This is a genomic window from Litoribaculum gwangyangense, from assembly GCF_039543505.1.
In the GTDB taxonomy this organism is placed as follows: Bacteria; Bacteroidota; Bacteroidia; order Flavobacteriales; family Flavobacteriaceae; genus Litoribaculum; species Litoribaculum gwangyangense.
Window position 1 is genome coordinate 115,343 of the sequence record NZ_BAABJW010000003.1, and the last position, 230,686, is coordinate 346,028.

A 230,686-nucleotide genomic window follows, 5' to 3' on the forward strand; every position below is an offset into this window, starting at 1 on the left:
TTTCGAAATTAGAAAACGAAGATCAATTGGCAGGTGTTTTGGGACACGAAATTGGACATGTTTTAGGCAGGCACAGCGCAGAACGTATTGCAGAAAGTGAGTATTGGCAAGGTTTAGTAACAGCAGGATCGGTTGGAGCAGATATGGGTGGTTTAATAAGTGGTATTGGCCAAAATACATTACTTACAAACGGCAGAGATGATGAACTTGAGAGCGATGAATTAGGTGTTAAATTTATGATTAAAGCTGGCTATCAACCAGAAGAAATGATTGGGGTTATGGAAATTCTTAAAACAGCCGCTGGACCAAACCGAGTTCCTGAATTTCAAAGTACACATCCAGACCCTGATAATAGGATTGAAAAAATTAGAGAAGCTATCGAGAAATACAAAAATCAATAAAATGAAAAAGCCTTGAAAAACAAGGCTTTTTTTGTGAGCGACTAACTCAAATAATTACATGTATCTTATACTTATTTTTGTTTTTTACCTTTAGACAATGCTTCTTTGATAATAGCAGCTGTATCCTGAGCCCCGTGGAGCTCGGCATAATCTAAAGCTGTTTTTTTATTGTCACTTTTTGCTTTTAAGTTAGCTCCATGAACAATAAGAAGCTCCAAAATGTCGGTCCTATTAAATTTTGCCGCATACATAGCTGGAGTCATGCCATTAGATTTTTCATTCACATCTGCACCCCTAGCGATAAGTTTTTGAACGGTTTCTAAATCGCCTTTGGCAATAGATACACAAAATGAGTTCACTTTAAAGAAATACTCATAGTTGCTAGTTTCGATGTTTGTGGAAATTGGTTCTGCGTTAACATTTGCAATTGAAAAACATAACGCAACAGCTGAAATAATGATTGTTTTTTTCATGATGAAAGATTTTAATTTGATTTAATGATTCGTTTTTTGATATACTAAATAGACGCATTAAAATTCAATCTGTTACACTTAAATGAGTAAATAACATATTTTTAACGTTTGTTTCACAATTAATTAACGGAATGTATAATTTGACAGAAAAACAAAAAAGCCTTTAAATACGATGCTTTTCAAGAGCTATTTATCTGTTTTTATATCAAACTTAATTATCTTTACAGCATATTTAAATTTTAACAGAATGAACAAAAAAGTTATCTTAATGATACTCGACGGGTGGGGTAATTCTCCAGATCCCAAAGTATCTGCCATAGACCATGCGAACACTCCTTTTATAGATTCTCTTTATAAAAAATACCCTTATGCCACCTTAAGAACAGATGGTTTACATGTTGGTTTACCAGAAGGACAAATGGGTAATAGCGAAGTGGGCCACATGAATTTGGGAGCTGGGAGAATAGTCTATCAAGATTTGGTTAAGGTAAATTTAGCTGTTAAAAATAAAACATTGAATACCGAAAAAGTGTTGGTTGATGCATTTAATTATGCTAAAAAGCAAAATAAAGATGTGCATTTTTTAGGCCTTTTGAGTGACGGTGGTGTACATTCTCATATTAATCACTTATTTGGGTTATTAGATGCCGCAAATGATTTTGGGTTGAAAAATATTTATGTCCATGCCTTTACAGACGGTCGCGATGTGGACCCCAAATCCGGATTCGGATTTCTCACAGAATTAGAATCCCACTTGGAAAAAACAAATGGTAAGTTAGCCACCGTTACTGGTAGATACTATGCTATGGATAGGGATAAACGATGGGAACGTGTTAAAATAGCTTATGATGCTATGGTAAATGGTGTTGGAGAAAAATCGACCAATGTAACAGATACCATCCAAAAAAGTTACAATAATGATATTACCGATGAATTCATTAAACCTATCATAATGGTTGATGACAACAGCGAGCCTGTTGCGAAAATTAAAGATGGAGATGTGGTTGTATTTTTCAATTTTAGAACAGATCGCGGTCGCGAACTAACCGAAGCCTTGTCTCAAACAGATTTTCATGAGCAAAACATGCATAAATTAAATTTGCACTACGTAACGCTTACTAATTATGATGACACTTATAAAAACGTAAATGTTATTTTTAACAAAGATAATTTAACCGAGACCTTAGGAGAAGTTTTAGAAAAGTATCATAAAAAACAAATAAGAATTGCTGAAACCGAAAAATATCCACATGTAACTTTCTTTTTCTCTGGTGGAAGAGAAACCCCATTTGATGGTGAGACTCGTATTTTAAGAAACTCTCCAAAAGTGGCGACCTATGATTTAAAACCAGAAATGAGTGCTTACGAATTACGTGATGCCTTGGTTCCTGAATTACAAAAAGGAGATGTAGATTTTGTTTGTTTAAATTTTGCCAATGGTGATATGGTTGGTCACACAGGAGTGATGGAAGCTGCAATAAAAGCATGCGAAGCCGTTGACGTATGTGTTAAAGATGTAGTAACAGCGGCTTTAGAAAATGGCTACACTACACTTCTAATAGCCGACCATGGAAATTGTGAAACCATGATAAACCCAGATGGTTCACCCAACACTGCTCATACTACTAACCCGGTTCCTGTTATTTTAATTGATAATGAATTAACCCATATTAATCATGGTATTTTAGGTGATATGGCACCAACTATTTTAAAACTTATGGGAATTCCACAACCAGAAGCCATGACACAACACGCTTTAGTATAATCATTAAAAATTATTGTACTTTTACCAAACTCAAGTCTTTATTTTAAATGAATTTTAGCCACAGATTAATAATTGCCGTAGATTTTGATGGTACCATAGTAGAGGATGCTTATCCAAAAATAGGTAAACCCATGATTTTTGCTTTTGAAACTCTAAAAAAGTTACAAGAAAAAGGGCATATGCTTATTTTATGGACTTACAGACATGGAGATAGGCTTGATGAGGCTGTAAAATTTTGTGAGGAAAACGGTATTATATTTTACGCTGTTAACGACAGTTACCCTGAAGAACATTTTAACAACAACAGTAGTAGAAAAATCCATGCAGATTTATTTATAGATGATAGAAATGTTGGGGGATTTCCTGGTTGGGGTGAAATTTACCAACTACTTACTAATGAAACACCTCAAATTCCCCAAAAGAAAAAAAGTTTTTTAGACTTTTTTAAATAATTACTAAATCATCAAGTCATAATAAGCTTTATCAATGGTTTCTCTATGGTCCGGGTGGGCAATATTTACTAATGCCTTCACTCTATCTTTAATGGTTTTCCCATACAAATTCGCAATTCCATACTCAGTTACCACATAATGTACATGAGATCTAGTGGTTACAACTCCAGCACCCGGTTTTAGTGATGGCACTATCCTACTCATACCCTTTTTGGTTACAGAAGGCAATGCTATAATAGCTTTTCCACCCTCACTTAAGGATGCTCCTCTAATATAATCCATTTGACCACCTACACCAGAGTACATTTTTGCACCAATAGAATCTGCGCAAACTTGACCAGTAAGGTCAACTTCTATGGCCGAATTAATAGCTACCATTTTAGGGTTTTGTTTAATTATTGAAGCATCATTTACATAGTCTGAAGCTCGCATTTCAATAAAAGGGTTATCATCAACATAATCGTATAAACGTTTTGAGCCAACTAAAAAAGTAGCTAAGGCACGCCCAGGATTAATAGCTTTAAAATCTCCGTTTATAACATCATTTAAAATTAAATCAATAACACCATCAGAAAACATTTCAGTATGCAAACCTAAATTTTTATGATTAGTTAGTCTTGATAATACAGCATTTGGAATACTACCAATACCCATTTGCAAAGTGCTCTCGTCTTCAATTAAACTGGCAACAAAATCACCTATTTTATTCTCTGTGGCCGTTGGTTCACCCAAATAATGTGTAGGAATAGGCTCATCGCATTCAACAAATAAATCTATTTCAGTATGGTGAATAATACCATCACCATGAGTCCGAGGCATTTGTTTGTTTACTTGTGCTATTACAATTTTAGCATTATCTATAGCTGCTAAAGTAGCCTCAACTGAAACACCTAAAGAACAATATCCGTGTTTATCAGGTACAGATACATGAATAAAAGCCACATCTAAAGGGAGAATATTTCGTTTAAACAATAATGGCAATTCACTTAAAAAAACAGGTGTGTACGAACCATTACCAGCTGTTAAAGTGTGACGGACATTGTTACCTATAAAAAAAGAATTAACATGAAAACTATCTTTATAATTTGGGTTTGCATAGGGTGTTTCTCCTTCAACATGCAAATGGCAAATTTCAACATTACGCAATTCTTCATGTCTTTCTACTATAGCTTTCATTAACAATTGAGGAGCCGCCGCTGCTGCTTGAATATATATCCTGTTATTTGATTTTATAACTCTTACAGCCTCCTCTGCACTTACAATTTTATACATTTTGTACAATAATTTATACAACAAAATTATCCAATAATAAGCTAAAAAAACCTGTCAAAAATCATAAATCACAAAAATCAATAAAACTTAATTTAAGTATCTTTGCTATTATTTTTAAATATGATAGAAGTAAAAACGAGAGAAGAAATTGAATTAATGCGCGAAAGTGCTTTAATAGTGTCTAAAACACTTGGCGAAATAGCCAAAGCCATTAAGCCAGGAGTAACCTCCCTTCAATTGGATAAAATTGCAGAAGAATGTATAAGGGATCAAGGAGCGATTCCAGGATTTTTAGGACTTTACGATTTTCCTAACACACTATGCATGAGTCCCAACAGTCAAGTGGTTCATGGAATCCCCAATTCGGAACCTTTAGTTGAAGGCGATATTATTTCCATTGATTGTGGCGCTTTAAAAAATGGTTTTTACGGCGATCATGCTTATACTTTTCCTGTTGGTGAAATAGCTCCTGAAACAGCAAAACTTCTTCAAGTAACAAAAGAATCACTTTATATTGGTATTAGAGAATTCAAAGCAAATAATCGTGTAGGCGATGTTGGTTTCGCCATTCAAAAATATTGTGAAGACCATGGTTACGGAGTTGTTAGGGAATTAGTTGGGCATGGTTTAGGCAAAAAAATGCATGAAGATCCAGAAATGCCAAATTATGGTAAACGTGGTCGAGGCAAAAAATTTGTCGAAGGTATGGTAGTGGCTATAGAGCCCATGATAAACATGGGAACACACCGTATAAAGCAACACAGAGATGGATGGACCATCACGACATTAGATAATAAACCCAGTGCGCATTTTGAACATGATGTAGCCCTTATTGATGGTAAACCTGAATTACTTTCTACCTTTGCATACATTTATGAAGCATTGGGCATTGAAAGCAATGAAGAGGAAGAATTTCGTAAAGAAGCAATAATTTTATAGTTATGAATTTTAACATTTTTGAAATTCCAAAAAAACAATTAACCAAAGGCATATCGGGCAGATATGTTCACTCTGAAAATATGACCATAGGCTTTGTGAGTATCGATAAAGGTTCCGTCATGCCTGCGCACTCGCATATGCATGAACAAACTACTCAAGTAACATCAGGGAAATTAGAAATGACTATTGATGGTGTTAGGCAAATCTTAGAACCTGGAAACATTACTATTATTCCTTCAAATGCCGTGCATAGCGCTATTGCTATAACCGACTGCGAGGTAATCGATACATTTTGCCCTGTGAGGGAAGATTATAAATAATCTCCATTGAAAAAACTTTTCAAGTTTATACTAAACACTATTCCCAGAACTTTGCTTATTAGGTTGAGCTATGTTGTTCGTCCTCTTTTAGTAGTTTTATTAAAAGGAAATAAATTTACAGACCCCATCGACGGTAAAAGTTTTAAAGCCTTTTTACCTTATGGTTATGGGAACCAGCGAAACAATGTACTATCGCCATCTAGCCTTTCTTTAGAAAGGCATCGTTTACTTTGGTTATATCTTAAAAATGAAACAGATTTCTTTTCAGCTCAATTAAAAGTTTTACATTTTGCACCAGAGCAAGCTTTTTACAAGCGCTTCAAAAAAATGGAAAATCTCGAATACATTACCACCGATTTAAATTCGCCATTAGCTGATGTAAAAGCTGATATATGTGATTTACCGTTTGAGGACAATGAATTTGATATTATTCTTTGCAATCATGTTTTAGAGCACATTCCAAATGATACTAAAGCGATGCAAGAACTATACAGAGTTTTAAATGTTGGTGGAATGGGAATTTTTCAAATACCTCAAGACTTAAGTAGAGAAAAAACTTTTGAAGACAATACGATAACCGATAAAAAAGAGCGGGCTAAAATTTTTGGACAATATGACCACGTTCGGGTTTACGGTCGTGATTATTTTGATAAACTACGACATATTGGTTTTAAAGTTGAAGAAGTAGATTATACTTCAAAAATTTCAAATGAGGACATCAAAAAGTATTGTTTAGCTAAAGGGGAAATAATCCCTGTTGTTTATAAAAATTAATTTTCTGGAAATCCGTTTAACGAGAGGGTATCAAATTCATTTTTATCATTTTCAAAAATTAAAAACACTTTAAGTTCGTGGTGGTTTTTTAAAAAATCCTTCACTTTTTCTATACCCATAGCTTTAAAAGCTGTTGCATATGCATCGGCAGTCATGCAATCCTCAGCAATTACAGAAATACTTAATAAGTTAGTTTTACTAGGGTAACCCGTTTTAGTATCAATTATGTGAGCATATCTATTACCGTTTTCATCAATTTTAAATTTTCTATAAGTTCCCGAAGTTGCCATGGCTTCATCTTGTAAACTTATTGCCTTTAAAATAGATTGAGTACCATCAAAATGAGGCATCTCAACCCCTACTTTCCAAGAACTTTGCTTTTCAACATTGATACCTCTAACTCTAATCTCACCTCCAATTTCTACCAAATAATTTTTCACGTTTTGAGACTCTAAAAACTCCCCTATCACATCAACCCCATAGCCTTTTGCAATAGCATTAAAATCTATGAAAGCATCTTTTGGCTTCTTGAGAGTCTTTTCATTTATAATTATTTTATTAAACCCAACCGACTGCATTAAGCTATCAATTTTCAAACTATCTAGATTAATTATACTGTTTTCTGGCCCAAAATCCCAAGCATTGACCACCGCGCCTATAGTAGGATCGAAGGCACCATCCGTCTCATAAAATATTTGTTTAGAAGCATTAAAAACATTTTCAAAATAAACATCCATATCAACTTCCTCATTTCTATTGATTCTTGAAATTAGGGAATTGGTTTGATAGGTAGATAACGATTTATTGAGATTGTAAAATAGGCTATCAAATTCTTCTTTATAATTAATTTCAGAATCATAAATAATTGAATAACCTGTGCCAAAAATCTCACCAGATAGTTTGGTGTTCTTTAATTCCTTTTTACAAGCTAAAACTGAAAGTGCAAAAAATATTAGTAATAATTGCTTCATTTAATTTAAATTAGTCTCTAAAACCTGAATACCATTGTACTCCATTAAGTATGCTTCATTCAAATAAATGGGTGCATTTTCATCATTTACATTACCAATTCCAACACCTGCATACAATACTTTGGCATCTTGTTCACGAGCGTGCTTTTTAAACGATTCCATCCAAATTACATCATAATTGTTCGGATTTTCGGGAAGAATAACCGCCCTAACAATGACAAAATAATATTGTTTATTCTTATCAATACAAACAAACTGCGGATGTTTTTTTAGTTTACTGTTAACGGCTATAAACTCAAACCCGCGTTGCTCTAGGTCTTTTCCAACGTGGTTCATGGCTAAATTATGTAGTTCTTGTTCTGTTAGCGGTTTATTCATTTTACAAAAATAATATTAATAATTTAGATAAATTTTGTATTTTAAAATCAAAAAATAAAATTGATATGCAATCTTCACCTCGTTTGGAACAAGCCATTCAAAAGCTCTACGTGGCTTTTCACAATAATGAATTAAATCCTGAATGCTGTAAGCAATGTGCTGTTGGAAATATTCTAAACAAAACTGATAGCTGGAAACACCTTTCAGATCATCATGGATCTACAGAGTTAAACTATATTGGTAAAGTACATCAAACTCTTGGTAGAAAATTTAATGGCTATACCCCTTTGGAATTGTTGAAAATTGAAGCCACTTTCCTTAAGGCTTGTGGGTATCAATTACCTCTTCACCACAAAAATAACAAACCAGAACATCCTAAGGATAAAGATATTTTATTTAATGGCTTATGTTCTGTCATTCAGCTTTTATGTGAATTTGACAATGTCACTAATATTATGGATTATACAAAACTATTTGAGTACAAAAATAATGACTCCCCTAGGTATGAATTAATTTAAAAACATTGCATAAAAAAACCAACTCCATTTGAGTTGGTTTTTTTATATTTTGATTTAAGTTTTTAACCCCCAAAATCATCGAAACGTATGTGTTCATCTGGTATACCAAAATCTTCTCCCATTTTTTGAACCGCTTTGTTCATTAATGGAGGTCCACAGAAATACAATTCTATATCTTCTGGAGATTCATGTTTACTCAAATAATTATCAATTACACAGTTGTGTATAAACCCTACAAAACCATCTCCAGGGGCATCAATATCTTCCTTAACTTTCCAATTATCCTCAGGCAATGGTTCAGATAATGCTAAGTAAAACTTAAAGTTTGGAAAATCCTTTTCTAATTGTTTAAAATGATCTAAATAGAATAATTCACGCTTAGAACGACCACCATACCAATAGGTAACTTTACGATTCGTTTTTAATGTTTTGAACAGGTGATATAAGTGCGAGCGCATGGGCGCCATACCAGCACCTCCTCCAACGTATAACATTTCGCTTTCAGATTCATTTATAAAGAATTCACCATAAGGTCCTGAGATAGTTACTTTATCTCCAGGCTTTTGAGCGAATATGTAAGATGAAGCTATACCCGGGTTTACATCCATCCAACCATTTTTGGCACGATCCCAAGGTGGTGTAGCTATACGCACATTCAACATAATTTCACGCCCTTCTGCTGGGTAAGAAGCCATGGAATATGCTCTCTCTATCGTTTCAGAATTTTTCATTACCAATGGCCAAAGACCAAACTTGTCCCATTCAGCTTGAAACTTATCAGGGGTTTCATGCTCTTCAGGATGAGCAGTAATATCGATATCTGAATATTTAATCTCACAAGGAGGGATTTCAATTTGAATGTATCCACCAGCTTTGTAACCCATATCCTCTGGAATTTCAACAACAAATTCCTTGATAAAAGAAGCTACGTTATAGTTTCTTACAACTGTTGCTTCCCATTTTTTAATACCAAAAACTTCTTCAGGTATAGTGATATCCATGTCTTGTTTTACCTTAACTTGACAAGCTAAACGCGCACCATGTTGCAATTCTTTACGAGTAAAGTGTGGTGTTTCAGTTGGTAAAGCTTCACCTCCACCAGATAGCACATGGCATTCACATTGAATACAAGTACCACCACCCCCGCAAGCCGATGGTAAGAATATTTTTTGATTTCCTAAAGTAGATAATAAACTTCCACCTGAAGCTACTTCTATTTCTTTTTCACCATTAATGGTAATTTTTACGGGTCCGGAAGGTGACAATTTTTGCTTTACTACTAAAAGTAATGCGACTAACAATAGTGTAATGACCAAAAAGGCTGTTACGGTTGCTATTACTGTTCCTAATGTGCCTGCTGCTAAAATCATACTATTCGTTTACTTTTGTTGTGTTATTAGCTATCACTTTATCTTTTTCTAAATCTTCTTGAGACTTTTCAATTTTTGCGGTTTTTTCTTCTTTTGGAGCATCATCACCGCCCGTAAGCATACCTCCAAAACTCATAAATCCAATAGCCATTAAACCTGTTATGATAAATGTAATTCCCAGACCTCTTAAGGCTGGTGGCACATTGGAATATCTTATTTTCTCACGGATAGCTGCTATGGCTAAAATAGCCAAGAACCAACCAATACCCGAACCAACGCCATAAGTTGTAGCTAGTCCTAAAGTTGGGATTTCACGAGATTGCATAAATAAAGAACCTCCTAAAATGGCACAGTTTACCGCGATTAGTGGTAAAAAAATACCCAATGAATTATATAATGAAGGTGAAAATTTTTCAACTACTATTTCAACCAACTGTACCATGGTTGCTATAGTTGCTATAAACATGATGAATGAAAGAAAACTCAAATCAAAACCTGAATAACCTTCACCGTTTGAACTACCATCTAACCATTTTAAGGCACCAGGTTGTAATAAATATTGGTCCAATAGCCAGTTTAATGGCACTGTGATAGCCAATACAAAAATTACTGCCGCGCCTAAGCCAACAGCTGTAGTTACTTTTTTTGATACTGCTAGGTAAGAACACATTCCAAGGAATGTAGCAAATACCATATTATCAATAAATATTGATTTGAAAAATAATTCTATATGTTCCATTTATTCTTGATTATGAATTCAGAATTCTGAATTATTAATGATCTTCTATTAGTGCTTTATTTCTACTGCGTTGTACCCAAATAATGATTCCAACAACTATGAGTGCCATAGGTGATAATAACATAAATCCGTTGTTTTCATAACCAATAGCATAGAGTCCTGTTTTTTCGATTGGATCTCCTAAAACTTTAAATCCTAATAATGTACCAGAACCTAATAATTCTCTGAAAAACCCAACGATGATGAGTATAAGTCCATACCCCGCCGCATTACCAATTCCATCTAAAAATGAGCGCCAAGGACCATTACCTAAAGCAAAAGCCTCAAAACGACCCATGATGATACAGTTAGTAATAATCAGCCCAACAAAAACGGAAAGTGTTTTACTCAATTCGTAAGCAAATGCTTTTAAAACTTGATCAACAATAATTACTAAAGCTGCAACTACAACCAATTGCACAATAATTCTAATTTTGGAAGGAATGATGTTTCGCATTAAAGAAATAACTACGTTTCCTATACCCAAAACAAATAATACAGAAATCGCCATTACAATAGAAGCTTTCAATTCTGCAGTAATTGCTAAAGCGGAACAAATACCAAGAACCTGAATGGTAATTGGGTTATTATCTGCCAATGGATCAGTTATTAACTTTGCGTCTTTTTTTGATAAAAGTCCCATAGATTAGTCGTTTTTTAAGTTTTCAAAATAAGGAACGTATAGCTTCAAATCACTTTTTATCATAGCGGAAACTCCGTTACCAGTAATCGTTGCACCAGCAATAGCATCAACTTCATTATCTGTTTTATCTTCGTTTTTTGGATCTGCATTACCTTTAGCCACATCGATACCTACAAATTTTCCTTGAGACTTTAAATGCTCACCAATAAAATCATCCATAAAATAACGTTGTGTAATGTTAGCTCCAAGACCAGGTGTTTCACCTTTGTGGTCAAAATAAGCACCTTGTACCACCATGTTTTCATCCAAAGCTACATAAGCCCAAATAGCATCCCAAAGTCCTTTTCCATAAATGGGAGCTATGTAATAGGTTTTACCATCTTTTTCTCCAACAAATAAAGGTAGTTTTCTAATATTTCCCGCTTTGGCACTTGCTTGTTCTTTTTTAATATCAATCAAATAAGCATTTTCATCTTCACTTACTTTATCACCTTCAATTACAATTTGTTTTTTGATGTATTTATTAAACAATTCTGGAGCATCTTCGGTAGAAACGAAATTAGCACTGCTTTCATCATTTTCATTTACACCCATGGCGTACAAAATGTTTTGTTGCTTTTCTAATCGTTTATTTTCATCAATATTGGGCTTTAAGGATGAAGACGCAAATGCTAATAAAGCACCTACTAATAAAACCATCCCTATGGCGAATATTATGGTATATGAATTTTTGTCTGTTCTAGCACTCATAATTAAGCAGTTTTAACTTTAAGACGTTTCATTCTTTTCTTCACATTTCCTTGAACCACATAATGGTCAATTGTAGGAGCAAATACATTCATTAATAAAATAGCTAAAAATACTCCTTCTGGATAGGCTGGATTAAATACGCGAATCATAATAGATATAAAACCTATTAAAAAACCATAAATCCATTTTCCTTTGTTAGTTTGAGAAGCAGTAACAGGGTCAGTAGCCATATAAACCGCACCAAATAAAATACTTCCTATAATGAGGTGTTGCCAAAAAGGAACACTCATTAACCCGTAAAATTTACTGGTCTCTGCAATCCAACCTGAATCAACAATAAAATTGAAAATTAACCCCATAGTTAACGCACCAATTAATGTTGAGAAAATAATTCTCCAACTACCTATTTTAGTGAAAATTAAAAATAAGGCACCAATGATAATCAAGAATTTAGATGTTTCCCCCACAGAACCAGGTATTAAACCCCAGAACATATCCCAATAATCATAAACTACTGAGTTCCCTTGGGCATAAGCACCTAATATGGTTTCACCAGAAATAGCATCCAAGTTTTCACCTGCAGCTATGGCTTGATCTCTAGCTACAGCGCCATGCACCCAAACTTTGTCACCAGACATCCACGTTGGATAGGCGAAGAATAAAAATGCTCTTATGGTTAATGCCGGATTTAAAATATTCATTCCTGTACCTCCAAACACTTCCTTACCAATCACAACACCAAACGCAACAGCTACAGCTAACATCCATAAAGGGATATCAACAGGAACAATTAATGGCACCAGCATACCTGTAACTAAGTAACCTTCTTCTACCTCATGTCCTTTGATGATGGCGAACAAGAATTCAATTCCTAAACCAACCCCATAAGAGACAATAACTAAAGGTAATACTTGCCAAACTCCAACCATAAGGTTGTCTAGAGTCCAAAATGAAGCCCCTAAAAAGCCCTTAGCAGATTCAATTTCACCCAAGGCAAAATAGTGTTGATAACCCGCATTGAACATACCAAATATCAAACATGGCACTAAGGCCATTATGACCGTATTCATGGTACGTTTTAAATCATCTGCAGCTTTTATATGGGTACCGCCATGAGTAGTTTCATTAGGTAAATATAAAAACGTGTGTAGAGCGGAAAAAGCAGGCAACCACTTTTTGTCTTTATTTTTTTCCTTAAAATTATGTAATTTTTCTTTTAAACCCATTATCCTATTTCTTTAAGCATTAAGTCTAAACCTTGTCTAATAATTTTTTGATGTGGTTGTTTAGACACACAAATAAATTCTGTTAATGCAAAATCTTCTGGAGCCACTTCGTACATACCCAAAGCCTCCATTTCATCTAAATCTTGGTACATACAAGCTTTTAGGATTTGCATAGGGTACATGTCCAAAGGAAATACTTCTTCGTAACTTCCTGTTACTACAAAAGCACGATGTTCTCCGTTAGTATTTGTATTTAAATCGTATTTTTTATTGGGTGTTAACCATGAGAATGTTAACGCTCTTGAAGTTGAAACTTTGTCAAAAACAGGCTTATTCCATCCAAAAAATTCATAGTCATCACCTTCAGGAATTACCGTAATCACATTACTGTAGTAATCTAAAGAACCATCTGGCTTAATTTCCTTTCCAGTTAAAACATTCCCTGAAATGATGCGCACATGGGCATCTTTTGAAATCCCTTTATCATAAACCATAGTAGCAACTTCACTACCAATTTTTGTTTTAAAATATCTGGGTTTTTCAATAGATGAACCTACTAAAGCAACTATGCGGTCAGCATTAAATTTACCTGTTAAAAGCAACTCCCCAATAATGACTAAATCTTGGGCATTCACAGTCCAAACGATTTCGCCTTTATTAATAGGATCAATTTTATTTATTAAAGTACCTACATTTCCAGATGGGTGAGGCCCAGAAACTTTATGAAGAGTTATCCCTGTTAATCCAGCCAATGGTGAGTTTCCTTTTTTGGCAACAGAAACATGGACTTTACCTTCGGTAAGTTTTCCCAAAGCGGTTACTGCTGCTTGTAATTCTGCTTCTTTTCCTTTTAATGTAAAATCTAAATCGGCAGCTAAAGGAGCACTCGCATACCCTGAAATAAAAATAGCTTTTGGCGATTTATCAGGATTTGCTATGACATCATAGGGACGTTGCTTGATGAACGGCCAACATCCTGATGCCAATAAATGTGATTTAATACTTTCGGCAGTAGCACTATCTAAATTGAATTTACCAAAATCTTCGTAATCTTGGGTTTTATCTGCTTCAATCTTGATGGCATCAATCCGCCTTTTTGGTCCACGAATTACTTCAACAACTTTTCCTGAAACTGGAGACAAAAATTTAACCGCTTCATGGGATTTATCGTAAAATAAAGCACCACCAGCTTTTACTGCTGTACCTTCTTTTGCGACAAGTTTTGGAGTAACACCGTGAAAATCCTCTGGTCTTATGGTGCAATAATTGCTTATGACTGCTTGTTCTACAGTTTTTTCAGCTTCACCCTTAAGTTTAATGTCCAGACCTTTTTTAATACGAATGTCGTTTGACATATTATGTTTATTGAAATTAGTTGTCTAAAAATCGGGGCAAAAATACGAATTAATAGCTATAATATTCATTCAAATAATTCAACTTAATTTATTTATATTCATTCTAAATAACAAATATCACTTAGGCATAGATTTTGTTTATCTTTACACTCAAAACCTCATTAAAATGTTGTTAAAACTTAAACAAATTTTATTTTTTGTTTTTATTCCAGTCCTTGTCTTTTCGCAGGTTGAAGAACAAAATCCACCAGATTATATAAAAACCATCAACTTTAAAGGCAACACCCCAGAAACTCAATTGCCTATTTTAAAATTAGGTGAGTATGTAGTTTTGGAATTTGATGCTTTAAATGGTTTAGAAGAAGATTATTACTATAAAATTGAGCATTTTAATTTTGATTGGACACCATCGGTTTTAATGAAGTCTGAATTTCTTGACGGTTTTGACAATCAGCGCATTAGAAATTACGAAAACTCATATAACACCTATCAAATTTATTCGCATTACGAACTTACCATTCCCAATGAATTTACTAAAGCACTTCGTGTTTCTGGTAATTATATCCTTTTTATTTACAACTATGATGATGAGCTCGTTTTCTCAAGAAAATTTATGATTTATGAAGATTTGGTTGATGTTGGTGTAACGCTTAAACGAGCTCGCGATATTCAATTTATTGAAGAAAAACAAAGGGTTGAATTGGTTATTTCATCAAACAAAATCCAACTCAACAACCCCATACAAACTGTAAAAGCACTTATCGTTCAAAACAACAATTTAAAAACAGCTATTTCCAATGTAGCTCCTCAATATACGATTGGCAATCAGCTGATTTATAAATATGACATTGAGACCAGTTTTTGGGGCGGAAATGAATATTTCTATTTTGAAAACAAGGATATAAGAGCCGCTAACACTGGTATTCAATACATCGATTTACAAGATTTATATCATAATTACTTATTTACCAACATTCCAAGAGCCAATAGGCCCTACACTTATAACCCTGATATTAATGGCAACTATGTGATTTTAAACATCGATGCTGAAGACGTCAGTATTGAAGCTGATTACGTTTGGGTACATTTTTCATTACAAGGAAATGAATCATTAATAGGTAAAAACATTCATGTGTATGGTAATTTTAATAACTACACCACCGATGAAAGTACGAAAATGACTTACGATGAAAAAAACCAAATATTTAGGAATACCATGTTATTGAAGCAAGGGTTTTACAATTACAAGTATGTTACAGTGAATAAGGACAATACTATAAATGAAGGTTACATTGGTGGCAACTTTTACCAAACCGAAAACAATTATAAAGTATTGGTGTATTACAGAGATTTAGGTGCTCGATACGATAGGATCATTGGCCTTGGTGAAGGCACTTCGGTTAATATCTCGAATTAAAATGACCGTTTAACTAATTTTTACATCAAACACGTTAAAATTTAACCACAACTGTTATATATTTCTTATTTTAGCAACCGTAAACATATGGTTTATTAATAGTTAAGATGGTTCAACAAGTAACAAGAGGCATAAAAATTTCGGTAGAAACAACCTATGAAGGCTCATTTTATAAAAACTATAAAATTCAATATGCCTTTGGTTATACTGTTACTATTGAAAACCAAAGTAAAGATTCAGTTCAATTGAATGCACGTCATTGGGAAATTCTTGATGCCTTAAACAACGTTGAAACGGTATCTGGCGAAGGCGTTATTGGTAAAAAACCGGTTTTAAAACCAGGCGAATCACATACTTACACTTCCGGCTGTTTATTAACCTCTCCTTTTGGGGCAATGCAAGGTCATTACAGTATGGTAAATTTTACCACAACCAAAAAGTTTAAAGTTACCATACCAACCTTTAAGCTAAGCGCCCCTTTCGCTATAAACTAAAACGTTTTTGCGATAAGCGAAGTTAATTGAAATTTTCACAAAGTCAAATTAAACATATCAACCTATTCTTTCAAACCTGTAAACCCGTTCATTCTGCTTTACATGAAAAAACTTGCAGTTGGAGTAATGAATAAATTCAAACTCCAAATCATAATCAAACGAGTCGTCATCAACCACAAACCTATCATGCACATCAATATTTCCGTGAGGCGAAATACGCTTAAAATGGTATTCTACATCATGCCCAATTTTATGCAATTCAAACCAAGCGCCCGCAGCTATACCTGGCAACCATTGGGCATTTTCATGTAAATCATCAATAGGTTTAGGTTTTAAAGTCCCAACAAAGTTTGGTTCATGATCTCTCAGCTTATCTAAAAAACAACGAATATTTTCACTTCTTTGGGAACCGTTGAATTTCGAAATTACGCCTGTTTGAGAAACTTCATAAACATGATTTTCGGTATCGGCTAAAACTACGTTTCCCACGGTACTGGGTGTGAACCATTTAGACTTTTCTAGTCTCTTTTTAATGGTGATATCAGTTACGGATGCAATTAAACTATCGGTAACAAAACGCGCACAATTGCAGGCATCTTTTATAAAAGCGGCATACCTAATAAAATGTTTATTTTGCATGTTGGTTATGTGCGCTCTGGCTTTTTGATAGTCGACTGCATTACAAACCGAGGCTATTAATTTGCCATCACCATGGGTTAATTTAGGGTGTGTTGCCAAAAATTCTAAAATGTCATTTAGATTTTTAATAGTGTCGTCTTGAATATCAGCCTTTAAAGGGAAATCCAATTCATTATCGGTATCCTTGCCTCTTACTCTTCCAGTGGGTTCGGGTGTAATGTAACGTCCAAAATCATGATATTCAAGATCTCCAGTTTCTTTATTTATAAGGACCAAAGCGGCATGACCCGCGCGTAAATAATTTTTCTTGCCAACGCCTAAATATCGCAGAAAAGGAGAATACCACTCATCAGCAACCATAACAATAGTTTCTGGGTAAGCCAATGTTAAAATAATACCCGTGTTACTCATTAATTAGTTGGGAAAGATTGAATGTTTCGTTTGAAACTAATTTATTACGAAGATTTTCGTAGCGCATTCCAACTATGTTATTGATCTTTTCAACTTGAGTAATACTGGTGGTTCTTACAAACCCTCTGTTCATAATAACACCATAATCTTCATTTCCTTTGCCAGCTGTTTTATGGAATTTTAATAGCGATTCGGGGCTTAACTCATTCTCAGATTTAAAATTCTCAAACCATTGCGAACGTTCTATTCTCATTTTTTTTGAATACAGAGTAGATGACGACCATATTCTTGATTCCAAAGGCAATTCTTTAAAATGGGTTTGAGTACCATCCCAAACCAATTCATAAAATATTAAAATAGTATTCCAATCTGCAATCACCAAAGTAAAAGGCTCAATATTATCAAAATTGTAGGTTTCTACAAAAGAAACCAAATAGTCAGCAACCATAAAATCATGTGCTACGATACCCCTGCTTTTTCTGTATGAAGCTTTACGTTCATGTATTTCAAATCCGCCATTAAGCACACAAACTAGTCTGTTGTTTGCGCTTACACCAATCCATGTACCACCAGATTGTTCGTCCTTTGGGTATAACAAATTAGTGTTTTCAATATTGTAAAAACTTGGGGGTAAAGAGATTCTGTTTGGAGCTTCATCTCTGTTAGACGTTAAAATAAAATCATTTTTCCCTTTCGGAATCAAGGTTACTGTACACATAGGATTAATGGGTCATAAAACAGATGTGCAACTTACAAAAATAAACTAAATATTAACAGTTATTTGACAGAGGCACATCCCTTATTTTGATTTAAAAATTCGTAATTTTGCATCGTATTTTATGAATTTTCAATAACAAAAAACAAAAAATCATGGGAAAAGGCTTTTTTAATGTACCAATTGCTGTAAATGAACCTGTAAAATCTTATGCTCCCGGAACGCCTGAAAGAGAAGCCGTTTCAAAAGCATATAAAAGCATGTTTAACAGTAAAATTGATGTGCCTTTATATATAAATGGTGAGGATGTAATTACTGGAAACACCCGAACCATGTCACCACCTCACGATCATCAACATGTAGTTGGAACCTATCATTTAGCTGAAAAAAAACATGTAGAACTTGCTATTTCAACTGCTTTGGAAGCCAGAAAAACATGGAGCCAAATGCCGTGGGAACATCGTGCCGGTATATTTTTAAAAGCTGCGGAATTAATTGCTGGACCATACAGGGCCAAAATTAATGCAGCTACCATGATTGCACAATCTAAAACCATACATCAAGCGGAGATTGACGCAGCTTGTGAGTTGATTGACTTCCTACGTTTTAATGTGCAATACATGACCGATATTTACATGGAACAACCCGAAAGCACCAGTGATGCTTGGAATCGGATAGAGTATCGCCCATTGGAAGGATTTACCTATGCAGTTACACCATTTAACTTTACCGCTATAGCTGGAAATTTGCCTTCCTGTATGGCTTTGATGGGTAATGTGGTGGTTTGGAAACCAAGTGACAGTCAAGTGTATTCAGCAAAAGTAATCATGGATGTATTTAAAGAAGCTGGTGTTCCTGCAGGCGTTATAAACGTAGTGTTTGGAGATCCAGTGATGATTACCGAAACCGTTTTATCGAGTCCAGATTTTTCTGGTTTACATTTTACAGGCTCAACGTTCATCTTTAAAGAACTTTGGAAGCAAATAGGCAACAATATACACAACTATAAAACCTACCCAAGAATTGTGGGTGAAACTGGGGGAAAAGATTTCATCATCGCTCACAAATCGGCCAACGCTAAACAAGTATCCACGGCTATTTCCCGCGGTGCTTTTGAACTTCAAGGTCAAAAATGTAGTGCAGCATCCAGGGCATACATCCCAAAAAGTTTGTGGGGCGATGTAAAAAAATATCTTTTAGAAGACATCAACTCCTTTAAAATGGGCTCTCCTGAAGATATGGGGAATTTCATTACTGCGGTAATTCATGAAGGGTCTTTTGATAAATTGGCTAAGTATATCGACCAAGCCAAAGCAGATAAAGATGCTGAAATTATAGCAGGTGGTGGTTATGATAAAAGCAAAGGCTACTTTATTGAACCAACCGTTATTTTAACAAGCAATCCAAAATACACCACCATGTGTACCGAGTTGTTTGGGCCTGTTATTACCATTTATGTTTATGAAGATGATGCCTATGCAGAAACCCTAAAACTAGTTGATGAAACCAGCGAATATGCCTTAACTGGAGCTATTTTAGCTACAGACAGATACGCGATTGTTCAAGCTACTGAAGCCTTACAAAATAGTGCTGGTAACTTCTACATTAATGATAAGCCTACTGGGGCTGTTGTGGGTCAACAACCTTTTGGTGGTGCTAGAGCATCTGGAACCAATGATAAAGCTGGTAGTGCTCAAAACTTATTACGTTGGGTATCGCCAAGAATGATTAAAGAAACCTTTGTAACCCCAACGGATTACCGATATCCTTTTTTGGGTAAATAAAAACCATCTTAAGATATAATATAAAACCCGTCATTGACGGGTTTTTTTTATCATATTATAATTACATTTATAAATCTTCATACCTTAGTTGCATCCTTAATAATTATTTTTCTATGAAAAAATCTCTTGTCACCAGCTTAATTATTCTTTTTAATGTTTTAACTATCTCAGCACAATGGTCAAATAGGTATCCTAAAGTGGATGGTTTCGGTCATCACGTTTATTTAGAAGGATACGAATTACCAGTATTAAACGCTGGTCCAACAGATCCCGCACCGTCTCCCAAAACTAATACTATAGCTTTTTCGGCTAAAGGATGGCTATGGCTATATAACACAGAAACAAAAGTAGCCAATAGAATAACATCATCTTCCAGCATGGATTCAAAACCAAATTGGTCCCCAGATGGTAATCAAATTGTATTTGTAAGAGATAATAGTTCAGATACAAAAATCATGCTTTTTGATGTAAACTCAAATAAAGAAACCACCCTTATTGATACTAAAGCTCTCGATTTAGACCCCATATTTTCTAGAGATGGAAATTCTATTTATTATGCTTCAGCAGAAAAAGGTTCTATCGATTTATGGGAAATAGACTTGTCGACTTTAGAAAAAAAATTGATTACAAAAAATGATGATTTAGAGCGATTACCAATAGCCATGAACTCAAAAGACTACCTTATTTATCTTAAGAAAAAAGGATTTTCATATGACTCTATTGAATTATTAAATTTGGTCGAAGGGACTTCTAATCCTTTAGCTGAGGAAAATTTTACATCTCAAGCGGCTTTTACATTATCACCAGACAACCAGACCTTAGCATATACTTGGCCCAAAGATGATTACTATGAAATACGATTACTAAATGTATTTTATCCAGAAAGCAATCTATTATTAACCAAAAGCAACAATTTACCCTTATCCCCAAAGTTTAGTGCGGATGGCCAGTGGGTTTATTTTAACGAGACTAATGACGATGAAAGATCTGAATTGAAAAGAATAAGAATAAATGGAGGGCTTACTGAAACCCTGAGTATTTATAAATGGAATTTCGGCATTCCAACAACAAAGATAAAGATTGTAAGCAAAATTGATGGAGAAATAATACCTGTAAGGATGAGTATTACCGACCTGTATGGACATCCCATTGTTCCAGAAACTGGTATTGTGCATTCTGATGGTCAAAATGGGGTAGTATTCTTCTATTCTCCAGGAGAAATTGATATAGAGACTACGCTTGGGGAGATAATTATTACAGCTGTCCACGGTTTTTCTACAGAAAAAAAGGTCCAAAAAGTAGTGGTAAATGAATCTTCTGGACTAATTGAAATAAACTTGAAAAGAATTTGGAACGCCAGAGCCCATGGATGGTATTCAGGAGATAATCATTTTCATATTAATTATGGTGGTACAAATCAATTGGAACCGAATGACATCGTTCTTGATTTGAAAGCTGAAGATTTAGATGTAGCATTCCCACTTTTAGCCAATTTGGGAAACAGATTTCTTCAGCAAGATTTATGGGATTGGAAACGGGAGGAATTACCAATTATCCAATTTGGACAAGAAATCCGCTCTCATTTCCTTGGACACCTGGGATTGATTGGCACCAAAGATCTTTTTTGGCCTTGGGTTTGGGGACCCAGGTATGACATTTATGGAAATGATGACAGACTCAATGCAGAGCCTTTAAATTTTGCAAGAAACCAAGGTGCTTTGGGTGGTTATGTGCATCCAGTTAGTGTTCGCAATCCTTTTAGTGAAAATGGCGCTAAACGCATTCCAATAGCATTAATTGCTGATAGCGTTTTAGAAGAATCTGACATCATTGAATTAGGTTGTTTATGGTCCGATGAAATTGGAACTGCAGAAGTTTGGCATAAAATTTTAAATATTGGTATTCCATTAAATATATCCGCGGGAAGCGACGTCATGAACAATTTATATAGAACTATGGCTATTGGGGCCATTAGGGTATACACGAAACCTAAAGGTGATCTAACTGTTGAGAGTTATTTAGAGGCGTTAAAAAATGGAAAGAGTTTTGTTTCTAATGGGCCACAAATAGAATTTAAGGTTAATGACAAGGAAGTCGGCGATATTATTAAGACTAAAAACAAAAAAGTTAAATGGACGCTAGATGTTCACTCACCTTTACCCTATGATAAGGTGGAGATTTTTGTGAATGGTGAAATAATTAACACCCAAAAAGGGAACACCAAATCTGGAAGCAAAACTTTTAATGGTTCTTTTGAAGTTCCTTCTGGAGGCTGGGTAACAGCCCGAGTCTCTGGTGGTAATATAGAATGGCCCTTAATGGATAGTTATCCATTTGCTGAAAGTAGCCCTATTTGGTTTAATAATTTAGGAAGTACAACTTCAGTTACAGCAAAAAATGCGGCTCAAGATTTATTAAAATTGCTTTCTGTTTCAAACGAACGCTTAATTCAAGGCTATGGAGATATACCTATCCCTATACTTACAGAGCATTTCGAAAAAGCAAGACAAAAGCTATTAAAGATTATTGAAGAATAGGCACCTATAAAAATCGAAGCATCCCTTACAATTCTATTTTTTCAAGTTATTTATTAGTTTGTTTAATTCTGGCTGGATGACTGTTAAATAAATATTTACGAAAAATTCATTCAAATTATTACTGACCAAGGCTGATTAGTTCATTATGAAGTTATCTTTAAATAAAAAAATATGTTAACTTTAATTGCAAAAAAAATACGGCATATTATTTGTTGCGTTAAAACTATGAGAAAAAACTTTATTCTTTTAATTGCCCTTTGCCCAATTATTAGTCTTGGGCAAGCAAACAAAATATTCAGACAAGCATCTCGAGAAACAGATTTATCAAAAAAAATAGAGCTATACACTCAGGTTATATCATTAGAGCCTAGTAATTTAGATGCTTACTTTTACAGGGCTATAGCTAAAAATGATTTAGGTGATTTTAGCGGAGCTATTGTTGATTATTCTAAAATTATTGTAGAGGAACCTGATGCTGACACATACTACAATAGGGGGAATTCAAGATATAGCTTAAAAGATTTTCTAGGTGCCAAGGACGATTACGCCAAAGCTTACATGCTTGATAAAAACTTTTTGGACGCCCTTTACAGCCTAGCATGCGTAAAGTTTGATTTGGGCGAATATGAAGAGGCCATTGAAGATTTAAGCAGCCTTTTAAAAATTTCGCCTGAGCTGTCACACGTATATACCTTAAGAGGTGCAGCCTACAAAGCGTTGGAGAAATATCAAAACGCTCTGAAAGATTATACTGCGGCTATATTTATAAACCCAAGTGTAGATACCTACTATAACAGGGGGGTATTTTTAATGGATGTCAAATATTACGAAGAAGCCAATAATGATTTTAAAAAGGTCTTGAGAGCAGACCGAAATAATGCCTATGGTTATTTTTATAGTGGTGCCTCAAATTTATTTTTAGGAAAATTTTTGAATGCTATTGAAGACTTCTCTAAAGCCTTGGAGTTTGATTCGGTAGATTTTGATGCTTATCTGGGCTTAGCTATGGCGTATAATAGAATTAATGATATTGAAAAGGCTAAGGCAAATTTTGATAAAGCCAATGCCATTATTTCTCCAAATGAAGCCATAAATACTATCGAAAAATATGGGAATACTTATTGGTATCAAAACCAATATTATTATTTCAATAATCAAATAAATGAGTTGGCAGGATTAAGATAATTATCCTTTGAATTTTAGCGGTAAATAAACCAATTTCTTAGTTTCGTAAAAATCTTCTTCAAAATAATCTATTAGATTATAAATGATTGTGGTTTTGTAATCTTTAAGCTCTTCTGTTAAATCACCGCCTTTTAAATATAAAATACCGTTTTTAAGTTCGTGCTTTTGTTGTTTTGCAATTTTACCTTTTACCCAATGTACAAATGTTGGCATGGCAGCTACTGCCCTACTCACAATGAAATCAAAATTACCATCAATATCTTCAACCCTGCTATGTGTTGTTTTAACATTGGTTAAACCTAAGCCTTCAACAACCTCATCAACCACTTTCAGCTTTTTTGCAATACTATCCACTAGATGAAATGAACATTCTGGAAACATGATAGCTAAAGGGATACCGGGAAATCCTCCACCTGTACCGACGTCTAGTATGTTACTACCGTTTTTAAACTGAATTATTTTTGCTATTCCCAAAGAATGTAAAACGTGTCTTAAATAAAGCTCATCAATATCTTTCCGCGATACCACATTAATCTTTAAATTCCAATCTTGATAAAGAGATTCAAGTTGTTTAAATTGGTTGATTTGAACTTCAGTTAGGTCAGGAAAATACTTTAGAATAAGGTCCATTCTTGTTAAATTTTCAACAAAAATATACTTTTTAAATACATTTTTTTACAAAAAAACGTTATAAGTATAGCTCGTTTATACCTATATTTGTTGCGTGTAGGTTATTCGAATTTCTTTGAATATCTATGTAAAAATTAATAGTATGACTAAACAGACATTATCTTTCTCCAGAACTGACTCCGCAAAATTCTTTAGAACCCTTAACAAACGTGTTAACGATTATTTTAAAGACAATAAAGTAAAACGAACTGGAAACTGGAAAATTTGGGTTAAAACTATTGTAATGTTCACATTATTTTTAACACCTTATTTTCTAATATTAACTCTTAATATTCCAGGCTGGGCGCAATTATTACTTACCATAATTATGGGAATAGGTATGGCGGGAGTCGGTATGAATGTCATGCATGATGGAAACCATGGTTCATTTTCTAACAAAGAATGGATTAATAGGTTAATGGGAAGCAGTATTTACATTCTTGCTGGAAATGCATACAATTGGAAAGTACAACACAACGTGCTTCATCACACTTACACCAATATTCATGGCCATGACGAAGATTTAGATGCTGGTCGTATTTTAAGATTTACAGAACATTCTGAATGGAAATGGCATCACAGATTTCAACACTACTATTCTGTATTATTATATGGATTGCTAACAATAAATTGGGCCATTACTACCGATTGGCAGCAAATGAGACGTTATATGAAACGTAAATTATCATATGGCAAATTTCCAAATCCTGTATGGAATTGGAGCAAACTAGTAATCTCTAAAATTATTTATGTTGGCATTTGGATTGTAATACCTATGATATTTTTAGAAATTGCTTGGTGGAAAATTTTATTAGGTTTTTTTGTAATGCATTATACAGCTGGTTTAATTTTAAGTGTGGTTTTTCAATTAGCTCATGTTATGGAAGATGCCGAAATGCCATTACCGGAACAGGATGGCACTATGAAAAATACTTGGGCTATCCATCAACTAAAAACGACTATTAATTTTAGTACAAATAACAGAATTGTTAACTGGTTTACTGGCGGATTAAATCATCAAGTAGAGCATCATATATTCCCGCATATCAGTCATGTTCACTACACTAAAATATCCAAAATAGTTAAAGAAACAGCCAAAGAATTTAACTTACCATACAACGAATATAAAACAACCCGTAAGGCCATTATTGCTCATTTTAAATACTTAAGAGAAATGGGAATGAAACCTGCTTTACAAGTCTAACAACAATTATTTATTATAATTTAATGCAATTACTATCAGACAGAATTTTAAACATGGCTACGTCTGCTACGTTGGCTATGGCTGCAAAAGCACGTGAGCTTAGAAGCGAAGGAAAAGATATTATCGGTTTAAGTTTGGGTGAACCAGATTTTAATACACCTGATTTTATTAAAGATGCTGCTATTCAAGCCATTCATGAAAACTACAATTCCTATTCACCTGTTGATGGTTATGGAGAATTGAAAGAAGCCATTATTACTAAATTCAAACGCGATAACAACTTAACTTACACACCTAATCAAATTGTTGTTTCTACAGGCGCTAAACAATCCTTGGCTAATATCGCTGCAGTATTAACTAATAAAGGCGATGAAGTTATTTTACCATGCCCATACTGGGTAAGTTATGCCGATTTAATAAAACTTAACGATGGTATTCCTGTTGAAGTTAAAACTTCTATAGATACAGATTTTAAAATGACACCTTCACAATTAGAGGCGGCTATTACACCTCATACTAAAATGCTTTGGTTCAGCTCTCCTTGTAATCCAAGTGGCTCGGTATACAGCAAAAAAGAATTAAGAGCTTTAGCCGATGTGCTAGTAAAGTATCCAAATATTTATGTGGTATCAGATGAGATTTACGAACACATAAACTATGGAGATGGTCATTCAAGTATGGCTGAATTTGAAGACATGTACGATAGGACCATCACGGTGAACGGAGTTTCTAAAGCCTTTGCAATGACGGGATGGCGTATTGGATACATTGGAGCACCTGAAAAAATAGCTCGTGCCTGTAATAAAATGCAAGGACAAATTACGAGCGGAGCAAACTGTATAGCACAACGAGCCGTTATTACGGCATTGAATGAACCAGCTTCACGAGTGCAATATATGATTGATGAATTTAAAGTGCGTCGTGATTTAATACTAGATTTACTGAGCAACATACCTGGCTTTAAAACCAATATACCAGAAGGGGCATTTTATGTGTTTCCTAATATCTCTTATTACTTTGGAAAAACATTACGCGGTAAAACCATCAAAAACGCATCTGATTTCTCCATGTATTTATTAGAAGAAGCATTAGTAGCCACAGTAGATGGAGATGCTTTTGGAAATGCAGATTGTATACGTATTTCCTACGCCGCTTCGCAAGAACAAATTGTTGAAGCTATTAGACGTATTAAAGAAGCTTTAAGTTAGAAAGTAAAAATAAATCCAATAAAAAAGCCACTTAAAGTGGCTTTTTTTATTAGGTTATTAGTATCAATAAGATTCATATACCTATTTCGCAAATCGCAAATAATAAAAATTGTTTGCTTCCTATAATTCTATTTTCCTCTGAAATAATATTCCTTATTGCAAGTAACTGCTCAAGAAGTAGCTTTTGGAAATTGTTTCAATTCAAAATTCGAATAGCTCCCTGATAATGGTTTTTTATCTTTCCTCCTAGACAGAAGGCTTCTATTGTTCTTTAGAGAATTATTGGCAGCAACCATCGAACCTTCACCTCCCATGATTTCTGTTTTTAAAAATATGCTTATCTGTATATCTTTTTTAGGAAATGTTACAGAGAATACTTTGTAATTTAAGAGATTAATTAAATATTAAAATCATTAAGGTAAGAAATACAGATAATTTTAAAGCCACGCCTACAGAACAACAATTAGTAAAATTTCTGTTTTTAATACGCTGTTTTATATTGAAAATTGAGTTTGTATTCTTTCCATTGTAATTATCTTTTACAATGCTTTTATAGCTTGAATTTAAAAAACCAGAATATGTCATTATTGGTTCTTCTACCTGTTTAGGTAATGGTTCTAAATCCTGTGTTGTTAATACTAAGTCCATGATTGATGGTTTTTAATTGGTTACATACTTAAGACGCCTGTACAATAAAATTGTTACATCAATCAATTTATAAAGCACTAAAAATCAACTAAAAACCTTTGTGGCTCTTTGATTTTATTGACCAAATCAAACTAATAAAAAATTGAAAAATTATCTGTTTCTCCAGAAAAAAGGTGTTAATAAAATAAGTACGGTAAACAATTCTAGACGACCAATAAGCATTAAAAAAGAGGCCCACCATTGTGCCAAAGGTGGTAATGCAGCATAATTGTTTACGGGACCAAAATCCCCTAATGCTGGCCCCACATTACCCAATGTGGAAGCCGCTAAACCAATAGAGGATTCAAAATCTAATTGAAACATAGAAAAACCAAGAGAGCCTATAATAAACGATAGCATGTATAGTATAAAAAAACCTAAGATATTGAAAACAATATCACCCGAAACTGCTCTTTTGTTATAACGAACGGGCAAAATCGCATTGGGGTGTAACGTACGCTTGAACTCTAAAAAGCCATTTTTGATCAACATTAAATGACGAACGACTTTTACACCACCTGAAGTACTACCAGCCGAACCTCCCAAAAACATAAGCCCGAAAAAGAAAACCGTTAAAAAAGGTGTCCATAAAGTATAATCTGCAGAAATGAAACCTGTGGTAGTAATAACAGTTAAAACTTGAAAAAGGCCATGCCTAAAAGCACTTTCTGCCTCTCCCCAAACCATGGGGTGGTCAACAGAAGATAAAGATACATCAGCTCTAAAATAAATGATTAAAGCAGCAATCAATGTAAAAATAGCTATGAATTTAAAATATAGCTTGAACTCTTCGTCATGAATAATTTTTTGAATCTTACCCTTAAAGGCGAAATAACTCAAAACAAAGTTAGTTCCAGCTAAAAACATGAATAAAATTATAATATATTGAATAATGGGCTGATTATTCCAATAAGCTACACTGGCATTTTTTGTAGAAAAACCTCCTGTTGACAATGTAGCCATAGAATGATTTATCGCATCAAAAAATGACATGCCTGCAAGCTGTAAAAAAATAGTTTCGGCGGCTGTATATCCAAAGTATATTAGCCACAAACGCTTTGCAGTATCTGTGATTCTTGGATGTAATTTATCGGCACTTGGTCCTGGAGCTTCGGCTGCAAAAAGCTGCATACCCCCTATTCCCAGTAACGGTAAAATAGCAATAGCCAATACTATAATACCCATACCACCTATCCAATGTGTTAAACTTCTCCAAAATAATACACCCTTGGGAACCACTTCAATATCATTTAAAATAGATGCGCCTGTAGTCGTATAACCAGATATGGTTTCAAAAAAGGCATTTGTAAAACTTGGTATGCTGTCTGTTAAAACATAAGGTAAAGTACCAGATAAGGACATTATTATCCACCCGAAGGCAACCACAATATAACCTTCACGTTTATTCATTTCCTTATTGTGATTTCTGGTTAAAACCATCATTAGCAAACCAATAAGAAGTGTGGTAATTCCAGCTAGAAAAATCTGAAGGGTAACCCCATCTTTGTAAACTAGGCTAATGAGCGCTGCTAGAAGCATAAACCCGCCATTGAATAATAGAAGAAGTCCTAAAAAGTGAAAAATAATTTTGTAGTTGAGTTTCATGTGATAGTTTCTATTTTCAAATCAAGGACACATGTGATTTCTATATACTATTTTTTTCAAAAACATATTATATTTTTGGATATTTCATTTATCGAAATAATTTTTCAACACCTTTTATAGATTGCAATAAGCTACAAACCACTACTCTATCGCCTTCTTGTATTTTAAAACTTCCTAAAGCTATCATACCTAAACCATTTCTTATAACACCACCAATAATAGCAGAACGAGGAAAATCGATATCTTTAATATATTTATTGCAGATAGCTGAAGTTGATTTCACTTCAAACTCCAACAATTCAGCATTCATATTGCTTAATTTGGTCATGGCTACCACTTCGCCCTTTCTTATGTATCTGAAAATATTGTTGGCTGCCAAAAGTTTTTTATTGATAAGAGTCTCTATACCAACGGAATGTGACAGTTCAAAATAATCCATATTTTCAACTAAGGCAATGGTTTTTTTTACACCTTTAGATTTAGCGACCAAACAAGACATGATGTTTGTTTCTGAGTTTCCACCAACAGCGATAAAGGCATCCATATCACTAATGTTTTCCTCGTCCAATAGGTCAACATTTCTACCATCACTGTGAATAACCAAAACATTAGGTAAATCATCAGCTATATCGAAGGCGCGTTCTTTATTTTCAACTAAAAGTTTGACATTAAATCCCTTATCACATAAATCTCTGGCTGATTTGAATCCTATTTGACTACCGCCCAAAATCATAACATCCTTTATCTCTCTGTTAGCTTTGCCAGTAAGCCTACACAATTCCTCTCCACCGCCTTCGGAGGTAATAAATACCACATTATCACCCCTTTCAAACTTAGTATCACCCCTGGGAATAATAGTATATTGAGTTCCAAAACGTTGAATAGCTATAGGAACAAAGTGTATCTCATGAAAAATTTTGGCAGCTTCTTTTACTGTTTTTCCAACAAATGATGCTGATCTGGAAAGTGTTAAACCTACCATGGTAAGTGCTCCTTCTTCAAATTCGTATGTGTCATTAAATGATGATTGTTTTAAGGATAACTCAATCTCAGACGCTGCTAAAGATTCTGGGGAAATCAATTCGTCAATACCAAATTTGGTAAATCCTACCTCATCCTTATGGGTAATAAATTCAGTATTTGTAATCCTGGCAATAGTTTTTTTAGAGCCCAATTGTTTGGCCAAAACACAAACTGTAATATTAGTCGTTTCACTAGCCGTAACGGCTATAAATAGGTCGGAACTTTCAACTTTGGCGTCTTTTAAAATACCAATAGAAGTAGCATCACCCCGAATAACTTTAATATCTAAATGCGTATCAGCGTAGGCTAAACTCTCTTTGTTGATGTCTATTAACGTAATCTCTTGAGATTCATAAGACAATAATTTTGCTAAATGAAATCCAACTTCACCAGCACCGGCAATAATAATCTTCATTATTTAATTATCATAAAAAAGTGAAACAAATATACTATAAAATAAATATTGCTATGTAAAATTGAATCATTATAATTATTTAAACACGTATTATGTAATGCTTTTCTAAAAGGTTATATTTGCAGAAAAACAAAGAATTGTCAAAAGTAAAGCCTTACAAAAACAGCGATTTAGGTAAAAAAGAACAAGTTACCCAAATGTTTGATACCATTTCCAGTGATTATGATGGTTTAAACCGTGTTATTTCCTTTGGAATAGATATTAAATGGCGAAAAAAAGTAGTTAAATTAGTAAATGAAAGTAATCCAGAAACTATACTCGATATAGCTACAGGAACTGGAGATTTAGCCATCAATTTAGCAGAAACAAATGCCAAAAAAATTATTGGGTTGGATATTAGTAGTGGTATGCTTGAAATTGGAAAAGAAAAAATAAAGAACAAAGAACTAGACTCTAAAATTGAAATGATTTTAGGTGATAGTGAAAATATGCCTTTTGAAGACAACTCTTTTGATGCCATAACGGTTGCTTTTGGTGTTCGTAATTTCGAAACGCTTGAAAACGGGTTGAAAGAAATTTACAGGGTACTAAAAACCAATGGTACTTTTGTTATTTTAGAAACTTCAGTTCCAACTAAAAGTCCTTACAAACAAGGTTATCATTTTTATACCAAATATATTTTACCCTTAATAGGCAAAGCATTTTCAAAAGACAGAAGTGCCTACAAGTATTTAAGCGAGTCCGCTTCAATTTTTCCATATGGAGAGGCTTTAAACAATATTTTACGTAAAATTGGGTTTATTAATGTTGAGGATTTTCCGCAAACTTTTGGAGTTGCGACAATTTATAAATCATCCAAGTAACCATATGAAGCATTTTTTTGCATTACTCTCATTTCTGCTAATCACACAAACCTCTAATGCGCAACTTTTTAAGAAAGAAAAAGTAACCTATGATGCCAATCAAGGAAGAGGCTCTACGGACAATAATTTATTGCGATGGGGTTATTTTTTAGGGATTAGCAATTATGATTTTAATTTTGATTACAATGAAGATTTAAGGGATATTTATGTTAAACGTAGCCCTGGGTTTAATGTTGGTTTAATAGGTAACTTAAGAATTAACAGTTTTATAGATTTACGTTTAGAACCCGGTTTACTTATCACTACTAGAGAATTATATTATAGCCAAACGTATTTCAATGGCATACCTGATGTGAAAAGTAATGATTTGATTCGGGAAGTAAAATCAACTTACATACACATTCCGTTATTGGTCAAAATTTCAACAAAACGTATTAATAATTTCAAACCTTTTATAGTTGGAGGCTTTTCAACTGCCTTAAATTTGTCGAGTAACGAAGATAACCCTGAAGACAATAGTAACGGACAATTCAGAACCACTAAAAACTCCATTTTTTATGAACTAGGTTTCGGGATTGATTTATATCTTTACAATTTTAAATTCACACCTTCCATTCGTGGGCTTTTTGGAATAAACGATGAATTGGTAAGGGATAAAGACCCAAATAGCCCCTGGACGAGCAATATTGCAGGCATGAGAACTAGAGGCGTTTTTGTGAATTTCACTTTTCAATAGGGTTAACATCTCCTAAATTCGCTCAACAAAATGGCAGTTGCGGTGGCTACATTTAAACTTTCCGTTTGTTGTAAACTTCCAAATCTGGGAATAGATACTTTTTCTTTAACGAAGGCTTCCACTTCTTTTGAAATACCATTAGCTTCATTGCCCATAATTAAAATCCCATCCTTGAGATTGGTTTTCTTGTAAATATTCTCACCTTCCATAAACGCTCCATATACAGGCATAGACGAATCTTTCAAAAATTCCACCAAATTAAGATATGAAATATTGACTCTAGTTATAGAGCCCATAGTAGCTTGTATCACCTTGGGGTTGTAACAATCTACTGTTTCATTGCTGCAAACCAAATCTTTTACACCAAACCAATCGCAAAGTCTAACAATAGTCCCCAAATTTCCTGGATCTCTAATAGCATCCAATGCAATAATTAATCCTTTATCTTCTATAGGTTTAGGAGTTGGTATTTTAAAAACTGCCAAAGCCTTATTGGGCGTCGTTAAAAAACTAATTCGTTTTAATTCGGCATCAGAAATTAAAACTTCATTTTTGGCATCAATATTGAATGTCTGTGTCGTAAATAATGTTTGAAGTTCTAAACTAGATTGCAATAATTCGGTAATGGTTTTAACACCTTCAACCACAAAAAAACCGTATTGTTGTCTAAATTTTTTGTGCTTTAAACTCGTTATTAATTTTAACTGACTCTTGGAAAGCATCTGTTCTTTATTAATTTTTTATAAAGTAAAGAAAATATTAGTAAGATTCCTTGGTCATGTATTTTTTAAGTACTTTTTTTTAGATAGAATAGTGTATTTTTGAGCTATTAAATAGCTTTTAAATTATCCATTAAAATAAAATCTATAAATCGAATAAACATCTTTTTCATTTGAACAAACAACTCTCTAAAATACTGATTTTAATATGTTTAATTGAATGTTTTACATCTTGTAATGTTGTTAAGCGAGTGGCGGATGATGAATACTTACTTACAAAAAACACCGTAATTGTTGATGGTGAAAGAGATAATACGGAAACCATAAACAATCTACTGTATCAAAAACCAAACAGTAAATTGCCAATTATAGGCAACCTAAGACTTAATATTTACAATTTAGCGCGACCAAATATTGACTCCATAATTGAAAAAAACTTAACCAAAAGACCCAATAAACGAGAAAATTATGAGCAACTTTTATCTCGAAAACAATTAAATAAATACATACAATCCCGTAAAGATTTTAATGCCTGGTTAAAAAAAACCGGTGAGGCTCCTGTAATAGTTGATATAAATAAAACCAAAAGGTCTGCGAAGCGACTTCAAGATTACTATATCAATAATGGTTGGTTTGATGTAGAAGCTTCTTATGAAATCAAAAAAAATGAAAAAAAACGGGCCGAGGTTGAGTATTATGTTAAAAAAGGTCCTTCTTTTATTATTGATTCAATTACGGCCAATATAAAGTCACCGATTATAGACACTCTTTATAAAAACATTAAAAAAGAGGCTTTAGTTAGGTCTAACGAACAATACAAAACGTCAGATTTTAACCAAGAGCGCGACAGAATAACCAATGAGTTGCGAAACTCAGGTATCTATCATTTTAAATCAGATTATATTACTTTTGAGATAGACACTATTGGTACCAACAAAAAATTAAATGTTGATATCAATATCCAAAACAGAACTATAAGAACTCCAGATTCTGTTAGATATGAACCATTCAAGGTCTACACCATTCGGGATGTAAATATTATTGCGGATTATACTTTTGAAAACCGCGGGAAACCATTTCAAGATTCCATATCCTACAACGGTTATAAAATATATAGTTACAACAAAATGCGTTACAGACCTAAAGCTATTAGTGATGCCATTTTTATAAATCCAGGGGATATTTTTAGGGATATTGATAGAACTAGAACATATAGGCATTTAAATGAATTACGAACCTTTAAATACCCTAACATTGATTATATTGAAAATCCAGATAACACGCTTTCGGATACCATAAGGTTAACCCCATTAAAAAAGTTCAGTTTGGGGTTCAGTGCAGATGTTTCACAAAGTAATATTCAAACCGTCGGATTTTCATTAAACCCCAGTTTACTTATTAGAAATATTTTTAGAGGAGCTGAAACGTTTGAAATATCAGCCATAACATCCATTGGTGCTTCAAAAGATGGAAATAGAAATAATATGGACGACCCATTTTTTGATATTAATGAATATGGAATTGATTTGAAATTGACTATTCCCAGGCTATTTTCACCTTTTTATACTGAAGGCTTTATTCCAAAATATATGTCGCCCAGTACAAGAATAAGCTTATCTACAACAAGTCAAACCAATATAGGGTTGGACAAACAAACCTTGAGTGGTATCCTTAGTTACAATTGGTACCCAAACAAAAAAGTATCCAATAGGTTAGATGTGTTTAATATTCAATATGTTAGAAATCTCAATGTCGATAATTATTTTGGAGTATACCAAAATTCGTTCAACACATTGAATGCTATATCTTCATCTTTAAATTACAACAATGGCAATGACTTATTATTTCCTATTCAAACAGATGCTTTCATAAACGATGTGTTAAACAATAACACCTCTTTAACTCCAAATGATGATGGTTACAAAACAGTAGCCAGCATCAATGAACGGAAACAACGTTTAACAGAAAACAACTTAATTATATCATCAAGCTATAATTTTACAAATGATGAACGTACCAATTTATTTGATAACGATTTTTCAATTTTTCGTGCAAAACTAGAATTAGCCGGAAACTTACTTTCAACATCTTCAAGACTCTTGGGATTAAATAAAAATACCGATGGACGATATGAATTGTTCAATGTAGCTTATTCTCAATATATAAAAACAGAGCTTGACTATATAAAGCATTGGGATTTAGGCAACAAAAATGTATTGGCAATAAGGAGTTTTTTAGGTATAGCCATACCATATGGTAACTCCAATAACATACCTTTCGCAAAAAGTTTCTTTGCAGGTGGCCCCAACGATAATCGTGCTTGGACAGCCTACAGTTTGGGTCCTGGAAGCTCAGAAACCACCAATGAATTTAATGAAGCCAATTTAAAATTTTCATTCAGTGCAGAACAGCGTTTTAATATTTTTGGAAATCTAAATGGAGCCTTATTTGTTGACGCAGGTAACATATGGAATGTATTGGACAATGTAGAAGATGAACGTGCTACTTTTAATAATTTTAGTTCTTTTGAAGACATTGCTTTAGGTTCTGGTTTTGGTTTACGCTACGATTTTAGTTTTTTTGTATTCAGGTTTGATGTAGGATTCAAAACTTATGATCCTTCTTACCAAGATCAAAATAGATGGTTTAATGATTATAACTTCTCCAATGCTGTTTATAATATTGGGATAAACTATCCATTCTAGATTACTTTTAACTACATCGTTTTAGTCTAGTTTTAAGATTTTCAATCTATAAAACATCAACTACTTATTTAAAAATTGATTACTTTTGGAACATACTAATACAAATCAAAAAATTAACAAAAATGGGACACAACATAAAACCAGGAGTTGCAACAGGAAAAGAAGTACAGGCTATTTTTAACCACGCCAAAGCTAATAACTACGCTTTACCTGCTGTAAATGTTATTGGTTCAGATACTATAAATGGGGTTTTAGAAACTGCAAGGGATTTAAATGCGCCTGTAATCATACAATTTTCAAACGGTGGTGCACAGTTTAATGCAGGAAAGGGATTAAGCAACGAAGGCCAAAAGGCGGCTATAGCTGGTGCTATTGCAGGGGCTAAACATGTGCATACTTTGGCAGAGGCTTATGGAGCAACTGTTATTTTACATACCGATCATTGTGCTAAAAAACTATTGCCTTGGATAGATGGTTTATTGGACGCCAGCGAAAAACACTTTGCTGAAACTGGAAAATCACTTTTTAGTTCACATATGATCGACCTTTCTGAAGAACCTATTGAAGAAAATATTGAAATTTGTAAGACCTATTTAAAACGTATGAGTAAAATGGGTATGACATTAGAAATTGAATTAGGTATTACAGGTGGTGAAGAAGACGGCGTTGATAATAGCGATGTAGATGATTCTAAACTATACACACAACCAGAAGAAGTGGCTTACGCTTACGAAGAATTAAGTAAAGTAAGCTCACAATTCACCATAGCAGCAGCTTTTGGGAATGTTCATGGGGTATACAAACCAGGTAACGTGAAATTAACACCAAAAATACTAAAAAATTCTCAAGAATATATTTCAAAAAAATATGGAGTTGAACATAATCACATAGATTTTGTGTTTCATGGTGGATCAGGTTCAACTGTTGAAGAAATTCGCGAAGGAATTAGCTACGGTGTTATCAAAATGAACATAGATACCGATTTGCAATATGCCTTTATGAGTGGCATCCGCGATTACATGAGTGACAAAAAAGATTATCTACAGGGACAAATTGGAAATCCGGAAGGCGAAGACTCTCCAAATAAAAAATATTACGACCCACGTGTTTGGTTGCGCGAAGGAGAAAAAACATTTGTAGCTCGTTTAAAAAAGGCGTTTGAAGATTTAAATAACGTCAATACTTTATAAATCATCCCCTTTTATAACATTAAAATAATCTCGTTTAAACTTCAGGTAAGATTAAACGAGATTATTTTTTTATATTGTAAGAAATCACTAAAGACTTTTATTAAATTTTGATTTTAAAACATAAAAAAAGTAAATTTTTATGTTTTACATTTGCAGAATAACTAACTAAACCTTCGATTTTTATACTTTGTTAAAATCGTATATCTAAAATTATAAATCATATGTCTTGGTTTAAAAGAAAAACTAAAGGAATTACTACTACCACTGAAGAGAAAAAAGATACTCCCAAAGGGCTCTGGTATAAATCTCCAACAGGTAAAATAGTAGACGCTGATGAACTTGAGAAAAACTTTTATGTAAGTCCGGAAGATGGCTACCATGTTCGTATTGGCAGTAAAGAATACTTCGAAATTCTTTTTGATGATAATAAATTTAAGGAATTAGACGCCAATTTAGATTCCAAAGACCCACTTAAGTTTGTGGATACCAAAAAATATCCAGACCGCTTAAAAGCAGCACAGGAAAAAACCAAATTAAAAGACGCGGTTCGTTGTGCTGTTGGAAAATCCAAAGGAAAAGATTTGGTAGTGGCCTGTATGGATTTTGCCTTTATTGGTGGTTCCATGGGAAGTGTTGTAGGAGAAAAAATTGCGCGCGCTGCAGATTATTCTTTAAAAAACAATATCCCATTAATGGTTATTTCAAAATCTGGTGGCGCACGTATGATGGAAGCCGCTTTATCGCTTATGCAATTGGCAAAAACGTCTGTTAAATTAGCACAATTAGCTGATGCTGGCATACCATATATTTCGTTGTGTACAGATCCCACAACTGGAGGAACCACAGCTTCTTTTGCCATGTTAGGAGACATAAACATCGCAGAACCCGGGGCTTTAATAGGCTTTGCTGGACCACGCGTTGTAAAAGACACTACTGGTAAAGATTTACCTGAAGGTTTCCAAACCTCAGAATTTTTACTGGAACATGGCTTTTTAGACTTTATTACGCTCCGAAAAGACCTAAAAAATAAGGTTAACCAATATTTAGATTTAATTCTGAATCAACCTTTGAGAGCATAAGACAGAGTTCATGTTTATAACTATGGTTTATAGTGGTATTAACCATTGTAAAATTTTTAACTTTTAAGGTTTAACTTTCAACTTAAAAGCACTATATTTGCCGCTCGAAAGAAAGTCTTTCGTGTACATAACAATTATTTACATAAATATTAGCATGTATTTAGCAAAAGAAGTAAAAGAAGAAATCTTCGCAAAACACGGTAAAAGTAAAAACGATACTGGTAGTGCAGAAGGACAAATTGCGTTATTTACGCACAGAATTAATCACTTAACTGAACACTTAAAAAATAATCGTAAAGACTATAATACAGAGCGTTCATTAGTAAAACTAGTAGGAAAGCGTCGTGCTTTACTAGATTACTTAACTAAGAAAGATATCTTAAGATATCGTGCCATAGTAAAAGAATTAGGATTAAGAAAATAAGAAGAAGAGGCTTTTACAGCCTCTTTTTTGTTTTAAACATAACTCAGCGAAGAGTATAACTTGCATTGAAGAAGCTTAACACAGTTTTTCATTGGTCACACAACAACTACACGCAACAACACAACGACCATTGTTTAACATTGTTCTGACGAATTTAAAAATGTCAGGATTAGAATTAAAAAATTTATGATTCCAAAAGTTTTTAGAGAGGTCATAGACCTTGGTGACGGTAGGGAAATTTCTATCGAAACCGGAAAATTAGCAAAGCAAGCGCATGGTAGCGTTGTAGTGCAATCTGGAAAATGTATGTTATTATGTACAGTAGTTTCCAATTATCAACAAAGTGATGTAGACTTTTTACCTTTAACAGTAGATTATCGTGAGAAATTTGCTGCTGCAGGTCGTTACCCAGGAGGTTTTTTCAAAAGAGAAGCTAGACCGAGTGATGGTGAAGTATTGACTATGCGTTTAGTAGACCGCGTATTACGTCCATTATTCCCAAAAGATTATCACGCCGAAACACAAGTCATGATCCAGTTAATGTCGCATGATGAGGATGTTATGCCAGATGCCATGGCTGGATTAGCAGCATCTGCTGCTATTCAATTAAGTGATATTCCCTTTGAAACACCAATATCTGAAGTAAGAGTAGGTCGTATCAACGGTACATTTATAATCAATCCAACTCAGGCCCAACTATTGGAGTCTGATATAGATATGGTTATTGGAGCTTCATCGGATTCTGTTATGATGGTTGAAGGTGAAATGAAAGAGATTTCAGAAGAGGAAATGGTAGAAGCCATAAAATTTGCCCATGATGCTATTAAAGTACAATGTGCGGCTCAAGTAAAACTGGCTGAAGCTTTTGGTAAAAAAGACATTCGTGAATATGAGCCAGAACGCGAAGATGATGCATTGTCTAAAAAAATTCATGATTTAGCATATAACAAAGTATATGCAGTTGCTAAATCTGCATCTGCTAAACACGAAAGAGGTGCTGCCTTTGCTGAAATAAAAGAAGAAATTAAAGCTACGTTTAGTGAAGAAGAACAAGAGGAATATGGCAGTTTAATTTCTAAATATTATAGTAAAGCTGAAAAAGCTGCTGTTCGTGATTTAACTTTGAATGAAGGTTTACGTTTAGATGGACGTAAAACAACTGATATCAGACCTATTTGGTGTGAAGTGGATTATTTACCTTCTACACATGGTTCTTCAATCTTTACCCGTGGAGAAACTCAAGCCTTGGCGACAGTAACTTTAGGAACATCCAGAGAAGCAAATCAAATAGATATGCCATCTTTTGAAGGTGAAGAGCGTTTCTATTTACATTATAACTTCCCTCCTTTCTCAACTGGTGAAGCCCGCCCATTAAGAGGCACATCACGTCGTGAAGTTGGACATGGAAATTTAGCTCAAAGAGCTTTAAAGGGTATGGTACCTGAGGACTATGCTTATACAGTAAGAGTTGTTTCTGAAGTGTTAGAAAGTAATGGATCGTCATCCATGGCAACTGTTTGCGCTGGCACGATGGCGCTTATGGATGCTGGTGTGCCAATCAAAAAACCAGTGTCTGGAATCGCTATGGGACTAATCACCGATACTGAAACTGGTAAATATGCCGTATTGTCTGATATTTTAGGAGATGAAGATCATTTAGGAGATATGGACTTTAAAGTAACCGGTACTGCCGATGGCATTACAGCTTGTCAAATGGATATTAAAGTAAAAGGCTTATCTTATGAAATTCTTGTGAATGCTTTAAAACAAGCTCAAGCTGGAAGATTACATATTTTAGGAAAATTAGTAGAAACCATCGCACAACCAAATCCTGATGTGAAGCCTCATGCTCCTAAAATGATAACCAGAATCATACCAAACGAATTTATTGGTGCCTTAATTGGTCCTGGTGGAAAAGTGATTCAGGAACTACAAAAAGCAACCAAAACTACCATTGTTATTAATGAAGATCCTGTTACTGAAGAAGGTATTGTTGAAATTTTAGGCACGAATCAAGATGGTATCGATGCGGTTTTAGCAAAAATAGACTCCTTGATGTTTAAACCAGAAGTTGGTGGTACTTACGAAGTAAAAGTTATTAAAATGCTTGATTTTGGAGCTGTTGTAGAATATACACAAGCGCCAGGTAATGAAGTGTTGTTGCACGTAAGTGAATTGGCATGGGAACGCACTGAAAATGTGAGTGACGTTGTTAATATGGGAGATGTTTTTAATGTAAAGTATTTTGGCGTAGATCCTAAAACACGTAAAGAAAAAGTATCTCGTAAAGCCTTGTTGGAAAAACCAGAAGGTTATGTTGCTAGACCACCAAGAGATAATTCTAGGGATAACAGAGGTTCTAGGGATAATAGAGGTAGAGACAATCGAGGACGCGACAACCGCAGAGACGATAGAAGACCTAGAGACGATAAGAAAGAAGATTAATTTCTTCAATTAAAAAAAACCGCTTCAAAAATTTTGAAGCGGTTTTTTTATTTTATACAGTTAGTAAATTATTATTTTATCTACAAACACATATTGTCCAACTTTTGCTACAATAATCTTTACGCCTGTTCCCAAATTATTAGCATCCATACTAATATCTTCACTAGAATAAAAATCCTTTTTAGCTAATAATGCACCCGTCATATCATAGATATAAAGTCCTGTATTTTTATATTCTATTTCTTTATTAATAATCAATCTAAGAGTTTCATTAGAAGAAATAATAGTTTTCTCCAAATGAGCTTCTACCTTATTTAAAAATGTTTCAGATTTTGTACTTAATGTCGCTTCGTTTACAGAAACCACTTCAATTTTATCGATTATACCTTGCTCAAACATTATGGTATTGTCACCATTGTTTAGCGTTTTAATAATAGGAAAACTTGTTGGAATCCCTGATTGATAACAGTAAGCATCTGAATATGGCAAAATTATAGACTCCGTTTCTCCTGCATTTACAGTTACCTTTAAACTAGATTTAAAGGGATTTGCATAAAACACATTGATTAAATATAAATCTGTACCAGATACATTAACATTATTAAAAGTTAACGTTTGTCCTGCACTTCCAACATTCACGGCTTTTCCTCCCGAGCCGTTAGTGCAATTTATTTGACTACCTCCCAAAATAATACCTGATTCCGCTTCATAAGTAACTCCAGTTGGAATACTGGGCTCGCCAGAACCATTATCTGCCCCTATATTTGTTGCTCCTGATAAATTTACAGGATTGCCATAAATATCTTTTGTAGCATTGGATGTAATTGCACTAAATATACCTAAACCAGCCAAAGGGAAACTTGGCTCTGTAAAACTCAATGCGGCACCTAAAGCGGGGCTACCAGTTACCAGTTTATATCCTGAATAATGCCTTCTTCCTGGATCCAACAACAAAGGAGATTGAATGATTTTGGTCGCATCTAAATTTTTAAAATTTACTTTAATGGTTCCTCCATACATAATATTTCTAGAAAAATTAGGCGTATTCACATCAAACAAATAAGCCTTTTCACCAAGTTTAGCAGCGGGTTCTAAATAAATGATATTATTCATAAAATTTAAGGAAGCGGCTTTTAAACTAATTTCTGAATCACCAATCACATTTTTATAGTCTTTACCTTGATAAATGGTATTGTTATAAATGAAGACATTGGTACTCTTAGTTGGAACAAATGCATAATCACTTACCCATAATAATTTGTTCTTACCTCCTCTATCTAAGGTTCCATCATTTACACTGATGTTGTATCTCCATATGATATTATCATTAGCACCTAAAGTCTCACAGAATCCACCAGCAGAATCTTCTGAATAATTGTATTGAAATAAAATATTAGTATTACCATAATCTACATGCATCCCAGAAGAATCACCATCGCCTCGAGCATGTTGAGAACTATTATATTGGGCAACCACATCATCTGAGCCAAAAACCCACATACCACTTCCTCTTCCTGTCATTCTTGGGTCAGAATTAGAACCGGTAAAACGCATAAGGTTTTTTTCATAAAGTACTCTTTTTGAAGCGGATATTATTGTTCCAGAGCCTCCAAGGTCAATAAACTTATTATTTCTTATAATAGCATCCGAAACATATTTTCTGAGCCAAATGCCACAACGCTCTATATCTGTAAAATAACAATCTTCAATAATAACATCATTTACAAACGCATCAAGAAAATAAATACCCGTTGTACGAATATTGTTAAAAGCAGTTCCATTACTATTAACCGAATAAATATTTTGAACCACTAGGTTAGAAAACCTGAAGTAATTAAATAGCACTGCATCTTCAAAGTTACCCGAACCTGGCAACGTTTTAAAGCTTTGTATATAGATCCCAAAAGATTTGTCATCATCTGTACCTGTAGTATCAAACCTTGCATTTTCAATTTTTAAGTTATGAAATTCCAAATATTGCTTACCTATTATTCTTATGGTGCTTAATGGGTCAGGGTTCCCATTAGGTCCATCACTTGCACTTAAAACTGGTAAATCTCCTGTACCATAACTATCATAAATAATTGGGGCCCCATTAGCTCCTGATTGAGACACCACTATTTGCCCTATAAATGTATCTCCTCTTTTAAACAGAATTTTATCTCCTGCAGCGAGTGACAGACTATTTAATTTTGAAATGGTCTGAAAAGGACTGCCTTCATTACCTGCATTAGAATCATTTCCCTCAGAACTACTGAAGTAATAGGTGTTTTGTGCAAAAGAATAACTAACACAAAACACTAAAAAAATTATTGTAATTTGCTTAATCATAGATACTAAATTTAATAGATACAATTTAGAACATCGGCACTAAAATTTAGGCTCTTTATAGGTCAATAAAAGGGTCAATAAAACCACATGATTCCATTACAAGTTACCCAATGTAAATAGTTTTCCAATTAATAATCTAAGAGATGACCGACACGATGATTGAAAACCTGGGGAGGATAATTAACTTCATTTTAACTCTAAATAAGTAAGAGAGGCACTGTTACTAGAACATTTTTCATAATATCAAAATTTATAGACAACAGATACTTTCATTTGATAAGCATTTGCCTCTCCAAAGTTGTTATCAAATTTTAGCATTCCAATGTTATATATGGCTTGAATTTTAATTTTTTTATTTGGTTTCCATCTTGCTTTTGTGCTGAATCCAAAATCAAAATCGTCATACCAATCTTGCCATTTTAAATTCGGAGAAACCGTATTGAACGTTTTAGCAAAAAGCCCACCTAATTGAGGTGCCATGGTTAAATCTATCCACTCAAATAACTTGAGTGCATTGTTCATGCTAAAATTGTTGGATTTGTTATCAGAAATATGCCAATCAGCAATTTGTCTTTGGTTTTGTGATTGAATGAGATGTATCATAAAAACGAATACTAAAGTTATAAAAAGTGTTCTCATCTTAATTTCTATTTTGGTTGTTTCTCTGATACAAAATTGCCACATCTCTACATAATTAGTGTCCGAAATAATATTCCATAGATGATTTAGGACATATCCGGACACTTAAAAACTCAAACAGCGTTTGCTGTAAGTCTATTTTTAATGGCGGTTGGAATTATACTATCCAAAAACATAAACACCTTATTCATAGCTCCTGGAATAATTACTTCCTTTTTATTAAAAAAGCTTTTAAGCGTTTCTTTAGCTGCAGTCTCAGGATCTAGTATAGAGGTTCTCGATAACCATCCTAACTTTCTATTTTGAATACACAGCCCCGTAGTTGTATTCATTCCTCCAGGACATACAATAGAGACCCATACACCATATTTTTTAATCTCTTTTCTTAAACTTTTCGAGAAGGAAAGCAGATATGCTTTTGTACCGCTATACACCTGTTTTTTTGGCAAATGGAAAAAACTTGCCATACTACTCACATTTAAAATTCCTGATGGCGCATTGGTTTTAAAATCCTCCAAAAACAATTTTGTGAGTATTGTTGGAGTTGCTACATTAACATTAATTTGGGTGAGAAAATAATCTTCAGATAAATCTTCAAAATAACCCCTACTTAAAACCCCTGCATTATTTAACAAGTATTTTATGGAGGCATTTTGCGCTTTAATATATTTATAAAGTAGGTTGCAATTTTCTTTTGTACTTAAATCCATTTCAAAGGCTAGAACATCTATATTAAAATTAGATTTTAGAAAATCTCCAAGTTCTATTAAACCAGAATCTGTTAATGCCACTATTATTAGATTCATTGATTGTTTAGCGCACTCTATAGCCAATGATTTGCCAAATCCCGTGCTTGCTCCTGTTATTAAAGTGTAAGTTTTCATGATGATAGTTTTAAAAATTGAATCGTTTCTTGAAGTCCTACTTCTAATGTGGTAGGTTGGTAGTTTAATTCCTTTTGCGCCTTTTTGGACGACGAAATACGGTTCACGAAAAGAGAATCTAAAATCCTCGGCGTTATGGAAGGCGCGGCATTTATAAGCGCATGAAAAAAGGACGAAATGGAGAAGATTGTTCTTATAACTTTGTAGTTTATTTTCACAATTCTGATCCTACTCTTTGTTAAATTCTTAACTAGGGTAAACAATTGCTTATAACTAACATTTTCACCTCCAATAATATATCTGTCAAATTTTACAGAACTTTGCATTGCCAAAAGATGGGCATTTATGACATCCTTTATAAATACATAATTAGATGTACTTTGTAATCTATTAGGCACTATTAAAAAATCATTCTTATCAAACATTGATATTAGCCTGTTCACACCATTTGAAAATGTTGCCAAACCAGGACCATACACCTTTGAGACATTAAGAATAATACAGGAAAGCCCCTTTTTAAAATAGCTGTAAACAATCTCTTCAGACATACTTTTGGTTAGCTCATAATCGTTTGCATATGAAGCAATTCTGGGTTGGGTTTCTATTATAGGCACCTGTTTATACGAAGGTCCATAAGTTGATAATGTGCTGGTATAAATTACTTTTTTAACTTGATGATGTAAAGCCGCTTTAAGCAAATTTTCAGTACCCACAACATTGGTGCTGTAGAAATTCTCAATGCTTCGGCATTTCAAATTGGTATAAGCAGCTGTATGGAATACATAATCGCAATTTTCAATAGCCTTCAGTATAGATAGATAATCGCAGATATCGCCTTGAAAAAGGGTAATATTATCATGCTTAGGAACTTTAAATGAGCCCAAATCTCTTACTAGTGCATGCACTTTAAACTTGTTTTCTGCCAATGTTAGAGCCAATTGATGACCTACGTATCCAGTAGCTCCAGTGAGTAAAACGTTCATAATATTATGTTTTTAAGGTTTGATGATAAAAAATTGATATTTCGTAAACTGCAGAAAGTGCTAAGTGAATTGCAAAAACATACCAAACACTTTGTGTTTGATAAGCTAGAATACATAAGACTATGCCAAATGGAATGGTGCCAAGAATCTCTTTCTTCGAATCAAATAAGTGAATGACTAAATAAGCCATAACACTGAATAGAATAGCATATGTAGGGTTATAATATTCCAAAAAACTGAAAAGAAGTACACCTCTAAAGAAAAACTCATACCAGAACAGAAATACAAATCGAATTATAAAGTATAGCCAAGCCTCTGAAAATGAATAGTGGCTAATTCCTCCTTCTGATTGAATAGTGCCCTTTACAGAAACCCACGAAATCAATGCACATACTATTGCTAATACCAAAAAAGGTATCAGAATTTGTAATCGTGGAACTTCAAGACTAGTTATTAAGTTCCTTAAATCGGGAAATAATATATAAAATAACACTCCGAAAAGCACAATTCCCAAACTGTGTTTTAAGTTTAATAATCTCAGTCCATTTCTAATTTGCAATGCTTTTTGAAGGTTAACCACCTCTATCCTTTTATATACCCAGCTTACCAAAAAATAGGTAATGAAAGCCATAGTTATTATTATCCATTTATTTTCTACTGTTATCATGATTAAGCAGGAATTAAGGTTACACTAAACAAAGAGCTATTGGCTTCAACTTTTACACACCTACCATTTTCATAATGAAAAATATTAAACTTATCTTCAGAGAATGCTACCTTGTACTTACCCTCCCCTAAAGGCTCAAGATTTACCATTCGCTTCAAATTATCACAATAAATACGGTTTAAATTTTTTGGTTCTTTGAAATAAAGCATCACCAAATTATCCTGAATATCCTCAAAACCCAATTGTTTTTCTGTATCTCCAATCTCCAAATGATAGCTGTCATTTTTATAAGTTACGCTATGATTAGCTTTAATCTTATTATTAACTTTTCGGTAAACAGAAGAATAGATTAAAATGCCATTTTTATAAATGGCTGTTTCCTTTCCACGTATACTAAATTTCAAAATATATTTTACATCTATACTACTCTCTAAAGCATAAATTGTTGAATCACTTTTAGTGTTACAACTTACCTTAATAGTGCCAATTATTTCATTGTTTCTAACAACGTTATAACTTATCTGCTCTAATGGTTTTTTGTCATTGGCATATGAAGTAGTTATCATAAATAAGACCATGAAGATTTTCAATCTTATCGCTAATTTTTTAATAAATGACCGCTTTCTGGAAAAGAAGTTTGTTCTTTTCATTTTCTTTAATAGGTAAACAATTAACATTGGTATCATGACTAAAACTTTTTATGATTATTTGTTAATCGTAAAAGTATAGGCGTCAAATAAAACCAATGTCCAGTATGGTCTAGGATGCAATAATTAGGATGTCCAACGATTATTTCGGACTAAAAGAGGTTAATATTTGTCTCTAAAAGTTGAGGGTGTTTCAGAAGTAAACTTTTTAAAAGCAGAATAAAAGGTAGATTTAGAATTAAAGCCACATTCTAAGCCTATGGCTACTATGGTGTAATCACTAAATTCATTATTAGATAAGAACTTTTTGGCTTGCTCAACTCTAAGTGAATTTATGAAATCTGAAAAATTATAATCACTATAAGAATTTATAAGCTTAGAAAAGTAGCTTTTGCTCATACCAAGGTCAGAAGCTAGAGTTTCCATACTAAGTAATGGATCTAAATACAACTTATCTTTAATTATATAATCCCTTATCCTATGAAAATCGCTTTGATGCTTCTCATTGTAAAAATCATCTTCACTATCGGATAATACTTTTTTGGCATCATTCGCTACAGAAATGAGATTACTATCCATTGAGCTCCTTAAAACAATTCTATCCCTTAAAACATTGTACTTGTAAAATCCTTGATAACCTATCCAGTATAATAATATGGATGAACTAAGTCTTAAAAACACATAGGCATCTTCATTTCCGGTAAATGATTTAATGGCAACTGCCATAACCCAAAAAATGATTACCACAGTTCCTAATCTAATAAACCATTTTATCCAGTTTAAATCATCATAAGATAAAATATAGGATATCAAATGGTGCCTCCTAAAAATAATTAGGCAAGCATTAATAAACAAAAAGATACTGTACAAAAGATTCAATATATCTTCCAGCATCGTATACCTTTCAATTAGAAAGGTATCTCTGTCTGGTACTTCATAGTACACATAAGAAATAACACAAAGACGAAGTATGATTTCAGAGACAAAAAGTATAATCGAAAATTTAAGAAAATCGTTTACTTTATCCTGAACCTTTAAAAAGTGTGTGGTAAACGCATAAAACATAGGTAGAATAAGCACATACCACGGAATAAGTAAATTTTCTACTAGAAATAAATCGGAAGTGTAATCATTATCAATTAACCATCTTTGAAGGTTATTTAAGGAAATAAATAGTACGGTTAAATTCAAGAAGACAATTACCTTGTCGCATTTTTTTTTGACAAACATGGTAACAAGGTTAAATGCAAAACCTTGTATTACACCTGCAATTAGAAAAAAGTTTATTATAGATGCCAACTTTCTTTAGTGAAATTTTACTAAATATAAGTATTTCAAGCTTTTAAATTAATTTCAGATTTGTTTTTTTTACTTACAAGTACAAAATAGATATAACTATCTACTAACTTAAAAATAGCTTTGAGCACTATACTAGATTTGTTAGAGTTTTGAGTTTTCATGTTTGGTAATTTAAATTGTTAATAGCAAAATTCTAATCGTATTACTCAAATTTACTTGCAATTTTTGAAAGCTTATTGTTGAAATTGTCCTGAATTTCCATTTATTTTTCTTATTTTTCACAAACTTACTCTCTTTGAACTTGTAATTTTTGAAAAAATGCAAGAACAATTTATTAACTACCTGAAGGAAAAAGCGCAGGACAATACTTCATTTGCTGAAGAAATAGCCAGTGTTTTAGATATTGGATATGATGCTGCCTATCGTCGAATTAATTTAAAGACCAGTATAACGCTGGAAGAAGGCGTAAAACTTGCCAAACACTATAAAATATCACTAAATAAGCTATTTGAAGTTGGAAATACAAACACAATTTTAGCCAATTTATCACCACCAATACACAATAAAGAAGGGCTTGAAGTATGGTTAAACCAATCCTACGATAGTGTTTTTCCTTTAACAAAACTTAAAAGTGCGTCAATAATTTATTCTGCCAAAGACATACCTTTGTTTCACACTTTAAAAGATTCCTATCTTTCTAGATATAAAATTTATGTTTGGTTGAAAGATGTAGACCCAGAAATGACTAGGAATAAGGTTACATTCGATGCATTTATCAAAAATATTCCTGAATCTATGCTAGAAAGCGCCTTTAGATTGGGAGAGATTTACAAGGATATTAACATTACCGAAATATGGAACAACACCACCATTAATGGGTCTTTACAGCAAGTCCTCTATTATTTTGAAGCTGGTGCGCTTTCTAAAGATTTAGCCTTGAAAATTTGTGATGATATAGAAGATGTAATTCGACATATTGAAAAGCAAGCTATCCAACAATGTTTAATTGGTTCAAAAAATAAAGCTATTTACAACTTGTATATCAATGATATACATACTATGAGTAACACTATTATGGTGAAAACACCTTTTCAAAAAGTGTTCTTTACGCCATTTACTGTTATTAGCTATTTTAAAATTGAGCACCAACCTACTTGTGAACTTATGTTTGAGTTTTTTGAAAAGCAAATGAGTATTTCAAAACTATTAGTAAATTCAGGGGAAAAAGACCGTTCTCTTTTCTTTAACAGAATGCACCAAAAGATAAATAGACTTCGTGAACGTATTATTATTGATAATGATGCCTTTGACTTTGAATAATTAGGTCATACTTAATAGTTAAATGATGTTAAAAATTTGCTTTTTATCAAATTTTCATTATATTGTTAGCTATGATTTACGAAGACAAAGAAAAATACTCAGGGATTCTAGAAGATTCCATTTCCTATTTAGAAAACCATGGTTTTGAAAATATTAAAGCCGATATCGAAGGCTACGAAACACCAAAGTCTTATTTAAAAAAAGGAAGCGATATAGCCATAACCCCTGATATTGTGGCATTTAAAGAAGGTAGAAAACATTACTTCGATATTAGTTTAAAATCTGAAAAACCAAAACTATTAAAATCTAAATGGTTGTTTTTAAATACACTAAGTAATTTAAAATCTTATAGATTTAGATTAATCACAGCACGTGGGCATTATAAGTTTACTGAAGATATGCTAGAAAGTATTAACTTACCAAACAAAAATTTCATAAAAATTTAATACTTATTGTAACATTTTTTATTATTCGAACGTATAACAACAGAATAACAATGTTCATTAATTATAGGAGAATACTAGATGAGACAACTTAAAATTACGAAGCAGGTTACCAATAGAGAAACGGCTTCGTTGGATAAATATCTTCAAGAAATTGGAAAAGTTGACCTGATTACCGCAGACGAAGAAGTTGAATTAGCACAGCGAATTAAAGCTGGCGACCAAAGAGCTTTGGAAAAATTAACTAAAGCTAACTTACGTTTTGTTGTATCGGTAGCTAAACAATACCAAAACCAGGGTTTAACTTTACCTGATTTAATCAATGAGGGCAATTTAGGATTAATTAAAGCGGCTCAACGTTTTGATGAAACTCGTGGTTTTAAATTTATATCCTATGCTGTTTGGTGGATTCGTCAATCCATTCTTCAAGCATTAGCTGAACAATCTAGAATTGTACGTCTGCCATTAAATAAAATTGGTTCCATCAATAAAATCAATAAAACATTTGCTTTTTTAGAGCAAAGTCACGAACGTCCGCCATCTGCCGAAGAAATTGCGAAAGAGTTGGATATGACTATCAATGACGTTAAAGAGTCCATGAAAAACTCTGGTCGCCACGTAAGTATGGATGCACCTTTAGTTGAAGGAGAAGATTCTAACTTATATGATGTTTTAAATAGTGGAGAGTCTCCAAACCCAGATAAAGAATTATTACACGAATCCTTGCGCACAGAAATTGAGCGTGCTCTCGAAACTTTAACACCTCGTGAAGCCGATGTTATTCGTTTATATTTTGGTTTAGGAAACCAGCACCCAATGACCTTAGAGGAAATTGGAGAAACGTTTGATTTAACTCGTGAACGTGTAAGACAAATTAAAGAAAAAGCTATTCGTAGACTTAAACATACCTCTAGAAGTAAAATATTAAAAACTTATTTAGGATAGTAATTTTTTAATAATAATTACGACTAAATTACAGTAACAAACAGTTACACATAACTGTTCGTTTTTTGATTGATGAAAGAACCCGCGGCTGATTACCGCGGGTTTATTTTTTCTATATTTGTACTTTAAAACTAAAAAATAACAATGAATTCAAAACTAATTGCACCATCCATTTTAGCCGCAGATTTTGCTAACCTCCAACGGGATATAGAAATGGTAAACCGAAGTGAAGCAGACTGGTTTCATATTGATGTTATGGATGGTCATTTTGTTCCAAATATTTCTTATGGAATGCCGGTAATACAAGCCATAAAAAAGCATGCAACCAAACCATTAGATGTGCATTTAATGATTGAAAAACCTGAACGCTACATTGAAGAATTCGCAAAAATTGGAGCAGATATTATTACGGTTCATTATGAGTCTACTATACATTTACATAGAACACTCACTCAAATTGAGGATGCAGGTTGTAAAGCCGGCGTTGTTTTAAATTTAACAACACCCGTTTCTGTTTTAGAAGATATCTTACCTAAATGTTATATGGTTTTACTGATGTCAATAAATCCTGGTTTTGGAGGGCAAAAATTTGAAGATATGACTTACAAAAGAGTTATAAAACTGCGAGAAATGATTAATCAACAAGGTTTAGATACGCGAATAGAAATCGATGGTGGTGTAACTAATAAAAATATTAAAGAATTGGTAAATGCCGGAGCAGATACCTTTGTAGCAGGAAGCTATATTTTTAAAAGTAATAACCAAATTGAAACTATCAAAGACCTTAAAGCTATAGCCAATTCCTAAAGAACTTTTAAAAAAAAGTTTAGCAAATCGGTCGTTGTAATAATACCTACCAAAACACCATTATCTTCTACAGGTAAAGCATGAAACTCATCTTTTGCTAAAATGGCAACAGCTTCTTTTATGGTTGCTTTAGGACTTATGGTTATAACCTTTTTGGTCATAACTTGCTCTATGGTAAAAGAGTTATAAACTACCGCATTTACATCATGTTCATCGTCCGTGGTTTCAGCAAAACTAATTTTTAATAAATCGGAGTAACTCAGCATCCCTATTACTACGTCAGAACTTACCACGGGTATATGCTTGATTTTATACTTTTTAAAAAGCATATCCGCTCTTTCTAAATCATCACTTCTTTTTAAGGCAATGATGTTTTTACTCATTATCTCTGAAACTAAAATACTTCCTAACATCTTTAAAGTTTTATAATTAATGATTAAAATTGTTTTAATAAATACTTAATCAAATCTGTAGTTGTTACTATACCAACTAGTTTATTGTTATCGACTACTGGGAGCGCATGAAATTCTTTTGTCGCTAATATTTCGGCAACCTCCTTTATAGAATTGGAAACTGATACACTAACAATGTTACTTTTCATAATCTGTTTAATTTTAAACATATTAAAAACAAGTGCATCTGCATTCTCTTCAATATCATCAGAAAAATCAGCAAAACTTAATCGCAATAAATCTGTTTGACTTAACATCCCAACAATTACATTATTTTCAACAACAGGTATATGTCTTATATGATGTTTCTTGAAAAGGTATTCTGCTTTTTCTAAGCTATCGTTTTTCTTTAAAGTTATAACTGGGGTAGTCATTATCATTGAAATTGGTGCTTTTTTTATCATGGCTATTCAAAATTTAGTTTAATAAAAATATCAAACTAAAACCTAAATAATTATGATAAATGTCATAACCAAACTAATTAATAACCAGCTGTATTAAAATTGAGCATTTGTTTAATTTTATTGTAAACCTCGGGAAATTGCGCCTTAAAGTCTTTCGGTGTTTCTATAAAATTTTCAATGGCTACCGCCAAAAACTCAAATTGATTGGTAAATGCATAATTTCGAAAATAATGAGAGGCTAGTAAATTATCTTTTAAATTATGATTGGTTGATAACAATAATGACAATTCCTTAAATGAATCACTAAAAATAGTTGAGCTTACATCACGTTCCTTCATGCTATTTAAATGGATAGCATGGGTAATTTCATGTATACCTAAATTCAAATTATCATTTTCTATAGCGAATCCTTGTTTGAAGTCTTCCCATGATAAAACCAAAGCTCCAAGCCTGGGATTAAATTCACCTTTATGGTAGGTATTATTGGAATTAGAAAAAAACTTTTTGGGATATATTACAATTTTTGAAATAAGGCCGATATAAAAATCCCTAAAACCAAAAGTAAGCATAACCGCGGTTGCCGATATTAGGACTATCATTTCATCTGTAACATTCAAACCCTCTCTACCAATAAAATCCTTGTCTTTTATAAATGAAGCCAGACGGTGTTCAAAAAACTTTTTCTCTTTTTCAGTTAATTTATTATAAAATGAAAATTGTTTTTTTAGAATATCTTTTTGATGGTTGTCTAACTTTTTTAAAGTGATATAAAAATGGTTGTATAGTGGTTTTTTGTATGTCATTACATAACCCATTTCAAACATTTTAAAACTATAGCGTAAAATTATAAACGCCATAATAACTAGAAAAACACCTAATATAATTTGGTTTGTTAAGTTTAAACTGGTGAAATATAGGTTGGTTGGCATAAACTACTAAACGTATATTTTGAATTTTAATTATAACAGAAAAACTCCAATATATAAATCGAAAATATAAGGAATAAAAACTAACCTTATATAAATTAAATTTTAAAAGCGTTTATTATATGCTTCATAAAAAAAATATAGGTCTTTGAATTTTATTATGAACAAAAATTCAAAAATAACGGATGAGAAATATGAAAATTAATTAAATAAAAAAAATTACCATTCCCAACCAATACCAGTCCTAAATACATAATCTGTTTGAACGGAATTAATTGCGGGCTGATTATCGTAGTTAAAAACAAAACCTGCACGAATGAATAAATCCAATGGAAGATCGTATTTCAAATCGAGATTTAAATCGGCACGATATCTTCCTTTTTCAGTTAACCCAGAATACCCCATGTAATTAAAAGATAACTCTAAACCATCAACTGCATATAAATTTAATTCAGTACTCAAAGATCCCTCCCAACTATTAAAACTTTCATCAATATTAGAAAATCTTTCTAGATTATTATTTATACCAATTTTCAAAATCAAATAGGCTTTGTTCGAACTATAAATATAATTACCAACACCTAATTGAGAATTAGCACGAATATCAATTAATTGTTCTGTATTTGAAAGAGTAGAAATCGTTAAAATTCCAAACCAATTTTTAAACAATAATCGTTTGTAATCTAACAAACCATCGGTTCGTTTAATCGATTCCGTTTCATTTTGAGAAGAACGTATTATATTATAGGTGGCATTAACAGACCACTTATCTTCATGATATCCTGCCGAGCTACGTAAAGAAAATTGTTGCATATCTCGAGCCTTAAACAAATTAAAGCCTGCCTCTAATGTGGCAGTAAATCGATTATCAAATCCATCTTTTAATTGAGCTAAGTATACGATATCGCTAAGATTACAAATCAAATATGTTTCGCTTTCATCAAATATTTTTACTTTCCCGTCGGAAATTGATTCTAATCTTCCGTAAATTACTTTACCATCAGCACTTACTAGAAATTGAGACTTCGTATATATTTCTTTGATACTTTGCCACTTTATTTTAAAATTTTCATCACCATATGGAATATCTATCTCTAGTACTCCTTTTTCCATTTTCTTGATTTCACCCACCAGTGCAGTGCCTCCATTAAAAACTAGAGAATCAGAAACGGCGAAAGAAATATTAATACAAAGTAAAAATATAAGAGTAATGGTTTGCCTAAGTTTAATAATCATAACATTTTAAATAGTTTTGAAAATCAATTCCACTTGAAAAGTACTAATAATTAAATACTATATTTACAAATCCGCCAGTCCAAATGGAAGTATCCCCTACAATATTTTCTATCCCATTCCCTGCAAATGACATACTAAATCCTGCATTGAAAAATATATTTCTATTTATTATTCTATTGTACTCAATAAAAAAATCATTTGCTAAACTGGGTTGGGACACGCCTACAACTACGGTAGGTATATTATCTGAAAACTCTACTCTAGCGGCTTGTCCGAATTGTATTGGGCTATTTAACTGTTGAGCAGCAATACTTGCATAACGAAATGTAATTATATCCTTTTGTGATGGCATCATTCTTATACTTAAGCCAAAGGATTTAACATTCGAATTAATAAAAACCATAGATGATTTTGAACCTGTAGACCATGCACTTGGTGAGCCTTCATAATATAATGGATCAAAGCGTTCTAAACCTGGTGTATCAGGATCATCACCAGAAAAAATTTGATAAGAGAACATCATTGTAGGTCTCCAAGTTATATTTGAAAAATCATATCCAATTTGGGCCCTTCCTCCCCAAGCATTCATGTCTATTCTATCATTCCATTCATATGCAAAATCAAGAGCAGTGAACAGGTTTTTTAATGAACTATTAAAAGGGTAGGTTTTACCATAAAAATTAATGGCATTCAAATCTTCTCTAGCTCCAAAAGTAATTATTGGGGCACCATTGCCATTAGGTGCCGCTTGAGGGTAAGGCGCATTAGAATTGATAACATTGACATAACTAATCCCAATATATTCATTTACGGATTCATTTAGATTAAAATCAAATCCAAAAATTTCATTTTTCGTATCATTGGAAGGTAACTCGTTAGGATTTATATAAAAAACTGTCGTACTCAATTTGTTACTAGTTAATTTTCCTATTGCAGACATTTCCCACGCTTTTCGAGGGCCAAATTTTAGAGCACCTCTTTCAAAACCACTAACACCTCCATTGGCAATTAACATACCAGTTCCTAATTTAAGCTCTTTAGATCCGACCGAAACATCTAAATTTGATTGTTCAGATAATGAAAATTGATAGCCTAAATGGGCTTCTTCTAGAGTTATTCTCCCAGTATTTTTTTCATCAAATGCATCTGTACCCAAAGTAGAAGAAGCTACTGCCGAAATTTTACCATAGAATTTAGATTTTCCTGAAGGCATTGTAAATCCCATTCCAGGTTTAACGTAGGATTCTAGCCATTGGGTATCAGAGTTGTAATCTAACTGAGGAACGTCTGCTAAGTTCCAAAACAAATTGGTTTCTGCCACTGCATTGGAACCAAACTGTAAATAGCCCTGAACTTTTAAATTTTCGGAGTCATGCAATTTCAGAAAGTTTGTTTCCTGAGCGCTGATATGATTAATAAACAAAAAGAAACCTAAATAGAATAAAAGTTTTAATTTCATGAGGTTGGTTTTTAATATTGTGTGATACTTTATTTGTTAATCTACTTTCCTATAAGCCAATATTTCTTTCCCTTCTAAGTTGTAAAAGATCAAAATATTATCTTTAAATTCATATCTATTAATGTCTTTCAATGCTTTCATATAGCGTTGAGGGTATTCCATTTCAGGACACATTTTACGTGTACTGCCTGTATTTTCTATTACAATTTTTTCATTGGACAGTTCTGAAATGGACCCGAAATATTCGTTACAGCCATCATTGCCAAATATCTTCATTTCATGGGTATTGACCTCTAATTGTGGAACTGTTACCATACGATTAATAGGAAACCCTTCTACCCTAACTGCTGCCCAAATATCATGGAGTCTATCACGGTTACTTGTTTGCTGTTGAGACATAAAACCTAAAATTACGTTGTTGTCTTTATCAAATAACTGCAGTTCTCCTTCTATAACTTTAAAGGAACTTACTTTATTAAGTAAATTAAAATATTGGTCTTCATAGTTCTTTTCGGGACAGAGCATTAAAGTACTAGCACTTTTGGACATTTGGATTTCTTGTAATCCAAGTTGAAGAATTTTACCACTGAAGGCGTTACAACCACCATTTCCTCCAAAAATCATTTCAGATAGATCAATCTGTAATACTGGTACTTGAATGCTGTCATTTAGCTTTTCACCTTCTATTGTACCCAAAATCCATCTTGTATTTAACTGTAATCTAGGATCTTGTAGACTATCCAACACTTTTAACACACGGTAACCAATTGATGGTGCATCGGCCAATTGTTCGGATTCCTCTAATTTCATTTCTTCCAATTGGACCTTTTGAAGTTGTCCAAGTTTAAAATCAAATCCTTGAATTTCTGCACCAAATAGTTCCCATTTTGCATTATCTAGAGTTTCTGTCCTTGATACGAGAAGACATGATGATTTCCCTACACCAAGATCACATGTTGTTTTAAATCCACTTATCCATATAACTGATGTTTTATTTTTCATCATAGAACAAGAAACTAATGTCAGGAGAGAAAACATTAATAAAGCTATATTTTTCATAATTAAGTTTAAGATTTACGTTTACCTATTAAGTAGCCTATATAAAATGGTAATCCTAGTACTACTATAAAGAGTAAAATAAAGTACATTATCAAGTTTCTTAAGGTTTTTCCTATGCTGGCAATAGCTTTTTCAACACCAGATTCTACCAATGTATCAGCCTTGGCCGTTAAAACCATCCGCTCTCTTTTTATAATGGAATCTATAGCAACCCGCTCCCTATGTATTATTTCGTCAACCGACTGAACATCAGAAGAAAGACTTCGCATAGCCGATTCTATTTCATAATTAAGGCTACTAAAAAGGGGGCCAATATTATTTCTGAATTCTTTAATGGCTCTTTCAATAGTTTCTGGAGACCTCTCGGCTATAACAATTAAGCGTTGAAATTGTCGGTCAATTTCTGCCAATTTTGCCTCAAAATCTAAGGAGTCAAGTCCCTTTTCTTTTAAAAATAATTCTGATTTCCAATTGAAACGTTTACCAGCAGCATCTGAATAATAACCAAATCGGTTGGTAGCATCTGAAACTACTTCTGATAAGGTTCCCACAGTTTGAACCGCTATACTATCAGGTATTTTATTGAACTCCAAATAGGATTGCCTTACGGATTTATGCTTAAATTCCTTTTGCAATAACAAAGGTGTGTTATTAGCATAATCTTCCACAAATTCTTTAATTCTTTTAAACTCATCTTTACTCAATACACTCTTAGCAATTTTTTGAATTTCTTCTATATTTTGATGAACCGCATCAAGCGCTATTGGCTTATGTGCCCCAAAAACCTGCTCTAGATAAGGGTTTTCGAGCGAATTTCTTACTTCTAAAAAATAAGCCCAAGTATCTACCAAAGCTATCCTTGGCTCAGTTTGAAAACTAATTTTTCCTAATTCTTCAGATGTTTGTATTTTCCAATGCAGTGTGTTTAGTTGAACGCTTTTCTCCTTTTTTGATAAATTATGAATACTATCCGCAGCTTGTTCTATTCTGTCCATAGCATTATTAGCGAAACCTTGTGTTAATAATCTGGTATTCAGATCGACAAGTCCCAATGGTTTCTGTTCACTTTCAATCTTAACGAGGGAACAAGAATTCAAAGACAAAAGAATTGTTAAAAGCAATAAATTAAATGGTAAATAATTTTTAACCAATAACTTATCTTTAAAAATATTCAACATAACTTTTTCCTTTTATTTCAGTTTAATAGCTTTTATTCATTTTGTTTTTTTGCCAGAAATCCTTTTAATAACAAACGGTTTGTTTATAAAATTAAGCGCTCCTAAAACCAAAACTAAAACTGATATACCTAATAACTTCATTCCATCAGTATGTTCAAAATCCATTGCAAATAGATGCCTTACTATGGCTATCATGGCAATTTCATAAATTATAATGAGATATTTAGAATGCTCTTCCGATTTAAGAAACACGAAAAACGACTGAATTAGTTCCAGTATAATAGTAAGTAAAAGAATTCCAGCAATAAACCCTTGCACATGTTGCACGAATAAATTCTTAACATCAACTGCATTTGTTGAAAAATCAAAAATGGATGTTTTATTGAGCATTGTTCTTACTACTAATAATATCAGCTCTGCAGACGAATAAACCAATATCACAAAAAGAACGACTATAATTAGCCAATAAAAAGCTTTAATACATTTTTCTATTAAATTCATATCTCATAAAGATTTAGTGTTTTTACTATCTTGATTATTACATAGGGCTCAATAAATAAGTTCAAAATTATTTATCCATAATTCGCTTCCAATAGCACCAGTAAAAAAATCTCCCAAAGCACTAGATGAAAAAACGACCGTAATATGCGTTGGTGTCGCAGATCCTAGACCCCATGATTCACCATCCTGAATATTTGCATATTCATACTCTAGGTCTGAAGGTGTTAATTCTCCATATTTTATATCTATTACTAGATTCTCCCAATTAGCAACTTCAATTCCACTTCGAAACCAACCTGTACCAATCCTTTGAATATTATTACCATCTCTTTTTTCCAACAAAACATAAATATCGCATTGATCACCTCCCAAAAGTAAATTTCCATCAGCATCCTCATATGAGGATCCAGGAATGTAAATATAATCCAACTTAAAAGCATTAGGCCGTCCGTTAAATGGCGTACCAAAATCTATATTGGATCTGGGATCTGTTGGATTTGGGAATTTATCTGTAAATTTTCCAGTAAATAAGGTCGCTGCCGCCATTCTTACCAATAGTGGCGCCGAAACACTAGTAAGTCGGGCTGCAAAATCACCATCACCGAGGTCTTCAGGATTAGTATTAGCGTCTCCGGCTATGGCTAAAGCTCTGTTTGCAGTGCCCCAAACCGTGTTTTCGGCGCTTTCTCCAGGTTGTTGATATCTTCCAACATTATACCATAAATCGAAATCGCTATTTGGTAATTGAGGGTTGGGTAATGCGGGTATTGCTGTAACTGTCCAAACAGCTGTTGAATTATCTTCCGCTGTCACCGTGTAACTCACAGGCTCTAAAAAATTCTGAGGCTCATTTTTTGAGGGAGAAATATTGGCTAAGTTAGAAATTTCTATAATTGATGGGATTAAATCAATTAGTTGAGCTTCCTCACTCATAGGAATTATTATACTTCGCAGTTCTTTATTAATCGATGTTAAACCTGCCTGACCAGGCAATTGAAATGCTTTGACTTCTTTAAAAGATGATAGACCGAATTCATCCTCGCTTATACATGATTCTACAAAGAAAAAACCTAAAAGCATCAAAATGAAAAAAACTTTGAATCTTTTAATGTCGATTGTTATTTTATTGGAATTCATAATTTTAAGCATATACTTTTATTTGATAATTTTCTAAAAATAAAACGCAACCCCGAGATTTAGCTCTAATAAATTCAATCTTAAGTCGATGTTAGTTTGTTCTATACGCGTTCTATTTGATACATCATCATTTACCACTTCTTTTTCAATGCGAGTTGATAATCCGGCTACATTTACTCTAGTCTCAAAAGCCCAATTTCGGGTAAAGAAAAGAGCCACTCCTGGACTTACACCGAGTTGAATTTCTAAAAAATCACCCTCAATTTTATCTACATTATCTAATGAGTAAATCCTTTGGAGAGATTCTCCAAAAGTAAATCCTAGTTCAGTTTGAATAAGAATTTGCAATTTCCCTTTACCAATGGGAATGTAGTTTCGCATATTTGGCACAAAGGAAATGCCTCGTTGAAGACGTTTAGAATTTATATTCTCTTCACTTTCACCTAAATAGGTAATGTCTTCACGGGATTGACCATAGCCAATTGATAAACCTAAAGTAAAGTTTTCTTTTATTGCATAACCTCCATTACCTATTATTCTATAAGTATATCTATCTTGATCTAAGACTTGCCTTAAAAGTTGGTCTTCGTTTTCAGCTTTTCTCTGATTCAAAGAAAAGGTAAGGGAACTATAAAACCTCCCTTTTTCAATTTTAAAATCCTGGTCAATTGTTGATTCTTCTTGTGAAAATCCGTTGATGGTTACCAACAATAAAAGAGTAATTGACCAATATAATATAGTTAACTTCATCATGCCTATTAGGATTTACTTATTCATCAAGTATTTTGCAACAGCATGATATGCCGGTAATGAAGTTGGATCAATCTTAGAATTCTTGGCCTCAGGATGGGAGGAAAACCTAACAATAACCATTTCTGCTTTTGGATCTATATAAATAGTTTGACCGTGAACTCCTCTTGCTGCAAATGACCCGTGTTCGTTGTGAGTTATCCACCACATATCTCGATAACTCCAATTTAATGAACCATAAGAAGATTTTTTAAATGCCTCCTTGTCACCCCCTTTCATAATGTCATCAATGAGTGCAGATGGAAGAATTTGTTGTTTATTGAAATATCCTTTTTTTCGAATCATTTCTCCAAACATAGCCATATCCCTCATATTTGCGCTAAATCCACCTCCGGCAAATGCAATCCCGGCACCATCTATCTGATAATATCCATCAAAATGAGTTCCAAGTGGTTTCCAAATCCTGTCAGAAAGCAACTCAGGAATGCTCTTTCCAGATACTTTAGAAATTATCCAGCCCATGACATCTGTATTTACTGTTTTATATCCAAAAACTTCCCCATGTTCACCTTCTTTTTGGACCGTTTTCAAATAATCATAATAATTGGTAGGTCCATTGTATGATTGTGGTTTCGGAAAAGGATTACCCGCAGCCGAAAAAGCCCAAATTTCTGCATTAGGGTTGGAGTAATCTTCGCTATATTTTAATCCAGTTGTCATGTCTAAAATTTGCCTAATCGTGGCATCTCCAAAGGCCGAGCCTTTTAACTCTGGAATATAATCTGACCCTAATTTATTTTCATCTAAAACTCCCTCTTCAATTAATAAGCCTCCAAGGGTACCAGTAAAGGTTTTACTTACTGACATTGCTGCATGGAGTCCATCAGGCTTTAATTCACCAAAATACTTTTCATAAATTATTTTCCCCTTATGAAGAATAAGCATTCCATCAGTATAATTTTTTTCTAAAGACTCTTTCCAGGTCATTAATCCATTAGCATTTGTTGGAGTAAATGTAATGGCATCAATATTATTATCAAGTCTAACTTTAAACTTAAAAGTTTTACCGGTAGTTGATTTCACAACTGTAGTTGGCATAAATTGACGCATATGGCAAACGCTATAACGTAATGCAGGAAATTTAAAGAAACTACCGTCGATGGCAGACACAATTTTGTCTTTAGGTGGCGGAAAACCTTGCATCCACCCCATTTTTACCGGGTCTGAATCATTAAAATTCAAAGGAGTTTGGGCAATCAAATCAGTACTAAAGACTGCGGAAAATAGCAAGAAAGAATATAATAATTTTCTCATATATTAAAAGTTTTTGGTGATTCCTAATTGAATTAAAAGACCTCTATTGTTAATAGTTTCTTTTTTAGTGGGAACCTCGGCAACCGAGGTAATGTTAAAACCGCCGCCCAGTGATTTACCTACTATTGGCGCAACCACAAAGTCGAAGTTGTTATTTTCAAAATCATTGATGATTCTGGGCTCGAAAACAAAGAACCAGCCAGAGGCCATAAATTTTGCCAAAAAAGTCCTAAGGGTAAAAACGCTCAATGTTGGATACTTTAAATTTTTTGATAAATGGAAAAGATATTGAGGCTGTATTGCAAAAAATAAACTAGTATTAACCGTGTAGGAATATGTTAAAGATGGGTTCATTGAAAAATATTGATTCCCAAAACCAACTGCTCCTGTTGGTAAAGTAAATTCTGCGGCCGCAGCAAGTGCATGTTTATTCTTTACATAAAAAGCATTTAGGATGGAAAATCGTAGATCGCCCATTCTGGTTTCAAAATTACTATCCAACTGGCCATTATTGGTAGTTATTATTTCTGGCTTTAATCCAAAACTCCATCGATTGACCCCGACAGTAAAATTTATCCTATTGTTTATCTGAGATCTATTATCAGATTTATCATAGTACCATATTGAATATACCAACTTTGTTATTACCCTGGTTGGATCTACTCCAGATTGCGTTCTTAATGATTCCAGTTTTGTTGTGTCTTGTGAAACTTGCGAATTTCCTAAGTAACAACCCAAAATTAAAAATATGATAAAGAGTTTTTTTAGGAACATTTAAAATTATTATCACAAGTAAATTAATTAAAAATAAAAAAAAATTTATTTTCTTCATAATTTAAATAATGAGTCTTTTGCCTGTAATATTTGGAAATTTAAATAAATTGGAGATGCATGTTTTGAAAATGAATTAAAAATTCATTGAAACCAAAAATTATTTAGAAAAGAGAAATTTTATTTAATAAAGATTGTAATAATAAAAAACTTCAACCAAATTGGTTGAAGTTTTTATTTTGTGAACCAAATAGACCTGACTTCAAACCAAATAAAAGACTTATTCAAAAACTTAAATAGTAAATTATATTAAGTGATTTATTGAGCATTTAAGGACAAACTTAACTAGTAGAGCGAACAGAAAAATGTAGGACCTTTATTATTTGAATTAAAGAGATTTTAAAAGATTAATGATATATAATTCTAAATTAATCTTTAGATGGTATTTAGCGCTTATAAGTAATTACTTTATAAACTCCAGGTGTAACGACACTTTGTTTAGTAGCTGGCGAATAGGCATCAGGTTCTCCTTCCTTTTTGGTTGTCTGTAAGATATCTTCATTTGTTACATAAGTTCTTCCAAATACCCTTAATCTTGAATTATGATAGGTTTCATCACCATTCATCATGCGGGTAGTTATCCATTTTTTATTTTCAAAGCGGCCTTCAAATACCTGACCGATATAACCAATGGTATTTTTTACCTCTGAAGAAAAATACATAGACATATTCATACCTATAACTATAAACTCATCGATACCAGATTGAATGATAATACCAAAAGAAGGTTTATTTGGTTTTTCATACATGACTTTGATCTTGTAATCACCTAAATAAATATCATTATAAGTCTCGCTGCCTTCTTGAAGTACGGCCCTCATGTTACCAGTGCCTTGGTAATCTTTTATTAAATGTTCAACTTCATTGAGAACTTCATACGATTTTGTAAACACAAAATTATCAGCAGCATCTTCTATTCCAAAAGGAGAGAAACAAATCGCATCATGTTCTCCAAAAGCATAATAGGCTCTTCCTACCTCAGCTTTAGATTCTGGTACCAATAAAGGATTATCATCTCTATGGTACATAGCTACAATTTCCTTGAAGTTTGGTAAGTAAATGTCAGGCGACTGAATATCTATGTCTGGTGCAGCAGCTTTCCAAATATCCATAACCCTTGAAACCGGGCCACCATTTGGATACACCCCGGGTAAGTCTTCAGATTTCTGAACTATCCATGCATTAACCATCATGGGTAAATTATACTGCTCACGGCCTGCTTTAGCCACAAAGTTTATATACGTTGCGTATTGCCAAGTGGTAAAAAATGCTTTTGACTCTGATGTATCACCAAAAAGTTCTTTCCAAGTCCCCTGTGTTTTAAAATTAGATTCGGACCAAGCATCTCTTACATAAGTATCTAGATTTTTTTTATTTTTCTTTAAATAATTAATTAATTCGCTTGGCACAGTTTGTTCATATAATTTCAAGGAAATGGTATTATAATCAATATCTTGAAACATCCCTACTTCATTTTGCGGTTGCATTAAGATTACTGTCTGATCTTTGTCTACTTCTTTAATATGCTGCATTAACTGAGCAAATGCTTTTGCATCCGCTTTTTTTGTTGCCTCACAGAATGGGGATAAAGTTTCAATTTCGTTGCCTTCTTTGGTTTTTACTCTAAAAAAGCGTTTAGTGTCTTTTTTTACCCACATAGGCGCATAACTTGATTCTCCATTCTTCCAACTTGCAAACCATAGTAAACAAACTTTTAGATTATTTTTACTTGCGTTATCGATAATTGCGTCAACTAATGAGTAATCAAAAACACCTTCCTCTGGCTCAAATTGTTCCCAGGCAAGTGTTACAAAAACCGAATTTAGATTCATCTTTTTCAACTTTGGAAAAAGAGGCTCCATATACTCAATTGTTGAAGCCGAGGAATTATGAACCTCTCCAGCAATCATCAGAAATGGTTCATTATTAACCATAAGTTGAGTTGCAGTTCCCTTTTTTTGTAAGTTAGGTGTATTTTGAGCTATAACTTGGCAACTTATAGTCATTATAACTAGTAGTATTCTATATAATTTCATAACTAAATTCTATGTTTAACAAAAATTTATTGAAAAATAAAACTCACCATAATTGGTGAGTTTTACCTTAACTAAACTAAAACTATTGAAAGAATATTTTCTTCACTCCACGAACATCATCTTTCTCAATTTGTAAAATGTAAATTCCTTCATTGCTAACAGCTTTGGAAGATGTTTTTCCTTGAATAGTTTCATCCAAAATCAATCTACCAAGCATATCAAAAACTTTTAATGATGTATTGATTTGATCCTTGGCAAAATTGATTTTTCCAGATTTATCAAAAAATACTACTTCTTCAAATTTTGTAAATGACTTATTACTTAATGTTGAAGACTGTCCAAAATATATATTATCCACATAAACCCCTATTGAAGTGCCCTCCGTTGGGTATAAAGTTATCTTTGTCATTGTGTTGCCTATCTCGTCATCAAGTGTTATACTATACTCTTGCCAGCCTGTGCCTGAATATGTTATATTACCACCAAAATATGCACCGTCATTAAATTGAACTTGTGCTCCTGGAGAACTATTAGGATTATAAACTGAGAAGAAAAGTTTATCACCAGCTACGGGAGTGTACGTTGGAAAATATTGAATTTCCAACCATGGAAAAGGATTAGTCGTGCCTGAAAATGCACAATTTGCACTGGAATTAACAGCATCAGATAGAGGATTTGAAACTTCTGCCCCATTTGGAGATTCGAAAAACATACCAGATGATTCTGTCTCATCATAAACTATTGGATTTTCGGCAGGAGCTAATACTGAGTTTTGCCCAAAGTAAATGTTGTCTACATAAACCCCTATTGATGTTCCCTCAGTCGGGTATAGTGTAATCTTTGTTATTGAATTACCTATCTCATCATCAAGTGCAATAACATATTCTTGCCACCCAGAGCCAGAATACGATATATTACCTCCAAAATATGCGCCATCATTAAATTGAACTTGTGCACCTGGAGATGAATTCGGGTTATAAACAGATAAGAAAAGCTTGTCACCTGAAACAGGGGTATAGTTTGGGAAATACTGAATTTCCAACCAAGGAAAAGGATTATCGGTACCAGAAAACGCACAGTTAGCACTGGAATTTACAGCATCTGAGAGTGGATTGGAAACCTCCCCACCGTTTGGAGATTCGAAGAACATCCCTGAAGAAGTTGATTCGTTATAAACGTATGTTTGGGCATCTACCATCATAGACAACATAACGGCAATTAAACAAAGTAAAAATGTAATTTTTGATTTCATAATTTTGATATTTAGATTAGACATTAATTAGTTTTTAATATTTAGTTTTTTTGATTTTTGACATAAATCTCCACCCTGAAAATCTTATGTATTTGATTTACAGTTGTTTATAATTTAATTAATAATTAATTATTGAGACTCTTTTAGCGATATCTCATCAATATATATAGTTCCCAATCCGGGTTGTATAAACTTAAACTGTGTCCATGCATTATTGGCCTTGCCCTCAGAGTAAACTTGAGTAAGGTCCCCTGTTTGAAAAGTAATTGTTTTAAAAGACCACTCACTTGTAACCTCAGGTATCGGGCTATACCATGCGAAATTTCGCCATGATTGCTTGTCGCTTTCATTGGTCACCTCAGCTGCAGTAACTCGATTGAAATCTTCACTTTTAATCCAAAAACTGAATTCATAGGTCTTATTACTTTGCAAAACTGCATTTGGAAAACCATTTTTTCCTTTAGTGAATAGTTGTGATTCTATATTTGCCTGATTGATAACAATTTTTGCAAAACCATCGGTTCCATTAGCACCTTCACCTGGCGAATTCTCAATACTAAAAACCATGGCATCAGTGCCATTTGATATCCATCCTTCCCAAGTATCAGCCGCCAACTCCAAATTTTCAAAACCAAAAACAGATCTAACGTATTGTTCGGTTCCCACCTGAATATTTATGGTTTGAGTATCTGTAATGCCATTTAAAAATGTGACTTCAAGCATACATTCAACAGGGCCCTCTTGAGAGAAAGTCACACTTACTTCGTCATCTGTTGAACTTGATGGTGAACCTCCTGGAAATGTCCATATTCTTGAAGCAACACTGTTGGAATTGTCTTTAAAAACTATTGGTTCGTTGGCACTTGTTTGAAAAGCACTGACATTAAAGTTTATAAGACCGCTTCCAACTTGAACAAAAATATCTTTAGATTCGGTAATACCATCAGAAAATGTATTCTCAATAGTACATGTAATTAATCCAACTTCCGAGAAACTCACATTCACTTCTTTATCAGTAGAAGTAGCTGGTGAACCACTTGGAAATGTCCATTTCCTAGAAACAACACCAGTAGAATAATCGGTAAAAGTAATCTCTTGCCCCAGATTAGTTTGTTCACTACTGACATCAGGATCAAAAACTATTTCATCAGGATAATTATGGGTTTCTTCGCAGCCAAATAAAAAGGCTAAGGCTAGAGTTAAGGTTAAAATTTTTGTTTTCATTTTTATAGTTTTTTTTTAAAATGATTGTATTAAGCTCTGTAAGCTGTTTGCAATAGCAGAATCATTCATATAATAATTAGAAATAATGTTTTGTTGGTATTGATCTATCGCCATGGCTATAGGACCTATGTTGATATCAAAAGGATTCCAATTTGGTACGGGAACATTAAGATTTGTTGGCAAATCATTAATTCTAACATTATCAGGTAGTCCCAGCAAAGGATGATAATACCCTAAATCGGCATACGATCTTAAAGCCTGTATGGACTTCGAAGGACTAAAAGGCAATGCCAAAGCTGCGCCATAAGGTGCAGGTGATATTTGAATGACTTCATTAGTATTGGCCCCTGACACCAAAGAGCCTTGGTTGCTGATGTATTTTTTCCAATTAATAAATCCATTATTTTCAACACTGGATAATGTTTGGCAAGCAGTTAAGCCCATTAAAGTCATATTGAATTTTGACTCAGATGTTTGTGCGTCATTATTGAATGCTGAAATACTATTACCTTTATAAGGTTCAACAGAACCTGTCCAAAGTTGCATCCAATTATAAGTAAAGCCAGCTCCAAACCAACTTACATGATAACCATTTTTATATTCTCTATAAATTCTATTTAAATCTAGATTATTTACCTTTCCAGAGGCTAAAGCTTCTAAATAGATTAATTCTGTTTCTTCTGAAAAAGCATCTGCCCAAACCTGTCCATTCTTTTGCCCGTTAACAGCATTTATTCCTTTTACAATCCTACCAAATCTATACGAGTCGTTCGCATTAGTATAGATTGATTCTTCCCACATAGGCCTATTCAACAACTCATTGCATATTGTTACGATTTCTATGTCATTTGCGAATTTTTGTTTTACGGTTCTAATACCAGCAGCACAAATTGCCCAATCAATAGTGCTGACCGCTGCAGCATCACCTTGGAAAAGGCCACTACCATCAGCATTATAATAGTGCAACGGAAAACCATAAATACCTCCAGAACCATTGAACCAATTTTGTGCTTGTTGCCATCTAAGCATCGACAAAATTCTAGTCCTTGATGTTTGCGAATCGATAATATTATCATTTTCAGCCAAAATGTAAATAGCATAGGCATAACCCATTCCTGATAAAGATACTCTCGACGCATCATCACTTGCTTCTAATACAATACCTCTACCATTGCCAACATCTCTGTAATTCCATAAAAAATAGTTTATGCTTGCCTTTTTTAGCCATTCTACAAATTGAGCATCGCTTGGTGGTGGCTGGTATGGTGAGGTAGTTCCGTTGTTCAAATAAATATCATCAATCCCCAATGCCCCTTTCTTAAAAATTGACAGGTTTTGTTTATTTCCTTCAATTTTAAATGATAAATGATGTAAGCCATGGTCGTTAAGAGTCATGGTGTATGACCTCATTTGATCTGTAGTTATATCAAATTCCTCACTTTTCAATAAGTTACCTGAAATATCAAATGCTTCAAGAGTTAACTTAATTGGTACTTCATAGCTTACCGCTCTAAAGCTAAGACCTTTTAAATTCTGTAAGAATTCCATAGGTACTGGTACTCTATTTATAAGTTTACCATGAATGGCAACAACAAATTCCATATAATCACTGCCGCTATTAAAACCTTCAAATGATATTTTATGCATCGCGTTGAAGCCATTCCTTAAAATTTCTGAAGATACCTTACTAAACTGACTGTTTCTAATGACCCACTCCGAATTAACTTCAGTGTTTCTCTCCTTACCCATATCCGCAGTATATATGGCAATACCGGGATAATGCGTTGGTTCAGTTAAATTTGGAAGAAAAAAAATATCATTCTTGGGGTAATCAGAAATATTATAATCTGGGTCATTTTCAACAATATCTTGAATTTTATCATTACTGCTACAAGCAATAGTTGATAGCAACAAAACAGCTATAACAAAAAGCATTTTCAAGGCTATGTTTTTAAATAAATCAGTATTATTTATTGTTTTCATAGTTACCTAGTAATTAATTATAGCCGGGGTTTTGCTCCAAATTACTTTTTAGAATCTCCTCAATGGGTATTGGCCATAGATAATGATACGCTGGAAAGCTTCTCTTTCCCGTACCTCCCTCGAAATAAAAATATCTATAAGACTTTGAGCCGTTAGATGGGTTTCTGACAACCTCTACCCCAACAATGTCCTTTGCAAAATCGTTTTCTGCGTCCATCCATCTTCTAGCATCGTACCATCTATTACCTTCAAAAGCCAATTCTATTTTTCTTTCATGCTTGATTTTCGCCAATAAATCCCCTGAGGCATTGATGGGTGGCATATTAACACCTGTTCTACTTCTCACGCGATTCACATACTCAACTGCAGTAGAAAAATTATTGAGATGATACTGAGCTTCAGCATAGGTAAGATAGAATTCTGCCAGCCTCATGTAAATCCAAGGTTGGTCACTTGCAACGCCGGCATTCAGCTCCCAACTTTCATCTAAGGATTTTCTAATACCATATCCCAGTACGCTTCCATTCCACCAAAAATCAACATCCGTATTTCTACTGTCTTTTCCACCATTCCAAAACTCGAGTTGTCTACCCTTAAAGACAGTGCCGTCATAAAGAACAGAATATCTTAATCGAGGATCCCTGTTTTGATAAGGATTACCTGGATTGTAGTTCGTGGCATTTGGATTGATAATTGGAGTTAAATTATTTGGATTAGTACCTGTGTAACCTAATACTGGAATGACTCCTGATGTAGTTTCGTATTGGTCTATAAACTCTTGCCTTGGATTTTCACTTATCCAACCCCCGTCACCATTTGGAAAACGCCATTCATCAATGCTATGTCCACCTCTATAGTGAAAATAGAAATCTGATAAAACATCTACTAGTTCAAATCCATACTGGTCAATAAATTGTTTAAAAAAGATAACCTCAGGGTCCATTGCATTTAAGAAAAGACCTTTGTAATCTGTTGATAAGCTATATTGACTAAGATTGAATAACTCCTCACAGGCATCGGAAACCAATTGCCATTTGGATTGGTCATTTGAAATATTAAATAACGGGCTAGCATCGAACAATAAAGCACGTATTTTCAATCCTATTGCAGCACCTTTGGTAATTCTTCCAAATTCCAATTCAACAGCTTCATTTTTATTTGGCAAATCTTGGATTGCCAAATCTAATTCCTCAACTATAAACTCCACACATTCTTCAAAAGAAGCTCTAGGAACATCAAAATTGGAATCTAAACTAAAAGTTTCTTTAATTAAGGGCACTCCGCCATATCTTGAAATAAGTTCAGTATAAAAGTATGCCCTTAAAAACCGAATCTCTGCGGTAAGTTGTTTAACTCTTTCAACCTCTTCTCCAGAGTATAAAGCAATATTCTCAAGAAAAATATTATTATTTCGAATAGCTGAATAGGCATCTAGCCAAAAACCATTGAAATAATACATGTTTAAAGAACCAGACGTTAATCCGCCTTGGGTATATTTATCTAAAAATCTGGCTTCATGCATGTGGTAACTTTCATCGGTAATTCCAGTCATCCGTAAGCCCCCTGCCCATTGTGGAAAACCATGAGGTAGTTCGTTATACCTATCGTTTACATAAAGCTCAATTAAGTTCAAATCTTGCCAAACATTGGCTTCTGATACCGCATCTTGTGGCTTTAAATCCAAGAAATCATTATTACAACCAGAAGATGACACTATGATTATTGCAGAAATTAATATTTGTTTTAATCTTTTCATTTTCTTTTTCATTAAAATGTTAAGTTGATACCTGTTGATAAAAGCCTTTGCTGGGGATAAAACCAACCTGTCGAGGAACTGCTTTCTGGATCATTAATCTTTACGTTATCGTGGATGATCAAAAGATTATGTCCTGCTACAAATAATCTTAAACTATTCAATCCCAATTGATCCAAAAGTTTTTGGTTGAATGAATAGGACAATTCAACATTCTTTAATCTCAAGAATGAATTGTTTCTTACCCAAACCGTTGATACCTCACGAAAACTACTACTAGCTGTATCAAATGCCGCAGGATAAATGGCATTAGGTGACCTCAACTCTGACCTCCATCTATCTTCATAGAAAGCAGCTTGTTGGTTGATATCGAAAGGCCTGTAAATTGTTTGAGCCTGTCCCTGTCCTTGAAGTAAGGTATTTAAAGCAAAACCTTTCCACTCCATTCCTAAAGTTATACCATATACAATCTTTGGTGTAGGTGAATTTTCCAAAATAATTTGATCCTGTTCATTTAAAACACCATCACCATTTTGGTCAACAATCCTCACATCTCCAGGCTGTGCATCAGGAAAACTAACTGAATTATCTACTTCTTCTTGATTTTGATAAATTCCATTGGCCTCATACAATAGAATAAAATCTACTGGTCTTCCTGTTCTACGTTGCCATTCTGGAACATTCGGTGGTTCATCTATGAATATAATTTCACTTTTGGCAAAAGTGAATTGACCACCAATCGAATAGTTAAAATCCTTAATTTGATTTTTGTGTGTAAATTGGGCTTCAATACCACTGTTGGATACTTTACCAATGTTTTCATCAGGCAAGGTTAAACCAGAAAAAACAGGAACAGAAGCGTTCCTTGGAGCTAATATATCTGAGCGCTTTTCATAAAAGACATCAATACTACCTTCCAGTAGTGCTTTTTTAAATCTTAAATCTACACCAAAATTAAACTTTTGAGAGGTTTCCCAGGTAATGTTGGGATTTGGAGTTGTACTAGGTGTTAATCCATTTGTTCTTAAAGGGTTTTCTCCAAAAACATAGGAATTTCCAATATTGTATATCTGAAGGTATTGAAAATTATTCACCCTATCGTTTCCTAAAAGACCCCATGATGCTCTTAATTTCAATTCGGTTATCAGCTCGCTTTTAAAGTATTTCTCCTGCGATACTCTCCAACCCAATGACATAGCAGGGAAAAACCCAAACCGTTGACCCTTGGCAAAATTTGCCGAACCATCATATCTCATGGTTATATCAACTAAATACTTATCATCAAAACCGTAATTAATTCTGCCAAAATAATTTTGTCTTGCGGCTTGATACCCTCTACCATCAATTTGTTGATTATCATCTGAACCACTGAAAAGAAAAGGAATATCTTCAGATATTAAATTTTGCCTTCTAGCAGTAAAGTACTCACCTTGTTGCTCGTATTGTTCATAAGCTGCAAAGGCATTAATCGCATGCTTACCAAACCTGTGGTCGTAACCAATTTTAAAGTGGAAAGTTTTGTTTAGTTCCTCACTATATTGCTGAAACAATGAAATATTCCCCGTTTGAAATTTTAAATTAATGTACTCTCCTGTAACTTCATCAAATTCGTATTGGTCAAAGGGTTTAGATAAGTCTTTTCTGGTGGTAGTGTAAAAATCGATTGCAGCGTAACCATTTGCATACAAACCTTTCGTTATGAAAGGCAAATCCCATCTCAAGGCAAATCTAGAATCAAATTTTTTGGTTTTTGTTTCTCTACTGCCACTATTACCATTAACCAAACTTACTGGATTACCTGTTGAGGTTTTTTTAATTAGTCCATTCTCAAAATATGGAAATTCATAGGGAGCTTGAACAAATATTTGTCTTATTAAACCATCGGTGTCTAATGTTGGACTGTTATTGTCACCAATACGCCCGGATAAATCAAATGTCAATTTTAAGTTTTCTGATAGCTGGGTGTCAATATTAGAACGAATATTATATTGCTTATAACCATAGGCATCACCTTTATAAATGGCATCTTGATTTAAAAACTGACCTGATAAATAAAATTGTGTGGTATCCCCTCCTCCGCTAACATTTAAGCCATGTTGTATCTGAGGCGTCCAAGTATCAGTAACAACATCCCACCAATCAGTATCTCCCCAAACCGACGAATCTATCGATCCATCTCTATATTCCCTTATAATATCCTCAAACTCAGTAGGTCTATTGTTACGCTCATTTACCTCATCAATCCATGTTAAATATTGCTGAGCATTCATAAGGAAAGGTCTTCTTGTGGGTTGCGCTATGGAATAACTTTGATTGTAATTGAAAGTAGTTTTACCTTTTTTACCTCGTTTGGTAGTAATCAATATTACGCCATTCGCTGCTTGCGCACCATAAATAGCCGCTGAAGCATCTTTCAATATGGATATACTTTCTATGTCATCAGGATTAAGCCTTTCAAAACTTCCCCTGTTAGGAATTCCATCAATAACATACAAAGGGTCAGTATTACCCGTGGTACCAATACCTCTTATACGAACACTAATATTATCCCTCCCAGGTTCACCACCTCTAGAATTAATAACCAAACCAGGAATTCTTCCCGTAAGATTGTTTGCTAAATTAGCTGTTTTAGATTCCTGTATTTCTTCAGTCTTTATATCAGAAACAGCACCTGTGACCGTTACCTTTTTTTGAGCACCATAACCCACTACAATAATTTCATCAAGGCTTGTAGTATCCTCAATTAAAACCACGTTAACTGTATCTTGACCATTAATTGAAATTTCTTGTGTTTGATAACCCAAATAAGAAATAACAAGCGTTGTATTTGAAGTTTTTAAAGTGATGTAATAATTTCCATCAAAGTCAGTTAGTGTGCCATTATTTGTACCCTTTTCAATGATGTTAGCGCCTGGTAGTGGTTGACCATTTACATCTGATACAATACCAGAAACAACGAAATCCTGAAAGATATCGATTTTTGTTGAAGCTTTTTGGATATTGTTTGCTTTTGGGTTTTCATTAGGCTTGATAATTATTTGTCTATCAATGATACTAAATCCAACATTAAACTCCTCAAGCAATCTATTTAATATGGATGCTATATTTTCTTTTTTAGCCTTGATGGAAACTATTCTTTGATAGTCTAATTCCTTGTCTTTATAAATAAATTTAAACTCACTTATAGACTCAATCTCATCTAAAACTTTTTCCAGAGCTACATTTTGAAGATCGATGGTTAATTTGGTTTTTTGAGCATAAGATTCGTTCGCCTGAAGTTGGAAAAGGGAAACTATCAGCAGAAGTGTGGTGAGCTTCATTTTTAAATCAAATTTTAGGGTCAAGGAATTATGTTTCTTCAACCTAAGTACTTTTTTCATACTTTTGTTATTCATTAAAGTGGTTAATTTTTTTAATCACATTTTATAATCGGGAGATGTTCGTAGCATCTTCCGGTTTTTGTTTTCTAATAATTTTGATTAGAAAATTATATGATTATTTTTATTTAGTTTACAGTTGGTTTACTGGTTTATTATCATAAAATTCTATTTTAGTTAATTATTACTGTATTAGACTCTATTTTATAATTAATTGGATGTATTTCACTAATAACTTTAAAGACTTCTTCTATAGTTTCAACATCGAAACTTGCAGTAATTAAATCTTTACTGAAACCTTTGTTATTATTAATAATTTCAACATTGTAATGTCTTTCTAATTTTTTCACAATATTTTCAAATGGTACGTGCCTAAATATAATTTTACCATCAATCCAGGCTGTTTGCATTTCTATATCGGCTACTTGAATTTTAATGCGTCCTTCTTTTTTATTCCAATCAGCTTTAAATCCTGGACTTAACAAAGTCGCTGTTTCAGGACTATATGATTTATTATTATCGTAAATACTTACAGTGCCCTCTACTAAAACAGTACTTACATCTTTATCTTCGGTATAAGATGATACACTAAACTGTGTACCTAATACTCTAACACTAATCTTATCGGTAGTAACGACAAAGGGATGGTCTTCATCTTTAGCCACATCAAAATATACTTGACCCTCTGAAAACACTTCTCGAATTTCTCCTTCAATAAACTTAACCGGATATTTTAACGAAGAACCAGCGTTTAAGTGAACATTTGTACCATCTGAAAGCTTAATCTCAAAACGCTTTCCATAAGGAACGGATAATGTATTGTAAACTAATTTTTCCTTTGATATTGAGTTATTATAGACCAATAGAGAACCATTCTGAGCACCTAAAAGGTTTCCTTGGTTATCAATAATATTTTTGGAACCATCCTCATTTAAAACTTCTATATTACCATTTTCCAATTGAAGCGTTACGCTTTCTTTTGGAATAATAATTTCAGAATCCTTAGTGAAGTAGCCCTGTTGATAAAAATACCCAATTCCTAAAAATAAAATTGCGATTGCTGCATATTTCATTAGTCTAGTATACTTTCGTATTTTAAACTGCTTTTTTTCTTTGTTGATTAACTCAAGTAATTCTTTTTTTGAGTCATCAGTATCAAACATATCCATATTCAAATCGATTAGGTAGTTAATCTTGACATATCCTTTAAATAATTTATAATTATTATCTTTTTCAAGCCAGCTTTCTAATTCATTCCGCTCCAAAAGAGTAGCCTGTCTATTAAGATATTTTATTATTAGTTTTAGTATCTTTTGAGAAATCATTTCATAGTATATATACTAACATAACACAACAATTTTGCACAACCCTAAGTTTTTGGGAACATTTTTATTATTATTGCAATAATTATTTAATTTTATTATCCTAATTATAATACTCTCAATTCTTTCTTAATGGATAATATTGTTCTAATCAGTGGTCTAAAAAAAGGTGAATCTAAAGCCTATGCCTTTTTGGTAGATAAGTATCATAATATGCTTTGTGCTTATGCCTACCAACTTACAAACAATCGCGATCATGCTAAAGATATTGTCCAAAATGTATTTGTTAACATTTGGAGAATACGGTTAAAACTTAAAGATGACTTTGCTTTAAAAAGTTATTTATATAGATCAGTTTATAATGAATTCCTTAACCAAGAAAGAAAAAGAATTCATGTCGTTCCATTAGACAAAAAAAATATTGAAGCATTAAATTCTATTTTAGAAGAAGAAGATGAAAAATCTTTAGAAAGACTGATGAATTTAGTTAAAAAGGAAATTGAAAACCTTCCACCTAAATGTAAAGAAACCTTTTTACTAAGCAAACAAGAAGGCTTATCAAATATAGAGATAGCTGAGTTTCTGAATATATCCATTAAATCTGTAGAAGCCCATATGACAAAAGCATTTAGCATACTTAGAAAGACCTTGGGGGATAAAATAAATAGTGTTTTGTTTTTATTGTTTGGAATACACAAAAATCAAACGCCGACAACTCTTTTATAAAATTACTTGTTTTTGAATAATTTGTTGTTTACATAAGTATTCTATTAATTCTTAAAATGGTCTAAAACAATAATTTCATTTTACCCCAATCAATGTCTTGTATATTGATTAAAAACATTTATTACTGGCATCACGTTTCCCTCAGAATCAAAAAATGTTCTTGATTCAAAACCTCTATTAGGTGCCGCAGGCTCCCACCAAAACAACCCTATTCCCCTTCCATTTGGCACATTAAGTATTATTTTATTTACTTCTTCTAAAAATTCTTTTTGCCCTTGTGGAGTTTCAGGAAATGGTCCTATTTTATCTTTATATTCTTGCCTCCTAAAATTGTACGCTGCCTCTACAACAATGATATCTTTGTTATACTCTTTAGATGCAAAGTGCAAACATTCTCTTAAATCCAGTAAACTCCCATGCCACCAAGGGTAATACGATTGCCCAATAACATCATATTCAATTTTGTAATTTCTAATTTTATCAAAAAAATATTTGGTAAAAGTCTTATCACCTCCTTTATCAATGTGTATCATAATTTTAGGGCAAGGGTTATTTCCACAACTGGCTTTTACTCCATTTATTCCTGCCTGTAGTAACGATGCAAAATTATCCCAGTTGTCCGGTAATTTCCCTATTGGCCAAAGCATACCATTACTTATTTCATTTCCAACTTGAACCATATCTGGAAAAACACCTTCATCTTTAAAAGCTACCATAGTTATTTTAGTGTACTCAAAAACTTCTTCTGTTAACTCTTCAAATGTTTTAGTTTCCCAGTCTTTGGGCGTGAATTGTTTTCCTGGGTCTGCCCATGTATCAGAATAATGATAATCTAATAGAAACTTAAACCCTTTGTCTTTGGCCTCTCTTGCTAAAGCAATCGTATAATCCAAATTATTTGGCAAATTATAAGCCCCTAATTTTGGGTTATGGAATAATCTTAATCTAATCCAGTTGTACCCATGGTCTTTAAATATTTCTATACATGACTTAGGTTGTCCATTTTCCTTAAAAACAAACCCTTTATCCTCTGCATCTTTAACAAAAGACAAATCGGCTCCTATCATATAATTTTGAGAGTAAGCTTTCTGTAGTATTAGTATTAAAAGTATGGTTTTTATTAAAGTTTTCATTTTCATTTTTTTATATTATGGCAACTAATCATGTAATCCTTTTTCTTTTAAATAATTGAGCATCTGTTTAGGGTAGTCTGTTTGAATGATCGCTGGTTTTAAAAGCAATAAACTATCTAAAGATTTTGTGTTTCCATTTATTAAGTCTACATCTTGTTTCCATAGACTATTAACAAATACTTTTACACCATTTTTATGAGCCCAATTCATGTTTTCTTGCGTATAGCTTTTCTCAGTAAAATGCTGAATTGGTGAATAGTAACTTTTATAATTTGATTCCATTTCATCCTTATTTTCTGATAATGGCAAAACAGCATATAAAGAATCTATTTCAATTATTTCATTCAAAGTTTTCTTGTTCCATATAAAAGAAATTACCTCATCCTCCATTTTATTTTCTTTTAAAAGATCATAATAATCAAGAGGAATTATTTCCTTTAAATCTAAATTTAAAATTATTTTACCTTTTGCCAACTTTAATATTTCTGACAACCTCGGAATTTTATGTGAGGTTATAGAATCTTTAACCTTTAAATTGAATTGTTGTAATTCTTTAAACGTATAATCTTTTATATACCCTCTGCCCGTTGTAGTTCTGTCAATTTTATCATCGTGCATTAGTACCAAAACTTCATCCTTTGTCATTCTTACATCAACTTCCGCAATATCCACGTTGGCATCAATGGCATCTTGAATTGATTTTAATGAATTTTCAGGTGCATTTTCATGAAATGCCCTGTGAGCACAAATCAAGATATTTTTGTTTGATGACTTAACTATATTATCGATTGCAAGGTTGAAGTTGGCTATTGAAGTTTTATCCCCAGAAAAAAGATATAGACCAACTAATATTAACACGGAAAAACCAACCAAAAATGCAATTACATTTTTTATGTTTTTTTTGGTCTTAATCATTTACAATAATTCTTCTATGCTAACAAATTCAAAGCCTTTAGATTTACCAAAAATCAGTATTTCCTCTAAATCTTTAAGTTTTGCATCTGGATTTCCAAAATCAAAATCATGTAAAAGAACTATAGCTCCATTATGAATATGGTTTTTAAATTTCTCAAACATTTGGCCTTCATCATTTTGTGTTTTATCCCAATCCATAGTTGTTAAAGACCACAATACGGTTTTAACTTCTTTATCGGCCAAAAAGCTAATTTGATCTTGACTGATTGCTCCATAGGGAGGTCGGAAATATTTTGGTTGATCAGCTCCTGTAAAGCTTAAGGCTTGAAAAAATTTTTTTATTTGATTCTTCCATAAACTTTCATTAGGTACGCCCAAGATATTATCATGATTCCAGCCATGAAATCCAATTAAATGACCACCATCCTTGGCTTGCTTGATAATGCCCATGTTTCCTTCAAGCTTTTCACCCATCCAAAAAAAGGTCGCTTTAGCATTATGTTTATCTAGAATTGACATAATTTTTCTTGACATATCAGTAGGTCCATCATCAAAAGTTAAAGCTATTTGCTTTTTGGTTAAATCGCCTCTTATTAAACAAGACCCTTTGTTGTTTCTTTCATGCTGTAAAAACAATTTTGGTATTAGAGGTAAGCTATCATTGACCACTCGCTCTTTTGCTAATATTCCGATTGATGAATTTAATATATCCGAAGAAGTTGCATGGAGTTCAATATCCTTAATATCGAGACTTGTTTTTATCAGAATTGAAGCAATTCCAGCCTCGCAATTAACAGGATTTTCTCCTATTAATTGCACACCTTTTCCAACACTAAAAGTAATTTCACCTGTATAATCAGGAACAACCATACCATTTTCATCCTTTACAAAAGCATTGACAAAGAATATATCATTGGTTTCTAATTTTAAATTTTCACAATCTTTATTGTCAACAACAACTTCAATTCTGTTTGGTTTCTTTGGTGTTTGCACTAAATGAGATGCCACTAAATTATTATTGATATAACCTTTTGCTTCAAGTTTTCCCTCTTCAAAAGAATTAACTTTAAAGATAAAAGGTGGATGTTTTAAGTTGTTTGAAATTCGGTTCTTGTCTGGTTTATTACGGCCAAGGCTTTTTCCATTCAAAAACAACTCTACCTCGTCACAATTACTGAATATCCTAACATCTAATGGACTATCCTTTTGCCAATGATTTGCGATAAACACCATAGGTTCGCCAAAGGGAGCATTATGATCCCGTTGGCTTTTAAAAAAATAATAGGACGGTTTTGGCAGTCTAAAAATATCCATGATTCCTGAAGCCTCTAAATCGTTTGCATAACCTCTATTATAATCAAACATAGCCCAATAGCCATCAGCAAAAGCTGGGGTATTCAAATTGTCGTTATGGGCTTCTTGTATGTTGGTAGCCTGTTGCAAAAGGCATTTTTCTCCTGCACCTCTTAATTGACGGCTCGAACGTTCTTCCTGCAACAAATTACCCCAACTGTCTTGGTCAAGTCCAGCATTCATGGCATAGTATTCCCAATCACCATATTCCGATACGTTATAGGGCTTTTTTAAGCTCTCATCATAATGCTTTAAACGATGTTGACGAGCCTGTAAAAAAATATCATAACCATAAGGCTGCCATCCTGTAGTGAAACACTGATCACCAGGATATTCTCGATGTGCTATTGCCGTTAATGAATCAATAAATGCTTCTGGCATCCATGATTCGTTTAATGATACTTCCCAGGCCATAACCGAGGCATGGTTTCTGTCTCGCCTAATTAAATCACGTGCGGTTTGAAACACATGGCTTTGAAACCTCTTATCATCACTGTAGTATTGCCAGCCAAGAATAGCATCAATGGTTACTAGACCTAGTTCATCACAAGCATCCATGAAAGCCGGTGCTTGCGGATAATGTGATAACCTAACATAATCGAAACCAGCATCCTTAATTTTATTGGCATCTCTGTAGTTTGCGTTGTCTGATAATGCATAACCGATGTAGGGGTATTCTTGATGACGATTAACACCTCTCAAGAAGGTTTTTTCTCCATTCAAATAGAAATCTTGACCTATAAACTTCATGGTTTTAATGCCAATTCTGGTTATTTCCTTATCAACAACAACCCCATCTTTAATAATTTCTGTAACAAGTTTATACAAATTAGGATAATTTGGTGACCATAATTCTGGGTTCTCAAGTTCCATTTCAGTAGTTACCTCATTATTTGCAAATGCTTCAAGCTTTTGCTTATTACTTGATTTAACCAAAGCCACCTTATCGTCTTTTAACAAGGTGTTTTTAACAACAAATGACACCGAGTTTTCGTAATCATTTTGAATATGAGATTTAACTTTTACAATAGCTTTTTCTTTTGAAACATGAGGGTATGTAACAAAAATACCCCCACTGGCAGTTTTGTTTGCCTCTATTGGATCTGTTATATGAAGTGCGTTTTTAGCAATAAGCCAAACACTTCTGTATAAACCTCCATAGGTATTAAAGTCCAGAATCTTTAAGGGTTTAGGTCCAGTTATCGGATTATCGTGATTGTTTAATTTTACCGCGACTGTATTTTTTTTATTAAAATGGGCAACCTTGGTAAAGTTTATTATAAAAGGTAAATATCCACCATGATGTTCAATTAGTTTTTCACCATTAACCCATACTTCGGCGATGTTCATGGCGCCTTCAAATTTTAAAAAGAGCTTTTTGTCTTTTAAATTTTCATCTAAATCAAAATTTTTACGGTACCAACATGTCCCTTGCCACTGATTATTTACAATTTTAGGTTCAATTTTTGGCGTATGAGGTAAATCTACTTTTTCCCAAGTAGTATCATCTAATTTACTTTTTGAATAATCATAAGCTAGTTCTAATGTGTCCAATAGCTTAAAAGACCAATCCTCATTGAAGTTCTGTTTTTGAATGTATGTAGTTTCATGATCATCGTTGCAGGTTAGAAGCAACAAACAAAAACTACATGTTATAAAACTTTTAAACATATTCATTAGATCAAATAAAAACCTACTGCTCTACAATTTCATTCATCCAGTTGACTCCATCGTGAAGATTGTAATTAAAATCCCAAAACGCCTTGTTTTCCCATGAAGAGCCCGCTCCATATTGATCAGGAAAAATTAAAGTATTGGAGCCAACCCATTCTCCGCCCCAATATATTAATCCCAAACCTCCTGCATCATATAATTCTTGTGCAAAATCTTTTAAGTACTCTTTTTGGGTATTGGTAGTTGGTGGGTTATCATAACCCGCAGGAATATTATCAATCCCTAAAATATCTACATGAGCATCATTACCCCCAGTCCTGAAAAGCTGTGCGGTTTCCATAATTAGAAAATCTTTATCATAAGTATTTTTAACCCACGAAACCACATCGGTCCAACTGGTAAAATTCCCCATAGAATGCCACGCATGATAATGGGAAATAGCCATAATATCAAAATCCAATCCATTACGAACATGTGTTTTCATCCAAGATGGCAAACTGGCCGCAGAAAATATATGACAGGCTATTTTAATGTCCAGATTATACTTTATGTTTAAATCCCTAACAGCCTTATTTCCAGCATTTAATAACTTCACTGTTCTAACAACACTGTACGGTGGCAAATTGCTTTCTTCTAAATTAGGCTCCAAAAACCTTTGATTGGTTTCATTACCAATCGAAACAATCTCGGGTATCAAGTCTGAATTTATGTAATCTTCCAGTATGGTTAATGTGTGGTTGTAGATGGCTTCAGATAGCTTATCCACATCGTTTGCTATACTTTGCCATTGCAGTGGTGCAACGTAATCATTTAGCTTTTGATTATCTTCAAGAGCCATGGACTGATAGCCAAAAGTCAATAAAGTTTTTAATCCAGCGTTCTTAGCACGTTGCATTTCTATCTTCACTTTTTCTGGAGAACCAAAGTCAACATCAGCATAACCCGCTGTGTAACTACTGCTATATGGAGGGTTATCAATTCTTAGTCTGACGATATTTGCACCATGGTCTGCTAAACTTTGAAAGGCATCTTTTGGCACGCCATTTTCCTTAAAAATTACATTGCCAAAGGTTTCTTGATGCGTTACATAAGCCATATAAGACCCTTTATAAAATGTTCCTTTGGGAGTTTGCGTTGATGTATTAGGGACTGGAATGGGATTATCTAATGTACAATTGAACTGTAAAGACAAAGCTAGAATAGCTAGATACTTTATTATTTTAAATTTTTTAATCATTATTTATTTTTTGACTTTATTAATAATATTATCAACCCATCGTATGTATCCATTTTCGTTTAAATGAACACCGTCCTCAGATAATTCCATATTCATCAAATCATCGGAAGTTGCAAAATGATTGTGTAACGGAATAATTTGATAGGGTTGATTTTTTTCTGCTTCCAAAAGCAGTGCATTTGTTTGTTGAATTTTTTCTTTTAATAATAGTGTTGAGGTAGGTAAAACAGTTTGAACAAATATGTTGGTTTCTTTAGACCCTGATTTTATCTTGTTTACTATTTTTAAAATATTATTGAAAACCTTTTCAGCAGTCATATCATCTCTAAACAAATCATTAATACCAATTAAAATAAAAACCTGTTGAGGCTCATAGTAAATAATTTCTTCTAACCGTGCCAAAACACCATCCGTAGTATCTCCTGCAATACCCCTGTTTTTTACTCTTGGGTTGTTTAATCTCAAGCACCAGTCACCTCCTTGTTCAGTAATACTATTACCGAGAAATACAATATCTTTGAATTCTAAGGGGTGTTCTTTAAATTCTGCAATTCTTATCGGGTAATGAGTTCTTGTAAACTCCGTATGAGTAGAAATTACAACATTATTATCTGGATAAAGAGCATTCAAATCTACTTCTTGTCCATCATCTAAACTGATGATTTCATTTTGACTGCACGCCTGAAATCCAACAACAATCACAAGAAAAAATTTAAAAAAAGAGTTCATCAAAATATGTTTTATCTAAATGGTGTAAACTATAAACCAACCTATTTTTTTATTCTTATTAAGGAATCAAAAGATAAGTTCCTGATTTAAAATCTACTCTAATTGTAAACGTTCCCGTAGATGGCGCAATGATATTATCGCCTCCCCATGCAGGGTTAGTTGCTGAACCAGACGCTATAATATCACCCCCAGAACCATCTTGAATGTTCGTATTGGTCTTGTAGGCTGGATCACTATATGAAGTCGCAGTAATAAAGGTAAATGCGCCACCACTAGTAAGCGGGATAGTGATTTCAAAAACATAATCGCTTATTTTTGTAAACTTTTGTGTAGCATCCACATTTGCAGCCCATCCTAAAGGGGTGGCATCTCCAATAATATACAAATCTGTTGGCGGTGGCAATAACGAAGGTGTTGAAGTTACTGAATATTTACCAGTAGTAAAATCTATAATAATTTTATAAATGCCTGTTGTGGAAGGAGAACTTAATGGACTGCCTCCCCATTGTGGAACGGTCATGGAACCCGCAGGCCTAAAATCGCCCTCAAAGGCAGATTGCCCAGACTCTAAGGCTACATAAGCTGGATCTGACCATGTAGTTGGGGTTGAAATAAAAGCATAACTTTTGCCACCTACCAGTTGCGTAATCAATCCAAATCTATGATCGTCAATTTGTGACATTTTTTGAGATTCAGGCAATGGTGTTCCCCAATTTGATGGAACAGCATCTCCTTGAAGATATAATTCTGCTGGCATTTCATAGAGCAAATTGAGCGTATCATAAGGTGTTAGAGCAACACTTACGGAATTAGAATAAGATTGTAAAGCACCATATTTCAAACTCGTTTTTAATCTAACCTTGATTTGTCCCTCAATATTTGGGGCTATGCCAAACTCTAGTGCATAATAATTCAAATCGGCGTGCGTAAATACCCTCTCATTGCCAGTAACAGAAAAAGTTCTTGGTGAAGAAAAGTCATTATCATTTAAATCCATCTCCAAAGTATAAGTCACTGGCGTATCAACACCATATGATGGATTATTCCAACTTAATGTTAGGGCCGTTTCAGTTTCTGCATCCGTTTCATTTAATATAACATTTGTAACGCTAGATGTAATCTCAAAAGAACCGTTCTCTGGTGCTTTTGCAGAATATAAGTTTTCACTATCAGTACAGGATACAAATATTGAAACTAAAGCAATGGCAACTATATATTTATGAATAATTTTCATGATTTCTTTGTTTGTTAAAAAGTCTCTAAAAGCCTTCTATTTGTTGTAAATTAGGGTTTGCTAGTAAATCTGATGTTGGTATTGGGAATAGATTGTATTTATCATCTACAGCTCTACCTGCCTCTGCATTACCTTTCCATGCCCATAAATAATCTCCTGTTGTAAGTCTGTTATACCTGATTAAATCTGTTCTTCTATGAGCTTCCCAATATAATTCTCTAGCTCTTTCATCTAAGATAAAATCAAGGGTAAGTTGAGTACTTGTAATGTTTCCCAAAGTACTAGATGGATCATTGGCATAAGCACGTCCTCTTATTTTATTTACATAATCGAGTGCCAAAGTAAGATTGCCACCTGTCCCACCTCTTAGCACAGATTCAGCGTATATTAAATATATTTCTGCTAGACGAAATACAGGAAAATCAATATCAGATATGTTCCCAAAATTGTTGTTCTGTTCTATTGGAGAACCATCACGTTTTTTATTTCTGTACTTGTAAGCTGAATACCCATCAGTGCTTGTCGTTATGGAATTTACTTCTAGGTTTTGTCCATTAGTATAAAACATTGCTCTTTTATCTATCGAAGTATCTGCTGTTGGGAATAGCGCAGGCACTTGTTGTGTAAACCTGAATGCTTGCCATGAACTGGACATACCATTTATAGAACCAGGAACTCCCGCAGGCCCTAAGGCCAAGAAATTGGTGGAATACCAAGTAATATTGGTGTTATCATAATTGATGGTCCAGATAAATTCATTTGTATTGAGGTTGTTATCGCCAAGCATCAACCATTCATATCTGTCTTCTAAAGCATACCCTTCATCTATTATTCGATTAGAATAGGTAATTGCCTCAGTATAGTGTTCTTGTCCTGTATAAACTTTTGCGTTAACATACATTCTGGCCAATAAAGCCCAGGCCGCTGCTTTATCTGGTCTTCCCCACTCGTTTGTCCCGGGGTCTGCTAGTATAGATTCAATGTCGGTTAATTCATTTTCAAGGAAATCAAATAAATCTGCCCGTTGTATTTGACTTGGTGCTGTAGTACCTAATGTTTCCTCGGTTGGAAATGGTGGGTTGCCATAGCAATCCATTAAAATCCAAAAACAATATGCCCTCAAAAACCTTGCTTCAGACTTAAACTGCTCTATTTGATTAGCCTCTGAACCCGAAAAACCTCTTGCGCTAACCTTATCTGGGGATGCCTCATTAATGTAATTGTTACATAATGTAATCATGTTAATTGCCGCATTGTAAACATTGGTTATTGCTGGTGAATCAGCGCTCCATGCGAGTTCGTGATAAATACCATCTCCCCCATCATTCCATGTGCTTACTGCCATGTCGGTGGTGTATTCCTGCATACTCCAATAAAATCTCAAAAATGTACTGTAAGCTAAATTTGAATAAACCGATACCAACCCTTGTTTATAACCCTCAACACTATTGAATTGCTTGTCTGATGTTGTGACGTTTTCTGGTGTTTTCTCTAAATCATCTGTACATGAATTAAAATACAAAGCTAAAGCCAATAAAAACATCATCCTTAAAAATCTGTTTTGTCTTATTTTTTTCATAGTTCTTAAATTTATTTATTGTCAATTTTTTTAAAAATCAAAATTCACTCCCAATGCGTAAACCCTAGGGACTGGATAGCCATTTTCACTTCCCCTAATGGCTTCTGGATCGAGACCAGTATAGTTGGTAATTGTAAAAACGTTTTGTATTGAGAAGTTTAAACCTAAGCCTAACTTAGATTTTACCAAGGTTTTTCCAAAATTATATCCAATACTTAAATTATCCATTCTCAAGAACGAGGCATTTTGTAAATAAAAGTCGCTATACCTTTGAGCATCGTCATTGAACCTAAATAACGTATCATAATATAGTGTGTTTAGATTTTGTGAAACTTGAAAGTCGGTAATTGCAACAGTGCTATTATAAGGCTGGAAGAACAAGTAATGGTCTAAATTTGCATGAAATGATGCATTAAAATTCCATTTTTTGTATTGTACATTTGTACTAAATCCAAAAAGATATCTAGGCAAAGTTGACTTGTTTGTAATATATCTATCGTCGGCATTTATCATACCATCGTTATTAACATCAAGCATCTGGCCTTCAATGGGCATTCCATCTGAATTGTAAACTTGGTGGTATAAATAAAATGTATTCCGAGGAAATCCAACAGTATTTACTAAAGTAGCATCGCTAAATAACCCAACACCTTCATCGTTACCATTGGTTAATTTAGTAATCTTGTTTTCATTATAAGTGGCATTGAAGTTAATGTCCCATGATAAATTGTCATTTTTTATAGGGGAAGCATTAAGATTAAATTCTATTCCTTTATTCTCCATAGTGCCAATATTGAGAAGTAATTGATTGCTAAAATTTACTCCTAAAGGAACCGTTGTTAAATTCAATAGATCTTTAGTGTCTTTTTTATATAAATCTATACTACCAGATATTCTATTATCAATAAATCCAAAATCAAAACCTATATTAAAAGATTCCGTTTGTTCCCACTTAAGATCTGGATTGAAAGCCTGTGGTGAAACCGTAGTATAAGAGGTATCCCCAAAAGTATATTGATTGTTTAAACTTCCTGTATTATATCCTGTTTGATAATAATAATTTGCAATGCCATCCTGTTGACCTGTAACACCATAACTCAATCTTAATTTAAGGTTTGATAGGGTTTTACTATCCTTTAAAAAATTCTCTTCATTTATTTTCCAAGCCAAAGCTACTGATGGGAAGAGACCCCAACGATTATCTTCGGCAAACCTCGAAGAACCATCACGTCGTAAAGAGGCTGTTAAGAGATATTTACTATCGTAATTATAATTAAAACGACCATAAAATGAAATGATAGAATGACTTGGCTTATCAAATGGAAAAACAGGATCACTGTTTGGAAACTTAACGCCATCTGCTCTATAAGTTGGATAAAAATAGTTGGTTGTTAGAAAGTCATTATAGGAATATCCTGCAGTTATATCAAATTTACTTTTTATAGATTCAATGTCTTTACTGTAAAACAAGTAAGATTCGAATAATAAATTTTTAACCTCTCTTGAGGGGTCTGCAAAATAAATATAGCCTCCAGACAAATCACTTGGAAAATAATTGGCCTGAGCAGAGTCGCTAAATTCTCCTCTACTAATATCATAACCAGCATTTACATTAATATGCAAATCTGGTAAAAAATGTAAGGAGTAATCTAACTGAATATTGCCCACACTTCTTTTATTTCTGTTATTTCTATTAACCTGGTTTAGCATACTTATTGGGTTAATAAGCGCTATGGCAGGGTTATCAGCAAACTGTGTATATTGAAAATAACCACCATAGGTTTGGTCTTCAACATAAACTGGTTGGGTTGGGTCGAAAGCTGTCGATGTCCAAAGTGCATTTTCGTTGGCAATACGCTCATCTTCAAAAGAACCTTTTAAGTTTAGGTCTATTTTCAGATGGTTGTCAAAAAATTTAGGGCTTAGATTTAACAAAGCCGTTAATCTTTCGTATCTACCGGTTTTTAAGTTTCCATTTTGATCGAGATAACCAACTGACGCCCGATATGGAATAGATTTAAATGCGCCACTCAAACTTATATTGTGCTCAGAAGCAAAACCTATTTGATAAATTTCGTCTTGCCAATCTGTACTGGCATTACCTAAAGGAGTCCTACTAAATCCTAAGTCATTTACTACTTCGCGATATTGATCGGCTGTTAAAACCGATGCTTTTTTAATAATAGTTGATACTCTAGTGTTTGAAGAAATGTTAATTTGCAAACCATCTTGACTACCTTTTTTTGTGGTTATAATAACTACCCCATTTGAGGCTCTCGAACCATAAATTGCGGCAGCCGAGGCATCTTTCAACACCGTAAAGCTTTCGATGTCATTTGGATTTAATTGACTTAGAAATCCTGGACCCCCATTGAATCCTTCAATAGGAACACCGTCAATTATAAATAGCGGATCATTGGTTGCACTCAATGAGGAACCACCTCGAATTAAAATTGAACTTCCTGCCCCTGGTTTCCCACTGGTAGGCGTTATTTGTACTCCCGGTAATTTATTAGCGATTAAACCCTCTACATTGGTAACAGGTACCTTTTGAAAGTCTTTTGAACTTACGCTAGCTACCGAACCCGTTAAATCTTTCTTTTTTTGAGTTCCATAACCAATAAGAACTACCTCATCCAAGGTACTTATGTCTTCAGACAATGCGACAATAAGATTATTAAAATTTTTAAGGCTAATTTCTTTGGTTACATATCCAATGTATGATATTATAATAATATTACTAGAATTACTAATTGGTATATCTAAAGAAAACTGACCATCAAAATCCGTGACTGTTCCAATTGAAGTACCTTTTAAAAGTACTGAAGCACCCGGAAGGGGTTGGTTTAATTCATCAGTAACTACTCCTGTTAAAGTTTGGCCAAAAAATAAAAATGGCACTAAATAGAAAAGGGTAAAACAATTTAATTTATTAGGTGTAAATAATTTGTTTATTAATTTGTTTTTAATCATGCTAGTCTTGGTTTTAGTTTAGTTTAAATCGTTTAGTAAAGATTTTTGTTGGAGGTTAAGCGAACCAAGATGCAATTAAGTATTTAAGCAAAATGTAGCAGGGTAATTATTTCTTTTAATTTAGGGGTATAAATTCATTTTAACAGAAATTAATGATATTATTAAGTCACTAACTTTTTTTGAGATATTCTGAAGGGGCTTTACCAAAATGCTTTTTAAATAACTTACTGAAGTATTTTCTATCGGAATAACCAACGTGGTAAGAAGCATCTAAAACAGAAAAATTCTGCTCTTCAATAAGCTTTTTTGCTGTTTTTAGTTTGAAGTCACGAACAAATTCTACATAACTCATATTGGTTAAGCTTTTAATTTTTTTATAGACCACTGAATGACTCATCCCTAATTCATCACATACAAAATTCACATTTAGGTCAGCAGAGTCTAGATTTTCTTCTAAAATATTCATCAGTTTGTTCATGAACTCTTCATCAGACTTATTAAGGTTTAATTCACTTATTGGTATAAGTTCTTTCATCCAAAATTTTTCATGTAATAAGTTCCTGTTTTTTAAAATATTTTTAATTCTACTTCTTAATAATAATTCATTAAATGGTTTTGTTATGTAATCATCTGCACCAATTTCAAAACCTTCAATTTTGTGGGTAAATGAAGCACGTGCAGTTAATAATAAAATAGGAATATGGCTTGTTCTTACGTTTGCTTTTAATTCTTTTGTCAAGGTTATTCCATCCATTATAGGCATCATAACGTCACTTATAATTAGATCTAAAGAATTGTCAAAAACTAATTGTAATGCTTCCTCCCCATTAGAAGCTTCAATAATATTATATTCATTTGACAAAATCCCGACAATATAATCTCGGATATCTGTATTATCTTCAACAATAAGAAGGGTTGGGTTTTTATTGTTAGTATTTTCATTTTTAATAACCAAATCATTATTTTTTTGATTCTCTAGATTTTCTTTAAAATAATTGGTTAACAAACTATTAGTTTTATCTCCATTAATTTGTTCTTGAGTAAAATGGCTTTCACCCTTTTTTAATTTAATAACAAATTCTGTCCCTTTACCCTTTATGCTATCAACCACTATCTCTCCATGGTGTAAATCAATGATTTCTTTTGAAATTGTTAGACCAAGCCCAAATCCATTAGTATTACTATCGGCATTCTCTTTTGTTTGGTAAAAACGATTGAAAATTTTATCAAGTTGCCTTTTTGCTATACCAATACCCTTGTCTTTAATATGAATTTCTACAATATCTTCTTTATCAAAAAGAGAAAATTCTATTGTCTCCGCCGTTTTAGTGAACTTAAATGAATTTGATAATAAGTTATATAGTACTTTTTCTAGCTGATTTTTATCAAACCAAACTAGCAATTCATCAGTGTTTGTTTTAAAGTTGAAATGAATGCCTTTTTCTAATGCCATTTCTTTAAAAGACAAATATATTTCTTCGCAAAATTCAACCAAGTTTTCATTAACTATTTGTAGTTTAATTTTATTAAACTCAAGCTTTCTATGGTCTAATAATTCATTAACCAAATTGACTAATTTGTTACCATTCTTTTTGATGGTTTCTATCGAGTTGGATAGGTCATCATCTACCTCCTCTTTCCCCTGTAACAATCTATTTATTGAGCCCAAAATCAAAGTTACTGGTGTTCTAATATCATGTGATATATTTGTGAAAAATTGTTGCTTAAAGTTGTATAGCTCTATATCCTTTTCATGAGTAAGTTTTTCTAATTTTAAATTCGTTTTTAACTGTTCCCACGCCACTGTGTATTTTCTAAAAAGATATAAAACAAATAAAGCAAATAAAATGTATAATACAATCGCCCACCATTCTAACCAAAAAGGTTTTTGAATATATATATTCATGGATGTAAAATCATCTCCCCACTTACTACCAGATTCTTTACTTTTTACTTTAAAGTTATAATTACCTGGGGAAAGATTTGTGTAGGTTACTGTGCGATCTGTTCCAATATTTCTCCAATCTTTATCAAATCCCTCCATTTGAATGGCATATTCACATCTATAAGAAAACGGAAATTGTAATGCTGCAAATTCAAAGGTTATTACATTTGAATCATGCCTTAAGGATATATGATTTGTTAAAGTAATGTTCTTGGTTAGGATTTCGTTTTCACCTACTGGCAAATCTTTATTAAACAGTTTAAAGTTTGTTATTTTAACTTGAGGCTGTATGTTTTCATACAAAATGTTTTTTGGGTTAAACTTTAACACCCCATCAGAACGTCCAAAATACAATATCCCACTTTCATCCTTAAAGACGGAATTTATACGATATGACCCTGCAAAATTTGGAAAACTTTTAAAATCATTAATATCATAATCATATTTACCTATACCCTTTTCTGTACTAAACCAGATATTACCATTATCGTCTTCTATAAGTGATACTTCAGATTGATTGTTTAGCTCATTGTTAGTTTCAAAACGGTTAAACATCTTTGTGTCAAAATCAAAACGATTGATTCCTCCCTCAGAATCTCCAATCCAAATATTTCCTTTTGAATCTTTTAGTAAACTTAAAATATTATCACTATCAATTGAATTTTGGTTTTTATTAAGGTTTTTTAAACGTGTAGCTTTTTTAGATGAAGTATTAAAAAGATTAATTCCTCCACCATAGGTGCCCAACCATAGAGTAGTACCATCTTTAATCATTGAAACTATATTATCGCTACTAATTGATGTCGTGTCATTTTTATTTTCTCTAAATGCAGTAAATTCATTTTTACTTGTATCAAAATAGTTAAGACCTCCACCCCATGAGGCTACCCATAGATTGTTTTTGTCATCTTCAATTATAGTTCTTACATCGTTAAAACTTAGTGATTTGGGATTATCCGATTCATGTTTATATTGTATGTATGAGTTTGTTTTAGGATTGAATTTTATGATGCCGTTAGCATAAGTTCCAATCCAAAGTATTTTACTTTTACTCTCATAAATGCATTGAATATAATCTCCTCCAATAGAGTTTTTAAAATCTTTATTAAATTGTTTAACTTCATTAGTTTCAGTATTAAATACTGTTAAACCTTTGCCATCAAGACCTAAATACAGGTCTTTTTTATTTTTATATATAGATAATACTGGGATTGGATATAACCCCATAATATCACTTGGTATCAATTCAAAATTATTTTTTTGTGGCAATATATTAATACCATTCCACGCTGTACCAATCCAAATATTAGCTTGTTCATCTTCCGTTATAACATAAACTGCATTACCTGATAAAGAAGAATCTAATTGCGGCTTATGAGTGAAATTGTATATTTCAGGGTTTGTACTATTAGGTTTTTCTATTTTTATTATACCATTTCCGTCTGTCCCCACCCATAAATCATTTTTTTTGTCTTTGAATAATGAGCGTACTATAGTTATTTCACTACTTAATTTATTTGAATCTTTAAAGAAATTCTCAAATTTGTGTGTCTTAAGATCAAACATCAGTAAACCACTACCACTAGTACCTACTAATAATACATCTTCGTTAAGTTGAGAAATGGTATGAACAAAATCGTTAAAAATAGAAGTTTCAGATTCTATATGTTTAAACATTTTTGTTGTCATTGAAAATTTATTCAATCCATGTCCAAATGTACCTATCCATAAATCACCTTGAGTATCTTCGTAAATACTTGTTACTATATTATGGCTGGTATTATTATTATTTTGTTGGTGGTAGGTTATAAATAAATTTGATGCTTCCACAAAAAGACATAATCCATTTTCAGAACCAATCCATAAATTCCCGTTGGAATCTTCAAAAAGTTTATATAATTGATTTGAAGGTAGGGAAGTTAAATCTTTGGAATCATTTTTATAAACGACAAAATCATCACTTGAATTACTATATAAATTTAAGCCGCCACCTAGAGTTGCAACCCAAATTCTTCCTTTGCTATCCAATAGTACATCACTAATATTATTGGAACTAATTGAGCTATTTTGACTATTATAAATCTTGAATTGCTTACCATCAAACCTATTCAATCCATTCTCTGTTCCTATCCAAACAAATCCATTGTTTTCCTTAATGATACCTGTAACCCTATTACTTGAAAGTCCATTTGATTGATTTATCTTGTTAAAAATTACTTGTGATTGACTAAAACAATTAATTGTGAGTAGATAAAACCCACATAAAACCAATACTAATTTTACTTTTTTATATCGAATCTTCATTTATACGAAGTTACTATTTAACTGAATTAATTTTCGAATTTATTAAAGTTAACAAAAACAAAAATTATATGTTATAAAATAAAAAATCGAAGGTAAAATTCCCTTCGATTTTTTCACTATTAATCCTAATTCAAAACGAATAATAAGAACAAGTCTAAATTTAGTTTATTAAAACTTTACTAGTCTTTATTCCTTTTCCATATACTTTTAGCTTGGCAATATAAATAGCAGAAGCTAAGTTTACGATATTATTATCGTTGTTTATACTTTTAACTTCTTGACCCAACAAGTCAAAGATTTTAAGTTCATATTTATCTGAAGTATTAAGACCTTTCAAATGAATTCTATTATTTGAATAAAACATATTAACATCCTCTAATAGTTCAGAGTTTTTAATCGACAACGCTGCATTTTGTAAATTAATTTGTGTAGCAGGATAATCGCCAGCTAACCAATTCCATCCAGCATCGCTTAATTCAATTACTAATTTATAGTTATAAGGACTTGTTAAATCAGCAGTTTGAGTGGTTCCAGGGGGGATTGTAAAATCAAATGAGCCTGCTACATTGGTACCTGCTAGTGCAGGACTCAATACGCCATCTGCAACCATTGAAGCCCATGTCCAGTCATTATACAAATTGAGTGCACAATAAATATTGCCATCCGCAGGAATCGTATATTCATAATTCACGGTGACGGAAGTTCCTATTTGAGCCTCCGTTAGTGTAGATGTAAAAGTAATTGACTGTGAAATAATCACTTGTGAAAAGCCCATAAATACAACTAACAATAGTAATTTTGTTTTCATAATATAAAGTTTTATTTAGTTATTTCACAATTATACAATGAATTACAAGTTATTGGGGAGCATTAAAACGTTAGAGTTAGGGTGGTAAATTCGTTTTTAACTTAGTTAAATGATTTTTTAAAATTATATAAAATGAATTATCCATATAAGAATTATTTGAACCAAGGTTCCTACCCTTTTCTGAAAGATTTTATTATATGAATTTTGGATTACAAAAATATTTGGGTAAAATAATATTGTATCGTTCCAATAAATTTTCTAATCTTACGGTATAAGGTCGATACAAGTTTTAACTGTAAACTATTGGACATGAGAACAATTTTAGAACAAATATTTTTCTAACAAAATAATCTTCAATTTCAAACTTTTTAGAATACCTTGGAGTTATAATTATCAGTTTTTAAAATCCTATGTTCTGGAATAGGAAATTAATGAAAATTAAGTTATATTCGTAAAACAATCGTTTATTTTACGAATAATGGATACATTTAAGTATAATTGCGCCTATTGTCATGAGGAATTTATCCCAAAAAGGCGCTACGCACAAAAATATTGTAGTAATAGTTGTAGGGCAAAAGCTTATCATAGAAGACAGGTTGAAAAGGGTGGCGCAAAAAAAATTTCTAAAGAAAAAAAAGATGTATTGCCGCAATTCGTGCAACCTAACAACATTCCAATAGAAAAGAAAAATGCTATTGAAAAAATGAGTTCTGCTGGAGTCGGTAATGTTGTTGCGGGAACTTTAATTGCGGAATTTATCAAAAACCTATTGACTGGTGATGATTCTAAGCCAGCAACAAAAAAAGATATTGCAACTCTAATTAATAAGCTTGATAGATATCATTTGATTACTAATTTACCTCCGAGAAACTTTAATAAATTCCCATATTTTGATCTTCATACCAATCAGGTGGTGTATTTTTAAGTTTTTACTATGCCTTAATACAACATATTAATTATTGTGATATTTTGTTTATATTACATATATTACCTATATTAGATCTATGGAAGAGCTCATCAATCTAATAAATCAATATCCCGGCCTATCAAAATCTAAGGTATCCCTATCTGATTTAGACGTGGCACATCGTGTGTTCTTTAATTGGAAAGACAAAGGTATCATTGACTATGAGCATCAGATGTCCGATGAGGATATTGCTAATAAAGTCACACGGAAAAAAGTTGTACTCAATGCCTTTGAGGCTTTGTGGGTTCTCATTATTAAAGAATTGCGCTCTTTTAATGTTGGTCTTAGTACGATAAAGGAATTGAAGACCTTTCTATTTACTGTGCCTGATTTTAATTTCATGAAAGAGATGTCTAAAGACGACATCATGGAAATTGGTCGTATAGCATTTGATCATGAAGTAAACACTTTTTTAAATGCTTTTAATATAGATATCCATGGCATGGTAGATTTTGTGCAGAACAGTCCTGATTCCACTAAAATTTATTATAGTCCAATGGGAACGCTCATAAATGCTATTTTGCTCTCAGGACAATCACCCAGTATTTTTATTTTCAAAAAGCCTTCGGAAACTAAGCTTAGTTTTGAGGTGTTTAATCCTACTCTAGAGTCATTATATTACCAACAAACCGATGAAGATTATAAAACTGAAATAATTCAAGGTTTAGTGGAACACAGTGTGATAAATATTCCCATAAGACCTCTTTTTGAACGGTTCTTTGAAAACAAATCCTTGCTTAAATATTCCAAAGACTTTGGGCTGCTTAGTACTAATGAGCTCAAAATCTTAAAAATACTTAGGTCACGAAATTTTGATAAGATTATCATTTATAAAAACAATGATCAGCAGATAACTATTGAGAGTACATCTAGTGTTGAAGTCTTAGGACATCAAGCTACCGAACTCAATAAAATACTTGGATTGAATGACTATGAGCGCGCAGAGATTTTTTATAGAAATAATAAGAATGTAATATTAAGAAAAACTAAAAAAACTAAAATAGACCTAGGAAATCCCTAGCTCTTAACTATCCAAAAGTCATATAACAAGTCTCGAAAACTTCTTATGGACCCTATTGGAAATAATGAATATTAATGATGCGAAACGCATTTTAAACAAAAACAATGAAAGTCCGTATACGGACCAAGAAATTAAAGAGATTGTAAATATGTTAGAGACTATATCTGACGTGATATGTCACAACCTAACACATTCAAAAAGTTAAGCTATGAAGAACGTTATCTTATATGTACGAGTATCTACAGATGAACAGGCTGATAAGGGATATTCGCTTCGTGATCAGGAAGCTAAATTGACACAATATTGTGAAGAGCGTGATTATAATATCGTTGCTATTTACAGAGAGGATTATTCAGCGAAAACATTTAACCGCCCTGAGTTTAAAAAGCTTTTGGCTTATTGCAAGAGTAATAAAAGACAAATTGATGAGATTTTGCTCATCAAGTGGGATCGATTTTCAAGAAATACGGCTGAATCCTATCAAATGATAGCGACTTTTGATGCTTTAGACATTAAGATAAATTCCATTACCCAACCTTTAGATATGACCATTCCTGAACAGTTACTGATGATGGCTGTTTACTTAGCGATTCCTGAGGTTGAAAATCAAAGGCGTTCTCAAAATGTGATTGCTGGTATGCGTCGTGCTTTTAAAGAGGGTAGATATGTTGGAGCTCCTCCAAAAGGGTATTATGTAGGACGAGATGATGCTAAAAAACCAATTTTAACGCCTTCGAATGTAGCACCTTTAATACAGGAAGGGTTTGAACTTATTGCTAAAGGTATTTATACACAAAAAGAAGTCCTTAACAGATTAAACATAAAAGGTTTAAAAAGCTCTAAATCCATGTTTTCTATTATTCTTAGAAATCCTATTTATTATGGCGGAGTATTTATTAAAGCTTATAAGGACGAGCCTGAAGTTATGGTGGATGGTATTCACGAGCCTATTATTTCAAAAAAACTCTTTGATCAGGTTCAAGATGTTCTTGATGCTAAAAGGAAAAAACATCATGTGACTCATAGTCGAATTAATCCTAAATTTCCATTAAAGGGATTCTTACTTTGTCCGGAGTGCAAAAGACCCCTGACTGCAAGTGTATGTAAAGGGCGTTCTGAACATTACTCGTATTACCATTGTATTAGTCCTTGCAAGGGTAGATTTCGTTTAGAGGAAGCTGATGCTGCCTTTATGTCTTTTTTAAAGAGCATCAGTCTCAAAAAACCTGTTCTTAAACTTTTACAGATTATTATTAAAGATCAACTTAAAAAGCAGCTCCAAGCTACTAAACTGGGTCCTAAGCATTACGAAAAAGTGACTCTTGTAAGTAATAAGCTTATAAAGCTCCAAGATCTATTCATTGATGGGCAAATGGATAAAAAAGAGTATTCACAGGCTAAAAAAAGGTATCAGGATATACTTGATGAGCTTCAGTGTTTAGAAGAGAATCAAAATAAACAGAAAGCGATTTTTGAAACCTACAAAAAAGGATTATCTAACTTACAAAACTTTGATAAACAATATGTTGAAGGTGATATACACAACAAAAGGCTCCTTACCGGTTTGATATTTCCAAATAAATTCAGTTTTCAAAATAAAAAAGTTCAAACCGCTGATATCAATCCGCTGCTTTTAAAAATATCCAGTATTAATAAGGGTTTTGGCACAAATAAGAAACGGGACAATTCTTTTATTAAGAATTTGTCCCGTTCAGTGACCGCGAAGGGATTCGAACCCCCAACCCTCAGAGCCGAAATCTGATATTCTATCCAATTGAACTACGCAGCCATTTTTTTCCTAAAAAAGGAATCGTATATTTTAAGAGAGTTTCGCTTTAACGATATTGGAAATAGTTTTTCCATCAGCCTGTCCAGCTAATTCTTTGTTTACAATCCCCATAACCTTACCCATATCCTTCATACCTTCAGCACCTATTTGGTTTATTGTAGCAACTACTACTTTCTCTATTTCTTCTTCGGTTAAGGCTTCTGGTAAAAACTGAGAGATAACCTCAGCCTCAGCTAATTCTGGGGCTGCTAAATCTTCTCGTCCCTGTTCCAAATAAATGGCAGCACTATCTCTTCGTTGTTTAACCTGTTTTTGTAATATTTTAAGTTCCTGTTCTTCGGTTAGTTCTCCTGAAGCACCATCTTCAGTTTGTGCCAACAAAATAGCAGATTTCACAGCTCTTAAAGCGGTTAAAGCAGTTTGGTCTTTAGCTTTCATGGCCTCTTTTAAAACCGTCATTACATTATCCTGTAAACTCATTTTATTTGCTTTTAATAATATGCGAAGATAAAAAAAGTATTCCGTGTTCAATCTATAGTTTATACTTAAAAATTTAGAATAGAACACTAGATTAAACAAAAAACCCAAAAAGCTGAGGGATGCTTTTTGGGTTTATGACTAATTACGTTTAGCTTAATCTACATTATCATGCAAAAATGAATTGTTGGTTCTTAGTTTAATGTCATCATTATCATCCAGCCCTATGCTAGTCCTGGACATATCGGTTTCAGATGAATGCTTTGCATTTTCTAAATTAACCCCTTGTCTTTTGTAAGCTGGTACCTTTTCGATATCATCAATTTTTGCGTTATTGAACTTATAGTTGAAATCTTTCATTTTACGTCTTCGCTCCTCTGCGCGCTCTTTAAGCATTTCTGAAATAGGACTATTTACAGGATCTAATTCTTCAGTAATTTCTTCTTCAACTTTTTCTATTACTTTTTTCTCAAAAATAATCTCTTGATCTTCTATTGTTTCCTTTTGAGGATCTTGCTTTTTATTCATTGAAGATTCTACTTCAATATAATCATCCAGCGCATATCTAATATCACCTTTTTCATTTGTTTCAGTAACAGGAATTAATTCTACATAATCATTTACAGGAATTTTTTTAACCTCTTCATCAGTCAGTTTGTGAGAAATAACTTCACTTTCCGTTTCTTCTTTATCATCATTTTTGTGAACCGATAGTGGTAAATCAAAAGTTAATGTTATTTGTTGCTCCTCTTCAATATAACCTGAAACTTCTTCAATATCTTGAGTATCCTCTATTTCAGTAGACATTCTTGTAACTGGTTTGATAATAAAATCTTCATCTTCTTCAATGTTTGCTGAGATTTCATCATATACCACTTTAATATTTCTGATAATATCTGATGTTGGAATTAAATCAATATTATTAAATGACGTAGTCAAATCTTTTTTATTAATAACATTTTTTTCCACATTGCTAATATCTATCTCTTCCTCTGTCTCAATATCTAAAGTATGGCGAACAATGGGGGTTTCTTTCTTCTCCTCCAATTCAATTATAGGTGCAATAATTACAGGTTCCTTTTCTTTAGCATCTAAATCTAATTCCTCACTTAAGGAATGTACTACTTTTTTGGTTTCAGTATTAGAAATTTCATCTTGTTGTTCTACATTGAAGCCCGTTGCAATAATGGTAACCGCAATGGATTCTTCTAAAGATTCGTCTTCACCTACTCCCATAATGATATTGGCTCCATGTCCGGCTTCACTTTGAATGTGATCGTTAATTTCACCAATTTCATCAATGGTTATTTCGTGTGATCCTGAAACAATAAGCAGCAATACATTTTTAGCACCGGTTATTTTATTGTCGTTTAATAATGGTGAATCCAGTGCCTTGCGAATGGCATCTTGAGCACGATTTTTCCCAGAGGCCAATGCAGAACCCATAATGGCCGTACCACTATTACTCAATACCGTTTTAGCATCACGTAAATCTATATTTTGTGTATAATGGTGTGTTATAACTTCGGCTATCCCGCGAGCAGCAGTAGATAGCACTTCATCAGCTTTAGAGAATCCTGCTTTAAAACCAAGATTGCCGTAAACCTCCCGAAGTTTGTTGTTATTTATCACAATTAAGGAATCTACAACTTCTCTTAATTTTTCAATCCCTTTTTGAGATTGCTCGATACGCATTCTACCTTCAAACTGGAACGGCATAGTTACTATGCCCACCGTTAAAATATCTAAGTCCTTTGCCATTTTAGCAATGATAGGCGCAGCACCAGTACCTGTTCCACCACCCATTCCGGCGGTGATAAAAACCATTTTCGTGTTTGAATCCAACATTTGTGAAATGTCATCAAAACTTTCAACGGCCGATTGCTCACCTATATCTGGGTTTGCACCAGCGCCTAAACCTTCGGTTAAGTTAACACCTAATTGGATTTTGTTTGGTACTCCACTATTTTGAAGTGCCTGTGCATCGGTATTACAAACATAAAAATCTACGCCTTTGATACCTTGTTGGAACATGTGATTGATAGCATTGCTACCTCCACCACCAACACCAATAACTTTAATAACATTTGATTGGTTTTTAGGTAAATCAAATGCGATGCTTTCGAATTCTTTTTTGCTGCTCATAAATTCTGTTTTACTGGGGTTTTATACTTAATATATATTTTTAATTCTTTGGATTAATTATTCTGCGTTATCTAAAAAATCTTTAACACGTTCGGTTAATTTGTCAAGGAAGGAACGTCTTTCCTTCACTGGTTTTTCTTTTATTTCCGCTTCAGTTGCAAGTTCTTCTTTTATTTCTGTTTCCTTTTTCTGTTCGGCTTTTCTTCTTTCATGTCGCTTCAATCCGTCTAACACCAATCCAACGGCCGTTGCATATAATGGGCTTGTAATATCATCATCACTATCACCAGCTAAATGCTCATTTGGATAACCAATTCTGGTGTCCATTCCTGTGATATATTCTACCAGTTGCTTTAAATGTTTTAATTGGCTACCACCACCTGTTAAAACAATACCGGCAATGAGCTTTTTCTTTTGTTCCTCATGACCGTAATTTTTTATTTCAACATAAACTTGTTCCACAATTTCAACCACTCTCGCATGAATGATTTTAGATAAATTTTTTAAGGTGATTTCTTTGGGTTCTCTTCCTCTCAATCCCGGAATGGATACAATCTCATTATCCTTATTCTCACCAGGCCACGCAGAACCAAATTTTATTTTTAATAATTCGGCTTGTTTTTCAATGATTGAGCACCCTTCCTTTATATCTTCAGTTATTACATTTCCTCCAAAAGGAATGACAGCTGTATGGCGAATGATACCGTCTCTAAAAATAGCCAAATCTGTGGTTCCTCCTCCTATATCAATCAATGCTACGCCAGCTTCTTTTTCTTCTTGACTTAAAACCGCATTTGCAGATGCTAAAGGTTCTAGAGTAATCCCTTCCAAATTCAATCCTGAACTTTGTACACAACGACCAATATTTCTGATAGACGATACTTGACCAACAACCACATGAAAGTTGGCTTCTAATCTGCCACCATACATCCCTATGGGTTCTTTTATTTCTGCCTGTCCATCAACTTTGTACTCTTGGGGCAATACATGGATGATTTCTTCACCAGGCAGCATAACCAACTTGTGAACTTGATTTATCAATCTATCAATATCATCCTCATCAATAACGGTTTCAGAATTTGAACGTGTTATATAATCACTATGCTGTAAACTTCTAATATGCTGACCCGCAATACCTACGGTAACATCTTCAATTTTCATGTCTGCGGCCACTTCAGCTTCTTGAATCGCTTGCTGTATAGATTGAATGGTTTGGGTAATATTATTTACCACACCACGGTGCACTCCCAAACTTTTGGATTTTCCAATACCTAAAATTTCAACTTTGCCGTATTCATTTTTACGACCAATCATCGCCACAATTTTAGTGGTTCCAATGTCTAATCCTACTGCTAAATTATGCTCCATGGTTTATGTTTTGGTACATATTACTTGGTTTTCAAACTGTAAATTCACCTTACGGTAACTATTGAGAGTATTCTCTTTTAAACTTTTTTGATAGAATGCTTTGAGGTTATTAATCTTTTTATCCAAAAAATTAACGGTTCCTAATTGTACTTCAAAATTGTATTGTCTCAACTTTAAATAAAGCTTTTTATTAATGTCCTGATGAATTTCTATAACATGCTTTTTCAAAAATTCATCTTCTCTAATTTTATGCGCCACTATATAGGCATTTTTTAAATTATTTTTTTCAACATAACCGGTAACCAAAGGCACCCTGGCTGTATAATTGGTTGATAGAGGCATGTAAAAGCCTTCGTCATCAATATAATAAGACGCATTTGTACTCACTCTAGCTATAGGTGTTTTTTGTTCAATTTCGGCGCTAAGTGTACCATTAACAGCTAGATACACTTCCGCATTTTTTATCATTGAATTAGATTTGAGGGCACTTTCCAATACGTTCAAATCTAAAGTTTCTTTGGGTACATTTTTAACACCACCATAATTTTGTATTAACAATTTACTAACAGTTTCATAGGTTATAAAAAGATTGTTTTCCCCAATAAACTTCACCATGGGTTTTGAAATTTCCCTTCTAGCATTTCTATCTGAAGCGAATGCGAATAAGAAGACCACCAAGCCTAACAAAACAATTAATTTTATATAATTCCAATTAACTCGCAATGCTCAATTCTTTTTTTATATGTTTTACTTCTTCCCCTATATCTCCTGCGCCAATGGTTAAAATAACTTGCGCATGACTCAAATGAATTTGGGGTATTAAATCTTTTTTACTAACTAATTTTTTATTTGGATTATCTATTTTATTCAATAACCAAGTAGATGTAATGCCTTCAATAGGCATTTCTCTGGCGGCGTATATTTCTAATAGAAAAACCTCATCAAATTGTGATAAACTTTTACCAAAATCATCTGCAAAATCTCTCGTTCTACTATACAAATGTGGTTGAAAAATGGCTAAAACTCTTTTATTTGGGTACATTTCCCTAACCGCTTGATGTACTGCATTTATCTCCTCAGGATGATGTGCATAATCATCAATGAAAACTAAATTTTCTGTTTTTATATGGTAGGTAAATCTGCGCTTTACACCTTTATAAGATGCTAAAGCTTTGGCGAGCTGCTGGTGAGGGCAACCATACTCTACAGCCATCGCCAAGGCTATTAATGCATTCGACAGATTATGTCTACCGGGTAGGTTAAATTGTAAATTTTCAAGCACTGTTTTTGGTGTTTTTACATCAAAGACATAGGTGCCATTTTGTATTTTTATATTCTGAATGGAATAGTCTGAATCATCTTCAATTCCATAAGTAATCCCTTTAATAGGCAAACCGTTTTTTACAAAAAGCTTTCCATTGGATTTCACTCTTTTCGAAAAGTCTACAAACGATTTTATTAATTCGGTAGCATTTCCATAAATATCCAAATGATCTGCATCCATGGACGTTATACAAGCGATATTGGGTGATAAGGTTAAAAATGAACGGTCAAATTCATCTGCCTCTACTACCGAAACCTCTGTTCCATTGAGTATTAAATTAGAGTTATAATTTTCACTAATGCCGCCCAAGAACGCCGTTACGGGAACATTACATATGTTCATTAAATGACCAAGAATACTGGTTGTTGTTGTCTTTCCGTGGGTACCAGAAACAGCCAAACAAAAGGTGTTTTCTGTAATTAAACCTAAAACTTGAGAGCGTTTTAAAACATTAAAACCGTTATTGATAAAATAGTTCAACTCTGAATGATTTTTAGGAACAGCAGGCGTATAAACCACCAACGTTTTGCTGGCATCCCTAAATTTTGCGTCAATATTCGCAATGGCATCTTCAAAATGAACTTTTAGCCCTAAATCTTCTAAACTATCCGTAATATCTGAACGAGTTTTATCGTAACCGGCAACTTCCTTTTTATTCGCATAAAAATATCTAGCAAGAGCGCTCATACCAATACCACCAATGCCAATGAAATAGATATTATGTATGTTGTTTAAGTTCATTATTTTGTTTTCAGAAGTTTCTCAACCTCATCTGCTATTTGTTTAGTGGCATTCACTAATGCCAATTTTTTTATGTTGGTACCTAATTCTTTTTGTTTTTCTGGCGATGCTACCAATTGAGAAAATTTGTTTTCAAAATCAGCATCAATATCTTCTTCTTTGATAATTAAAGCCGCATTCTTATCAACAATGGCCATGGCATTTTTTGTTTGGTGATCTTCAGCGACATTGGGAGATGGAATAAAAATGACTGGTTTACCAACAATACAGAGCTCGGAAACCGAACTTGCCCCTGCTCGAGTAACAATAATATCGGCGGCGGCATAAGCAAAATCCATATTGTTTAAAAATTCGTAAACCTGAACATTTTTAGTGTTGTTATAAATTTTATATTGTTGGTAGTAAAGTTTACCGCATTGCCAAATAATTTGAATATTTTGAGTATCAAAAAAATCTAATTCTTTTTCAATTAGCTCATTTATTCGGCGCGCTCCTAAACTTCCTCCAATAACTAACAAGGTATATTTTCCATGTTTTAAATTGAAAAAGTTTTTTGCTTGTACGGTCTTTGTGTCTATATCCAATAAGCCCTGACGAACAGGATTGCCGGTTTTTATAATTTTTTCCTTTGGAAAAAAACGTTCCAAACCATCATAAGCCACACAAATCCTTTTTGCTTTATTAGCCAATAATTTATTAGTAATCCCAGGATAGGAATTTTGTTCTTGTATCAAGGTTGGAATATTATTTGACGCCGCAACGAACAATAATGGACCGCTCGCAAAACCGCCTGTTCCTATGGCAACATCGGGTTTAAAAGTTTTAACGATTTTACGAGCTCTCCAAAGGCTATTAATCACTTTAAAAGGAAAGATTAAATTTTTCAAGGTTAGTTTACGCTGAATTCCAGAAATCCAAAGACCTTCTATATCATATCCTGCTTGTGGTATTTTTTCCATTTCCATTCTATCCTTGGCACCCACAAATAAAAATTGAGCCTCAGGAAAACGAGACTTTAATTCATTAGCAATGGCAATAGCAGGATAAATATGACCTCCTGTCCCACCTCCAGATAATATGATTTTATAGTGACTCATTAAATAGTTTCTGATAAAATTTCTAATGGGTTATCTTCATTAATCTCATGTTCTTTTATATCTTCTCGTTTAGAACTTACACTTAAAATGATTCCAATAGCCAAACACGTCATCCAAATAGAGGTCCCACCACTACTTATTAAGGGCAAGGTTTGCCCCGTAACTGGAAATAATTCTACAGCTACCGCCATATTGATTATGGCTTGAAAAACAATTGGCAAGCCGACTCCTAACACTAAAAGTTTACCAAAAATAGTGTCTGATTTTTGAGCTACTATAACAATTCTAAATAATAACCAGAGGTATAAAATCATGATTACAAAACCCCCTATCAAACCATATTCTTCTATTATGATTGCAAAAATGAAGTCTGATGATGATTGTGGTAAAAAATTCTTTTGCATACTTTTTCCGGGGCCCACACCGTTTATACCGCCAGTTGCGATAGCGATTTTGGCTTTTTCTATTTGGTAATCAGCCTCTGTGTCTTCGGGATTTGAAAAACTTTCAATCCTGCCCATCCAAGTATCAATTCTATTTGGCATAGCATCCGGAAAGGCTTTGGCTATTAAAACAAATAAGGCTAAAACTAATACTCCAGAACCAATTATAACTGCCAAATAACGAAGCGGGTATCCACCTAAAAAAACTAACATAATCACCATTAAAAACATAATGGCTGCCGTCGAGAAATTAGCAGGCAGTATTAATATAAGCACTAAAAAAACGGGAATCCATAATGGTAAAACAGACTCTTTAAACGTAATTTCTTTATCCTTAATTTTAGACATATATCTTGCAACATATACCATTAAAACCACTGAAGCTAAGGTGGAGGTTTGAAAAGACATACCTACTATGGGTATTTGTATCCATCTGCTTGCATTAGCTCCTTGAATGGTAGTACCTTGCAACATGGTTACACCCAACAATACTAATACGATTGGTATCATAACTAATGATAAACCTCTAAAGTATCTATATGGGATTTTGTGGACGCCATACATAATAACAAATCCTAAGAACAAATGCATAAAATGCTTTATAAAAAAAGTAAAGGTATTACCTCCTCCTGCTTTATAAGCCAAATTACTGGCCGCACTATAAACAGGTAAAAAGGATAGAATAGCCAATAGTGCTACTATTGCCCAAATTAACCTATCGCCCTTTATATTATTGAATAGTGTTTTCAATTTTTTATTTTACAGATTTCTTACGGCATTTTTAAATTGACGCCCTCTATCTTCATAGTTTTCAAATAAATCAAAACTTGCGCATGCCGGTGATAATAAAACATTATCTCCTGCTTCCGCTATTTTATAAGCGATCTTGACAGCTTCACTCATAAATTGAGTTTCAACTATGATGTCAACCATATTTCCGAATGTATTAAACAGCTTCTCGTTATCAACACCCAAACAAATTATAGCCTTTACCTTTTCATTCACGAACTGAAATAATTCCTCATAATTATTTCCTTTATCAACACCTCCAACAATCCAAACTGTTGGCGCATTCATACTTTCCAAAGCATAGTAAGTAGCATTTACGTTCGTAGCTTTTGAATCGTTTATATAGTGCACTTTGTTGATCTTTAACACTTCCTCTAATCGATGCTCAACACCTTGAAAATTTTCTAAACTTTCTCTAATAGTTTGTTTCCTTATTTTTAATAAATGTGCTACGGTAGAGGCCGCCATAGCGTTTTTAATGTTGTGTTTTCCTTCTAATGCTAGATTTGATGTTGGCATAATTATTTGATTGTTATCTATAGTTATTTTAATATTATCTTTATCTAAGTAAGCGCCATTTTCGATAATTTTTGATAATGAAAAAGGCAATAATTTTGATTGAACTGGGTTGTTTTTTAAATAATTATTGATCACTTCATCATCAGCATCGTAAATAAAATAATCATCATTAGTTTGATTCATGGCAATTCTAAATTTTGAAGCGATATAATTTTCAAACTTATAATTATATCTATCTAAATGATCAGGTGTAATATTCAATAAAACCGCTATTTGTGGTTTAAAATCTTTGATATCATCCAACTGGAAACTGCTTATCTCCAATACATAATTCTCAAAGTTTTTTTCTAAAATCTGTTTAGCAAAACTCTCACCAATATTTCCTGCTAAACCCACGTTTAGTTCTTGTTTTAAAATATGATGTGTTAAGGAAGCAGTAGTGGTTTTACCATTACTACCCGTAATTCCAACAACTGTTGCATTCGTGAATTTTGCGGCAAATTCTATTTCTGAAACCACACTAATTCCGTTTTCGTGAATTTGCTTCACTATCGAAACCTTGTCAGGAATTCCAGGGCTTTTCATAACAATATCTGCATTTAAGATTTTAGCCTCAGAATGTTTTTCATCTTCCCATTCAATCTCATTATGTATAAGAACTTCTTTATACTTATTCTTTATTTTTCCTTTATCAGAAACAAAAACTTCATATCCCTTTGCTTTGCCCAAAAGCGCTGTTCCAACACCACTTTCTCCCCCTCCCAAAATCACTAACCGTTTCATTATCTAATTTTTAAAGTGACAATAGAAAGTATAGCTAACAAAATACCCACAATCCAAAAACGAGTTACTATTTTACTTTCGTGGTATCCTATTTTTTGATAATGGTGATGCAACGGTGACATTTTAAAAATTCGACGTCCCTCACCAAACTTTTTCTTGGTGTATTTAAACCAACTTACCTGCATGACTACCGATAAATTTTCAGCCAGAAAAATGCCGCACAACACCGGAATCAACCATTCCTTACGAACCGCAATAGCTATAACTGCTATAATTCCTCCTATTGTTAAACTGCCTGTATCGCCCATAAACACTTGAGCAGGATAGGCGTTATACCATAAAAACCCAATAAGAGCCCCCACAAAAGCTGCAATGTATATTGTGATTTCCCCAATACTTGGGATGTACATGATATTGAGATAATCTGAAAAATCGATACGACCTGAAACGAAGGTGAAAATTCCCAATGTAAGAACAATTATGGCCGAAGTTCCAGCAGCTAAACCATCAATTCCATCGGTTAAATTAGCACCATTTGAAACTGCCGTGATAATAAAAATGGCTACCAAAATAAATATAACCCACGCATATTTTTTCAAATCTGGGCTAATCCAAGTAATTAAATTCGCATAATCAAACTCATTATTTTTGACAAACGGAATCGTAGTTTTAGTTGATTTTTCCTCGGCTTTAAAAAGCTGAGACGGCAGGATATTTGTGTTTTCCGCTAACAATACTTGTTGTTGGGCTTCTGGTAATTTTTCCTTTATGGTAACATCCTTATGAAAAAATAATGTCAACCCAACTATCAACCCTAATCCCACTTGACCAGCTACTTTAAAACGACCTTTTAAACCATCCTTATCATTTTTGAATTTCTTTAAATAATCGTCAATAAAACCTATGGTTCCCATCCAAAGTGTAGTGACTATTAGAAGAATGATATAAACATTTTCCAGTTTAGCCAATAAAAGCACGGGGATTAATGTTGCTAAAATTATAATAATCCCACCCATCGTTGGTGTACCCGCTTTTTCTTGTTGGCCTTCCAATCCTAAATCCCTGATGGTTTCACCCATTTGTTTTTTTGCCAAAAAGCGAATAATTCTTTTACCATAAATAGTAGAAATTAACAATGACAAAATCATAGCAGAGGCAGCCCTAAAAGTGATAAACCCAAAAAGAGATGCACCAGGAAATTGAAACTGTTTTTCTAAATATTCAAATAGGTAGTACAACATGTTACTTTTGTAATTGTTTTAATAATTGTTTTACTATTTTAAAATCATCAAAATCAAAGCGTTCTCCTTTAATTTCTTGATAGGTTTCATGTCCTTTACCCGCAATTAAAATAATGTCATTGGGTTGTGCCATTTGACAAGCTGTTTTGATTGCTTGTTTTCTATCAGATATTGTTAAAACCTTTTTATAATTTTGGGGTTCTACGCCTTTTTCTATGTCATCTAAAATTACTTGAGGATCCTCGCTTCTTGGATTATCACTTGTGAAAATAACCTTGGTACTTAAAGTGGAAGCGATGTGTCCCATTTTTGGGCGTTTGGTTTTATCTCTATCGCCACCACAGCCCACAACGGTGATGAGTTCTTCATTTTTAGTGCGGATACTGTTGATGGTTTCCAATACATTTTTTAAAGCATCGGGGGTGTGGGCATAATCCACAATAGCCGTTATTTTCTCGTTTGAAACGATGTATTGGAAACGTCCACTGACACTTTCCAAATCACTTATCAATCGTAAAATTTCAACTTTTTCAAGTCCTAATAATTCTGCGGTTGCGTAAATAGCCAACACATTATAGGCATTAAAATTCCCAATTAAACGTGTCCAGACTTCGCTATCATTTATCTTTAATAATAGACCACCAAATTGATTCTCTAATATTTGAGCTTTATAGTCTGCATAGCTTTTTAAAGCGTAAGTGTATTTTTTAGCCTTAGTATTTTGAAGCATCACCAAGCCATTCTTATCATCAATATTAGAAATAACAAAAGATGAATGCGTAAGTGAATCAAAAAAGCTTTTCTTTACATCTCTATACTCAGCAAAGGTTTTATGATAATCTAAATGATCATGCGATAAATTGGTAAAAATACCACCTTCAAAATGCAAGCCTTCCGTTCTGTGTTGATGAATGCCATGTGAGCTCACTTCCATAAAACAAAACTCCACTCCAACGGAATTCATTTCATTTAAATATTTGTTTATGGTAATAGAATCTGGGGTAGTATGGGTTGCCTTATATTCGGTAGAATCTACCATAATCTTTACAGTTGATAACAACCCCACTTTAAAACCCGCTTTTTTAAATAATTGATATAATAAACTAGCTACAGTTGTTTTTCCATTTGTACCTGTAACTCCAACAAGTCTTAAATTTTGAGATGGATTATGATAATAGTTTGACGCCATTACCGCTAAAGCTTTACTAGAATTATCGACCTCTACATACGTCACACCCTCAACAAAACTCTTTGGCAATACCTCACATACAACACTTTTAGCACCATTACGTATGGCTACATCAATAAATTTATGCCCATCAGCTACTAAACCCTTTATAGCCACGAATAAATCATCCTGTGTTATTTTACGCGAATCGAAGTCTAAAGCATTCACCTTTATACTAGTGCTTCCAACAACTGCATTTATGGTTACTTTATATAATATGTCTTTTAGTTCAATCATGAAGCGGTTAAAACGACTATTTGTTTATCTTTTAATTTGGTATTTTTAAATATAGATTGTGATTTTACAATACCATTGCCATTCAATTTTACTTTGATATCAACATGCATGTTTTCCAATAGCGTAATCGCATCCATAGCAGGAATGCCTACTACATCTGGCATGATGGTTTTATAGGTTTGAGCCGTTTTATAAAACGCTTCAAACTCGCTCTCAACGCTAGCCTCGGTTATATGTAATGTTTCAATTTCATCAACAATAGGTGTATCTGTAAATATTTTTTGAGCCACTTTTTTAAATACAGGACCAGACACATCGGCTCCGTAATAACCAACACTTTTATCGGGTTCATGAATAACAACAATGCAAGAATACTTTGGGTTTTCTGCTGGAAAGTACCCAGCAAACGATGATATATAGTTCAGTTTCTCTTTATCTCTATAATCCTTTTGGCAAGTTCCTGTTTTGCCAGCCATTGAAAAATTTTCAGAATAAAGACGATGCCCTGTACCATGGTCTTTTTCAACCACATTTTTAAGTAATTGCTGTAACTTTAAAATAGTTTCTTTAGAACATATTTGTTCATTGATGATTTCTTCTTTAAAAGGCTCAACTACCCTATCAAACTCTTTCACTTCCTTTAAAAACCTTGGTTTAACCATAACACCATCATTTGCAATTGCATTATAAAAGGCAAGTGTTTGTAGCGGAGTAAATGACACCCCGTAACCATAAGCCATCCATTGAAGTGCAATACCACTCCAACGTCCGTTTTTAATTCTTGGATCTGGAATAATTGGTTTTGGCTCACCAATAATAGGTAGATTTAAATCTTGATTTAGATTCATTTGGTATAACCTATCCACAAATTTTTCGGGTTGATTTCTATAGGCTTTATCAATAGCTTTCACAATCCCAGTATTGGAAGACACTTCAAAAGCTTTAGAAATTGTGATTTTACCGTAGCCTCCATCTTTAGAGTCTCTTACTTTTTTTCCATAATAACTTATGATTCCTCTCTCTGTATCAACCACATCACTACTATCAACTAGTTTATCCTCAAAAGCCGCTGCCAAAGCCATAAGTTTAAATGTTGAACCCGACTCATGGCTTTCACCAACGGCATAATTTAACCGTTCATAGTAATAACCATTTTGGTTTCTTCCCAAGTTGGAAATCGCTCTAATTTCGCCGGTTTTGGTTTCCATTACCACCACACAACCATGATCTGCTTTGTATTTTTCTAACTGCTCTAATAGAGCATGATGTGCAATATCCTGTATGTTAACATCAATAGTCGTGTAAACATCATAACCATCTTGGGGTTCCACTTCATTAGCATCACTTAAGGGTTTCCACTGACCTTTTCCTATTTGTTGTTTTTTCCGTTTTCCATCTATACCTCGTAAGTATTTCAATCCAAAAGCCCCATCTATTCCTGGACGCGTTATATTTCCTTTGTCATCAATACGTTCATAACCAATCGTTCTTTCAGCAATACCACCCATAGGATGTTCACGCTTGGTGGTTTGCTCAACAATTAATCCACCTTTATAGGCTCCCAATTCCAGTAATGGGAAATTTCTTATTCGAATATAATCTGAATAACCAATATTTCTAGCCAATAAATAATACCTGTTTTTATTCGCGCGAGCCTGTCTTAATTCTTTCTCAAGTTGATTTGAGGACTTTCCTGAAAATTTTGAAAGGGAATCACATAAGGGTTTAATATACTTTTCGAAAGTATTTGAAGTTGGTGTTATGGCATCTATTCTAATATCATATTTGGGAATTGAAGTGGCTAGTAAATTACCGTTTACCGAATATACATTACCTCTATTGGCTGGAATTATGACATCCTTTACAACACGTTCAGTAGCTAATGCCCTGTATTTATCACCTTGTAAAAACTGAATACTAAACAACTTAAAAACCACAGCAATGCCGAAGATGAACATACACCCTGCTATGAAATACAAACGGTTTAATATGTTTTTCTCGTTTACTGCCAAAGTTTACTTTATTTTTGAATTTTTACTTTTATTTTTTTGGGCGGAATCACCGAAGGTTTTATCCCCTTTTCCTCCATAGCTTTCACCACAGTAGATTCCATTTTAAGTCTCATGAGTTTTGAACGACCATCAACAAAAGCTGACCGCATTTCCTTGACTTCATTTTTTAATCGGGCAATTTCATATACTTTTTTATCGGCACTATGAGAACTTGCAATCATAATGATTGCCAATCCTGAAATGAAAAGAATAAACCGCCAATTCTTAAAAGAGTCGTCACTTACTAGAAATGTTCCTTTTAATATATTGTAGATGTTTTTTTTCATTTATAATCTTTCAGCTATTCTAAGTTTTGCGCTTCTGGCCCTATTATTTTTTTTTATTTCCTCTTTTGAGGGAACAATCAAGCCACTTACTTTTTTAAATGGCACTTCAAAATTTCCAAACATATCACGCACTGGCTCACCTTGAAACAAGCCATTTCTTATAAAACGTTTTACCAATCTATCTTCAAGAGAATGATAGGATATTAAACTCAATCTCGCACCTTTTTTCAAAAGCTCTGGTGTTTGTTGTAAAAACTCTTTTAGGACCTCTATTTCTTGGTTCACTTCTATTCTTATGGCTTGATAAATTTGGGCTAACACTTTATTTTCATGTTTTGGTGGTAAAAACTTTTTTAGCACCTTTTTTAATTGTTCACTTGTTGTTATTGGTTCTGTTTTTCTATGCTCTACAATAAGTCTAGCCATAGCTGGTGCTGCACGTAATTCCCCATACTGCAAAAACACTTGTTTAAGTTGCTCTTCTTCATATTCATTTACTACATGAAAAGCCGATAAATTGTTTTGTTGATTCATGCGCATATCTAAATCGGCTTCAAAACGGGTTGAAAATCCGCGTTCTGCTACATCAAACTGATGAGACGACACACCAAAATCCGCCAAAATACCGTCTACTTGTTTAACTCCGTGAAATCTTAAAAAACGTTTGATGTATCTAAAATTTTCATGGATAAGCGTAAACCGTTCATCATCAATCTTATTTTCAAGAGCGTCTAAATCTTGATCAAAAGCATACAATTTACCTTTACCATCAAGTCTTTTTAATATTTCTTTGCTATGACCACCACCGCCAAAAGTAACATCCACGTAAACCCCTTGAGGATTAATATTCAATCCATCCACTGCTTCTTTTAATAAAACAGGGTTATGATATTCCATAGTCATCATCATCTTGTCCCATAACTTCTTCAGCTAAATCCGCAAAATCCACAGCAGCATCATCTATAGCTTGTTCATATAAATCTTTATCCCAAATCTCAATAATATTGATAGCGGAGGCTACCACAATATTTTTTGAAATATTGGCGAAAACTGTCAAGTCTTTTGGAATCAATAAACGCCCGTTCACATCAACTTCTACCATTTTTGCCCCAGCAGTAAACCTTCTAATAAAATCGTTGTTCTTTTTTTTGAACTTATTGAGTTTATTCATTTTCTGCATAAGTATTTGCCATTCGCTCATAGGATATAACTCCAAACACTTTTGAAAAACGGAACGACGTAGTACAAACCCATCTGGAATTACAGAAGAAAGTTGCTTTTTAATAGCAGCAGGCATCATCAATCTACCTTTTGCATCAACTTTACAATCATATGTTCCTGTAATTAAGTCCAAAGCGGTTTTTAAGAAATTTTAACGTTTAAGTTTCAAATATATTGAAAAATTTACCACATATTACCACTTTATACCACTTTGTTAATAAATTTTCAGTTAAGAGAATTTTATTTTTGGTTTTAAATCAATTTTTTAAGCACTAAAACTAGATTCCAAAGATTTTTGCCAATTGGTATTTAAAATAATTTTTGTTAACATTTTCATATAAAAACTATATTTTTGAACACGGTTTTTTGTTATTTGTATTTCATAAAAAATCTCGAAGTAATTTGCTTGGAAAATGTTTTTCAATTAATTAAAAACATTGAAATATCCATGAAATAACTATATTTGTTTCAAAGCGTAGATGAACTAATTAATGGCACACAGATTAAAAAAGGAAAAAAATTACAGTTATATTGAAGTAGGTGAAGGCACCCCAATTATAGTTTTGCACGGCCTCATGGGAGGTTTGAGCAACTTTAATGAAGTGTCCAGTTTTTTCAGCGAAAAGGGGTATAAAGTTATTATTCCAGAACTACCTATTTACACCATGTCCTTGCTAAAAACTAATGTAAAGAGTTTTGCGAAATATCTGCATGATTTCATCCTATTTAAAGGCTATAAAGAAGTTATTTTATTGGGAAACTCCCTTGGCGGTCATATAGGCTTATACCATACTAAATTGTTTCCCGAAACTGTAAAAGCTTTAATAATAACAGGTAGCTCCGGGCTTTATGAGAGTGCTATGGGTGGTGGTTACACAAAGCGTAGTGATTATGAAGTTATAAAGAAGAAAGCCCAAGACGTTTTTTATGATCCTGCCGTTGCTACAAAAGAAATTGTAGATGAAGTTTATGAAACGGTAAATGACCGTAACAAACTTATAAAAACGTTAGCTATTGCCAAAAGTGCCATTAGGCATAATATGGGTAAAGATTTGCCTCATATGCATGTACCTACTTGTATTATTTGGGGTAAAAATGACACTGTAACTCCGCCAGAGGTTGCCATAGAATTCAATGAACTTTTACCAGATTCTGAATTATTTTGGATTGATAAATGTGGTCATGCAGCCATGATGGAACACCCACAGGAATTTAATAAATTGCTTGATGCATGGCTACAAAAAAGAGGCTTTTAGTGTCTCTTCCTAAATCGCAATTCACAGTTTAAATTTCTTTAGAATAAATGTGAAAAACACAAAATTATATAAATGCTTATAAAATCTGCCGAATTTGTTATGAGCAACTCTGATGTTGCTAAATGTCCAAAAAGCAGATTACCCGAATATGCCTTTATAGGTAGAAGTAATGTTGGTAAATCCTCATTAATCAATATGCTTACGGGCAGAAAGAGTCTGGCTAAAACATCGGGTAAGCCAGGAAAAACCCAACTCATCAATCATTTTCTAATAAACAAAAATTGGCATTTAGTAGATCTACCAGGTTACGGATATGCCAAAGTTTCTAAAAGTGCCAAAAAGGTATTTCAAAAATTTATAACACAATATTTTTTGTTGCGTGAGCAACTAGTTAACGCCTTTATTTTAGTGGACATCAGACATAAACCACAACCCATAGATTTGGAATTTATGGAATGGTTGGGCGAAAACGGTATCCCATTTTCCATAATTTTCACAAAAGCCGATAAGTTAAAACCAAATGCCATTTTGAGACATGTGGAAGACTACAAAACCGAGCTTTTAAAAACTTGGGAAGACATACCCATTTACTTTATAACCTCGTCTTCTAAAGATATTGGCAAATACGATATCTTGAATTATATAGAGCAACTGAATGGGAATATGGAGTTGGATAGTTTTCGAATGAGTTAAGTAAAACCTCTTAATTTCAACGTAAAAAACATCATACGCATTGAAATTAAATTATAATTTTAAAATCACATTAGGATTCGGGCAATTGCTTTTGTAAAATTCTAAATTTGTTTTACTACAAACCCCAGGGTAATCGCCCCTTAAACCTTGCAAATCTTTTATAATTTGAAAATGTAAATGCGGTGGGTAATCCCCATTTACAGAAGCATCACCTAAAGTTGCTATGGGTTCGCCTTGTTTAAAAGGTTTATTATCATGTAAATCATCTAAAGAAGCTACACTTAAATGTCCATAAAGGGTAAAAAACTCAATACCTTCAACCTCATGTTTCAAAATGATGGTTGGTCCGTAATCACCATAATTTTGGTTATTATTAAAACTATGCACCACCCCATCTAAAGGGGCATAAATAAATGTTCCAGCATCATTCCACAAATCGATACCTAGATGAATATTGCGTTCATCATGTGCTTGATTGTTGAAATGCTTACTACGCTTATAAATATTTCTAACCTCCAAATATCCGCCATATGCTACCAGGCCATCATGAGTTTTGATATGATTATTGATATATGTTTCAAACTTTAAGGAAGAGGATACATCAACACTATTTAAGTTTTCATTGGTTGCCGATAAATCTATAGCTACATATTTTGATCGCGGAATTGAAGCATCTAAAACTGTTAGAGGCCTATTGCTAATTTGATATAAAAATGTTGAAAAATCATTTTTTTGCATACATCCAAAAATAGTAAAGTTGAGTTATTGTACGATATTATTTTATTGACTTTGTTTGGAAAAAATAACTAACTTAGTTTATTAGCTAATTTTTATTTAGCCATTAACTAATCAATTTTAAGTAACTTTTAAAAAAACAATTACCTAGCTTTATGAATATGGATTTTTTCAACTATGTGAGTATCGCCCTTTCATTTGTTTACACTGCAGCAGTTTTGCGTTTACTTGGAGGCATATCTTCTGCTACAAATAAACAAAACAGGTACATTGTACACATTATATTTTTAGGAGTTATAATTATTTCAATTATAATTAGTTTTTGGGGAACTTGGGCCTTAACGGATGTGGATTGGAAACTCTACAAATTTATATTAGCCTTAATGGACGGTGCTTTATATTACTTTATTGCTACTGTTCTCATTCCAGAAAATCCTAATGAAATTGTATCTTGGAGAGATTATTACTATAAGAATAAAAATAAATTTTTTTATGGCATGCTGGTTTTCCTTGTTTATATACAGGTCCATTCAGCGGTATTAATTAACCAAGAATTGTTACATCCAGCAAGGTTTGGTAATCTTCTAGCTTTTATACCAATAATTCTGGGGATTAGAAGCAAAAGCCATAAAGTTCATTTAGGTATCGCAATTTATTATATAGTATTTGTAACACTAATGGTTTTTACAATTGCCTCAGAACCTGGTTGGGTTGATAATTTATAATTAGACTACCTCAGCATACAAATCAAAATCCTCGGCTTCAATAATTTTCACTTTAGTAAACTCACCCGTTTTTAAATAGGTTTTGGTTGCATCAATCAATACTTCATTATCCACATCGGGAGAATCGAATTCAGTTCTTCCAACGAAGTAATGGCCTTCTTTTCTATCGATTACCACTTTAAACTCTTTTCCTATTTTTTGCTGATTGAGTTCCCAGGAAATTTGTGATTGAATTTCCATAATTTGGTTAGCCCTGTCAATTTTAACGTCTTCAGGAACATCATCTTCCAAATTATAAGCATGGGTATTTTCCTCATGTGAATAAGTAAAACAACCTAAACGCTCAAAACGCATGGCTTTAACCCACTGCTTTAACTCTTGAAAATCTTCTTCAGTTTCACCGGGATAGCCTACGATAAGTGTGGTTCTAATAGTCATTTCGGGTACTTTAGCTCTAAATTCCTGTAACAACTTCGTCGTTTTTTCTTTGGTTGTGCCACGACGCATACTTTTTAAAATACTATCGGAAATATGTTGCAACGGAATATCTAAATAATTGCATATTTTAGGCTCACGTTGCATAACCTCCAAAACATCCATAGGAAATCCTGTTGGAAAGGCATAATGCAAACGAATCCACTCAACACCTTCTACTTTTACCAAGGCTTCCAATAATTCGGCTAAGTTTCGTTTTTTATATAAATCGAGTCCGTAGTAAGTTAAATCCTGAGCTATTAGAATCAATTCCTTAACACCATTGGCAGCTAGTTTTTCAGCTTCGGTTACCAAATCCTCTATGGGCGTGCTTCGATGCTTTCCACGCATAATAGGAATGGCACAAAACGAACAAGGTCTATCGCAACCTTCAGCAATTTTTAAATAGGCATAGTTTTTAGGCGTGGTGGTTAGTCGTTCACCAATGAGCTCATGCTTATAATCGGCACCCAAAGCTTTTAACAATCCGGGCAATTCTGTTGTACCAAAATATTGGTCTACATTGGGGATTTCCTTTTGTAAATCGGGTTTATAACGTTCACTTAAACAACCTGTTACAAAAACTTTATCAACCTCGCCATCTTCCTTTTTTTGAACATATTCCAAAATGGTATTCACACTTTCCTCCTTGGCATTATTTATAAAGCCACAGGTATTGATGACCACAATATTCCCTTCTTCTTCGTGAACCACATCTTTACCACTGGCTTTTAGTTGCCCCATAAGTACTTCACTGTCGTAAACATTCTTACTACAACCCAGTGTTACCACATTAATCTTGTTCTTTTTAAGAGACTTTGTACGCATAATTTTCTATAAATCAGGGCGCAAAGATACAACTTAATTAAACCTTTTATATATTTGATTGTCCAAATTTGAAAACCTACGTTATGAAAACTACAGTCTATCTTTCTTTGCCATTGTTTTTCCTGTTTTTTAGCTGTTCATCTGATACATCTCCAAATGAACCCGAACCAAGCATAGATGAAATTTATTTTCCACCTTTAAATTCTGATACATGGGAAACCAAATCCTTAGCTGATTTGGGTTGGAATACGTCTGAACTTCAACCTTTGTTGGATTTTCTTGAAGAAAAAAACACCAAAAGTTTCATGATTTTACATGATGGTAAAATTGTGGTTGAAGCCTACATGAATGGACACAATTCCAATTTACCTTGGTATTGGGCAAGTGCCGGAAAAACATTAACCTCAACCGTTTCAGGAATTGCTCAAGAGGAAGGCCTTATTGATATAAACAACAAAGTTTCAGACTATTTAGGTACAGGATGGACCAACGCCACTTTAGAAAAAGAAAATTTAATTACTTGTAAAAACCTATTGTCCATGAACTCTGGTTTGGATGATACTTTAGGTGATGATGTTTCGTCAGCAAACCTGCAATATAAAGCCGATGCTGGAACCCGTTGGGCATACCATAATGTCTATGTAAAAATGCAGGATGTGGTTGCGGCCGCCAGTAGCCAAACCTGGTCTAACTATTTCAATAGCAAACTGCGAGATAAAATTGGCATGACGGGGCAATGGATAAATTTAGATAATTTAAGTGTTTATTGGAGCACTACGAGAAGTATGGCACGATTTGGCTTGATGATTTATGCTAAAGGGATTTGGGAAAGTAACCGTATTATTTCAGAAAGTTATTTAAATGAAGCCACAAGCACATCACAAAATATTAATGAAGCTTATGGCTATTTATGGTGGCTAAATGGAAAAAGCACCTATCATTTACCTGCACTTCAATTTGAATTTAACGGTGAATTGATTCCAGATGCTCCTGAAGACATGTATGCAGCTTTAGGCAAAAACGACCAAAAGATTTACATAACACCAAGTAAAAAATTGGTGGTTATTCGTATGGGTGATGTGGCTGATGGTGTTAATTTTGCGCTTTCAACTTTTGATAATGACCTCTGGATTAAAATCAATAATTTGATAAACTAGTTGTAATTAACAGGAGGTTTTCTTCTTTTTGAAGTTTGCTCATATACATAGGCCCAATTCAATAATTGCTTTTCAGAAAGTGGTTTACTTATAAATGTCAATCCTTTGGGAGCACCATTTTCGGCATAACCCATAGGTACGGTAATAGCAGGATATTCGGCTACCGCAGCAAAACCAGCATGGTAATTATTAATGGATAGAAAACCGTCCAAATTTTGAGTCTTCATAGGAATATCAAAATATTGTCTACCATTGGTTTTTAAGGTGTCTTGGATGCGTTCTAAAAACAGGGCGTCTCCTTCGTCATTTACAATACCTTCAAATAACCGCTGACCGTAAGGCATGATATTAAGGGAGTCTTTTTTATTGAATTCCACCACATCTAGAACAGATTTTACTGCTACATCTTTACTGGCAAATTCAGAAAGGTAAATAGGTAAATCTTTTTTCATGTCTAGATTTAACAACCGTCTGAAATTTGGCAAGCTAATTTCTTGCTCATCAATTTCTATAACTTCAGCACCATTCGATTTTAAATTTGAAATCGCTTGCACATACAAGGAATCTTCTAGCAATCTTTTAAAGGCTCCAAAACGTTTACCTTGTAATGAGGCAGATTCAAAAGCATCATACATACTCCCATTCCTATCCATTTCTATTGATTTAGAGTCTGAATTATCAAAACCTAACATAGCATCTAATAAAATAGCATTGTCAGTAACGTTCTTTGTCATAGGTCCAGGGGTGTCCAAAGTTGAAGAAATGGGCACAATACCACTTCTACTTAAAAGTCCAATCGTAGGTTTTAAACCCACAATAGAGTTTTGACTGGATGGCGATAAAATGGAACCAGAAGTTTCACTACCAACAGCAGCCACAGAAAAATTAGTCGCAACTGCTACTCCACTTCCCGAACTAGAGCCACCGGTGTCCATAATTCTGCGCCCATAAGGGTTTAGGGTTTGTCCGCCAATCGCACTATACCCACTTGGGCAATCGCCGCAGAAAAAATACGCCCATTCACTCAAATTGGCTTTTCCTAAAATAATGGCTCCTTGCTCTTTTAAACGCTTCGTAATAAAGGCATCTTCTGCATTATTGTTTTGCAACGCGACAGCACCAGCGGTTGTTGGCGCTCCAAAAGCATTAATATTATCCTTTAAAAGTATGGGCATGCCAAAAATAGGATGCTTTAATTTTCTGTTTAAAAGTTCTCGGTCCCTTAGTTTTGCATCTTCAATTACATTTGGGTTAATAGAAATAACCGAATTTAATGATAATTCGTTTTCTCTATCAAATTTTCTGATGCGGTATAAATAGAATTTGGTTAATAGTTCATAAGAAAAATCCCCAGAATAGACATGTTTTTGTATGGTAGGAATATCCTGTTCAAGAATAAGCGGTTTTAAACTGTTATAATCTGCATCCGAAAAATCTTTTAAATCTTCATTAAAACGACTCCACAAATCTTCATTGGAAATATATTTTGAATCTAAAACTTTAAATTCTCGGAAGTCTTTAACCGAAGTAGTATCAGAGACTGTTTCAGTTATGGGTTTACCTTCAGCAGGATTTTTACAAGAAATAATGGCAATGGATACTAGAAATAAAATAAAACGATTCATGGTTAGCATTTTTAGTAAAAATACTAAATAATCTTTTGAAAAGAATTCCTTCATCATAAAACATATTTGTTAAATTTATGTTAAATTTAAGTACTATGCGTAACATAATACCTTTTTTAAGACATATATTTGCATAAGAAACTATTATATACTTTTAAATTCATCAAAAAATCATGTTAGATAATCATCAAAAAAATATCGCAACTTTTATACATCTGTCAACCTTCAGCAGATTTTTAATTCCGTTTGGAAATTTTATCGGTCCTATTATACTTTGGGTAGCAAATAAGGATAAATCGGAATTTATAGATGCTAACGGTAAGCAGATTATAAACTTTCAAATTAGTATTTTACTATATGCCATTATTTTAGGAACCTTAACGATACCTTTTTTTGTTTTTAAGATTTTTAATGGTATTGACTTTATAGATTTTCATGGATTTGATAATTTTCATATCAATATAGGCAAGCCTTCTCCTCTACTATACATCGGTGGCGCTTTAGGTGTATTAGCTGTAATAGGCTTTATTATAGAACTTGTATTAATAGTCATTGCCAGTTTAAAAGCTAGAGATGGTGAAGTGTATCAATATCCATTAACAATCCATTTTTTAAAGTAAAATCATCAAAATAATCATCAATCAAATCAATCAAAAAATGAACAGTTTCAACAAATTAAACGAATGACACTATGAAGATAGAAAACACAAAAGCACAAATGCGTAAAGGCGTTCTAGAATTCTGCATACTTTCCGTCTTAAAAGATGAAGACGCTTATGTAGCAGAGATTTTAGACACCTTAAAAGACGCAAAACTGCTGGTAGTAGAAGGCACCATTTACCCTCTATTAACACGCCTTAAAAATGCGGGACTTTTAAATTACAGATGGGAAGAATCAACCTCTGGACCGCCACGAAAATATTACGGTTTAACCGAAACAGGAAAATTATTTTTAAAAGAATTAAACACAACTTGGAGTGAATTACACCACGCTGTAACATTAGTAACAAGTCAAAAAACAACAAAAAAATGAATAAAACAGTCAACATAAATTTAGCTGGTATATTTTTTCACATAGATGAAGATGCTTACCTAAAACTACAACGCTATCTTGAGGCTATAAAACGTTCATTCACTGATTCTCAAGGTCGATCTGAAATAATAGCAGATATAGAAGCACGTATCGCAGAACTTTTTAACGAGCGTGTGCAAAATGACAAACAAGTAATACGCATTAAGGAAGTAGATGAGGTCATCTCAATTATGGGACAACCTGAAGATTATTTGGTTGATGATGAAATTTTTGAAGATGAACCTAATTCCTCTTATTCTAAAAAATCATCCTCCTCGGCATCATCAAAAAAACTTTTTAGAGATACCGACAACTCTTATGTTGGTGGGGTATCGTCTGGTTTAGCACATTATTTTGGGATTGATGCAGTATGGATTCGTTTAGCTTGGATACTCTTAATTTTTGGAGCTGGCACAGGAATACTCTTATACATTTTACTTTGGATTTTAGTGCCTGAAGCAAAAACAACCGCCGAAAAGATAATGATGACAGGCGAACCTGTGAATATTAGCAACATTGAAAAAAAAATAAAAGACGGTTTTGAAAACGTATCGGAAACTGTTAGTGACGTTGCTAAAAACGTATCGGATTCACTATCAGGTGCTGCTAAAAATGTATCGAATGCCGCTAAGAATGTAGACTTAAAAAAACCTGCAAATACAATAAAATCGTCCTCTAGAACTTTTTTTGACACACTAGCAGATGTTATTATGTTTTTCTTTAAGGTATTTGCCAAATTTATTGGAGTCATCCTTATAATTACTGGGGCTACATCCCTTATAGCATTAATCATTGGTTTATTTTCTATAGGCGTAGTAGACATTATTCATTTACCTGGTTTAGACCTAGTTGATATTGCTAATGCCGGAAATACACCTATTTGGTTAGTATCTCTATTAACGCTTTTTGCAGTCGGCATTCCATTCTTTTTCTTGTTCTATCTGGGGTTAAAAATCCTTATAAATAATTTAAAATCCATAGGTAAAATTGCGAAATTCACCTTACTAGGCTTATGGTTAATATCAGTAATTTCCTTAATAATAGTGGGCATAAGACAAGCTAGTGAACATGCTTTTAATGAAAACTTCACGGTTAAAACAGAGTTACCTGTTAAATCCATGGATACTTTGACTATAAAGATGGTTAGTAACGATAATTTTAATTCAAATTTTTACAGAGACAATCACAGTTTTAAGTTAGCTTATGATGATAATGGTGTGAAAACAATTTACACGACTGATATTGATATTAGGGTTAAATCCACGACCGATTCTATCGCCATGATAGCGATTGAGAAAAGCGCCGATGGAAGAAGTTATGAAATTGCAAGAGAGCGCGCCAAAAACATTAATTTCAATTTCGATTTCAAAAATAATACGTTGTTGTTAGATTCTTACCTAACTACAAACCCCGAAAACAAATTTAGCGATCAAGAGGTGGATGTGATTTTATATATTCCAGAGAATACTGTGGTTTATTTTAACAGTAGTACAAAACCCTTTTTACACTACAGAACATACGAAGGAAATTTAATATCAAGAGATGATACCAACCATTATATCAAAATACTTTTTGATGATACAGAATGCTTGGATTGTCCGGAGGATGACTTTAAATTGAATGTTGATACTCCAGCGTTAAAAATTAATGAGCAGGGTGTAGAAATCAATTCTGAAGAAGGGAACCTAAAAATAAATAAGCAAGGACTTAAAGCTGAATCTGAAGATGTAAAAGTCAATATTAATTCTAACGGTATTGATGTAAAATCGGAAAACTAACAATTCATCCATAAAAAAATACGGTTCAGATATAAAAGTTACTCATCAATAACATTTTAAAAGATATTTGAACAAAAATTTACACAATCAAAAAAACAAACTATTATGACAACACTTATTAAAATCATCGTAGCAACCATCTTAAGCTTAACGCTTTTTTCATGCAATTTTGACCTAAACCCCGGAATTAGAGGCAACGGAAATGTTATTACAAAAGAAAGAACAGTTAACCAGTCTTTTTCATCAATAAGAGCTTCTGAAGGTTTAGATGTATACTTAACACAAGGAAATACAGTGAGCATAAGTGTTGAAGCTGATGAGAATTTACAAGAACTTATCATGACCGATATCGAAGAAGGTGTTTTGAAAATTCACACAAAAGAGAACATTGGTCGCGCCGCAGCTAAAAAAGTTTATGTTTCTTTCAAGGATATTTCAAGTATCATTTCAACCAGTGGTAGCGATGTATTTTCAACAAATACCATAACTAGTGAAACTTTAAATTTAAAATCAAGCAGTGGAAGTGACATGAAATTGGATGTAAACACATCTGTTTTAAATTGTAATTCCACAAGCGGTAGTGATATGAGATTATCTGGAAAAACAACAAAACTTATCGCTGAAGCCAGTAGTGGAAGCGATATTAAAGCAGCAGACTTAATAGCTGAGACTAGTGAAGTAAAGGCTTCTAGCGGAGCAGACATTACAATAAACACATCCAGGGAATTAAGAGCTCAAGCAAGCAGTGGTGGTGACATAAAATATTATGGTAATCCTGAAAAGGTGAACAAAAGTGATAACGCTTCAGGAAGTGTAAGACAACAATAACTTTAAAATTTATATCAAGCTAGAAGTCATCATTTTTGAAAATGGTGACTTTAAACTGTTATCAGTGTTTTTTTACATTAATAAAAAATAAAAACAAAATCAACTAAAAACAGTATTAAAGTAAAATTAAAATATTTGTAAATTCTAAAAATAAGGTAGTTTTTCAATTTATTAAACCATGAACTATGGTTAGTTTAATTTTTTAATCCATTTAAATTGGCTCGCAAAATTAGTTCAACATCTGCATTTTCTACATGGCCCAATATACCATAATCTCCTTTATAGCCTTTTTCTTTCAACGATGTAATCATCTCCATTTCCTGATCGCCTTTACCAATTGGAAGGATTTTAGGACCATTTCTTTTCATACCGTTTAAATTCACATGCCAAAGATAGGGTAGCATTATTTCTACAATTTCCGAAAAAGTATCGATATGGTTTTGGGCATGGTGAAAATTATACACTATACCCAAATTTCTATTGGGCAACGCTTTAATTATCTTAATTTGATTTTCTGGTTCACCAAACCAATCCCCATGATTATATAAACCTATTTTACAATCCATTTTTTCAGCTTGATTACTTATAAAATCTATCATTTTAGCTCCTTTTTGAATAGATAAAGAATCAGTTAAATTTTCGAAAAAATTAGCATGAAAACTAACCCATATTTCTCCTTTATAACCGACTTCTTTTATTATATCAAAAACTTTTTTGTTAGATTTATTTAACTTCCCAATACTGTCCCTTTGATTGTCTATCCACATCCAAATTGCTATAATATCTATTTTGTTTTTATTTGCCAGCCTTAGTTCCGTAGCCATATTTTCAAGATCTTCTTCACGCCAGTCGTATGCATATTTTGTTAAATCGAGTTTTTTCAGCATATTTATTCTCTCTTCTGGATTACGATTAACGCTATCAAAAGGAACAATACACCAAGCATAAATATCTTCAATCTTTATGGTTGGTCTTTTTGTTTTTTCACTGCAAGAATTTATAATAATAAAAAAAAATATGAACATTAGAATTTTAGAGTATTTCATACAATTGATTTTATCAATTTTGTTTTATCTATTTAATAGAATGTCTCAGTTATCGGCTAAGTATTCATTCAGACTCTATAAATTATTGGCTTAATTTAATAGCTTCAAATTAGCTTCCTTGATTATCTTCAGAGTGGTGGAATCCGTTTCAAAAACAGAATTCAATCCTTGAGGCTCTTGGGGTGGATCTGCCGTAAAGTCGTCCCCTAATTGCCATTCACCATTTACAGGATTATTTCTTCCATAACCAGCAAATCCCCAAAAATTCAAACCTGCCAAAATATCATTCTTTTTCTTGTTTTCTATGAGATAGCTGAAAATTGCCTTATAAAAGACGTTTCTATTTTCTACCGACGTACTAACAGATAGACTTTCATTATCTCGAGGAAAACCAAATTCTGACATGACAATAGGTTTGTTCAAAGATTTAGCAACCACAAGATGCTCCTCCATATACTCATAAGCCTTTTGAATGGATATTTCTGTGCTTTCCGATTCATTATTTTCATCGTACCAGCCCCAGTTTTTAGGCCACATGTGCATCGTTAAATAATCAATTTTAGAATTATCGTGGACTCTTTTATACATATCGATATCCAGCAAAAATCCAGCTTTTCCTTCTGTTCCTGTTGAAATTAAATGTTTAGAATCCAAGGAATCCATTAAGGCAACTGTTTGGTTTAGCCAATCAATATAAGCGACCTCATGCTCTGGAACCATCATTACTCGTGGTTCATTGGCTACTTGCCAAGACATTATGGTATTATCATTTACATATTTTAATTTTGTATAGTTATTTGTTCGCCCCATAATAAAATTCACATGGTGGTAAAAGGCTTTTTTACAAGGATCACAACTTTGAAATTGCTTGGTGTAATTTTGATAATCGTCCCAAGAATATTTTGGATCAAACGGATTGGGAATGTCTCCATAACCATTCCATTTTAAATATTGTGCCATCCCTCCAGACCAAATCCAATTATTGTTTAAATAGAGAATGGCATACATATTTCTTCGGCGCATCTCTGCTAATAGGAAGTCCAGTCCATCCAGCAAGTCTTTATTGTATTCGCCTTGGTTGGGTTGTAAAGCAGGTGAGATTCTGGATTTGCCACCCTCTCCTTCAGCACCAACTAAAATTCTAAGATTATCGATTCCGATGCTTTTCATAAGGTCCAACTCTTTTATAAGTCGTTGGCGATCGCCTCCATCTTTTGAAGCAATAATAGGCCCATACCAGTAATTTGTCCCAATAAATGAATAGGGTTTGTCACCTTTTCGAAACTCTGTCCCTTTAACCGAAATTAGTGGCATTTCTTGCTTTCCAATTTTTCTGTAAATAGAACTTTTGCATGAGCTTAGTGAACAAATAAGGACTAAAAAACAATAGACCTTTAAATTAAACTTAATTAGGTAGTTGGTACATGTTAGGTATTTCATTTTGTAAAACGGATTCTGCTTTGTTGGTGAAGGTTATAAAATCGGGTGTAGTAGATAAACCTGGTGTTGGTGTACAGTAGCGATCTTTAGAATTACTCCAAAACATCATAAAACCCAGTTCTACCTCGTTTTTTGTTAATGCTTGGTATAAATTATTGGAATAAAAATCTGTAATGGGATTACTTACTCCTGGCTCAACAAAATAACAGGTCTCGGTTAAGGCAGCTATTTTAACTTTTTGGATAGCTAAATCACTAATGACCTTTAATTTTTTATTGGCTTCATCTACACCCATTTGTCCCTTATTTTTAAAATCCCCATAATTATCCATCCCTAAAACATCCACATAGGCATCTCCTGGGTATCTTTCCAAATATTCGGTGTCGTTATTATATTTATTATCGGGTGAAAATGCAAAAAGTATGTTGTTTACCTGCAAAACATCTCTTAGATATTCAACAGTAAAACGCCACAAGGTTTTAAATTCCTCTGCTGTTGAATAAGGGGCTCCCCACCAAAACCAGTCGCCATCAAATTCATGAAACGGTCGAAAAATAAAAGGCACCAATTCTCCGTTATTGCCTATCATGCTTTTGGCTACATCAGCAATTTTTTCGAGCTTAGTTTTGTAATAGTCATGGTTGCTACCACCAGGTAAAATACTTTTAAATGCATTCTGCTTTTGATAGGTAGTCATTTCACTGGTATAAAAGTGTAAACCTTCGAAGGGTTCTCTAAAATGCCAAGCGAAAATGTTTACCATTCCTTTATTATAAGCTTCCTTGGCATGACCAGTAATTAATTGCTCCTGTTGAAAATACCAATTGGAAAGCAATTCATTATTCAGGTCATCGGTTATGAACATAAAATCTGAACCTAATAAACTAGGGTCACTCCCCGTTGTTTTTTTAATATCAGAATCTCCGCCAGCATCCATATAAAAACTACTAAAGGCATCGTGTTGTCCTATAAGGTATTTTGTTTGGGATAATATTTTCAGGTTGTAAAATAGGGCTATGGTTTCACTTGTGGCATTTTGATTAACCATATAATTCAACGTTTCATTCGGTTGTAAAACGAATGTTTCTGTGTTGGCCGAAATAGTTATCATTGCAGAATTGGAATCTCCTATTTCCACATCTGGATTATTGGTATTGGTTAGGGTAATAATTATCGTTTCGTTCTCTTCCGTTTCACCATCATCTTTAATTTCAATGGGTATTAAAATAGACAGGTTATTAGCTGGGATATCAATTTTAGTGTCTATCATTTTGTAATCTTCCCCATTGGTTGCCGTTCCGCTAATGGTATAATTGACGGTCGTGGTTTTATTAACAATTTTGGTTAATGTTAATTTGAATGAGCCATTTAAGGAAGGTTCCGTAAGAACGTTAGTATTTGTAGAAATTGTAATTTTTGATACAACAGCAGGTTCGCCATCGGGTTCTTCAATATTGTCCTTAGAGCAACTATTAACAAATACTGTTAATAAGGCAATAACGCCTATTTTTATGTGGCTATTAAACTTATTCATTGATCATTATACATGCTCTAGTTGTATGGTAAGGTGCTTTCCACATACTTACCTTATTTTCTTGAGTATAAGGTTTTCCTTTTTGGTTTACCCTAAAATGCCAGTCCCCATTTTCATAGTCAAGTAGATGTTTTTTAGTATAATTCCAAATGTTGACAGACGATGCTATATAGCTTTCTTTATTTTCGATTGAATGGGCTTCTTTCAATCCAATAAGTGCCTCTACCTGTGGCCACCAATGCCTGTCGGTATCGGTATGGTTCGTAAAAAAATTAACCTCGTTAAGCACCGATCCATCAACATCAATTCCATGTTTTAAAAAAGTATCGGCTACGTCAACTGCTATATGTTTAGATTTTTCTATAATTACTGGATCGTTAACCATTTCGGCGGCTCTAAGCAGCAACCATGCTGATTCAATGTCATGACCAAATGATACCGTATAGCTTAATAAATTCCATTTTTGATCAAAAAATAAATCAAAATGGTATTTCTTGTTTAAAATCTTATTGTTCATAATTTCTATCAACATTTTTAGGGCTTCTTTTAAATGTGCATTGTCATAAATTTTTAACAATGCGGTATAAGCCTCCAAAACATGAAGGTGGGTATTCATGCTTTTAGCAGCGTTCATATCCTTATCACTTAACCGCATGTCTTCAATCGGACTCCAATCCTCTTTAAAAGCTTCTAGATACCCTCCATATTGCTCATCTTTAGCATATTTCTCAATACATTCAAAAAGTTCGATAGCCCAATCTTTGCATTCTCGATTCCCAGAATAAATGTAGTATTCACTTAGTGCGTAAATAGCAAATGACTGCGCATAAACTTGTTTACGCTTATTTATTGGTTGTCCTAAATAATCCAGTTCCCAAAAAACGCCTTTATTTTTAGTGTCTTTAAAGTAACGTTTCAGATATTCATAAGATCTTTCACAAATTTCTTTGTAAGTATCTGTTTTTAAATAGTTGGATGCTGCTGAAAATGACCATAGAATTCGAGTGTTTAAGATAATTCCTTTAGATGATTTTGGGACAACTTTATTGTAGAAATCAATTTTCCCAAAGAATCCGCCATGCTCATAATCAATTGTATTGTTCTGCCAGTAATCTAGAATACGCAATAACTCATCATGCATTTCTTTTTTCAGTTGCAAGTATGCTGCGGTTTTCATTAATAAAAACCCTTATTCTTATCAATTAAATCCATGATAGTTTCAACTGAATCTGCTGAAGTATATTTATCTTCAGGTGAATTTATAACGTAGTCTACCAGTTTATCAACAGTAGATACGGCAACGTGCATTCTGGTATCGGAAGATGCATAATAAATATAAACGGTTCCGTCATCATCCTGAATCCATCCATTTGAAAATAACACGTTTGAAACATCACCAATGCGCTCATTCCCAATAGGTGCCATGAAATGACCTGCAGGTTTATGTATTACTTTTGAAATATCTTTTAAATCAGTCATAAACATATACAATGTGTATCTTAAACCTGCTGCTGTATTTCTTACACCATGTGCTAAATGAAGCCACCCTTTATCTGTTTTAATTGGAGCAGGACCTAACCCATTTTTCAATTCGTAAATTGTATGGTATTTTTTACCATAAATTATTCGTTCATCTTCTAATACGGGATTTATCATATCCTGAATAAATCCTAATCCAATTCCCCCACCACTGCCAACATCAATAAATCCATCTTGGGGCCTTGTGTACAGAGCATATTTTCCATTAACAAATTCGGGATGTAAAACCACATTGCGTTGCTGGCTAGCTAAAGATACTAAATCGGGTAATCGATCCCAATTGATAAAATCCTTGGTCCTTACAATACCTGCATTGGCAACGGCCATACTCGTATCACCTGGAGGCGCATTGGGATCTTTTCTTTCCGTACAAAAAATACCATAAATCCAGCCATCATCATGCTCAACAAACCTCATATCATAGACATTAATATCAGGGTTTTCCTCATTTTGTGGAATAGCACAAGGTCTATCCCAAAACTTAAAATTATCTATACCATTAGAACTTTCCGCAATGGCGAAAAAAGACTTTCTATCATTGCCTTCTACCCTTACACAAAGTATATATTTATTATTCCACTTGATGGCTCCTGAATTCATGGTAGCATTAAAGCCAATACGCTCCAAAGCGTAAGGGTTTGTGTGAGGATTTAAATCATATCGCCAATGAATTGGAATATGTTTAGCCGTTAGTATGGGATTTCTATACCGAGTGTAAATACCGTTACAGTCCTTTACAGGCATATTTTTCATAGTAATCAACTCATGATGACTTTTGATTACAATATCTAGCATGCTCGGTTTTTGTTTAGTTTGTTGGCTCATACGCTAATCTAATTTTTTATTAAGTGCATTCCACCAATACTTTTTAAGCAGAAAAATGCACGCTGTAATTATTAATAATGAAACAAAAATTGGAGTTGTTTGACGGAATATAATATACATGGGCAATAGGACTAGTACTGTTTGTGCTATAATTCCAACAAACACATTGAACATGTCAATTCCGAAATCGTTATTTTTTTTAATTATGATTCCTTCTTTTAAAATTTTATTATGTACCGGCTTCCAAAAACCCCAAGGTCTTACATTAGTATAGAATGCTTTAAGTACTTTTTCATCCGTTGGTGGTGCACTATACGTTCCCAAAATGCAACCGACCATAGAAATAATTAGTAACACGGGGAACAAATAAAGACTTAAAACATCAGGAAAAAGTTTAGGAATAATAACTGCGGCTACCAATCCTGCGACCATACCCCAGAAAAATCCTTCACCATTAAATCTCCACCAGTGCCATTTTAATATATTGGCTCCCACGTAACTACCATATAATACAGAAACAATCCATTGTAAGACAGAGTTTACATCTTCAGCAAATAGTCCTAGAATGATGCTTACAACAACCACGGCAATACCAGTTAGATAGTTCATATTATTTATTTGTTTGGATGAAGCATCTTTATTTTTATATTTCAAATAGATATCATTCACAATGTAAGCTTGGGCGGCATTCAAAGTACCAGCAAAGGTTGACATAAATGCTGAAATTAAACCCGCTAATAAAAGCCCTGTTAAACCAATAGGAACGAATTCCATTATAGCGTTGGGTAAAATAAGTTCGAAATCTACATTTCCAGTTGTATCAATCAAATCCAACTTTTCATAGAAAATGAGAGCTAAAGCACCAAAACCAGCAATCATTAAATAGCGCACTGGCATAAGAACAACAGAAACAAATCCACTCATTTTTGAGGCTTCAGATGGGGATTTTGTTGACAATATTTTTTGCATATCGTAATTAGGTGCTGGACCCGCAAGACTTACCAATATACCTTTGAATACCATCAACATAAAAAATATGGTAAATAAACAAAAGCCATCATCTTTTATTTTCTCATTTACTTCTGGTATTATGGTAGCCCAGTCTAAGTTCAATTCCCATCCAAAGAATGGACTCATCCATCCATCTGGGACATTTAGTCCATAGTTACCCACGGCAACAAATCCTAAATAGCCAATTACGACTGCTGCTACGGTCATGATTGCAAATTGTACCACATCGGCCCAAACAATTCCCGACATACCACCTAAAAGAGAATAGAAAACCGCGAAGAGCGTAAATAGTATTCCATAGAAATGCGGAACAAACTCTGGCGACACGTAAAAAGGAACATAATTACTGGTCACTTCCCAGGGAATGAATATTTCAACAAATTTACCTAATCCTATAAAGCCATAGGCTAAAAAACCAAGGCATAAAACAAGGGCAAATATTACGACAATAACATGTGAGAGTCTTGCACCTTTCTCAAATCCAAAACGCGTGCCAATCCATTCAGCACCTGTTGTTGCTCCAGATCTTCTTAACCATTTTGATAGGTAGACCATTAAAAAAACCTGATTAAAAATAGGCCATAACCAAGGTATCCAAGCACTTTTTAATCCGTAAACAAACATTAAAGTCACTAACCAAATGGTTCCCGAAATATCAAACATTCCTGAGGCATTAGATAGCCCTAGCATATACCAGGGAATTCGGTTGCCCCCCAATAAATAATCTTCTTTACTGCGCTGAGCCCGTTTCTTTAATACCAATCCAATAACAACTATAGTTACTAAATAGAGTGCAATTATAAAAATGTCAGCTGTATGTAATAGCTTCATATTATTAGTCTTGGTTTATTTCTTTAAGAAATAGTGTTTGGGGAAGTTTAGAAAATCGCTTAAAATCCTCGGCATTCTTATGCCCTACATAGGGAATATAGTGATGGCTTTTTCTGGCATTTCTCCAAAAAAGAACCCATGAAATTCCTGAATTTTCAATATTTGGAAATAATACTTGAGTGAACCAATTATCGGTATTTATTTGATCTAAACCTGTTTCTGTTAGCCCATAAAGTTTATTTTTTTCAGTGGCAATATTTCTCACTAGATTAATATCGTTAACAAGGGAGTTTGCATAATTTTCTGTATCATTAAAATCATAAATATCAATTCCAAATATATCAACATAATCATCTCCTGGATAATATTTCATATAATCTTCTATTTGATTCAGCTTGTTTGGTGAATACACGTATAAAAGATTATGCAGATTATACTTGTCACGCAACAAGGTAACCGTTTCTCTCCATAATCGTATGTATTCTAAAGCATTAGAACTAGAATTGCCCCACCAAAACCAGTTACCATTCATCTCATGGAATGGTCTGAATAAAATAGGGATTTCTTTGCCCTTAAACTTCAATGATTTAATGAACTCTGCAACTCTTTCAATCCATAAGTTATACTCTTCTTTGTGTGAACCGTTACCAATAATATCTATTACAGCAGGTGATGTATCCCAGGAGCTTCCTTTGCTTGAAGGATTATCAGGATGCCAGCTAATAGTGATTAAACCTCCTTTTTTATGTGCGTCGACAATTAAATCTGTAATCGTATTGAAGTACACTGTATCTAAATTATGCTTTTTACCCAATTCTAAATGCCCAATATCAAAGCCAAAAATTGCTGGATAGTCATCTGTCAATTCCTTTATATCACTTTTTGGTTCCCTGAAAGAATCATCATGTTTCCAGCCTATGCCATAAGACGTTGCATCTTGGTGCCCTATAGCAAATCCTTTTTTAGTTATAAAAAATAACTTCTTATGCAGTTTTTTCGCAGATCGTGATAAATTATTATCTACCAAATCTGGTTTTTTATATGTTTCATTATAAAAAGGTTTACACGAGAAATTCATCAAGATTGGTAACACAAAAGGGAATAGATAGAGCCTTCTTAAACCTATAAATTTTAAACTATTAATTAACATTAATGTATAAATATGAAAATATAATACTATCACAATTATAAATTAATATTATCATTGTGCAGCTTAAAAGTACAACAAAAACAAAATTAGTTATATTTGCTTTGTAATCATGATATTATTTTGTCAATAACCAAACAAAAAAAAACAAATAACTTATAAATATGACGATTCCCAAGAAAGTCCGTAGAGAGATTACACCATTAACAGCGGTTGACAGTTTTTTAGTTTTTGATAGGGTCAAATCAGAATTCGATTTTCCTATTCATTTTCATCCAGAATATGAATTGAATTTTATCAAAAACGGCAAGGGAGTGAAACGTATTGTAGGTGATAGTGTTGAAGAGATTGACAACATAGAACTTGTTTTAATTGGCCCAAACCTACATCATGGTTGGTTAGATAATAATATTAAAAATAGATCTTTCCATGAAATAACCGTGCAATTCCACGAGGACCTCTTAGATGAGAAATTGCTATCAAAACAAATCATGAAGCCTATAAAAGACATGTTCAATAGGTCAGTGCACGGTATATTGTTTTCTGAAAAAACGTCAATTAGCATGTACGAAAGATTTACAAGAATATCTAAAATTGACGGTATGGATTATTTTTTGGAATTCCTCTCAATATTATACGACTTATCAAACTCTAGAAACCAGAGACTTTTATCTACTTATACCGCTGGCAAGGAAAGCTTTGAAAATAGCGACAAAATAAAAACCGTTTATGATTTTGTTCATGAGAACTATAGCCGAAAAATAACATTGGAGGAAATTTCAAATCTGGTTAATATGAGTGAAGTCTCATTTAACAGGTTCATTAAAAAGCGTACTGGAAAAACTTTTGTAGATTACGTTAATGATGTAAGAATTGGTTACGCCACAATGAAATTAATTGAGAAGGACCTCAGCATTTCAGAAATCGCTTATGAATGCGGGTTTAATAATATTGCCAATTTCAATAGGGTTTTTAAAAAACTTAAAAAGCGCACTCCAAGTCAATATGCCCAGGAATTTTCAGGTATTAAAAGAATTTTATAGCTGTTTATGTCTTTTGCTTGCTTGATTTAAAACTCAAACCTCAAAAAATTACTCTAAAAACACCTCCTGAATAATTAATCCAAGCATAAATATGCAAATTTTATTTTTTACCATTAATCAATATATGTATTACCTTATTGAACAATAAAAACTCTTTTTTTTTTTCAAACATCCATTTAGTTTTTATACTATAAGTCAATGACAAAATAGTATTATAGTTTAGTGGTTTTATAGCTTACATTTGATGTGTTAAATTAGAGCAACCTTTTCCAACAAGTGTTCTAATTAATTCTAAACATTTTTTAACTAAACTAATATATGAATATGCGAAAACTAACTACGAATAACTTTTTTCGTATCAGTGAACGTTTCTATTGTTTTATCTTTTTGTGTTTCTTGAGTCCAATTATTTTGGCCCAAAACATAATTCAGGGAACTATAACTGATTCAAGTGGTTTGCCTTTGGTGGGTGTAAACATTATTGAAAAAGGAACCTCTAATGGAGTGGTTTCAAACTTTGACGGCTATTACAAGCTAGAGTTAAAAGGAGAAGCTACTGTTGTGTTTAGCTTCTTGGGGTTTGTTTCCAAAGAGATAAACGTAAAATCAAGTTCTACCGTAAATGTTCAATTGGAAGAAAATCTTGAAAGTTTGAACGAGATTATTGTTATTGGATATGGATCTCAAATGAAAGAGGAAATCTCTGGAGCAGTCTCCTCTGTTGAAGTGGAGGATTTAGTGACAATACCTCAAGTAAGTGTGGATCAAATGATTCAAGGACGTGCTTCTGGTGTAAGTGTAACTACAAACTCGGGGCAGCCAGGGGCTGCAGTTTCGGTAAGGATAAGAGGGGTGAACTCAATCTCTGGCTCTAGTGAGCCTTTGTATATAATAGATGGTGTGCCAGTGCCAGGAGAGTCTGAGGAAGGAGGATCAAGTCCGCTAAACTCCATAAACCAGAATGACATTGAAAGTATAAGTATTTTAAAAGATGCCTCTGCAACAGCTATTTACGGCTCTAGAGGTTCTAATGGGGTAGTTATTATTACTACCAAAAGCGGAAAGAAAGGCAAAGCCAAAATTACACTCAATTCTTTCGTTGCTATACAAGAGCCAACCAATATTTTAGATGTGATGACTTTACCTGAATACGCAAGACTTCAGAATGCAATCAATGATATTTACAACATAGATCCCATAGTTGAATATTCCCATCCCGAGCTTTTAGGACCTGGTACAAACTGGCAGCAGGAGATATTCAGTAACGCCATGATGGAAAGTCATCAAATATCTTTTCAGGGAGGTAATGAAGATGTTAATTATTTCATTTCAGGTGGACATTTAAAACAAGATGGAACTGTTATAGCATCAGGTTTCGATCGTTCAACAATAAGAGCCAATATTGATGCAAAATTAAGTGATAAAATAAAGGTTGGTATAAATCTTACAGCGAGTAGAGTTAACGAAAAAATCACCTTAAACGGAAGAAGCGATGGTATCATAGGTCTGTCCCTGCTTAATAGCCCCGCCATTGCAGTATATAACCCTGATGGTAGTTTTGCTGGCCCAAGTTTAAATGATGATTTTAGAACAGAAAATGCAGTTGCTAAAGCCCTAAGCTTAGAAAACAAGCTAATAAGAGATCGCATACTAGGTAATATATATGCTGAATTTCAAATCAACAAACAACTTACTTTTAGAACAGAATTTGGTGGAGATTTTGGGAAAAGCTTAAATAACCAGTTTACTCCTCGTTACTCTTATGGTGAAATACAAATTGCCAATAATACGTTAAGCATTGCCAACAATTACAATGATTTTTGGATTATCAAAAACTTTTTAACTTACAATAATACTTTTAATGACAAACACAATGTCACGGCTATGATAGGTGCAGAAGCACAAGAATCCAGTTATGGTGGCGTCACATCCACCGATGGGAACTTTGTTGGCAACGATTTCCCAATACTAGGTACTGGTGATGCAACTGATAACAGTACACAGTTTAGAGCTAGCCAAGCATTGGAATCCTATTTTGGAAGGTTAATTTATTCTTTTGATAATAAATACAGTATTACGGCTTCCATGAGAGCAGATGGATCTTCAAAATTCTCCCAAGGCAACAAATGGGGGTATTTTCCATCTATATCGGGGGCTTGGAAATTATCAAACGAACCATTTATGGAGGGGTTTGATGCTATACAAAACATAAAAATATATGGAGGTTATGGTGAGGTAGGGAATCAAAATATCCCAAATTTTGCCTATGGATCTATATTAAGACCTGTGAATACGGGATTAGGAACTGGCTTTTTGGTATCTAATTTCGCAAATCCAGACTTGACATGGGAATCTTCAACTCAGACAAATATGGGCTTTGATTTTTCATTATTCAAAAATAGTTTGAACGCCTCTATTGAATTATACAACAAAGTATCTAAAGACTTTTTGTTTCAATATGCATCTACAAACTTTGTAACCGGAGGTCAGTCACCTGGAGCCGTTAACCCGCCATGGGTAAACTTAGGTGAAATGGTAAATAGGGGTATTGATGTGACACTTAATTACAGCACTAAAACAGGAGGTGACTTTTCTTGGAATTCTTCATTAACCTTTTCACATTACAGAAATGAAGTTACTGATTTAGGTGATGTGCCACAAATTAATGGGGCCATGAATATCAACTATGATGGGCAACAAAATATAACCATTACCCGCAAAGGCGATCCCATTGGACTCTTCTACGGTCTTGAGGTAGAAGGTATTTTCAGATCAGTTGATGATTTTGTTGATGCTCCGATACAATATGGGCGGCCTTTTCAAGATGCCCTTTTCGCTACCACTTGGCTTGGAGACATAAAATTCAAAGATCAAAATAATGATGGTGTTATTGATGACAACGATAGGACCGTTATTGGTAACCCCCATCCAGACTTCACGTTTGGTTTCCAAAACTCTTTTAATTATAAGAATTTTGATTTATCAGTATTCGTTCAAGGGTCTTATGGAAATGATGTGTTTAACGGCATTGGAAGACTACTTACGGCTGGAAACAGAACATTTACAAATCAGTTATCATCTGTTTTGGATTATTGGTCAGTAAATAACCCGGAAGCCTCTGCTCCTAGGTTAGCAAGAAACGATACTCGAAACATAGAGATATCCGATAGATACATTGAAGACGGGTCATATGTAAGAATCCAAAATGTAACTCTTGGCTACACATTGGATTCTAAAATATCCGAAAAGATTGGGTTTAGTCTCCTTAAAATTTATGGAAGTATCCAAAACCTATATACATTCACAAACTATTCAGGCTATGATCCTGAAATAGGGTCATTCAATCAAAATACACTTTTAACAGGTATTGATGCTGGACGCTATCCATCTCCAAGAACATTTACCTTAGGAGTTAATGTTGAGTTTTAATCATTGTCAATTTTAAAGTATTAGAAAATGAAAAATTTATTTAAAACAAAATATATCTTATTAACCTTAACGTTAACATTAGGTTTTAATTCATGCAGTGAAGATTTTTTAGATAGACCGCCTGAAGATTCCTTTAACGTATCAGACTTCTTCCAAACCGAAGATCAAGTCATTGCCTCAACCAATGCGCTTTATTCTGTCCCATGGTATGATTTTAATGAAAATACTATTTGGGTTTTCGGTGAATTGAGCTCTGGCAATGCAAGAACTTGGGATCCTAGAAATGCAGACTTTGTAAACTTTGCTGTAAATGGTAATAATGCACAAATAAGTAGAACCTGGGAAGCACTTTTTGCAGTTGTTGCACAGGCAAATACCATAATAAACACTTTGCCACTAGCAGTAAACCCAAGCATCTCTCGTGACGTTGTAAATAACGCCCTAGGGGAAGCCAGATTCATTAGGGCTGTAGCTTATTTTTATATTGTTAGGATTTGGGGTTCAGTGCCAATCATAGAAGATAATGCCAGTATAGTTTTAGAACCTAGAGTTCCTAGAAATCCAGTTTCGGATATTTACAGATTCATAAAAGAGGATTTAGAATTTGCTGTTGAAAACTGCTACGCAAAAATTAGAGGAGCTAATTATGATGCCAATGCTAGAGTCTCTAGTGGAAGTGCTAAAGCGATGCTTGCAAAGGTATATCTTTATGAAAGAAACTATCAAATGGCTTATCAATTAGCTGACGAAGTAATTAATTCTGGAGAGTTCAAATTATACGGTGGTGACGCCGCAGACAGTGATCCTTCAGGAAGTTATTATGACTTGTTTGTTCCTGAAAATGACAATAACCCTGAATCCATATTTGCTCTTCAATGGACAAGCTCTAGTAGATATTCTGAAGGTAACGGGCTTCAATCCCTATTAGCACCTTCTGGTTTTACTGGAGGATCTGACGGTTATTCAGCTATTGGTATATCACCCGATTTATTAGCTGCTTACGAAAATGGGGATTCAAGATTTTATGCAACCTTCATGGAAAGAGGGGCGTTCTATCCAGATTTAAATGGGGGTTACACAGTGTCCGATAACATTGATTTCCAAGGTACCAGGCACGGAATTAAAAAATATGTGGTTGGTGCAGAGTATGCAGTGGGAAGAGATGACGGTAGTGGTCTAACTTCCACTCCCAATAACACCTATATACTAAGGTATGCTGAATTACTGCTAATTCATGCTGAGGCTGCACTTAACGGAGGTGGACCCATTTCGAGCGGTAACGAATCCCTTAACAAAGTAAGAAGAAGAGCTGGTTTGAATAATATTACTAATCCTACTCTTGATGCTGTTTTTCAAGAGAGGCGTATTGAATTGGCTTTTGAATGGGAATTCTGGTATGATGTGGTAAGACAAGACCCATCAGTAGCCTTAAACTTCTTAAGCAATACAGATAGGGGAACCTTTAACAGTGATACAGGAGCTTTGCAATCCGAATTTTACCAAGCCACGGTGGATGATTTACTTTTCCCTTATCCAACTGTAGAAACTCAGAACAATCCAGCATTATTGGAGGCTCCTGTACCCTATGATTTCAACTAAAAAATAAGACCTATGAAAAAAATTATTAATTTTAAAAACAACGCATTTATAAACATATGTTTTTTATGTTTTACGGCTATCTTCACAACTTTATCATGTGAAAGTGAGTTTGACGTACCAAGTCCTAATTTTACAAAAGCTCCACCAGAAATATCAAGTGTTAGCGAGGCTAGAGAAGATAAAACGGTAACGCAAGGAGTTTTAGAAAACACCTATATAATCAGAGGTAAAAACCTATCATCACTTGTTGCTATTTATTTTAATGATGTAAAAGCTAGCTTCAATCCTGCTCTTTTAACAGATGGCATTGCATTTGTTGAAGTGCCAGAGGATGCACCAGTGCTTGATCAAAGCAACAAGATGAGAGTTGAAAACTTATTTGGTACTACCGAATATGATTTTTCACTCCTAACCATATCTGGATTCACTGAAGAAACAGTGAATGGTAAGAAAGTGGTTAACTTAATGGGAGGTGATTTTAGCGAAACCTCATCCGTGACTTTTGTTAGCGGATCAGAAGCCAATGGAAATTTGCTAGAACGTCCAGCTAGTTTTGTCGTTGTTTCACCAGGTATGGTACAAGCAGAAGTTCCAGCCGGTGTTGAACAAGCTTTTATTTTTTTAGAAACATCAAGGGGAGCCGTGGCAAGGTCTGATTCTTATGGCTTCAGTTATTCTGTTTATGTTGATAGCCTCAATGAAGATTGGATAGTAACCGAATGGGGCGGTACCCATATTTTACAATCCACAGAAGTAACACTTGGGACCTACTCGGTTAAAAGCATCAGACAGGGCTGGTCTGGAATAACGTTTTTACCAATAAATACTACCATTGATTTTGGCGATTATCAATCTATTTCTGTGACACTTTATGGAACAGGTGCAAGTGGCGATAGTGTTAACTTAGCACTTAACGATTTTCAAACACAACTAAATTTACCTCTCATTCCAGGGCAGTGGGTAAAATACGTTATACCACTTGCAGATTTTTATCCAAACGGTGGAGCTCCTGATACCATTTTTAGAATGGATTTTCAAGAGTCGTCAAATACAGGTTTATCACAATATATATTTTATATTGATGACTTTGGATTCCTGTAAAAACATAAAAGCTATTAAAGATAACGAACATTAAAAATATTTATTGATGAAATCATTTAAACATATACTAAGCTTCTTTTTGATGACCACATTGATTATATCGTGTTTTAAAGACGATGATGTATTGGACAACAGATTGAGCTTAAACCCTAAGAACATATCCGAAATCATATCGGACAATCCGGATTTATCAACATTGGCATCGGCTTTGGAAGCTGCTGGCCTTATTGAAACATTAAAAAGCACAACTACCTACACGGTTTTTGCGCCAAATAATTCTGCTTTCAGCGGTGTAGATACCTCTACTCTTTCTGATGAAGGGCTTCTCAATGTGCTTTTAAATCATGTTGTGAGTACTACAAGACCAGATTTTACTTCAACTATGACAACAGGTTATTTAAAATCTTTGGCCTCTGGTCCTGATGGCACTAAACTTAGCCTTTTTGTAAATAATTCAGATGACATCAAACTTAACGTTAATGCATCCATTGTTAATGACGGCAAAGATCTAGGAGCTACAAACGGTATTGTACATGTTACAGATAATGTGATACTTCCGCCTACTCTGGTTGACCATGTCCTAGCCAACCCAAATTATTCCTCTTTAGCTGCTGCGCTTGTAAAAGCTGATTTGATAGATACCTTAAATGGTACCGATATTTTTACCGTCTTTGCGCCAAATAATGCCGCTTTCGAAAAATTTATGATGGATGTTGAAGATGCCTTTGGTTGGACATCATTGGACGAAATACCTGTGGACATCTTAACAGAAGTATTACTTTATCATGTGGTTGCTAGTACTAACCTTTTATCTGGAGATGCCTTAGAGTCAACTCAAACAACTTTGCAAGGTGAGAGTTTTTCTATAGGTGCTGATGCTAGTATAGATGATATGAGCTATACTAATAGTAATATAAATTTAGTTGACATACAAGCCATAAACGGGGTCATACATGGTGTTGATAAAATATTACTACCTGATTCTGTTTTCCAATCCATCCTAAGCAGAACACTTAACATTGTTGAAAGATGTGATGATAGAAATTTCACATCATTTACAGCGGCAGTAGAAAAAGTTGGCTTAACCTCACAGGTTTCCACAGACCAACTCACTGCTTTTGCACCTAATAACAATGCATTCACTACGTTTTTCCTTACCATTGATAATTTTGATAGTTTAGATGATTTTGATACTCCTGAAGAACTGGATTTATTGAAAAAACTCGTTGAGTACCATTTAGCTATTGGAACTACCCTTTCAAGCGGACTAACTCCCGGAATGACTATCGAGACCCTCAATGGAGAGTCCATTACCTTTGATGCAGGGTCCATGTCTTTTGTCCCAACGCACGAAAATGCACCAAATGGGGGGATTGTAACGGCAGATATTGGAGCCAATAACGGAGTAATCCATGAAATTGATAATGTTTTGGTACCTGATACAGAAGCCACTGCATTGGGTTATCCTTTACCTCCCTCTGGAGCTGCAGTTTATGGTTATGAAATCTATGACGACGCCTTAAATTCAGCATTTTGGATAGGCGGATGGACTACACCAGATTTTTCAAATACGGACCAAGTAAAATCCGGAATTTACTCAATTCGAGTTGATTATCAAGGTGATGATGGTTTCCAAATTGGTGGTGCAGGAGAAGATTTAACACAATATTCTACGGTTAATGCAGCTTTATATTCTGAAAATGGAACTTCTGTTACGTTTATATTAAACGAACAATGGAATAATGGTCAAACGGTAAGCATCCCTGCCGGTGAATGGACCTATGTTTCAATTCCAATCACGAACATTTCAAATGGGACAACAATACTAGATCAATTTGTAATTAGAGATGCCAGTTTATCTCCCAATACATTATATATTGACGAAGTGGGTCTAGATGTTACTTATGAACAGCCCATTCCAACTTTCAACTATGAAATTTACACTGAAAATAATTTAACAGCTGATTGGATAGGTGGATGGACCTCTCCTGTTTTTGATGACACATCTAACCCAAGTACTGGTATATTTTCAATACGCAATGTTATGCCAGCAGATCAAGGTTTCCAATTAGGAGGCACTAATATTGATTTATCAGCATACTCAGTTGTAAAATTCTCCATCTATTGTGAAGATGCAACATCATTCAGATTGGTTATGAATGAGGAATGGGGAAATGGTTATTATTTTAATCCTACACCAGGCCAGTGGAATCATTACACAGTCCCGCTTAATGACACACTTCTTAATGGAAGTACAACATACACTCAATTTGTCATCCAAGAGCAAGGCTTAAATGATGTAGTCGTCTTCATTGATGACATAGGGTTTAATTAAACTTTTAGTTCAATTTAGTTTATTAGTAATTAGTTTAACCTTTACAAAGCATTCAGTTTTGTAAAGGTTATTTTTAATAGCTCTTCAGCCTTAATATCTCAAAATATTTAGTTCCATGTTACTGGTTAAATTCCATAACTCCTCCAAAGGTTAAAAAATATTATATTCATAATAATAAAAAAAACACTGAAAATCCCAAGACCTTCAGTGTTTTATAATACAACCTATAACTAAGTTTGTCGGGGTGGCAGGATTCGAACCTGCGACCTCCGCGTCCCAAACGCGGCGCGATAACCGGGCTACGCTACACCCCGATTGTGGTTATCAATAAGGGTTGCAAATATACTTTTTTTATTCATTTCAGTGTCACATTTTTTAAAATTATTTCTTGTTTAAAATTGATAATTTAGCAACTGTAAATTGTGACATGCTTTTAAATGTACAGGATAAAAATCTTTATTTTAACTTTTTTAATTATCAATAATACTTATCTAGCTGTAAGCCAAGTAAGTATAACGGGAAAAATAGTAGATGACAATGCCTTACCCGTTGGTTTAGTAAAAATAACCAATATCAAGGATAAAACCACTGTGGTCTCTGATATTGACGGTACTTTTAAACTGGATAATATCGGATTCTATTCATTTGAAAAAGAAGGCTATTATGAGAAAATCTTGGAATTTAATAAAGATATATTTTACATTGTTCAACTTAATATAAACCATTCCCAACTAAATGAAGTTGTAATAAACGCCAATCAAATTCCAAAAAAAATTAAAAATTCAACAACATCTATCAACATCATTACTTCCAAAGATATTCTGCGTTCAAATAACACCGATTTTGCGCCAATTCTGAATAGAGTTCCGGGAGTTTTTATGCAAACAGGTGCCCTAAACACAAACCGCATAACAATAAGGGGCATTGGTTCTAGAACACCTTTTGGAACATCCAAAATCAGGGCATACTTTAAGGACATTCCACTAACAAACGGAAGTGGGGAAACAACTATTGAAGATTTTGAGCTCGCTTCCATATCACGTTTTGAAATTATAAAAGGTGCTGCCTCCAGTATTTACGGTGCGGGTTTAGGTGGTATTATTCATTTAACACCTCAAAATGCCTATCTCAATAATTCAAGTTTTAATAGTGAATTATCTGTGGGTTCTTTCGGTTTACAAAAAGGCCTTTTAAACATTAATCATGGTACTACAAATAATGGTTTTAGAGCGGTTTACAGCAACACCCAAAGTGATGGTTTTCGGGAAAATAACGAATACAAAAGGCAAACCTTCACCCTAAGTTCCAATCATTTTTTAAGCAAAAAAGATGAATTAACGTTCTTAGCAAGTTATGTGCAATTGAAAGCTTTTATACCAAGCTCAATAAACGAAAATGCATTTTTAAACAATCCAAAATCAGCGGCATTCTCATGGAAACAATCACGAGGTTTTGAAGATTCAAACAGAGGTATTTTTGGTTTATCGTGGAATTATCAATACCAAAGTAATCTTAAGCAATCAACTAGTCTTTTCACATCTTTTAGAGATGCTTATGAACCAAGACCATTTAACATTTTAAAAGAAAAAACATTTGCAGTAGGAGCTAGAAGTCGATTATTGGGAAACTTCGAACTATTTAGTAATAATATGGACTGGACTTTAGGTGGTGAATTTTTTAATGACACCTACAAATATCAAACCTTTGAAAACCTATATGAAGATTTTCCGCCCGAAACTGGAAGTGTTCAAGGCAATGAGTTATCAAACTTTAAAGAAAAACGTAATTACTACAATATTTTTGCAGAATTAAATTATGCCTTGTCAGAAAAAACTACTTTATCCTTAGGGCTTAATTTGAACCAAACAAACTATATATTAGAAGATAATTTTCTGGTTACAAGTCTCAATTCAGACCAATCTGGGCGCTTTAGATACAAAAATATATTGTCCCCTAATATTGGGGTTTCCTATTTAATTTCAAAAAGCATCAGTCTTTTTTCAAATATTAGCCATGGATTTTCACCCCTTTCCCTTCAAGAAACCTTACTACCAGACGGACAAATAAATACCAATTTAAAACCTGAAACCGGTTGGAATTTTGAAATTGGAACACGGGGTTCTATGTTAAATAATAAATTACAGATTAATACCTCTTTATATCAACTCAACATCAAGAACCTGCTAGTTTCAAGAAGAATATCAGAGGATCAATATATAGGTATTAATGCCGGTAAAACCCAACACCATGGTTTAGAATTGGATGTTAATTATGAATGGATTTCCAAAGAAGCTTTATCGATTACATCTTTCCTATCTTACTCTCTAAATAATTTTACCTTTAAAAGGTTTATTGATGATGGTAATGATTATTCAGGAAATGATTTAACCGGCGTTCCATCAAATATTTTTAACTTTGGAATTGATTTTGATACGGCTCTTGGTATTTATGGAAATATAAATTACCAGCATGTTGGCAAAATGCCCATAACAGATAGTAATAATTTGTATACTAACAGATACAATTTAACCAATCTAAAAATTGGGCACGTAACAAATCTTAATAAAAAGCTAAAATTAAACATTTTCTTAGGCTTAAACAATATCTTTGAGGAGCAATACGCGTCGCAAATCCTTATAAACGCAACAGGGTTTGGTGGCAGTGCACCACGTTATTATTATCCTGGGAACCCAATAAATTATTTTACAGGAATTAACTTAGATTATAAATTTTAATGCATTTTTTAAAAATAACATGAAAAATCTACATTCATTACTCATATTAGTTTTTATTTCTCTTAGCGCTTGTGCACAACAACAAGAATCGGAGGTGAAAGCTGAATCACCAACAAATATTAATTATACATCCGAATTGGTAGTTGCTGATTTAAATATTCCATGGGGAATGACATTTTTACCTGACGGAAGTATGCTTATTACCGAAAAAACTGGTGAACTCATTCTTTTTAAAGATGGCAAAAAAAATCTTGTTGATGGTGTTCCCGATATTTATGTTCGAGGTCAAGGTGGCTTTCTAGATATTAAAACCCACCCAGATTACAAAAATAACGGTTGGATTTACTTCACATATGCATCATCTGAAGGTGAAGGCGATGGAGGTAACACAGCGCTAATGAGAGCAAAATTAGATGGTCTTTCACTAGTTGAAAAACAATTATTGTACAAAGCGGGCCCAAATACCAAAAGAGGTCAGCATTTTGGTTCTCGAATAGAATTTGACAACGAGGGTTATTTATACTTTTCCATAGGGGAACGCGGTGAGCGAGACGTTAACCCCCAAGATATCACCAGAGATTGTGGTAAAATTTATAGATTACATGATGATGGTTCGGTTCCTTCAGATAATCCTTTTGTTGAAATAGAAAATGCGAAAACAGCTATTTTTAGTTATGGCCATAGAAATCCACAAGGCATGGCAAAAAACCCTTATACAGGCGCTATTTGGGTTAATGAACATGGGCCCAAAGGAGGTGACGAAATAAACATTGTAGAAAAAGGAAAAAATTATGGTTGGCCAGTAATTTCATATGGCATCAATTACAGCGGTACACCATTTACCGATATCACTGAAAAAGAAGGTATGGAACAGCCTCTTTTTTATTGGGTTCCATCTATTGCCCCCAGCGGTATGGCTTTCGTTTCATCGGATATCTATCCCGAATGGAAAGGCAATATTTTAGTAGGTTCATTAAAATTTGAATACTTAGAGCGATTGGTTTTAGAAAATAATAACGTAATTAAACGTGAAAAATTATTAGAAGGTACCGGTCGCGTTAGAAACGTTATTCAAGGGCCTGATGGCTATATTTATGTAGCCATTGAAGGTAAAGGTATTATGAAAATTGTTCCTAAAAAATAAATTAAATGAAACCATTCCTCATTTTTATTTCATTAACCATTTCAACATTTTCAAGTTGCTTTAGTCAAAATAAAGCTTTGGAAGAAAGTATAGAAAGAGGTAGTTTGGTATATGAAGATTTTTGTGTTACCTGCCACTTACCAAACGGTGAAGGTGTTGAAAATGTGTATCCCCCTTTAGCTAAATCAGATTATTTGATGAAAAATCTACAAGGAAGTATCAAAGGTGTTAAATACGGACAAAAAGGTGAGATTATTGTTAATGGCAAAACCTACAATGGCTATATGGCACCCCTGGGTTTAGGGAATGATGAAATTGCCGATGTTATGAATTACGTAACCAATAGTTGGGGCAATAAAAACGAAAAAATGATTACAGAAACAGAAGTTTCTGCAATTAAAAAATAACATTTCTACATGCAGTTCACTTTACAATTAACTAACTTTGTAAAGTTGATAAACTATTTTTTATGCTTGTTATAGGAATTGCTGGTGGCACAGGTTGTGGTAAAACTACCGTTGTAAATCAAATACTTAACGAACTTCCAGAGGGCGAAGTTGGTATTATTTCACAAGATTCTTATTATAATGACACGTCGCATTTAAGTTATGATGAACGGGTTCAAATAAATTTTGACCACCCAAGATCCATTGATTTTGAATTACTTGAAGCGCATTTAAAAGAACTAAAAAAAGGCAATCCTATACACCAACCTGTCTATTCTTTCGTTAAACATAATAGAACTGGCGATACGGTTTTAACACACCCCAGAAAAGTGATGATAGTTGAAGGTATTTTAATTCTTACAAACCCAGAATTAAGAGCCATGTTTGACATTAAAATATTTGTGCATGCAGATAGTGATGAACGTTTAATAAGACGTTTAAAGCGTGATATTTGTGAACGAGGTAGGGATTTAGACGAAGTTTTAACAAGATACAAAACAACATTAAAGCCCATGCACAATCAGTTTATAGAACCCATGAAAGAGTTTGCAGACATCATTATACCCAACAACCATTACAATACGGTAGCGATAGATATTGTAAAAACCATTATAAACGATAAACTTTAAATGGCCACTTTCAAAAACAAATATTTAAAACTATTTAAAAATTGGTTCATTCTAATTTTGGTGATTTTTGTTGTTTGGATGTTATTTTTTGATGCTAATTCATGGCTCATACATCATGAATTAAATTCCGAAATCGATGATCTTGAAAACGAAAAAGAATACTACAAAAAGGAAATAGAAAAAGACAATAAAGCCATTAAGGAATTAAGTACCGAAGAAGGTTTGGAGAAATTTGCACGTGAAGAGTATTACATGAAACGTGATAATGAAGAAATTTTCATAATTGAATATGAAGATAGCTTAAAGACTAAATAATTATGATCAATAAGTTGTTTAGCGAATTTAATCCTGTTTCTGCAAAACAGTGGAAACAAAAAATACAGTTTGATATAAAAGGTGCTGACTACAATGATGCATTGGTTTGGGCAACAAATGAAGATATTTCGGTTAAACCCTTTTACCATGCTGATGATTTTCATGAATTACCCAATATTTCAAATACCGAGGCTACGCAATGGAAAATTTGCCAATCCATTTATGTGGCCCATGTTGAAAAATCGAATTTAAACGCTATTGATGCGATTGAAAGAGGTGCTGAAAGTATACAATTTATCATTTCCACTAAAGATATTTTAATTCATGATTTAATAAAAAATATCGATTTAGATAAAGTTGCTGTTCATCTAGAATTACAATTTCTTTCCGAAGAATTTATAAAACTAATACCAAACGTTGCGAATATTCACGTTCATTATGATATTGTAAATAACCTAGCTAAAACAGGCAATTGGTATACTAATTTAAAAGACGATTTTCAACAATTTGAACATCTAGTAAAAAGAACAAATTCTATTACTGTTGATACTACATTATACCAAAACGCTGGAGCTACTGTAGTTCAACAATTAGCTTATGGGTTAGCTCATGCCAATGAATATTTAAATCACTTAAATAACATCATAGTAAGTGAAGCAAAGCAATCTCTACAAATCACTTTCAAAACCTCCATTGGCACTAATTATTTCTTTGAAATTGCCAAACTTAGAGCACTACGAACCCTATGGAATTCGCTAGCTTCAGAGTATGATGTGAATCCAAACTGCCTAATCATAGCAACGCCAACAAAACGGAATAAAACCATTTATGATTACAACACCAATATGTTGCGAACCACAACCGAGTGTATGAGTGCTATTTTGGGTGGTGCCAATACCATTTGTAATTTGCCTTATGATAACATTTACCATAAAACCAATGAATTTGGTGAGCGGATTGCCAGAAACCAATTATTAATTTTAAAAAATGAAAGCTATTTTGATAAAGTTAATAACCCCGCAGATGGGGCCTATTACATTGAAATTTTGACCAAGCAACTAGCTGAAAAAGCTTTGGATTTGTTTAAAGATATAGAAGCCAACAATGGATTTTTAAAACAATTAAAACAAGGTACGATACAAAGAAAAATAAAGGAAAGTGCCTATAAAGAACAACACCTATTTGATGAAGGAGAAGAAATATTATTAGGCACAAACAAACACCTTAATATGAGTGATAAAATGAAAAATGAACTTGAAATTTATCCTTTTGTAAAAACTAAACAAGGAAAAACCTTAATTGAGCCTATTTTAGAAAAACGATTAGCTGAAAAAATAGAACAAAAAAGATTAAAAAATGAAAATTAAAATGAACTCAAAAATTACCCTTATTGCATTTCTATTAGCATTCACTTTTTTTGGTTGTAAAAAAGAAAACACTTTTTCAGATTTTAAATACACTGACAAACCAGATGTTTTATTTTGTGATGCAACCAATAATAAACTTTACAAAGAAGCCCTTTACAGTTTTGAAGATGATATTTTAAAATTTTATGGAAAAGATAACCCTAATCCAACTTTGATTCTATCCTACTCCCAATTTATAAGAAATTCGATATATACGAGAATAAAATATGAAGATATTATTTCAGAGCACACACTTAAAATCTTTGAAGCCTTAAAAAATGAAGGTGATTTATGGGATGCAAACAACACCAAAAGCCATTTAAATTATAACAGTAAAATAATTGACTGCATTTCAAATAATATTCAAGACCAGGCCTTAAAAACAACTTTTAATTCCCTCATATCAACTAATTTTATGGAACCCAAATTATTTGGTTCTCCTTTAATGACAAAGTATGTAAACACCTTAAACGATAAATATTTAGCAACTTATGTCGCATTGGATTTATTTTATGCTAAACTTTTTGATGCTGATTTATCTAACATAAATTTTGACAAACCCGAACCTTTGGACTTTAACGTGATTCCTCCGAAAGCAAATACGGAAAAGCAATAATTCATTTTGAGAAAAAACCTTAAACATATTAAATTAAAGTCGGATGTTAGGAATCTAGAAACTAAAGTAGAAACCAGTTTCTTAACCGCCGAAGGTATTGAAGTAAAATCAGTTTATTCAAAAGATGATGTTGAACATTTGGAATATCTTAATTTTGTTGCTGGTATAGCTCCAAACTTACGTGGACCTTACTCTACTATGTATGTTCGCAGGCCTTGGACCATACGTCAATATGCAGGATTTTCAACAGCTGAAGAAAGTAATGCTTTTTACAGAAGAAATCTGCAAGCTGGACAAAAAGGACTTTCCGTAGCTTTTGATTTGCCAACCCACAGGGGTTATGATTCCGATCACGAACGTGTGGTAGGAGATGTAGGAAAAGCTGGCGTTGCCATTGATTCTGTTGAGGACATGAAAATTCTGTTCGACCAAATTCCGTTGGATAAAATGTCGGTTTCCATGACCATGAATGGGGCTGTTTTGCCCATTATGGCATTTTATATTGTGGCTGCCGAAGAGCAAGGTGTTAAACCTGAACAATTGGCCGGAACCATTCAAAATGATATCTTAAAGGAGTTTATGGTGCGCAACACCTATATCTATCCACCGGCGCCTTCCATGAAAATCATTTCAGATATTTTTGAATTTACGAGTAAAAACATGCCTAAATTCAATAGTATTAGTATTTCTGGGTATCACATGCAAGAGGCTGGTGCTACTTGTGATATTGAGTTGGCCTATACCTTAGCCGATGGATTGGAATATATCAGAAAAGGTTTAGATGCCGGAATGGATATCGATACCTTTGCTCCTCGCCTGTCGTTTTTCTGGGCCATTGGTATGAACCATTTCATGGAAATTGCCAAAATGCGAGCTGCTAGGATGTTGTGGGCTAAAATAGTAAAACAATTCAACCCTAAGGATGAGAAATCGTTAGCTTTAAGAACACATTGCCAAACTAGTGGTTGGAGTTTAACAGAACAAGATCCATTTAATAATGTAGCCCGAACTACCATTGAAGCAACAGCTGCTGCTTTTGGTGGCACACAAAGTTTACATACCAATGCTTTAGATGAAGCCATAGCACTACCAACCGATTTTTCAGCACGAATAGCGCGTAACACGCAAATATTTTTACAAGAAGAAACCAAAATTACAAAAACGGTTGATCCTTGGGCAGGTAGTTACTATGTTGAAAAACTAACCCATGACATCGCTCAAAAAGCATGGAAACTTATTGAAGAAGTTGAAGATCTGGGTGGTATGACAAAAGCGATAGAAGCTGGCATTCCAAAAATTAGAATTGAAGAAGCAGCTGCCAAAAAACAAGCTAGAATTGATTCTGGGCAAGACATTATTGTAGGGGTTAATAAATATAGACTCGCACAAGAAGACCCCATTTCAACTTTAGAAGTAGATAACCAAACCGTTAGAATCTCACAAATAGAGCGTTTAAACCATATTAAAGCGACAAGAAATTCTGAAAAAGTGAAAGCAACTTTATCAAAATTAACGGAAGCCGCTCGAACAGGACAAGAAAATTTACTAGCTTTAGCTATTGAAGCTGCTCGCAAAAGGGCAACACTAGGTGAAATAAGTGATGCCTTGGAAGTAGCTTTTGGACGTTATAAGGCACAAATAAAATCATTTTCTGGTGTGTATAGTAAAGAAATAAAAAACGACGAATCCTTTAGAAGAGCTCAAGAACTAGCCGATAAATTTGCTGAACAAGATGGCAGACGTCCTCGTATCATGATTGCTAAAATGGGACAGGATGGTCATGACAGAGGTGCTAAAGTAGTAGCCACTGGTTATGCCGATGTAGGTTTTGATGTGGATATTGGTCCGTTATTTCAAACACCACAAGAGGCGGCTAAACAAGCTATTGAAAACGATGTACATATTTTAGGTGTTTCCTCATTAGCTGCAGGACATAAAACCCTTGTGCCTCAAGTTATCGAAGAATTAAAAAAATATGGACGAGATGATATTATGGTTATTGTTGGTGGTGTGATACCTAAACAAGATTATCAATATTTATTTGATTCTGGTGTTATTGCTGTATTTGGCCCAGGTACCAAAATTAGTGATGCTGCTATAAAAATTCTTGAAATATTGATTGATGAGGAATAGAAATTTTAATCCCACACAATCAAATGGATAATTCTACCATCATAGGAATAACAAGCTTTATAATAGTTGCGTTATTTTTACTTTTTTCTTTATTTTTATTAATTGTAAAAACAAATAAAAAACTTAGCAATCAACTCCTCGCTAGTTTTTTAATCATCACTGCTATAGATATAAGCGTATTCTTCTATCATAATTTCATAGAATTTCCACCTTCAATAGAAATGTTTAGAATACAAATTTCTAGTTTCAAAGACCCTTTATTATTTCTTTATATTCTATCTGTTATCTATTCTGATTTTAAGCTAAAACCGAAGCATCTTCTCCTTTTACTTCCTTGGACAACCAGCATTCTCCTATTAGTCCCTAACTTTTTTTTGGTATCTAAAACGGAGCAATTTGAGTTTTTATCAAATTACGCTGAAACGTTTGAAGGGCAGTTTATAACCGTAATGAATCGTATTATTGAAATTCTTTACATCATAGCTGAACTATATTATCTATTCAGGTACAGAAAGCTACTACTAGAGAATTACACTAGTAAAGAGGCTTTTTACAATTACCATTGGGTAAAACAACTTATTATATTTATACTAATTGGCCAATTGCTAACTTTTGTTAAAGGCTTTATAAGAGACTCAGGAGATTTTAGTATTGATTTTGTAAATGTTTTTAGAATTATTTTATTGCTCTTTGGCTTATTCTTTAGTTTTTGGTTAGTGTTTAAAGCGCTATTATCTCCAAAATTATTTAGAGGAATTACCGTTGATCTTCGTTTATCCAAAGAAATGATTTCTGATAGGCAAACAGAATTCACCAATCAAATTGAAAGTATTAAATCTTACATGCTAACCGAAGAACCTTATTTAGACCCTTCATTAACTGTAAAATCACTTTCAGAAAAAATAGATATGCCTCATCGTGATCTTTCTATTTTAATAAATCAAGAACTTGGGCAGCACTTTTTTGATTTTATAAATGAATATCGTATCGAAAAAGCTATGTCTATATTAAAAGACCCATCAAAAAAGAAACATACCGTACTGGAAATATTATATGAAGTTGGTTTTAACTCAAAATCTTCATTTAATACGGCTTTCAAAAAGCATACAGGAAAAACACCTACTACTTACCGAAAATCATAGTCATAATAGGACTTTGTAAAAAGTCGAACGTTTCAAAAAAAATAGTCGAACGCATTTTAAAAACAGAAATACGTTCGACTTTTAACAATCGGTCGTGTAGTCTCTTCTTCTGAGACATATTTGCATCAAACAAAATGTAAATAGTTAAAACAATTATTATGAAACGTATTATCTTATTCCTAATCTCAGTATTTCCAATCATCTTATGTGCTCAAATAAAAATTACTGGTAAAGTTGTTGACACTTTAGGACCAATAGCTGGGGCAAATATTATACTTCAAACAAGTGAAGATAAAATTATAGGTGCCATATCAAACATAGATGGAAATTTTTCAATAGAAACAGAGAAAAACATTTATAAATTCACCATTAGCTATGTAGGCTATACAAGTTATACACAAAATATCATATTAGAAAACACTTTAGATTTAGGCACAATAACTTTAAAGGAAGATACAAACACACTTGAAGAAGTTGTTATTATCAGCAAAAAGAAGTTAATTGAACAAAAAGCAGATCGTGTTATTTTTAATGTTGAAAATAGTATTGTTGCCAGTAATGGTGATGCTATGGATGCGCTAAAAGTAACCCCTGGATTACAGGTAAGAAATGAAGGTATAAACATTTTTGGTAAAGGTAACTCTCAAGTAATGATAAATGATAGACTTATTCCTTTAACTGGAGAAGAATTAACTAATTATTTAAATAGTATTTCTGGTGATGATATAAAGAAAATTGAGGTCATTACAGCACCACCTGCCAAGTATGATGCTTCTGGAAATGGCGGACTTATAAATATTGTCCTAAAAACTGGCGTTGAAAACTCTTGGAAAAATAGGGTGTCTTTAATTCATAATATTGATACTTACAACTTCACCAGTTTTAGAAATAGTTTTTCATACAGAAAAGATAAACTTAACATTTCAGCTAGCATAGATAAAACCAGAGGAAACATACGTGGTTTAGAAGACTTTCAAGTATTTTATCCAAATAACACTTGGGATATCAATATTAATACAAAAGATAGTAAAAGAGCATTTTCTGGAAGATTATTATTAGACTATGATATTTCAAACAAAACAACAATAGGTATTCAGTATTTTGGAAACCAAACGCAACCAGGAATAAGTGATCGTAGCGTTACAAGAATAATGAACCCGTATAATACCATAGACTCTTTATTGGTGAATAATGGAAATGAAAATGTAAAACGATTAAGCCATTCTTTAAATTTACATGCAATAACAAAACTAGATACCTTAGGTAGAAGCATATCTGTTGATGCCGATTATTTCACCTTTGAAGCTGATAGAAACAGAATATTTAAAACCGAAAGTTTTGATGCTAATAATAACTTTCAAAACATAAACCTTTCTGCAAATACAACATCACTTCAATCTATAGAAAACAAAAGTTTAAAAGTAGATATAGAACATCCTTTTAAAAGTGTAAACATGTCTTATGGTGCAAGAATTAGTAGCGTTAATAGTGAAAGTAGCATCTCATTTTTTAATACTGAAAGTGGTACTCCTGTTTTAGATAGTAATATTTCAAATACTTTTGAATACAAAGAAAAGAATCAAGCACTCTATATTAATACTAGTAAAAAAGTAAACAACAAATTACAATTACAAATGGGGTTACGTTTTGAAGCAACACAAACAGAGGGATTTTCTAAAAACCTTAACCAAACCAATACTAATAGCTATTCTAAATTATTCCCAACGCTTTATGTTTCATTTGAAAAAAATGATAATAACAGTTTTAATTTTAGCTATAGTAAACGCATTGATCGACCTTCTTTTAACAACTTAAATCCGTTTAGAGTTTTTGTGAGTAGTAATACGTACAGTGAAGGTAATCCATTTTTACAACCTAATTTTACTGATAATTTTGAATTGAAACACACTTATAAAGGTAAGCTAACAACCAACGTATTCTTTAACGTAAAAAATGATATGTCTGGAACTATTTTTACATCTGATATTGAAAGCAATACACAAATTGTAACACGCGATAATTTTTTAAATCAATATGTTTTTGGTTTAGGTGAAAGTTATACATTCAACAAATTAAAATGGTTACAAAGCCAAAATAACTTCACATTAATTCATATTAAAAGTGAATTTACAAAGCCTTTTTATGCACCTCTACAAAATGGGTTTTCTTATATCTTATCTTCTAACAATAATATTAAATTAAGCGACGTAAGCGACCTACAGGTTAATGCTAATTATGAATCTGATGTTCAATATGGTTTGTTTTCTATCGGAAGTGCTTCTAGTGTAGATTTGGGTTACAGTACTTCTTTTTTTAATAAAAGTTTACAATTGTCTATACTTGTAAAAGATATTTTTAATGCTTCAGCTTTAAATAATTTTGAATCTACAGTTAATGATGTAAGACAAGTTTACGGACAAAATAGAAACAATAGATACTTAAGATTTTCAATGCGCTATAGTTTTGGTAATAAAAAAATAAATGAGAAAAGACGAAACTTTGGAAATGAAGAAGAAACAAGAAGGGCTAATTAACAAACTAATTGTAAGATAAGAATATAGTTTCATTATTAAGACTCTATTATTCAAAAAAGCAATATTCCATTTACCGATTTGTTAACAAGTTACGTTTTTATTCCTCGTAAATAATTGTATTTTTACGGCTTATAAAAACCAAATCATTAATGGGTAAAATCATTGCAATTGCTAATCAAAAAGGTGGTGTAGGTAAAACAACAACCTCCATAAATTTAGCAGCCTCACTAGGTGTTCTAGAAAAAAAAGTGTTACTTATAGATGCAGATCCTCAAGCTAATGCAACTTCCGGAATTGGGATAGATGTGGAATCTGTTGAAATAGGGACCTATCAACTTTTAGAGCATTCAAATTCTGCAAAAGAAGCCATTATTAAGACCAATACCCCTAATTTAGATATTATCCCGGCACACATAGATCTCGTTGCTATTGAAATAGAACTTGTAGATAAAGATGAACGCGAGTACATGCTTAAAAAAGCACTTGAGAAAATAAAGAACAATTACGATTATATTTTAATTGATTGTGCCCCATCACTCGGTTTATTGACCTTAAATGCGCTAACAGCTTCCGATGCAGTAATTATACCCATACAATGTGAATATTTTGCTCTAGAAGGTTTAGGAAAACTTTTAAACACTATCAAAAGTGTTCAAAAAATACATAATCCAGAATTGGATATCGAAGGTCTATTATTGACCATGTACGACTCCCGTTTAAGATTATCTAACCAAGTGGTTGAAGAGGTACAAAAGCATTTTAACGATATGGTATTTCAAACCATCATTCAACGAAATGTGCGCTTGAGTGAAGCACCAAGTTATGGTGAAAGTATAATTAATTATGATGCAAGTAGTAAAGGTGCCGACAATTACTTAAGTTTGGCAAAAGAAATTATCAATAAAAACTCTTAAATTATGGCTAAGGCAACTAAAAAACAGGCTTTAGGAAGAGGTTTATCGGCATTATTAAATGACCCTAGCAACGATATTAAATCGGCTCAAGATACGGGTGCTGATAAAGTTATAGGCAATATCGTAGAGCTTGACTTAGATTTTATTGAAGTTAATCCCTTTCAACCAAGAACCAATTTTAGCGAAGAATCCCTGCGCGAATTAGCCTCATCCATAAAAGAATTAGGTATTATCCAGCCAATAACGGTTAGAAAATTAGGACTTAATAAATACCAATTAGTTTCTGGCGAGCGCCGTTTTAGAGCTTCTAAATATCTGAATTTAGAAACTATTCCAGCTTATGTTAGGATAGCTAATGATCAAGAATCGCTTGAAATGGCTTTGGTTGAAAACATCCAGCGCCAAGATTTAGACCCTATTGAAATTGCTTTATCCTATCAACGCCTAATTGAGGAAATCAATCTTACTCAAGAACAAATGAGCGAACGCGTTGGTAAAAAACGTTCTACCATAACCAACTATTTGCGTTTATTAAAGCTAGACCCGATAATTCAAACAGGCATGCGCGATGGCTTTATTTCTATGGGGCATGGTCGTGCTTTAATTACTATTGAAGACCAAACTATTCAACTGGATATTTACGAGAAAATACTTTCCAAAAAATTATCCGTTAGAGAAACTGAAAATCTAGTAAGAAACCACAATACACCTAATAATTCAAGCAGTCTTTCTTCAACAAAAGAAGAAAACGACGCTGTTCCAAAATATATTAAAAAGGGAATAAACGCCTTTTCAGAATACTTTGGACACAAAATTGACGTTAAAGTCTCTAAAAATGGAAAAGGAAAAATAACCATACCTTTTCATTCCGAAGAAGATTTTAATCGAATAAAAAAATTGGTTGAAGGTGCTAAATAAATTCCTAATAGCAAATATATTAACTTTTTTGTGTTGCTTTTCTTTGATCGCTCAAGATGAAGATCCAAAAAAAAAACAAAGCCCTGAAGAGGTTATTCCTGAAAACGTAGTTATAGATTCTATAGTCCCAGTTAGAGATCCTATCAACCCCCTGTCTCCAGCAAAAGCGGCATTTTATTCAGCTATTTTACCTGGTCTAGGGCAAGCATACAATAAAAAATATTGGAAAATCCCTATTGTTTATGGAGCCATAGGTACAGGAATTTACTTTTATGTCACCAATAATAAGGAGTATAACAGATATAGGGATGCTTACAAAAGTAGGCTGGCTGGTTTTACCAATGATGAGTTTTATTTAGACATACAAGGAAACCAATTATCCACTCCAAGGGTAACCACGGAAGGATTGGAGCGTGGACAAAAATTTTATAGAAAAAACAAAGAAATATCACTTTTGATTACTTTTGGGCTTTACGCCTTAAATATTATTGATGCCAATGTTGATGCCCATTTATTGCAATATAATGTAGATGAAAACTTATCTTTGGCACCACATTATAAAATAAATGAATTTGATAGATCAGGTGATGTAGGTTTAACCTTAAATTTTAAATTTTAAAATGAATATAGCTTTACTTGGATATGGGAAAATGGGAAAAACTATAGAACAAATTGCCGTTAATCGAGGTCATAACATTGTGTTAAAAATTGATAAAGACGACACGGATTATGATATTACTAAAGCTGATGTTGCCATAGATTTTAGTATCCCAACAGTGGCGTTTAACAATATTTCAAATTGTATAAACCATACTGTTCCCGTTATTTCTGGAACAACAGGATGGCTAGAAAATTATAACAAGGCTGTTGCTTTATGTAAAGAGAAAAATGGTGCTTTTATTTATGCATCTAACTACAGTTTAGGAGTCAATATCTTTTTTGAATTGAACAAAACACTTGCAAAAATGATGAGTTCGCTTAAGCAATATAATGTATCCATGGAAGAAATTCATCATACTCAAAAATTGGATGCCCCAAGTGGAACTGCCATTTCTTTAGCTAATGACATAATTTCGAATAATGAAAATTTTAAGGATTGGAAGTTAAATGAACATGGGGATTATATTATTCCCATAACAGCCAAACGCATTGAAGATGTTCCTGGAACACATACTATTACCTATCAAAGTGAAGTAGACACCATCACTCTAGAACATGTAGCCCATAACAGACAAGGCTTTGCCTTAGGTGCAGTAATTGCGGCAGAATGGATTATTGGAAAAACTGGTGTTTTCACTATGAAAGATGTGTTAGGAATATAATGATAATTGATAACTAAAAAATGACTAATGATTTAAAGGAAAGAACCAAAACATTTGCTCATGGTTGTGTTAGGCTAGCTGTTTCTTTACCAGACTCATTTCTTGGAAATCATATAAAAAACCAATTAATAAGATGTAGCACTTCAGTCGCTGCTAATTATAGAGCAACTTGTATAGCGCAATCTAAAAAAAGTATTGTTTCTAAAATAAGTATTGTGATTGAGGAAGTTGATGAGAGCTTTTTTTGGATAGATTTCCTAATTGATGAAAAATTAATTCCAGAAGAAAATTGTAAATCTTTGTTAAATGAAGCTAATCAGCTGACTAGAATTTTTATTTCATCAAGAAAAACTGCAAATTTGAACTTAAAAAATTAATCAATTGTCATTGGACAATTATCAATAAATACAGATTATGACTTGGACACAGTGGTTTTTTTTCGTGTTAATTATTCAAGTAATTCATGGGTTGGGTACTTGGAAACTATACATTAAAGCTGGCAGACAAGCTTGGGAAGCTTTTGTACCCATTTATAATGCTGTTATTTTAATGAAAATTATCAACCGGCCTTGGTGGTGGGTTATTTTATTGTTTTTACCTATTGTTAACCTCATTATGTTCATCGTTGTTTGGGTAGAAACAGCTAGAAGTTTTCAAAAAAATACATATTTAGATACTTTTTTAGCAGTTGTTACTTTAGGTTTTTATAATTTTTATTTGAGTTACATTGCCAATGTCACATATGTTAATGATAGAAATATCCATCCAAAATCGAGCTCTGGTGAGTGGACGAGTTCCATATTATTCGCTATTGTAGCGGCCACCATTGTGCACACCTATTTTATTCAACCTTTCACCATACCATCATCTTCTTTAGAAAAATCATTATTGGTGGGTGATTTCTTGTTTGTTAGCAAGTTTCATTTTGGTGCCAGAGTGCCCATGACTACAGTTGCCGCACCAATGGTACACGATACCATTCCTAAATTAGGAATGAAGTCCTATTTATTTGATGACCATAAAGGTAGCAACTCTTGGAAAAACAAATTACAATTACCTTATTTACGCCTTCCAGGATTTGAAAATATTGAACGCAACGATATTGTCGTATTCAACCAACCAGCAGATACATTATTGGATATGAACGACTTTAAACCCGATAGAAATTATTACAAGCCTATCGATAAAAAGACTAACTTAGTGAAACGTTGTGTGGCTATTGCAGGCGATTCTCTAGAAGTTCGAGATGGCTTTGTCTACATCAACGGCAAGAAAAATGTGTTACCAGACAGAGCGCATTTACAGTTTAGTTATTTTGTTCAACCAAAAACCAATCAGTTTAACCCCAAATATCTAAAAGATCGTTATGACATTACGGATGGTTTTGGAATAATAAATCAACAAAATACTTACTATTTCTCTGCCATATCTGATGAAGCGCTATCAAAATTTAAAAATCATCCTAATGTAGCAAGTATCACTCCAAATATTCAAGAAAAAGGAGTAAGAGATGCTGATATTTTTCCACATGACCCTAATTATAATTGGAATATTGACCAATTTGGACCGCTTTACATACCGGAAAAAGGAAAAACCATTAAACTCAATTTAGAAGTTTTACCACTCTATAAAAGGGTTATTACAGAATATGAAGGTAACACCTTGGAAGTTAAAGGCAATCAAATTTTAATTAATAGAGAGGTGGCTAACTCTTACACATTCAAACAAAATTACTATTGGATGATGGGTGATAACAGACATAATTCCATTGATGCCAGACGATGGGGGTTTGTACCATTCGATCATGTTTTGGGTAAACCTGTTTTTATTTGGATGAGTTGGGATGGCGCTAGTCCGCGTTGGGAACGTTTCTTTACCACTGTTAAAGGTACTGGCAAAGCTACTTCGTATTTTATACCATTCTTAATATTACTCGCTTGTTGGATGGGATATAGCCAATGGAAAAAACGTAAAAAGGTGAATAGCTAGTTAAATTTGGAGTTGTTAAGTTTTTTAACTAGAACTTAGCAATCAATAACTTAACAAATGAACATATTAATTCATCCTACATATTTCCCAAACATTGCTCACTTTGTTGCGATGTCAAAAACTAGTGAAGTCTGTTTTGAAATGGATGATAACTTTTTAAAACAAACCTACCGAAACCGTTGCTATATTTATGGAGCAAACGGTAAATTGGCTTTGAATATTCCTGTGATTCACTCTCAAAAAAATCGTCAAAAGTATAAGGATGTGAAAATTTTTAATGAGGTAAACTGGCAAGATAACCATTGGAAATCATTGCTTTCAGCTTATAGAACCTCACCCTTTTTTGAATATTACGAGGATGATTTAAAACCTTTATTCACTCAAAAAACTGCTTATATCTTAGATTATAATTTAAAGTGTTTTGAAGTGATTTGTGATTGTTTGCAATTGGATTTGAATATCTCAAAAACGGAAACCTTTGTAAAAACTCCTGAGAATACTAGAGACTTTCGTTTTTTAGTTCATGCTAAAAAAGAAATACCACAACAATTTGATAATTATACCCAGGTTTTTATCGAAAAACATGGCTTCCTATCTAATTTAAGTATTTTAGATTTAATTTTTAATGAAGGCCCCAATGCCTTAAATTATCTGGAATCCCAAACTATAAAATCGACATAATGTTACAGGCTTTTGCGCATTATGGTTGCCACGTATTTTTACCATTAATAATGGCCCTAATATGGTATTATAATAATTGGAAAATGGCTTTTCTAATTATGCTTGCTGGCATATTAATAGACCTAGATCACTTGCTTGCAACACCAATTTTTGATCCTAATAGATGTAGCATTGGGTTTCATCCTTTACATTCATCGTTTGCTATTTTATTTTATGTGTTTCTTTTGGTCCCTAAAAAATCCAGACCGGTAGCTTTGGGATTGGTATCCCATATTATAGCTGATTTAGTAGACTGTAGTTTTATGTAAATATCAATCAATCCTTCAAACTTAAGGTTGCCATAATGGGATAATGATCGGAATAAACTTCTTCAAAAGTTTTAAATCCATTAACAGCAAAAGCTTCATCAGAAAAAATAAAATCGATACGTAAAGGAAAAAACTTAAAATCGTATGTACGCCCAAAACCATGCCCAGCTTCTTTAAAGGTGTCCTTTAAATCACCCTTAATCTTTCTGTAAACATAAGAAAATGCCGTATTATTAAAATCGCCACAAATTACAACCTTATATTGGCAAGTGCCTTTGTGTTTTAGGAGCAATTCGGTTTGAAATTGTTGCATAGAAAAACCAGTTTCAATACGGTTAAAAAGACGCTCAGAATCTTCATTTTTTAAACTATCAATTTGTGTATTGATACGAAGCGATTGCAAATGCACATTATAAACCCTGATAGTGTCTTTCCCCTTTACAATATCAACAAAAATTGCATTATTAGAAGTATTTGGAAATTCTATCGAACCCGAATTTACTATTGGGAACTGAGAAAAAATAGCCTGTCCATGTTTTATTTTTTTTTGGGACAAATGCTCATAACGGTACTTAAAAAAAGCCAAAGAATTATCTTTTCGAGGATGAAAATCTTGAATACATAAAATATCTGGGGCTTCTTTTTTTATAAAATCAACAATTTTGGTATCAACATCCTTTTCTGATATCCATTCAAAGAGATTGAACAGTCTTACATTATAATTCATCACTTTAAAATTATTTGGACTCTCAATTTTGGTTGATTTAGAAAATTTATAAATGGAACCAAACAACACATAACCAACTAGAAGAACAAACAAGGAAAGGAAAAGTTGCTTTTTTCTCCTAATTAACCAATACAGAAGAAATATTACGTTTATTAAAACTAATAAGGACACTCCTAGATTGAGTACAGATAATACAGGAAATTTTTTAGGAGGTAACAAGGGAAGTATATAGGAAAGCAATAATAACACAGCCACTGTAATGTTTACAAAGTAGATGATTTTACCTAGATAACTTAAATTTTTCATCTGATGATTACTATTGCTTTAACTATAATGTAAAATGATAAACAATAAATAAAGGTGTTTTTTTAATTAATCCTTAAAATTTAAAACTATCTATTTCCTGCTCTAAATAAAAACTCCTTTTCGTCTTTGGTTAAACTGTCATAACCGCTTTTGCTAATTTTATCTAAAATCACATCGATTTTCTTTTGGTCATTAAACTCTTTAAAATCGGATTTTGTATACCCCCCTACTTTACTTTTATTTTTATGAACAGTTTTTAAAGGTCCCTTTTTTTTAGAGGACATAAAAAGGCTGGCTATACTATCCATTACACGCTCAAACCCCTTTCCTATATCTTGGCCTTTTGTTAATTTTTTCGAATAAATATAACCTAACAAAGCACCTCCTAAATGTGCCAAATTACCACCAGCATTTCCTGTTACCGGATTATTTATACCAGAGATTACCCCTACAAAATCTAAAACCACAATAGCAAGGCCAATATACCAAAGTTTGATATTAAAAGTAAAAAATCGAATTTCTTGATTAGGCATATAAACACACAGAAAAATCAATAATGCACGTATGGCTCCAGAAGCACCTAAAAGCCTTGAATTTACACCAAAAATAGTCGGAAACAAAGTATAACAAAACATGAACAATATACCACCAGCTATAGCCCCTAAAAAATAGACATTAAGCGCCATTTTAGGGCTAAATAAATTTAAAAACATGCGACCTAAAAAATACAACCAAAGCATGTTAAATAACACGTGAAAAAAATCAATATGGACAAAAGCATAGGTTATAAGAGACCAAGGTTTTAAAATAAAGTTAGAAAAGCCACTTGGAAGTTGGAACCAAACAAAATCAAATCTTGATATCGATGCCAGTAAAAAAACTACTGCATTAATAACAATTATTTTTTCTAGAACATTAAGTTGAGATAACTTTTGTTTAAAGTCATGAGAGAGTGAAGCCATATCAATTCCAGCGGTTTCTGTTAAACTGATTTTTTTTCCAATACCACATCACGAAGAATCCTGCTAACGCACCTCCTACATGCGCCATATATGCCGTATTACTTGGGCTGAAAAATGATTGCCCTGTAATGCCCGATATTAAATCCAAAATAATAATACCGGGTATAAAATATTTTGCTTTTATAGGAATAGGTAGAAATATCAACATCAATTCAGCATTGGGGTTCATCATTCCGAATGCCGCAAGAATTCCCATTAAACATCCAGAGGCGCCCACCATACTCGCGTTAAACGCTGGGAAAATATCTTTAAGCATGGAAACTTGTGCTTGGGTCGTGCCCTGCATCACCTCGTTAGTTGTTAGCATTTGCTTTATACTTTCGGCAGATAATCCAGATTCCAATAAAGCATTATAGCTTGGTAAGTATTGAAAATAATAAAACCCTACTTGTAAAGCCACTGCTCCTAACCCCGCTGAAAAATATATAAATAAAAACCTTTTGGAGCCCAAAGCCTGTTCAACAGGCGTACCGAACATCCAGAGTCCGAACATGTTAAACAGAATGTGCGTAATACTTAAATTATTTATAAACCCACCACCGTGCATGAACATATGGGTAATAATTTGCCAGGGACGAAAAGCATCATTTTTTGGAAAATACATCGCAAACCATTCATAAAAAGCGCCATTTGCAATAAATATGGTACCAATAAACATAATCACATTAATGATTATTAGATGTTTAACGGTTTCTGAAATTCGCATCATATTCTAAATAAATTTTTTATCCAATTCGTCAACACTCATAGTTATAAAAGTAGTCCTATTAGTGGGAGATACGTTGGGTTCTTTGCAAGCAAATAGTTTATTTACCAAATGCTCTTGTTCATCTTTTTGCAAGGATTGTCCTGTTTTAATGGCTAAACTTTTGGCCATAGATTTTGCCAATAAATCTGTCGCGCTAAAATTGCTATCGGGCACTTCATTTTCTACATCACTAATTAATTGCTCCAAAATGATAGACACTTCACTTTCAGGAACACCTACTGGTACTCCTTTTACCTCAACAGATTCTTTTGTAACGTTTGAAAACACAAAACCTGTATGTTCCAAATCGTCTTTCAATTGCTTTATGATTTCTATGTCTTGTTTTGAAAAATACAATTCCAACGGAAATAATAATTGCTGACTTGTAGCCTCCTTGATAGTCATATTTTTTAAAAAATCTTCATATAAAATACGTTGGTGAGCCCGATGCTGGTCGATAACTAACATGCCAGATTTTATGGTACTAACAATATATTTATTATGAATTTGATAGGTAGTATGAGTTTGCTCAAGTTCATTTTCATTTTCAAACATAGAAGCCGTTTGCCTTTCACTTTCAAAGTGGACCTCGCTGAAATCAATTTGGTTTGTGTTTCCTTTCGATTCCATTCCCACATATAAACTATCCCAACTGGGAGTTGGCTCTTTTTTATAAGCCACTGCTCTCGCTCGAGAATTATGTTCTTCTTGAAACGGATTAAAACTTCTGTCTACCTCAATTTTTGGAATATTTGCATTATTGTTTTTATAATGATAAGGCGTGTCCAAATTAGGATCTCTATCAAAATCTAAAACTGGAGCAATATTAAACTGTCCTAAACTATGTTTGACTGCTGAACGCAACAACGCATAGAGTGTATGTTCATCATCAAACTTAATTTCAGTTTTGGTAGGATGAATATTGATATCAATGGTTTGAGGATCAACTTCCAGTTTCAAAAAGTAGCTTGGATGCGTGCCATTTTTTAACAAACCCTCAAAAGCTGATGAAACAGCGTGATTTAAATACGCACTTTTAATAAAACGATTATTCACAAAAAAGTACTGTTCTCCTCTGGTTTTTTTTGCAAATTCTGGTTTACCAACAAACCCTGAAATTTTAAGTACTTCGGTATCTTCATCTACAGGCACTAATTTTTCATTGGTTTTACTTCCGAAGATGTTTACAATGCGCTGGCGAAAATTACTAATAGGTAAATTGAAGGTTTCACTTCCATTGTTATAAAGTGCAAAACTTATGTTTGGATGTGCCAAGGCTACACGATGAAATTCATCAATAACATGGCGAAGTTCCACAGTATCAGACTTTAAAAAATTGCGTCTGGCAGGAATATTAAAAAATAGATTCTTCACAGAAACGGAAGTACCTTTAGGAGTAACCACCACTTCTTGAGAAACCACTATACTACCTTCTATTTCAATAGTATTACCAACATCGTCATGTTCCTGCTTGGTTTTTAATTCTACATGCGCAATAGCGGCGATACTAGCTAAAGCCTCACCACGAAACCCCTTTGTATGAAGTTTAAATAAATCTTCAGCAGTACGAATTTTAGAAGTGGCGTGACGCTCGAAACTCAATCGAGCATCGGTGGTACTCATCCCTTTTCCATTGTCAATTACTTGAACAAGGGTTTTACCGGCATCTTTAATAATCAGTTTTATGGAAGTAGCATCGGCGTCAATGGCGTTTTCGAGAAGCTCCTTAACCACGGAAGCAGGACGTTGTACAACTTCTCCAGCAGCTATTTGGTTAGCAACGTGGTCGGGTAAAAGTTGTATGATGTCTGCCATATATTATTTAGAAAAGAATATGGTTAAATCGAAATCGATGATGAATAAAAATATTAAAACAAGAACTGCTAAGATGATTAAAATTCGTCTGTTAGCTGCTTCATCAGGATTTTTATAATCTTCAATTGCTTCATTAAACTTTGTTTTCAAACCCTTATTACCACCAACTGTCTTTCTAAACTCATCAAACTTATGCTTAATTTCAAAAGGATTTCCTTCACCTTTATCATCAAAATATCGAGGTGTATAATTGAATTTTTTATTTTTTCGCAATTTTATGAGTCCCATGATTTCTGAGTTTTTGGTTACATGTATTTTTTTTCTAACAAATACATACAAATCAATAATAATACCAAAACCAATATTAAGGTTCTAATGGGCATGACTCCTTTAGCTTTTGTTCTATGAACTTTATGGTTCCGCCATTTAGCAATAAAATCCTTGGTTTTACTGTCTTCTTCTGAACAAGAATCGGTTTGATTTTCTTTGGAAAATCGAGGTTGATAATTAAAGGTTCTATGTTGGCGTTGCTTAAACAAAGTCAATACAATATCTCTCAAAAATACTTAAAAATAGACAGACATTGCGATTGGTAATGCTAAAAATTGTTAACAACGGAAACAATTTTAAAGCAGGAAGCTTACAGTTGAAACTATGATAAGTTAACTGTTTTTTCGTAACTCAGCCATTTTGATGGCCGCAATAGCGGCTTCAGTACCTTTGTTACCATGTTTCCCACCTGAGCGGTCTATGGCTTGTTGCATCGTATCATCCGTCAAAACACAAAAAATTACGGGGGTTTCACGAATCACGTTTAAGTCTTTAATCCCTTGGGAGACAGCTTCACAAACAAAATCGAAATGTTTGGTTTCTCCTTTAATAACACTACCAATAGCAATAACAGAATTCACCATTTGCTCCTGCATTTTCTTGCTACCATAAACAAGTTCAAAGCTTCCCGGAACATTCCAACGGATGATATTACTCGGTAAAGCACCGTGCTCAATTAAAGTATCGTAAGCTCCTTGAAACAATCCTTCGGTAATCGAATCGTTCCACTCAGAAACAACAATCCCAAACCGATATTTATTCGCGTTTGGGATTGTTGCTTTATCGTATTCGGATAAATTTTTATTTGCCGTAGCCATATTATTTACTTGCCAATACTTGTGCTTTTCCTATAAAAACTTCAACTTTTGAAGCTTCGGTCGAGTTCGCATAATCATCCTGTATTCTCTCAAAATACTTTAAAGCTTTATCAGCGTCACCCAAATCTAGAGCGATGGCTCCAGCCTTAAATAAATACATGGGCGTAGTATATTCATTATCTCGCATTTCAGCAGCTTCTTCATAATAGCCTAAAGCATCTTCTGGTTGGTTTAATTGCAAAAAGGCATCACCAATATTTCCTTTAGCCAAGGGAGCTAGAATTTCATCATCACTTTTAAAATTACTTAAATGCTCAATAGCGTTTTTGTAATCTTTCAATCTTAAATAGGCTGTACCAGCATAATAACTAGCTAAATTTGCAGAAGGTGTTCCTTTGTACTCTTCAATAATATCCAACATCCCGAATTTACCTTCGCCACCTGTTAACGCTAAGTTGTATAACGAATCTTTTGCAGTTCCGTTTACGGCATCATTAAAATATTTTTGCGCTTGGAACATATCGTTCATCGCATTGGTTTGCTTTGGTTTAGCAATAAACTCTTTATATCCCAAAGAACCTAAAACCACTAACGCCACAACACCGATGATAATAAAGATGTATTTTTGGTTTTTCTCAACAAACGCCTCGGTTTTCGAGGCTGTTTCATCCAACGTGTTAAATACTTCTGCAGTTGTTGAACCCTCTTCAATATTATGCTCTTTTTCTTGTTTTGTTTTAGGTTTGTAACCTCTTTTATTGTAAGTCGCCATTATATGCTGTCTAAATTATTGTGCGTGCAAAAATATAATTTTTCTTCATAACTAAAAGCCTATTTATTTGATATTTTTCAATAATTTGCACTTCTTTTTAGGAGTTCCGCCCGTAAATGCGCTATAAGTTACTTTTTGTATGATTTTAAAATCGCTTTCTTTACTTAATTATAAAAATTTTGATAGTAAATCGTTCATTTTCAACGATAAAATAAACTGTATTGTTGGAAATAATGGTATTGGAAAAACCAATGTTTTGGATGCTATTTACCATTTATCCTTCGGAAAAAGTTATTTTAATCCCGTAGCTACCCAAAATATTAAACATGATGAAGAGTTTTTTGTAATTAATGGCGATTATGAAAAAGATGATAAAACCGAAAAAGTAGCGGTGAGCTTAAAACGCGGACAAAAAAAAGTGATTAAACGCAATGGAAAAGCCTACGAAAAATTTAGTGAGCATATAGGTTTTTTACCATTGGTTATTATTTCGCCAGCCGATAGGGATTTGATTATTGAAGGTAGCGATACACGCCGAAAGTTTATTGATAGCGTGATTTCGCAAAGCGATAAGGGTTATTTAAATCATCTGATTAATTACAATAAAATACTGGCGCAACGCAATGCTTTGTTAAAATATTTTGCCTTAAACCATACGTTCAACAAAGACACTCTTGAAGTTTACAACCAACAATTAACCGATTTTGGCACGGTTATTTTTGAGAAACGCGATGCCTTTTTAAAGGAATTCATCCCTATTTTTAAAGAACGCTACCAAGCCATTAGCAACGGAAATGAAGTGGTAGATTTGGTATATCATAGCGATTTATTTGAGGGCGACTTAAACACCCTTTTAAAAACCGCCATTAATAAAGACAAAGCCATACAATACACCAGTGTTGGCATCCATAAGGATGATTTACATTTTAACATTGAAACACATCCTATTAAAAAATTTGGGAGCCAAGGGCAACAAAAATCATTTTTAATTGCCTTAAAATTGGCACAGTTTGATTTTATAAAAGCCCAAAGCGGTGTTAACCCTATTTTGCTTTTAGATGATATTTTTGACAAGTTGGATGAACACCGTGTAGCCCAAATTATTAAATTAGTAGATGATGAAAACTTTGGGCAATTGTTTATTAGCGACACCCATGCCGAACGTACTGAAAATGCCGTAAAGCAAGTGCATCAAAGCTATGAGGTTTTTAAATTGTGATATTATTTTTTACTACGAATTCTCGAATGCTTTTACTCTTAGCTTAAATTAATTATTGAGCCACAAAACTGAAATATCCCTTTTGTTTATTACTTGACTTTGTAAAAAAAATTGTCGTACTTCGTTTAACTGCTGATATAAATAACTTGTACTGAACTTGTTTCAGTATTAAAACGATATCTTATCATCGCATTGTGCTTAATTAGAAAAATGAAAGAATCAATAATAGAAAAGCAAATTGGAATTCTAAGAACCATTTTAGGTGATTTAGCAGAAAATGACAAAAATGGAGATGATGATTTTATTGAATTTACCAATAGATATTTTTGTTTTGATACAAATTTTGGTTGGAATATTTTGATGAACGCTTTCTATGTTTTTGAGGATACCGAACTTGCTAAAAGTGATTTCGAAAAATTCGGCTTACAAGGACCTTCTAGATACAAAAATACTGGAGAAAAATACTTGCGCTTATATGGAGCTTTAAACTCTTTTTATCAACAAAATTTAGCTCTTATTAATTTGGTTAAGTTATTTCATTTATCACCTGAGAAAGAAATCATTAATCAATTAAAAGATTTAGATTGCATAAAACTTAGAAATAAAATTGCTGCGCACTCAACAAATTATTCAACAGACTTAAACAATAAAGGGTTTGATGTTTATGAAATATCAAGACCTGAATTAGAACGAGGGAAAATACGATTATTAAAAAATCATGACATTTTTGAAACATATTTATTGGATGAATTAATAGAAGATTTTAATAAAAAAGTTCAAGAAATACTAAGTGAAATCTTAAAGAAATTCATAAAGAAAAAGTTTAAAAATCAAGGAAAGCATTTTGAGGAATTTATAAAACTTGAAAAGCTACGAAATGGAGCAATCGAATTTGGAAATACTAGAATTGAATTTAAAAATAACTAAGCACAACAATGGCTATATATAATTGCTTGTTCAAGGCTACTTCTGAAAATCCTTGCTTATTTTCTCGCTACGGAATCATAGCCAAACCATTAAACGAACCTCTCCAAAAACAAATAAGTTTTAGTTTAAAAATTAAGTTAGCAAATAATAGCGTTAGGGATAGAAATGGAAAGCCCGCAGGCACGAGGACTTGCAATGAATAGCCCGACCACTTGCCCTGAGCGGAGACGAAGGGTGTGGTAACGCCAAAAAAATAATTAACTTTGACCCATCAATATGCCAAAACGCAACAACGAACATATCAGTATTAGTGACGCTTTAAAAGAGTTTGTGGAAACCCATAAACTTGAAAAAGGCTTGAACAAAGTAAATGTAGCCGATGCTTGGGCAAAACTTATGGGCAATGGCGTTAATAACTATACAACATCGGTAAATTTGGAACGCGATACTTTGTATATTCAATTAAGTTCTAGTGTTTTGAGAGAGGAATTGAGCTATGGAAAACAAAAAATAATTACCATGCTAAATGAAGAATTGGGCAAAGAAATAGTTAAAAAACTGATTTTAAGGTAAATAACTTCTAAAAATAATTTAAAATAAATCCGTTAAAAATAACAAGCTATACTTATTTACACTACCTTTGGCGCTTAATTATTATAATACAAATACAATGAGTAAAGGTACCGTAAAATTCTTCAATGATTCTAAAGGTTTTGGATTTATCACAGAAGATGACAACAACAAAGAACATTTCGTACACATTTCAGGACTTATCGATGAAATTCGTGAAGGTGATGCAGTTGAATTCGATCTACAAGAAGGTAGAAAAGGGTTAAACGCCGTAAACGTAAAAGTAATCTAAGATATATACTTTAACAATTACAATGTCAAAGTCTATCAAAAATATTTTTGATAGACTTTTTTTTATTTAGTATCTTTTGGTCGTAAAAACTTTATGTTAAATTAATAGTCATTTATTGTTTGGCACTGAGTTTGTACAACAGTAAATAATTAATTTAATATTTTAAAAACATGAGTAAAGGAACAGTAAAATTCTTCAACGATTCAAAAGGATTTGGATTCATAATTGAAGAAGGTTCGAAAAAAGAGCATTTTGTTCACATTTCTGGATTAATCGACGAAATTCGTGAAGGCGATATCGTAGAGTTTGATTTACAGGAAGGTAGAAAAGGATTGAACGCAGTAAACGTAAAAGTAGTTTAATATAAAATATACTTGTTAACTTTATTGAAACAAAACCCCGCAAAAATTATTGCGGGGTTTTTTCTTTATTATTTTGTTAGCTTAAATGGCTGTAGTTTTTTATAGGAAAGGCTTCTCCATAACCATTCTGCTGGTCCATACCGGAAATACTTTAACCAAATGGGACTGTAAATTAACTGAACAACCCAAATCGCAATTACGACATAATATAACTCATAGCGTTGTAGTTTTCCAAACATACCAAAACCATAACCTAAGAAAAATGTAGTACAAATTACCGTATGCATTAAATAGTTGGTAAGTGCCATTTTACCAACGGCAGCTAAAGCATTTTGTAGAAACTTTAAAATACCAGATTTAATGAATAACATAAACAATCCAATATGTCCAAGAGTTGTAAACAATCGCCCTAACTGATACGTTTGGTCTGCTTTACTCATTTCAATAACATCAAAATCACTATGAACTATCATGGCAGTTTCGTAATAATTAACCAACAAACCAACAGCATACCCCACCAACATTAGTAAAGTATAAAATTTAAAACTTCTTTTGGCGTGAAAAATAGACCATTTAAAAAAGGCAATACCAATAAGCATAAAGCTTAAAATATCCCAAACCCAAAACTCATAAACCAAATTGGCTTGCATAAATTCGTTAACATTATATCTACTTTTTACGATGCTCCAATAGCCTTCTTGGTTTTCTTTAATAGCTTCATTTACCTCATCTTCGGTCTTTTTACTCTTTTTTAATTCCTCCCACTTACCAAGGGCTTTTTCTTGTTCTTTAGTTAACTCAACATCTTCGTTATTCGCTTTGAGTTTTTCAACCACCAAGCCTTCTGTTTTTGTTTCAACATTTTGATTGTAATGGTTAATACTTTTAATACTCCCTATTGTTAACAAAACCAAGCCTGCGATAAGTAAATATTTTGGTTTTGTATTGCGGAGCGGGAAAAGCATTAATCCGAATAAAGCATAAGGATAGAGAATATCACCATACCAAAGCATCAAATAAACATGTATAATTCCAAAAAGAAGCAGCCAGAGTATTCGCCGATAATACAAATCAGCAACCTTAATACCGCCTCCTTGGCTCTCAGCTCGGGTAGTTAATAAAATAAATCCGGCTCCAAATAACATGGTAAAAAGTCCTCTCATGGTACCCTCAAAAAACATATTATCCATAATCCAGACCTTTAGATTCCAACCTGTGGAACCTCCAGCATTGGTAGGGTCGCCATACGCAAAGGGCAAACCAAAACCTGTTATATTCATTAAAAGGATACCCAAAAGCGCAATTCCACGAATGATATCCATGGAGTTGATTCGCTGGTCCCGATCTACAGGACGAAATTCAATACTTGATTGATTGGTCATTGCAATAAAAATTAGATGGTTAGTTATTTAAAGGTATACTTTTTATCCATGTAAGAAGCTTTTTTTTTACCATAAAAAAACCCCACAACAATGTTGCGGGGTTTTTCTAAGACATATATTTGCTTAAAACATCTCTCTTCCTGAGAAGTGAAAAGCGCCTTCAATAGCTGCATTTTCATCACTATCACTACCATGTACGGCATTTTCTCCTATGGAAGCTGCATATAATTTTCTAATGGTTCCTTCAGCAGCATCGGCTGGATTTGTAGCACCAATTAAAGTTCTAAAATCTTCCACAGCATTTTCCTTTTCTAAAATAGCCGCTACTATAGGTCCACGTGTCATGTATTCAACCAATTCTCCAAAAAATGGACGTTCTTTATGTATTGCGTAAAACGCACGGGCGTCTGAGGTTGTCATTTGGGTTAATTTCATAGCTACAATTCTAAATCCTGAAGCTGAAATTTTTTCTAATATTGCACCAATGTGTCCTTTTTCAACAGCATCTGGTTTAAGCATTGTAAATGTTCTATTTGTTGCCATTTTGTTTTTTTAAAATTTGTGCAAAATTACAGTTTTATATTTATTATATAACTAATACTTTTGTAAAAGTTTTTGCTGAATTTGGTTGTTTTTACCACGCATTTCCATTAAAATTTCAGAATTTTCAAAGTCAAATTTTAATAGGCCAAAGCTCAAATGAGAAACCACAAAGCCCTCTCTGAATTTATTGGGCTCTTTTCTAAAACCAGAATAGGTGTGGGTTAAACCACTTGAAGTAAAATCTATTAATGGGTAATCTAACCCATTTACATTTATTTTTGAAAACTCAGAAATATGTCTATCGCCTGAAAGTAATAATACACCTTTTGCCTTTGAGTTTTTAATTAATGCTACCAATCTATCTACTTCATGAGGAAAGTTAGCCCATGTTTCAAAGCCATGCTCTCCCGATAAAACTTGAATACTAGAAACAATTAAATTAAAATTTGCATGAGAGCTATCCAGCTCCTCTTTTAGCCATTGCCACTGAGCGTCTCCTAAAATAGTACCTTCGCCATATTTATTTGGTTGATAACGTTTACTTTTATCAACGGCGTTTGTTAACCCAGTTCTAAAAAAACGAGTATCTAAAACTATTATTTTTATGATTCCCTTTTCTGTGACAATTTCTTCAGAAGCGTAAATCCCTTTTTGCTTCCTTCTCTTATCTATTTTTGAAACTCCCAAAAAATCTAAAAACAATTGCTGACTTTCATCTTTAAAATGAAACTCTTCACCACCATCATTCAAACCATAGTCATGATCATCCCAAGTGCCCATTATTTTTGTGGTTTCTTGTAATTTTTTATAATCCGTTTGCATCGATTGCTCTTGATAATCTTTCCAGAGTTTTTCTTTATTATCAGTATCAGAATAAATGTTATCACCACCCCATATCCATAAATCAGAATTATTTTTTAAAATCTCTTTCCATAAAATATTCTCAACATTTTGCTTATTGCAGGATCCAAAAGCAATGGTAATATCATAAGGCTTTTCATCTTCAAAAGCTAGATTCGTTTTTGAAGATTTACAGGAAACCAAACACATACTTAAAATAAAGAAAGACTTTAACAACTTCATATCATTACAATTTAGACCATTCGTTTTCAGTAAAAATACATTATTCTATTTTAAGTATATTTTATTAAATTGTATCTTCGCAAAGTATGAATAAACAAGACGTAGCAAGTATTAAACAGTTGTTTTCTACAAAAAATAAAATAGTTATTGTAACACATAAAAACCCAGATGGAGACGCTATAGGTTCTAGTTTAGGTTTATATCATTACTTATTAAAAGCCAGTCAACAAGTTTCTGTTTTAGTACCAAATGATTATCCCACCTTTTTAAAATGGATGCCAGGAAACGATGCTATTTTAAAACACGATTCCCAAACAGTCGAATGCAATACTTTAATTGATGAAGCTGATGTTATTTTTGCTCTGGATTTCAATGCTTTTCACAGAACAGGTAACATGGAAAAGGTTTTAGAAGAAAGTAAAGCTTTAAAAATAATGATTGATCATCATCAAGCGCCAGATGGATTTGCAACCTATACTTATAGTGATGTTAGTATGAGTTCAACCTGTGAAATGATTTACCGTTTTATTGATATGCTAGGTGACACGTACTTAATTGACAACCATATTGCCACTTGTTTATACACTGGTATTATGACCGATACGGGGTCTTTTAGATTTTCATCAACCACAAGTAACACCCACAAAATTGTAGCTAAGCTCATAGATAAAGGTGCCAATAATTCTGAAATTCATAATCAGGTTTATGACACCAACAGTTTTGAGCGTATGCAACTTTTAGGTTGTGCTTTAAGTAATTTAAAAGTCATTCCCGAATCTAAAACAGCTTACATAACACTTTCACAAAAGGAGTTAAATAAGTTTAATTACAAAAAAGGAGATACCGAAGGCGTTGTAAATTATGGCCTATCGCTGGAAGGCGTTGTCCTAGCTGCTATTTTTATTGAAGATAAACAAGAAGGCATTATAAAAATATCGTTACGATCCAAAGGAAACTTTTCTGTAAACGAGATGTCAAGAGCTCATTTTGAAGGTGGTGGACATATTAATGCAGCTGGAGGAAAGAGTAATTTATCGTTAAACAAAACGGTTGAAAAATTTATTAGTATATTGCCTAGTTATAATAAAGCCCTGAACAATGAATAAATTATTAATATTAGTTTTAGCGCTAATTACTTTTGGCTGCAAAACACCAGAAGCTAGGAAACCTGTTTCTATAAAAACCGGCTCTTTTATAGATGCTTCCGTAGAACGAAATAAAAAACTTAATGCCAAAGAACAAGCTTCCATTGAAAAACTCATGAAACTTCAAAAAGAAGATTATATAGCTTCAGAAAGTGGTTTTTGGTATTTTTATAATAATAAAGTTGACATAGATTCTTTAAAAACGCCTGATTTTGGTGATATTATCAATTATAATTACAGTGTTAAAGCCCTAAATGGAAACGTTATTTACTCTACAGACGAAATAAAAACGCAAAACTACGCCATGGATAAACAAGAATTGTTTACAGGATTGCGTGAAGGTTTGAAACTTATGAAAACAGGTGAAACGGTAACCTTCCTATTCCCATCTCAAAAGGCTTACGGATATTATGGCGACGAAAATAGAATTCCCAGCAATACACCTATTATTTGCGAAGTAACAATAAATTCCATTACCCAAAATCAAACCAACTAAAATGCGCTTATTTACCAGCACCGTCAAGGTTATATTCATAACTCTGTTATTAAGTTTAATATCTTGTAAAGCCCAGTATCCAGATCTTGAAGATGGTATTTACGCCGAGTTTATAACTAACAAAGGTGTTATGGTTGCTAAACTTGAAAGTGAAAAAGTACCTGTTACCGTTGCTAATTTTGTTTCGCTTGCTGAAGGCACCAACACCATGGTAAGCGAGAAATACAAAGGTAAAAAATATTATAACGGAACTTTTTTTCATCGTGTTATGGATCAATTTATGATTCAAGGTGGCGACCCAACTGGCACGGGAAAAGGAAACCCTGGATATAAATTTAATGATGAATTTCATAACGATTTAAAACACGACAAACCAGGAATCTTGTCCATGGCCAATCCTGGGCCAAACTCTAATGGCAGCCAATTTTTCATTACTGAAGTTGCTAAACCGCATTTAGATAATGTACACAGTGTTTTTGGAGAATTGGTTATTGGTTTAGACATCCAAGATTCCATCTCAAACGTTAAAGTTGACGCTAAAAACAGACCTCTAAATAAAGTGATAATAGAAGAATTAAATATAATTAGAAAGGGTAAAGAGGCAAAAAAATTTGATGCTCCAAAAATTTTCGTAAATCATTTTACTGAAATAGAGCGTCTCGAAAAAGAAAAGACCGCGAAAGCCGAGGCTATTATAAAAGCATCCAAAGAGAAGTTTAACAAACAAGAAGCTGAATCCATATTACTAGAATCTGGATTAAAATATTTTATTTCTGAAAAAGGAACAAGTGAAAAGTTAAAAGAAGGCGATAAAGTATCCATTCATTATGCTGTGTATTTTGAAGATGGTAAACTTCTAGAAACAAGTAAATTGGAAACAGCCGAAGCGCTTGATGCTGTTAACGAAAACCGTAATGAGGCAGGGAGATACCAACCCATTGATGTTGAAATTAGTCCAAATGCTCCTATAATAGCTGGTTTAAAGGAAAGTTTAAAACAACTAGGTATTGGTGATAAAGCCACTATTTTTATTCCTTACCACTTAGCTTACGGGGAATATGGAACAAGAGGCATTCCAGGGAAATCCAACCTAATTTTTGAGGTTGAAGTTGTAAAACTTCTTAATTAAATTTTAACAATAAACACGATTTTAACGTTTATATTTACGTTGAATACTAAAACCTATGCAACTACTAAAACTAGATTGGAACCCCATAACTGGCATTGATATTATTGGCAATTTCAAACTTCACTTTTACAGCCTTATGTGGGTAATTGCCTTTATCTTGGGCTGGTATATCATGAAGCGTATTTTTACCAAAGAAAAAATTTCATTAGAATATTTAGACCCGCTTTTTATATACACTGTTTTGGCTACCATGTTGGGGGCCAGATTAGGGCATGTGTTGTTTTACCAATCAGAATTAATACAGGAAGATTTTTTTAGTATTTTTCTTCCATTCAGTTTTAAAAATGGCTTAGAATTTACTGGTTTTCAAGGCTTAGCCAGCCATGGAGCTGCGATTGGAATTATTATTGGTATGTATTTGTACCGTAGAAAATACAAATACAAAACCTTACTTTGGATTTTAGATCGTGTGGTAATTTCGGTAGCCTCGGGTGCAGTTTTTATACGAATTGGTAATTTTATAAATTCAGAGATTATTGGTAAAGAATCCGGTGATTTTCCTTTAGGAGTTCGTTTTATTCAAGATTTTTATAATAAATATGAAGCGGTTAGAATAACTGGTATTAAAAATGTTCAAAAAGCTTATGATACCATAGCGAGCAATCCAGAATTATTGGAAAAAGTTCCATACCGTCATCCAGCACAATTATATGAATCGTTTTGCTATATTTTTGTGTTCTTTATTCTTGGGTATTTTTATTCAAAAACTAAAAAAAGAGATCAATCTGGTTTTCTATTTGGATTGTTTTTAATATTATTATGGACTATTCGTTTCTTTGTAGAGTTTGTAAAAGAACCCCAAGGCGAAGAATACATAAATTGGTTTGGACTCAATACTGGTCAATGGTTAAGTATACCTTTTATACTTATTGGGCTTTATTTTATGTTTATTTACAAACCAAAATCTGCAGTAAAATAGCATGTTTTTAAAGCGAAACCTCATTACTGCCACGTTATGTTTTTTTGTGGTTTTCTATGCTTGCAAAGAAGATAAAAAAGTTATCAAGCAAACTGAAATCACATTCAAAAAAGAAGGCGAACTGACTATTTTCAAAAACGACTCAACGCAAGTTAAATTAGATATTGAAATAGCGGACACCGAATATGATACCCAAACAGGTTTAATGTACCGAAACACCATGGAAAAAAACCAGGGCATGCTATTTGTTTTTGATGATGTAGAGCTGCGATATTTTTATATGAAAAACACCAAAATTCCTTTGGATTTAATATTTATTGACGAAAACAACAAGATTGTAAGCTTCCAAAAAAACGCTCAACCATATAACGAATCGTCATTGCCATCAAATGTTCCTGCAAAATATGTATTGGAAATAAATGCAGGTTTGGTTGATAAATGGAACATTAACGTTGGTGACAGGGTAAGTGTTTACAATAACTAGTATTGGCTTTTTTATTTTCAATCTATCAAACGTACAATCCAAATAGAATACATCGTTAAAATTAACTCATTCTTTTTAGCACAAATAATTTCTTATGATTTCACGTAAAAACGCCTCCATTTCAAAATTCATCATCCACAAGGTTGGTAATAAATTCAATGATACCAAAAATGCTTTTTCCGAAAAATTAGTGGATTTTGATGAAGCTAGCTACGATTTAATGCTTCCTTTTCTTTTAAGGCCATTTGCAAGTGTGGTACAAAGTTATAGATTTAACCATCATGCCAATATTTCATTAAATGAAATTAATAGTTACAGTTCACAAATTTTTAATGATGAAGAAGCCTTTATTGACGTTTCAAAACACATCGTCACTCATTTATACGAGCAATCTAATTCTGCCAATATAAAAACGGGCGATGTTTTGGTAGTTATGTTTGAGGGCATAGAATTTATAGAGATGACCACCAATGCTATAGGCATTTTTAAAATAGAAAATAAGGTTAATTTTTTCCAGACCTATTTAGAAAATAACAGCTATGACGTTTTGGTACAAAAAGGCATTAGCTCCAAAAAAGTAGATAAAGGCTGTTTAATTTTAAACCAAAGTGATACCGAAGGCAACATCATTTTAAGTGTTGATAATAATAGTTACGATGCCCAATATTGGATCCATCATTTTTTAAATATCAAGTATGCTGATGATGCCAACAATCATACCCAACAGTATATTGAGCTGTGTAAAGATTTCTCAACCGAAATTTTAAAAACCATTTATGGTGCCCAAGAACAAAACACGTTTTTAGCAAAAACCATCGATTTTTTTAAAGAAAATGAAATAGTAAATATAGAGCGATTCAAAGAAGAATTGTTTGAAGATGACAAACATATTAAGGAGTTTGAAAATTATAAAAAGGAATTTGAAGCCGAGCAAAACATTGTTATTAGAAACCAATTTGATGTCGCCGAAGCGGTTGTAAACAAAGAAAAAAAGAAAATCAAAACCGATATTAAACTGGATACCCACATACAAATAAAACTCGATATTGATGCGCCTGATGCCTCCGCCGAATATTTAGAACGCGGTTATGACGACGAAAAGAAAATGCATTTTTATAAAGTGTTTTTTAATGCGGAGAGCTAGTAATTTGAATTTATCAGAAAAAACAATAACTTCGTTTAGCATTGGATATAAAACATTAAAACCATCAAATATTCAAATAGTTAGGCGATTATTCACCAATCTCTTATTAATTAAGAGATTTAACCGCTACGTAATTAGAAAAAGATCAAATACATGTATGTTTCTTTACTTTTTCCTTATTTCAATCATAATACTGAGTTGCCAAGGCATAAATGAATGAGAAGGGAAACAACAACAATGATGGGAAAAATTACTAATCGTTTTATCACCAGATGGTTCGATGGCAGAGATGAACTTTTCATATTTATCATCTTTTGCATATCAGGCGTGGTGTTTTCATTTTTTGGCGCCAGACTCCTAAATGGATTTCCCTACAATTCTGGAAAAAATACAATCGGCCTGCTTTTGCCTCCTTTACTCTGTATAACCTATTTCACATACAGTGGCTATCGTTATGGATTTACAGTTAAAAGCATAATCAAAACCATCATTTTATATGGTCTTTTGGCCCTGCCTTATGCTCCTTTGTTTCTTCAATATTTCCAGCCAACCAGTGATGACGACTTTAGCCGTTATTATCTTTATGCAAAAAACATGGTTGACAACAATACGCTCTGGGGAGGTGATAAGTTATTTTTCAAGAACGTCGGTAATCATTATGTGACACAGCCTGGTTACCGATATTTTATATATTTAGAACTGTTGTTTTTTGGCAACCTATACCGCTTTGTACAGTTCTTTAATATGGGCATTTATATATTAACGATCTTCTTCTTTCAAAAGATGATTGCCGAACAGATAAGAGAAAAAAAATTACAAATTTGTTTACTACTACTTGTATTGCTCTTTAGCCCATATGCTATTAAAAACCTCTTAATGGGCCTCCCCGAATGGCTGACCGTTCTGTTCCTAATGTGGTTTTGCTACTTATACCTCGCTTGCAACAAAAGATTAACTGCTGTTTTTCTGTTAGGGCTTGTACCTTTTTTTCGTCAAAACTTACTTATCGCCACATTACTTTTATTCGGATGGATACTGATGAAAAATAAGCCAAAAGGTAGCTTGGTAATCTTGTTCCTGATTCCACTTTTGCTCCCTATTTACCATAACTTATACTATGCAGGTGACTTGCGTTTTTTTGTAGATGTTTTCCAGCTTCCTTTTTTAAATTATAATGACGGTGGTCAACAATCAAACGGATTAAACTATCCGTTAATCATTAGCAATATTATCCACTATTTTGGTTTCGACTTAGTGAATGGTAAAGTAATTTTCTCCTTTATCGCAGGCTTGTTCTTGCCCTTTGCAACCATTCTGTTTTTTTATTTTATTAAAATACTCTCTACCAAAAAACATAAAATCCTATTCTTTATTATTTGTATGAGCGCAATAGGTCCTATAATTTTATTTGGCAACGCCTATTACCCACGATTTGAATTTGTGAATGTTGTTGTTTCTTTGGTAGCCTTCTTAATCCTTAGTACGTATGCAAAAACCAAATTGAACAGAAAACAATCATTGAGGGCTTAGATTTCTTTTTAATTAAATAAAACCTAAAAGAATACAAGACGAATTTAGGTGTAATATTCGACGATCGAGACTAATAAAGGCTTCCTAAAATTTAGGCATGAGGGTATGTTTTAAGCTCTAGAAATGCTATTTTATTTTAAGCATGTTAGTAAGAAGAAAACATAATTCCCGAACCGCACAATGCCTCTCACAGTTGGACGCAATCAAAAAAACTTCGCCTCAAAAAGATTTGAAAAATGTTTTAATAGCTTTTCTTTAACCTCAGCCTCATCAACGGTTTTTTTACCTAACTCTACATTTAAGGAGGTTACCGCTTTTCCTCGAATACCGCATGGTATAATATTATCAAAATAACCCAAATTGGCATTCACGTTTAATGCAAATCCGTGCATAGTTACCCACCGACTAGCACGCACGCCCATAGCACAAATTTTGCGGGCGAATGGGGTTCCGACATCCAACCAAACACCAGTTTCTCCAGGACTCCTTTCAGCCTTTAAGCCATATTCGGCAAGTGTTAAAACAATCATCTCTTCCAGCAAACGTAAGTACTTATGGATATCGGTAAAAAAGTTTTCCAAATCCAAAATGGGGTAGCCCACAATTTGCCCTGGTCCATGATACGTAATATCGCCACCACGGTTTATTTTATAAAAAGTGGCACCTTTTTCGGTGAGTTGTTGCTCGTTTAAAAGCAGGTTAGACAAATCGCCACTTTTGCCTAAAGTATATACATGTGGGTGCTCCACAAACAAGAAGTAGTTATTGGTTTTTAAACCAGTCGCTTCTCGCCTATTTTTTATTTTGGCATCTACTATACCTTTAAATAATAGTTCCTGGAAATCCCAAGTTTCTTTATAATCTTTATAACCTAAATCTCGCAGTTCTATTTGCCTATTCATAGATGGCAAAATTACGATATTTTTATGGTTTAACTTTTAGGATTATTTAAAATAACTAAAGCAGCAATAACACCAGGAACCCAGCCACATAACCACAGTAAAAAGACAATAAGAATAGAACCGCACCCTTTATCGATTACGGCTAATGGCGGACAAATAATAGACAGTAAAACTCTCCAGAAACTCATGCTTTATTTATTTGATTGATGATTTAAGTGTTTGACGTAAAAGAATGTTGTTTGTTACAATTATTGTTAGGGATTGAGGAATTATTGGAGCTAATTTAAAAGGGCAATTTACTAAAATCCGAACTAGAAGCCAAGGCACAAAAAAATCATAATTGTAAAATCGTAAATCGTAAATCAAATGATTATCTTTGTGCCTTTGTAATTTTACAGCATTTAAACTATGTCGCAATTATCAGAGCAAGAACTTGTAAGAAGAGAGAAATTAGCAAAACTACGCGAATTGGGTATCAATCCATACCCTGCAGATTTATATCCCGTTAAAGACACCTCAAAGTCTATTAAACGGGATTTTAAAGAAGGTAAAAAAGTGGTTATTGCTGGTCGTTTGATGTCTCGAAGAATTCAAGGAAATGCCAGTTTTGCTGAGCTACAAGATTCTGATGGACGCATACAAGTGTATTTTAACAGAGATGAAATTTGTACGGGCGATGATAAAAGTAAATACAACGATGTGTATAAAAAACTTTTGGATATAGGTGATTTTATTGGTGTTGAAGGCGATTTGTTTACAACTAAAGTTGGAGAGAAAACCGTCATGGTTAAAAACTTTACCTTATTAAGTAAAGCATTGAGGCCGTTACCATTACCAAAATTAGATGCAGAGGGCAACATCCATGATAAGTTTGACGATCCCGAAATGCGTTATCGCCAACGCTATGCCGATTTGGTAGTGAACCCACATGTGAAAGAGGTCTTTGTGAAACGCACCAAATTGTTTAATGCCATGCGCTCGTTTTTTAATAATGCTGGTTATTTTGAAGTTGAAACTCCTGTATTGCAACCCATCCCTGGTGGTGCTGCAGCACGCCCTTTTATAACACATCACAATGCTTTAGATATTCCTTTGTACATGCGTATCGCTAATGAATTGTATTTAAAACGACTGATTGTTGGTGGGTTTGATGGGGTTTATGAGTTTTCTAAAAACTTTAGAAATGAGGGTATGGACCGAACTCACAACCCTGAATTTACTGCCATGGAAATTTATGTGGCATACAAGGATTACAATTGGATGATGGATTTTTGTGAGCGTTTGTTGGAACATTGTGCGGTTGCTGTAAATGGTGCTACAAAAGCTACTTTTGGGAAGCACGAAATAGATTTTAAAGCGCCCTACCCAAGAGTCACTATGGCAGATTCCATTAAGCAATTCACAGGATTTGATATTACCGGGAAAAGTGAAACTGAAATAAGAAAGGCAGCCAAAGGCATGGGTATTGAGGTTGATGATACCATGGGTAAAGGCAAATTGATTGATGAGATTTTTGGTGAAAAATGTGAAGGCAACTACATACAACCAACCTTCATAACCGATTATCCAAAAGAGATGAGCCCCCTTTGTAAAGAGCATCGAACAAATCCAGAATTAACGGAACGTTTTGAACTAATGGTTTGTGGAAAGGAAATAGCCAATGCATATTCTGAACTTAACGATCCTATTGACCAACGTGAACGTTTTGAACATCAAATGGAATTGGCTAAAAAAGGTGATGACGAAGCAACAGGAACCATAGATTACGACTTTTTACGTGCTTTGGAATATGGCATGCCACCAACATCGGGTATGGGTATTGGCATGGATAGATTAATCATGTTTTTAACGAATAACCAATCGATACAGGAAGTGTTGTTTTTCCCGCAAATGCGTCCAGAAAAGAAACCTATAGCCATTAGTGATGATGCGAAAGCGGTTTTTGAAATTCTAAAAAAAGTAGAGAAATTAAACTTGATTGAATTAAAAAATCAATCAGGATTATCAAATAAAAAATGGGATAAAGCCATTAAAGAATTAACCAAAAACAATCTAGCTAAAGTTGAAAAGATAGATGATAGCTTGTTTGTTGAAGTTGTTTAAAACATTTTTAGCTAAACATATTTTTAAAAGGAATTGCAGTTATGTAGTTCCTTTTTTATTTCAAAAGCAAATCAATTTTAAGTTGATATTCATTAAAATTTACCAAATCATTATGTCTACCACCTGCAATGGTTATAAATGTGGTTTGCGGTTTATGGGCAACCTCAAATAATTTTTTTGCAGATTCGTAAGGCACTACGCTATCATTTGTTCCATGAAACATGGTTATTTCGCAATTAACTTCTTTAACAAACTGATATGTTGGAAATTTATATTTCATAAGTTGCTCCACTGGAAAAATGGGAAATCTCAATTTACCAACATCAACCATACTGTAATAAGGCGTTTCCAAAATAAGTTGTTTCGGTTTGTTTTTTGAGGCCAAATAGGATGCTATCGCCGTACCCAAAGAGCGTCCGTAAAGGATGATGTCATTTTCGTTATAACCATTCTTCAAATAATCATAAAACATACTGGCATCGCTATAAAATGCTTCCTCAGAAAGCTTACCTGTGCTCTTTCCATAAGTTCTATAATCCATTATTAAAACATCATAATGCTTATCCACAAAAAACTCAGCAATCTGTCCCCAGCGAGATAAATCACCGGCATTTCCGTGAAAATATAAAATAATGCCTTTAGGGTTTTCTATCTTAAAGTGGAGTGCATTTAACTTAGTACCATCATTTGCTTCTAGATTAATTTCTTCAAAATGATGCTTAAATTGATATTGGAAATCTTGTTCTAAAACAGTTGGTAAAAAAATAATTTTCTCCTGTAAAAAGTACAAAGATGTTGTTATCATAAGATATAAACCTAATAAAACTAAAACCAGTTTTTTAATCCTTCGCTTTAGTGGGTTTGGAGCTGTGTTTAACATGAATACTGGTGGTTGACAAATCGATATCTTGAGGTTTTATATTAAGTATTTCGTGAATCATTTTATGATATGATTCAAAATTATTAAGATTTTTATGTCCGCCACCAATAACTGCATGCAATTTGGTAAGTTTCGGATTGACTTTAGATAGTTTAATACTGGTTTTAAAAGGAATCAGTTTATCGTTTGTCCCATGAATAATATGAATGGGACATTGCACATATTTTAACCATTTATAGGTTGGTAACGGATATTTTATGAGTATTGACAAAGGCATGAAAGGCGCATAACGTGCGGTAACTTTAGTTAGACTGTAATATGGCGCATCCAAAATGAGCATTTTAGGATTGTTCATAGAGGCTAACTTTGTTGCAAAACCAGAGCCTAATGAGCGTCCGTAAAGGATGATTCTATCTTCAGTCGTGCGTTCTTTTATCTTATTGTAAACTTCCTGCAAATCGCGTTTGATGGCTTTTTGTGAACGCTTACCTGTACTTTTGCCAAAACCACGATAATCAACCATCAACACATTGTAATTGTGCCTAGTAAAATCTACGGCAAACTTACCCCAACCTTTAATACTTTTTGAATTGCCTTTTAAGTATAAAACAATGCCTTTGGATTCGCCTTTTGGTTTGAATAAAATACCATTAATAACGGCTCCATCGCGCGTTTCTAAGTTGTGCTCTTCTATATCTTGATTTTCATAGTGAAACTCAAAGTCTTTAGGGAGTTTCTCGGGCTTAAAAAGCATATAGTCTTGTAGATAATACAAAGCGATACTTATGGCGATGTATATAACTAGAATGATAATAAGCGTATGTAACCAATATGGCATTTTGAAAACCCGTTAAAACACTAATATACAATAATTGGGCTAATGTTTTTCACTTTCCCTTTCAACGAAATCTTTGATGGACATGCCATCCACCAACACATCATTTAAAACTGCCTCACCCTCTTTTACATAAACCAACGCATACGTAGTGAGTAAACTATCGGTAGTATTTTGAGGTCTATTGGTTACAACCTCTGCATCATAGGCTTTGGTCTCTTCCATGTAAAAACGGTTAAAGGGAATTTTGATATTCAGTTTATGGTCAAATTTCGAATACCAACCTGCTTTGGCCAAAAAATAATCGTTTTTATTATCATCTAAAATAGTTCTGCTTATTTGGTCAATTTTAGAATAACCCAAACTATCTGTTTCAATGTAAACATAAATAGTTTCATTACGTTGCCACGAAGAATCGGGTGTTTTAAAAGTGTCTATTTCATAATTTAAATTAATATACTTGCCTTTAAATGGATCGCTAGGATCCATAGGTTGTGTTTTAAATTTATAAATTGTTCCATATTTTAAAACAGATTCTTGGTTAAGAATCATTTGGGTTGGTATAAAGAGTTGCGCTACTACAACTATTAAAAATATTATGAATAGATGAATTGTTTTCATGGTAATATTATTTAAAAGATTTGATTGATTTCTGTTTCTTCAACATCAAATAATTGACAAAAAAGAAACCAACTCCAACAACTACAAACAGTAAGCCTCTAACAACAAAACTCATGTTGGTATCAAAAAAACGACAAACGATAAGCAAAGAAATGATTAATAACCCATAATTTAAAACACCGAAATGAAGTTTGCTAGCTCCTATTTTTATAGCAACAACACCCAACACTAATATTAATAGGTTTATTATTATAACTGGAAACGCATTTATAATTGAGTTTAGAAAAAAGAGTATTGAAAATATGATGAATACCAACTGAAATAGATTAACTTTTTTATGTTGATTTTTTAGGTAACCATATGTTAAAATGCCTAATGCCGATAGAAATAACACTGCGGATATATAAAATTCTTGGGAATTGAAAGGTACGGCATCATTAAATCTATCTTGCCAAAACCACTTAAAGCTTGTTAAAATAAGCATGAAAATAGTCCCTAAGGAGCCCAAAACCAGATATCCGTTTCTTCTTAATTTTTCATTCTTGAAGTAGGGTAACATGCCTAAATTGTAAAAAACTCCAAAAAGTACAACATACATTAAAAAGCCTAAGAATTCGTTATCATCAACAAAAGCACCAAGAACGATAATAACACATAATGGCAACAACCAATTAAAAATAGAGACTATATTTGAGCTTGCTTTGATTTTTAATAACGTGAAATAATAAGGCAAAATTGATACTATTAACAAAACGAACAACCATGGCGTTCCCATAACAGAGTTATAAAAATACCCATATTCACAGGCATAATAGGTTGAAAAAGCGATGTGTAAAATGGCAAGCGCATTCGATTTTAAAAGATAAACCAGTGGCAAACAAAGTAATACCCAAGTTAACAAGTAACTGCTTAATTCTCCTGGAATGTTGTAAATCTGACTTACCAAAGCCATACTCGATCCCACAGCAAAAAACAGAAATACGCCTGAGGATTCTTTCCAAGTGGCACTTTTATTTTTTAAAATGGAATAACCAACAACCACTTGCGCGATAACAAGCGGTAAAAAAGCAAAAAAGGTTTTTATGCTTCTTGAAAAATGATCCCAATTATGCGCTAATATTAAAATAATACCTAAACCAACCAATATGGAACCTAATACTGCAAACACGGTAAATAATTTATTTGGCGAATCGTTTTCTTTAGATTCATAATATGTTTCAATTTTTGAAGCAGTCTCTTGTGATATAACTTGCTCTAAAACCAGTTCCTTTATATCGTTTCGAATTTTTGAATTCATAAGATGTCCTTTAATTAATTAAAGATAATATTTTTTAAAACCCCGCAACCAAAGGCTACGAGGTTTTGGGTTAAATAACCAATCATCAAAACAACCCTTTGTTTTTTGTTTTGATTTCATTTGTTTATAAATCCTCTTTTAAATGTCTGTCTATGTATTGAACATCTCGAGTGTTTTTTTGTACTGCAATGGCAGCAAACAAACTCAACAGAAAAGACATGCCATAAAACCCTTTTTCACTCAAGAGTAAATCGGCATTCCATAAGCCGATCACCAACAGCACTATAGAGGCTAAAGTTGTAAACCAACTTATACTATAATAAATATCGGTAACAGGAATATCTTCCATTTTATCTCTTACTGCCTTTTGTACCGATATCACTGAGAATAACCCAAAAAGTAAGATAGTGAAATAATAGCCTTTTTCGTTAAGCATCATATCGGCATTCCATAAACCTATGCAATAGGATGTCATACCAATTAAAAGTGCAGACCAAGAAGCGCCGATGAAAGCAGAGGTGGGTTTTTGGTCGAACACTTTAATATCCTTTTTAAGTTTGGTTTCTTTTGATTTTTCATCAACTGAAACGGTTGTTTGATAATTCATAATTTTTTGTTTTAATGATTATGTAACAAATGTGCAATCATTTTAAAAGAACAGAAATTCATTTTTAATTATAAGCTGACGATATAAAATGTATTTTATATTCAATTTATATTATATTTATTCATATTTTAAATAATTTAATGACGATTAAATGAATGATTTAAAAGCTATAACATCGGCTTTTTCAAATGAAGAACAAAGTCAATTTATCTCCTATTTAGAGAAAAAGAACAAACGAAACGACACCAAAAACATTCAGTTATTTAAATGTTTATTAAAAGATGAAAAGGATGCTCAAACCATTTGCAAAACTATATATGGCGAAGAAAACAAAGGAGCTTATCACGCGTTAAGAAAACGACTTTACCAATCTATTATAGACTTTACCGCTAACCAAAATTTACAGGAAGAGAATTCGGTAAGCATGCAAATAATTAAATACATTCTCGCAGCCAAATCGTTTCTCCAACAAAAACAACATCAAGTGGCCTATAAAGTATTGGATAAAGCGGAAGATTTAGCTCTAGAACATGATCTTTTTTCTTTGTTAAATGACATTTACAGTACTAAAATCCAATATGCCCATACCAACTCACATTTAGATTTGAATTTGCTTATAGAAAAATTCAAAACCAACCAAAAACATATTTTTTTAGAGGACGAACTAAACATCGTTTACGCAAAAATTAGAGTTACTTTAAATAATATTGCCTATAAAGGTGCAATTTTAGATTTTGACACCATCCTGAGAAATACTTTTAAAGAACATGATATTAGTGTAAATGACGCCATGTCCTTTAAATCGTTGTACCAATTAGTAACCATTGCGAGTATTTCAGCGTTTATAACGAAAGATTATTTGAAAATTGAACCTTTTTTAATTGAAACATACAAATCCATCCTCCAACACAAAAACAAAGGCAAACAACTTTATTACCATATCCAAATTTTATACGCCATAGCTAATACCTTATTCCGAAATAAAAAATTTGATGAATCTGTGCATTATTTAAGGCTGATGCATGAACAAATGCAATTAAGCAGGAAAAAGCATTATAACACCTTCACCCTCAAATATCACCTACTTTTGGCATTGAATTACAACTACACAAACCAGCAGGATTTAGCCATTAATACGTTATTGCCATTTACAATAATCAAACATTCGGACACGGAATCTTTATTGGATATCCAATTAAGCCTCATAACCTTCTATTTCCAAAAAAACGACCTCAAAAAAGCGTTTCAAATGTTTTCAAAATTTTATCACACAGACGCATGGTATGTCGAAAAAGCAGGTAAAGAATGGGTAATTAAAAAGAATTTGATTGATATTTTGCTCAATATAGAACTTGAAAATATTGATTTAGTGGAGTCCAGATTAAAAAGTTTTAAAAGGCAATATGTACCATATTTGAAAAGCATCCATCAAAAACGCGTGATCACCTATTTAGGTTTTATTGAAGCTTATTATAAAAATAAGGAAATGGTAACCTCAAAAATCTTTCATAACAAAGTTGAAAACGCTTTTGATTGGGTAGAAACACATAGAGAAGACATCTTTGTTATGAGTTTTTACAGTTGGCTAAAAAGCAAAATGTTTCAAACGGATTTATACGAAACTACTTTAAACCTCATCAAACAGGCTCAAAAAGAATTAAATAAAAATTAAACTTTATTTATTTTTGCCAAATGCCAAAAAAAATACTTTTTATTGTTGCATGTCTTTGCACCCATTTTATGATAAGTCAAGAAAAGGATAGCTTATCATTTAAAAATGGTATTGACAACCCTAGTATTTTAACCACCCATCATTTTGGTATTTTCAGCTCTAGAATCAGCACTAACTTTAAGTACAATCCTCCTAAAAAAACGACTTTTTCTATAAATACCGTTAGTGGAAATAATTTTCATCCGTTTGTAGAAGCTTATTTTCCCAGAGATCCTGAGGTTAGACAACAACTAAGCGACCTTATTTGGTACGATCGTTCGTTTAGTTTTGTAGACCAAGAAACCACACCTGCCGATTATATGAATATTGTTATTGATGCGGTTATAAAAGAATTTAGAATCGGTTTAAATATTCCTGTTGCCAAAAATCATGAATTGGCAATAAACTTAAGATCCTATTTAATCACCAAAGGAACATACCCGTTTTCATTATTCACTAGTGATGAAACTATTGAATGGGTTCACAGTAATATTGCTGGTGGCGAAGACCCATATGGTAGGCGATATTACGGACTCAATCAAGTGAATTTTGAGTATTTCGATCGAAATGGAAACACCCTAAAACTTGAAAACAACGACTTTTTTATCGGTGGTATAGAACTGAGCCATTTTTATTACCCAACACTTTCAATTAACGAAAGCAAAAATATCTTCATCAATTTTGGGAGTCACTTAGGTATCAATACTTCAAAATTTAATAACTCTCTAGATGTTGGTATTTCAGCAAATGCCATTAAAACATTTCGCCTAAAAAATAATTACGAGTTCAACGTTGCCGTTGGAACCAATCTGTTACGCAAAAACCTCATCAATTTCAAAGAAGTTATCGATTTAGGAAACAATAAGTATTTAGCAACTCTCGAGAGCAATCTGGAAATCACAAAATACACTTCAAGAGGAAATTTCAACGCCTTTGGAATAAACTATCAGATACAATCAAGATACAATAGAAAGGAGGAAGCCGATTATTACACGTTAATTGGTAAATGGCAAGAAATTAATGGCGGTTGGCAACATGGCGTTACTACACTTTACAAAGCCCAATCTAATTGGAGTTTTATTTATACTTACGGCACTCCAAAACTACAGTTTTCTATCTATATCAAGCAGGATTTTTTAGTAAACAATGCTCCAGATTTTCAAACAGGCGCTGGACTAAAACTCCCTATTTTAAACTAAAAATCTCAACTCTTTACCAATTCGTTTTCTTAACATTACGTTAAAATACACTCAACTTTTAAACCATTTTAAAATTATAACGTCTTATATACAATTAATTTAAAACTCAAGTAAGATGAAAAAACTAGTATTAATTGCAATAGCCTTAATTGGTTTACAAGCAGTGGCACAAGAACAAAAAAAAGAAAGACCAGAAAGAGCAAATAAAATGATGAATCTTTCTGTGGAGGAAATAGCAACACTCCAAACAAAAAGAATGACTTTACATTTAGATTTGAATGCGTCTCAACAAGCCGAAATTCAAAAATTAAATTTGGAAAATGCTACCCAAAGAAAAGCCATGATGGAAGCACGCAAAGCAAAAATGGAAAGTGGCGAAATGAAAAAACCGACTAATGAAGAACGCTTACAAATGGAAAATGCTAAGTTAGACCATCAAATTGCTATGAAAGCCAAAATGAAAGAGATTTTAAATGATGAACAATACGCCAAGTGGGAAAAAGCACAAATGCGAATGGCTATGAAAGGAAAAGAGAAGAAAGAAGGCATGAAAAAACGCATGAACAAAAAAAATCAGGAATAGTTAGTTTAGTTTATTGATTATAGTTTGTTGATGAAAGCACATTTCTAAAATTTAGAAATGTGCTTTGTTTTATAATGTTTTAGCGACTTTATTTACTGCGTTAATAGTAAAATCTAAATCTTCATAAGTTAAAGCATCGGTAATAAACCACGTTTCAAAAGCACTTGGCGCAATGTAAACACCTTCGTTTAACAACCCATGGAAGAATTTTTTAAAGGTTTCATTATTGCCTTTTGCTGCCGTATCAAAATCTACAACTTCGGCTTCATCAAAGTGCACCGAAATCATGGACCCTACTCGATTTATAGTATGTATTATTTTGTTTTCAATTAAAACCTTAGCAATGCCTTTGTGCAGATATTCAGTTTTTTCAGCTAAACGTTTAAAAATGTCCTTATCATTATTCAGCTCTGTCAACATCGCTAAACCTGCTGCCATTGCCAATGGGTTTCCACTCAATGTCCCCGCTTGATACACAGGACCCAATGGCGCTAGATGATTCATAACTTCATGTCTCGCTGCAAAGGCACCAACGGGCAAACCACCACCAATAACTTTTCCAAAGCAAACAATATCCGCATCAATGTTATACAATTCTTGGCAGCCCCCTTTTGCCAACCGAAAGCCCGTCATGACCTCATCAAAAACCAACAAAATTTCATGGGCATCGCATAATGCTCTTAAACTTTTCAAAAATCCTTTTTTAGGTGGAATACAACCCATATTACCAGCTACTGGTTCAATAATAATACAAGCAATGTCGTTTTTATTGGCCTTAATTAATTGCTTGACGTTTTCAATATCGTTGTAACGCGCCAACAAGGTATCTTTTGCTGTTCCTTGTGTAACACCAGGACTATTAGGCGTTCCAAAAGTACTGGCACCACTACCCGCTTGAATTAAAAACGAATCGGAATGCCCATGGTAGCAACCAGCAAACTTGATGATTTTATCTTTACCTGTAAATCCTCGCGCTAAACGAATGGCACTCATACAAGCCTCTGTACCCGAATTTACAAAGCGTATTTTATCAATATTAGGTACCATGGAAACTGCCAATTCTGCGATTTGGGTTTCAATTTCGGTGGGCATTCCAAAAGAGGTTCCTTTTTTAGCTTTTTCAATAACCGCATTAACTACAGGTTCGTAGGCATGACCCAAAATCATAGGTCCCCAAGAATTGATATAATCAATCAATCGGTTTCCATCTTCATCATACAAATAGGCACCTTTAGCTTCTTTAACAAAAATGGGAGTTCCACCAACACCCTTAAAGGCCCTAACCGGTGAATTTACACCTCCCGGAATCACTTTTTCTGCCTCTGCAAACAAGGCACTGCTCCTTTTATAAATCATGTATTTAATTAATTTTCTGAAGGCTTTACTACTAATACTTGACCGATACTTAGTGCGGTATCGTTTAAACCATTCAAATTTTGAAGTTCTTTGACTGTAATATTATACCGCTTGGAAATGGAATACAACGTATCACCCTTTGAAACCGTGTATGAAATAACCGTTTCTTCATCCGGTGTTTCATGCTTTACATATGCGTCTCCTAACACTTCTTTGTCGAGTTCGTGTAAATTGTAGCGCTCAATTAAACTGATTAATTTTTCTGGGTATTTTCTATCGGTTGCATATCCTGCAGCTTTCAACCCTTTTGCCCAACCTTTATAATCTTCTTTTTTCAAACTAAAAAGATTGGAATAGCGCTTACGCTCTGTTAAAAACAATGAATGGTCTCTAAAGGAATATTTAGGGTCATTATACTTTCTAAAACATTCTTGAGCCGCATCATCATCATGATAAATTTTAGCACCCGTCCATTCATGACATTTAATTCCAAAATGGTTATTAGCTTCTACGGAGAGTCGTCCGTTCCCCGAAGCCGATTCCAAAATCCCTTGAGCCAAGGTAATACTTGCGGGAATGTTATAAAGGCGCATTTCAATTTGGGCGATTTCTTTGTAAATGTCTATATACTTTTCGGTATCGTTTGCATAAGTCTTTTCCGGCTTTGAAGTCGTGTTCTCTAAATTTTCTTCATGTATTACAACCTCTTCTTTGTTTTCAATTGTTCGTTTTTTTGTTACTACGCTTCTTTTTGCTTTACAACTAAAAAGCATCAAACCTAAACATAGTATTACAAATATTCTGTTCATTTAGCTACTCGATTATTGATAAATTTTTCTTTTTTAAAACGGCATTCATACCCTTAATTCCTTGTAAACCTCCAGTATGAATGGCCAATATTTTTGAACCTTTCGGAAAATAGTTTTTTTCGATTAAATCAAAAATCCCAAACAACATTTTTCCAGTGTAAACTGGGTCTAAAGGTATTTTATAATCTATTTTAAACTTATTGATAAAACTGATTAATGGTTCATTTATTTTAGCATAGCCTCCAAAATGGTAATCGGTGATAAGTTTCCAATTGGTTTTTGTTGCAAATTTACTAATATCTTCTTGTAAAAACTCACCTTTTAACGCTGGAAAACCTAAAACTTGTTGACTGGGTTTTGAACAATTTATAATACCAGATATTGTTCCACCTGTTCCCACAGAGCAACATAAAAAATCAAATATTTCATCTTGCTTAGTTAAAATTTCCTCACAACCTTTAACCGCCAAAGTATTAGTTCCACCTTCTGGAATCAAGTAAAAACTATCAAATTCACGTTTTAAATCACTAATAAAATCTTCTGAATTCTTATTTCTAAAATCCGTTCTAGAAACAAACTTAAACTGCATACCACAATTTTTGGCAAAATTTAATGTTGGATTTTTTCCATAGGTATTCATTAACTCTTCGCCTCTGATAATTCCAATGGTTTTAAAACCAAAATTTTGTCCTACTGAAGCCACTGCAGCGATGTGATTTGAATACGCTCCCCCAAAGGTTAACAAGGTTTTAAAACCCTTTTTTTCCGCTTCAACCAAGTTGTATTTAAGCTTTCGGTATTTGTTCCCAGATATAAAGGGGTGGATAAGGTCTTCACGTTTTATATAAAGTTCAATACCCTTTTTCTTAGGTAAACTTACTGGTTGAATAATGTTGTATTCTAGCTCAAATATCATGGGTGCGAAAGTACTTTAAAAATGCCCAAAATGGACGTTGCTTTAAATAATAAAAATTAGTTTCATTAAGGTAAGCTTCTCTTTCAAAAGATATATTTCGATAAGCCATGTTCCACTTTTTATATTGAAAAAGGCGACATAAAAACTCAAAAACATAAATAATATAAAAGGGAATAATTAAAAATTCCAATTGTTGTTTTAAGTGTATTTTTTCATGATTTATCAACACTTTGTCTTTCTTAAAACGTTTAAACTTCAGAAACACAAAAGGAAAAATGGCTAAACCTGTATAGCCTTTGGGAACTAAATATTTTGAAATTAAAATCATGATTTGCAACATTCAAAAATCAATCCAAATTACATTATCTTTGTAAAGCTATGAAATAAGCCTCAAATAACAATTTTTGGTATAAACCTAGATTGTAATAGGCGAATTACATCTGACCATTAAAAATAAATTGTAACAGATGAAAAAAATAATCCCCATAGAAGAAGACGATTACTACTTAACTCCAGAAGGTTATAGATGCTTTACCGAACAGTACCACTTGAAGAGAGGGTATTGCTGTGAGAGTGGTTGCAAACATTGTCCCTATGGCTTTAACAAAAAAAAGAATACTCAAAATAATTAGTGCATTAAATTGTTGCTTTTAAATAGAACGCTTGGTACGATTATTGCAATATTAATAATTGTGTAAACCGTTAAAAAAGGCGATATTAATTCCATACTTTATTTAACAATTAACAAAAATATGGTTATGAAAAAATTATTAAAAAAATTACCATTATTAGCATTATTAATTGTGGTAACATCATGTAGCTCTATAAGAGTGGCTACAGATTATGACAAAAATGCAAAATTTGGCGAATATAAAACCTTTGCGTTTTTTAAAACAGGTATCGATAAAGCTGAAATTAGTGATTTAGATAAACGACGAATTCTCCGCGCTATTGAAGCAGAACTTTTGGCCAAAGGGTTTACCAAATCTGAAACACCAGATTTATTGGTCAGTCTTTTTACAAAATCCCAACAACGTGTAGATGTATACAATAACGCCTGGGGCATGGGTGCCTGGGGCTGGGGTGGATGGGGTCCTTGGGGCGGGTGGGGTCCAGGTTGGGGCTGGGGTTGGAATCAACCAAGCACTTCTGTATCTACTGAAGGCGTTTTATACATAGACCTTATTGACGCTAATAAAAAAGAACTCATATGGCAAGGCATGGGTACTGGCTTCTTAAGTCGAAATATGGAAAAAAAAGAAGAACGTATTAAAGAATTTGTGTCAAAAATTATGGAGAAATATCCTCCAGGAGCAATTCAGTAAAATTTAAAAAAGCGATTCTAGTAAGAGTCGCTTTTTTTATTTGATACCAAAATTTTTCAATTCCTTTTCATTATTCGTATTTTTACTTAAACTATTTTCAGTAGAAAAACAATGGATCAATCAATTGAAACAAACCCTATTTTAAATCGCTTACCAAAGCACTTAAAACAGTTTATAAAACCTCAAAATTACGAGTCATATTCTGCTATTGACCAAGCTGTTTGGAGATACGTTATGCGCAAAAATGTCGATTTTTTAAAAACAGTAGCGCACAAATCGTATTTAGAGGGCTTAAAACAAACGGGCATTTCCATTGATAGTATTCCCAACATGTACGGCATGAACCGTATTTTAAAAGATATAGGTTGGGCAGCCGTAGCTGTTGATGGCTTTATTCCACCCAATGCCTTTATGGAATTTCAAGCCTATAACGTGTTGGTTATCGCCAGTGATATTAGACAATTAGAACATATAGAGTACACGCCTGCTCCAGATATCATTCATGAAGGCGCAGGACATGCCCCCATTATTGCCAACCCAGAGTACGCCGAGTATTTAAGACGTTTTGGTGAAATTGGTTGTAAAGCTATTTCGTCGGCTAAAGATTATGAACTTTATGAAGCCGTGAGACATTTATCCATCATCAAAGAAGCTCCCAATACAAGTGAAAAAGATATTGCTTCCGCAGAAAAAAAAGTTGAGGAACTTCAACAAAACATGGGAGAACCGAGTGAAATGGCTCTTATTAGAAATTTGCATTGGTGGACGGTTGAATATGGATTAATTGGCACTATCGAGAATCCGAAAATTTATGGTGCAGGCCTGTTATCCTCTATTGGTGAAAGTGCTTGGTGTATGACTGATGCTGTTGAAAAATTGCCTTATAATATTTCGGCAGCCTTTAAAGATTTTGATATCACCAAACCTCAACCTCAACTTTATGTCACTCCAGATTTTGCACATTTAAGTTTGGTTTTAGAAGAATTCGCCAACACCATGGCACTGCGAAAAGGAGGTCTTTCAGGAGTAAATAAACTCATTAATTCTCAAGCTTTAGGCTCAGTTGAATTGAGCACCGGATTACAAATTTCTGGGATATTTTCAGAAGTTATTGAAGCTAATGGAAACCCCATTTATATCCAAACCACGGGAAAAACAGCTTTATCATACCGAGAAAAAGAATTAGTTGGTCATGGTGTAGAAAACCATCCTGATGGCTTTGGCTCACCAATAGGAAAATTGAAAGGCATTAATCTCGCTATTGAAGATATGAGTCCCAGAGATTTAAGTGCTTACCATATTTATGAGGAAAAAAAGGTAACCTTAGAGTTTGAAGGGGGTGTGAAAGTTTCTGGTGAAATCATTACAGGAAAACGAAATCTACAAGGAAAAATAATATTAATCAGTTTTAAAAATTGCACCGTTACCCACAACAATACTGTTCTGTTTAAACCTGAATGGGGGATATATGATATGGCGGTTGGAAAAGACATTGTCTCGGCATTTTCTGGTCCAGCGGATTTGAATAGCTTTAATTTGATGACCCATAAAATATCTTCTCAAACCATTCATGTAAAAAAATCTGAAAAACGGTTGGAGTTAGAAAATTTATACCAACTAGTTAGGGATTACAGAGTAGGTAAAAACATGACAGTTTCTAGAACGAAGGTTTTAGAACAACTTATTGAAAAACATCCAAACGATTGGTTATTGCCTGTTGAACTCTATGAATTGGCATTTAAAGGCAATGAAAAATCTCTTTGTGAAAGTATTTTAAAACATCTAGAAACTGTGAAACAAAATAAACCTGAAGTTGGAAAATTAATAGATGACGGGCTGGATATTATTAACAAAAAAGTTAAAGTTTAGACTAATTATTAAACCTTTTTAAGGTTTGTTTAGTAAACTCGCTCAAAACTAATTTTCCACTCATTTTAGCACGCTCAGCAAGTAATACATCCCAATGCGCTGTGTGCTCCCAAAACACATGTTTCAATCCTTTTAAGGCTTCAGGGTTGTAGTTGCTTAATCTTTCAGCGAGTGTTTTAACGGCCTCATCCAATGCTTCTAAACTATCAAAAACCTCGGCATACAAACCCTTTTCTTTAGCATATTCTGCCGAGTAAAATTCTTGTGCATTAATTGTTAATTGAGACATAGCTGATTTTCCTATTTTTCTTGAAACAGCAGGCTCTATAACAAAAGGCCCAATCCCTATACTTAATTCGCTTAATTTTATCGAAGCATGTTTGGTCGCCAAACAATAATCAGTTGCAGCCGCTAAACCAACGCCGCCACCAACGGCTTTACCTTGTACTCTGCCAATAATAAGCTTCGGAGATTTTCGCATGGCATTAATAACATTGGCAAAACCAGAAAAAAATTGCTCTCCGGTTTCCTCATTTTCAATATTTATTAATTCATTAAAACTGGCACCAGCACAAAACGTTCTTTCACCACCACTTTTTAAAACGATAACATGAATATCACTATTTAAACCTGCTTGAATGATGGTTTGTTCTAGTTTAAACAAAACCTCTGAGGGCATGGAGTTTTTATCTGGATGAAAAAACTCTATATAACCAACTTTATTTTCTTGTTTAAATGTAACATAAGGTTGTTCCATAATCAATAAAATATTATTTACTTGAAGGTTTGAAGATACGCATTATACAACTAATGTAATTATATGATTAATTATAATTTTCTAATCCGAAATCGTAGTTAATACATGTATTACAATTTGGCTAAAAAATTAGCTAAAAGCAAAAATAGTTTCAAATTAAGTTATTCTTTTTTGCTTTTTGAATAGCCTCTATTTTGTTATGAACTTGTAATTTTTTATAAATATTTTCAATATGTTTTCTTACTGTACCAACAGAAAGAATAAGATTATCGGCTATTAAACCATAACTTAGGCCTTTACTAAGTTGCTCTAAAACATTTACCTCTCTGGTGGTTAACTTAATATTTTCTATATCTTGAGATTTTTCAATATTCAAAGGATTTCTCAGTAATTTCAAAGTCTTCATAGCTATTGAGGGATTCATGGCGGCACCTCCATTTAAAGTTTCTTTTATCCCATTATAAAGATCTTTAGCATTTACTTCTTTTAGCAAATAACCATCAGCCCCAGCTTTTATGGCATTAAAAATATTCTCATCGTTATCAAAAACAGTTAGCATAATAATTTTAATATGAGGATACCTTTTTTTAACAACCTCTGTTGCTTCAATACCATTTAAAACAGGCATTTCAATATCCATCAAAATAACATCAATATTGTGATTTTCATCAATTTTAGTTAACAAATCATGACCGTTAAAGGCTGTGAATTTTACTTCTAGTTCCTTAAAAAAAGAGAGCTTTTCTTTTACCGCACTTATTAAAAAAGAATTATCATCTGCTATTGCTATTTTTAAATTCATAAACAAATATTAAATCTTTAAATTAATATGTGTGCCATCATTACTACTGTTAAAAGTAATGGTAGCTCCTATATCTTCTGCTCTTTTTTTCATACTATTTAGTCCGTTTCCAAATTCAACTTTACCAATATTAAAACCTTTTCCATCATCTAAAATTGATATTTCAAATTGATTATTTAAATGTTTAAAATTTACTTTTATACTGGTAGCCTCAGCATATTTTATAGAATTATTTATGGCTTCTTGAATGATTCTGTAAATATTCATACCTTGTACAGAAGAAAAAACAATCTCATTTGAGGAATTTGAGTCTACATTAAATTGAAAAATAGTATTGGCTGAAGCTATATTTGCTTTTTCGATATAATTTGTGACGCGTGTTTCTAGATCTTCTAAAGAAATTTCGCTTTTATTCATGGCCCAAATAGTATCGCGTAACTCGTAAATAGTCTCTTTGGTAAAGTTGCTAATACTACTAAGTTTACTTGTTATTTTTTCGTTGTTTATTTTAAACCCATACTGCAAATTATCGATTGATGAAATTATAAAAGTTAGTTGTGCACCAATATTATCATGTAAATCTCTGGATATAGTTAAGCGTTGTTCTTGTAATTTGTTTTGAGTTTCAATTTTAACCAAAGCCTCTTTTAATTCACCTTCTTTTTGTAATTGCTGATTCTTAAGTTTTTGTTGTTTGTACAGCAAATAACCCAATAACGATAGAACTAGGGCCAAAATACCTAAACCCATAATTTGGGTGTTTTTTTGATTTATATTTAATTCTTTTTCAGCTAAATCTGTACGCTGTTCTAAAATTTCTTTTTCCTTTTTTTCGGTTTGGTATTTGGTTTCTAATTCACTGGTAATATTCTGCATACTCTCTTGAGCCATTTCCTCCTGAATTTTTATGTACTTATTCGTGTAAAAAGCAACACTATCTGGTTTTGATTGATAAGCATAAACAGGAATAAGTTGTAAATAAACCAATGGCAATTTTTCTTTTACGCCTTCTTTAATAAAAACTTTTATATTCTCTAATAAAATCGGCTTAGCTTTATCGAATTCTCCAAGTGCACTGTAAATTCCTGCAAGCGTTAGTTTAGAACTTTCTAATTCAGTTTTTAAGCTAGCGGTCTCTCTTATTTCAATAGATTTTAATATGAATTCTTTTGCTTTTTTAAAGTCTTTTTTATCATTGTAAATAGAGCCCAAATTATTAAAAGCAGACCCTAAAGCTGTAAAAGCTTTTACTTTTTTAGCTACTTCAATACTTTTTTTTAAGTGAAAAACAGCTTGTATAGTGTCTGTTTTATACAACAACACACTAGCCTTATTGATTAGGACATTGGCTAGCATTTCCTGTTGATTGTTTTTTTCGAAAAAAGCAATATTTTTATCAAAATACTCTAATGCCTTATCATAATTTTTTAGTGTCATTAAAACTGTAGCTATGTTACTTTGAACGGAATTTACTATCATATCTGCTCGAGCTCTTTCATAAAAATCTAAAGCTTTTAAAAAGTAAATCATGGAACTATCTGGGAGAGCTTTCTTATAAAGTATATTTCCTAATTTATAGTTTAATGACGCTATACCAGCAAAATCTTTAATTTCTTTTCTTATTTTAAGTGACTTTCTGTAAAGTTGTTCAGAAACATCATAATCGCCTCTTAAATAATAAACAACACCTACATCACTTATGGTTTGAGCTAGTAGTGTGGAGTCTTTTAATTTTTCGGCATAAATCATGGCTTTCTCTCCATAAACTAAGGCCGAATCTGTTGAAACAGAACTGTAATACCAAGTTAAATCTCCATAAATCTTGGCCCTTACATTATCATTCTGAGATTTATTCAACTCTATTTTCAAACTATCAATGATCTCTTCTGAGTTTTGAGAAAAAGAAATGATACTAGAAAATAAAATTGCTTGGATTAAAAATTTGCACCTCATATCTAAAGGTTTACAATTCAAAAATAATTTTTTGAAGAGAAAGGATTTCTGTATTTATTTTTAAAAATCTTTTAAAAAGAACTTTTTCAATATGCTCTGATAGAATAATATTTTGTGATAATCGTTTATTCTTTAAAAGCTGAAAACTTAAAAAAGCGTTTAATCTACTCAACCTTAATAGCCCTTTGTTTTTGATTTTATTAATATCCAAAACAAGAACTAAACATAAAGCAGAAACTATTAAAACCAATAAAAATGGCAAGTAAGTTATAAGAAAACTGATCATTACAAATAACAGATTAGTTATAGAAATACTTTAATTTAGTTCAAAAAAAACACCAATTACAAACCAACTTATTGGCTTTAGTAATTGATGTTTTTAAATATGAACTGATTAATAGCAATCTAAAATTAAATTAAACTTTCAATCCTTAACCAATTTTTCGATTAAGTGTTATTAAAAAAGATTAAGCGCAATAATCTGATTATCACGCCCAATCAAACAAATCTCAACAACAAGATTTAGTTTTGTAAATTATAGGCATAGATAGTATTATCATTAGCTTTATAATATAAAACCCCTGCTATCTCATCCACTTGGTACTCCGGTTTTTTATCTTTTAAAACAATTTCTTTATCTACTTTGCCAGAATCTTTGTTTACCTTAACTAATCCAACACCATCATCCAGTTTTGTTAGTATAAACTGAGCGTTCTCGGTTGCCGCAGTTGCTTTAAAGCGTTTAGACATCATTTGGAAAGAAGCATCACCTATAGCAGCAAACATATCTGCTGCTCTTTTATTTTCTTTTCCATAATCATTATAATTACTTAAATCATTTGAGCTACCATAAGGACTAGTTCTGTTCATACCGGCCTTAGCTGCATGTGCCATTGCCAGACCTGTAGATGCTACAGCCATAATTCCAGAAAGTGCTTTTACAAATCCACTTTGAGATGGTGATTTGAAATATTCATGAAATAGTTGACTGCCATCATTACCCAACATAGCCACGTTTTGTGAAGAACTTAAAAATATATTGCCATTTCGCATCTCCATGGTGTTTGCTACTTCTTTTTCATCAAACTTAACTTTTGAAAACTCGCTTACATCACCAGAGTTTGCATCAATTGCGAAAATTTCACCATCTGCAGCAATTAAGTATCTATTTTTAGAACTATCATAAGTTGAGGCTACAGCCGTCGTGTTTTTGTATTTTAAAGGTTTATTCCAAACTTGGTCTCCAGTTTTTAAATCGACTATATTTGCATCTTCACTTGTTATGTAAATTAGACCTTGAGGAGATTCTGCCATAATCATGATGTTTTCTCCCGTTTTTAATGGTTTTTTGAATAAAGTTTGACCATCAAATGAAATTTTATTAATTCCACCTTGCTGAATTCCAAATAAAATACCATCGTCTTGAACATAGAAATGCTGTACAAAACCCTTAGTTTTTGGGGCTTTTTCCCATAAATCTTCTCCTGTTGAAGCACTTAAAAAGGCAATTTCAGATTCTTCAGCTGCAACTTTATCACTTACTACCGCTAACCCTTGTGGTAAAATTTGAAAATTTGAAACGTTTCCTTGAACTTTTCTATCATCCTTCCAGAGTTCGGCACCATTACTTCCAATTTTATGTATTCGAGTATTTTTACCATTAACAGTTGTTTCAAACCCATAAATTTCTTTTTCGGTTACATCTGCAACCATCCAGTTAACTCCCTTTATCTTACATTCCCATAAATCGTCTCCGTTATGTTTTTTCGCCAATAACCCTTGTGCTGTTGGAATAATTAAAAATTCTTTTAAAAGCAAAGGCGTTCCTGTTACACTAAAATCTTTAGCGATACCAACTCTACCTGGTTTATCTAAAAAGAAACTATAATCTAATTTTTGTGAACTTAAATCGTAAACTGCCACTTTAGGAGTCATTTTCTCAAATTTATCGCCCTCTTTTTGTATTCCACTAACTATCAATTTATTTTGTGGTAATACGATGTTACAGGTATAAATTTGATTCCAATTATCAGTTTCTGAGTTAAAAATCACTTTTCCATTAATATAATTAATTACAGCTCGTTTTGTTTTAGCTAAACCTGCAAATTTAGAGCCAGCACCCTGAGAAACCACTATATAAGGAGATTCTGGAATAAACTCTGTTTCTTCTGGTGTTAACCTCCCAAAATTATTAAAGGTAAAAGTAGGTGTGCTTTGTTTAGGATCAATTCCAACTAAACCATCGTTAGTAGCAGCTACCAATATACCTCCAACCGTTAAAGTCATCTCGTTAATTTTTGCTCCTAAATCATAAGTGTTTTCAGGTGTTTCGGCTTTTTGAGCCGCGCCGTAGTTTACTATTATAATCCCTAATAATAGTAAGGCCTTTTGTTTTAAATTTCTCATTGTTGATTTTTATTGTTAATAACAGTTCAAAATTGCAACAGAAAGAAATGGTAATCAATACGATAAATTACGTATATTTTAAAAAACTAATTGCGGAAACTCTTTTAGGATTTGTATCTTTTTAGTTTCTATTTGTTGAAGAAGTTTAATGTGAGCTCCAGAGTTTGGATTAAATGGTTTATGAAAAAGTGCTTTTTGAATAAAATCTACTTCACCCATGGTTATAAAAGCTTTTTCTGCAACCCAAACCTTCATGAATTTTTCCCAGATATAATTGATAGCTGTTGGATTTGGATGAATCATGTCATCATTATAAAAGCGATAATCCCGAAGTTCATCCATCATGATTTCATAGGAAGGAAAATAATATACATTTTCATTTAAGATAGAATGTATAGCGGTAATTAAATGTGATTTACTTAAGGTGTTTTCTATAAAACCATCTTTTAAATGTCTTACTGGTGAAACTGTAAAAATAATAGAGGCTTTTTTGTTTACACTTTTTATTAAGCTAACCATAGCCATTAAAGATTGAATAACGTCATCAACTGAAAGTAATTCTTTTTTAAAGAGTTTTTGAGGTACTTTATGGCAATTAGCAACCATAGAGTTATTTTCAATAAATTTGTAAACCCAAGCGGTTCCTAAAGTCATCATAATATGGGAGGCATCGTGAATTTGTTTATTAGTTAATTTAAGCTGGTTGTTTAAATTAACTAATAAATCCTCTTTAGAAACGTTACTTAACTTCGAATGTACATCAAAGCAATGCCACCTTTCATCTTTTAAAAAAATATCAGCTTCCGTGTATTGCTTTTTATTTATGCTTTTGGAAATTAGAGTTTCAATTGCTTTTGGTTGAAATAAAATACCAAATGGGTTTTGATAATTTTGAAATTTAAAATAATCTAATTTATTGCCAATATTTTCAGAAAAACAGGAGCCAAATAATAAGATTCTTGAATGATAATCAATTTGATTATTTGATTCAGATTTTAATGGTATTTCAGTTAAAAGTTTCAAATAATTACGAAATATAATCTTTAGCTTTATTTAAAGCCTCATCTATACCCGCAGGATTTTTACCACCAGCAGTTGCAAAAAATGGTTGTCCACCACCACCACCTTGGATATACTTACCAAGGTCTCTAACAATTTGTCCAGCATTTAAACCTTTACTCGCAACCAATTCTTTAGATATATAACAAGATAACAAAGCTTTACCATCATTTTCAGTACCAAATAATAAAAAGAGATTATCGTGCTGACTTCCTAAATCAAAACTAACATCTTTAATTCCTGAGGCATCCAAATCTATTTTTTTAGCTAAAAATTGAATACCATTAATTTCTTCCAATTCACTTTTAAGTTCACCTTTTAGATTTTTAGCCTTATCCTTTAAAAGTTGTTCTATTTGCTTTTTTAAATTCGCATTTTCCTCTTGTAAATTTTGAAGAGCTTTTACGGGTTCTTTGGCATTGTTAAGCAAATCTTTCATTTCATAAAAAGCCCGGTTGTTTTCATGATAAAATTCTTTAACAGCATCATTGGTTATGGCTTCAATTCTTCTGATTCCAGCTGCAACTGCACCTTCTGAAACTATTTTAAAATGCCAAATATCTGCTGTATTTTTTACATGGGTTCCACCACAAAGTTCAATAGATTGTCCAAAACGAATGGAACGAACAGTATCGCCATATTTTTCTCCAAATAAACTCATGGCACCTTCTGCAATAGCCTCCTCTTTTGGGATATTGCGTTTTTCAATCAAAGGTAATTTGCCATCAATTCTTGAGTTTACAAAATTCTCAACATCCCGCAATTCTTCAACAGAGAGCTTAGAAAAATGTGAGAAATCAAATCTTAAGTATTTAGAATGGACCGCACTGCCCTTTTGCTCTACATGTTCTCCTAAAACCTCTCTTAACGCTTGATGCAATAAATGTGTGGCCGTATGGTTAGATTCTGTTCTATGGCGTTGTTTAGCATCTACTACCGCTTTAAAAGATTCATCGAGATGACTTGGTAAATTTTTAGCAAAATGAATAATAACATTATTCTCTTTTTTGGTATCAACAAGGTAAACCACATCACCATGCACATCTTCCAAATAGCCCTTATCCCCTACTTGCCCGCCCCCTTCTGGGTAAAACGGTGTTAAGTTAAATACCAATTGATACATGTCGCCATCTTTTTTGGAAGTCACTTTTCGGTATCTGGTTATTTTAACTTGGGCTTCCAGAGCATCATAACCAATAAATTCCTGTTCAATATCATCAACCAATACCACCCAATCATCAGTACTCATTTCACTGGCGGCACGAGAGCGGTTTTTTTGCTTTTGAAGTTCTTCATTAAATCCCTTTTCATCTAGCTTCAATCCTTTTTCCGAAAGAATCAAAGCTGTTAAATCTATTGGAAAACCATAGGTGTCATACAGTTCAAATGCTTTTTCTCCAGAAACAATATCGTTTTTTGTTTCTTCAACAATCCGATTCAATAAAACCAAACCTTGATCTAGAGTTCTCAAAAAAGACGCTTCCTCTTCTTTAATAACATTTTCAACAAGCTGTTTTTGGGATTTTAACTCTGGAAAAGCAGTACCCATTTTCTTGCTCAATACCTCAACCAAACGGTATATAAAGGGCTCTTTTTGGTCTAAAAAGGTGAAACTATAACGAATAGCTCTTCTTAAAATTCTTCGAATCACATAACCAGCACCCGTATTGCTAGGTAATTGTCCATCGGCTATTGAAAATGCCACCGCACGAACATGATCTGAAATCACGCGAATAGCCACATCTACTTTGTCATCTTTACCGTAGTCTTTATTAGTAATGGTTTCGATTTCCCTGATTATAGGTGTAAAAACATCGGTATCGTAATTAGATTGTACGCCTTGTAAAACCATACATAAGCGCTCAAAACCCATACCAGTATCAATATGTTTATTAGGTAAAGATTCTAAACTACCATTGGCTTTTCGGTTGTACTGCATGAATACCAAATTCCAAATTTCTACAACTTGCGGATGGTCTTTATTGACTAAATCTTTTCCTGAAATTTTAGCTTTCTCGTCCGCTGAACGAATATCCACATGAATTTCACTACAGGGGCCACAAGGTCCTTGATCGCCCATTTCCCAAAAATTATCTTTTTTATTTCCTTTTAAAATACGGTCTTCAGCAATGTATTGTTTCCAAATATCATAGGCTTCCGTATCCATTGGGATGCCATCTTCTTCATCACCTTCAAAAACAGTAACGTATAAAATATCTTTGTCAATACCGTATACCTCAGTCAATAATTCCCAAGCCCAAGCAATAGCTTCTTTTTTAAAATAATCGCCAAAACTCCAGTTACCCAACATTTCAAAAAGGGTGTGGTGGTAAGTATCATAACCAACTTCTTCTAAATCATTATGCTTTCCAGAAACCCGCAAGCATTTTTGGGTATCAGCTATTCTGTTGTTTTTTGGCTGGCCGTTGCCTAGAAAATATTCCTTAAACGGTGCCATCCCGGAATTTACAAACATAAGAGTTGGATCATCTTTCAAAACCATGGGTGCAGACGGTACTATGGTATGTTTCTTAGCCTCAAAAAAACTTAAAAATTTAGATCGAATATCTTGTGATTTCATTAACCTATGAGTTACGACAATGTTAAATTATATTAATTGCAAAACAATTTTTATATTTACTCGTTTATTACATTTTGATTTAAACAAGAATTGCTTTTGATATAAAGTGCAAAAATAGTATAAATTGCGACATGAGTAAGGTAAAATATTATTACGATCCAGAATCGCTTTCCTACAAGAAAATAGAGCGTAAAAAGCGTACAACTTTCAAATATGCCTTTATTTTTATGCTAGCATCTGCTTTTTTTGGTTTTATATTTGTTTTTATCGCTAGCCAATATGTGGAATCACCAAAAGAACGGGCACTAAAAAGAGAACTACAAAATGCCCAGTTACAATTTGAGTTACTGAATAAAAAAATGGCTGAAGCTGAAACTGTTTTAGCCAATATTGCTGATAGGGACAATAACATTTATCGTGTTTATTTTGAAGCAAACCCCATTCCAGAAGAACAGCGAAGAGCTGGATTTGGTGGTATTAACCGATATAAAAATTTAGAAGGCTTTGATAATTCAAAGTTGATTATTGAAACCAGCAAGCGATTGGATATTTTACAAAAACAAATTGTAGTACAATCTAGATCGTTAGATGAAATAGCAAAATTAGCCGAAGAAAAGGAAAAACTTTTAGAAGCCATACCCGCTATACAACCTGTAAGTAATGGAGATTTAACTCGAATGGCCTCTGGTTATGGGATGCGTTCAGATCCTTTTACCAAAGTCAGAAAAATGCATTGGGGCATGGATTTTACCGCTCCAAAAGGCACGCCTGTTTATGCCTCGGGTGATGGTGTTGTAGAACGTGCAGATAATGCAGCGACTGGTTATGGCAACCATATTAGAATTGACCACGGTTATGGATATGTTAGTTTATATGCCCATTTGTATAAATATAACGTTAGAAAGAACCAAAAGGTAAAACGTGGGGATTTAATAGGATTTGTGGGTAGTACAGGTCGTTCAGAAGCGCCCCATTTACACTACGAGATTTTCAAAGATGGTGAGAAAATCAATCCTATAAACTTCTATTATGGTAGTTTAACTGCGGAAGAATTTAACAAAATGCTTGAGAATGCTACTCTGGAAAATCAATCTTTAGATTAATGCATATAGATTTACCCGAAAAACGATATTATGGTATTGGCGAAGTAGCCAAAGCCTTTAATGTGAATACTTCACTCATTCGTTTTTGGGAGAAGGAATTTGATGTTCTAAAACCAAAAAAAAATGCCAAAGGCAATCGTAAATTCACACCTGAAGATATAAAAAACCTAAAGTTTATATATCATTTGGTCAAGGAACGTGGGTTCACACTAGAGGGTGCTAAAACCCATTTAAAAGAAGAGAAAAAACAGGCGCTTAGTAATTTTGAAATTGTAAGTAAACTTGAAGACATAAAAAATCAACTTATCAAAATAAAAGAGCATCTTTAAAGATTGATTTATCTACCAAAATGATTTCTAAAAAACACAAGAAATTAAGTAACATTTTCGGAAATCATAAGACTTATAATTAGAAACAAACAACATATTAAATCTAACTATCATGAAGAAATTTTTACCATGGATTATTGTAGCTATAGTCGTTTTTGGAATATACTCTTGGGCAGTAGGCATTAATAATACCGCCGTAGAATTGGAAGCCAATGCCAAAACCGCTTGGTCCAATGTTGAAAGCTCCTATCAAAGAAGAAATGACCTTATTGGAAATTTAGTTAAAACCGTACAAGGTGCAGCAGATTTTGAGAAATCAACTCTAACAGAGGTAATACAAGCTAGGGCTAAAGCAACCTCAACAACCATTGATGCTGGAAATTTAACTCCAGAAAACATGGCTCAATTCCAGGAAGCACAAAGCGGATTGAGTGGAGCTTTGTCCAAGTTGTTGTTAGTTGTAGAAAGGTATCCTGATTTAAAAGCTAACCAAAACTTTCTGGAATTGCAAAGTCAATTAGAAGGTACCGAGAATAGAATCAATGTTGCCAGAGACCGATATAATGATGAAGTAAACAAGTATGATATTTACACTACCAAATTTCCAGCAAAAATACTGGCGGGTTGGTTTGGATTCAAAGAAATGGCAAGATATAAAGCTGATGCTGGCAGTGAAAAAGCACCTGATGTGAACTTCGATTTTAAATAATTGAACAACTATTTATTGTTATAAACAAAATGATATGTCCAATAAAGTTGAAGACTTTTTAACCACAACTGAAGAGGAAGAGATTATAGAAGCTATTAGAATAGCCGAATTAAATACTTCTGGAGAAATACGTGTTCATATCGAAAAAACTTCTAATGGCGATGCCACAAATCGTGCCTTGGATGTTTTCCATTTATTAAAAATGGATAACACCAAACTTCAAAATGGCGTGTTAATTTATGTAGCTGTTGAGGATAAAACTTTTGTTATTTATGGTGATGAAGGCATCAATAAAGTAGTGACGAAGGATTTTTGGGACAGCACTAAAAACACGATGCAATCGCATTTTAAAGCTGGTAATTTCAAGAAAGGATTAGTTGAAGGTATTTTAAAATCTGGTGAACAACTTAAAAAATATTTCCCTTACACCGATATGGATACCAATGAACTTACCAATGAAATTTCTAAAGGATAATGTTTAAAATTAAGCATATTGTTATATTATTTTTATTAATCTTTGGGATTAATCATACGATTTTAGCACAATTTGAAATTCCAGATAAACCTAAATTTCAAACTAGTTTGTATGACTATATTGACTTACTTTCTGCCTCACAAAAAAAAGATTTAGAGAACAAATTAATTAAATATGCCGATTCAACCTCAACACAGATAGTTGTTGCTATTATTAACTCAACAGAAGGAGATTATATTAACTTTTTAGGTGCTCAATGGCTAAAAGCATGGGGTATTGGACAAGCAGAAGAAGACAATGGCATTCTAATTCTTTTAGCAAAAGACGACAGAAAAATAGGCATTAATACTGGATATGGTGTGGAGCATTTACTAACCGATGCCATGTCTAAACGTATTATTGAGCGTGACATTATACCCTATTTTAAACAAAATGATTACTATGGCGGATTGAACAGAGGAGCTGATGCCATCTTTGAAATTTTGAATGGCGAATATCAAGGTGTTCGTAAATCCAGTAATAATGATTTCCCTATTGGGGTGATATTTATTCTCTTTTTCATATTTATCATCATCATTATTTCAATATCAAAAAATAGCCGTGGTGGTGGAAACAGAGGCCATAGAAGCACAGGATCAGATATATTAGAAGCCATCATTTTAAGTAATATGGGGCGAGGTAGTTATCGCAGGGGTTCATCCGGATGGGGTGGAAGTTCCAGTGGAGGTGGATGGTCTTCTGGCGGTGGTTTTGGTGGTGGTTTTGGTGGTGGTTTCGGTGGCGGTTCTGGCGGTGGTGGTGGCGCCTCTGGTGGATGGTAGATTTATGAAAGTTTTTTTCATTATCTTCCAATGTTTAAAAACCCCAACCAATGATGAAGCTTCATTTTCTATTCTACATATGCTTTTTATCAATTATTCAGTTAAAAGCACAATCCGTTGTTGCTTCCGATAAATTTAATTTACCAGCAATAATAAAAGAAACTTCAGGTCTTATAAATTATGGGAATAAACTCATTACTCATAATGATAGTGGTAATGCCCCTGAATTATATGAAATAAACACCTTGAATGGTTCTATAAACAGGACGGTAACTATTACCAATGCAACAAATGTAGATTGGGAAGATATTGGTCAAGACGACACTTATATTTATATTGGAGACATCGGAAATAATAATGGAAACCGATTAGATTTAAAATTTTATAGAATTTTAAAAACTGATTTTGATTCCAGCACCAATGTTACAGCCGATATTATTAATTATTCGTACGCCAATCAAACAGATTTTACTTCCAACCCTAACAATAATGATTGGGATGCGGAAGGATTTGTGATTTACGGCAATCACATTTTGATTTTTTCTAAAAACTGGGTAAACAATGAAGTTGATGTTTATGCCTTACCAAATAGCATTGGTACTCAAAGCGCTATTAAAGTAAGTAATTACAATGCACAAGGCTTGATTACTGGAGCCGATATAGTTGGTTCCAATAAAATATATCTTTGTGGGTACTCTCAAGATAATGGCACACCTTTTTTAATTGAAATTTACAATTTAAATGTAAGTACACCTTCAAACCTTGATGTGTTTGCAAATAGTGATGCTGTTAAATTAAATAACTTTTTACCTTTCGGAAACCAAGTAGAAGGCATCTGTTTTATTGAAACAGATGGTGCAACAGATACGCTTTATATCTCTAATGAAGAACTCTCAATAACTACACCTATTTTGTTCACGTTTCCTTCAAAGCTCAGAGCATTAACTGTGGATAATTCTACCTTAAGCACCTCAGGTTTTGAAGGTGACGACAATCTTAAACTATATCCCAACCCCTTTCAAAATATCATTAAACTAAATAATAAAGCTGATAAAATAAAAATCTTCGATAGTTTAGGTAATTGTGTTTTAGAAAAAGATTTTACAAACACCGTAAATACTTCTCAATTAGCTTCAGGATTCTACGTGATCTCTATAAAATACAAGAACAGCATCATCAAAAAGAAAATACTTAAATAGAACTATTTTTTACGCATATAAACACTTACTGGAACCCCTGTAAAATCGAAATGCTCACGAAGTTTATTTTCTAAAAACCGCTTGTAGGGGTCTTTTACATATTGCGGTAAATTGCAAAAAAAAGCAAACTGTGGCTGCGGCGTTGGCAACTGCATTATGTATTTAATCTTAACGTATTTTGCTTTGTAAGCAGGTGGAGGATAGTTTTCAATAATTGGCAACAAAACTTCGTTAAGCTTGCTCGTTTTTATCTTTTTTGTGCGGTTTTGGTAAACCTCAACAGCCGTTTCTATAGCTTTAAAAATACGTTGCTTAGTTAGCGCCGAAATAAAAATAATAGGCACATCGGTAAAAGGCTCCATTTGTTGGCGAATCGCTTTCTCATATTCCTTAACCGATTTATGATCTTTTTCTACTAAATCCCACTTATTCACTAAAATAACTATGCCCTTACGGTTTCGCTCTGCTAACCAAAATATATTTTGAACTTGTCCATCAAAACCTCTGGAAGCATCTAAAACGATTAGGCAAACATCACTATGTTCAATAGCACGAACACTTCGCATGACGGAGTAGAATTCTAGATCTTCCTTTACTTTAGCTTTTCTTCTAATGCCTGCGGTATCCACTAAATTAAACTCAAACCCAAAACGGTTGTATTTGGTGTCAATAGCATCGCGTGTTGTTCCCGCAATATCGGTAACAATGTATCTATCTTCCCCTATCAAGGCATTGATAAATGATGATTTTCCTGCATTTGGACGACCTACTACTGCAAACCGTGGTAAGGTTTCTTCAACAATTTTTTCCTTTTCTGGCAATGCTTCAACTAAAGCATCAAGCAACTCACCAGTGCCACTTCCATTTATACTGGCAATGGTATAATACTCACCCAAACCTAAAGAATAAAACTCCACGGCATCCTCTGCACGTTTGGCATTATCCACTTTATTTACTACTAAAAAAACAGGTTTATTAATTTTTCTTAGCAATTTAGCAACATCTTCGTCCATGCCTGTTACCCCACTTTCCACATCTACCATAAAAATAATGGCATCAGCCTCATCTATGGCCAACTCTACTTGTTTATCAATCTCAGCTTCAAAAATATCATCACTTCCTAATACGTAACCACCCGTATCAATTAAAGAAAACTCCTTTCCATTCCAGTCGCTTTTTCCGTAATGACGATCTCTGGTAACACCACTTACCGCATCAACAATGGCTTCTCGTCGTTGAATTAAACGATTAAAAAATGTTGATTTTCCTACATTTGGTCTTCCTACAATAGCTACTATATTACTCATAATCTTGCCTTCTAAAACAGCCTTTAGCTGATAAAATATATTTCTGTTTAGAAGTATTTTGCAAAAATAGGAAATCTACGCGACGCAAAGTTGTTTTTTGATAAAGATTAAAACTATTTATACTTTAAGGAAAAATTAGTATTTTACTTGACTAAACTAAATATTTGATGCCACTCAGTAATGACATTGTTTTAAGACCACGGTTTAAAATTGAAATACCTAGATACAACGAAGCCGTTTTGAGTGATTTTCAAAATGCAAAGGCAACCCAATCTGATTTTATTGTTATCCGAGTTGAAGAACATGTTTTTATTAAATTCCCAAAGCATAAACAAAAGTTTTGGTCGCCACAGTTGCACCTTGAAATTAATTCTGTTGATGAAAATTCATGTGTTATTAGAGGCTTATTTGGTCCTAATCCAACTGTTTGGACGCTCTTTATGTTTCTTCATTTTTTAGTTGCTGGTTTATTTATAGCTTTCGGAATATGGACATACACCAACTGGTCATTGGAACAAAATTTTACACTACAAGCTAGCGTAACCATTTTAATGGTACTGCTTTGGGTTACCCTATACTTTATTGGGAGTTTTGGTAAAGCTTCAAGTATCAATGAAATGAGGGCTTTAAATAATTTTATGCACGATATTTTAGGACATAAAAAAAGCCCTAATTGAAGAAGAAAACCAATTAAAGCTTTTTAAAAACTAACTAACTAACTCAAAACTAAACCAAACAAGTTTTGGTTTGTGCAAATATTGAATTATTATATTAAGTAATTGTTACCTAATCAAGAAGTTAACATTATTTAATTATTATACCCAAAACGTTTTAATTGGTTTTGGTTACTGCGCCAGTTTTTATTGACTTTTACATACAATTCTAAATGAATTTGTTTTCCAAAAAATTGTTCCAAATCTTTTCTGGCTTCAACACCAACACGTTTTAAGGCAGTACCTTTGTGTCCAATAATGATACCTTTTTGTGTTTCGCGTTCAACCATAATAACTGATCGCACTCTAATAATATTATCCTCTTCAAAAAATTCTTCGGTATCGACTTCAACGGCATAGGGAATTTCTTTTTTGTAGTAAAGGAGAATTTTCTCCCGAATGGTTTCGTTTATAAAAAATCGTTCTGGCTTATCAGTCAATTGGTCTTTTGGGTAAAAGGGTGGTGATTCTGGAAGCAATTCAATAATTCTATCGAATACTTCTTTTACCTGAAACCCTTCTAAAGCCGATATGGGAATTATTTCTGCATTCGGTACTTTTTTTGCCCATAGTTGCACTTGTGTTTCCAATTGTTCTTGGTCTGATTTGTCAATTTTATTCAACAATAGTAAAACTGGAATTTTTGAATTCGTTATCTTATTAAAGAAAGTTTCATCTTTTAACTCTTGCTCACCAATTTCAACCATATAAAGCAATACATCTGCATCTTCAAAAGCTGATTTCACAAATCCCATCATAGACTCTTGTAGTTCGTAAGCGGGTTTTATAATACCTGGTGTATCGCTAAAAACCACTTGAAAGTCTTCACCATTAACAATTCCCAGAATCCTGTGTCTAGTAGTTTGAGCCTTAGAAGTAATAATGGACAACTTCTCTCCAACAAAAGCGTTCATTAAAGTTGATTTACCTACATTAGGATTCCCAATAATATTTACAAAACCTGCTTTATGGCTCATTTATTACTTTTTATATGGTACAAAGTTACAATCTTGATTTGTTTATTCCATTGAAAAACTCCACAAACAAAAAAACAGGAAATTTAATTTCCTGTTTTCTTATATTTTATGATAATTGATTTTTACTACTCAACTATTTCTAACAATTCTACATCAAAAATTAAAGTAGAATTTGGTTGTATAACTCCTCCTGGTCTTGGATTGGCTCCATAAGCCAAATCGCTTGGAATGAAGAATTTATACTTTGAACCTACAGCCATTAATTGCAAACCTTCAGTCCAACCCTTTATAACTTGAGTAACACCAAATTCAGCTGGCTCTCCTCTATCTACCGAACTATCGAATACAGTGCCATCAATTAAAGTACCGTGATAATGAACTTTTACCCTTGACTCCGTGGTTGGCTTAACACCTGTACCTTCTTTTAAAACACTATATTGTAAACCACTTTCAGTAGTTACTACGCCTTCTTTAGCTTTGTTTTCTTCTAAAAACTTTTCTCCATCCTGTTTGTTTTTTAAAGCCTCCTCTTGTCTTTTAGCCATTTCATTTTGCTGCTTCTTTTGGAAATAAGCCCTAACAATTGCTTGTGCTTTAGTTTCATCAATCATGATGTCTGTCGAATCCAAAGCATTTTTATAACCTTGTATAAATAAATCGTTATCAAATTCCTCAAAACTAGCTTTCACGTTTTTGGCTACATCCATTCCAATAGCATAACTAACTGAGTCTAGCTCTGTTTTTAATGGTTTATTAGAAACTCCAGTATTATTACAAGACACCATTAATAATACCACGGATACTAAGCTTAATAATTTTATTATTTTCATTGTATTTTTTATTAATTAATTTTTGTGATGGCAAAAGTAACAAATTTATATACAGTATGAAATAAAAAGTCCTTTATATGCTTGATGTAAATTTTCCTTGCTTTGTTTTTTTTGCAAAAAGAACTTAAACACCGTTTTGTCCATTTATTATCATACATCTATAATTCTAATTCCAGACCTTTTATTAATTCTAATTGTATGGATTTGGATTCATAGATTCTGCTAAATTTAGATTTTAAATTAAACTTATTGGGTAAATTACAGTCTTATAAATATTAAATTATTGAAGATGAAAAAATCTGTATTATGGTCTTTACGGTTGGGGTTTAGCTCTGCACAGGCAGAAAAAATTGAATTGTTAGGTATTAATGGATTTTTAAATAACGCCTTTAATGTAGAAGTTGACACCACCTTACCTAGCTTTTTGGAGGATGCCCCAAAAAATTTGAAAGATTATAATGAGCTTCGAAAAAAAATCCAAAGCTATTCAGCAGAGGAGAAAAAAAACTTCAACATAAAACAGCGTAAAGTTGCTATTGAGCTTCAAAAATGGTGGCTCGCTAAAATGATGTCTTCAGAATATCCGTTATTAGAAAACATGGTTTGTTTTTGGCATAATCATTTTGTTTCTACACAACAGAAAGTTAAAGTTAATTATTGGATTTACCAGCATCATATGATTTTAAGGCAACATGCTTTTGGCAATTTCAAAACATTGACCAAACAAATAATCACATCCAACGCCATGATTAATTATTTGGACAACGCTAAAAACCGAAACAACAATTTTAATGAAAATCTTAGTAGAGAACTTCTTGAACTTTTTACACTGGGCATTGGTAATTATAGTGAAAATGATATTAAAAACGGCGCCAAAGCACTGGCTGGGTTAAATTATGGTGATGAACATGGAGTTTACAGACGTTTTATTTCAAATAATGATACCCTTACCTATTTAGGAAGAACGGGCGTATTTAAAGTGGATGATATTGTAGATATTATTTTTGAACATCCCAAAATCCCCTACTTAATAACCAAAAAACTCTTACAGTGGTTTATTGAAGATGATCCTAAAGATGAAAAAATAAAGGCTTTAGGAGACTTTTTTAGGGAGGTTGATTTTGAAATTAAACCACTATTGATAAAAATGTTTAATGAAGCTTATCAAGACCATACATCGGGAACAAAAATTAAAGACCCACTACGCTATATTTTACAACTAATAAATGAGTTAAATATTAACATTGAAAAACCAGAGTATATACTCTTTTTCTTGAGACAGCAAGGTATGGAGTTGTTTAACCAACCCAATGTAAAGGGTTGGGATGGGGGTAATAGTTGGTTATCATCGCAAACTTTTTTACAACGAAATAATGTAGCCGATTTAATATGCATGGGGAAATTAATGAGAGGTAAAAAGATGGAAAGCAATGCAAAACCTAAAATAGGCTTATTCACCCGTGAGATGACCCAAAAAGAAATTATAAAATCCCTTACCGATAATTTAATTTTTAAGGTTAGTGATGATATTGAAGAAGACATGGAGGCCATTTTAAAATACGATTTTGATGCTAAAAGTCCAAACGCAGATACTGCCATGTTAAGGGCATTTAATCACCTTATCAAAACTCCAGAATTTCAAGTAATATAAAACAGAGTTAGTATGAAAAGACGTCAATTTTTATCATTGTCAGCAACTTTTACAGGAGGTACATTAATAGTTCCCAATTTTTTATATGCACTTAAAAACCAATCATTTGTCAATAGCGGCTCAGATTGTATGATTTTTATCCAATTAAATGGCGGTAATGATGGTTTGAATACTTTTATTCCATACGATGACCCACTATATAAAATATTAAGACCCCACATAGGGATTTCTAAAGACAAGGTTATAAATAAAAACAAGGGTATGGGTTTTCATCCTGTACTTAAGGGTATTTCTGACATTCAACAAAACGGTGACTTAAGTGTTATTCAAAATGTAGGATATCCCGAACCCAATCGTTCACATTTTAGAAGTCAGGAAATTTGGCAAACAGCATCGGCATCAAATCAATATTTAAGTCATGGATGGCTTGGCAGATATCTTGATTTACAATGTAACGATCACATGCCAACAGCAGGTATAAACTTGGATAATATTGATAATTTATCACTCAAAGGTGAAGAACCTAATTTTATAACTGTAAGAAATCTAAAGCAATTTAAAATGCGTGATAATGAGCAAGAGGTGATGAAACTCTCTGGAAATCCGCAATTGGATTTCGCCCGAAAAATATCTTACTCTGTAAACGAAGGAGCGGAAGAAATACAAAATGCTCTAAAAAATTCTAAAACTGAAATTAGCTATCCTAAATCTCAACTAGCCTCTAAAATGGAATGGATTGCTCGATTGATAAAAGGTCATCTAAATTCAAAGGTATATTACACCTCTTTAAATGGTTTTGACACCCATAATAACCAATTAGGAGTTCATCAAAACAAACTTAAAGAACTCGATGAGGCTGTATTTGCATTTTATAAGGATTTAAAAGAATCTAAATTATTAGACCAAGCTACCATCGTTATTTTTTCTGAATTTGGTAGGCGTGTAAAAGATAATGGAAGTGGTACCGATCATGGTACTGCAGCACCAATGATTGTTATTGGAGGCCAAAATAAAGGTCAAATTATTGGAGAAAATCCTGATTTAAAAAATCTTGATAATGGTGATTTAATTTATAAAACAGACTTTAGAAGTGTTTACGCCACTTTGCTTCATGATAAAATGAGGTTCAACCCAAAAGATATTGGTTTAAAAAATGATTTTATTAAAGGTTTATTTTAAATAAAGTGAAAAACTAAAGGTTAAAATATTAAAATAGCGATAGTAGCACTACTATCATTATTTAAATTTTGACTGACTTGTAATTGGTTTGATTGTAGATTTTATATCAATAGTTATAAGTATAATACTATCAAAAATCCTTTGATAATTCTATTTTTTTTGAAGATTTACCAAAATACCCAAATATTCTTTACGTTAATTATCTTAGTATTTACCTTATGGGAGCAATTGAACAATAGAATAACCATCAACAGAGGTATTTTTTAAAAACATATTATTAGCATAAAAATTTAATCTTCATTTGATGGTTTTCCTATGGTAGCAAGGATGCCACCATCAACATATAGAATATGCCCGTTTACAAAATCACTAGCTTTTGAACTTAAAAATATGACTGCACCTTGCAAATCTTCAGGGTTTCCCCAACGTCCTGCAGGTGTCCTACTGATAATAAAATCATTGAATGGATGGCCATTTACTCTTATTGGTGCAGTTTGGCTCGTAGAAAAGTAACCTGGTCCAATACCATTTGATTGAATATTAAACTTAGCCCATTCTGTAGCCATATTTTTGGTAAGCATTTTAAGACCTCCCTTAGCGGATGCGTATGCACTAACATTATCTCTTCCCAATTCACTCATCATGGAACAAATATTGATAATTTTTCCTCCACCCCTTTTGATCATACCTTTCGCAATGTTTTTAGATACTATAAACGGGGCAACCAAATCTACTTGTATTACGGCATTAAAATCTAAGACCTCCATATCCACCATTGGTGTTCTTTTAATTATTCCTGCATTGTTTACCAAAATATCAATAGGGCCAACTTCTTTTTCTATTTCCTCAATAGCTTTGATAACAGCCTTTTCATCAGTAACATCAAAAACATATCCATAAACTTTAAGTCCTGATGCTTCATATTCTGCAAGAGCATCATTTAATTTATCTAATGAATTATTATTAACAACAATGGTGGCCCCGGCATTCCCTAATCCCTTCGCCATGGCCATTCCTAGGCCATGAATAGCTCCTGTTATTAATGCTACTTTTCCGGTTAAATCAAATAAATTTATTGACATTTTTGAAGTTTATACTAATTTGTTTTCTCTGATAATATTTATTTTACCTGAACCTTTTTATCATAAAAAAATAGCACAAACAATAGTTTCATTATTTTTCTATTAAAGGCTTTTTATTTTTTTCGAAAATTATATTTTAACAAACTTCAATAAAGCTGAAGCCATATCTAAATATTTAATTTCAATAATATAGAATCCTGATTTTAAATAGCTAACATCTAAATTCATAGAGTCATTTTTGAGATGAGATATAGTAATACCCTTGATATGCTTTCCTGACAAATCATAAATTACCAATAAGCTACTATTCTTTAAATTGCCGGATAAGGTTAAAGTTTGTTTAACTGGGTTTGGATATAATTTTATTTCATCAATTGCAGTTGGAACTTGATCGGCTGTTAAGGTCCCATCATAAGTTGTCCATGAAATATTATCTATGGCCAACGTATTATTAGCTCCAACATCAGAAGCATTTCTGATAGCTATATTGATATTGCCTTCAATATTAATATTTTCGACCGTGTAAGTATAAACTTCTGTTCCATTGTGAGTAAAAGAATCTACCACATTACCATTTATCAATAGCTGTATAACTCTATCATTTCCTTGAGAGAATAGATCCCTACATTGCACAGAAAAATTACCAATTCCACCAGCTACAGTGCCGGATTGAACTCCTGTTACACTATTATGAAAGTATATACCCTTACTGGCATCAATATACCCAGAAACACCTTTGGCATTAATGGTCCATAAATATCCACTATTGCCCGTGTAAGTCTCGGTTCCCCAATCAATAAGGGTCATGTTCTCGAAGTTCTCCGTATAAGTACCATTAGTTGGAGGCATAAAATACCAATCTGTCTTCAGCGTATTCCAATCATTTATAGCTTCAACTATCCAACTGGGTGCAGCTCCTATACGGTGTCCTAACTGAGCCTCATAAAGTGATTCTGGGAACACTTTAGCACCAATACTTTCTTGATACTTGACATTGCTAAAGGTTGTACTTGCAGTACCGTGGTATCCCACAACTATGGGGTTTACCACCGTTAAGCCACAATAGTTACTCCCACAAAGATTCCAAAAATTTTGACTCTTGCTGGAAGTTCCTACCCGCTCAACATTCCACATGGTAAGTCCTTTTAAATGGTTTGGAAGATCCGTAAAATTACCTCCAGCATTATCGAGATCCATTTGAGTATACAAATCAATCAAATTGGTTCTGGGCATACTGGCATGCAAATCAAGACCATATCCTTTTCTGGCATCCACACGCCATATTACTGAACCGGCAACGCCGCCACTCATATCAGCGCCATGAAATTGTCCATTACTAGTGTTATCCCAAATTAAGCCTTGCAATATTCTAGAGGACTTGAAGCCCACACTTGAAAGGGCATGACCCGTATTTCCATCTACTAGAATATTAAGAATACTGGATGCATAAGATCTGCCTGTAATGGTTGTGGCTTTACTTACGTTGGAAAATTTACAACGCCTTACCCAAGAATGTGCCACATTTTTCAAGTCCACTCCTTTCCAACCATAATTGTGAATATAATCTTTGTGATGCACAAATACATCGTAAAAGTTGGCTTTAAAATGAATGTCTTCAAACCCACAGTTTTCAATCAAGTTATTAGTGCTTACTCTCCAGCCATAAGAGGATTTAAACGTATCGATTACTGGATCTTTCAAATAAATTCGATTATTCGCTGCATCGATATAGTCAATTTCATGGGTTTCATCCAAAATTACGCCAGCATTAATATCAGACCAAGTGCCTTTGGTCGTTCTACCCTCCAAAAAATCGTTAGTAGCAGCAGTACTAGCCAGTGTATTAATCCGGCAATATTTTGCTGTCAAAAACGGGGTCGTACCACCTGCTGTAACGGTTACATACATATCACCAGCGTTGGCATCGCCAACACCTGTTCTGGTCGCAGAAGAAGTGTTGGTTTGCGAAAAAGTAAACATCGCAGGATTATTGGCATCACTTACGCCAGAAGGAAGCCGCATATAATTGACCATATTTATAATAGTCCCTCCAGGAACTGACCCACTTCCTTTAAGAACAATATTGGAACTATTAATTGTTATTGTATTGGTTGAATTAGGATCCGTATTTACCAAATATTCACCAGGTGGAAAAAAAACAACTCCACCTCCGTTCGCCTCAGCTGCATTTATCGCGGCTTGAATAGCCACTTGATCTGAAAGTCCATCATCTGGGACTGCTCCATAGGTTGCATTGGTAACATCAAAAGTAGGGTAAGCAAACGTGTTGGGAATGCCTACTTCTCCCCTCATATAACCGGCATACGAATAATTAGGAAGCAAGGGAATATTAGGATCGGATATTTGACCCGTGTATTTTTGCCATATCAAAGCATCCTGCGACATCATCAATACTGGAAATAAAAAAAGAAAAATTAAAAAATTTAACTTGACAAGCTTAAGTTTAAGCCCTTTCAAAAAAAATGACAAGAATGCTTTCATTTTATCAACTTTGTTTAAGTTTTTAATTGCATTGGTCATTTGAAATTACTTAAAATGACCAATGCATTTTATTAACATTAAGGAAAACACTTTTCCTAAAGTGTATTACTTATTTATTCAATCATTACTTTTTTACTAAAAACACCATATTCCAAAGAATTTATTTTTAAAAAATAAAGTCCTTTAGCCAAGGGGCTCACATCAATATCATTCAAGGCTTTAGAAGTATAAACTGTTTTTCCTAAAACATTAACAAGACTTAAATTCGAAATATCTAAATTACTTTTAGATTGAATTTTCAAAACATTTTTAACCGGGTTAGGGTATATTTTTAAATCGGTTTTAAGTTCAAAAGAGTTATTAGAAAGTGTTGAAGTAGCAGATACTTTAACATTATCAAGGCTAAAAATTGTATATCCACCAGCAGCAGTTAAAAACCCTCCTGTATCTGTTTGAATTTGGAATATAGCAAACGTACCTAATGGTTTACCTGATAAATCGACACTACCAGAAATTTTAATCCATTGTCCTGGAATGATATCAAAACTCGTTTGGTTGGTTGGATTTGTAGTCCCGTTGGTAATATCAAACGGAATATTTGTAGCCACATTGGGTCCTGCTGCAAAATATGAATCTGATATAGCGAATGAGTTATCACTATTGCCGTGATTTAAATTTATATTCCATGATTGTAATGTTGGCGTAATATTGGCATTATCTGAAGGATTACCGCCATAAACCTCAAATTCAAAATACAACATGCTTTGCCCTGTAAGATCTAATCCCGTAAAAAATATACCTGTGTCTACATTTGCATAATTTGCACTACCACGCATTGCAATACACTGTTGACCACCAAAAGAATCAGCAAAAAATTGACAACCTGCAGAACCGCCACTAACGGAAACCGAATTGGTTTTGTCTGCAACTGTAGGTCCAGCATTCCAATTTTCTTGTCCTCCAGCCATATCAGCTGTATAGTTGTATTTAGCAAAGTTAGTGGCATTAAGCTTTACTACTCCCCCAGATATATCAGTATCCTGAAAGTCTTCATTAATATAAGTTATTTGACCCCAAGACGCGAAGGCTAATAAAAGGGTGAGACATGATAAAGTAATTTTTTTCATAATAGTAAAGTTTTAGATGTTAGTTTTAATTAATGTTTTTCAAATTTGATAAAACAACATGTAAACGGAGGGGAGTAATGTATTTAATGTAGGGGATAAATTTACATTAATGAGGACTCATCTCTTATTTTATGATGAGTCCTATTTTGAATGTTGAATGAAATACATTTTTTTATAAAAAGCAATACGAATCGAGCACCCATCATGGTGCTTGAATACTATTTATTACTATTTTTAATTATTAAGCTATATAACTTTTCCGCAAAACTTGAACCCAAATCTATAAACCCTTGGCTATCATAGTGCCATCTATCAGAAAATTTATAATATCTAGAATTACGCACGATGTCAGCGTTTTTATCAATTCTAACAAATTCTTCCTGTGCATATTGTACCAATTCCTCATAGGGGTAAACCTTATCTCCCTTGTCCCACGAATCTGAAATTTTACCTATTACTATTGGCAAATCATCTGTCAACAAACTAGCTCTTATTAAATCCATTAATCGCTTTAAGTTAAATAAATAGCGATCGGCGATTTCTTTTGTATCGGTATCTGCCTCACCCTGCATCCATACTATTCCCTCAGGGATTAATACATCATCATTACCATCATTATCTATGTCATGATCTCTAAAGGCATTTCTCAACGTTGAAAGAAAGTGATCATACTGATTAATGCCTTGGTTAGCATTATAATCAGGTTCCCAACATCCTGGTTTTCTATTTGATACACTGTCTATAGAAGTTCCTCCTCGAGAATATTTGATGATCGCAATTTTTTCATTTGGAAACAGCGCTTTCATTTTTTTAGCAAATGACAATTCAGGACCAAACCTTGCAGATAAATTATTTTTTTCATTATCCGATGAAAAACCCTCACCATGTCCTGGTTTTAGCTGTTCCCAAATACCCAACCCTCCATCTAATTCTCCTCCTATTGCCGGATTCCCATGAAAAATATAAACATCATCAAAGTTTGTGTTTAATGAATCTGGTAAGTCTTTGTTGTAACCAAAACCATCCATATTTGACTGACCACCCAAATAGAAAAGTTTAAAAGTATTTGACTTGTTTTGACTTAAAGCCATACAACAAATTAGCAGATTACATATTAAAACTGGTGTTCTCATATGAAATATCTTGTTTTAATTTCTTTATAGTTTTTTAATCTCATTAATCCATTCTGGCAATTTCCCAAGTCTAAATTCAAGTTGCGACTCAAATAATGATTCTGGCTGAACTGGTTTGCCCAAACTTTCTAGAATTTGAACTTCATCCTCTTTAAAGGTGGTACCAGAACCATGAAATCCAACAATTATAGGTGGTACAATTCTCCAGTACCATGTATCTGTAGCCACAAATGTAAAATCCTTTTCTGGAGCATCGATCTCTTCATAATTCCACAATACTAAATAGCGCCCATGGTTTGGCAAATTAAATCTAGCACCTCCAGCACGACCCTGAAAGAAGCCTCCTTCTACATTATCAAAAAGGGTACAACGAGGTTGAGAAGCATGTGCCTCAAAAGAGGTGTGTGCAGGGTATTTTGAACGCCAAATAACTGTATTTGTAGTACTTCCGCCAGAAACTCCAAAAGAGTGATGCATGCCTGCCAAATCCATAGAATTGGCAATTAAAACACCGGTAGAACCAGAAACATCAACTGCTGTATGTCCTATTTTCCCTTCAATAGAGACATTTAATGCCGTACATGCCGCAGTAACGGAAAATTCTAAGGCTCGATTTACATTTTTAAAAGTAACATCTTTAACCCAGGAGTTAATAGCTCTTGACAATTGTAAAATACTCCAACCACCATCATCTTGAGCCGATCTGTGATGGATAAAATCTTTAGTCCAATTGCCTTCAAAAGTCATGTTTTCGAAACCAACATGTTCTAGATATTCAAAAGCATCAATTTTCCAGTTGTGTTTAGCTTCTATATTGTAATGAATAGGTTCTACTAAATGAATTGTATTTCCTTCGACTTTAGCAACCTTATGATGCTCGTTTACTTGAACACCTTTATTGATGATTGATTCCCAGCTCGAATCTGGCTTTAATGGAAACAAATCCTTTTCGACTAAGTCTGTTGCATTATTTAAAACTTTAATGGTAATCCAGTCGCCCTTTTTTATTTTAGATGCATCTTCTATATGTATTATAAACGATTCCCTTCTGGCATCTTTTGTAATATTTGTTAAAAGCTTACCTCTTTTTTTGGTGGCTACTTTTATTGAAAAAGGAACTGTCCATAATTTATTGGGATCCGCGGGCGGTAAATCATTTTGAAAAAAGAGAATAGATTGATTTCGGTCTTCACCTCTAAAAACAATTTTTGAGGATTGAATTAAAATGATGCTTTGATCGTCACTAGAAGTGTTTACAAAATAGGTTCCTTTTGGGAAATAAATGATGCCTTCTCCATTCGCAGTAGCTTCTTTTATGGCCTTTTGAATAGCTTTTTTGTCTGATAGTGTATCATTAGGAATCGCGCCATATTTGGTAACATCAAATATTTTATAACTCACAAAAGGAATTGGTTCTTCACTATATTTATACCCAGAATACGAAAAATCGGGTAAAATAGGTTCTGTATTACTTTCTGATGCTTCTTTAAATTGTTCCCATAGTTTACTAGTTTCTTGGGCTTTACAACTTAAACTTAGGGTTATTAGAAGTATTAAATGACATAAGTTTTTATATGATTTCATGTTTTGAAAATTTTAAATTATGAAGGATAAAAGATAATATCTTTATGTTTACCTTTTTTATACCAAGGATCGTTGGTTCTTTTTAGTTCTTTCCCTAAAATTCCCAATAACTTATTTGCAACCTCTGGAATATCTTCAATAGGTATTTTTTTAAGCTGGTAAGGATCCTTTAAATTATTGTACAAATAGACATCTAACAACTCAATATTTTTTTTGTCATTAGACGACTTCTTCTCATGAATGCACAAAGTATAGACTTTAGTGTGTATTCCCCTTGAATTGTTTAACATAATTAACACACCTTCTGGTTCTTTAAATAAATCGTTTTCACTACCAAATAGTTTTTTAGAAAAATCAACACCTTGTACCTTGGCTGGAATGTATTGCCTTAACCCAGCTAATGCCATGGTGGTGGGTAAAACATCGGGAACGCTAAGCAACACATCTGATATTTTTCCGCCCTTTAATCCTCTGGGCCAATGGATTATAAAAGGAACAGCTAAAGCTTCCGTTTCGAAAGTGTTTTTACCTTCTTTTCCATGACTAGCCAACATTTCACCATGATCTGAACTTAAAATAACAATCGTATTATCCAATACACCCATTTTTTTAAGCTCATCTAAAACCATACCTATGTATTTATCAACACTGGTAACATTAGCGAAATAGAAGCGGGCGTAATCCCCTTTTAACAAATCTGCATTATCTCTTATTAAAAGAGAATCCAATTGAGGAACTTTTTCCTTATCGTAATACTTGTGAAACATTTCCATATCGGTATTCTTCTCGTTCCAAGGATTATGAGGTGGGTTTATAGACCACATGATGAAAAAAGGTTTATTACTATCTCTTTGGCCTCTATCGTTTTTTAGATATTGAATGATTTTATCAGATTCATTTTTAGGGGTAAATACTTTTGGACGGTGAAGCTCACCATCCTTTTTACCATCAATAGCATTGGGATCATTTGAAAACACCAACGGATCATAATGTTCATCTTTTACCGACTGATAAAAATACTCTATACTATGACGCGATTTTCCTGGTGGTACATAGGTATCATATTTATTGAGATACTGTCCACCTGGTGGTTTAGTTGTACCAACATAATTTCCATATTCATTAAATAAAGGGTCATTTTTCAACCAATGGCATTTGCCAAAATAGGCCGTGTTATAGCCTGCGCTAAAAAACATATCGGTAATGGTCGGAATATCATCTTTTAGGCTTTCACCTCTTCCTGTTCTGCAATTGTTCCAAATACCATTTTGCTCAGGATACAATCCCGATAACAACATACCTCTAGCAGGACTACATAACGGGAAATTACTTACGGCATTTGTAAATACCACACCATTTTTAGCAATCTTATCGATGTTAGGAGTCCTTACTGGGTCTGGTTCACCAACAACATCGTTTATATATTGACTTTCAGACCAAAAACTGGCACTATACCGTCTTAATTGGTCTGGGTATATAATCAACACATTTGGGGTTTTTTCTAAAGATTCTTTCTTTTGAATTGAATAACAGCTAAAGAACTGTAATGCCACTAATAAAATTATTCCTGTTTTATACATATAGGCATTATTTATAACAAATTTTAAATAACTAATTCGTGACAGTGTCGCCACGAATTAGTTACGGATTAAACTAAAAAACTTATATTCTGCTATTAACCTTAGTTTTTATGGCTAAATCCATTTAAAGGATTTAATATATATTTTTTTTATAGAGAATTACCTCCATTCTAATTTTTGATCCAGTTCCTGATTTATAGAAACCTCAATAAGTGGATATGGTAAAGACAAATGCTTACTAATATCAAAATTAAGTGGTCCTCTTAGAATCGCTTGATGATCAGCATTTGCTGTAGAAAAATTAGGATGACCTTCAACAATGTTTTTTATTTCAATTAATTTATCATCCAACAATTCCCATCGTATTAAATCATGTCTTCGAACTCCTTCAAAACAGAGTTCTCTGGATCGTTCGTCTACAAGTTCATCAAAAAACAATTGTTTATTGGTAGCTACCGTTGGTTTTTCGATAGAAATATCGTCTAAACCAGCTCTAAATCGAACTTCATTAAGATATTGAATTGCTAAGGCTGTTGGGCCACCATTTATCTCATTAGCAGCTTCAGCATACATTAGTAAAATATCGGAATACCTCAACACTGGAAAATTCACACTCGTAAAGTTTCGATTCAATTCACTAGCACTATTTTCAAGTACAATATACTGTTCATT

General features: G+C 33.3%; 203 protein-coding genes and 2 tRNA genes (2 of these 205 cut by a window edge). 88 read left to right on the top strand and 117 right to left on the bottom strand.

Going from position 1 to position 230,686, the window contains the following annotated elements:
* On the top strand, positions 1-401 hold the 3' portion of the coding sequence (locus ABD963_RS10050; RefSeq protein ID WP_345276839.1) for a M48 family metalloprotease. It extends 367 nt beyond the left edge of the window; only the last 401 of its 768 coding nucleotides appear in the window; its start codon lies beyond the left edge, outside the window; it ends in the stop codon at positions 399-401.
* Positions 402-472: 71 nt separating this feature from the next.
* Here the strand turns inward: ABD963_RS10050 and ABD963_RS10055 are convergent, their stop codons facing one another.
* Entirely contained in the window at positions 473-874 is a 402-nt protein-coding gene (locus ABD963_RS10055) for an ankyrin repeat domain-containing protein (protein WP_345276840.1), read from the bottom strand.
* 247 nt (positions 875-1,121) lie between these two features.
* Here ABD963_RS10055 and gpmI point away from each other — a divergent pair, with 247 nt between their 5' ends.
* On the top strand, positions 1,122-2,639 hold the full coding sequence (gene gpmI, locus ABD963_RS10060; RefSeq protein ID WP_345276841.1) for a 2,3-bisphosphoglycerate-independent phosphoglycerate mutase: 1,518 nt from the start codon (positions 1,122-1,124) through the stop codon (positions 2,637-2,639).
* Positions 2,640-2,686: 47 nt separating this feature from the next.
* Entirely contained in the window at positions 2,687-3,091 is a 405-nt protein-coding gene (locus ABD963_RS10065; protein ID WP_345276842.1) for a BT0820 family HAD-type phosphatase, read from the top strand.
* 3 nt (positions 3,092-3,094) lie between these two features.
* Here ABD963_RS10065 and ABD963_RS10070 read toward each other — a convergent pair whose 3' ends face one another.
* On the bottom strand, positions 3,095-4,363 hold the full coding sequence (locus ABD963_RS10070; RefSeq protein ID WP_345276843.1) for an acetyl-CoA hydrolase/transferase family protein: 1,269 nt from the start codon (positions 4,361-4,363) through the stop codon (positions 3,095-3,097).
* Between the two features lie 120 nt (positions 4,364-4,483).
* Between ABD963_RS10070 and map the strand changes: the two genes are divergently transcribed.
* The 3 genes from map to ABD963_RS10085 are packed head-to-tail and all read left to right on the top strand — an operon-like array spanning position 4,484 to position 6,396.
* Entirely contained in the window at positions 4,484-5,302 is an 819-nt protein-coding gene (map, locus tag ABD963_RS10075) for a type I methionyl aminopeptidase (RefSeq protein ID WP_345276844.1), read from the top strand.
* A gap of 2 nt (positions 5,303-5,304) precedes the next feature.
* Positions 5,305-5,622 (top strand): cupin domain-containing protein, encoded by a 318-nt coding sequence (locus tag ABD963_RS10080; protein ID WP_345276845.1) that lies wholly within the window; start codon positions 5,305-5,307, stop codon positions 5,620-5,622.
* Positions 5,623-5,628: 6 nt separating this feature from the next.
* The gene (locus tag ABD963_RS10085) at positions 5,629-6,396 is read left to right on the top strand and encodes a class I SAM-dependent methyltransferase (protein ID WP_345276846.1); all 768 of its coding nucleotides are present in this window, start codon (positions 5,629-5,631) and stop codon (positions 6,394-6,396) included.
* Here ABD963_RS10085 and ABD963_RS10090 read toward each other — a convergent pair.
* Together ABD963_RS10090 and ABD963_RS10095 are read right to left on the bottom strand one after the other, a co-directional pair.
* Positions 6,393-7,367, bottom strand: coding sequence for an FAD:protein FMN transferase (locus ABD963_RS10090; protein ID WP_345276847.1), 975 nt, complete (start codon positions 7,365-7,367; stop codon positions 6,393-6,395). The genes ABD963_RS10085 and ABD963_RS10090 overlap by 4 nt on opposite strands.
* The gene (locus ABD963_RS10095; protein WP_345276848.1) at positions 7,368-7,745 is read right to left on the bottom strand and encodes a Na(+)-translocating NADH-quinone reductase subunit F; all 378 of its coding nucleotides are present in this window, start codon (positions 7,743-7,745) and stop codon (positions 7,368-7,370) included.
* A 65-nt stretch (positions 7,746-7,810) separates the two neighbouring features.
* On the opposite strand from ABD963_RS10095, the gene ABD963_RS10100 reads away from it, so the two are divergent.
* The gene (locus ABD963_RS10100) at positions 7,811-8,263 is read left to right on the top strand and encodes a Na(+)-translocating NADH-quinone reductase subunit F (RefSeq protein ID WP_345276849.1); all 453 of its coding nucleotides are present in this window, start codon (positions 7,811-7,813) and stop codon (positions 8,261-8,263) included.
* Positions 8,264-8,325: 62 nt separating this feature from the next.
* On the opposite strand, the gene nqrF is transcribed toward ABD963_RS10100, so the two are convergent.
* From nqrF to ABD963_RS10130, 6 genes are read right to left on the bottom strand one after another with little or no spacing between them, the layout of a single operon-like run.
* On the bottom strand, positions 8,326-9,633 hold the full coding sequence (gene nqrF / locus ABD963_RS10105) for an NADH:ubiquinone reductase (Na(+)-transporting) subunit F (protein WP_345276850.1): 1,308 nt from the start codon (positions 9,631-9,633) through the stop codon (positions 8,326-8,328).
* A 1-nt stretch (position 9,634) separates the two neighbouring features.
* Positions 9,635-10,372, bottom strand: coding sequence for an NADH:ubiquinone reductase (Na(+)-transporting) subunit E (gene nqrE, locus ABD963_RS10110; protein ID WP_345276851.1), 738 nt, complete (start codon positions 10,370-10,372; stop codon positions 9,635-9,637).
* A gap of 34 nt (positions 10,373-10,406) precedes the next feature.
* A complete protein-coding gene (locus tag ABD963_RS10115) occupies positions 10,407-11,054 on the bottom strand; it encodes an NADH:ubiquinone reductase (Na(+)-transporting) subunit D (RefSeq protein ID WP_345276852.1) in 648 nt (215 codons plus the stop codon).
* 3 nt (positions 11,055-11,057) lie between these two features.
* Complete coding sequence (locus ABD963_RS10120; RefSeq protein WP_345276853.1) at positions 11,058-11,804, bottom strand: Na(+)-translocating NADH-quinone reductase subunit C; 747 nt, start codon at positions 11,802-11,804, stop codon at positions 11,058-11,060.
* 2 nt (positions 11,805-11,806) lie between these two features.
* Positions 11,807-13,030, bottom strand: a complete 1,224-nt coding sequence (locus ABD963_RS10125) for an NADH:ubiquinone reductase (Na(+)-transporting) subunit B (RefSeq protein ID WP_345276854.1) — start codon at positions 13,028-13,030, stop codon at positions 11,807-11,809.
* A complete protein-coding gene (locus tag ABD963_RS10130; RefSeq protein ID WP_345276855.1) occupies positions 13,030-14,385 on the bottom strand; it encodes a Na(+)-translocating NADH-quinone reductase subunit A in 1,356 nt (451 codons plus the stop codon). The genes ABD963_RS10125 and ABD963_RS10130 overlap by 1 nt, the downstream gene beginning before the upstream one ends.
* Before the next feature lie 166 nt (positions 14,386-14,551).
* Between ABD963_RS10130 and ABD963_RS10135 the strand changes: the two genes are divergently transcribed.
* Together ABD963_RS10135 and apaG are read left to right on the top strand one after the other, a co-directional pair.
* Entirely contained in the window at positions 14,552-15,802 is a 1,251-nt protein-coding gene (locus ABD963_RS10135; protein WP_345276856.1) for a type IX secretion system plug protein, read from the top strand.
* A gap of 107 nt (positions 15,803-15,909) precedes the next feature.
* Positions 15,910-16,296, top strand: a complete 387-nt coding sequence (apaG, locus tag ABD963_RS10140) for a Co2+/Mg2+ efflux protein ApaG (protein WP_237231250.1) — start codon at positions 15,910-15,912, stop codon at positions 16,294-16,296.
* A 57-nt stretch (positions 16,297-16,353) separates the two neighbouring features.
* On the opposite strand, the gene ABD963_RS10145 is transcribed toward apaG, so the two are convergent.
* Positions 16,354-17,346, bottom strand: coding sequence for a DUF6695 family protein (locus ABD963_RS10145; protein WP_345276857.1), 993 nt, complete (start codon positions 17,344-17,346; stop codon positions 16,354-16,356).
* Positions 17,339-18,064: an NRDE family protein gene (locus ABD963_RS10150; protein WP_345276858.1), complete on the bottom strand. Its 726-nt coding sequence runs from the start codon at positions 18,062-18,064 to the stop codon at positions 17,339-17,341. The genes ABD963_RS10145 and ABD963_RS10150 overlap by 8 nt, the downstream gene beginning before the upstream one ends.
* A 152-nt stretch (positions 18,065-18,216) precedes the next feature.
* Between ABD963_RS10150 and pruA the strand changes: the two genes are divergently transcribed.
* The 3 genes from pruA to ABD963_RS10165 all read left to right on the top strand — a co-directional run bounded on the left by pruA (position 18,217) and on the right by ABD963_RS10165 (position 23,567).
* The gene (gene pruA / locus ABD963_RS10155; protein WP_345276859.1) at positions 18,217-19,845 is read left to right on the top strand and encodes an L-glutamate gamma-semialdehyde dehydrogenase; all 1,629 of its coding nucleotides are present in this window, start codon (positions 18,217-18,219) and stop codon (positions 19,843-19,845) included.
* 113 nt (positions 19,846-19,958) lie between these two features.
* Positions 19,959-22,382 carry a CehA/McbA family metallohydrolase gene (locus tag ABD963_RS10160; RefSeq protein ID WP_345276860.1) on the top strand — a complete coding sequence of 808 codons (2,424 nt, stop codon included), beginning with the start codon at positions 19,959-19,961 and terminating at the stop codon, positions 22,380-22,382.
* A gap of 225 nt (positions 22,383-22,607) precedes the next feature.
* Positions 22,608-23,567: a tetratricopeptide repeat protein gene (locus tag ABD963_RS10165; protein ID WP_345276861.1), complete on the top strand. Its 960-nt coding sequence runs from the start codon at positions 22,608-22,610 to the stop codon at positions 23,565-23,567.
* On the opposite strand, the gene rsmG is transcribed toward ABD963_RS10165, so the two are convergent.
* Positions 23,568-24,197, bottom strand: coding sequence for a 16S rRNA (guanine(527)-N(7))-methyltransferase RsmG (rsmG, locus tag ABD963_RS10170; RefSeq protein ID WP_345276862.1), 630 nt, complete (start codon positions 24,195-24,197; stop codon positions 23,568-23,570).
* 142 nt (positions 24,198-24,339) lie between these two features.
* On the opposite strand from rsmG, the gene ABD963_RS10175 reads away from it, so the two are divergent.
* Positions 24,340-25,440, top strand: a complete 1,101-nt coding sequence (locus ABD963_RS10175; RefSeq protein WP_345276863.1) for a fatty acid desaturase family protein — start codon at positions 24,340-24,342, stop codon at positions 25,438-25,440.
* Between the two features lie 23 nt (positions 25,441-25,463).
* The gene (locus tag ABD963_RS10180; protein WP_345276864.1) at positions 25,464-26,648 is read left to right on the top strand and encodes a pyridoxal phosphate-dependent aminotransferase; all 1,185 of its coding nucleotides are present in this window, start codon (positions 25,464-25,466) and stop codon (positions 26,646-26,648) included.
* Between the two features lie 393 nt (positions 26,649-27,041).
* On the opposite strand, the gene ABD963_RS10185 is transcribed toward ABD963_RS10180, so the two are convergent.
* From ABD963_RS10185 to trkA, 3 genes are all read right to left on the bottom strand, one after another.
* Complete coding sequence (locus ABD963_RS10185; RefSeq protein ID WP_345276865.1) at positions 27,042-27,296, bottom strand: hypothetical protein; 255 nt, start codon at positions 27,294-27,296, stop codon at positions 27,042-27,044.
* A 150-nt stretch (positions 27,297-27,446) separates the two neighbouring features.
* The gene (locus ABD963_RS10190) at positions 27,447-28,940 is read right to left on the bottom strand and encodes a TrkH family potassium uptake protein (protein WP_345276866.1); all 1,494 of its coding nucleotides are present in this window, start codon (positions 28,938-28,940) and stop codon (positions 27,447-27,449) included.
* 88 nt (positions 28,941-29,028) lie between these two features.
* Entirely contained in the window at positions 29,029-30,378 is a 1,350-nt protein-coding gene (trkA, locus tag ABD963_RS10195) for a Trk system potassium transporter TrkA (RefSeq protein WP_345276867.1), read from the bottom strand.
* Between the two features lie 137 nt (positions 30,379-30,515).
* Between trkA and ubiE the strand changes: the two genes are divergently transcribed.
* Entirely contained in the window at positions 30,516-31,241 is a 726-nt protein-coding gene (ubiE, locus tag ABD963_RS10200; protein ID WP_345277107.1) for a bifunctional demethylmenaquinone methyltransferase/2-methoxy-6-polyprenyl-1,4-benzoquinol methylase UbiE, read from the top strand.
* A 4-nt stretch (positions 31,242-31,245) separates the two neighbouring features.
* Positions 31,246-31,977 carry a type IX secretion/gliding motility protein PorT/SprT gene (gene porT / locus ABD963_RS10205; protein WP_345276868.1) on the top strand — a complete coding sequence of 244 codons (732 nt, stop codon included), beginning with the start codon at positions 31,246-31,248 and terminating at the stop codon, positions 31,975-31,977.
* A gap of 2 nt (positions 31,978-31,979) precedes the next feature.
* Here the strand turns inward: porT and ABD963_RS10210 are convergent, their stop codons facing one another.
* Entirely contained in the window at positions 31,980-32,699 is a 720-nt protein-coding gene (locus tag ABD963_RS10210; protein ID WP_345276869.1) for a TrmH family RNA methyltransferase, read from the bottom strand.
* A 170-nt stretch (positions 32,700-32,869) separates the two neighbouring features.
* Between ABD963_RS10210 and tamL the strand changes: the two genes are divergently transcribed.
* The 5 genes from tamL to ABD963_RS10235 all read left to right on the top strand — a co-directional run bounded on the left by tamL (position 32,870) and on the right by ABD963_RS10235 (position 40,539).
* Entirely contained in the window at positions 32,870-35,401 is a 2,532-nt protein-coding gene (tamL, locus tag ABD963_RS10215; RefSeq protein WP_345276870.1) for a translocation and assembly module lipoprotein TamL, read from the top strand.
* A gap of 122 nt (positions 35,402-35,523) precedes the next feature.
* A complete protein-coding gene (fbaA, locus tag ABD963_RS10220) occupies positions 35,524-36,591 on the top strand; it encodes a class II fructose-bisphosphate aldolase (RefSeq protein ID WP_345276871.1) in 1,068 nt (355 codons plus the stop codon).
* A gap of 221 nt (positions 36,592-36,812) precedes the next feature.
* Positions 36,813-37,670: an acetyl-CoA carboxylase, carboxyltransferase subunit beta gene (gene accD, locus ABD963_RS10225; protein WP_345276872.1), complete on the top strand. Its 858-nt coding sequence runs from the start codon at positions 36,813-36,815 to the stop codon at positions 37,668-37,670.
* Positions 37,671-37,824: 154 nt separating this feature from the next.
* The gene (gene rpsO, locus ABD963_RS10230; protein WP_345277108.1) at positions 37,825-38,094 is read left to right on the top strand and encodes a 30S ribosomal protein S15; all 270 of its coding nucleotides are present in this window, start codon (positions 37,825-37,827) and stop codon (positions 38,092-38,094) included.
* A 186-nt stretch (positions 38,095-38,280) separates the two neighbouring features.
* Positions 38,281-40,539, top strand: a complete 2,259-nt coding sequence (locus ABD963_RS10235) for a polyribonucleotide nucleotidyltransferase (protein WP_345276873.1) — start codon at positions 38,281-38,283, stop codon at positions 40,537-40,539.
* Between the two features lie 60 nt (positions 40,540-40,599).
* On the opposite strand, the gene ABD963_RS10240 is transcribed toward ABD963_RS10235, so the two are convergent.
* From ABD963_RS10240 to ABD963_RS10270, 7 genes are all read right to left on the bottom strand, one after another.
* Complete coding sequence (locus ABD963_RS10240) at positions 40,600-42,870, bottom strand: right-handed parallel beta-helix repeat-containing protein (protein WP_345276874.1); 2,271 nt, start codon at positions 42,868-42,870, stop codon at positions 40,600-40,602.
* A gap of 243 nt (positions 42,871-43,113) precedes the next feature.
* Positions 43,114-43,509 carry a hypothetical protein gene (locus ABD963_RS10245; protein WP_345276875.1) on the bottom strand — a complete coding sequence of 132 codons (396 nt, stop codon included), beginning with the start codon at positions 43,507-43,509 and terminating at the stop codon, positions 43,114-43,116.
* A gap of 113 nt (positions 43,510-43,622) precedes the next feature.
* A complete protein-coding gene (locus ABD963_RS10250) occupies positions 43,623-44,393 on the bottom strand; it encodes an SDR family NAD(P)-dependent oxidoreductase (protein WP_345276876.1) in 771 nt (256 codons plus the stop codon).
* Positions 44,390-45,376 (bottom strand): NAD-dependent epimerase/dehydratase family protein, encoded by a 987-nt coding sequence (locus ABD963_RS10255; protein WP_345276877.1) that lies wholly within the window; start codon positions 45,374-45,376, stop codon positions 44,390-44,392. The genes ABD963_RS10250 and ABD963_RS10255 overlap by 4 nt, the downstream gene beginning before the upstream one ends.
* Positions 45,377-45,380: 4 nt before the next feature.
* Complete coding sequence (locus tag ABD963_RS10260; protein ID WP_345276878.1) at positions 45,381-46,043, bottom strand: CPBP family intramembrane glutamic endopeptidase; 663 nt, start codon at positions 46,041-46,043, stop codon at positions 45,381-45,383.
* A 2-nt stretch (positions 46,044-46,045) separates the two neighbouring features.
* A complete protein-coding gene (locus tag ABD963_RS10265; protein ID WP_345276879.1) occupies positions 46,046-46,609 on the bottom strand; it encodes a DUF6134 family protein in 564 nt (187 codons plus the stop codon).
* Positions 46,610-46,852: 243 nt separating this feature from the next.
* Positions 46,853-47,920, bottom strand: a complete 1,068-nt coding sequence (locus ABD963_RS10270) for a helix-turn-helix domain-containing protein (RefSeq protein ID WP_345276880.1) — start codon at positions 47,918-47,920, stop codon at positions 46,853-46,855.
* Between the two features lie 387 nt (positions 47,921-48,307).
* Here ABD963_RS10270 and ABD963_RS10275 point away from each other — a divergent pair, with 387 nt between their 5' ends.
* The 4 genes from ABD963_RS10275 to rpe all read left to right on the top strand — a co-directional run bounded on the left by ABD963_RS10275 (position 48,308) and on the right by rpe (position 51,504).
* Positions 48,308-49,309, top strand: a complete 1,002-nt coding sequence (locus ABD963_RS10275) for a hypothetical protein (protein WP_345276881.1) — start codon at positions 48,308-48,310, stop codon at positions 49,307-49,309.
* Between the two features lie 71 nt (positions 49,310-49,380).
* Complete coding sequence (locus tag ABD963_RS10280) at positions 49,381-49,755, top strand: hypothetical protein (RefSeq protein WP_345276882.1); 375 nt, start codon at positions 49,381-49,383, stop codon at positions 49,753-49,755.
* Positions 49,756-49,833: 78 nt separating this feature from the next.
* Positions 49,834-50,697, top strand: a complete 864-nt coding sequence (locus ABD963_RS10285) for a sigma-70 family RNA polymerase sigma factor (protein WP_237231669.1) — start codon at positions 49,834-49,836, stop codon at positions 50,695-50,697.
* Positions 50,698-50,841: 144 nt separating this feature from the next.
* The gene (gene rpe, locus ABD963_RS10290; RefSeq protein ID WP_345276883.1) at positions 50,842-51,504 is read left to right on the top strand and encodes a ribulose-phosphate 3-epimerase; all 663 of its coding nucleotides are present in this window, start codon (positions 50,842-50,844) and stop codon (positions 51,502-51,504) included.
* Here rpe and ABD963_RS10295 read toward each other — a convergent pair.
* From ABD963_RS10295 to ABD963_RS10385, 19 genes are all read right to left on the bottom strand, one after another.
* Entirely contained in the window at positions 51,501-51,917 is a 417-nt protein-coding gene (locus ABD963_RS10295; RefSeq protein WP_345276884.1) for a CBS domain-containing protein, read from the bottom strand. The genes rpe and ABD963_RS10295 overlap by 4 nt on opposite strands.
* Positions 51,918-51,940: 23 nt before the next feature.
* Positions 51,941-52,360: a CBS domain-containing protein gene (locus ABD963_RS10300; protein ID WP_345276885.1), complete on the bottom strand. Its 420-nt coding sequence runs from the start codon at positions 52,358-52,360 to the stop codon at positions 51,941-51,943.
* A 77-nt stretch (positions 52,361-52,437) separates the two neighbouring features.
* Positions 52,438-53,163 carry a zinc-dependent peptidase gene (locus tag ABD963_RS10305; protein ID WP_345276886.1) on the bottom strand — a complete coding sequence of 242 codons (726 nt, stop codon included), beginning with the start codon at positions 53,161-53,163 and terminating at the stop codon, positions 52,438-52,440.
* 342 nt (positions 53,164-53,505) lie between these two features.
* A complete protein-coding gene (locus ABD963_RS10310) occupies positions 53,506-54,522 on the bottom strand; it encodes a DUF481 domain-containing protein (protein WP_345276887.1) in 1,017 nt (338 codons plus the stop codon).
* A 43-nt stretch (positions 54,523-54,565) separates the two neighbouring features.
* Entirely contained in the window at positions 54,566-55,981 is a 1,416-nt protein-coding gene (locus ABD963_RS10315) for an alginate export family protein (RefSeq protein ID WP_345276888.1), read from the bottom strand.
* A gap of 36 nt (positions 55,982-56,017) precedes the next feature.
* Positions 56,018-57,040 (bottom strand): META domain-containing protein, encoded by a 1,023-nt coding sequence (locus ABD963_RS10320; RefSeq protein ID WP_345276889.1) that lies wholly within the window; start codon positions 57,038-57,040, stop codon positions 56,018-56,020.
* 8 nt (positions 57,041-57,048) lie between these two features.
* Positions 57,049-58,218: a hypothetical protein gene (locus tag ABD963_RS10325; RefSeq protein WP_345276890.1), complete on the bottom strand. Its 1,170-nt coding sequence runs from the start codon at positions 58,216-58,218 to the stop codon at positions 57,049-57,051.
* A gap of 36 nt (positions 58,219-58,254) precedes the next feature.
* Positions 58,255-58,719 carry a phosphate-starvation-inducible PsiE family protein gene (locus ABD963_RS10330; protein ID WP_345276891.1) on the bottom strand — a complete coding sequence of 155 codons (465 nt, stop codon included), beginning with the start codon at positions 58,717-58,719 and terminating at the stop codon, positions 58,255-58,257.
* Positions 58,720-58,767: 48 nt separating this feature from the next.
* On the bottom strand, positions 58,768-59,856 hold the full coding sequence (locus ABD963_RS10335; protein ID WP_345276892.1) for a PCMD domain-containing protein: 1,089 nt from the start codon (positions 59,854-59,856) through the stop codon (positions 58,768-58,770).
* Between the two features lie 33 nt (positions 59,857-59,889).
* Complete coding sequence (locus ABD963_RS10340) at positions 59,890-60,609, bottom strand: hypothetical protein (protein WP_345276893.1); 720 nt, start codon at positions 60,607-60,609, stop codon at positions 59,890-59,892.
* 12 nt (positions 60,610-60,621) lie between these two features.
* Positions 60,622-61,920 carry a serine hydrolase domain-containing protein gene (locus ABD963_RS10345; protein WP_345276894.1) on the bottom strand — a complete coding sequence of 433 codons (1,299 nt, stop codon included), beginning with the start codon at positions 61,918-61,920 and terminating at the stop codon, positions 60,622-60,624.
* A 3-nt stretch (positions 61,921-61,923) separates the two neighbouring features.
* A complete protein-coding gene (locus tag ABD963_RS10350) occupies positions 61,924-62,694 on the bottom strand; it encodes a hypothetical protein (protein ID WP_345276895.1) in 771 nt (256 codons plus the stop codon).
* Positions 62,695-63,137: 443 nt separating this feature from the next.
* The gene (locus ABD963_RS10355; RefSeq protein ID WP_345276896.1) at positions 63,138-64,787 is read right to left on the bottom strand and encodes a GH35 family beta-galactosidase; all 1,650 of its coding nucleotides are present in this window, start codon (positions 64,785-64,787) and stop codon (positions 63,138-63,140) included.
* An 82-nt stretch (positions 64,788-64,869) separates the two neighbouring features.
* Complete coding sequence (locus ABD963_RS10360) at positions 64,870-66,039, bottom strand: T9SS type A sorting domain-containing protein (RefSeq protein ID WP_345276897.1); 1,170 nt, start codon at positions 66,037-66,039, stop codon at positions 64,870-64,872.
* Positions 66,040-66,168: 129 nt separating this feature from the next.
* The gene (locus ABD963_RS10365; RefSeq protein WP_345276898.1) at positions 66,169-67,263 is read right to left on the bottom strand and encodes a PKD domain-containing protein; all 1,095 of its coding nucleotides are present in this window, start codon (positions 67,261-67,263) and stop codon (positions 66,169-66,171) included.
* Between the two features lie 15 nt (positions 67,264-67,278).
* A complete protein-coding gene (locus tag ABD963_RS10370; RefSeq protein ID WP_345276899.1) occupies positions 67,279-69,246 on the bottom strand; it encodes a hypothetical protein in 1,968 nt (655 codons plus the stop codon).
* A gap of 13 nt (positions 69,247-69,259) precedes the next feature.
* Entirely contained in the window at positions 69,260-71,002 is a 1,743-nt protein-coding gene (locus ABD963_RS10375; RefSeq protein WP_345276900.1) for a RagB/SusD family nutrient uptake outer membrane protein, read from the bottom strand.
* 11 nt (positions 71,003-71,013) lie between these two features.
* Complete coding sequence (locus tag ABD963_RS10380; protein WP_345276901.1) at positions 71,014-74,319, bottom strand: TonB-dependent receptor; 3,306 nt, start codon at positions 74,317-74,319, stop codon at positions 71,014-71,016.
* A gap of 230 nt (positions 74,320-74,549) precedes the next feature.
* Positions 74,550-75,701 carry a FecR family protein gene (locus ABD963_RS10385; protein WP_345276902.1) on the bottom strand — a complete coding sequence of 384 codons (1,152 nt, stop codon included), beginning with the start codon at positions 75,699-75,701 and terminating at the stop codon, positions 74,550-74,552.
* A gap of 129 nt (positions 75,702-75,830) precedes the next feature.
* Between ABD963_RS10385 and ABD963_RS10390 the strand changes: the two genes are divergently transcribed.
* Positions 75,831-76,424, top strand: a complete 594-nt coding sequence (locus ABD963_RS10390; RefSeq protein WP_345276903.1) for an RNA polymerase sigma factor — start codon at positions 75,831-75,833, stop codon at positions 76,422-76,424.
* Positions 76,425-76,513: 89 nt separating this feature from the next.
* Here the strand turns inward: ABD963_RS10390 and ABD963_RS10395 are convergent, their stop codons facing one another.
* From ABD963_RS10395 to ABD963_RS10440, 10 genes are all read right to left on the bottom strand, one after another.
* On the bottom strand, positions 76,514-77,557 hold the full coding sequence (locus tag ABD963_RS10395) for a glycoside hydrolase family 53 protein (protein WP_345276904.1): 1,044 nt from the start codon (positions 77,555-77,557) through the stop codon (positions 76,514-76,516).
* 24 nt (positions 77,558-77,581) lie between these two features.
* Positions 77,582-78,472 carry a glycerophosphodiester phosphodiesterase family protein gene (locus ABD963_RS10400; RefSeq protein ID WP_345276905.1) on the bottom strand — a complete coding sequence of 297 codons (891 nt, stop codon included), beginning with the start codon at positions 78,470-78,472 and terminating at the stop codon, positions 77,582-77,584.
* Positions 78,473-81,463, bottom strand: a complete 2,991-nt coding sequence (locus ABD963_RS10405; RefSeq protein WP_345276906.1) for a polysaccharide deacetylase family protein — start codon at positions 81,461-81,463, stop codon at positions 78,473-78,475.
* A 55-nt stretch (positions 81,464-81,518) separates the two neighbouring features.
* On the bottom strand, positions 81,519-82,736 hold the full coding sequence (locus ABD963_RS10410) for a glycosyl hydrolase 53 family protein (protein ID WP_345276907.1): 1,218 nt from the start codon (positions 82,734-82,736) through the stop codon (positions 81,519-81,521).
* A 3-nt stretch (positions 82,737-82,739) separates the two neighbouring features.
* The gene (locus ABD963_RS10415) at positions 82,740-83,465 is read right to left on the bottom strand and encodes a GDSL-type esterase/lipase family protein (RefSeq protein WP_345276908.1); all 726 of its coding nucleotides are present in this window, start codon (positions 83,463-83,465) and stop codon (positions 82,740-82,742) included.
* A 58-nt stretch (positions 83,466-83,523) separates the two neighbouring features.
* On the bottom strand, positions 83,524-84,699 hold the full coding sequence (locus ABD963_RS10420) for a SusE domain-containing protein (protein WP_345276909.1): 1,176 nt from the start codon (positions 84,697-84,699) through the stop codon (positions 83,524-83,526).
* 25 nt (positions 84,700-84,724) lie between these two features.
* Entirely contained in the window at positions 84,725-86,278 is a 1,554-nt protein-coding gene (locus ABD963_RS10425) for a RagB/SusD family nutrient uptake outer membrane protein (protein ID WP_345276910.1), read from the bottom strand.
* Between the two features lie 30 nt (positions 86,279-86,308).
* A complete protein-coding gene (locus tag ABD963_RS10430) occupies positions 86,309-89,251 on the bottom strand; it encodes a SusC/RagA family TonB-linked outer membrane protein (RefSeq protein ID WP_345276911.1) in 2,943 nt (980 codons plus the stop codon).
* Between the two features lie 169 nt (positions 89,252-89,420).
* On the bottom strand, positions 89,421-93,500 hold the full coding sequence (locus ABD963_RS10435; RefSeq protein WP_345276912.1) for a hybrid sensor histidine kinase/response regulator transcription factor: 4,080 nt from the start codon (positions 93,498-93,500) through the stop codon (positions 89,421-89,423).
* Positions 93,501-93,660: 160 nt separating this feature from the next.
* Positions 93,661-94,308: a T9SS type A sorting domain-containing protein gene (locus ABD963_RS10440; protein WP_345276913.1), complete on the bottom strand. Its 648-nt coding sequence runs from the start codon at positions 94,306-94,308 to the stop codon at positions 93,661-93,663.
* Positions 94,309-94,786: 478 nt separating this feature from the next.
* Here ABD963_RS10440 and ABD963_RS10445 point away from each other — a divergent pair, with 478 nt between their 5' ends.
* The 3 genes from ABD963_RS10445 to ABD963_RS15355 all read left to right on the top strand — a co-directional run bounded on the left by ABD963_RS10445 (position 94,787) and on the right by ABD963_RS15355 (position 98,058).
* Positions 94,787-95,233, top strand: coding sequence for a hypothetical protein (locus tag ABD963_RS10445; protein ID WP_345276914.1), 447 nt, complete (start codon positions 94,787-94,789; stop codon positions 95,231-95,233).
* A gap of 79 nt (positions 95,234-95,312) precedes the next feature.
* Positions 95,313-96,296, top strand: coding sequence for a hypothetical protein (locus ABD963_RS10450; RefSeq protein ID WP_345276915.1), 984 nt, complete (start codon positions 95,313-95,315; stop codon positions 96,294-96,296).
* A gap of 208 nt (positions 96,297-96,504) precedes the next feature.
* The gene (locus tag ABD963_RS15355; protein ID WP_425562805.1) at positions 96,505-98,058 is read left to right on the top strand and encodes a recombinase family protein; all 1,554 of its coding nucleotides are present in this window, start codon (positions 96,505-96,507) and stop codon (positions 98,056-98,058) included.
* On the opposite strand, the gene ABD963_RS10455 is transcribed toward ABD963_RS15355, so the two are convergent.
* The 15 genes from ABD963_RS10455 to mraZ form a co-directional block, all read right to left on the bottom strand.
* Positions 98,012-98,085, bottom strand: a tRNA-Arg gene (locus ABD963_RS10455). The two genes, ABD963_RS15355 and ABD963_RS10455, sit on opposite strands and share 47 nt — an antisense overlap.
* 30 nt (positions 98,086-98,115) lie before the next feature.
* On the bottom strand, positions 98,116-98,565 hold the full coding sequence (locus tag ABD963_RS10460; protein WP_345276916.1) for a GatB/YqeY domain-containing protein: 450 nt from the start codon (positions 98,563-98,565) through the stop codon (positions 98,116-98,118).
* A gap of 153 nt (positions 98,566-98,718) precedes the next feature.
* The gene (gene ftsZ / locus ABD963_RS10465; RefSeq protein ID WP_345276917.1) at positions 98,719-100,707 is read right to left on the bottom strand and encodes a cell division protein FtsZ; all 1,989 of its coding nucleotides are present in this window, start codon (positions 100,705-100,707) and stop codon (positions 98,719-98,721) included.
* 57 nt (positions 100,708-100,764) lie between these two features.
* Complete coding sequence (gene ftsA, locus ABD963_RS10470) at positions 100,765-102,075, bottom strand: cell division protein FtsA (protein WP_345276918.1); 1,311 nt, start codon at positions 102,073-102,075, stop codon at positions 100,765-100,767.
* Positions 102,076-102,078: 3 nt separating this feature from the next.
* Positions 102,079-102,798 carry a cell division protein FtsQ/DivIB gene (locus ABD963_RS10475; protein WP_345276919.1) on the bottom strand — a complete coding sequence of 240 codons (720 nt, stop codon included), beginning with the start codon at positions 102,796-102,798 and terminating at the stop codon, positions 102,079-102,081.
* Positions 102,788-104,140 carry a UDP-N-acetylmuramate--L-alanine ligase gene (murC, locus tag ABD963_RS10480; protein ID WP_345276920.1) on the bottom strand — a complete coding sequence of 451 codons (1,353 nt, stop codon included), beginning with the start codon at positions 104,138-104,140 and terminating at the stop codon, positions 102,788-102,790. Before murC ends, ABD963_RS10475 begins: the two co-directional genes overlap by 11 nt.
* Complete coding sequence (gene murG / locus ABD963_RS10485) at positions 104,140-105,237, bottom strand: undecaprenyldiphospho-muramoylpentapeptide beta-N-acetylglucosaminyltransferase (RefSeq protein WP_345276921.1); 1,098 nt, start codon at positions 105,235-105,237, stop codon at positions 104,140-104,142. Before murG ends, murC begins: the two co-directional genes overlap by 1 nt.
* Positions 105,237-106,430, bottom strand: coding sequence for an FtsW/RodA/SpoVE family cell cycle protein (locus ABD963_RS10490; RefSeq protein ID WP_345276922.1), 1,194 nt, complete (start codon positions 106,428-106,430; stop codon positions 105,237-105,239). The genes murG and ABD963_RS10490 overlap by 1 nt, the downstream gene beginning before the upstream one ends.
* Before the next feature lie 9 nt (positions 106,431-106,439).
* Complete coding sequence (gene murD, locus ABD963_RS10495) at positions 106,440-107,771, bottom strand: UDP-N-acetylmuramoyl-L-alanine--D-glutamate ligase (RefSeq protein WP_345276923.1); 1,332 nt, start codon at positions 107,769-107,771, stop codon at positions 106,440-106,442.
* Entirely contained in the window at positions 107,771-109,012 is a 1,242-nt protein-coding gene (gene mraY, locus ABD963_RS10500; RefSeq protein ID WP_345276924.1) for a phospho-N-acetylmuramoyl-pentapeptide-transferase, read from the bottom strand. The genes murD and mraY overlap by 1 nt, the downstream gene beginning before the upstream one ends.
* Before the next feature lies 1 nt (position 109,013).
* Entirely contained in the window at positions 109,014-110,477 is a 1,464-nt protein-coding gene (locus ABD963_RS10505) for a UDP-N-acetylmuramoyl-L-alanyl-D-glutamate--2,6-diaminopimelate ligase (RefSeq protein WP_345276925.1), read from the bottom strand.
* The gene (locus ABD963_RS10510; protein ID WP_345277109.1) at positions 110,474-112,435 is read right to left on the bottom strand and encodes a penicillin-binding protein; all 1,962 of its coding nucleotides are present in this window, start codon (positions 112,433-112,435) and stop codon (positions 110,474-110,476) included. Before ABD963_RS10510 ends, ABD963_RS10505 begins: the two co-directional genes overlap by 4 nt.
* A gap of 62 nt (positions 112,436-112,497) precedes the next feature.
* A complete protein-coding gene (locus tag ABD963_RS10515; protein ID WP_345276926.1) occupies positions 112,498-112,815 on the bottom strand; it encodes an FtsL-like putative cell division protein in 318 nt (105 codons plus the stop codon).
* Complete coding sequence (gene rsmH, locus ABD963_RS10520) at positions 112,816-113,712, bottom strand: 16S rRNA (cytosine(1402)-N(4))-methyltransferase RsmH (RefSeq protein WP_345276927.1); 897 nt, start codon at positions 113,710-113,712, stop codon at positions 112,816-112,818. It abuts the gene before it with no gap.
* Positions 113,699-114,169 carry a division/cell wall cluster transcriptional repressor MraZ gene (mraZ, locus tag ABD963_RS10525; RefSeq protein ID WP_345276928.1) on the bottom strand — a complete coding sequence of 157 codons (471 nt, stop codon included), beginning with the start codon at positions 114,167-114,169 and terminating at the stop codon, positions 113,699-113,701. Before mraZ ends, rsmH begins: the two co-directional genes overlap by 14 nt.
* A gap of 358 nt (positions 114,170-114,527) precedes the next feature.
* On the opposite strand from mraZ, the gene ABD963_RS10530 reads away from it, so the two are divergent.
* Together ABD963_RS10530 and yihA are read left to right on the top strand one after the other, a co-directional pair.
* A complete protein-coding gene (locus ABD963_RS10530; protein ID WP_345276929.1) occupies positions 114,528-115,292 on the top strand; it encodes an alpha/beta fold hydrolase in 765 nt (254 codons plus the stop codon).
* A 72-nt stretch (positions 115,293-115,364) separates the two neighbouring features.
* Complete coding sequence (gene yihA, locus ABD963_RS10535; RefSeq protein WP_345276930.1) at positions 115,365-115,985, top strand: ribosome biogenesis GTP-binding protein YihA/YsxC; 621 nt, start codon at positions 115,365-115,367, stop codon at positions 115,983-115,985.
* Positions 115,986-116,036: 51 nt separating this feature from the next.
* On the opposite strand, the gene ABD963_RS10540 is transcribed toward yihA, so the two are convergent.
* Positions 116,037-116,723 (bottom strand): peptidoglycan DD-metalloendopeptidase family protein, encoded by a 687-nt coding sequence (locus ABD963_RS10540; protein WP_345276931.1) that lies wholly within the window; start codon positions 116,721-116,723, stop codon positions 116,037-116,039.
* 158 nt (positions 116,724-116,881) lie between these two features.
* On the opposite strand from ABD963_RS10540, the gene ABD963_RS10545 reads away from it, so the two are divergent.
* Entirely contained in the window at positions 116,882-117,445 is a 564-nt protein-coding gene (locus tag ABD963_RS10545; protein ID WP_345276932.1) for a hypothetical protein, read from the top strand.
* Here the strand turns inward: ABD963_RS10545 and rimO are convergent, their stop codons facing one another.
* Positions 117,446-118,747, bottom strand: coding sequence for a 30S ribosomal protein S12 methylthiotransferase RimO (gene rimO, locus ABD963_RS10550; protein ID WP_345276933.1), 1,302 nt, complete (start codon positions 118,745-118,747; stop codon positions 117,446-117,448).
* A gap of 83 nt (positions 118,748-118,830) precedes the next feature.
* Between rimO and ABD963_RS10555 the strand changes: the two genes are divergently transcribed.
* Positions 118,831-119,904: a serine hydrolase domain-containing protein gene (locus ABD963_RS10555; protein WP_345276934.1), complete on the top strand. Its 1,074-nt coding sequence runs from the start codon at positions 118,831-118,833 to the stop codon at positions 119,902-119,904.
* Here ABD963_RS10555 and ABD963_RS10560 read toward each other — a convergent pair.
* Positions 119,901-121,529: an amidase family protein gene (locus tag ABD963_RS10560; protein WP_425562806.1), complete on the bottom strand. Its 1,629-nt coding sequence runs from the start codon at positions 121,527-121,529 to the stop codon at positions 119,901-119,903. The genes ABD963_RS10555 and ABD963_RS10560 overlap by 4 nt on opposite strands.
* Before the next feature lie 173 nt (positions 121,530-121,702).
* On the opposite strand from ABD963_RS10560, the gene ABD963_RS10565 reads away from it, so the two are divergent.
* The 4 genes from ABD963_RS10565 to ABD963_RS10580 all read left to right on the top strand — a co-directional run bounded on the left by ABD963_RS10565 (position 121,703) and on the right by ABD963_RS10580 (position 125,207).
* Positions 121,703-122,149, top strand: a complete 447-nt coding sequence (locus ABD963_RS10565) for a DUF4870 domain-containing protein (protein ID WP_345276935.1) — start codon at positions 121,703-121,705, stop codon at positions 122,147-122,149.
* Between the two features lie 71 nt (positions 122,150-122,220).
* Complete coding sequence (locus ABD963_RS10570; RefSeq protein ID WP_345276936.1) at positions 122,221-122,562, top strand: PadR family transcriptional regulator; 342 nt, start codon at positions 122,221-122,223, stop codon at positions 122,560-122,562.
* On the top strand, positions 122,559-124,379 hold the full coding sequence (locus tag ABD963_RS10575; protein WP_345276937.1) for a PspC domain-containing protein: 1,821 nt from the start codon (positions 122,559-122,561) through the stop codon (positions 124,377-124,379). Before ABD963_RS10570 ends, ABD963_RS10575 begins: the two co-directional genes overlap by 4 nt.
* A gap of 105 nt (positions 124,380-124,484) precedes the next feature.
* The gene (locus tag ABD963_RS10580; RefSeq protein ID WP_345276938.1) at positions 124,485-125,207 is read left to right on the top strand and encodes a head GIN domain-containing protein; all 723 of its coding nucleotides are present in this window, start codon (positions 124,485-124,487) and stop codon (positions 125,205-125,207) included.
* A 194-nt stretch (positions 125,208-125,401) separates the two neighbouring features.
* On the opposite strand, the gene ABD963_RS10585 is transcribed toward ABD963_RS10580, so the two are convergent.
* The 7 genes from ABD963_RS10585 to ABD963_RS10615 all read right to left on the bottom strand — a co-directional run bounded on the left by ABD963_RS10585 (position 125,402) and on the right by ABD963_RS10615 (position 134,511).
* Positions 125,402-126,253 carry a sugar phosphate isomerase/epimerase family protein gene (locus ABD963_RS10585; RefSeq protein WP_345276939.1) on the bottom strand — a complete coding sequence of 284 codons (852 nt, stop codon included), beginning with the start codon at positions 126,251-126,253 and terminating at the stop codon, positions 125,402-125,404.
* Between the two features lie 90 nt (positions 126,254-126,343).
* Positions 126,344-127,567: a glycoside hydrolase 5 family protein gene (locus ABD963_RS10590; protein WP_345276940.1), complete on the bottom strand. Its 1,224-nt coding sequence runs from the start codon at positions 127,565-127,567 to the stop codon at positions 126,344-126,346.
* 91 nt (positions 127,568-127,658) lie between these two features.
* On the bottom strand, positions 127,659-129,227 hold the full coding sequence (locus ABD963_RS10595) for a glycosyl hydrolase (protein WP_345276941.1): 1,569 nt from the start codon (positions 129,225-129,227) through the stop codon (positions 127,659-127,661).
* Positions 129,220-130,404: an AGE family epimerase/isomerase gene (locus ABD963_RS10600; protein WP_345276942.1), complete on the bottom strand. Its 1,185-nt coding sequence runs from the start codon at positions 130,402-130,404 to the stop codon at positions 129,220-129,222. Before ABD963_RS10600 ends, ABD963_RS10595 begins: the two co-directional genes overlap by 8 nt.
* Positions 130,404-131,591 carry a glycoside hydrolase family 130 protein gene (locus ABD963_RS10605; RefSeq protein WP_425562799.1) on the bottom strand — a complete coding sequence of 396 codons (1,188 nt, stop codon included), beginning with the start codon at positions 131,589-131,591 and terminating at the stop codon, positions 130,404-130,406. The genes ABD963_RS10600 and ABD963_RS10605 overlap by 1 nt, the downstream gene beginning before the upstream one ends.
* Positions 131,592-131,594: 3 nt before the next feature.
* Positions 131,595-133,433 (bottom strand): sodium:solute symporter family protein, encoded by a 1,839-nt coding sequence (locus ABD963_RS10610; protein ID WP_345276943.1) that lies wholly within the window; start codon positions 133,431-133,433, stop codon positions 131,595-131,597.
* A 4-nt stretch (positions 133,434-133,437) separates the two neighbouring features.
* Positions 133,438-134,511, bottom strand: a complete 1,074-nt coding sequence (locus ABD963_RS10615) for a glycoside hydrolase family 26 protein (RefSeq protein ID WP_345277112.1) — start codon at positions 134,509-134,511, stop codon at positions 133,438-133,440.
* Between the two features lie 233 nt (positions 134,512-134,744).
* On the opposite strand from ABD963_RS10615, the gene ABD963_RS10620 reads away from it, so the two are divergent.
* The 5 genes from ABD963_RS10620 to ABD963_RS10640 all read left to right on the top strand — a co-directional run bounded on the left by ABD963_RS10620 (position 134,745) and on the right by ABD963_RS10640 (position 144,087).
* Positions 134,745-135,623 carry an AraC family transcriptional regulator gene (locus ABD963_RS10620; RefSeq protein WP_345276944.1) on the top strand — a complete coding sequence of 293 codons (879 nt, stop codon included), beginning with the start codon at positions 134,745-134,747 and terminating at the stop codon, positions 135,621-135,623.
* A gap of 396 nt (positions 135,624-136,019) precedes the next feature.
* Complete coding sequence (locus ABD963_RS10625; protein WP_345276945.1) at positions 136,020-139,052, top strand: SusC/RagA family TonB-linked outer membrane protein; 3,033 nt, start codon at positions 136,020-136,022, stop codon at positions 139,050-139,052.
* 27 nt (positions 139,053-139,079) lie between these two features.
* Positions 139,080-140,651 carry a RagB/SusD family nutrient uptake outer membrane protein gene (locus ABD963_RS10630; protein ID WP_345276946.1) on the top strand — a complete coding sequence of 524 codons (1,572 nt, stop codon included), beginning with the start codon at positions 139,080-139,082 and terminating at the stop codon, positions 140,649-140,651.
* A gap of 12 nt (positions 140,652-140,663) precedes the next feature.
* Positions 140,664-141,752: a hypothetical protein gene (locus ABD963_RS10635; protein WP_345276947.1), complete on the top strand. Its 1,089-nt coding sequence runs from the start codon at positions 140,664-140,666 to the stop codon at positions 141,750-141,752.
* Between the two features lie 46 nt (positions 141,753-141,798).
* On the top strand, positions 141,799-144,087 hold the full coding sequence (locus tag ABD963_RS10640) for a fasciclin domain-containing protein (protein WP_345276948.1): 2,289 nt from the start codon (positions 141,799-141,801) through the stop codon (positions 144,085-144,087).
* A gap of 239 nt (positions 144,088-144,326) precedes the next feature.
* Here the strand turns inward: ABD963_RS10640 and ABD963_RS10645 are convergent.
* Positions 144,327-144,401, bottom strand: a tRNA-Pro gene (locus ABD963_RS10645).
* 123 nt (positions 144,402-144,524) lie between these two features.
* On the opposite strand from ABD963_RS10645, the gene ABD963_RS10650 reads away from it, so the two are divergent.
* The 18 genes from ABD963_RS10650 (at position 144,525) to ABD963_RS10735 (ending at position 163,319) form a co-directional block, all read left to right on the top strand.
* Positions 144,525-146,822 (top strand): TonB-dependent receptor family protein, encoded by a 2,298-nt coding sequence (locus ABD963_RS10650; RefSeq protein ID WP_345276949.1) that lies wholly within the window; start codon positions 144,525-144,527, stop codon positions 146,820-146,822.
* A gap of 19 nt (positions 146,823-146,841) precedes the next feature.
* Complete coding sequence (locus tag ABD963_RS10655; RefSeq protein ID WP_345276950.1) at positions 146,842-147,966, top strand: PQQ-dependent sugar dehydrogenase; 1,125 nt, start codon at positions 146,842-146,844, stop codon at positions 147,964-147,966.
* A 5-nt stretch (positions 147,967-147,971) separates the two neighbouring features.
* Positions 147,972-148,373 (top strand): c-type cytochrome, encoded by a 402-nt coding sequence (locus ABD963_RS10660; RefSeq protein WP_345276951.1) that lies wholly within the window; start codon positions 147,972-147,974, stop codon positions 148,371-148,373.
* Between the two features lie 62 nt (positions 148,374-148,435).
* Positions 148,436-149,041: a uridine kinase gene (gene udk, locus ABD963_RS10665; protein ID WP_345276952.1), complete on the top strand. Its 606-nt coding sequence runs from the start codon at positions 148,436-148,438 to the stop codon at positions 149,039-149,041.
* Positions 149,042-149,356, top strand: a complete 315-nt coding sequence (locus ABD963_RS10670) for an FtsB family cell division protein (RefSeq protein ID WP_345276953.1) — start codon at positions 149,042-149,044, stop codon at positions 149,354-149,356.
* Positions 149,357-149,358: 2 nt separating this feature from the next.
* Entirely contained in the window at positions 149,359-150,723 is a 1,365-nt protein-coding gene (locus ABD963_RS10675) for a methylmalonyl-CoA mutase subunit beta (protein ID WP_345276954.1), read from the top strand.
* Between the two features lies 1 nt (position 150,724).
* Positions 150,725-151,378, top strand: a complete 654-nt coding sequence (locus ABD963_RS10680; RefSeq protein ID WP_345276955.1) for a hypothetical protein — start codon at positions 150,725-150,727, stop codon at positions 151,376-151,378.
* Positions 151,379-151,381: 3 nt separating this feature from the next.
* A complete protein-coding gene (scpA, locus tag ABD963_RS10685) occupies positions 151,382-153,511 on the top strand; it encodes a methylmalonyl-CoA mutase (RefSeq protein ID WP_345277113.1) in 2,130 nt (709 codons plus the stop codon).
* 221 nt (positions 153,512-153,732) lie between these two features.
* On the top strand, positions 153,733-154,653 hold the full coding sequence (locus tag ABD963_RS10690; RefSeq protein ID WP_345276956.1) for a helix-turn-helix domain-containing protein: 921 nt from the start codon (positions 153,733-153,735) through the stop codon (positions 154,651-154,653).
* A gap of 158 nt (positions 154,654-154,811) precedes the next feature.
* Entirely contained in the window at positions 154,812-157,187 is a 2,376-nt protein-coding gene (locus tag ABD963_RS10695; protein WP_345276957.1) for a TonB-dependent receptor domain-containing protein, read from the top strand.
* A gap of 149 nt (positions 157,188-157,336) precedes the next feature.
* On the top strand, positions 157,337-158,101 hold the full coding sequence (locus tag ABD963_RS10700) for a ParA family protein (RefSeq protein ID WP_345276958.1): 765 nt from the start codon (positions 157,337-157,339) through the stop codon (positions 158,099-158,101).
* A 3-nt stretch (positions 158,102-158,104) separates the two neighbouring features.
* Entirely contained in the window at positions 158,105-159,019 is a 915-nt protein-coding gene (locus tag ABD963_RS10705; RefSeq protein WP_345276959.1) for a ParB/RepB/Spo0J family partition protein, read from the top strand.
* Positions 159,009-159,638: a DUF5683 domain-containing protein gene (locus ABD963_RS10710; RefSeq protein WP_425562800.1), complete on the top strand. Its 630-nt coding sequence runs from the start codon at positions 159,009-159,011 to the stop codon at positions 159,636-159,638. Before ABD963_RS10705 ends, ABD963_RS10710 begins: the two co-directional genes overlap by 11 nt.
* A gap of 1 nt (position 159,639) precedes the next feature.
* Positions 159,640-160,341: a 4-hydroxy-tetrahydrodipicolinate reductase gene (dapB, locus tag ABD963_RS10715; protein ID WP_345276961.1), complete on the top strand. Its 702-nt coding sequence runs from the start codon at positions 159,640-159,642 to the stop codon at positions 160,339-160,341.
* A 20-nt stretch (positions 160,342-160,361) separates the two neighbouring features.
* Complete coding sequence (locus ABD963_RS10720; protein WP_345276962.1) at positions 160,362-160,718, top strand: four helix bundle protein; 357 nt, start codon at positions 160,362-160,364, stop codon at positions 160,716-160,718.
* A 37-nt stretch (positions 160,719-160,755) separates the two neighbouring features.
* A complete protein-coding gene (gene lepB / locus ABD963_RS10725) occupies positions 160,756-162,330 on the top strand; it encodes a signal peptidase I (RefSeq protein ID WP_345276963.1) in 1,575 nt (524 codons plus the stop codon).
* Positions 162,331-162,387: 57 nt separating this feature from the next.
* Positions 162,388-163,011: a WbqC family protein gene (locus tag ABD963_RS10730; RefSeq protein ID WP_345276964.1), complete on the top strand. Its 624-nt coding sequence runs from the start codon at positions 162,388-162,390 to the stop codon at positions 163,009-163,011.
* The gene (locus tag ABD963_RS10735; RefSeq protein WP_345276965.1) at positions 163,011-163,319 is read left to right on the top strand and encodes a DUF6122 family protein; all 309 of its coding nucleotides are present in this window, start codon (positions 163,011-163,013) and stop codon (positions 163,317-163,319) included. Before ABD963_RS10730 ends, ABD963_RS10735 begins: the two co-directional genes overlap by 1 nt.
* Positions 163,320-163,326: 7 nt before the next feature.
* Here ABD963_RS10735 and ABD963_RS10740 read toward each other — a convergent pair whose 3' ends face one another.
* From ABD963_RS10740 to ABD963_RS10775, 8 genes are all read right to left on the bottom strand, one after another.
* Entirely contained in the window at positions 163,327-164,352 is a 1,026-nt protein-coding gene (locus ABD963_RS10740) for an endonuclease/exonuclease/phosphatase family protein (RefSeq protein WP_345276966.1), read from the bottom strand.
* Positions 164,353-164,438: 86 nt separating this feature from the next.
* Positions 164,439-165,314, bottom strand: a complete 876-nt coding sequence (locus tag ABD963_RS10745) for a rhomboid family intramembrane serine protease (RefSeq protein WP_345276967.1) — start codon at positions 165,312-165,314, stop codon at positions 164,439-164,441.
* A 1-nt stretch (position 165,315) separates the two neighbouring features.
* Entirely contained in the window at positions 165,316-166,083 is a 768-nt protein-coding gene (locus tag ABD963_RS10750; protein WP_345276968.1) for a rhomboid family intramembrane serine protease, read from the bottom strand.
* Positions 166,084-166,086: 3 nt separating this feature from the next.
* Positions 166,087-167,937, bottom strand: coding sequence for a DNA mismatch repair endonuclease MutL (mutL, locus tag ABD963_RS10755; protein ID WP_345276969.1), 1,851 nt, complete (start codon positions 167,935-167,937; stop codon positions 166,087-166,089).
* A gap of 3 nt (positions 167,938-167,940) precedes the next feature.
* Positions 167,941-168,225: a riboflavin synthase subunit beta gene (locus tag ABD963_RS10760; RefSeq protein WP_345276970.1), complete on the bottom strand. Its 285-nt coding sequence runs from the start codon at positions 168,223-168,225 to the stop codon at positions 167,941-167,943.
* A 17-nt stretch (positions 168,226-168,242) separates the two neighbouring features.
* The gene (locus ABD963_RS10765) at positions 168,243-168,497 is read right to left on the bottom strand and encodes a hypothetical protein (RefSeq protein ID WP_345276971.1); all 255 of its coding nucleotides are present in this window, start codon (positions 168,495-168,497) and stop codon (positions 168,243-168,245) included.
* A gap of 102 nt (positions 168,498-168,599) precedes the next feature.
* Positions 168,600-169,085, bottom strand: coding sequence for a 6,7-dimethyl-8-ribityllumazine synthase (gene ribH / locus ABD963_RS10770; protein ID WP_345276972.1), 486 nt, complete (start codon positions 169,083-169,085; stop codon positions 168,600-168,602).
* Between the two features lies 1 nt (position 169,086).
* The gene (locus ABD963_RS10775) at positions 169,087-169,857 is read right to left on the bottom strand and encodes a tetratricopeptide repeat protein (protein ID WP_345276973.1); all 771 of its coding nucleotides are present in this window, start codon (positions 169,855-169,857) and stop codon (positions 169,087-169,089) included.
* A gap of 139 nt (positions 169,858-169,996) precedes the next feature.
* Here ABD963_RS10775 and recF point away from each other — a divergent pair, with 139 nt between their 5' ends.
* From recF to ABD963_RS10800, 5 genes are all read left to right on the top strand, one after another.
* Positions 169,997-171,076, top strand: coding sequence for a DNA replication/repair protein RecF (gene recF, locus ABD963_RS10780; RefSeq protein ID WP_345276974.1), 1,080 nt, complete (start codon positions 169,997-169,999; stop codon positions 171,074-171,076).
* A gap of 210 nt (positions 171,077-171,286) precedes the next feature.
* Positions 171,287-172,003 carry a hypothetical protein gene (locus ABD963_RS10785; RefSeq protein ID WP_345276975.1) on the top strand — a complete coding sequence of 239 codons (717 nt, stop codon included), beginning with the start codon at positions 171,287-171,289 and terminating at the stop codon, positions 172,001-172,003.
* 276 nt (positions 172,004-172,279) lie between these two features.
* A complete protein-coding gene (locus ABD963_RS10790; protein WP_345276976.1) occupies positions 172,280-172,576 on the top strand; it encodes a DciA family protein in 297 nt (98 codons plus the stop codon).
* 97 nt (positions 172,577-172,673) lie between these two features.
* A complete protein-coding gene (locus ABD963_RS10795; protein ID WP_034044451.1) occupies positions 172,674-172,865 on the top strand; it encodes a cold-shock protein in 192 nt (63 codons plus the stop codon).
* 170 nt (positions 172,866-173,035) lie between these two features.
* On the top strand, positions 173,036-173,227 hold the full coding sequence (locus ABD963_RS10800) for a cold-shock protein (RefSeq protein WP_345276977.1): 192 nt from the start codon (positions 173,036-173,038) through the stop codon (positions 173,225-173,227).
* 68 nt (positions 173,228-173,295) lie between these two features.
* Here ABD963_RS10800 and ABD963_RS10805 read toward each other — a convergent pair whose 3' ends face one another.
* The 3 genes from ABD963_RS10805 to ABD963_RS10815 form a co-directional block, all read right to left on the bottom strand.
* On the bottom strand, positions 173,296-174,609 hold the full coding sequence (locus tag ABD963_RS10805) for a DUF418 domain-containing protein (protein ID WP_345276978.1): 1,314 nt from the start codon (positions 174,607-174,609) through the stop codon (positions 173,296-173,298).
* 123 nt (positions 174,610-174,732) lie between these two features.
* On the bottom strand, positions 174,733-175,152 hold the full coding sequence (locus tag ABD963_RS10810) for a nucleoside-diphosphate kinase (RefSeq protein ID WP_345276979.1): 420 nt from the start codon (positions 175,150-175,152) through the stop codon (positions 174,733-174,735).
* Between the two features lie 51 nt (positions 175,153-175,203).
* Positions 175,204-176,235, bottom strand: a complete 1,032-nt coding sequence (locus ABD963_RS10815) for an alkaline phosphatase D family protein (protein ID WP_345276980.1) — start codon at positions 176,233-176,235, stop codon at positions 175,204-175,206.
* 86 nt (positions 176,236-176,321) lie between these two features.
* Here ABD963_RS10815 and ABD963_RS10820 point away from each other — a divergent pair, with 86 nt between their 5' ends.
* The 7 genes from ABD963_RS10820 to ABD963_RS10850 all read left to right on the top strand — a co-directional run bounded on the left by ABD963_RS10820 (position 176,322) and on the right by ABD963_RS10850 (position 183,142).
* The gene (locus ABD963_RS10820; protein ID WP_345276981.1) at positions 176,322-177,341 is read left to right on the top strand and encodes a DHH family phosphoesterase; all 1,020 of its coding nucleotides are present in this window, start codon (positions 176,322-176,324) and stop codon (positions 177,339-177,341) included.
* On the top strand, positions 177,334-177,876 hold the full coding sequence (gene gldI, locus ABD963_RS10825) for a gliding motility-associated peptidyl-prolyl isomerase GldI (RefSeq protein ID WP_345276982.1): 543 nt from the start codon (positions 177,334-177,336) through the stop codon (positions 177,874-177,876). The genes ABD963_RS10820 and gldI overlap by 8 nt, the downstream gene beginning before the upstream one ends.
* Position 177,877: 1 nt before the next feature.
* Positions 177,878-179,005 (top strand): peptidylprolyl isomerase, encoded by a 1,128-nt coding sequence (locus ABD963_RS10830; protein WP_345276983.1) that lies wholly within the window; start codon positions 177,878-177,880, stop codon positions 179,003-179,005.
* Between the two features lie 55 nt (positions 179,006-179,060).
* On the top strand, positions 179,061-179,984 hold the full coding sequence (lgt, locus tag ABD963_RS10835; RefSeq protein ID WP_345276984.1) for a prolipoprotein diacylglyceryl transferase: 924 nt from the start codon (positions 179,061-179,063) through the stop codon (positions 179,982-179,984).
* Position 179,985: 1 nt separating this feature from the next.
* The gene (locus ABD963_RS10840) at positions 179,986-180,468 is read left to right on the top strand and encodes a DUF192 domain-containing protein (RefSeq protein WP_345276985.1); all 483 of its coding nucleotides are present in this window, start codon (positions 179,986-179,988) and stop codon (positions 180,466-180,468) included.
* A gap of 94 nt (positions 180,469-180,562) precedes the next feature.
* On the top strand, positions 180,563-181,612 hold the full coding sequence (locus ABD963_RS10845; protein ID WP_345276986.1) for a nucleoid-associated protein: 1,050 nt from the start codon (positions 180,563-180,565) through the stop codon (positions 181,610-181,612).
* Positions 181,613-181,828: 216 nt separating this feature from the next.
* Positions 181,829-183,142 (top strand): hypothetical protein, encoded by a 1,314-nt coding sequence (locus ABD963_RS10850; protein WP_345276987.1) that lies wholly within the window; start codon positions 181,829-181,831, stop codon positions 183,140-183,142.
* Between the two features lie 203 nt (positions 183,143-183,345).
* Here the strand turns inward: ABD963_RS10850 and lipB are convergent, their stop codons facing one another.
* Together lipB and ABD963_RS10860 are read right to left on the bottom strand one after the other, a co-directional pair.
* Positions 183,346-184,044: a lipoyl(octanoyl) transferase LipB gene (lipB, locus tag ABD963_RS10855; RefSeq protein WP_345276988.1), complete on the bottom strand. Its 699-nt coding sequence runs from the start codon at positions 184,042-184,044 to the stop codon at positions 183,346-183,348.
* Between the two features lie 29 nt (positions 184,045-184,073).
* Complete coding sequence (locus ABD963_RS10860) at positions 184,074-184,232, bottom strand: YqaE/Pmp3 family membrane protein (RefSeq protein ID WP_139000706.1); 159 nt, start codon at positions 184,230-184,232, stop codon at positions 184,074-184,076.
* Between the two features lie 220 nt (positions 184,233-184,452).
* Between ABD963_RS10860 and lysS the strand changes: the two genes are divergently transcribed.
* Complete coding sequence (gene lysS, locus ABD963_RS10865) at positions 184,453-186,147, top strand: lysine--tRNA ligase (RefSeq protein WP_345276989.1); 1,695 nt, start codon at positions 184,453-184,455, stop codon at positions 186,145-186,147.
* Between the two features lie 55 nt (positions 186,148-186,202).
* Here the strand turns inward: lysS and ABD963_RS10870 are convergent, their stop codons facing one another.
* From ABD963_RS10870 to yiaA, 5 genes are all read right to left on the bottom strand, one after another.
* A complete protein-coding gene (locus tag ABD963_RS10870) occupies positions 186,203-187,027 on the bottom strand; it encodes an alpha/beta hydrolase (RefSeq protein WP_345276990.1) in 825 nt (274 codons plus the stop codon).
* Complete coding sequence (locus ABD963_RS10875) at positions 186,987-187,865, bottom strand: alpha/beta hydrolase (protein ID WP_345276991.1); 879 nt, start codon at positions 187,863-187,865, stop codon at positions 186,987-186,989. Before ABD963_RS10875 ends, ABD963_RS10870 begins: the two co-directional genes overlap by 41 nt.
* 39 nt (positions 187,866-187,904) lie before the next feature.
* Positions 187,905-188,483 (bottom strand): GDYXXLXY domain-containing protein, encoded by a 579-nt coding sequence (locus ABD963_RS10880; protein WP_345276992.1) that lies wholly within the window; start codon positions 188,481-188,483, stop codon positions 187,905-187,907.
* Positions 188,484-188,490: 7 nt separating this feature from the next.
* Positions 188,491-189,780, bottom strand: coding sequence for a DUF2157 domain-containing protein (locus tag ABD963_RS10885; RefSeq protein WP_345276993.1), 1,290 nt, complete (start codon positions 189,778-189,780; stop codon positions 188,491-188,493).
* Between the two features lie 124 nt (positions 189,781-189,904).
* Complete coding sequence (yiaA, locus tag ABD963_RS10890) at positions 189,905-190,387, bottom strand: inner membrane protein YiaA (protein ID WP_345276994.1); 483 nt, start codon at positions 190,385-190,387, stop codon at positions 189,905-189,907.
* A 151-nt stretch (positions 190,388-190,538) separates the two neighbouring features.
* Here yiaA and ABD963_RS10895 point away from each other — a divergent pair, with 151 nt between their 5' ends.
* From ABD963_RS10895 to ABD963_RS10905, 3 genes are all read left to right on the top strand, one after another.
* Positions 190,539-192,059 (top strand): hypothetical protein, encoded by a 1,521-nt coding sequence (locus ABD963_RS10895; protein WP_345276995.1) that lies wholly within the window; start codon positions 190,539-190,541, stop codon positions 192,057-192,059.
* 20 nt (positions 192,060-192,079) lie between these two features.
* The gene (locus ABD963_RS10900) at positions 192,080-193,297 is read left to right on the top strand and encodes a hypothetical protein (protein ID WP_345276996.1); all 1,218 of its coding nucleotides are present in this window, start codon (positions 192,080-192,082) and stop codon (positions 193,295-193,297) included.
* 115 nt (positions 193,298-193,412) lie between these two features.
* A complete protein-coding gene (locus ABD963_RS10905) occupies positions 193,413-193,880 on the top strand; it encodes a hypothetical protein (RefSeq protein ID WP_345276997.1) in 468 nt (155 codons plus the stop codon).
* Between the two features lie 69 nt (positions 193,881-193,949).
* On the opposite strand, the gene hemL is transcribed toward ABD963_RS10905, so the two are convergent.
* Genes hemL through ABD963_RS10925 form a run of 4 tightly spaced genes read right to left on the bottom strand, consistent with a single transcriptional unit; the run spans position 193,950 to position 197,289 of the window.
* The gene (hemL, locus tag ABD963_RS10910) at positions 193,950-195,236 is read right to left on the bottom strand and encodes a glutamate-1-semialdehyde 2,1-aminomutase (protein ID WP_345276998.1); all 1,287 of its coding nucleotides are present in this window, start codon (positions 195,234-195,236) and stop codon (positions 193,950-193,952) included.
* Between the two features lie 8 nt (positions 195,237-195,244).
* Positions 195,245-196,045, bottom strand: coding sequence for a glucosaminidase domain-containing protein (locus ABD963_RS10915; protein ID WP_345276999.1), 801 nt, complete (start codon positions 196,043-196,045; stop codon positions 195,245-195,247).
* 4 nt (positions 196,046-196,049) lie between these two features.
* Entirely contained in the window at positions 196,050-196,961 is a 912-nt protein-coding gene (locus ABD963_RS10920) for a 1-aminocyclopropane-1-carboxylate deaminase/D-cysteine desulfhydrase (RefSeq protein WP_345277000.1), read from the bottom strand.
* Positions 196,951-197,289 carry a hypothetical protein gene (locus ABD963_RS10925; protein ID WP_345277001.1) on the bottom strand — a complete coding sequence of 113 codons (339 nt, stop codon included), beginning with the start codon at positions 197,287-197,289 and terminating at the stop codon, positions 196,951-196,953. The genes ABD963_RS10920 and ABD963_RS10925 overlap by 11 nt, the downstream gene beginning before the upstream one ends.
* A 139-nt stretch (positions 197,290-197,428) precedes the next feature.
* On the opposite strand from ABD963_RS10925, the gene ABD963_RS10930 reads away from it, so the two are divergent.
* The 3 genes from ABD963_RS10930 (at position 197,429) to ABD963_RS10940 (ending at position 200,155) form a co-directional block, all read left to right on the top strand.
* Complete coding sequence (locus ABD963_RS10930) at positions 197,429-197,593, top strand: C1orf53 family protein (protein WP_345277002.1); 165 nt, start codon at positions 197,429-197,431, stop codon at positions 197,591-197,593.
* Between the two features lie 126 nt (positions 197,594-197,719).
* Positions 197,720-198,286 carry a DUF4136 domain-containing protein gene (locus tag ABD963_RS10935; RefSeq protein WP_345277003.1) on the top strand — a complete coding sequence of 189 codons (567 nt, stop codon included), beginning with the start codon at positions 197,720-197,722 and terminating at the stop codon, positions 198,284-198,286.
* 111 nt (positions 198,287-198,397) lie between these two features.
* The gene (locus tag ABD963_RS10940; protein WP_345277004.1) at positions 198,398-200,155 is read left to right on the top strand and encodes an aromatic amino acid hydroxylase; all 1,758 of its coding nucleotides are present in this window, start codon (positions 198,398-198,400) and stop codon (positions 200,153-200,155) included.
* A gap of 1 nt (position 200,156) precedes the next feature.
* Here ABD963_RS10940 and ABD963_RS10945 read toward each other — a convergent pair whose 3' ends face one another.
* The 6 genes from ABD963_RS10945 to alaS all read right to left on the bottom strand — a co-directional run bounded on the left by ABD963_RS10945 (position 200,157) and on the right by alaS (position 209,713).
* Positions 200,157-200,912, bottom strand: a complete 756-nt coding sequence (locus ABD963_RS10945) for an enoyl-CoA hydratase/isomerase family protein (RefSeq protein ID WP_345277005.1) — start codon at positions 200,910-200,912, stop codon at positions 200,157-200,159.
* A gap of 151 nt (positions 200,913-201,063) precedes the next feature.
* Complete coding sequence (locus ABD963_RS10950; RefSeq protein ID WP_345277006.1) at positions 201,064-201,714, bottom strand: response regulator; 651 nt, start codon at positions 201,712-201,714, stop codon at positions 201,064-201,066.
* 9 nt (positions 201,715-201,723) lie between these two features.
* Positions 201,724-203,667, bottom strand: a complete 1,944-nt coding sequence (locus ABD963_RS10955; RefSeq protein WP_345277007.1) for a tetratricopeptide repeat-containing sensor histidine kinase — start codon at positions 203,665-203,667, stop codon at positions 201,724-201,726.
* 522 nt (positions 203,668-204,189) lie between these two features.
* On the bottom strand, positions 204,190-206,073 hold the full coding sequence (locus ABD963_RS10960) for a PQQ-binding-like beta-propeller repeat protein (RefSeq protein WP_345277008.1): 1,884 nt from the start codon (positions 206,071-206,073) through the stop codon (positions 204,190-204,192).
* 78 nt (positions 206,074-206,151) lie between these two features.
* The gene (locus tag ABD963_RS10965) at positions 206,152-207,096 is read right to left on the bottom strand and encodes a GSCFA domain-containing protein (protein WP_345277009.1); all 945 of its coding nucleotides are present in this window, start codon (positions 207,094-207,096) and stop codon (positions 206,152-206,154) included.
* 4 nt (positions 207,097-207,100) lie between these two features.
* Positions 207,101-209,713, bottom strand: coding sequence for an alanine--tRNA ligase (gene alaS / locus ABD963_RS10970; protein ID WP_345277010.1), 2,613 nt, complete (start codon positions 209,711-209,713; stop codon positions 207,101-207,103).
* 131 nt (positions 209,714-209,844) lie between these two features.
* Here alaS and ABD963_RS10975 point away from each other — a divergent pair, with 131 nt between their 5' ends.
* The 6 genes from ABD963_RS10975 (at position 209,845) to ABD963_RS11000 (ending at position 214,349) form a co-directional block, all read left to right on the top strand.
* On the top strand, positions 209,845-210,816 hold the full coding sequence (locus ABD963_RS10975) for a M23 family metallopeptidase (protein WP_345277011.1): 972 nt from the start codon (positions 209,845-209,847) through the stop codon (positions 210,814-210,816).
* A complete protein-coding gene (locus tag ABD963_RS10980; protein ID WP_345277012.1) occupies positions 210,816-211,145 on the top strand; it encodes a MerR family transcriptional regulator in 330 nt (109 codons plus the stop codon). The genes ABD963_RS10975 and ABD963_RS10980 overlap by 1 nt, the downstream gene beginning before the upstream one ends.
* A 112-nt stretch (positions 211,146-211,257) precedes the next feature.
* Entirely contained in the window at positions 211,258-211,854 is a 597-nt protein-coding gene (locus ABD963_RS10985) for a LemA family protein (protein ID WP_345277013.1), read from the top strand.
* Positions 211,855-211,888: 34 nt separating this feature from the next.
* The gene (locus ABD963_RS10990) at positions 211,889-212,329 is read left to right on the top strand and encodes a TPM domain-containing protein (protein WP_345277014.1); all 441 of its coding nucleotides are present in this window, start codon (positions 211,889-211,891) and stop codon (positions 212,327-212,329) included.
* Positions 212,329-213,150, top strand: coding sequence for a TPM domain-containing protein (locus tag ABD963_RS10995; protein WP_345277015.1), 822 nt, complete (start codon positions 212,329-212,331; stop codon positions 213,148-213,150). The genes ABD963_RS10990 and ABD963_RS10995 overlap by 1 nt, the downstream gene beginning before the upstream one ends.
* Before the next feature lie 50 nt (positions 213,151-213,200).
* The gene (locus ABD963_RS11000; RefSeq protein ID WP_345277016.1) at positions 213,201-214,349 is read left to right on the top strand and encodes a T9SS type A sorting domain-containing protein; all 1,149 of its coding nucleotides are present in this window, start codon (positions 213,201-213,203) and stop codon (positions 214,347-214,349) included.
* A 2-nt stretch (positions 214,350-214,351) separates the two neighbouring features.
* On the opposite strand, the gene der is transcribed toward ABD963_RS11000, so the two are convergent.
* Positions 214,352-215,656 (bottom strand): ribosome biogenesis GTPase Der, encoded by a 1,305-nt coding sequence (gene der / locus ABD963_RS11005; RefSeq protein ID WP_345277017.1) that lies wholly within the window; start codon positions 215,654-215,656, stop codon positions 214,352-214,354.
* A 167-nt stretch (positions 215,657-215,823) separates the two neighbouring features.
* Here der and ABD963_RS11010 point away from each other — a divergent pair, with 167 nt between their 5' ends.
* Complete coding sequence (locus tag ABD963_RS11010; RefSeq protein WP_345277018.1) at positions 215,824-216,333, top strand: GTP-binding protein; 510 nt, start codon at positions 215,824-215,826, stop codon at positions 216,331-216,333.
* 131 nt (positions 216,334-216,464) lie between these two features.
* Here ABD963_RS11010 and era read toward each other — a convergent pair whose 3' ends face one another.
* Entirely contained in the window at positions 216,465-217,346 is an 882-nt protein-coding gene (era, locus tag ABD963_RS11015; RefSeq protein ID WP_345277019.1) for a GTPase Era, read from the bottom strand.
* 125 nt (positions 217,347-217,471) lie between these two features.
* Positions 217,472-218,176, bottom strand: a complete 705-nt coding sequence (bamJ, locus tag ABD963_RS11020) for a BamJ family beta-barrel-assembly machinery protein (protein ID WP_345277020.1) — start codon at positions 218,174-218,176, stop codon at positions 217,472-217,474.
* Between the two features lie 289 nt (positions 218,177-218,465).
* On the opposite strand from bamJ, the gene ABD963_RS11025 reads away from it, so the two are divergent.
* Together ABD963_RS11025 and ABD963_RS11030 are read left to right on the top strand one after the other, a co-directional pair.
* Entirely contained in the window at positions 218,466-219,827 is a 1,362-nt protein-coding gene (locus ABD963_RS11025) for a DUF1800 family protein (protein WP_345277021.1), read from the top strand.
* A gap of 12 nt (positions 219,828-219,839) precedes the next feature.
* Positions 219,840-221,006 (top strand): DUF1501 domain-containing protein, encoded by a 1,167-nt coding sequence (locus ABD963_RS11030; RefSeq protein WP_345277022.1) that lies wholly within the window; start codon positions 219,840-219,842, stop codon positions 221,004-221,006.
* Positions 221,007-221,296: 290 nt separating this feature from the next.
* Here ABD963_RS11030 and ABD963_RS11035 read toward each other — a convergent pair whose 3' ends face one another.
* The 7 genes from ABD963_RS11035 to ABD963_RS11065 form a co-directional block, all read right to left on the bottom strand.
* Positions 221,297-222,088: a gluconate 5-dehydrogenase gene (locus ABD963_RS11035; protein WP_345277023.1), complete on the bottom strand. Its 792-nt coding sequence runs from the start codon at positions 222,086-222,088 to the stop codon at positions 221,297-221,299.
* A gap of 129 nt (positions 222,089-222,217) precedes the next feature.
* A complete protein-coding gene (locus tag ABD963_RS11040; protein WP_345277024.1) occupies positions 222,218-224,629 on the bottom strand; it encodes a DUF4955 domain-containing protein in 2,412 nt (803 codons plus the stop codon).
* A 74-nt stretch (positions 224,630-224,703) separates the two neighbouring features.
* Positions 224,704-225,717 carry a T9SS type A sorting domain-containing protein gene (locus ABD963_RS11045; protein WP_345277025.1) on the bottom strand — a complete coding sequence of 338 codons (1,014 nt, stop codon included), beginning with the start codon at positions 225,715-225,717 and terminating at the stop codon, positions 224,704-224,706.
* 218 nt (positions 225,718-225,935) lie between these two features.
* Positions 225,936-226,808, bottom strand: a complete 873-nt coding sequence (locus ABD963_RS11050) for a sialate O-acetylesterase (RefSeq protein ID WP_345277026.1) — start codon at positions 226,806-226,808, stop codon at positions 225,936-225,938.
* A 66-nt stretch (positions 226,809-226,874) separates the two neighbouring features.
* Positions 226,875-228,434 (bottom strand): DUF4955 domain-containing protein, encoded by a 1,560-nt coding sequence (locus ABD963_RS11055; protein ID WP_345277027.1) that lies wholly within the window; start codon positions 228,432-228,434, stop codon positions 226,875-226,877.
* Between the two features lie 17 nt (positions 228,435-228,451).
* Entirely contained in the window at positions 228,452-230,014 is a 1,563-nt protein-coding gene (locus tag ABD963_RS11060; protein ID WP_345277028.1) for a sulfatase family protein, read from the bottom strand.
* Positions 230,015-230,173: 159 nt separating this feature from the next.
* On the bottom strand, positions 230,174-230,686 hold the final stretch of the coding sequence (locus ABD963_RS11065; RefSeq protein WP_345277029.1) for a RagB/SusD family nutrient uptake outer membrane protein. 1,170 nt of this gene lie beyond the right edge of the window; the window shows 513 of its 1,683 coding nt (coding positions 1,171-1,683); the start codon falls outside the window, past its right edge — the gene reads right to left on this strand; it ends in the stop codon at positions 230,174-230,176.

Excerpts from the sequence above, each read along its gene's own strand:
- ABD963_RS10055 (WP_345276840.1), bottom strand. The coding sequence starts at position 874 with ATGAAAAAAACAATCATTATTTCAGCTGTTGCGTTATGTTTTTCAATT.
- gpmI (WP_345276841.1), top strand. The coding sequence starts at position 1,122 with ATGAACAAAAAAGTTATCTTAATGATACTCGACGGGTGGGGTAATTCT.
- ABD963_RS10065 (WP_345276842.1), top strand. The coding sequence starts at position 2,687 with ATGAATTTTAGCCACAGATTAATAATTGCCGTAGATTTTGATGGTACC.
- ABD963_RS10070 (WP_345276843.1), bottom strand. The coding sequence starts at position 4,363 with ATGTATAAAATTGTAAGTGCAGAGGAGGCTGTAAGAGTTATAAAATCA.
- map (WP_345276844.1), top strand. The coding sequence starts at position 4,484 with ATGATAGAAGTAAAAACGAGAGAAGAAATTGAATTAATGCGCGAAAGT.
- ABD963_RS10080 (WP_345276845.1), top strand. The coding sequence starts at position 5,305 with ATGAATTTTAACATTTTTGAAATTCCAAAAAAACAATTAACCAAAGGC.
- ABD963_RS10090 (WP_345276847.1), bottom strand. The coding sequence starts at position 7,367 with ATGAAGCAATTATTACTAATATTTTTTGCACTTTCAGTTTTAGCTTGT.
- ABD963_RS10095 (WP_345276848.1), bottom strand. The coding sequence starts at position 7,745 with ATGAATAAACCGCTAACAGAACAAGAACTACATAATTTAGCCATGAAC.
- ABD963_RS10100 (WP_345276849.1), top strand. The coding sequence starts at position 7,811 with ATGCAATCTTCACCTCGTTTGGAACAAGCCATTCAAAAGCTCTACGTG.
- nqrF (WP_345276850.1), bottom strand. The coding sequence starts at position 9,633 with ATGATTTTAGCAGCAGGCACATTAGGAACAGTAATAGCAACCGTAACA.
- nqrE (WP_345276851.1), bottom strand. The coding sequence starts at position 10,372 with ATGGAACATATAGAATTATTTTTCAAATCAATATTTATTGATAATATG.
- ABD963_RS10115 (WP_345276852.1), bottom strand. The coding sequence starts at position 11,054 with ATGGGACTTTTATCAAAAAAAGACGCAAAGTTAATAACTGATCCATTG.
- ABD963_RS10120 (WP_345276853.1), bottom strand. The coding sequence starts at position 11,804 with ATGAGTGCTAGAACAGACAAAAATTCATATACCATAATATTCGCCATA.
- ABD963_RS10125 (WP_345276854.1), bottom strand. The coding sequence starts at position 13,030 with ATGGGTTTAAAAGAAAAATTACATAATTTTAAGGAAAAAAATAAAGAC.
- ABD963_RS10130 (WP_345276855.1), bottom strand. The coding sequence starts at position 14,385 with ATGTCAAACGACATTCGTATTAAAAAAGGTCTGGACATTAAACTTAAG.
- ABD963_RS10135 (WP_345276856.1), top strand. The coding sequence starts at position 14,552 with ATGTTGTTAAAACTTAAACAAATTTTATTTTTTGTTTTTATTCCAGTC.
- apaG (WP_237231250.1), top strand. The coding sequence starts at position 15,910 with ATGGTTCAACAAGTAACAAGAGGCATAAAAATTTCGGTAGAAACAACC.
- ABD963_RS10145 (WP_345276857.1), bottom strand. The coding sequence starts at position 17,346 with ATGAGTAACACGGGTATTATTTTAACATTGGCTTACCCAGAAACTATT.
- ABD963_RS10150 (WP_345276858.1), bottom strand. The coding sequence starts at position 18,064 with ATGTGTACAGTAACCTTGATTCCGAAAGGGAAAAATGATTTTATTTTA.
- pruA (WP_345276859.1), top strand. The coding sequence starts at position 18,217 with ATGGGAAAAGGCTTTTTTAATGTACCAATTGCTGTAAATGAACCTGTA.
- ABD963_RS10160 (WP_345276860.1), top strand. The coding sequence starts at position 19,959 with ATGAAAAAATCTCTTGTCACCAGCTTAATTATTCTTTTTAATGTTTTA.
- ABD963_RS10165 (WP_345276861.1), top strand. The coding sequence starts at position 22,608 with ATGAGAAAAAACTTTATTCTTTTAATTGCCCTTTGCCCAATTATTAGT.
- rsmG (WP_345276862.1), bottom strand. The coding sequence starts at position 24,197 with ATGGACCTTATTCTAAAGTATTTTCCTGACCTAACTGAAGTTCAAATC.
- ABD963_RS10175 (WP_345276863.1), top strand. The coding sequence starts at position 24,340 with ATGACTAAACAGACATTATCTTTCTCCAGAACTGACTCCGCAAAATTC.
- ABD963_RS10180 (WP_345276864.1), top strand. The coding sequence starts at position 25,464 with ATGCAATTACTATCAGACAGAATTTTAAACATGGCTACGTCTGCTACG.
- ABD963_RS10185 (WP_345276865.1), bottom strand. The coding sequence starts at position 27,296 with ATGGACTTAGTATTAACAACACAGGATTTAGAACCATTACCTAAACAG.
- ABD963_RS10190 (WP_345276866.1), bottom strand. The coding sequence starts at position 28,940 with ATGAAACTCAACTACAAAATTATTTTTCACTTTTTAGGACTTCTTCTA.
- trkA (WP_345276867.1), bottom strand. The coding sequence starts at position 30,378 with ATGAAGATTATTATTGCCGGTGCTGGTGAAGTTGGATTTCATTTAGCA.
- porT (WP_345276868.1), top strand. The coding sequence starts at position 31,246 with ATGAAGCATTTTTTTGCATTACTCTCATTTCTGCTAATCACACAAACC.
- ABD963_RS10210 (WP_345276869.1), bottom strand. The coding sequence starts at position 32,699 with ATGCTTTCCAAGAGTCAGTTAAAATTAATAACGAGTTTAAAGCACAAA.
- fbaA (WP_345276871.1), top strand. The coding sequence starts at position 35,524 with ATGGGACACAACATAAAACCAGGAGTTGCAACAGGAAAAGAAGTACAG.
- accD (WP_345276872.1), top strand. The coding sequence starts at position 36,813 with ATGTCTTGGTTTAAAAGAAAAACTAAAGGAATTACTACTACCACTGAA.
- rpsO (WP_345277108.1), top strand. The coding sequence starts at position 37,825 with ATGTATTTAGCAAAAGAAGTAAAAGAAGAAATCTTCGCAAAACACGGT.
- ABD963_RS10235 (WP_345276873.1), top strand. The coding sequence starts at position 38,281 with ATGATTCCAAAAGTTTTTAGAGAGGTCATAGACCTTGGTGACGGTAGG.
- ABD963_RS10240 (WP_345276874.1), bottom strand. The coding sequence starts at position 42,870 with ATGATTAAGCAAATTACAATAATTTTTTTAGTGTTTTGTGTTAGTTAT.
- ABD963_RS10245 (WP_345276875.1), bottom strand. The coding sequence starts at position 43,509 with ATGAGAACACTTTTTATAACTTTAGTATTCGTTTTTATGATACATCTC.
- ABD963_RS10250 (WP_345276876.1), bottom strand. The coding sequence starts at position 44,393 with ATGAAAACTTACACTTTAATAACAGGAGCAAGCACGGGATTTGGCAAA.
- ABD963_RS10255 (WP_345276877.1), bottom strand. The coding sequence starts at position 45,376 with ATGAACGTTTTACTCACTGGAGCTACTGGATACGTAGGTCATCAATTG.
- ABD963_RS10260 (WP_345276878.1), bottom strand. The coding sequence starts at position 46,043 with ATGATAACAGTAGAAAATAAATGGATAATAATAACTATGGCTTTCATT.
- ABD963_RS10265 (WP_345276879.1), bottom strand. The coding sequence starts at position 46,609 with ATGATAACTACTTCATATGCCAATGACAAAAAACCATTAGAGCAGATA.
- ABD963_RS10270 (WP_345276880.1), bottom strand. The coding sequence starts at position 47,920 with ATGTTTGTCAAAAAAAAATGCGACAAGGTAATTGTCTTCTTGAATTTA.
- ABD963_RS10275 (WP_345276881.1), top strand. The coding sequence starts at position 48,308 with ATGCAAGAACAATTTATTAACTACCTGAAGGAAAAAGCGCAGGACAAT.
- ABD963_RS10280 (WP_345276882.1), top strand. The coding sequence starts at position 49,381 with ATGATTTACGAAGACAAAGAAAAATACTCAGGGATTCTAGAAGATTCC.
- ABD963_RS10285 (WP_237231669.1), top strand. The coding sequence starts at position 49,834 with ATGAGACAACTTAAAATTACGAAGCAGGTTACCAATAGAGAAACGGCT.
- rpe (WP_345276883.1), top strand. The coding sequence starts at position 50,842 with ATGAATTCAAAACTAATTGCACCATCCATTTTAGCCGCAGATTTTGCT.
- ABD963_RS10295 (WP_345276884.1), bottom strand. The coding sequence starts at position 51,917 with ATGTTAGGAAGTATTTTAGTTTCAGAGATAATGAGTAAAAACATCATT.
- ABD963_RS10300 (WP_345276885.1), bottom strand. The coding sequence starts at position 52,360 with ATGATAAAAAAAGCACCAATTTCAATGATAATGACTACCCCAGTTATA.
- ABD963_RS10305 (WP_345276886.1), bottom strand. The coding sequence starts at position 53,163 with ATGACATACAAAAAACCACTATACAACCATTTTTATATCACTTTAAAA.
- ABD963_RS10310 (WP_345276887.1), bottom strand. The coding sequence starts at position 54,522 with ATGATTATTAAACTTAGGCAAACCATTACTCTTATATTTTTACTTTGT.
- ABD963_RS10315 (WP_345276888.1), bottom strand. The coding sequence starts at position 55,981 with ATGAAATTAAAACTTTTATTCTATTTAGGTTTCTTTTTGTTTATTAAT.
- ABD963_RS10320 (WP_345276889.1), bottom strand. The coding sequence starts at position 57,040 with ATGAAAAATATAGCTTTATTAATGTTTTCTCTCCTGACATTAGTTTCT.
- ABD963_RS10325 (WP_345276890.1), bottom strand. The coding sequence starts at position 58,218 with ATGTTGAATATTTTTAAAGATAAGTTATTGGTTAAAAATTATTTACCA.
- ABD963_RS10330 (WP_345276891.1), bottom strand. The coding sequence starts at position 58,719 with ATGAATTTAATAGAAAAATGTATTAAAGCTTTTTATTGGCTAATTATA.
- ABD963_RS10335 (WP_345276892.1), bottom strand. The coding sequence starts at position 59,856 with ATGAATTCCAATAAAATAACAATCGACATTAAAAGATTCAAAGTTTTT.
- ABD963_RS10340 (WP_345276893.1), bottom strand. The coding sequence starts at position 60,609 with ATGATGAAGTTAACTATATTATATTGGTCAATTACTCTTTTATTGTTG.
- ABD963_RS10345 (WP_345276894.1), bottom strand. The coding sequence starts at position 61,920 with ATGAGAAAATTATTATATTCTTTCTTGCTATTTTCCGCAGTCTTTAGT.
- ABD963_RS10350 (WP_345276895.1), bottom strand. The coding sequence starts at position 62,694 with ATGTTCCTAAAAAAACTCTTTATCATATTTTTAATTTTGGGTTGTTAC.
- ABD963_RS10355 (WP_345276896.1), bottom strand. The coding sequence starts at position 64,787 with ATGAAATTATATAGAATACTACTAGTTATAATGACTATAAGTTGCCAA.
- ABD963_RS10360 (WP_345276897.1), bottom strand. The coding sequence starts at position 66,039 with ATGAAATCAAAAATTACATTTTTACTTTGTTTAATTGCCGTTATGTTG.
- ABD963_RS10365 (WP_345276898.1), bottom strand. The coding sequence starts at position 67,263 with ATGAAAACAAAAATTTTAACCTTAACTCTAGCCTTAGCCTTTTTATTT.
- ABD963_RS10370 (WP_345276899.1), bottom strand. The coding sequence starts at position 69,246 with ATGAAAACAATAAATAATACTGATTTATTTAAAAACATAGCCTTGAAA.
- ABD963_RS10375 (WP_345276900.1), bottom strand. The coding sequence starts at position 71,002 with ATGAAAAGATTAAAACAAATATTAATTTCTGCAATAATCATAGTGTCA.
- ABD963_RS10380 (WP_345276901.1), bottom strand. The coding sequence starts at position 74,319 with ATGAAGCTCACCACACTTCTGCTGATAGTTTCCCTTTTCCAACTTCAG.
- ABD963_RS10385 (WP_345276902.1), bottom strand. The coding sequence starts at position 75,701 with ATGATTTCTCAAAAGATACTAAAACTAATAATAAAATATCTTAATAGA.
- ABD963_RS10390 (WP_345276903.1), top strand. The coding sequence starts at position 75,831 with ATGGATAATATTGTTCTAATCAGTGGTCTAAAAAAAGGTGAATCTAAA.
- ABD963_RS10395 (WP_345276904.1), bottom strand. The coding sequence starts at position 77,557 with ATGAAAACTTTAATAAAAACCATACTTTTAATACTAATACTACAGAAA.
- ABD963_RS10400 (WP_345276905.1), bottom strand. The coding sequence starts at position 78,472 with ATGATTAAGACCAAAAAAAACATAAAAAATGTAATTGCATTTTTGGTT.
- ABD963_RS10410 (WP_345276907.1), bottom strand. The coding sequence starts at position 82,736 with ATGATTAAAAAATTTAAAATAATAAAGTATCTAGCTATTCTAGCTTTG.
- ABD963_RS10415 (WP_345276908.1), bottom strand. The coding sequence starts at position 83,465 with ATGAACTCTTTTTTTAAATTTTTTCTTGTGATTGTTGTTGGATTTCAG.
- ABD963_RS10420 (WP_345276909.1), bottom strand. The coding sequence starts at position 84,699 with ATGAAAATTATTCATAAATATATAGTTGCCATTGCTTTAGTTTCAATA.
- ABD963_RS10425 (WP_345276910.1), bottom strand. The coding sequence starts at position 86,278 with ATGAAAAAAATAAGACAAAACAGATTTTTAAGGATGATGTTTTTATTG.
- ABD963_RS10430 (WP_345276911.1), bottom strand. The coding sequence starts at position 89,251 with ATGATTAAAAACAAATTAATAAACAAATTATTTACACCTAATAAATTA.
- ABD963_RS10435 (WP_345276912.1), bottom strand. The coding sequence starts at position 93,500 with ATGAAGATTCGATATAAAAAAGTAAAATTAGTATTGGTTTTATGTGGG.
- ABD963_RS10440 (WP_345276913.1), bottom strand. The coding sequence starts at position 94,308 with ATGAAAACAAAATTACTATTGTTAGTTGTATTTATGGGCTTTTCACAA.
- ABD963_RS10445 (WP_345276914.1), top strand. The coding sequence starts at position 94,787 with ATGGATACATTTAAGTATAATTGCGCCTATTGTCATGAGGAATTTATC.
- ABD963_RS10450 (WP_345276915.1), top strand. The coding sequence starts at position 95,313 with ATGGAAGAGCTCATCAATCTAATAAATCAATATCCCGGCCTATCAAAA.
- ABD963_RS15355 (WP_425562805.1), top strand. The coding sequence starts at position 96,505 with ATGAAGAACGTTATCTTATATGTACGAGTATCTACAGATGAACAGGCT.
- ABD963_RS10460 (WP_345276916.1), bottom strand. The coding sequence starts at position 98,565 with ATGAGTTTACAGGATAATGTAATGACGGTTTTAAAAGAGGCCATGAAA.
- ftsZ (WP_345276917.1), bottom strand. The coding sequence starts at position 100,707 with ATGAGCAGCAAAAAAGAATTCGAAAGCATCGCATTTGATTTACCTAAA.
- ftsA (WP_345276918.1), bottom strand. The coding sequence starts at position 102,075 with ATGGAGCATAATTTAGCAGTAGGATTAGACATTGGAACCACTAAAATT.
- murC (WP_345276920.1), bottom strand. The coding sequence starts at position 104,140 with ATGAACTTAAACAACATACATAATATCTATTTCATTGGCATTGGTGGT.
- murG (WP_345276921.1), bottom strand. The coding sequence starts at position 105,237 with ATGAGTCACTATAAAATCATATTATCTGGAGGTGGGACAGGAGGTCAT.
- murD (WP_345276923.1), bottom strand. The coding sequence starts at position 107,771 with ATGAAACGGTTAGTGATTTTGGGAGGGGGAGAAAGTGGTGTTGGAACA.
- mraY (WP_345276924.1), bottom strand. The coding sequence starts at position 109,012 with ATGTTGTACTACCTATTTGAATATTTAGAAAAACAGTTTCAATTTCCT.
- ABD963_RS10505 (WP_345276925.1), bottom strand. The coding sequence starts at position 110,477 with ATGATTGAACTAAAAGACATATTATATAAAGTAACCATAAATGCAGTT.
- ABD963_RS10510 (WP_345277109.1), bottom strand. The coding sequence starts at position 112,435 with ATGTTCATCTTCGGCATTGCTGTGGTTTTTAAGTTGTTTAGTATTCAG.
- ABD963_RS10515 (WP_345276926.1), bottom strand. The coding sequence starts at position 112,815 with ATGAAAAAAAACATCTACAATATATTAAAAGGAACATTTCTAGTAAGT.
- rsmH (WP_345276927.1), bottom strand. The coding sequence starts at position 113,712 with ATGGAATATCATAACCCTGTTTTATTAAAAGAAGCAGTGGATGGATTG.
- ABD963_RS10530 (WP_345276929.1), top strand. The coding sequence starts at position 114,528 with ATGGCACACAGATTAAAAAAGGAAAAAAATTACAGTTATATTGAAGTA.
- yihA (WP_345276930.1), top strand. The coding sequence starts at position 115,365 with ATGCTTATAAAATCTGCCGAATTTGTTATGAGCAACTCTGATGTTGCT.
- ABD963_RS10540 (WP_345276931.1), bottom strand. The coding sequence starts at position 116,723 with ATGCAAAAAAATGATTTTTCAACATTTTTATATCAAATTAGCAATAGG.
- ABD963_RS10545 (WP_345276932.1), top strand. The coding sequence starts at position 116,882 with ATGGATTTTTTCAACTATGTGAGTATCGCCCTTTCATTTGTTTACACT.
- rimO (WP_345276933.1), bottom strand. The coding sequence starts at position 118,747 with ATGCGTACAAAGTCTCTTAAAAAGAACAAGATTAATGTGGTAACACTG.
- ABD963_RS10555 (WP_345276934.1), top strand. The coding sequence starts at position 118,831 with ATGAAAACTACAGTCTATCTTTCTTTGCCATTGTTTTTCCTGTTTTTT.
- ABD963_RS10560 (WP_425562806.1), bottom strand. The coding sequence starts at position 121,529 with ATGAATCGTTTTATTTTATTTCTAGTATCCATTGCCATTATTTCTTGT.
- ABD963_RS10565 (WP_345276935.1), top strand. The coding sequence starts at position 121,703 with ATGTTAGATAATCATCAAAAAAATATCGCAACTTTTATACATCTGTCA.
- ABD963_RS10570 (WP_345276936.1), top strand. The coding sequence starts at position 122,221 with ATGAAGATAGAAAACACAAAAGCACAAATGCGTAAAGGCGTTCTAGAA.
- ABD963_RS10575 (WP_345276937.1), top strand. The coding sequence starts at position 122,559 with ATGAATAAAACAGTCAACATAAATTTAGCTGGTATATTTTTTCACATA.
- ABD963_RS10580 (WP_345276938.1), top strand. The coding sequence starts at position 124,485 with ATGACAACACTTATTAAAATCATCGTAGCAACCATCTTAAGCTTAACG.
- ABD963_RS10585 (WP_345276939.1), bottom strand. The coding sequence starts at position 126,253 with ATGAAATACTCTAAAATTCTAATGTTCATATTTTTTTTTATTATTATA.
- ABD963_RS10590 (WP_345276940.1), bottom strand. The coding sequence starts at position 127,567 with ATGCCACTAATTTCGGTTAAAGGGACAGAGTTTCGAAAAGGTGACAAA.
- ABD963_RS10595 (WP_345276941.1), bottom strand. The coding sequence starts at position 129,227 with ATGAATAAGTTTAATAGCCACATAAAAATAGGCGTTATTGCCTTATTA.
- ABD963_RS10600 (WP_345276942.1), bottom strand. The coding sequence starts at position 130,404 with ATGAAAACCGCAGCATACTTGCAACTGAAAAAAGAAATGCATGATGAG.
- ABD963_RS10605 (WP_425562799.1), bottom strand. The coding sequence starts at position 131,591 with ATGAGCCAACAAACTAAACAAAAACCGAGCATGCTAGATATTGTAATC.
- ABD963_RS10610 (WP_345276943.1), bottom strand. The coding sequence starts at position 133,433 with ATGAAGCTATTACATACAGCTGACATTTTTATAATTGCACTCTATTTA.
- ABD963_RS10615 (WP_345277112.1), bottom strand. The coding sequence starts at position 134,511 with ATGAATTTCTCGTGTAAACCTTTTTATAATGAAACATATAAAAAACCA.
- ABD963_RS10620 (WP_345276944.1), top strand. The coding sequence starts at position 134,745 with ATGACGATTCCCAAGAAAGTCCGTAGAGAGATTACACCATTAACAGCG.
- ABD963_RS10630 (WP_345276946.1), top strand. The coding sequence starts at position 139,080 with ATGAAAAATTTATTTAAAACAAAATATATCTTATTAACCTTAACGTTA.
- ABD963_RS10635 (WP_345276947.1), top strand. The coding sequence starts at position 140,664 with ATGAAAAAAATTATTAATTTTAAAAACAACGCATTTATAAACATATGT.
- ABD963_RS10640 (WP_345276948.1), top strand. The coding sequence starts at position 141,799 with ATGAAATCATTTAAACATATACTAAGCTTCTTTTTGATGACCACATTG.
- ABD963_RS10650 (WP_345276949.1), top strand. The coding sequence starts at position 144,525 with ATGTACAGGATAAAAATCTTTATTTTAACTTTTTTAATTATCAATAAT.
- ABD963_RS10655 (WP_345276950.1), top strand. The coding sequence starts at position 146,842 with ATGAAAAATCTACATTCATTACTCATATTAGTTTTTATTTCTCTTAGC.
- ABD963_RS10660 (WP_345276951.1), top strand. The coding sequence starts at position 147,972 with ATGAAACCATTCCTCATTTTTATTTCATTAACCATTTCAACATTTTCA.
- udk (WP_345276952.1), top strand. The coding sequence starts at position 148,436 with ATGCTTGTTATAGGAATTGCTGGTGGCACAGGTTGTGGTAAAACTACC.
- ABD963_RS10670 (WP_345276953.1), top strand. The coding sequence starts at position 149,042 with ATGGCCACTTTCAAAAACAAATATTTAAAACTATTTAAAAATTGGTTC.
- ABD963_RS10675 (WP_345276954.1), top strand. The coding sequence starts at position 149,359 with ATGATCAATAAGTTGTTTAGCGAATTTAATCCTGTTTCTGCAAAACAG.
- ABD963_RS10680 (WP_345276955.1), top strand. The coding sequence starts at position 150,725 with ATGAACTCAAAAATTACCCTTATTGCATTTCTATTAGCATTCACTTTT.
- ABD963_RS10690 (WP_345276956.1), top strand. The coding sequence starts at position 153,733 with ATGTTTAGAATACAAATTTCTAGTTTCAAAGACCCTTTATTATTTCTT.
- ABD963_RS10695 (WP_345276957.1), top strand. The coding sequence starts at position 154,812 with ATGAAACGTATTATCTTATTCCTAATCTCAGTATTTCCAATCATCTTA.
- ABD963_RS10700 (WP_345276958.1), top strand. The coding sequence starts at position 157,337 with ATGGGTAAAATCATTGCAATTGCTAATCAAAAAGGTGGTGTAGGTAAA.
- ABD963_RS10705 (WP_345276959.1), top strand. The coding sequence starts at position 158,105 with ATGGCTAAGGCAACTAAAAAACAGGCTTTAGGAAGAGGTTTATCGGCA.
- dapB (WP_345276961.1), top strand. The coding sequence starts at position 159,640 with ATGAATATAGCTTTACTTGGATATGGGAAAATGGGAAAAACTATAGAA.
- ABD963_RS10720 (WP_345276962.1), top strand. The coding sequence starts at position 160,362 with ATGACTAATGATTTAAAGGAAAGAACCAAAACATTTGCTCATGGTTGT.
- lepB (WP_345276963.1), top strand. The coding sequence starts at position 160,756 with ATGACTTGGACACAGTGGTTTTTTTTCGTGTTAATTATTCAAGTAATT.
- ABD963_RS10730 (WP_345276964.1), top strand. The coding sequence starts at position 162,388 with ATGAACATATTAATTCATCCTACATATTTCCCAAACATTGCTCACTTT.
- ABD963_RS10735 (WP_345276965.1), top strand. The coding sequence starts at position 163,011 with ATGTTACAGGCTTTTGCGCATTATGGTTGCCACGTATTTTTACCATTA.
- ABD963_RS10740 (WP_345276966.1), bottom strand. The coding sequence starts at position 164,352 with ATGAAAAATTTAAGTTATCTAGGTAAAATCATCTACTTTGTAAACATT.
- ABD963_RS10745 (WP_345276967.1), bottom strand. The coding sequence starts at position 165,314 with ATGGCTTCACTCTCTCATGACTTTAAACAAAAGTTATCTCAACTTAAT.
- ABD963_RS10750 (WP_345276968.1), bottom strand. The coding sequence starts at position 166,083 with ATGATGCGAATTTCAGAAACCGTTAAACATCTAATAATCATTAATGTG.
- mutL (WP_345276969.1), bottom strand. The coding sequence starts at position 167,937 with ATGGCAGACATCATACAACTTTTACCCGACCACGTTGCTAACCAAATA.
- ABD963_RS10760 (WP_345276970.1), bottom strand. The coding sequence starts at position 168,225 with ATGGGACTCATAAAATTGCGAAAAAATAAAAAATTCAATTATACACCT.
- ribH (WP_345276972.1), bottom strand. The coding sequence starts at position 169,085 with ATGGCTACGGCAAATAAAAATTTATCCGAATACGATAAAGCAACAATC.
- ABD963_RS10775 (WP_345276973.1), bottom strand. The coding sequence starts at position 169,857 with ATGGCGACTTACAATAAAAGAGGTTACAAACCTAAAACAAAACAAGAA.
- recF (WP_345276974.1), top strand. The coding sequence starts at position 169,997 with ATGATTTTAAAATCGCTTTCTTTACTTAATTATAAAAATTTTGATAGT.
- ABD963_RS10785 (WP_345276975.1), top strand. The coding sequence starts at position 171,287 with ATGAAAGAATCAATAATAGAAAAGCAAATTGGAATTCTAAGAACCATT.
- ABD963_RS10790 (WP_345276976.1), top strand. The coding sequence starts at position 172,280 with ATGCCAAAACGCAACAACGAACATATCAGTATTAGTGACGCTTTAAAA.
- ABD963_RS10795 (WP_034044451.1), top strand. The coding sequence starts at position 172,674 with ATGAGTAAAGGTACCGTAAAATTCTTCAATGATTCTAAAGGTTTTGGA.
- ABD963_RS10800 (WP_345276977.1), top strand. The coding sequence starts at position 173,036 with ATGAGTAAAGGAACAGTAAAATTCTTCAACGATTCAAAAGGATTTGGA.
- ABD963_RS10805 (WP_345276978.1), bottom strand. The coding sequence starts at position 174,609 with ATGACCAATCAATCAAGTATTGAATTTCGTCCTGTAGATCGGGACCAG.
- ABD963_RS10810 (WP_345276979.1), bottom strand. The coding sequence starts at position 175,152 with ATGGCAACAAATAGAACATTTACAATGCTTAAACCAGATGCTGTTGAA.
- ABD963_RS10815 (WP_345276980.1), bottom strand. The coding sequence starts at position 176,235 with ATGAAGTTGTTAAAGTCTTTCTTTATTTTAAGTATGTGTTTGGTTTCC.
- ABD963_RS10820 (WP_345276981.1), top strand. The coding sequence starts at position 176,322 with ATGAATAAACAAGACGTAGCAAGTATTAAACAGTTGTTTTCTACAAAA.
- gldI (WP_345276982.1), top strand. The coding sequence starts at position 177,334 with ATGAATAAATTATTAATATTAGTTTTAGCGCTAATTACTTTTGGCTGC.
- ABD963_RS10830 (WP_345276983.1), top strand. The coding sequence starts at position 177,878 with ATGCGCTTATTTACCAGCACCGTCAAGGTTATATTCATAACTCTGTTA.
- lgt (WP_345276984.1), top strand. The coding sequence starts at position 179,061 with ATGCAACTACTAAAACTAGATTGGAACCCCATAACTGGCATTGATATT.
- ABD963_RS10840 (WP_345276985.1), top strand. The coding sequence starts at position 179,986 with ATGTTTTTAAAGCGAAACCTCATTACTGCCACGTTATGTTTTTTTGTG.
- ABD963_RS10845 (WP_345276986.1), top strand. The coding sequence starts at position 180,563 with ATGATTTCACGTAAAAACGCCTCCATTTCAAAATTCATCATCCACAAG.
- ABD963_RS10850 (WP_345276987.1), top strand. The coding sequence starts at position 181,829 with ATGAGAAGGGAAACAACAACAATGATGGGAAAAATTACTAATCGTTTT.
- lipB (WP_345276988.1), bottom strand. The coding sequence starts at position 184,044 with ATGAATAGGCAAATAGAACTGCGAGATTTAGGTTATAAAGATTATAAA.
- ABD963_RS10860 (WP_139000706.1), bottom strand. The coding sequence starts at position 184,232 with ATGAGTTTCTGGAGAGTTTTACTGTCTATTATTTGTCCGCCATTAGCC.
- lysS (WP_345276989.1), top strand. The coding sequence starts at position 184,453 with ATGTCGCAATTATCAGAGCAAGAACTTGTAAGAAGAGAGAAATTAGCA.
- ABD963_RS10870 (WP_345276990.1), bottom strand. The coding sequence starts at position 187,027 with ATGTTAAACACAGCTCCAAACCCACTAAAGCGAAGGATTAAAAAACTG.
- ABD963_RS10875 (WP_345276991.1), bottom strand. The coding sequence starts at position 187,865 with ATGCCATATTGGTTACATACGCTTATTATCATTCTAGTTATATACATC.
- ABD963_RS10880 (WP_345276992.1), bottom strand. The coding sequence starts at position 188,483 with ATGAAAACAATTCATCTATTCATAATATTTTTAATAGTTGTAGTAGCG.
- ABD963_RS10885 (WP_345276993.1), bottom strand. The coding sequence starts at position 189,780 with ATGAATTCAAAAATTCGAAACGATATAAAGGAACTGGTTTTAGAGCAA.
- yiaA (WP_345276994.1), bottom strand. The coding sequence starts at position 190,387 with ATGAATTATCAAACAACCGTTTCAGTTGATGAAAAATCAAAAGAAACC.
- ABD963_RS10895 (WP_345276995.1), top strand. The coding sequence starts at position 190,539 with ATGAATGATTTAAAAGCTATAACATCGGCTTTTTCAAATGAAGAACAA.
- ABD963_RS10900 (WP_345276996.1), top strand. The coding sequence starts at position 192,080 with ATGCCAAAAAAAATACTTTTTATTGTTGCATGTCTTTGCACCCATTTT.
- ABD963_RS10905 (WP_345276997.1), top strand. The coding sequence starts at position 193,413 with ATGAAAAAACTAGTATTAATTGCAATAGCCTTAATTGGTTTACAAGCA.
- hemL (WP_345276998.1), bottom strand. The coding sequence starts at position 195,236 with ATGATTTATAAAAGGAGCAGTGCCTTGTTTGCAGAGGCAGAAAAAGTG.
- ABD963_RS10915 (WP_345276999.1), bottom strand. The coding sequence starts at position 196,045 with ATGAACAGAATATTTGTAATACTATGTTTAGGTTTGATGCTTTTTAGT.
- ABD963_RS10920 (WP_345277000.1), bottom strand. The coding sequence starts at position 196,961 with ATGATATTTGAGCTAGAATACAACATTATTCAACCAGTAAGTTTACCT.
- ABD963_RS10925 (WP_345277001.1), bottom strand. The coding sequence starts at position 197,289 with ATGATTTTAATTTCAAAATATTTAGTTCCCAAAGGCTATACAGGTTTA.
- ABD963_RS10930 (WP_345277002.1), top strand. The coding sequence starts at position 197,429 with ATGAAAAAAATAATCCCCATAGAAGAAGACGATTACTACTTAACTCCA.
- ABD963_RS10935 (WP_345277003.1), top strand. The coding sequence starts at position 197,720 with ATGAAAAAATTATTAAAAAAATTACCATTATTAGCATTATTAATTGTG.
- ABD963_RS10940 (WP_345277004.1), top strand. The coding sequence starts at position 198,398 with ATGGATCAATCAATTGAAACAAACCCTATTTTAAATCGCTTACCAAAG.
- ABD963_RS10945 (WP_345277005.1), bottom strand. The coding sequence starts at position 200,912 with ATGGAACAACCTTATGTTACATTTAAACAAGAAAATAAAGTTGGTTAT.
- ABD963_RS10950 (WP_345277006.1), bottom strand. The coding sequence starts at position 201,714 with ATGAATTTAAAAATAGCAATAGCAGATGATAATTCTTTTTTAATAAGT.
- ABD963_RS10955 (WP_345277007.1), bottom strand. The coding sequence starts at position 203,667 with ATGAGGTGCAAATTTTTAATCCAAGCAATTTTATTTTCTAGTATCATT.
- ABD963_RS10960 (WP_345277008.1), bottom strand. The coding sequence starts at position 206,073 with ATGAGAAATTTAAAACAAAAGGCCTTACTATTATTAGGGATTATAATA.
- alaS (WP_345277010.1), bottom strand. The coding sequence starts at position 209,713 with ATGAAATCACAAGATATTCGATCTAAATTTTTAAGTTTTTTTGAGGCT.
- ABD963_RS10975 (WP_345277011.1), top strand. The coding sequence starts at position 209,845 with ATGAGTAAGGTAAAATATTATTACGATCCAGAATCGCTTTCCTACAAG.
- ABD963_RS10980 (WP_345277012.1), top strand. The coding sequence starts at position 210,816 with ATGCATATAGATTTACCCGAAAAACGATATTATGGTATTGGCGAAGTA.
- ABD963_RS10985 (WP_345277013.1), top strand. The coding sequence starts at position 211,258 with ATGAAGAAATTTTTACCATGGATTATTGTAGCTATAGTCGTTTTTGGA.
- ABD963_RS10990 (WP_345277014.1), top strand. The coding sequence starts at position 211,889 with ATGTCCAATAAAGTTGAAGACTTTTTAACCACAACTGAAGAGGAAGAG.
- ABD963_RS10995 (WP_345277015.1), top strand. The coding sequence starts at position 212,329 with ATGTTTAAAATTAAGCATATTGTTATATTATTTTTATTAATCTTTGGG.
- ABD963_RS11000 (WP_345277016.1), top strand. The coding sequence starts at position 213,201 with ATGATGAAGCTTCATTTTCTATTCTACATATGCTTTTTATCAATTATT.
- der (WP_345277017.1), bottom strand. The coding sequence starts at position 215,656 with ATGAGTAATATAGTAGCTATTGTAGGAAGACCAAATGTAGGAAAATCA.
- ABD963_RS11010 (WP_345277018.1), top strand. The coding sequence starts at position 215,824 with ATGCCACTCAGTAATGACATTGTTTTAAGACCACGGTTTAAAATTGAA.
- era (WP_345277019.1), bottom strand. The coding sequence starts at position 217,346 with ATGAGCCATAAAGCAGGTTTTGTAAATATTATTGGGAATCCTAATGTA.
- bamJ (WP_345277020.1), bottom strand. The coding sequence starts at position 218,176 with ATGAAAATAATAAAATTATTAAGCTTAGTATCCGTGGTATTATTAATG.
- ABD963_RS11025 (WP_345277021.1), top strand. The coding sequence starts at position 218,466 with ATGAAAAAATCTGTATTATGGTCTTTACGGTTGGGGTTTAGCTCTGCA.
- ABD963_RS11030 (WP_345277022.1), top strand. The coding sequence starts at position 219,840 with ATGAAAAGACGTCAATTTTTATCATTGTCAGCAACTTTTACAGGAGGT.
- ABD963_RS11035 (WP_345277023.1), bottom strand. The coding sequence starts at position 222,088 with ATGTCAATAAATTTATTTGATTTAACCGGAAAAGTAGCATTAATAACA.
- ABD963_RS11040 (WP_345277024.1), bottom strand. The coding sequence starts at position 224,629 with ATGACCAATGCAATTAAAAACTTAAACAAAGTTGATAAAATGAAAGCA.
- ABD963_RS11045 (WP_345277025.1), bottom strand. The coding sequence starts at position 225,717 with ATGAAAAAAATTACTTTATCATGTCTCACCCTTTTATTAGCCTTCGCG.
- ABD963_RS11050 (WP_345277026.1), bottom strand. The coding sequence starts at position 226,808 with ATGGCTTTAAGTCAAAACAAGTCAAATACTTTTAAACTTTTCTATTTG.
- ABD963_RS11055 (WP_345277027.1), bottom strand. The coding sequence starts at position 228,434 with ATGAAATCATATAAAAACTTATGTCATTTAATACTTCTAATAACCCTA.
- ABD963_RS11060 (WP_345277028.1), bottom strand. The coding sequence starts at position 230,014 with ATGTATAAAACAGGAATAATTTTATTAGTGGCATTACAGTTCTTTAGC.